This is a genomic window from Pantoea sp. T14, assembly GCF_036663535.1.
Classification (GTDB): Bacteria; Pseudomonadota; Gammaproteobacteria; order Enterobacterales; family Enterobacteriaceae; genus Pantoea; species Pantoea phytostimulans.
Genome location: NZ_JAWUEB010000026.1, coordinates 229,122 through 459,807, shown reverse-complemented (window position 1 = coordinate 459,807; position 230,686 = coordinate 229,122). Strand labels below are relative to the sequence as shown.

The 230,686-nt window shown below is 51.0% G+C and carries 187 protein-coding genes, 2 tRNA genes, 1 pseudogene, 2 riboswitches and 1 other annotated feature (2 of these 193 only partly in view); of the genes and pseudogenes, 119 read left to right on the top strand and 71 right to left on the bottom strand.

Going from position 1 to position 230,686, the window contains the following annotated elements; all coding sequences use genetic code 11:
• The 3 genes from SC127_RS17190 to SC127_RS17180 form a co-directional block, all read left to right on the top strand.
• Nucleotides 1–1,007: the 3' portion of an amino acid permease gene (locus tag SC127_RS17190; protein ID WP_215846188.1), read on the top strand. It extends 460 nt beyond the left edge of the window; only the last 1,007 of its 1,467 coding nucleotides appear in the window; its start codon lies beyond the left edge, outside the window; it ends in the stop codon at nt 1,005–1,007.
• A gap of 189 nt (nt 1,008–1,196) precedes the next feature.
• Nucleotides 1,197–2,270: a FecCD family ABC transporter permease gene (locus tag SC127_RS17185; RefSeq protein ID WP_215846189.1), complete on the top strand. Its 1,074-nt coding sequence runs from the start codon at nt 1,197–1,199 to the stop codon at nt 2,268–2,270.
• On the top strand, nt 2,267–3,055 hold the full coding sequence (locus SC127_RS17180) for an ABC transporter ATP-binding protein (protein WP_243077550.1): 789 nt from the start codon (nt 2,267–2,269) through the stop codon (nt 3,053–3,055). Before SC127_RS17185 ends, SC127_RS17180 begins: the two co-directional genes overlap by 4 nt.
• A gap of 205 nt (nt 3,056–3,260) precedes the next feature.
• Here the strand turns inward: SC127_RS17180 and fghA are convergent, their stop codons facing one another.
• The 3 genes from fghA to ptrR all read right to left on the bottom strand — a co-directional run bounded on the left by fghA (nt 3,261) and on the right by ptrR (nt 6,236).
• Entirely contained in the window at nt 3,261–4,103 is an 843-nt protein-coding gene (gene fghA, locus SC127_RS17175; protein WP_243077551.1) for an S-formylglutathione hydrolase, read from the bottom strand.
• Nucleotides 4,104–4,115: 12 nt separating this feature from the next.
• Nucleotides 4,116–5,240: an S-(hydroxymethyl)glutathione dehydrogenase/class III alcohol dehydrogenase gene (locus SC127_RS17170; RefSeq protein WP_243077552.1), complete on the bottom strand. Its 1,125-nt coding sequence runs from the start codon at nt 5,238–5,240 to the stop codon at nt 4,116–4,118.
• Nucleotides 5,241–5,324: 84 nt separating this feature from the next.
• Nucleotides 5,325–6,236 (bottom strand): putrescine utilization regulator PtrR, encoded by a 912-nt coding sequence (gene ptrR, locus SC127_RS17165; protein ID WP_215846193.1) that lies wholly within the window; start codon nt 6,234–6,236, stop codon nt 5,325–5,327.
• A 105-nt stretch (nt 6,237–6,341) separates the two neighbouring features.
• On the opposite strand from ptrR, the gene SC127_RS17160 reads away from it, so the two are divergent.
• The 7 genes from SC127_RS17160 (at nt 6,342) to mglC (ending at nt 14,588) form a co-directional block, all read left to right on the top strand.
• The gene (locus SC127_RS17160; protein WP_332627203.1) at nt 6,342–7,469 is read left to right on the top strand and encodes a YbfB/YjiJ family MFS transporter; all 1,128 of its coding nucleotides are present in this window, start codon (nt 6,342–6,344) and stop codon (nt 7,467–7,469) included.
• A gap of 125 nt (nt 7,470–7,594) precedes the next feature.
• Nucleotides 7,595–8,260: a GTP cyclohydrolase I FolE gene (gene folE, locus SC127_RS17155; protein ID WP_215846194.1), complete on the top strand. Its 666-nt coding sequence runs from the start codon at nt 7,595–7,597 to the stop codon at nt 8,258–8,260.
• Nucleotides 8,261–8,309: 49 nt separating this feature from the next.
• A complete protein-coding gene (gene yeiB / locus SC127_RS17150) occupies nt 8,310–9,470 on the top strand; it encodes a DUF418 domain-containing protein YeiB (protein WP_243077554.1) in 1,161 nt (386 codons plus the stop codon).
• A 147-nt stretch (nt 9,471–9,617) separates the two neighbouring features.
• A complete protein-coding gene (gene galS, locus SC127_RS17145; RefSeq protein ID WP_215846196.1) occupies nt 9,618–10,658 on the top strand; it encodes an HTH-type transcriptional regulator GalS in 1,041 nt (346 codons plus the stop codon).
• A 313-nt stretch (nt 10,659–10,971) separates the two neighbouring features.
• Nucleotides 10,972–11,967, top strand: a complete 996-nt coding sequence (gene mglB / locus SC127_RS17140; protein ID WP_215846198.1) for a galactose/glucose ABC transporter substrate-binding protein MglB — start codon at nt 10,972–10,974, stop codon at nt 11,965–11,967.
• A gap of 70 nt (nt 11,968–12,037) precedes the next feature.
• A complete protein-coding gene (gene mglA / locus SC127_RS17135; RefSeq protein WP_243077555.1) occupies nt 12,038–13,558 on the top strand; it encodes a galactose/methyl galactoside ABC transporter ATP-binding protein MglA in 1,521 nt (506 codons plus the stop codon).
• A 19-nt stretch (nt 13,559–13,577) separates the two neighbouring features.
• On the top strand, nt 13,578–14,588 hold the full coding sequence (gene mglC / locus SC127_RS17130; RefSeq protein ID WP_215846199.1) for a galactose/methyl galactoside ABC transporter permease MglC: 1,011 nt from the start codon (nt 13,578–13,580) through the stop codon (nt 14,586–14,588).
• 39 nt (nt 14,589–14,627) lie between these two features.
• Here the strand turns inward: mglC and sanA are convergent, their stop codons facing one another.
• From sanA to metG, 6 genes are all read right to left on the bottom strand, one after another.
• Entirely contained in the window at nt 14,628–15,353 is a 726-nt protein-coding gene (gene sanA / locus SC127_RS17125) for an outer membrane permeability protein SanA (RefSeq protein ID WP_243077556.1), read from the bottom strand.
• A 135-nt stretch (nt 15,354–15,488) separates the two neighbouring features.
• Nucleotides 15,489–17,186, bottom strand: coding sequence for an NAD-dependent malic enzyme (locus tag SC127_RS17120; protein WP_215846201.1), 1,698 nt, complete (start codon nt 17,184–17,186; stop codon nt 15,489–15,491).
• 291 nt (nt 17,187–17,477) lie between these two features.
• Nucleotides 17,478–18,368, bottom strand: a complete 891-nt coding sequence (cdd, locus tag SC127_RS17115) for a cytidine deaminase (RefSeq protein ID WP_332627202.1) — start codon at nt 18,366–18,368, stop codon at nt 17,478–17,480.
• A gap of 117 nt (nt 18,369–18,485) precedes the next feature.
• On the bottom strand, nt 18,486–19,178 hold the full coding sequence (locus SC127_RS17110) for a CidB/LrgB family autolysis modulator (protein WP_215846203.1): 693 nt from the start codon (nt 19,176–19,178) through the stop codon (nt 18,486–18,488).
• Complete coding sequence (locus SC127_RS17105; protein WP_215846204.1) at nt 19,171–19,560, bottom strand: CidA/LrgA family protein; 390 nt, start codon at nt 19,558–19,560, stop codon at nt 19,171–19,173. Before SC127_RS17105 ends, SC127_RS17110 begins: the two co-directional genes overlap by 8 nt.
• A 160-nt stretch (nt 19,561–19,720) precedes the next feature.
• Nucleotides 19,721–21,754, bottom strand: a complete 2,034-nt coding sequence (metG, locus tag SC127_RS17100; RefSeq protein WP_243077558.1) for a methionine--tRNA ligase — start codon at nt 21,752–21,754, stop codon at nt 19,721–19,723.
• Between the two features lie 163 nt (nt 21,755–21,917).
• On the opposite strand from metG, the gene apbC reads away from it, so the two are divergent.
• On the top strand, nt 21,918–23,030 hold the full coding sequence (apbC, locus tag SC127_RS17095) for an iron-sulfur cluster carrier protein ApbC (protein ID WP_332627201.1): 1,113 nt from the start codon (nt 21,918–21,920) through the stop codon (nt 23,028–23,030).
• Here apbC and SC127_RS17090 read toward each other — a convergent pair.
• Nucleotides 23,027–23,482, bottom strand: a complete 456-nt coding sequence (locus SC127_RS17090; protein WP_243077560.1) for a GNAT family N-acetyltransferase — start codon at nt 23,480–23,482, stop codon at nt 23,027–23,029. The genes apbC and SC127_RS17090 overlap by 4 nt on opposite strands.
• Nucleotides 23,483–23,821: 339 nt before the next feature.
• Here SC127_RS17090 and ahpC point away from each other — a divergent pair, with 339 nt between their 5' ends.
• Entirely contained in the window at nt 23,822–24,385 is a 564-nt protein-coding gene (gene ahpC / locus SC127_RS17085; protein ID WP_215846206.1) for an alkyl hydroperoxide reductase subunit C, read from the top strand.
• Between the two features lie 71 nt (nt 24,386–24,456).
• On the top strand, nt 24,457–26,025 hold the full coding sequence (gene ahpF / locus SC127_RS17080; RefSeq protein WP_215846208.1) for an alkyl hydroperoxide reductase subunit F: 1,569 nt from the start codon (nt 24,457–24,459) through the stop codon (nt 26,023–26,025).
• 51 nt (nt 26,026–26,076) lie between these two features.
• On the opposite strand, the gene SC127_RS17075 is transcribed toward ahpF, so the two are convergent.
• Nucleotides 26,077–27,036, bottom strand: coding sequence for an AEC family transporter (locus tag SC127_RS17075; RefSeq protein ID WP_243077562.1), 960 nt, complete (start codon nt 27,034–27,036; stop codon nt 26,077–26,079).
• Between the two features lie 119 nt (nt 27,037–27,155).
• Nucleotides 27,156–27,353, bottom strand: coding sequence for a yippee family protein (locus tag SC127_RS17070; RefSeq protein ID WP_243078474.1), 198 nt, complete (start codon nt 27,351–27,353; stop codon nt 27,156–27,158).
• 361 nt (nt 27,354–27,714) lie between these two features.
• On the opposite strand from SC127_RS17070, the gene SC127_RS17065 reads away from it, so the two are divergent.
• Entirely contained in the window at nt 27,715–28,194 is a 480-nt protein-coding gene (locus SC127_RS17065; protein WP_215846209.1) for an Hcp family type VI secretion system effector, read from the top strand.
• A 264-nt stretch (nt 28,195–28,458) separates the two neighbouring features.
• Here the strand turns inward: SC127_RS17065 and SC127_RS17060 are convergent, their stop codons facing one another.
• Nucleotides 28,459–28,986 (bottom strand): DUF2778 domain-containing protein, encoded by a 528-nt coding sequence (locus SC127_RS17060; protein ID WP_243077564.1) that lies wholly within the window; start codon nt 28,984–28,986, stop codon nt 28,459–28,461.
• Nucleotides 28,987–30,508: 1,522 nt separating this feature from the next.
• A riboswitch (TPP riboswitch) is annotated at nt 30,509–30,599 on the top strand.
• Nucleotides 30,600–30,672: 73 nt separating this feature from the next.
• On the opposite strand from SC127_RS17060, the gene SC127_RS17055 reads away from it, so the two are divergent.
• Nucleotides 30,673–31,962 carry a tyrosine-type recombinase/integrase gene (locus tag SC127_RS17055; protein WP_332627200.1) on the top strand — a complete coding sequence of 430 codons (1,290 nt, stop codon included), beginning with the start codon at nt 30,673–30,675 and terminating at the stop codon, nt 31,960–31,962.
• A gap of 277 nt (nt 31,963–32,239) precedes the next feature.
• On the opposite strand, the gene SC127_RS17050 is transcribed toward SC127_RS17055, so the two are convergent.
• The 6 genes from SC127_RS17050 to SC127_RS17025 form a co-directional block, all read right to left on the bottom strand.
• Nucleotides 32,240–33,109: a plasmid partitioning protein RepB C-terminal domain-containing protein gene (locus SC127_RS17050; RefSeq protein ID WP_332627199.1), complete on the bottom strand. Its 870-nt coding sequence runs from the start codon at nt 33,107–33,109 to the stop codon at nt 32,240–32,242.
• A gap of 2 nt (nt 33,110–33,111) precedes the next feature.
• Nucleotides 33,112–34,002, bottom strand: a complete 891-nt coding sequence (locus SC127_RS17045) for a ParB/RepB/Spo0J family partition protein (protein WP_332627198.1) — start codon at nt 34,000–34,002, stop codon at nt 33,112–33,114.
• Entirely contained in the window at nt 33,992–35,548 is a 1,557-nt protein-coding gene (locus tag SC127_RS17040; protein WP_332627197.1) for a recombinase family protein, read from the bottom strand. Before SC127_RS17040 ends, SC127_RS17045 begins: the two co-directional genes overlap by 11 nt.
• 1,452 nt (nt 35,549–37,000) lie before the next feature.
• Complete coding sequence (locus tag SC127_RS17035) at nt 37,001–37,195, bottom strand: hypothetical protein (RefSeq protein ID WP_332627196.1); 195 nt, start codon at nt 37,193–37,195, stop codon at nt 37,001–37,003.
• Nucleotides 37,196–37,598: 403 nt separating this feature from the next.
• Nucleotides 37,599–38,147 (bottom strand): superinfection immunity protein, encoded by a 549-nt coding sequence (locus SC127_RS17030; protein WP_332627195.1) that lies wholly within the window; start codon nt 38,145–38,147, stop codon nt 37,599–37,601.
• Nucleotides 38,148–38,207: 60 nt separating this feature from the next.
• Nucleotides 38,208–38,771 carry a tyrosine-type recombinase/integrase gene (locus SC127_RS17025; RefSeq protein ID WP_332627194.1) on the bottom strand — a complete coding sequence of 188 codons (564 nt, stop codon included), beginning with the start codon at nt 38,769–38,771 and terminating at the stop codon, nt 38,208–38,210.
• Between the two features lie 2,078 nt (nt 38,772–40,849).
• Between SC127_RS17025 and SC127_RS17020 the strand changes: the two genes are divergently transcribed.
• The 4 genes from SC127_RS17020 (at nt 40,850) to fbaB (ending at nt 45,765) form a co-directional block, all read left to right on the top strand.
• Nucleotides 40,850–42,343, top strand: a complete 1,494-nt coding sequence (locus tag SC127_RS17020) for a hypothetical protein (RefSeq protein ID WP_332627193.1) — start codon at nt 40,850–40,852, stop codon at nt 42,341–42,343.
• A gap of 503 nt (nt 42,344–42,846) precedes the next feature.
• A riboswitch (TPP riboswitch) is annotated at nt 42,847–42,947 on the top strand.
• Nucleotides 42,948–42,978: 31 nt separating this feature from the next.
• Nucleotides 42,979–43,770 carry a hydroxyethylthiazole kinase gene (thiM, locus tag SC127_RS17015; RefSeq protein ID WP_442955759.1) on the top strand — a complete coding sequence of 264 codons (792 nt, stop codon included), beginning with the start codon at nt 42,979–42,981 and terminating at the stop codon, nt 43,768–43,770.
• Nucleotides 43,767–44,567 (top strand): bifunctional hydroxymethylpyrimidine kinase/phosphomethylpyrimidine kinase, encoded by an 801-nt coding sequence (thiD, locus tag SC127_RS17010; protein ID WP_332627192.1) that lies wholly within the window; start codon nt 43,767–43,769, stop codon nt 44,565–44,567. Before thiM ends, thiD begins: the two co-directional genes overlap by 4 nt.
• 145 nt (nt 44,568–44,712) lie before the next feature.
• Complete coding sequence (gene fbaB / locus SC127_RS17005; RefSeq protein WP_215846217.1) at nt 44,713–45,765, top strand: class I fructose-bisphosphate aldolase; 1,053 nt, start codon at nt 44,713–44,715, stop codon at nt 45,763–45,765.
• A gap of 219 nt (nt 45,766–45,984) precedes the next feature.
• Here the strand turns inward: fbaB and SC127_RS17000 are convergent, their stop codons facing one another.
• The 13 genes from SC127_RS17000 to SC127_RS16940 form a co-directional block, all read right to left on the bottom strand.
• Nucleotides 45,985–46,671: a GntR family transcriptional regulator gene (locus SC127_RS17000; protein WP_332627191.1), complete on the bottom strand. Its 687-nt coding sequence runs from the start codon at nt 46,669–46,671 to the stop codon at nt 45,985–45,987.
• 101 nt (nt 46,672–46,772) lie between these two features.
• Nucleotides 46,773–48,233: a mannitol dehydrogenase family protein gene (locus tag SC127_RS16995; protein ID WP_332627190.1), complete on the bottom strand. Its 1,461-nt coding sequence runs from the start codon at nt 48,231–48,233 to the stop codon at nt 46,773–46,775.
• 67 nt (nt 48,234–48,300) lie between these two features.
• Nucleotides 48,301–49,584: an MFS transporter gene (locus SC127_RS16990; protein WP_215846220.1), complete on the bottom strand. Its 1,284-nt coding sequence runs from the start codon at nt 49,582–49,584 to the stop codon at nt 48,301–48,303.
• 80 nt (nt 49,585–49,664) lie between these two features.
• Nucleotides 49,665–50,675 carry a Zn-dependent oxidoreductase gene (locus SC127_RS16985; protein WP_215846222.1) on the bottom strand — a complete coding sequence of 337 codons (1,011 nt, stop codon included), beginning with the start codon at nt 50,673–50,675 and terminating at the stop codon, nt 49,665–49,667.
• Between the two features lie 10 nt (nt 50,676–50,685).
• On the bottom strand, nt 50,686–51,900 hold the full coding sequence (manD, locus tag SC127_RS16980; RefSeq protein WP_215846223.1) for a D-mannonate dehydratase ManD: 1,215 nt from the start codon (nt 51,898–51,900) through the stop codon (nt 50,686–50,688).
• A 161-nt stretch (nt 51,901–52,061) separates the two neighbouring features.
• Nucleotides 52,062–52,961: a lipid kinase YegS gene (gene yegS / locus SC127_RS16975; protein ID WP_215846225.1), complete on the bottom strand. Its 900-nt coding sequence runs from the start codon at nt 52,959–52,961 to the stop codon at nt 52,062–52,064.
• A 216-nt stretch (nt 52,962–53,177) separates the two neighbouring features.
• Nucleotides 53,178–54,560, bottom strand: a complete 1,383-nt coding sequence (gene trhP, locus SC127_RS16970; RefSeq protein WP_332627189.1) for a prephenate-dependent tRNA uridine(34) hydroxylase TrhP — start codon at nt 54,558–54,560, stop codon at nt 53,178–53,180.
• A gap of 132 nt (nt 54,561–54,692) precedes the next feature.
• Nucleotides 54,693–55,400 carry a two-component system response regulator BaeR gene (gene baeR / locus SC127_RS16965; protein ID WP_243077568.1) on the bottom strand — a complete coding sequence of 236 codons (708 nt, stop codon included), beginning with the start codon at nt 55,398–55,400 and terminating at the stop codon, nt 54,693–54,695.
• 6 nt (nt 55,401–55,406) lie between these two features.
• On the bottom strand, nt 55,407–56,795 hold the full coding sequence (gene baeS / locus SC127_RS16960; RefSeq protein WP_332627188.1) for a two-component system sensor histidine kinase BaeS: 1,389 nt from the start codon (nt 56,793–56,795) through the stop codon (nt 55,407–55,409).
• On the bottom strand, nt 56,792–58,198 hold the full coding sequence (locus SC127_RS16955; protein ID WP_215846229.1) for an MFS transporter: 1,407 nt from the start codon (nt 58,196–58,198) through the stop codon (nt 56,792–56,794). Before SC127_RS16955 ends, baeS begins: the two co-directional genes overlap by 4 nt.
• 11 nt (nt 58,199–58,209) lie before the next feature.
• A complete protein-coding gene (gene mdtC, locus SC127_RS16950; RefSeq protein ID WP_332627187.1) occupies nt 58,210–61,287 on the bottom strand; it encodes a multidrug efflux RND transporter permease subunit MdtC in 3,078 nt (1,025 codons plus the stop codon).
• A complete protein-coding gene (locus SC127_RS16945; protein WP_243077570.1) occupies nt 61,284–64,406 on the bottom strand; it encodes an MdtB/MuxB family multidrug efflux RND transporter permease subunit in 3,123 nt (1,040 codons plus the stop codon). The genes mdtC and SC127_RS16945 overlap by 4 nt, the downstream gene beginning before the upstream one ends.
• On the bottom strand, nt 64,406–65,638 hold the full coding sequence (locus SC127_RS16940) for an MdtA/MuxA family multidrug efflux RND transporter periplasmic adaptor subunit (protein WP_332627186.1): 1,233 nt from the start codon (nt 65,636–65,638) through the stop codon (nt 64,406–64,408). Before SC127_RS16940 ends, SC127_RS16945 begins: the two co-directional genes overlap by 1 nt.
• 365 nt (nt 65,639–66,003) lie before the next feature.
• On the opposite strand from SC127_RS16940, the gene SC127_RS16935 reads away from it, so the two are divergent.
• Both SC127_RS16935 and SC127_RS16930 read left to right on the top strand, forming a co-directional pair.
• Entirely contained in the window at nt 66,004–66,966 is a 963-nt protein-coding gene (locus SC127_RS16935; RefSeq protein WP_332627185.1) for an aldo/keto reductase, read from the top strand.
• Nucleotides 66,967–67,204: 238 nt separating this feature from the next.
• Nucleotides 67,205–68,548 (top strand): carbohydrate porin, encoded by a 1,344-nt coding sequence (locus tag SC127_RS16930; protein WP_215846242.1) that lies wholly within the window; start codon nt 67,205–67,207, stop codon nt 68,546–68,548.
• Between the two features lie 197 nt (nt 68,549–68,745).
• Here the strand turns inward: SC127_RS16930 and yegD are convergent, their stop codons facing one another.
• From yegD to SC127_RS16915, 3 genes are all read right to left on the bottom strand, one after another.
• Nucleotides 68,746–70,098 (bottom strand): molecular chaperone, encoded by a 1,353-nt coding sequence (gene yegD, locus SC127_RS16925; RefSeq protein WP_332627184.1) that lies wholly within the window; start codon nt 70,096–70,098, stop codon nt 68,746–68,748.
• A gap of 71 nt (nt 70,099–70,169) precedes the next feature.
• The gene (locus SC127_RS16920) at nt 70,170–73,508 is read right to left on the bottom strand and encodes a diguanylate cyclase (protein WP_332627183.1); all 3,339 of its coding nucleotides are present in this window, start codon (nt 73,506–73,508) and stop codon (nt 70,170–70,172) included.
• Nucleotides 73,509–73,673: 165 nt separating this feature from the next.
• Complete coding sequence (locus tag SC127_RS16915) at nt 73,674–74,288, bottom strand: phosphatase PAP2 family protein (RefSeq protein ID WP_215846246.1); 615 nt, start codon at nt 74,286–74,288, stop codon at nt 73,674–73,676.
• 284 nt (nt 74,289–74,572) lie between these two features.
• On the opposite strand from SC127_RS16915, the gene udk reads away from it, so the two are divergent.
• The 3 genes from udk to asmA all read left to right on the top strand — a co-directional run bounded on the left by udk (nt 74,573) and on the right by asmA (nt 77,713).
• Nucleotides 74,573–75,214, top strand: coding sequence for a uridine kinase (gene udk, locus SC127_RS16910; RefSeq protein ID WP_243077574.1), 642 nt, complete (start codon nt 74,573–74,575; stop codon nt 75,212–75,214).
• 77 nt (nt 75,215–75,291) lie between these two features.
• Complete coding sequence (dcd, locus tag SC127_RS16905) at nt 75,292–75,873, top strand: dCTP deaminase (RefSeq protein ID WP_243077575.1); 582 nt, start codon at nt 75,292–75,294, stop codon at nt 75,871–75,873.
• 16 nt (nt 75,874–75,889) lie between these two features.
• The gene (gene asmA, locus SC127_RS16900) at nt 75,890–77,713 is read left to right on the top strand and encodes an outer membrane assembly protein AsmA (protein WP_332627182.1); all 1,824 of its coding nucleotides are present in this window, start codon (nt 75,890–75,892) and stop codon (nt 77,711–77,713) included.
• A 12-nt stretch (nt 77,714–77,725) separates the two neighbouring features.
• On the opposite strand, the gene SC127_RS16895 is transcribed toward asmA, so the two are convergent.
• Entirely contained in the window at nt 77,726–79,300 is a 1,575-nt protein-coding gene (locus tag SC127_RS16895) for a TerC family protein (RefSeq protein ID WP_243077577.1), read from the bottom strand.
• 790 nt (nt 79,301–80,090) lie between these two features.
• Here SC127_RS16895 and wbaP point away from each other — a divergent pair.
• The 29 genes and pseudogenes from wbaP to SC127_RS16750 all read left to right on the top strand — a co-directional run.
• Complete coding sequence (gene wbaP / locus SC127_RS16890) at nt 80,091–81,524, top strand: undecaprenyl-phosphate galactose phosphotransferase WbaP (RefSeq protein ID WP_332627181.1); 1,434 nt, start codon at nt 80,091–80,093, stop codon at nt 81,522–81,524.
• Nucleotides 81,525–81,809: 285 nt separating this feature from the next.
• Nucleotides 81,810–82,949 (top strand): polysaccharide export protein, encoded by a 1,140-nt coding sequence (locus SC127_RS16885; RefSeq protein WP_215846252.1) that lies wholly within the window; start codon nt 81,810–81,812, stop codon nt 82,947–82,949.
• Between the two features lie 8 nt (nt 82,950–82,957).
• The gene (locus SC127_RS16880; protein ID WP_215846254.1) at nt 82,958–83,392 is read left to right on the top strand and encodes an arsenate reductase/protein-tyrosine-phosphatase family protein; all 435 of its coding nucleotides are present in this window, start codon (nt 82,958–82,960) and stop codon (nt 83,390–83,392) included.
• Nucleotides 83,393–83,404: 12 nt separating this feature from the next.
• Nucleotides 83,405–85,582 (top strand): tyrosine-protein kinase Wzc, encoded by a 2,178-nt coding sequence (gene wzc, locus SC127_RS16875; protein ID WP_332627180.1) that lies wholly within the window; start codon nt 83,405–83,407, stop codon nt 85,580–85,582.
• Nucleotides 85,583–85,935: 353 nt separating this feature from the next.
• Entirely contained in the window at nt 85,936–86,853 is a 918-nt protein-coding gene (locus SC127_RS16870; RefSeq protein WP_215846260.1) for a glycosyltransferase family 2 protein, read from the top strand.
• Between the two features lie 78 nt (nt 86,854–86,931).
• The gene (locus SC127_RS16865; protein WP_243077582.1) at nt 86,932–87,684 is read left to right on the top strand and encodes a glycosyltransferase family 2 protein; all 753 of its coding nucleotides are present in this window, start codon (nt 86,932–86,934) and stop codon (nt 87,682–87,684) included.
• Between the two features lie 49 nt (nt 87,685–87,733).
• Nucleotides 87,734–88,768, top strand: coding sequence for a glycosyltransferase family 4 protein (locus SC127_RS16860; RefSeq protein ID WP_243077583.1), 1,035 nt, complete (start codon nt 87,734–87,736; stop codon nt 88,766–88,768).
• 88 nt (nt 88,769–88,856) lie between these two features.
• Complete coding sequence (locus tag SC127_RS16855) at nt 88,857–91,073, top strand: phage tailspike protein (protein WP_332627179.1); 2,217 nt, start codon at nt 88,857–88,859, stop codon at nt 91,071–91,073.
• A 152-nt stretch (nt 91,074–91,225) separates the two neighbouring features.
• Nucleotides 91,226–92,488 (top strand): colanic acid biosynthesis pyruvyl transferase WcaK, encoded by a 1,263-nt coding sequence (gene wcaK, locus SC127_RS16850; protein WP_215846263.1) that lies wholly within the window; start codon nt 91,226–91,228, stop codon nt 92,486–92,488.
• A 4-nt stretch (nt 92,489–92,492) separates the two neighbouring features.
• Nucleotides 92,493–93,716, top strand: coding sequence for a glycosyltransferase (locus SC127_RS16845; protein ID WP_243077585.1), 1,224 nt, complete (start codon nt 92,493–92,495; stop codon nt 93,714–93,716).
• Nucleotides 93,713–95,053 (top strand): lipopolysaccharide biosynthesis protein, encoded by a 1,341-nt coding sequence (locus tag SC127_RS16840; RefSeq protein WP_243077586.1) that lies wholly within the window; start codon nt 93,713–93,715, stop codon nt 95,051–95,053. Before SC127_RS16845 ends, SC127_RS16840 begins: the two co-directional genes overlap by 4 nt.
• A 403-nt stretch (nt 95,054–95,456) precedes the next feature.
• The gene (gene galF / locus SC127_RS16835) at nt 95,457–96,353 is read left to right on the top strand and encodes a UTP--glucose-1-phosphate uridylyltransferase GalF (protein WP_215846269.1); all 897 of its coding nucleotides are present in this window, start codon (nt 95,457–95,459) and stop codon (nt 96,351–96,353) included.
• Nucleotides 96,354–96,405: 52 nt separating this feature from the next.
• Nucleotides 96,406–97,419, top strand: a complete 1,014-nt coding sequence (gene galE / locus SC127_RS16830) for a UDP-glucose 4-epimerase GalE (RefSeq protein WP_243077587.1) — start codon at nt 96,406–96,408, stop codon at nt 97,417–97,419.
• Nucleotides 97,420–97,963: 544 nt separating this feature from the next.
• A complete protein-coding gene (locus SC127_RS16825; RefSeq protein WP_332627178.1) occupies nt 97,964–99,376 on the top strand; it encodes a mannose-1-phosphate guanylyltransferase/mannose-6-phosphate isomerase in 1,413 nt (470 codons plus the stop codon).
• 17 nt (nt 99,377–99,393) lie between these two features.
• Nucleotides 99,394–100,773 (top strand): phosphomannomutase CpsG, encoded by a 1,380-nt coding sequence (cpsG, locus tag SC127_RS16820; RefSeq protein WP_332627177.1) that lies wholly within the window; start codon nt 99,394–99,396, stop codon nt 100,771–100,773.
• Nucleotides 100,770–101,567 carry an ABC transporter permease gene (locus tag SC127_RS16815; protein ID WP_279233904.1) on the top strand — a complete coding sequence of 266 codons (798 nt, stop codon included), beginning with the start codon at nt 100,770–100,772 and terminating at the stop codon, nt 101,565–101,567. Before cpsG ends, SC127_RS16815 begins: the two co-directional genes overlap by 4 nt.
• Nucleotides 101,567–102,790: an ABC transporter ATP-binding protein gene (locus tag SC127_RS16810; protein ID WP_243077590.1), complete on the top strand. Its 1,224-nt coding sequence runs from the start codon at nt 101,567–101,569 to the stop codon at nt 102,788–102,790. The genes SC127_RS16815 and SC127_RS16810 overlap by 1 nt, the downstream gene beginning before the upstream one ends.
• Nucleotides 102,787–103,707, top strand: coding sequence for an FkbM family methyltransferase (locus tag SC127_RS16805; RefSeq protein WP_332627176.1), 921 nt, complete (start codon nt 102,787–102,789; stop codon nt 103,705–103,707). Before SC127_RS16810 ends, SC127_RS16805 begins: the two co-directional genes overlap by 4 nt.
• Nucleotides 103,708–103,710: 3 nt before the next feature.
• Entirely contained in the window at nt 103,711–104,928 is a 1,218-nt protein-coding gene (locus SC127_RS16800) for a hypothetical protein (RefSeq protein WP_243077592.1), read from the top strand.
• Entirely contained in the window at nt 104,929–106,311 is a 1,383-nt protein-coding gene (locus SC127_RS16795; protein ID WP_243077593.1) for a glycosyltransferase family 4 protein, read from the top strand.
• A gap of 47 nt (nt 106,312–106,358) precedes the next feature.
• Nucleotides 106,359–107,399: a GDP-mannose 4,6-dehydratase gene (gene gmd, locus SC127_RS16790; RefSeq protein WP_243077594.1), complete on the top strand. Its 1,041-nt coding sequence runs from the start codon at nt 106,359–106,361 to the stop codon at nt 107,397–107,399.
• Between the two features lies 1 nt (nt 107,400).
• A complete protein-coding gene (locus SC127_RS16785; protein WP_332627175.1) occupies nt 107,401–108,303 on the top strand; it encodes an NAD-dependent epimerase/dehydratase family protein in 903 nt (300 codons plus the stop codon).
• Entirely contained in the window at nt 108,279–109,445 is a 1,167-nt protein-coding gene (locus SC127_RS16780) for a glycosyltransferase family 4 protein (protein ID WP_332627174.1), read from the top strand. The genes SC127_RS16785 and SC127_RS16780 overlap by 25 nt, the downstream gene beginning before the upstream one ends.
• Nucleotides 109,442–110,554, top strand: coding sequence for a glycosyltransferase family 4 protein (locus SC127_RS16775; protein WP_279233905.1), 1,113 nt, complete (start codon nt 109,442–109,444; stop codon nt 110,552–110,554). Before SC127_RS16780 ends, SC127_RS16775 begins: the two co-directional genes overlap by 4 nt.
• Before the next feature lie 136 nt (nt 110,555–110,690).
• Nucleotides 110,691–112,097, top strand: coding sequence for an NADP-dependent phosphogluconate dehydrogenase (gene gndA / locus SC127_RS16770; RefSeq protein ID WP_243077597.1), 1,407 nt, complete (start codon nt 110,691–110,693; stop codon nt 112,095–112,097).
• A 108-nt stretch (nt 112,098–112,205) separates the two neighbouring features.
• Nucleotides 112,206–113,153 (top strand): glycosyltransferase family 2 protein, encoded by a 948-nt coding sequence (locus tag SC127_RS16765; RefSeq protein ID WP_332627173.1) that lies wholly within the window; start codon nt 112,206–112,208, stop codon nt 113,151–113,153.
• A gap of 103 nt (nt 113,154–113,256) precedes the next feature.
• On the top strand, nt 113,257–114,147 hold the full coding sequence (locus SC127_RS16760) for a hypothetical protein (RefSeq protein WP_332627172.1): 891 nt from the start codon (nt 113,257–113,259) through the stop codon (nt 114,145–114,147).
• On the top strand, nt 114,144–116,438 hold the full coding sequence (locus SC127_RS16755; RefSeq protein ID WP_243077600.1) for a hypothetical protein: 2,295 nt from the start codon (nt 114,144–114,146) through the stop codon (nt 116,436–116,438). Before SC127_RS16760 ends, SC127_RS16755 begins: the two co-directional genes overlap by 4 nt.
• Before the next feature lie 119 nt (nt 116,439–116,557).
• Nucleotides 116,558–116,668 (top strand): annotated as a pseudogene (locus SC127_RS16750) (hypothetical protein); the annotation flags it as partial.
• A gap of 31 nt (nt 116,669–116,699) precedes the next feature.
• Here SC127_RS16750 and SC127_RS16745 read toward each other — a convergent pair.
• From SC127_RS16745 to hisL, 13 genes are all read right to left on the bottom strand, one after another.
• The gene (locus SC127_RS16745; protein ID WP_332627171.1) at nt 116,700–117,998 is read right to left on the bottom strand and encodes a succinylglutamate desuccinylase/aspartoacylase family protein; all 1,299 of its coding nucleotides are present in this window, start codon (nt 117,996–117,998) and stop codon (nt 116,700–116,702) included.
• Nucleotides 117,999–118,108: 110 nt separating this feature from the next.
• Nucleotides 118,109–118,906: an ABC transporter substrate-binding protein gene (locus tag SC127_RS16740; RefSeq protein ID WP_243077602.1), complete on the bottom strand. Its 798-nt coding sequence runs from the start codon at nt 118,904–118,906 to the stop codon at nt 118,109–118,111.
• Between the two features lie 65 nt (nt 118,907–118,971).
• The gene (locus tag SC127_RS16735) at nt 118,972–119,448 is read right to left on the bottom strand and encodes a YbaK/prolyl-tRNA synthetase associated domain-containing protein (protein ID WP_332627170.1); all 477 of its coding nucleotides are present in this window, start codon (nt 119,446–119,448) and stop codon (nt 118,972–118,974) included.
• On the bottom strand, nt 119,435–119,770 hold the full coding sequence (locus tag SC127_RS16730; RefSeq protein WP_332627169.1) for a helix-turn-helix domain-containing protein: 336 nt from the start codon (nt 119,768–119,770) through the stop codon (nt 119,435–119,437). Before SC127_RS16730 ends, SC127_RS16735 begins: the two co-directional genes overlap by 14 nt.
• 365 nt (nt 119,771–120,135) lie before the next feature.
• A complete protein-coding gene (hisIE, locus tag SC127_RS16725; RefSeq protein ID WP_332627168.1) occupies nt 120,136–120,747 on the bottom strand; it encodes a bifunctional phosphoribosyl-AMP cyclohydrolase/phosphoribosyl-ATP diphosphatase HisIE in 612 nt (203 codons plus the stop codon).
• Entirely contained in the window at nt 120,741–121,517 is a 777-nt protein-coding gene (hisF, locus tag SC127_RS16720) for an imidazole glycerol phosphate synthase subunit HisF (protein ID WP_215846291.1), read from the bottom strand. Before hisF ends, hisIE begins: the two co-directional genes overlap by 7 nt.
• A complete protein-coding gene (gene hisA / locus SC127_RS16715; RefSeq protein WP_332627167.1) occupies nt 121,499–122,236 on the bottom strand; it encodes a 1-(5-phosphoribosyl)-5-[(5-phosphoribosylamino)methylideneamino]imidazole-4-carboxamide isomerase in 738 nt (245 codons plus the stop codon). Before hisA ends, hisF begins: the two co-directional genes overlap by 19 nt.
• Entirely contained in the window at nt 122,236–122,826 is a 591-nt protein-coding gene (gene hisH, locus SC127_RS16710; protein WP_215846293.1) for an imidazole glycerol phosphate synthase subunit HisH, read from the bottom strand. The genes hisA and hisH overlap by 1 nt, the downstream gene beginning before the upstream one ends.
• Nucleotides 122,826–123,893, bottom strand: a complete 1,068-nt coding sequence (gene hisB, locus SC127_RS16705) for a bifunctional histidinol-phosphatase/imidazoleglycerol-phosphate dehydratase HisB (protein WP_215846295.1) — start codon at nt 123,891–123,893, stop codon at nt 122,826–122,828. Before hisB ends, hisH begins: the two co-directional genes overlap by 1 nt.
• A complete protein-coding gene (hisC, locus tag SC127_RS16700) occupies nt 123,890–124,966 on the bottom strand; it encodes a histidinol-phosphate transaminase (protein ID WP_332627166.1) in 1,077 nt (358 codons plus the stop codon). Before hisC ends, hisB begins: the two co-directional genes overlap by 4 nt.
• On the bottom strand, nt 124,963–126,267 hold the full coding sequence (gene hisD / locus SC127_RS16695) for a histidinol dehydrogenase (RefSeq protein WP_332627165.1): 1,305 nt from the start codon (nt 126,265–126,267) through the stop codon (nt 124,963–124,965). Before hisD ends, hisC begins: the two co-directional genes overlap by 4 nt.
• A gap of 3 nt (nt 126,268–126,270) precedes the next feature.
• Nucleotides 126,271–127,170: an ATP phosphoribosyltransferase gene (gene hisG, locus SC127_RS16690; protein WP_215846300.1), complete on the bottom strand. Its 900-nt coding sequence runs from the start codon at nt 127,168–127,170 to the stop codon at nt 126,271–126,273.
• 49 nt (nt 127,171–127,219) lie between these two features.
• Nucleotides 127,220–127,340 (bottom strand) — a sequence feature (His leader region).
• Nucleotides 127,316–127,363: a his operon leader peptide gene (gene hisL / locus SC127_RS16685; RefSeq protein WP_100396937.1), complete on the bottom strand. Its 48-nt coding sequence runs from the start codon at nt 127,361–127,363 to the stop codon at nt 127,316–127,318. (Overlaps the previous feature by 25 nt.)
• 193 nt (nt 127,364–127,556) lie before the next feature.
• Here hisL and SC127_RS16680 point away from each other — a divergent pair, with 193 nt between their 5' ends.
• Nucleotides 127,557–128,384 carry an SDR family oxidoreductase gene (locus SC127_RS16680; RefSeq protein ID WP_332627164.1) on the top strand — a complete coding sequence of 276 codons (828 nt, stop codon included), beginning with the start codon at nt 127,557–127,559 and terminating at the stop codon, nt 128,382–128,384.
• Nucleotides 128,385–128,547: 163 nt separating this feature from the next.
• Here SC127_RS16680 and SC127_RS16675 read toward each other — a convergent pair whose 3' ends face one another.
• From SC127_RS16675 to puuD, 3 genes are read right to left on the bottom strand one after another with little or no spacing between them, the layout of a single operon-like run.
• Entirely contained in the window at nt 128,548–129,825 is a 1,278-nt protein-coding gene (locus SC127_RS16675; RefSeq protein ID WP_215846327.1) for an NAD(P)/FAD-dependent oxidoreductase, read from the bottom strand.
• 27 nt (nt 129,826–129,852) lie between these two features.
• The gene (gene puuR / locus SC127_RS16670; RefSeq protein ID WP_243077611.1) at nt 129,853–130,410 is read right to left on the bottom strand and encodes an HTH-type transcriptional regulator PuuR; all 558 of its coding nucleotides are present in this window, start codon (nt 130,408–130,410) and stop codon (nt 129,853–129,855) included.
• Nucleotides 130,407–131,168, bottom strand: a complete 762-nt coding sequence (gene puuD, locus SC127_RS16665) for a gamma-glutamyl-gamma-aminobutyrate hydrolase (RefSeq protein ID WP_243077612.1) — start codon at nt 131,166–131,168, stop codon at nt 130,407–130,409. The genes puuR and puuD overlap by 4 nt, the downstream gene beginning before the upstream one ends.
• Nucleotides 131,169–131,371: 203 nt before the next feature.
• Between puuD and SC127_RS16660 the strand changes: the two genes are divergently transcribed.
• Nucleotides 131,372–132,787, top strand: a complete 1,416-nt coding sequence (locus SC127_RS16660) for a glutamine synthetase family protein (protein WP_252515248.1) — start codon at nt 131,372–131,374, stop codon at nt 132,785–132,787.
• A 378-nt stretch (nt 132,788–133,165) separates the two neighbouring features.
• On the top strand, nt 133,166–134,524 hold the full coding sequence (locus SC127_RS16655) for an APC family permease (protein WP_215846332.1): 1,359 nt from the start codon (nt 133,166–133,168) through the stop codon (nt 134,522–134,524).
• Nucleotides 134,525–134,787: 263 nt separating this feature from the next.
• On the opposite strand, the gene ygbI is transcribed toward SC127_RS16655, so the two are convergent.
• Entirely contained in the window at nt 134,788–135,549 is a 762-nt protein-coding gene (gene ygbI / locus SC127_RS16650) for a DNA-binding transcriptional repressor YgbI (protein ID WP_215846333.1), read from the bottom strand.
• Between the two features lie 269 nt (nt 135,550–135,818).
• On the opposite strand from ygbI, the gene ltnD reads away from it, so the two are divergent.
• From ltnD to SC127_RS16625, 5 genes are all read left to right on the top strand, one after another.
• Nucleotides 135,819–136,724 (top strand): L-threonate dehydrogenase, encoded by a 906-nt coding sequence (gene ltnD, locus SC127_RS16645; RefSeq protein WP_215846335.1) that lies wholly within the window; start codon nt 135,819–135,821, stop codon nt 136,722–136,724.
• Nucleotides 136,724–137,989, top strand: coding sequence for a 3-oxo-tetronate kinase (gene otnK, locus SC127_RS16640; RefSeq protein ID WP_279233947.1), 1,266 nt, complete (start codon nt 136,724–136,726; stop codon nt 137,987–137,989). The genes ltnD and otnK overlap by 1 nt, the downstream gene beginning before the upstream one ends.
• Nucleotides 137,982–138,626, top strand: a complete 645-nt coding sequence (gene otnC / locus SC127_RS16635) for a 3-oxo-tetronate 4-phosphate decarboxylase (protein WP_332627163.1) — start codon at nt 137,982–137,984, stop codon at nt 138,624–138,626. The genes otnK and otnC overlap by 8 nt, the downstream gene beginning before the upstream one ends.
• Nucleotides 138,626–139,411: an HPr family phosphocarrier protein gene (locus SC127_RS16630; protein ID WP_215846338.1), complete on the top strand. Its 786-nt coding sequence runs from the start codon at nt 138,626–138,628 to the stop codon at nt 139,409–139,411. The genes otnC and SC127_RS16630 overlap by 1 nt, the downstream gene beginning before the upstream one ends.
• A gap of 128 nt (nt 139,412–139,539) precedes the next feature.
• The gene (locus tag SC127_RS16625; RefSeq protein ID WP_215846340.1) at nt 139,540–140,898 is read left to right on the top strand and encodes a GntP family transporter; all 1,359 of its coding nucleotides are present in this window, start codon (nt 139,540–139,542) and stop codon (nt 140,896–140,898) included.
• 104 nt (nt 140,899–141,002) lie between these two features.
• Here SC127_RS16625 and sbcB read toward each other — a convergent pair whose 3' ends face one another.
• Nucleotides 141,003–142,421, bottom strand: a complete 1,419-nt coding sequence (gene sbcB / locus SC127_RS16620; RefSeq protein WP_332627161.1) for an exodeoxyribonuclease I — start codon at nt 142,419–142,421, stop codon at nt 141,003–141,005.
• Between the two features lie 200 nt (nt 142,422–142,621).
• Between sbcB and dacD the strand changes: the two genes are divergently transcribed.
• A complete protein-coding gene (gene dacD, locus SC127_RS16615) occupies nt 142,622–143,785 on the top strand; it encodes a serine-type D-Ala-D-Ala carboxypeptidase DacD (protein ID WP_215846425.1) in 1,164 nt (387 codons plus the stop codon).
• 85 nt (nt 143,786–143,870) lie between these two features.
• A complete protein-coding gene (locus tag SC127_RS16610) occupies nt 143,871–144,332 on the top strand; it encodes a GyrI-like domain-containing protein (protein ID WP_243077617.1) in 462 nt (153 codons plus the stop codon).
• 76 nt (nt 144,333–144,408) lie between these two features.
• On the opposite strand, the gene SC127_RS16605 is transcribed toward SC127_RS16610, so the two are convergent.
• Genes SC127_RS16605 through SC127_RS16595 form a run of 3 tightly spaced genes read right to left on the bottom strand, consistent with a single transcriptional unit; the run spans nt 144,409 to nt 148,133 of the window.
• Nucleotides 144,409–145,623 (bottom strand): cytochrome c, encoded by a 1,215-nt coding sequence (locus SC127_RS16605; RefSeq protein WP_332627160.1) that lies wholly within the window; start codon nt 145,621–145,623, stop codon nt 144,409–144,411.
• Nucleotides 145,620–147,386, bottom strand: coding sequence for a GMC family oxidoreductase (locus tag SC127_RS16600; protein WP_243078479.1), 1,767 nt, complete (start codon nt 147,384–147,386; stop codon nt 145,620–145,622). Before SC127_RS16600 ends, SC127_RS16605 begins: the two co-directional genes overlap by 4 nt.
• On the bottom strand, nt 147,387–148,133 hold the full coding sequence (locus SC127_RS16595) for a gluconate 2-dehydrogenase subunit 3 family protein (RefSeq protein ID WP_332627159.1): 747 nt from the start codon (nt 148,131–148,133) through the stop codon (nt 147,387–147,389).
• Between the two features lie 208 nt (nt 148,134–148,341).
• On the opposite strand from SC127_RS16595, the gene SC127_RS16590 reads away from it, so the two are divergent.
• A complete protein-coding gene (locus tag SC127_RS16590; protein ID WP_243077620.1) occupies nt 148,342–149,400 on the top strand; it encodes an FUSC family protein in 1,059 nt (352 codons plus the stop codon).
• Between the two features lie 160 nt (nt 149,401–149,560).
• Nucleotides 149,561–149,881, top strand: a complete 321-nt coding sequence (tmaR, locus tag SC127_RS16585) for a PTS system regulator TmaR (RefSeq protein WP_215846430.1) — start codon at nt 149,561–149,563, stop codon at nt 149,879–149,881.
• A 54-nt stretch (nt 149,882–149,935) separates the two neighbouring features.
• Here tmaR and SC127_RS16580 read toward each other — a convergent pair whose 3' ends face one another.
• Nucleotides 149,936–151,003 carry a LacI family DNA-binding transcriptional regulator gene (locus SC127_RS16580; RefSeq protein WP_332627158.1) on the bottom strand — a complete coding sequence of 356 codons (1,068 nt, stop codon included), beginning with the start codon at nt 151,001–151,003 and terminating at the stop codon, nt 149,936–149,938.
• Between the two features lie 94 nt (nt 151,004–151,097).
• Between SC127_RS16580 and SC127_RS16575 the strand changes: the two genes are divergently transcribed.
• A complete protein-coding gene (locus tag SC127_RS16575) occupies nt 151,098–151,871 on the top strand; it encodes a YdcF family protein (protein ID WP_332627157.1) in 774 nt (257 codons plus the stop codon).
• An 18-nt stretch (nt 151,872–151,889) separates the two neighbouring features.
• Here the strand turns inward: SC127_RS16575 and SC127_RS16570 are convergent, their stop codons facing one another.
• Entirely contained in the window at nt 151,890–152,816 is a 927-nt protein-coding gene (locus SC127_RS16570; RefSeq protein WP_332627156.1) for a ketopantoate reductase family protein, read from the bottom strand.
• A gap of 68 nt (nt 152,817–152,884) precedes the next feature.
• Nucleotides 152,885–153,190: an ArsR/SmtB family transcription factor gene (locus tag SC127_RS16565; protein ID WP_215846435.1), complete on the bottom strand. Its 306-nt coding sequence runs from the start codon at nt 153,188–153,190 to the stop codon at nt 152,885–152,887.
• 141 nt (nt 153,191–153,331) lie between these two features.
• On the opposite strand from SC127_RS16565, the gene fusA reads away from it, so the two are divergent.
• On the top strand, nt 153,332–155,428 hold the full coding sequence (gene fusA / locus SC127_RS16560) for an elongation factor G (RefSeq protein WP_332627155.1): 2,097 nt from the start codon (nt 153,332–153,334) through the stop codon (nt 155,426–155,428).
• 24 nt (nt 155,429–155,452) lie between these two features.
• On the opposite strand, the gene SC127_RS16555 is transcribed toward fusA, so the two are convergent.
• Complete coding sequence (locus tag SC127_RS16555) at nt 155,453–156,232, bottom strand: phosphate/phosphite/phosphonate ABC transporter substrate-binding protein (RefSeq protein ID WP_332627154.1); 780 nt, start codon at nt 156,230–156,232, stop codon at nt 155,453–155,455.
• Entirely contained in the window at nt 156,225–157,193 is a 969-nt protein-coding gene (locus SC127_RS16550) for a fatty acid desaturase (protein ID WP_332627153.1), read from the bottom strand. Before SC127_RS16550 ends, SC127_RS16555 begins: the two co-directional genes overlap by 8 nt.
• Nucleotides 157,194–157,407: 214 nt before the next feature.
• On the opposite strand from SC127_RS16550, the gene SC127_RS16545 reads away from it, so the two are divergent.
• A complete protein-coding gene (locus SC127_RS16545) occupies nt 157,408–158,430 on the top strand; it encodes an LLM class flavin-dependent oxidoreductase (protein WP_243077627.1) in 1,023 nt (340 codons plus the stop codon).
• 111 nt (nt 158,431–158,541) lie between these two features.
• Here SC127_RS16545 and SC127_RS16540 read toward each other — a convergent pair.
• Nucleotides 158,542–158,617 (bottom strand) — tRNA-Asn (locus SC127_RS16540).
• Nucleotides 158,618–158,983: 366 nt separating this feature from the next.
• Between SC127_RS16540 and SC127_RS16535 the strand changes: the two genes are divergently transcribed.
• Nucleotides 158,984–160,105: a Gfo/Idh/MocA family protein gene (locus SC127_RS16535; RefSeq protein ID WP_215846440.1), complete on the top strand. Its 1,122-nt coding sequence runs from the start codon at nt 158,984–158,986 to the stop codon at nt 160,103–160,105.
• Between the two features lie 53 nt (nt 160,106–160,158).
• Here the strand turns inward: SC127_RS16535 and SC127_RS16530 are convergent, their stop codons facing one another.
• The 4 genes from SC127_RS16530 to SC127_RS16515 all read right to left on the bottom strand — a co-directional run bounded on the left by SC127_RS16530 (nt 160,159) and on the right by SC127_RS16515 (nt 163,370).
• A complete protein-coding gene (locus SC127_RS16530) occupies nt 160,159–160,989 on the bottom strand; it encodes a glycosyltransferase family 8 protein (protein WP_332627152.1) in 831 nt (276 codons plus the stop codon).
• A gap of 17 nt (nt 160,990–161,006) precedes the next feature.
• Complete coding sequence (locus tag SC127_RS16525; RefSeq protein ID WP_332627151.1) at nt 161,007–162,389, bottom strand: D-arabinono-1,4-lactone oxidase; 1,383 nt, start codon at nt 162,387–162,389, stop codon at nt 161,007–161,009.
• Nucleotides 162,390–162,464: 75 nt separating this feature from the next.
• Nucleotides 162,465–163,103 carry a TetR family transcriptional regulator gene (locus tag SC127_RS16520; protein ID WP_243077629.1) on the bottom strand — a complete coding sequence of 213 codons (639 nt, stop codon included), beginning with the start codon at nt 163,101–163,103 and terminating at the stop codon, nt 162,465–162,467.
• Nucleotides 163,104–163,294: 191 nt separating this feature from the next.
• Nucleotides 163,295–163,370, bottom strand: a tRNA-Asn gene (locus SC127_RS16515).
• Between the two features lie 506 nt (nt 163,371–163,876).
• Between SC127_RS16515 and SC127_RS16510 the strand changes: the two genes are divergently transcribed.
• The 27 genes from SC127_RS16510 to biuH all read left to right on the top strand — a co-directional run bounded on the left by SC127_RS16510 (nt 163,877) and on the right by biuH (nt 200,921).
• Nucleotides 163,877–164,800, top strand: coding sequence for a sugar ABC transporter substrate-binding protein (locus SC127_RS16510; protein WP_215846445.1), 924 nt, complete (start codon nt 163,877–163,879; stop codon nt 164,798–164,800).
• A 32-nt stretch (nt 164,801–164,832) separates the two neighbouring features.
• A complete protein-coding gene (locus SC127_RS16505) occupies nt 164,833–166,317 on the top strand; it encodes a sugar ABC transporter ATP-binding protein (RefSeq protein ID WP_332627150.1) in 1,485 nt (494 codons plus the stop codon).
• A gap of 23 nt (nt 166,318–166,340) precedes the next feature.
• Entirely contained in the window at nt 166,341–167,366 is a 1,026-nt protein-coding gene (locus SC127_RS16500) for an ABC transporter permease (RefSeq protein ID WP_243078480.1), read from the top strand.
• A gap of 665 nt (nt 167,367–168,031) precedes the next feature.
• The gene (gene nac / locus SC127_RS16495) at nt 168,032–168,949 is read left to right on the top strand and encodes a nitrogen assimilation transcriptional regulator NAC (protein ID WP_215848252.1); all 918 of its coding nucleotides are present in this window, start codon (nt 168,032–168,034) and stop codon (nt 168,947–168,949) included.
• Between the two features lie 1,854 nt (nt 168,950–170,803).
• On the top strand, nt 170,804–171,763 hold the full coding sequence (cbl, locus tag SC127_RS16490) for an HTH-type transcriptional regulator Cbl (protein ID WP_243077631.1): 960 nt from the start codon (nt 170,804–170,806) through the stop codon (nt 171,761–171,763).
• A gap of 153 nt (nt 171,764–171,916) precedes the next feature.
• The gene (locus tag SC127_RS16485) at nt 171,917–173,374 is read left to right on the top strand and encodes an NAD-dependent succinate-semialdehyde dehydrogenase (protein ID WP_332627149.1); all 1,458 of its coding nucleotides are present in this window, start codon (nt 171,917–171,919) and stop codon (nt 173,372–173,374) included.
• Between the two features lie 942 nt (nt 173,375–174,316).
• Entirely contained in the window at nt 174,317–175,786 is a 1,470-nt protein-coding gene (locus SC127_RS16480) for an aldehyde dehydrogenase family protein (protein ID WP_332627148.1), read from the top strand.
• Nucleotides 175,787–175,817: 31 nt separating this feature from the next.
• Nucleotides 175,818–176,486, top strand: coding sequence for a haloacid dehalogenase type II (locus tag SC127_RS16475; protein WP_332627147.1), 669 nt, complete (start codon nt 175,818–175,820; stop codon nt 176,484–176,486).
• Between the two features lie 10 nt (nt 176,487–176,496).
• Complete coding sequence (locus tag SC127_RS16470) at nt 176,497–177,774, top strand: NAD(P)/FAD-dependent oxidoreductase (protein ID WP_332627146.1); 1,278 nt, start codon at nt 176,497–176,499, stop codon at nt 177,772–177,774.
• Between the two features lie 167 nt (nt 177,775–177,941).
• Entirely contained in the window at nt 177,942–179,546 is a 1,605-nt protein-coding gene (locus SC127_RS16465; RefSeq protein WP_243077636.1) for an ABC transporter substrate-binding protein, read from the top strand.
• Between the two features lie 34 nt (nt 179,547–179,580).
• A complete protein-coding gene (locus SC127_RS16460; protein WP_243077637.1) occupies nt 179,581–180,534 on the top strand; it encodes an ABC transporter permease in 954 nt (317 codons plus the stop codon).
• On the top strand, nt 180,534–181,385 hold the full coding sequence (locus SC127_RS16455) for an ABC transporter permease (RefSeq protein WP_332627145.1): 852 nt from the start codon (nt 180,534–180,536) through the stop codon (nt 181,383–181,385). The genes SC127_RS16460 and SC127_RS16455 overlap by 1 nt, the downstream gene beginning before the upstream one ends.
• Nucleotides 181,382–183,046, top strand: a complete 1,665-nt coding sequence (locus SC127_RS16450) for an ABC transporter ATP-binding protein (protein ID WP_215846456.1) — start codon at nt 181,382–181,384, stop codon at nt 183,044–183,046. The genes SC127_RS16455 and SC127_RS16450 overlap by 4 nt, the downstream gene beginning before the upstream one ends.
• Nucleotides 183,047–183,302: 256 nt before the next feature.
• Entirely contained in the window at nt 183,303–184,634 is a 1,332-nt protein-coding gene (locus SC127_RS16445; RefSeq protein ID WP_243077639.1) for an NAD(P)/FAD-dependent oxidoreductase, read from the top strand.
• Between the two features lie 10 nt (nt 184,635–184,644).
• Nucleotides 184,645–185,487 carry a GNAT family N-acetyltransferase gene (locus tag SC127_RS16440; RefSeq protein WP_332627144.1) on the top strand — a complete coding sequence of 281 codons (843 nt, stop codon included), beginning with the start codon at nt 184,645–184,647 and terminating at the stop codon, nt 185,485–185,487.
• On the top strand, nt 185,487–186,413 hold the full coding sequence (locus tag SC127_RS16435; protein ID WP_332627143.1) for a 2-hydroxyacid dehydrogenase: 927 nt from the start codon (nt 185,487–185,489) through the stop codon (nt 186,411–186,413). The genes SC127_RS16440 and SC127_RS16435 overlap by 1 nt, the downstream gene beginning before the upstream one ends.
• A gap of 19 nt (nt 186,414–186,432) precedes the next feature.
• Nucleotides 186,433–187,566, top strand: a complete 1,134-nt coding sequence (locus SC127_RS16430) for a M20 aminoacylase family protein (protein WP_332627332.1) — start codon at nt 186,433–186,435, stop codon at nt 187,564–187,566.
• 113 nt (nt 187,567–187,679) lie between these two features.
• Complete coding sequence (gabT, locus tag SC127_RS16425; protein ID WP_332627142.1) at nt 187,680–188,993, top strand: 4-aminobutyrate--2-oxoglutarate transaminase; 1,314 nt, start codon at nt 187,680–187,682, stop codon at nt 188,991–188,993.
• 139 nt (nt 188,994–189,132) lie between these two features.
• The gene (locus tag SC127_RS16420; protein WP_243077642.1) at nt 189,133–189,645 is read left to right on the top strand and encodes an Lrp/AsnC family transcriptional regulator; all 513 of its coding nucleotides are present in this window, start codon (nt 189,133–189,135) and stop codon (nt 189,643–189,645) included.
• 203 nt (nt 189,646–189,848) lie between these two features.
• On the top strand, nt 189,849–190,307 hold the full coding sequence (locus tag SC127_RS16415; protein WP_215846463.1) for a GNAT family N-acetyltransferase: 459 nt from the start codon (nt 189,849–189,851) through the stop codon (nt 190,305–190,307).
• An 18-nt stretch (nt 190,308–190,325) separates the two neighbouring features.
• On the top strand, nt 190,326–192,371 hold the full coding sequence (locus SC127_RS16410) for a hydantoinase/oxoprolinase family protein (protein WP_332627141.1): 2,046 nt from the start codon (nt 190,326–190,328) through the stop codon (nt 192,369–192,371).
• Between the two features lies 1 nt (nt 192,372).
• Nucleotides 192,373–194,334 carry a hydantoinase B/oxoprolinase family protein gene (locus tag SC127_RS16405; RefSeq protein WP_332627140.1) on the top strand — a complete coding sequence of 654 codons (1,962 nt, stop codon included), beginning with the start codon at nt 192,373–192,375 and terminating at the stop codon, nt 194,332–194,334.
• 64 nt (nt 194,335–194,398) lie between these two features.
• A complete protein-coding gene (locus tag SC127_RS16400; RefSeq protein WP_332627139.1) occupies nt 194,399–196,180 on the top strand; it encodes a thiamine pyrophosphate-requiring protein in 1,782 nt (593 codons plus the stop codon).
• Between the two features lie 119 nt (nt 196,181–196,299).
• The gene (locus tag SC127_RS16395; RefSeq protein ID WP_215846469.1) at nt 196,300–197,142 is read left to right on the top strand and encodes an oxidoreductase; all 843 of its coding nucleotides are present in this window, start codon (nt 196,300–196,302) and stop codon (nt 197,140–197,142) included.
• Nucleotides 197,143–197,486: 344 nt separating this feature from the next.
• Nucleotides 197,487–198,929 (top strand): amidase, encoded by a 1,443-nt coding sequence (locus SC127_RS16390; protein WP_332627138.1) that lies wholly within the window; start codon nt 197,487–197,489, stop codon nt 198,927–198,929.
• Nucleotides 198,929–200,239 (top strand): purine-cytosine permease family protein, encoded by a 1,311-nt coding sequence (locus tag SC127_RS16385; RefSeq protein WP_332627137.1) that lies wholly within the window; start codon nt 198,929–198,931, stop codon nt 200,237–200,239. The genes SC127_RS16390 and SC127_RS16385 overlap by 1 nt, the downstream gene beginning before the upstream one ends.
• Nucleotides 200,232–200,921, top strand: a complete 690-nt coding sequence (gene biuH / locus SC127_RS16380; protein WP_332627136.1) for a biuret amidohydrolase — start codon at nt 200,232–200,234, stop codon at nt 200,919–200,921. The genes SC127_RS16385 and biuH overlap by 8 nt, the downstream gene beginning before the upstream one ends.
• 501 nt (nt 200,922–201,422) lie before the next feature.
• On the opposite strand, the gene SC127_RS16375 is transcribed toward biuH, so the two are convergent.
• Nucleotides 201,423–203,588, bottom strand: a complete 2,166-nt coding sequence (locus SC127_RS16375; RefSeq protein WP_243078483.1) for a putative bifunctional diguanylate cyclase/phosphodiesterase — start codon at nt 203,586–203,588, stop codon at nt 201,423–201,425.
• A gap of 314 nt (nt 203,589–203,902) precedes the next feature.
• Here SC127_RS16375 and phnF point away from each other — a divergent pair, with 314 nt between their 5' ends.
• From phnF to phnE (SC127_RS16305), 14 genes are all read left to right on the top strand, one after another.
• Nucleotides 203,903–204,616, top strand: coding sequence for a phosphonate metabolism transcriptional regulator PhnF (gene phnF, locus SC127_RS16370; RefSeq protein ID WP_332627330.1), 714 nt, complete (start codon nt 203,903–203,905; stop codon nt 204,614–204,616).
• On the top strand, nt 204,616–205,065 hold the full coding sequence (gene phnG, locus SC127_RS16365; protein ID WP_332627135.1) for a phosphonate C-P lyase system protein PhnG: 450 nt from the start codon (nt 204,616–204,618) through the stop codon (nt 205,063–205,065). The genes phnF and phnG overlap by 1 nt, the downstream gene beginning before the upstream one ends.
• Nucleotides 205,062–205,637 carry a phosphonate C-P lyase system protein PhnH gene (gene phnH / locus SC127_RS16360; RefSeq protein ID WP_332627134.1) on the top strand — a complete coding sequence of 192 codons (576 nt, stop codon included), beginning with the start codon at nt 205,062–205,064 and terminating at the stop codon, nt 205,635–205,637. The genes phnG and phnH overlap by 4 nt, the downstream gene beginning before the upstream one ends.
• Nucleotides 205,637–206,713, top strand: a complete 1,077-nt coding sequence (locus tag SC127_RS16355; RefSeq protein WP_332627133.1) for a carbon-phosphorus lyase complex subunit PhnI — start codon at nt 205,637–205,639, stop codon at nt 206,711–206,713. Before phnH ends, SC127_RS16355 begins: the two co-directional genes overlap by 1 nt.
• On the top strand, nt 206,706–207,554 hold the full coding sequence (locus SC127_RS16350) for an alpha-D-ribose 1-methylphosphonate 5-phosphate C-P-lyase PhnJ (protein WP_243077651.1): 849 nt from the start codon (nt 206,706–206,708) through the stop codon (nt 207,552–207,554). Before SC127_RS16355 ends, SC127_RS16350 begins: the two co-directional genes overlap by 8 nt.
• On the top strand, nt 207,544–208,305 hold the full coding sequence (gene phnK, locus SC127_RS16345) for a phosphonate C-P lyase system protein PhnK (protein ID WP_243077652.1): 762 nt from the start codon (nt 207,544–207,546) through the stop codon (nt 208,303–208,305). Before SC127_RS16350 ends, phnK begins: the two co-directional genes overlap by 11 nt.
• Before the next feature lie 10 nt (nt 208,306–208,315).
• Nucleotides 208,316–209,020, top strand: a complete 705-nt coding sequence (gene phnL, locus SC127_RS16340) for a phosphonate C-P lyase system protein PhnL (RefSeq protein ID WP_332627132.1) — start codon at nt 208,316–208,318, stop codon at nt 209,018–209,020.
• A complete protein-coding gene (gene phnM / locus SC127_RS16335; protein WP_332627131.1) occupies nt 209,017–210,153 on the top strand; it encodes an alpha-D-ribose 1-methylphosphonate 5-triphosphate diphosphatase in 1,137 nt (378 codons plus the stop codon). The genes phnL and phnM overlap by 4 nt, the downstream gene beginning before the upstream one ends.
• A gap of 11 nt (nt 210,154–210,164) precedes the next feature.
• Nucleotides 210,165–210,716, top strand: a complete 552-nt coding sequence (gene phnN, locus SC127_RS16330; protein ID WP_332627130.1) for a ribose 1,5-bisphosphokinase — start codon at nt 210,165–210,167, stop codon at nt 210,714–210,716.
• A complete protein-coding gene (phnP, locus tag SC127_RS16325; RefSeq protein ID WP_332627129.1) occupies nt 210,713–211,483 on the top strand; it encodes a phosphonate metabolism protein PhnP in 771 nt (256 codons plus the stop codon). Before phnN ends, phnP begins: the two co-directional genes overlap by 4 nt.
• Nucleotides 211,484–211,563: 80 nt before the next feature.
• On the top strand, nt 211,564–212,394 hold the full coding sequence (gene phnC, locus SC127_RS16320) for a phosphonate ABC transporter ATP-binding protein (protein ID WP_215846481.1): 831 nt from the start codon (nt 211,564–211,566) through the stop codon (nt 212,392–212,394).
• A 26-nt stretch (nt 212,395–212,420) separates the two neighbouring features.
• A complete protein-coding gene (phnD, locus tag SC127_RS16315; RefSeq protein WP_332627128.1) occupies nt 212,421–213,350 on the top strand; it encodes a phosphonate ABC transporter substrate-binding protein in 930 nt (309 codons plus the stop codon).
• Nucleotides 213,351–213,927: 577 nt separating this feature from the next.
• Nucleotides 213,928–214,788: a phosphonate ABC transporter, permease protein PhnE gene (phnE, locus tag SC127_RS16310; protein WP_243077658.1), complete on the top strand. Its 861-nt coding sequence runs from the start codon at nt 213,928–213,930 to the stop codon at nt 214,786–214,788.
• Complete coding sequence (gene phnE / locus SC127_RS16305) at nt 214,785–215,669, top strand: phosphonate ABC transporter, permease protein PhnE (RefSeq protein WP_243077659.1); 885 nt, start codon at nt 214,785–214,787, stop codon at nt 215,667–215,669. The genes phnE (SC127_RS16310) and phnE (SC127_RS16305) overlap by 4 nt, the downstream gene beginning before the upstream one ends.
• Here the strand turns inward: phnE (SC127_RS16305) and SC127_RS16300 are convergent.
• Nucleotides 215,623–218,220 carry an ATP-binding protein gene (locus SC127_RS16300; protein WP_332627127.1) on the bottom strand — a complete coding sequence of 866 codons (2,598 nt, stop codon included), beginning with the start codon at nt 218,218–218,220 and terminating at the stop codon, nt 215,623–215,625. The two genes, phnE (SC127_RS16305) and SC127_RS16300, sit on opposite strands and share 47 nt — an antisense overlap.
• A 143-nt stretch (nt 218,221–218,363) precedes the next feature.
• On the opposite strand from SC127_RS16300, the gene SC127_RS16295 reads away from it, so the two are divergent.
• From SC127_RS16295 to SC127_RS16270, 6 genes are all read left to right on the top strand, one after another.
• Nucleotides 218,364–219,878 carry a sugar ABC transporter ATP-binding protein gene (locus SC127_RS16295; protein WP_215846488.1) on the top strand — a complete coding sequence of 505 codons (1,515 nt, stop codon included), beginning with the start codon at nt 218,364–218,366 and terminating at the stop codon, nt 219,876–219,878.
• 10 nt (nt 219,879–219,888) lie between these two features.
• Nucleotides 219,889–220,872: an ABC transporter permease subunit gene (locus SC127_RS16290; RefSeq protein WP_215846489.1), complete on the top strand. Its 984-nt coding sequence runs from the start codon at nt 219,889–219,891 to the stop codon at nt 220,870–220,872.
• A gap of 407 nt (nt 220,873–221,279) precedes the next feature.
• Nucleotides 221,280–222,218 carry an ABC transporter substrate-binding protein gene (locus tag SC127_RS16285; RefSeq protein ID WP_215846491.1) on the top strand — a complete coding sequence of 313 codons (939 nt, stop codon included), beginning with the start codon at nt 221,280–221,282 and terminating at the stop codon, nt 222,216–222,218.
• Nucleotides 222,219–222,264: 46 nt separating this feature from the next.
• Nucleotides 222,265–222,948, top strand: a complete 684-nt coding sequence (locus tag SC127_RS16280) for a D-lyxose/D-mannose isomerase (protein ID WP_215846493.1) — start codon at nt 222,265–222,267, stop codon at nt 222,946–222,948.
• A gap of 11 nt (nt 222,949–222,959) precedes the next feature.
• Complete coding sequence (locus SC127_RS16275) at nt 222,960–223,820, top strand: ketose 1,6-bisphosphate aldolase (RefSeq protein WP_215846494.1); 861 nt, start codon at nt 222,960–222,962, stop codon at nt 223,818–223,820.
• A gap of 1 nt (nt 223,821) precedes the next feature.
• Complete coding sequence (locus tag SC127_RS16270; RefSeq protein WP_215846496.1) at nt 223,822–224,874, top strand: carbohydrate kinase family protein; 1,053 nt, start codon at nt 223,822–223,824, stop codon at nt 224,872–224,874.
• Here the strand turns inward: SC127_RS16270 and SC127_RS16265 are convergent.
• On the bottom strand, nt 224,811–225,554 hold the full coding sequence (locus SC127_RS16265; protein ID WP_215846498.1) for a response regulator: 744 nt from the start codon (nt 225,552–225,554) through the stop codon (nt 224,811–224,813). The two genes, SC127_RS16270 and SC127_RS16265, sit on opposite strands and share 64 nt — an antisense overlap.
• Before the next feature lie 428 nt (nt 225,555–225,982).
• Here SC127_RS16265 and SC127_RS16260 point away from each other — a divergent pair, with 428 nt between their 5' ends.
• The gene (locus tag SC127_RS16260; RefSeq protein WP_243077662.1) at nt 225,983–227,281 is read left to right on the top strand and encodes an NCS2 family permease; all 1,299 of its coding nucleotides are present in this window, start codon (nt 225,983–225,985) and stop codon (nt 227,279–227,281) included.
• A 318-nt stretch (nt 227,282–227,599) separates the two neighbouring features.
• On the top strand, nt 227,600–228,004 hold the full coding sequence (locus SC127_RS16255) for a hypothetical protein (RefSeq protein WP_252515260.1): 405 nt from the start codon (nt 227,600–227,602) through the stop codon (nt 228,002–228,004).
• An 86-nt stretch (nt 228,005–228,090) separates the two neighbouring features.
• Here the strand turns inward: SC127_RS16255 and SC127_RS16250 are convergent, their stop codons facing one another.
• On the bottom strand, nt 228,091–229,545 hold the full coding sequence (locus tag SC127_RS16250) for an AMP nucleosidase (protein WP_215846499.1): 1,455 nt from the start codon (nt 229,543–229,545) through the stop codon (nt 228,091–228,093).
• Nucleotides 229,546–229,898: 353 nt separating this feature from the next.
• On the opposite strand from SC127_RS16250, the gene SC127_RS16245 reads away from it, so the two are divergent.
• Nucleotides 229,899–230,686, top strand: the 5' portion of a protein-coding gene (locus tag SC127_RS16245) for a branched-chain amino acid ABC transporter substrate-binding protein (protein ID WP_215846500.1). It continues 328 nt past the right edge of the window; only the first 788 of its 1,116 coding nucleotides appear in the window; it begins with the start codon at nt 229,899–229,901; its stop codon lies beyond the right edge, outside the window.

The following is a 230,686-nucleotide window of genomic DNA, read 5'->3' as shown; positions in this document are numbered from 1 at the left end:
AAGCAGAATATTGGTTCTCACTGATCAAAGTCGTTACCGTCGTCATCTTCATCGTGGTTGGCGTACTGATGATTACGGGCATTATGCGCGGTGCAGAAAACGCGGGTTGGCATAACTGGCAGGTAGGCGATGCGCCGTTTGCCGGTGGATTTGCTGCAATGATAGGCGTGGCGATGATTGTCGGCTTCTCCTTTCAGGGCACCGAGCTAATCGGGATTGCGGCGGGTGAATCAGAAGATCCGGGGAAAAACATTCCGCGTGCGGTGCGTCAGGTATTTTGGCGTATCCTGCTGTTTTATGTGTTTGCCATTCTGATTATCAGCCTGATTCTGCCGTATACCGATCCACAATTGCTGCACAACGACATCAAAGATATCAGCGTCAGTCCGTTTACCTTGGTGTTCCAGAATGCCGGTTTGCTTTCAGCGGCAGCGGTAATGAATGCGGTGATTCTGACTGCAGTGTTATCAGCAGGTAACTCGGGCATGTACGCCTCAACACGCATGCTTTACAACCTGGCGAGCGAAGGCAAAGCGCCGCGCATCTTCGCCAAACTGTCGAAAGGCGGTGTGCCGCGTAATGCATTGTGGGCCACAACCGTAGTCGCGGGCCTCTGTTTCCTGACGTCGAAGTTTGGTAATCAAGAGGTCTATCTGTGGCTGCTGAATACCTCCGGAATGACAGGTTTCATCGCCTGGTTGGGTATTGCGATCAGTCATTACCGCTTCCGTCGTGGCTATGTGGCGCAAGGGCGCGATCTCAACGCGTTGCCTTATCGTTCAGGTTTCTTCCCGTTGGGACCGATTTTCGCCTTTGTGCTCTGCCTGATTATCACGCTAGGCCAAAACTATCAGGCGTTTCTTAACGACAGCATTGACTGGTATGGCGTGGCGGCCACCTACATTGGTATTCCGCTGTTCCTGATTATCTGGTTTGGCTACAAGTTGACACGCGGCAGCCGGTTTGTGAAATACAACGAAATGGAATTTCCGACGCATAAAGACTAATTGATGATGCAAAATAAAAAGCGCGGTGTTTAGGCACCGCGTTTTTTTTTGCTTTATTTGCACCAGATTAGCCAGTCAAATTGATAATTATTATCATCTGCACTATTGTGGCTGCGTTTTCTGTCCGGCCTGGCACTATTTCGCTCCGTTCGGAATTATTCACCATTGGTAAGAACAACAGGGTTAATCATGACAACGGAATCTTCACTGATTACGCAAAGGGATTCTCACAGCACCATTAGCCGTTATCGGCAGACGCTGCGTCGCCGCATGTTGTGGATTGGCGTACTGCTTTTAGCCATTTTGGCTTCGCTGATTCTCGACTTCACGTTGGGACCCGCCGGGCTTTCATTACCTACATTGTGGAACGCACTGCTGCATCCCGCTGGCGTGGACGCCGGTACGCGCGTCATCGTCTGGGATATTCGCTTGCCCTATGCGCTGATGGCGATTGTTGTCGGCTTTTCACTCGGCCTTGCCGGTGCTGAGATGCAAACCATCCTCAATAACCCGCTGGCGAGTCCGTTCACGCTGGGCGTCTCTTCAGCGGCGGCCTTCGGCGCGGCGCTGGCGATTGTGATGGGAATTGGCATTCCCGGTATTCCCGCACAATGGTTTATCTCCGCCAATGCGTTTGTATTCGCGCTGTTTGCCGCGCTGATGCTGGATGGTGTAACACGTTGGACCCGAGTTTCCTCTTCGGGCGTGGTGCTATTCGGAATCGCCTTGGTTTTTACCTTTAACGCGCTGGTCTCAATGATGCAGTTCATCGCCAGCGAAGATACGTTACAAGGTTTAGTGTTTTGGACCATGGGCAGTTTGGCCCGCGCATCATGGGAAAAACTGGGGGTGTTAAGCCTCGCTTTCGGCCTGTTGGTGCCATTCTCCCTGTTAAGCAGCTGGAAGCTGACCGCACTGCGTCTGGGGGAGGATCGTGCAGTGAGCTTTGGTATCGACGTACGCCGTTTGCGCCTCGCGACCTTGCTGCGCATCAGTATTCTTTCCGCGCTGGCGGTGGCATTTGTTGGGCCAATTGGCTTTATTGGCCTGGTTGCGCCGCACATTGCTCGCATGATGTTTGGCGAAGATCACCGCTTTTACCTGCCCGCCAGCGCATTAACCGGCGCGCTGGTGTTATCGATGGCCTCCGTTGCGTCCAAAAACCTGATTCCCGGCGTTATCATTCCGGTTGGCATTGTGACTTCGCTGGTCGGCGTGCCGTTTTTCCTCAGTATTATTTTGCGTCATCGGGGGAATGTATGATGGCAGGTCTGACATTACGCGGCTTTAGCACCGGCTACCCTAAACGCAAAGTGATTGAGAATCTTGACGTGGCGCCTTTGCCGCGTGGTGAAATTACCGTGCTGTTAGGCCCCAACGGCTGCGGTAAATCGACGTTGCTGCGCGCGCTCGCCGGGCTGAATAAAGGCCGTGGCGAGATGTGGCTCGACGACGAAGAGTTAATGACGCAGCCGTTTGCCCGTCGCGCACAACGCGTGGTTTATCTGCCGCAGTCGCTGCCCGCAGGCGTGCACTTGCATGTGCTGGAATCGATTATTGTTGCACAGCGTGCTTCAGGCGGTTTACACAGTGCCGCCAGCGAAGCGGAAATTTTGCATCTGCTGGAGCAGTTGGGTATTGCACATCTGGCGATGCGTTATCTTGATCAACTTTCCGGCGGCCAAAAACAGTTGGTGGGGTTGGCGCAATCGCTGATTCGGCGTCCGGAATTGCTGCTGTTGGATGAGCCGCTTAGCGCATTGGATCTGAATTACCAGTTTCACGTGATGGATCTGGTCCGACGCGAAACCGCTCAGCGTAATATCGTCACCGTGGTGGTAGTGCATGACATCAATATCGCATTACGGCACGCGCAGCATGCTTTGATGCTGAAAGAGGGCAGGTTGATTGCTGAAGGTCAGCCAGACAAAGTGATTACGCCGGAAACGCTGGCGCAAGTTTATGGTGTAGAAGGGCGGATTGAGCACTGCTCACGCGGCATGCCGCAGGTAATGATTGATGGATTAGTGCGCGAAGCGTTAGTTTGAGTTAGCGAAAAGTCGTTTGTCCCCCATCCCGGCCTTCCCCCGCAACGCGGGGGAAGGAGAGGCTGCCACATGTAAACTCGGTGACAGCATGTGGCAGCGTCTTCCTCCCCCACGCGTGGGGGAGGACCGAGGTGGGGGACAGCGAGTACCTAACCCTAAGTGCGAGTACCTAACCCTAAGTGCCAGCATCCAAAAGTATGCGCACTTACACGAGCAGATGCTGCGCATGGAAGCGCAGATGATCCTCAACAAAACTGGCGATAAAGAAGTAGCTGTGATCGTAACCCGGCTGGATCCGCAGCGTCAGCGGGAAATCCATCTCCTGCGCGATCGTTTCTAAACGTTCCGGCTGCAGCTGATCGGCAAGAAACTGATCGCTGTCGCCCTGATCGATCAGGATAGGCAAGCGGTGCTGCACTTCACGCATCAGATGACAACTGTCATATTCACGCCACGCATCACGATCTTCACCTAAATAAGCCTGAAACGCCTTTTGTCCCCAAGGCACATCACTTGGATTAACAATGGGTGCGAACGCAGAAGCGGAAGCAAAGCGACCGCCAAGACGCAGCGCCAGCATCAGCGCGCCGTGTCCCCCCATCGAATGGCCCATAATTGACTGGCGTTCACTGACCTTGAAATTGTCAGCGATCAGCGCAGGCAACTCTTTGCTCAGGTAATCGAACATGCGGAAATGGCTCGACCAGGGATGTTGGGTGGCGTTGAGATAAAATCCTGCGCCCTGACCCAAATCGTATCCTTCGTCGTTTGCCACCTGATCACCGCGTGGACTGGTATCCGGCATGATCAACATCAATCCCAGTTCCGACGCTACGCGCTGCGCACCCGCTTTGGTGGTGAAGTTTTCATCATTGCAGGTCAGCCCGGCAAGGAACCAAACCGCAGGCGGTGGCGCGTCGCCTTTGGGGCTCGGCAGATAAATGCTGAACGTCATCGGGCAATTTAACACGCCCGATTGATGACGCCAGCGCTGCTGCCAGCCGCCAAAGATGCGGTGCTCTTCCAAAAGCTCCAGTGTAGATGCCATAACGCCTCCTGATTACTTTTTAAAATGCACCACAGAACGGATTGATTTACCTTCGTGCATTAAATCAAAAGCGTCGTTGATCTCTTCCAGCGGCATGGTATGCGTGATGAAATCATTCAGGGCAAATTTGCCGTCGAGGTAATCCTGCACAATGCCTGGCAGCTGGCTACGGCCTTTCACACCACCAAAGGCGGAACCGCGCCATACGCGACCGGTTACCAACTGGAAAGGACGGGTAGAAATCTCTTCACCTGCTCCCGCCACGCCGATAATCACCGATTCGCCCCAGCCTTTGTGGCAGCATTCCAGCGCTGAACGCATCACGTTGACGTTGCCGATACACTCAAACGAGAAATCCACGCCGCCATCGGTCAGTTCAACAATCACATCCTGAATGGGTTTTTCGTAATCTTTCGGATTGATCAGATCGGTGGCACCCAGTTTGCGCGCCAGATCAAACTTACTGGTATTCAGGTCAATGCCGATGATGCGACCGGCTTTCGCCATTTTCGCACCAATAATTGCCGACAAACCGATGCCGCCCAGACCGAAGATTGCAACGGTGTCGCCTTCTTTCACTTTAGCGGTGTTCATTACCGCGCCCATGCCGGTGGTTACGCCACAGCCGAGTAGGCAAACTTCTTCCAGTGGCGCTTCTTTGCTGATTTTTGCCAGCGAAATTTCTGGGATCACGGTGTATTCAGAGAAGGTAGACGTGCCCATGTAGTGAAAAATAGGCTTGCCGTCTTTGTAGAAGCGGGTGGTGCCATCTGGCATCAAACCTTTACCCTGTGTGGTGCGAATCGCCTGACATAGGTTGGTTTTGCCAGAAAGACAGAATTTACACTTGCCGCACTCGGGTGTGTAGAGCGGGATAACATGGTCGCCGACTTCGACGCTAGTGACGCCTTCGCCCACGGCTTCGACAATGCCGCCGCCTTCGTGACCGAGAATGGCCGGGAACACGCCTTCAGGATCTGTGCCCGATAAGGTGTAAGCATCGGTATGGCATACGCCAGTCGCAACGATACGTACCAGCACTTCACCTTTTTGTGGTGGCATCAAATCCACTTCTTCAATTTTCAGTGGTTCGCCAGCAGCCCAGGCAACAGCGGCACGGGTTTTAATCATGTTCATGCAAATCCCTCTTCAATCAATGTAACGCGCCAGAAATGATCGCGTACGGATGGTCGTGATGGTTTAAAAATAGTGGCGGAAGCGTTATTCCGCCGCTTTCAATGGATGCATCAGCTCATCGTTAAGCGGACGATCCTTAAATTGTTCAATGATTAAATATTTCAGCGCTTCAACGTTGGGGGTGAAGGCGTCACGTCGCCACATCAACCAAGTGGCGGTATCACGGTATGCCGGCGGCAAGCTGTGCGCTTGAACCCGGCCGCGATCGGGCATCTGTTTCAGCACCGAAGAGGGAATCATCGCGACGCCTGCGCCGCCTGCCACACAGGCCAGCATCGCATGATAAGACTGAATTTCCATCACGCTGTTGGGCGCGGTGTGGCTGTCGCGATACCAGGCTTCTAGCTTGACGCGGTAAGAGCAGCTGTTGCGAAAGGCGAACAGCGTGTCGGCTTGTGCATCGCGCGCATTGGTGATCGGCGCATGATCAAGACTGGTGATCAATGTCATCTCTTCGCGAAAAGCGATGCAGCCGTTGAGATCGTCGTGTTGAACCGGGCCATCCACCAGCGCGGCCGCCAGCGTACCTTCACGGACTCGCTCAATGATTTCACCCGACGTGCCGGTGATTAATGAGAGTGCCACGCTGGGAAAGCGCTGGTGGTAAGCCGCCAGTAAGCCGGGCAGGCGGGTTGCAGCGGTGCTTTCCATCGAGCCGAGCGAAAAATTACCGGCAGGTTCACCAGTACGCGCCATGCTCATCGCTTCATCACTCAACGCCAGAATGCGCTGCGCATAATTAAGGAAGTTGTGGCCCATGGGCGATAAGCGAATGCGCTGTTTCTCACGAATAAACAGATCTACGCCCAACTCTTCTTCCAACTGACGCAGACGCGTGGTGAGATTAGAGGGCACGCGATGCAGTTGTTCTGCCGCGCGCGCCAGCGAACCGCTTTCGGCAACGGAACAGAACATACGTAACTGAACTAAATCCATATCTTCTCTTCTCGTAAACAACTTGGTTAATATTATTCACTTTCCGTGAGTTTAAACATCGCGCATGGTATAAGCAAGTCAGAATAAAACATCAGGAGCTGGGAAATGGCGTTCCGTGTCGCGCTTAGCGCGTTTATTACTTTGTTTGTGGCGATGGGCATCGGACGTTTCGCCTTTACACCGCAGGTACCCTTGATGATTCAGGCGAATCAACTGACGCTAACCAGCGCCAGTCTGGTGGCCGCGCTGAACTACCTTGGTTATTTATGTGGATCGTTTGATGCAATGCGCGCGCATCGACGCGTTGAACTTCGCTTGCAAATGGGCATCTGGGGAGCGGTGATTTTAACGCTGCTTTCTGCCTGCGCCAGCGGTCCATGGCTGCATGGTTTACTCCGTTTCGTGATTGGCTGCGCCAGCGGTTGGGCAATGGTATTGGTCGCGGCCTGGAGCAACGAACAGTTGCATCATCATGCTCGTCCAGGCTTATCCGCCGCAGTCTTTGCCGGACCAGGATGCGGCATTTTTGTCAGCGGTTTGCTTGCGGTGTTGTTACACAGCTTTCAGGTCAGCGCGTCGCTGGCGTGGGCGGCTTACGGTGCGTTAGCCTTGGTATTAGTGGCGTTGATTGCCCGTTATTTACCGCGTCGTGGAGAGTTACATCGGCCCGATCAAATGCCTGAGCCGTTAGTTATGAATGGCAAGCTTAAACGCCTGGTCTGGAGTTATAGCCTGGCGGGATTTGGTTACATTCTGCCCGCGACGTTTTTATCGCAAATGGCCGCAGCGCGCTTTCCTGACAGCGTTTTTGCTCAGTTTGTCTGGCCAATCTATGGCGGGGCATCGGTGATTGGCATTGCTATCGCTATCTTGACGCGTGGCTGGGGTCGCAGCAATACGCGCCTGGCGCTGGCATTGTGGGCGCAGGCGTTGGGCGTGCTTGCTGCTGCTGCGCTGCCGGGATTTAGCGGTTTGCTGATTGGCGCGTTATTAGTGGGGGGCGGCTTCCTGGCCGTGGTGCAACTGTCGCTGCTTTATGCACGCGAATTAGCGCCACAGCACATGCGCTATATGGCAGGCATGCTCACTACCGGTTACGCGCTGGGGCAGTTAGTGGGGCCAATTTTGTCTTCGCTTTCGACCGCGTGGTTACATCGCCTCGAGCCAGCCTTGTGGGTGGCGGGTGTGGGATTGCTGGTGGCGGGACTGTTGGTTTGGCGACGATCAGCGTGAAAAGCTTTCATCACCAATCTTATTGATTGCTGGATTACCGCTGCGGAAAGTTTCACAATACGCGCTCAGAAATTCGGCCCGCGGGGAAACACCAGCGGGCGCATCACCTGCCGGAGAAGAGTAAGATGAGTACCTTAAGTCAGGAAGCCGCCCTGGTTCACGAAACGCTGCTGGCGCGAGGCCTGGAAACGCCATTACGTGCGCCAACGCGTGAAATGGATGACGAAACCCGCAAAAGCCTGATCGCTGGCCACATGACTGAAATCATGCAGCTGCTGAATCTGGACCTGGAAGATGACAGCCTGATGGAGACCCCGCATCGCATCGCTAAAATGTATGTGGATGAAGTTTTTTCCGGCCTCGATTACGCCAATTTTCCAAAAATCACCGTCATTGAAAACAAAATGAAGGTAGATGAGATGGTGACAGTGCGCGACATCACGTTGACCAGCACTTGCGAACACCATTTCGTGATCATCGATGGCAAAGCCACCGTGGCGTATATTCCCAAAGATAAAGTGATTGGCCTGTCAAAAATCAACCGCATCGTGCAGTTTTTTGCACAGCGCCCACAGGTGCAAGAGCGTTTAACACAACAAGTGCTCGTGGCGCTGCAAACGCTGCTGGGCACCAATAATGTGGCAGTGTCGATTGACGCAGTGCATTACTGCGTGAAAGCGCGTGGCGTAAAAGATGCCACCAGCGCAACCACCACAACCTCGCTTGGCGGCCTGTTCAAATCCAGTCAAAACACCCGTCAGGAGTTCCTGCGCGCGGTACGTCATAGCTGAGTCTGAAGGCGGATGAGTTCTTCATCCGCCCCTAATTTCTGGATGCCACATGCAACGCTACCTCGCGCTGGATTTCATTCGTGGATGTGCCATTCTTGGCATCCTGCTGCTTAATATCGTCGGCTTTGGCTTACCCGCCGCCGCCTATCTCAATCCTGCCTGGCACAACAGCCTCAGCACGCCAGATATCTGGACGTGGGCGCTGCTTGATGCTTTCGCCCAGCTCAAATTCCTGACCTTATTTGCATTGCTGTTTGGTGCAGGCCTGCAAATGCAGTTGCCGCGCGGAAGCCGCTGGCTGACGGCACGCTTATCCCTGTTGGTTTTGCTGGGTTTTATTCACGGCGTCTTCTTCTGGGAAGGCGATATCTTGCTGGATTACGGCATTATTGGTTTGGTGGTGTGGCGAATGCTACGCGACGTCCCCGCGACGCGTGCCTTGTTTCATACGGGCGTGCTGCTTTATTTGATTGGCTGCGCGGTGTTGCTGGTATTTGGTTCAATCTCCGATCCTGAACCCACGCGTTCATGGCTGCCTGGCGCCTCAGACTTACAATATGAGCAGTTTTGGAAATTGCAGGGTGGATGGGAAGCGGTACAAAATCGCCTTGATCATCTTTCATCCGGTTTAATGGCGCTGGCCTCGCAGTATGGCTGGCAGCTGGCGGGATTAATGATGATCGGTGCCGCGCTGATGCGCAGCGGCTGGTGGAAAGGGGAGTATTCTCCGCAGCATTATCGCCGTACCGCAGCGATAATGCTGGGCATTGGCTTTACCATTGCGATTCCCGGCGTGCTGGCGCAATGGCTACTGCACTGGGAATTTCGCTGGACCGCTTTTTACCTGCAAGCACCACGCGATCTCGCCAGCCCGTTTATTAGCCTGGGATATGCTGCGCTGTGCCTCGGTTTCTGGACACAGATTTCCCGTTGGCGCATCAGTTACATGATTCAATGCGTTGGCCGTATGGCATTGAGCAACTATTTGCTGCAAACGGTGATCTGCACCACGCTGTTTTATCGTTTTGAATTATTCATGCATTTTGATCGGCTCGGCTTGCTGATGCTGGTTCCGGCTATTTGGCTGGTTAATATTCTGTTTTCTGTCATTTGGTTACGCTTCTTCCCGCAAGGTCCTTGTGAGTGGATTTGGCGTTTCCTTACCCGTCTGGCTGCGGGTAAACCCTCCGCGCAACTTCCCAACAGATAATGACAGAGGTCACAAAGGTTGCAGAATTGTATGTAACCGTTTTCATTGATGTGACGCAATTCACGCTGTAGCGTCTTCGCCCCTGACAAAATAGCGCCGGTATTCTTACCGGCGTGATGCCTTTCTCTTCCTCTGTGGAACTGCTGCATGATAACGATTCGTGATGTTGCCCGTCAGGCTGGCGTGTCGGTGGCGACCGTCTCGCGCGTACTAAATAATAGCAGCGCGGTCACCTCTGAAACCCGTGATGCCGTGTTACAAGCGGTTGATGCGCTGGGTTATCGCCCTAACGCCAATGCTCAAGCCCTGGCAACACAGATCAGCGATACCATTGGTGTCGTGGTCATGGACGTCTCGGATCCTTTTTTTGGCGCGCTGGTTAAAGCGGTGGATACCGTGGCGCAGCGCGTACACAAGCATGTCTTGATCAGTAATTCCTGGCATCAGGAGGAGAGAGAGCGCAACGCCATTGAGGTGTTGATACGTCAGCGCTGCAATGCATTGGTGGTGCATGCGAAAACGCTTTCAGACCATGAACTGGCAAATTTCATGCAGCAGGTTCCCGGTATGGTGGTGATCAACCGCATTGTGCCGGGTTTTGAATCACGCTGTGTCAGTCTGGATAATGTTACCGGTGCATTAATGGCTTCCAGAACGCTTTTGCAACAAGGGCATACGCGCATTGGCTATCTCTGCTCAAGTCATCCTATTGAGGACGTAAGCCAGCGGCGTGAAGGCTGGATGCAGGCGATGAGCGAGCAAGGCATTCGCCCGCAGGAGAGCTGGATTGCCAGCGCGGAGCCTGATATGCAGGGCGGCGAAGCAGCAATGGTAGAGCTTTTAGGCCGCAATCTTAATTTGAGTGCGGTGTTTGCCTATAACGACAGCATGGCAGCAGGTGCGCTCACGGCACTCAAAGACAACGGTATTCAGGTGCCACAGCATTTTTCTGTCATTGGCTTTGATGACATTCCTATCTCGCGTTACACCGATCCTCAATTAACCACTGTACGTTATCCCATTGTTTCTATGGCTAAATTGGCGACAGAGTTGGCATTGCAAGGCGCTGCAGATTTACTGGATGAAAGTGCGACGCACATTTTCATGCCGACGTTAGTGCGTCGTCACTCAGTGGCGCAAAAGCAAAATGTGGACTCCGTCACTAATTCAGGCGATTCAGCCATGTAACCGTTTTCAATCTGTGATTGTATTCACAGTTAATTAACATGGCCCTCACTATGATGGCAGCGTCTTACCGGACTGAAACATTATGTAACGCCACCGCAACGTCGAAGGGCGTGGTTTCAGCAGCCGATTAAAAGGGTTCACAACATTTTTCAGGAAGCGTTAGCGCACAGGGAAGTCAGGTTTGGATGGCAATCCAGCGGCTTAGCATAACGTTTTAGCGTATCCCGCCTTGCCAAATTATTTTACCGATTGTTCTCCCGTCGCTCTGGCGCGGTAGAGCTAAAAAGACCCTGCATAAAAAACCGGAGATACCATGAATAAGAAGGTTTTCACGCTCACAGCACTGGTTGCCAGCATGATGTTTGGTGCAACTGCTCACGCAGCTGACACCCGTATCGGCGTTACCATTTACAAATACGATGACAACTTCATGTCAATGGTGCGCAAGGATATTGAGAAAGAAGCGAAAACGGTGGGCGGCGTGCAGCTGCTGATGAACGACTCGCAGAACGACCAATCCAAACAGAATGACCAAATCGACGTTTTGATGGCGAAAGGCGTGAAAGCGCTGGCTATCAACCTGGTTGACCCAGCAGCTGCCGCCGTAGTCGTGGATAAAGCGCGCAGCAACGACGTACCGATTGTGTTCTTCAACAAAGAACCTAACGCCAAAGTTTTGGCTGGTTACGACAAAGCTTACTACGTCGGCACCGACTCTAAAGAATCGGGCATCATCCAGGGTCAGCTGATTGAGAAGCACTGGAAAGCCACGCCAGCATGGGATCTGAACAAAGATGGTCAGATTCAGTTCGTGTTGCTGAAAGGTGAACCGGGCCATCCAGATGCCGAAGCACGTACCAAATACGTGATCGACACGCTGAACAAAGACGGCCTGAAAACCCAGCAGTTAGCGATGGATACGGCAATGTGGGATACCGCACAGGCTAAAGACAAGATGGATGCCTGGTTATCGGGTCCTAACGCCAAAAAAATCGAAGTGGTTATCGCTAACAACGATGCGATGGCAATGGGTGCTGTTGAAGCGCTGAAAGCGCACAACATGACTTCTGTACCGGTATTCGGTGTGGATGCATTGCCAGAAGCGTTAGCGCTGGTTAAATCGGGCGCGCTGGCCGGTACTGTGTTGAATGATGCAGAAAACCAGGCAAAAGCCACGCTGGATATCGCTAAAAACCTGGCTGATGGCAAGCAAGCACTTGAAGGCACTAACTTCAAGATGGTTGATAAAATCGTCCGCGTACCTTACGTACCGGTTGATAAAGAAAACCTGTCGCAATTCCAGAAATAAATTTGAATCCGGGCGCGGTGAATACCGCGCCTTTTTCACGTGACCACCGTTTTTTTAAGCCAGGTAAATTATGGCCAGTGATAATACGACCGCGCAGCGTGAATATCTGCTGGAAATGACTGATGTCAGTAAATCATTTCCGGGGGTAAAAGCTTTAGATAATGTGAATTTAAAAGTGCGGCCTCACTCCGTTCATGCATTGATGGGTGAAAACGGCGCCGGTAAATCAACATTATTAAAATGCCTGTTTGGTATTTATAAGAAAGACACGGGAAGTATCCTGTTTCAGGGTAAGGAAATAGATTATAAAAGTTCTAAAGAGGCGCTGGAAAATGGCGTTTCAATGGTGCATCAGGAATTAAACCTGGTTCTTCAACGCACCGTAATGGATAACATGTGGCTCGGACGTTATCCACGCAAAGGCTTTTTTGTCGATCAGGATAAAATGTATCGCGATACCAAAGCGATATTTGATGAGCTTGATATCGATATTGATCCGCGCGACAAAGTGGCTAATCTTTCCGTCTCGCAAATGCAGATGATTGAAATTGCCAAAGCGTTCTCTTACGACGCAAAAATTGTGATTATGGATGAGCCGACTTCCTCGTTAACCGAGAAAGAGGTGAATCACCTGTTCACCATTATTCGTAAACTGAAAGATCGCGGCTGTGGCATTGTTTATATTTCTCACAAGATGGAAGAGATATTCCAACTGTGTGATGAAATTACTATCTTGCGCGACGGTCAGTGGATCGCCTCTCAGCCACTGGAAGGGCTGGATATGGACAAGATCATCGCTATGATGGTTGGGCGTTCATTGAATCAGCGCTTCCCCGATAAAAGTAATGTACCTGGCGAGACCATTCTTGAGGTGCGTCATTTGACCTCCTTGCGTCAGCCTTCGATTCGCGATATTTCATTTGATTTGCGTAAAGGGGAGATTCTCGGTATTGCCGGTCTGGTGGGCGCTAAAAGGACCGATATTGTCGAGACACTGTTTGGTATTCGTGAAAAGTCGGGCGGCACTATTAAGCTGCACGGTAAAGCGATCAATAACCACAGCGCCAACGAAGCCATTAACCATGGTTTTGCGCTGGTAACGGAAGAGCGTCGCTCAACCGGGATTTATGCGTATTTAGATATTGGCTTTAACTCGCTTATCTCCAATATCAAAAAATATAAAAATAGTATGGGGCTGCTGGATAATAAACGCATGAAAAGCGATACCCAATGGGTTATCGATGCCATGCGTGTTAAAACGCCAGGCCACCATACGCAAATTGGTTCCCTTTCCGGGGGTAACCAACAAAAAGTTATTATTGGTCGCTGGTTATTGACCCAGCCTGAAATCCTGATGCTTGATGAACCTACACGCGGCATTGATGTTGGCGCGAAGTTCGAAATTTACCAGTTAATTGCTGAGCTGGCGAAAAAAGAGAAAGGCATCATTATTATCTCTTCCGAAATGCCCGAGCTATTAGGCATTACCGATCGTATTTTGGTAATGAGTAACGGCATGGTAGCAGGCATTGTTGAAACTAAAACGACCACGCAGAACGAAATATTGCGTTTAGCGTCATTACACCTTTAATGAAGCAAGGGCTGTTAACATGAAAGCGACTACAAAAAAGAATGCGCTAACCTGGTTGAAAGAGGGCGGCATTTACGTTGTGCTGCTGGTTTTATTGGCCATTATTATTTTCCAGGATCCGACATTTTTAAGTTTAATGAACCTGAGTAATATTCTGACCCAATCCTCGGTGCGTATTATTATCGCGCTGGGTGTAGCGGGTTTAATTGTTACGCAGGGTACCGACCTGTCAGCGGGTCGTCAGGTGGGCTTAGCGGCTGTTGTGGCAGCGACTTTGCTACAGGCGATGGACAACGCCAATAAAGTTTTTCCTAACATGGATACCGTACCGATTCCCTTGGTTATTGTGACCGTGTGTATTATCGGTGGTGTTATTGGTCTGGTGAACGGCGTGATTATTGCGTACCTGAAAGTGACGCCATTTATCACCACGTTAGGCACCATGATTATCGTTTACGGCATCAACTCGCTTTATTACGACTATGTTGGCGCATCGCCAATAGCCGGTTTTGATGCAGGCTTCTCTAAATTTGCGCAAGGATTCCTGCGCTTTGGCGACTTTAAGCTTTCGTTTATTACGTTTTATGCCGTGATTGCCATCGTGTTTGTCTGGATCCTGTGGAATAAAACCCGTTTCGGCAAAAACATCTTTGCTATCGGCGGTAATCCTGAAGCAGCAAGAGTTTCCGGCGTGAACGTGCCATTAAACCTGATCATGATCTATGCGCTGTCAGGGGTGTTCTATGCCTTCGGCGGTATGCTGGAAGCGGGACGTATCGGCTCGGCGACTAACAACCTTGGCTTTATGTACGAACTTGATGCTATCGCAGCGTGCGTGGTAGGCGGCGTCTCCTTTGCCGGCGGTGTCGGCACCGTGGCGGGCGTAGTTACCGGTGTGCTGATCTTTACCGTCATCAACTACGGTTTGACCTATATCGGCGTGAACCCATATTGGCAGTACATCATCAAGGGCGGCATTATTATCTTTGCCGTCGCGCTGGATTCACTGAAATACTCGCGCAAAAAGTAATTTCCGCAATAACGAAAAAGCGACCTTCGGGTCGCTTTTTTATTTGGCTGGCTTCTGCTTCTGCTCTTGTTCCAGCAGCTGTTCCGGCGTCACTGCAGGATAGCTTTGCGCATCTTCAGGTATTTCACGCACCGCCGGAATCGGCACCAGTGGACCTAAGAAACGCGGTTCACGCTTCATGACAAACAGATCGCTTAACGCGCCTAACCGCGCCGCAACCTCACGTGCGCGAACGCTCAGCATATTTTTAGGCGAGGGCACGGCATAACATTGCGCCTGAATCCCTAAGTGCAGCGCAATAAACAGTGCGCGTTCACAGTGAAAGCGTTGAGTAATAATAATGAAGTCATTGGTATCAAATACTTTACGAGTACGGACAATCGAATCCAGAGTACGAAAACCGGCATAATCCAGCACGATGTCAGCAGGATCGACGCCCGCTTTGATTAAGTCACGGCGCATTGTCATTGGCTCGTTGTAGCTCTGTAAAGCGTTATCCCCGCTCAGCAGCAGATAATTCACCTTGCCGCTGTTATACGCATTGAGCGCACCCTGCATGCGATAAAGGTAATACTGATTAATGACGCCGGTTCGATAATATTTGGCTGTGCCTAATACCACACCAACCTGACGATGCGGCAATGCCGAAACATTCTCATAAATGTAGGGAGCGGTTTTCCAGCTAATCCAGCGATCGAGGCCAATAGCAGTCCCCACCATGAATAAGATGATGAAAAGCAGACCAATGAAAACGCGTTTCAACATGCGCGTGGGCACTCAACGTCAGGATAATTTGATGGGTCAAGGCTACTTGAGGTACATCGGGGAAGCAAGTTTGCGCCGGTTGGCTGATGCAAAATTAGGCAGTGCCGGATCTGATTCGACCCGGCACTCAAGCCGTTAAATGGAGGTACGACGATAATGACGATACTGCGGCAGCCAAAAGTTATTCGAAATAGCCAGTGACAGCACATCTTCTGACGTAACAACAGCAACGCCCGCGAGCTGTGCGGCCTTGCCTACTTCCATCGCGATGATTTTCGACACACCCTGAATATCTTTGATTTCTGGCAGCACCGGCCCTTCGCCGTCATTCACCAGCGGTGAACAATCTGCAAGGGCGCGACTGGCGGTCATCAACATGGTGTCGGTAACGCGGCTGGCACCTGACGCAATCACACCTAAACCGATACCTGGGAAGATATAGGAGTTATTACACTGCGCAATCGGATAGGTTTTGCCGTTCCAGCTTACCGGTGAGAACGGGCTACCGGTGGCGACCAGCGCGGCCCCGTCAGTCCAGGCGATAATATCCGCAGGCGTCGCTTCAACACGTGACGTTGGGTTGGAGAGCGGCATGACGATAGGACGCGCGCAATGTTTGTGCATCTCGCGAATAATCTCTTCGGTAAACAGGCCCGGTTGACCCGAAACACCAATCAGAATGTCTGGCTGCGCATTGCGCACCACATCCAGCAGCGAAATAGCGTCGTTGGTAACGTCCCACCCTTTGAGGTTTTCACTCTTTTGCACCAGCTTGCTCTGGAAATTGAGCAGGTTAGGCAGTTTATCCGTTAACAAACCAAAGCGATCAACCATCATGACGCGGCCGCGTGCTTCGTCGTCGCTTAATCCTTCTGATTTCATCTGAGCGATAATCTGCTCGGCGATACCACAACCGGCTGAACCTGCGCCCAGGAATACCACTTTTTGCTCGCACAAACGACTGCCTGCAGCACGGCTGGCGGCAATTAATGTCCCGACGGTAACGGCGGCGGTGCCCTGAATGTCATCGTTGAAGCAGCAGACTTCATCACGATAACGCTCCAGCAGTGGCATAGCGTTCTTCTGCGCAAAATCTTCAAACTGCAACAGCACTTTCGGCCAGCGGCGCTTAACGGCCTGAATAAAGTCATTCACAAACGCATCATACTCTTCGCCGGTAATGCGCGGATGACGCCAGCCCATATAGAGCGGATCGTTCAGCAACTGCTGGTTATTGGTGCCGACATCCAGCACCACCGGCAAGGTGTAAGCGGGAGAGATACCGCCACAAGCGGTGTAGAGCGAAAGCTTACCAATTGGAATACCCATGCCGCCGATACCCTGATCGCCCAAGCCAAGAATGCGCTCGCCATCAGTGACCACGATCACTTTCACGTTCTGTTTAGTGGCGTTTTGCAGCATGTCTTCGATGTGATCGCGGTTCGGGTAAGAGATGAACACGCCACGCGCGCGACGATAAATTTCTGAGAAGTGTTCGCACGCGGCGCCGACGGTTGGGGTATAGATGATCGGCATCATCTCTTCAAGATGATTATCCAGCAGGCGGTAGAACAGGGTTTCGTTGGTGTCTTGGATATTGCGCAGATAGACGTGCTTATCGTTATTATTTTTGAAGTCCTGGAACTGACGCCAGGCGCGCTGCGCTTGCTCTTCAATACTTTCTACCGCTTCAGGCAGCAAACCTCTAAGGTTAAATTCATTACGTTCTTCGAGGGAGAAGGCGCTGCCTTTATTCAGAAGGGGAAATTCCAGTAAAATCGGGCCTGCGTAAGGGATGTAAAGCGGACGTTTACTTTCGTAGTCGAGTTCCATGCAATGATGCTCCGGTTGCGGTAGTGTCTGGCGTGACGCCGGAAAGGTAACGCCAGTTTTTTTCCCATCCTGATTCAGGCTGCTGATGCATTGGCCGCGCTTATTTATCTCAATGAATAACCAAAGCAAACTATCAAGGGCAGACGCGTTTGGCAGTACTGCAATGCAGCGCAAATCAATCTGGGTAATTGTTATAACGTGAATTCTGGCGCCAGATCCTAGTAATTTTCCCGCAGAAGTACAGCACTTGTTAATAAAAGGTCACAAAACTGCTGGCGGTATGACAAAAGGTTATGCTTTGTGCAATTCAACCTGCAACAGTTCGTTGCAGCCCAGCGCCTGAAGCGTTGCTTGTGTCGCGGCAAACTGACTCAGCGTGGCATCTTTCACTTCCGCTAAAACGGCGCTTTTTACTTGATTGCAGGCTTCACCGTGCATATTCAGCAGGATCAACGCGGCCTGTAACGGCGGCAGACTTGGATTGAACGCCGCATTTTCAGCATAACGGCCAGTAATGGTTCGCCCTGATGCGGTGATCAGCGCAACACCGCTGTGAGACTGGCTATAAGGCGCATGGCTGGCGTTAGCTGCAGCAACGGCAGCTTGTACCAAGGCATCACCTTCTGCGCGGTAGCCGTGATCCACTTCATCCATCAGTAATTCTGTGATCGCCAGATCGCGTGGGCCAAAGGCATCGGGGAGGTAATCGGCCAGCGTGCTGATTGCGCGTTGAGGCAGGCTGATACGAATCGCGGTGCCGCTGTTCAATTCGTTCATAAACTGACGGCAATGACCACATGGCGTGTAATTTACGGTGATGGTTTCCAGCCGACGCTCACCGCGCAGCCAGGCATGGGTGATAGCGCTCTGCTCAGCGTGAACGGTTTGTTGCAGTGGCGCACCGACGAACTCCATATTGGCACCGAAATACCAGTTGCCGCTGATACCGCGCGCAATAGCCCCGACATTGAAATGCGAAACTGTGGCTACCGCGCAGGCAGCCGCCAGCGGTAACAACGCAAGCGCCAGGTTATCGGTATCCAGTTGCGTTTGCTGTTGCAGATTGGCGACCTGTGTGGCTGTCAGCACAGCGTGAAAATCAGGATCATCCAAAATCGGGCGAAGCGCAGTTTGCAGCGTTGACGGCAACGCGTCGAAAGCAGCGAGGAAACGTGGGTGCATGAAAGCCTCTTAAATCATCAGGAAAAGGTGCCGGATAACGGTTATATGTGATCCCCGTCGCTCTGACAATGCAACCTGGTTTGCTTGTTTCAACTTTGCGAGATCTCTCGCAAAGTTTTAGCCAAACCAGTGCATCATCAGCGGAAAGAGAAAGGGCGCAAGCAGCGAAGTAATAATGCCGCAGATCACCAGCGCCAACGAACTGAAAGCACCTTCCTGAAAATCAACCTCGGCGCTGCGTGCAGTACCCAGCGCGTGCGAAGCATTGCCAATCGCTAGCCCCCGTGCCGCCTTGGTTTTAACCCCCAGCAGGTTAAGCAGCATGTGGCCAAACACCGCCCCTAAAACGCCGGCAATAAGCACGCAGATAGCGCTGATGGCGGGAATACCCTGCAGCGAGCCAGAAACCGCCATCGCAATCGGCGTGGTGACAGATTTAGGCATGATGGTGGCGGCAATCTCAGGTGTTGCACCCATCCATAAGGCAATTGCGGTGCCGGAAACCATGGCAGTCACGCTGCCGATAAAACAGACGCTGATAATTGATTTCCAGCGAGCACGAATCTGATGCATTTGCTCATACAGCGGTAGCGCGAGCGCAACAACAGCAGGCTGCAACAGCTGATTAAGGATCTGGCTGCCAGCAAAATAGCGGGTGTAAGGAATGTGCAGCAGCAGCAGAATCGGGATGATAATCGCCATGGCGACCAGCAGCGGATTGATCAATGAGATTTTCAATCGCTTAGCCAGGCGACGTGCAATGTAAAAGGCCGCGATGGTCAGCGGCAGCGACCACCAAATATCAATCATCGCGCGGCTCCTTTACAGGACGCGTATGCAGTTTGTGTGTGCTCAATCCCACCACCGTTAACACCAGAAAAGTGCTGACGACGCAGGAGACCACGATTGGACCAAACTGCTCGGTCAAAATATCGGTATAGCTCATTACGCCTACGCTGATCGGCACAAACAGCAGCGCCATATAACGAATGATGAGATGACACCCGGGTTTAACCCACTTTACCGGCAAAATTCGACAAGCCAGCAGGGCGAATAAGATCAGCATACCAATGATGCTACCGGGAATAGTGATAGGCAGTAACAGCGCGATGCCATTTCCCGCATATAAACAGAGATAAATGATGATGAAGGCGCGCAGGTAGCGCCAGATGACAGACAGCACGGTGGGCATGACAGGCTCCTGTTTTTACTGAGCTTCATCATACGCATTAACTGCTTAGCGTGCTAGCGGTCACATTTACGTGGGGAAACGTTGCGTTACTGACTGGAATAAAAGGAGAAAGACGGATTTGAAGAACACTCTCTCCCGCTGAGGGAGAGAGTGAAAAAGCTTACTTAACCGGCATGCCTGGCACTGCACCGCTGTCCACAGAGAGTACGAACAGATCTTTGCCGCCAGGACCCGCAGAAAGCACCATGCCTTCGGAGATGCCAAAGCGCATTTTACGCGGTGCCAGGTTGGCAACGATGATGGTCATTTTGCCGACCAATACCGAAGGATCGGGATAGGCTGCGCGAATGCCAGAGAAAATCTGACGCTTCTCGCCGCCCACATCCAACTCCAGACGCAGCAGTTTGTCAGAGCCTTCGACCAGCTCAGCTTTTTCGATAAGCGCAACACGCATATCAACTTTAGCGAAGTCATCAATGGTAATGGCATCACCAATCGGTGCATCGGCCAGCGGGCCGTTGGCCGCAGGTTTGTTCGCGACTGCAGCATCTTCTTTTGACGCTTCAATCAGACCATTTACTTTGGTCATTTCAATGCGGCTATAAAGTGCTTTAAACGGTGCCACCTGATGATCCAGCAGCGGTTGCTGAATGGCATCCCAGCTTAGCGCTGAGTTTAGGAACGCTTCGGTGCGTTCGCTCAGCGATGGCAGCACGGGCTTCAGCCAGGTCATCAATACGCGGAACATGTTGATGCCCATAGAACAGATCGCCTGCAGGTCAGCATCGCGGCCTTCCTGCTTCGCCACCACCCAAGGAGCCTGCTCGTCAACGTAACGGTTGGCGATATCGGCCAGCGCCATAATCTCACGGATAGCACGGCTGAATTCGCGGTTCGCCCAGGCTTCACCAATTTTCTCTGAGGCATCCAGGAAAGTTTGATACAGCGCCGGATCGGCCAGTTCGCTGGCGAGCTTGCCGTCGAAACGCTTGGTGATAAAGCCCGCGTTACGTGAAGCCAGATTCACCACTTTATTCACGATGTCAGCGTTCACGCGCTGAACGAAATCTTCCAGATTCAGGTCGATATCATCGATGCGGGAAGAGAGCTTCGCTGCATAGTAATAACGCAGGCTGTCGGCATCAAGGTGTTGCAACCAGGTGCTGGCCTTGATGAAGGTGCCGCGTGATTTGGACATCTTCGCACCGTTTACGGTCACATAGCCGTGAACGAACAGGTTGTTTGGCTTGCGGAAGTTGCTGCCTTCCAGCATTGCTGGCCAGAACAGGCTGTGGAAGTAAACAATGTCTTTACCGATAAAGTGATAGAGCTCAGTGGTGGAATCTTTTTTCCAGAACTCATCAAAGTCGATGTCGCCGCGCTTGTCGCACAGATTTTTGAATGAGCCCATGTAACCAATTGGCGCATCCAGCCAGACGTAGAAATATTTGCCCGGCGCATCGGGAATTTCAAAGCCGAAATAAGGCGCATCGCGGGAGATATCCCACTGTTGCAGGCCAGACTCAAACCACTCCTGCATTTTGTTAGCGACCTGCTCCTGCAGCGCGCCGGAACGTGTCCAGGCTTGCAGCATTTCGCTGAACGAAGGCAGATCAAAAAAGAAATGTTCAGAGTCACGCATTTCCGGTGTCGCACCAGAAACCACCGATTTAGGATCAATCAGCTCAGTTGGGCTGTAAGTTGCGCCACAAACTTCGCAGTTATCGCCATACTGATCGGGTGACTTACAATTCGGGCAGGTGCCTTTTACAAAGCGATCGGGCAGGAACATGCCTTTTTCAGGATCGTAGAGCTGAGAAATGACGCGGTTTTTAATGAAACCGTTCTCTTTCAGGCGGCCATAGATCAGTTCTGACAGCTGACGGTTTTCATCGCCATGCGTTGAGTGATAATTGTCATAGCTGACATTGAAACCCGCGAAATCCGCTTCATGCTCTTGTTTCATTTCAGCAATCATCTGCTCCGGCTCAATGCCAAGCTGCTGCGCTTTGAGCATAATTGGCGTGCCGTGCGCATCATCAGCGCAGATGAAATAAACCTGATTGCCACGCATTCGTTGGTAACGCACCCAAATGTCTGCCTGGATATGCTCGAGCATGTGGCCGAGATGGATTGAACCGTTCGCGTAAGGCAGTGCGCACGTTACCAGAATTTTTTTAGCGACTTGAGTCATAGTTTGCGTAGCTTTCTGTTGATTGAAAAAACGGGCTTAGATGTTAACCGAAGCCTACTCCGGCGTAAACACAAGCGGCGTACGCTTCATCATCGTGGGCTTCTGATAGTATTGACAATACACCGCTGAAATACAGCGTTAGAAAAATGAAAAAGGAGTGGGGATGACATCACAATCCCGAGAACCGCATACACCTGAAGCTCTGCGCGCCGTTGTTGTCGGCGTGCTGAACAGCTTTGAACATCCAACCCTCAAACGCAACCTTACCGCGATCAAGGCGCTGCACCATGTTGCTCAGCTGGATGGCAAACTGCATATCGAGCTGGTTATGCCCTTTGCCTGGACCAGCGCCTTTGAGGAGCTGAAAGCGCAAACCAGCTCTGAGCTGCTGCGTTTAACCGGTACGCGCGCCATTGACTGGCGGCTCAACCACGATATTGCCACCCTGAAGCGCGTGAAAGGTCAGTCGGGTGTAAAAGGGGTAAAAAATATCGTTGCCGTCAGTTCTGGCAAGGGCGGCGTCGGTAAATCCAGTACCGCTGTCAATATGGCGCTGGCTCTCGCGGCAGAAGGCGCACGCGTAGGTATTCTGGATGCGGATATTTATGGCCCTTCAGTGCCCACCATGCTTGGCACTGAAAATGAACGTCCAACCTCGCCGGATGGCACGCACATGGCACCGATTATGGCGCATGGCCTGGCCACCAACTCTATCGGTTATCTGGTCACCGATGATAACGCGATGGTGTGGCGCGGGCCGATGGCCAGTAAAGCGCTGATGCAGCTGTTGAACGAAACTTTGTGGCCCGAACTCGATTACCTGGTGCTGGATATGCCGCCAGGAACCGGTGATATTCAGCTCACGCTGGCGCAAAATGTTCCGGTAACGGGTGCGCTGGTAGTGACCACGCCGCAAGACATTGCGCTGATTGATGCACGCAAAGGCTTGGTCATGTTTGAAAAAGTGAATGTGCCGGTGCTGGGTATTGTGGAAAACATGAGCATTCACATTTGCAGCAACTGTGCCTTCCATGAACCGATTTTTGGTACCGGCGGCGCTGAAAAACTGGCAGAAGATTACGGTACGCGATTGCTGGCGCAGCTGCCGTTGCATATTAATCTGCGTGAGGATCTGGACGACGGTGAACCCACGGTTATTCGTCGCCCTGAGAGTGAGTTTACTGCGCTCTATCGCCAGTTAGCCGGGCGGGTTGCCGCTCAGCTTTACTGGCAAGGCGACGTCATTCCTGACGACATCGCCTTCCGCGCGATTTAACCCACGCCCGATCCGCTGGCGAACGCTGACGCCAGCGGATAATGCATCAAGACATATTTCCCCTGATCGCCTTCACCCTGCGCAATCATTTGCCAGCCGTGTTGCAGGTAAAATGCCTGCGCCGCCTTATTCATTTGCAAGCATTTCAGTGCGCCCGTTGAGGTAAAGCGCGCTTGCACCGCTTCCAGTAAGGCGCTGCCGACGCCACGCCCTTGATAATCGGGATCAACATACAGGCTGTGCAGAAAGTTATCGTTCTCTAGCAATCCTGCAAAACCCACACGATGTCCCTCTAACTCAGCGACCAATATCGTTTCGCCAATAATCACTGCATCGAAATCCTCAAGCTTCCAATGGCTGCCATCAATCCAGTGCCAGTTTTCACGGCGTGAAGCTAAAAAGAGGGTGCGCAGGAAAGGGCGATCGGATTCAGTAAACAATCGAATGTGCACAAGTCAGCTCCTAAAAACATCTTTTCTACAAAGCTAGCAGCTAAGTTGAGAAATGATAAACCGCGTTAATACAGCGAGATTACGTGTAAACTGCGCAGCGGTGCCATTTACTCGTCTGACTTCCCGTTGCAGATCTGCTGGCTGTTCGCACGCATCCCCTTTGAGCCAAATCCCAAGGGTTCGCGCGCTTGCCGCCTTTTTGCAACGCGGGATAGGTAGAGTAAAGATTGATAAGATCGGCGTTTGATAGCTTTCGTTTATTTGATTGATAACGACTGCATATTAGATGTTGGCCCAAAAATTCTGTAACGTGCATCACATCTTTTAACGGAGGCCATCATGTCTATTATCAATACCAAAATTAAGCCGTTTAAAAACGCAGCATTCAAAAACGGCGAATTCATCGACGTAACCGAGAAAGACGTTGAAGGTAAATGGAGTGTTTTCTTCTTCTATCCAGCTGACTTCACCTTCGTTTGCCCAACTGAACTGGGTGATGTTGCTGATCATCACGAAGAATTCCAGAAACTGGGCGTAGATATCTATTCTGTTTCTACCGACACCCACTTTACCCACAAAGCCTGGCACGGTTCTTCTGACACCATCGCAAAAATCAAGTATGCGATGATCGGCGACCCAACTGGCGCGCTGACCCGCAACTTCGAAATCATGCGTGAAGCAGAAGGTCTGGCCGATCGTGGTACCTTCATCGTTGATCCAGAAGGCATCATTCAGGCAATCGAAATCACTGCTGAAGGCATTGGCCGTGACGCATCTGACCTGATTCGCAAAGTTAAAGCGGCTCAGTATGTGGCTTCTCACCCAGGTGAAGTGTGCCCAGCTAAGTGGAAAGAAGGCGAAGCAACGCTGGCTCCATCTCTGGATCTGGTTGGCAAAATCTAATCCCGCTTTAGCCCTTCGATCTTTCTCTCATCGGGTGCTACGGCACCCGATTTTTTGACCAGGAACTCACTATGCTCGACACAAATTTGAAAACCCAACTCAAGGCCTATCTTGAGAAATTAACCAAGCCTGTTGAGTTGATTGCCACACTGGATGATGGCGCGAAATCAGCAGAGATTCGTGATCTGTTGGTCGATATCGCGGGACTTTCTGAGAAAGTCAGCTTCCGTGAAGAGAACGATCGTCAGGTTCGTAAACCCTCATTTTTAATTACTAATCCAGGCGCAAATCACGGTCCACGTTTTGCGGGTTCGCCGTTAGGCCACGAATTTACTTCACTGGTGCTGGCATTGCTGCAGACCGGTGGACATCCATCCAAAGAAGCGCAGAGCCTGTTAGATCAGGTTACTGAGCTGGATGGTGACTTCCATTTTGAAACTTACTATTCGCTGTCATGCCACAACTGCCCTGACGTCGTTCAGGCGCTGAACCTGATGGCCGTGTTGAATCCGCGCATCAGCCACACCGCGATTGACGGTGGCCTGTTCCAGAATGAGATTCAGGAACGCAACATCATGGGCGTGCCAGCGGTTTACCTGAACGGTAAAGAGTTTGGTCAGGGCCGTTTGAGCCTGGCAGAGATTGTCAGCAAAGTAGACACCAACGCGGATAAGCGTGCGGCAGAAGAGTTAAACAAACGTGAAGCCTACGAAGTGCTGATCGTCGGCAGCGGCCCAGCGGGCGCAGCGGCAGCGATTTACTCCGCACGTAAAGGCATCCGCACCGGTTTGATGGGTGAACGTTTTGGTGGTCAGGTGCTCGACACCGTTGATATCGAAAACTACATCTCTGTACCAAAAACGGAAGGTGCAAAACTGGCGGGTTCACTGCGCGCACACGTTGATGATTACAACGTTGATGTGATTGAAAGTCAGAGCGCCATCAAACTGATTCCGGCTGCGGTCGAAGGCGGTTTGCATGCGATTGAAACCGCGTCGGGTGCAGTGCTGAAATCTCGCAGCATTATCCTGGCGACCGGCGCACGCTGGCGCAATATGGGTGTGCCGGGCGAAGAAGAATATCGCACTAAAGGCGTGACTTACTGCCCACACTGCGATGGCCCACTGTTCAAAGGCAAACGCACAGCTGTGATTGGCGGCGGTAACTCTGGTGTTGAAGCGGCAATTGATCTGGCAGGTATTGTTGAGCACGTCACCCTGCTGGAGTTTGCTGGTGAAATGCGCGCCGATCAGGTGCTGCAGGATAAACTGCGCAGCTTGAAAAATGTTGATGTGATTCTGAATGCACAGACCACAGAAGTGAAAGGCGATGGCAGTAAAGTGACCGGTTTACAATATATTGACCGCACCAACCAGACCACGCATGAGCTGCCGCTGTCCGGTATCTTTGTTCAGATTGGTTTGCTGCCAAACACACCATGGCTGGAAGGCGCAGTTGAGCGTAACAAGATGGGCGAGATCATCATCGACGCAAAATGCGAAACCACTCTGAAAGGCGTGTTTGCTGCGGGTGACTGCACCACCGTACCGTACAAGCAAATCATCATCGCCAGCGGTGAAGGCGCCAAAGCCTCACTCAGCGCGTTTGATTATTTAATTCGTACGCAATCAGCTGAGTAATTAACACACTCGCTACGCAATAACCCCGGAACCTCTGTTCTGGGGTTTTTTTTAGTATCCCGCTAACGACATGAGCATCATCCACACCGGCGTGGTTATGGCTGCAAATATCGTGGAAAACAGCATGCTGGCCGCTGCCGGGCCGGTAATGACATTGAACTTCTGCGACATCAAATAGACATTCACACCCACCGCCATTGAACCCAACAACACCACTACTTTGCTCTCCAGCGGCGGTAAATCAGTTAACCACGCTATAGCCCACACCGTCATCGGTTGCAGAATCAGCTTCAGCAGACAAATGGTATAACTCTCTTTTAATCCTTCACGCACCCGGTAATGCGCCAGGCTCATGCCCAGCGTGATCAGCGAGAGCGGTGCGGCGATGGAGGCCAGCATGCGTAGCGGTTCCGCCGCAATTAACGGCAGGGGGCGCTGTAAAAAACTCCAAATCGTGCCGCTTAAAATGCCGATGATCAACGGATTTTTCAGCACGCTAATCAAGGTAAGGCCTAAACCTTTTAAGGATAAATTGCCGTGCTTAGCCCATTCCACAGAAAGGGTGAGCAGCGTCCAGAGAATCAGGCTGTTAAACACCAATACCAGCGCCACCGAAGGCAGCGCTTCGGCTCCCAACAGCGCCGTTGCTACGGGAATACCCAGCATCACGTTATTTGAGAAAATGCCGCCGAGTGCAAACACCGAACCGGCAACCCCATCTAGCTTAAATAAGCGTGTCGCGAGTGCTCGCCCAACGATAAACACCAGCAAGCAGCTACCGAAAAAAGCCAGCAACAGGCGAAAGTCCACCGGTGGGCTTTTATAAAAATCGCTCATGACGCGAAATAACATGCAGGGCAGGGCGACGTTGAACACAAAGCGGTTCATGCCCTCGCTGATACTGGCAGGCCATTTACCAAAGCGGGTCAGACAAAAACCAATAAAAATGAGTACAAACAGCGGGGCTGACAAATAGATCTGATGACTTAGCGTATCCAACAAGGTAGACATAGGCGACTGAAGGTAAGTGTCTCAATAGTTTTAAGACTAACAGGTTGTCGCTGAAGGTGTAACCTGCTGAATGGCTTAAGGTAGGTAACGCGTCGGCACGTTATCCTTGAACGGTAAAACTAACCCAACCAGCGACGTGCTTGTTCATCGCTGATATCGCGGTAATAAATCCGATGGATCATCTCCCCGCAACTTTTGCAGCTGGCAGTAATATAAGTAGAAAGATAAGTTCGGCCATTCGGCGAAACTGCACCCTGACGGGTAATATTAATCTCGTGCCAGCGGTGCCGATGGGGAATAAACGCTAAGAATCGCATCATACTTCCTGAAAGTATAAAGTTCCGTCTTTATTGTCTTCTTAACTCCTTGAAAAAATGCTCTTTTCTCTATGTTTTGCGCAGGTTCTTGATTATTTATAATTCAGCTAATACTGGGGTTTAATTAAATTATCGTTGTAAGCTATTTCTGATTAAATTATTTCCGTTCGTTTTTAAACCCGCTGCATTAAGCCTGTTTTTAAGGGGGGAAGGGTTGATCGAGATCATGCGATACGCTTCAAGATAACATTTATCTACCTTGCTTTAGTTTTCACGCTTCCTTATGCTGCAAGCCGTAACAATGACTCGGGGTGCCGCTTTCTACCAGGAAAGGGCTAACAATAAAAGGACGAAGTAACATATGCCAATTCCAGCTTACCTATGGCTTAAAGACGATGGCGGCGCATTGATCAAAGGCTCTGTTGACGTTCATGGACGTGAAAACAGCATCGAAGTGCAGGGTTTTGCACACGGTGTAACTCTTCCTGTTGACCCGACCACTGGCAAAATCACCGCCACTCGTTCACATATGCCTGTCAGTTTTGAGAAGGAATTCGATGCATCAAGCCCGTATCTTTTCAAGGCTGTGACAACGGGACAAACACTCAAATCTGCCGAAATCAAATGGTATCGCATTAGCGATGCAGGCCAAGAGGTTGAATATTTCAATATGCTCTTCGAAGGCGTGAAGATCGTTTCTGTTTTGCCGGGGATGGCAAACATCAAAGCTAGCAGCGGGCAAACTAATCACGTTGAATCGGTTGCAATGATGTATGAAAAAGTGACCTGGCGTTACACTGATGGCAATATCCAGCACTCTGATGCATGGAATGAAAGATAAAATAAACTGGGCTAAGCCCGGTTCTTATATTTCTTGAATAAAAACAGAGATATAATCATAGTTAGTATTGTTTCGATGAGAGACATTGCCACCAACATTTGACCAAATGCTCCTTCAGCATCGTGAAAGCCTAATTCAGATGTAAAATCAATAAACCACGAGGTGTTAGATTTAATTACTGGTATAAATATTTTATAGTTCAACCACATAAATAAAAAAAACATCAAGGCGAAGGATAGCGTCTTCTTCGGAATCACTGATGATTTAGCACACACCGGAAACTCCTCCGTCGATTACTTCAATTGTTCCATACGAATACAATTGTGTTCCGGGGATGTTTGTATTTCCATATGTATAAGTCATTAGCGCCTGCCTTATTTTAATGAAGTCACTACGGTGCTGTAATGTTATACATCCCTGAGAAATCCCTGCCGGACCAATTGGATGCAATCTAAAATTCCCCCTTTCTACGCCATCAATGAATGTTTTGTCATCAACGTGTGAATCTTGTCTAAATAGTCCAAACCATTCCGCGTGAATTACGGGGGTATCTGTTGGCCATGTCCAGGCCTCACGGCTCATTGTGTATAGCATGGACTTAAACCCATTAACAGGACGTTTCACGATGTGATAGCGACCAAGCGGGATCGGCCCTTTAAAAGGTATAGCGGCACATGCGGCATTGTTGCGATACTGATCATTGCCAGAAAACGCCATAAAGTGCCCTATACCTGGTAGTATGAGGGGAGAGAATTGTGCGCCTGTAAGAATAAACTTTCCGTTGATTGCCATTTGGCTTTAATCCCTTATTAGTAAACCACTCTTATTATAAGGTTTTTATTGTTGATTTAAAGAAATCATCAAAATTAACAGCGTATTAATTACAATTTCAAAAGCTTTTAGCACGATGGTAGGCTCTGCTAGGCTCTCAGTCTCGCTCCCTAAAGAGTACTTGGTTAACCTCATCACAACGCGTTTGGTGAGTATTGCCTGATAAGGGATAGGTAGGGAGGCAAGGGAAATAAATTATATTTGCTGAGATAAAATTTAGGATCGTCATTTAATACATAAATTAGCTGGGGCCAGTCTAAACATAGTTCTAAGACTACCTCTTATTTTAAGAGAGGCGAAGTGTCTGGTGATCTATGGGGCCAGTCTATTCTACCATTCTCCACACGCTAAACATCAGTTAGTGTTACTTGCACGGCTAATGCATTGAAGCTGCTCAAGATGAATACAAGCACAAGTGATCTACTCATTTTCAATTTTTCCCATTTTTTCCTTAATCCATTTAACCAATACAATTATAGCGACACTATCGCAGGTTAACGACGGAACTAAAGGACGCTATAGCAACCTTCGCCGTGGGATTGTTTTTGCAGGTTTTGATGCATACAGCAAGTTACGTTTTCATACGTCGATGAAAAGTGCATTCCAATATGTTAGTCCACTTGATGAAGGAAATATCATTACACAGAGACGTGAAATCTTACCCAACATTCACAATGCCTGGTATTGCAGTTGACGTAGTTAAAATCACAGACCCACTTTTAACACCTTTCATTGCTATTAATGAGTTTATTATGCTTCCAGTTTTTACTGGTGGAACTGGCGCGTTTAAACATATTTTCGGTGCGTCAAGTGCAGATAAAATCTTGCTCGCGAGGGAACACCTCAAGAGGTATTTAGCTACGTTTACGAAAAAGAACGTGGTGAAGCTGAAGTCGTGAGTGAAGCATCAATCTTACCTGTTAATCATGCGACAGGCTTTACACTGAAGATAACCGCAACTGTTTGATGATTAGATTTACCGTTGCAGCCCTTTTATTGCTTATCGAAGCACTGTTCTTATTTGATCTGTTTGGAGGTTCGTTTAATTTACCATTTCATATAGTTATATCTATTTATTTTAAGGAGCCAGAATAATGGCGAAGATTAATATTCAAGATGACGAAGACAATAACCTTATCATCGACAAAATCAACGACAGAATGTTGGTTAGCTTGATTAATATCAGCCGATTAGCACACATTACAAAATAACTCCGCAACTTGTAGCCTTAAGAACCTGCAAAACATTTATTGATGGTGAAGAGAAGCCTTACCGGAGTTTGGTACGGCGATTAACTCGCCAGTTAGAAAATAGAGTAAAACGCCTTAATGATTGATCCTCGCACTGCGGGGATTTTTTGTATAGGGCTTCTGCGCGTTATCAAAGCGGTCAAAGTGGGATACAAAGCGGTTTACAAGCTGGGATCAACTCACCTATGATTGCACTGAGTGATTGAGCAATTATTATCAAAATATGCTTATCTATCAATGACTAGGGGTGCCTTTTAGGCTGAGATATACCCTTTGAACCTGATCTGGATTAATGCCAGCGTAGGGAACAAATTTGTAACGCGTTTTCAATAAAAACAACGTGTTACCTAGCTCTCTTTATTCCATTTACTCAATGAGATTAAAAGAGGGCGTTTGTATGCGGTACAATCCATTACGATACACATTCCAGCGTAACCATATTTATTACATCCAATTTCGATTTGCTGATGGCAAGTCTTTCAAAAGAAGTTTGAACACAGACAGCTATCGCGAAGCCAGCACAATGATGGCATCACTAATCCCATTGGTTCCATTTGTGCAGGATAGAACTCTGGCTATAACGGATTTTACAAACCGAATTGATGCGATAAGAGCTTCATTGAACGGCAATTTGAAAGGTATTCTTTCATTCAATAGCGTAAAGCCTGAACAAGTTAAACCGGTCGATCTGAAAGTAGCTGCATCTGGCGTTACGTTAGCAAAAGCATGGCAGCTGTATAAACATGCAAAAGGGGGCAATTGGAGCCATAGCATCAGACTTGCAAATGAACGCTATATAGAAGTGCTGATGGCGGTACTTTCACCAAACAAAGATGTAAGCACAATCACTAAAGTCGATATCAAAAAGGTGATGGAAGTAGTTGAGAATCTACCTAAGCGCGTTGTGCAACCCTATCGCTCTATGACAATTAATGAGCTTATGGCTTGTGATGTTTCAGAGGAGAATCTTGTGGGTGAGGAAGCAATCTTTAAGCACCTCAAAATCTTCAAGTCACTTTTCAAAACATTTCTGACAGATGATATATCACTGATCGAAAAACCTCCTACAGACGGGATAACAGCTAATAAATCTAAAGCACGTTATGGAGCTTATACCGCTTCTGAAATGAAGAAGATTGTTAGTTGGGCACTGGAACAGCCAGAAGGCTGGCAAAGATGGGTTTGGCTTCTCTTAACGTACACGGGCTGTAGAAGATCGGAAATTGCAACGCTAACCAAAAAGCAAATTAAGTTTGATGAAGGATGCCAGCGCCGTTACCTTTTGATTGCAGAGAACGGGCAGGGTAAGAATGAGAACGCTACGCGGCGTATAGTAGTGCATCGTCATTTGCTTGAGTGGGGTTTTCTTGAGTATGTAGCCCAATGCGATGACTTACTTTTCCCAGATGTTGCCGGCAGTAATATGGCTAAGATTGGTAAAACTTTTTCAGATGCACGTGAGCAGATCGGCATTGATTACTTGGACGAGCATGGGCAGAGACGCTTAGTGCATTCCATAAGGCATACTGTAGCCAGTTCAGCTAATGCGGGATGGGTTACTAATATTTCACATTTACAGCAGATTTTAGGGCATCAGATGACAGGTATAGGCATTACTAAGCGTTACTTTCACACGTTTCCTATAGATACGGTATGTTATGTAATAGATAATCTAGATTGGTCTTAACGTAAAGAATGAGGGAAGTAAGGGGAATCAACCAATCCAATGTTTAGGGCTGCCAATACATTAATGCTTCACAGTAAGATTTATTGGCACGAAATTACAAGGTAGTCGAAAAAATCGACAAGTAGTTTAGTTAATGAAGACTGGCATTGAAATTAGTAAGCAGTGAAAAGATGAGGTTAAAGAAATTAATGATTTAATCTAATACGAAATGCTAAACTTTAGCGGATTAAAAACTGCAACTTTTTTGATCCTTTGTCGTTTTATCACATAAATCTTCTTAAATTTCTAATGAGTTTATTTTTGTAATCCTGTTTAATTCATTAAGGTAATCTACTTCGTTCTCAAGTAACCAGTGAATAACTTTAGGATTATCTAATAGACGAGTTATATAAGATTGTATTATAACAAATCTAAGCATGTTAGCACCATATTCCCCTTTTACTTTTTTAGTTTCTTCCCTAGTAATAGCCATCTCTTGTTCAAGTCTAAGTATAGTTTTTCTTATATCTTTTTTAAAAGAGCTATCTTTAGACTTGTTAACTAATAAGGCTGCAGGTGTGGATCTTAGAATATTTAAAGCAAAATTTTTACTAAAGTTGTCGAAGTTTATCATTGTTCCTACCGCTTCAATCTGTCTTATAGGCTTCATTTTACGTAAAATATCAAAAGTTGCTCTCGGAATATGCCTATCCGACAGTTTAGCAATGACACTTGGGTCAATACCATTTAAGACTTTTGTTTTATCTCTTATGGATTCTATAGAAATGCCTAATACAGCGCTTAATTTTTCAATTGAGACTTTCGATAAAGCCTTAATGATCATTCTGTGCTCTTCTATAACATTAATGTGATTTACTTGCTTATTTGGGGTGTAAGCGTCCTCAATAGTGGAAATTATACATGGAGCTTTATCTTCATGTAATTCTTTTAATGCTTCGACACGTAAATGGCCATCAAGTATTTTAGTGCATTTAGTAGTCTTGTCAAAATAGACTAAAATAGGCTCAATAATACCTATAATCTCAATGGATGTTTTGATTTGGTGGTATTTATGGCTTCGCTTAACATTTTCTATAAGAGTTTTTGAAGGATGTAACTTATCAATGTCTAAAAAGGTATAATTGTCGTTAAAACAAAGCTTAATCATATTCATTCCTCAGCTTCAATAGGGTTTAATATTAAAATCGGGACATCTGAAAGCTTCTCCTCTTGTAAAATATTTAGAAACCGTTCGTCCTTGATTATTTTAATAAATATTTCGTTTATTATTAACAAGTGATTTTTAACGAACTCAGAATGATTATAAATTGACTTGTGCTCAGCAATGCTTTTTTCATATAAGGAAACAAGCTCCTCGGAAGTCATTGTTTTTGATGCTCTATCATAGATAAACCCTCCTGTTTTCGCTCCTTTATGTCCTTCTGAGCGTTGATTAAGAATATGTTGTATTTTTATGATGTCTCGGCTTTTAATTATTTTTTTCTCATATGCTTCAGTCAGAAGGTTTTGGGTTTCTTCTGAATTACTCCGGGCAAATTCTACAGCAAGATATAAGGGTAAATTTCCTCGTTCAACCGCGGATAAAAGCTTATGTTCTCCTTTTTCAAGGAGCATGCTTATGCTGTTTACCCAGTGAGATGTATAGCCAGTAATTTCGCTAATTTCTATGTCTGATAGACCTTTAGATTTCATATCCTTAATAATTAGCAGTAATTCATTTGACCTTGGACGCCTTCTTGCAATGTTTTCGACAAGACTCATTATATAAGCATCTTCTTCACTCACTTTTTTGATAATCGCAGGAATATTTTCTTCTCCTAATCCTACTAGCGCTTCAATTCTTCCCTGCCCGCATATAAGAGCGTAATCATAATCATTATCTTTAATTATTCTTACTGTTATCGGTTTACTTAGCCCCCTTTTATTAATGCTCTCCTTTATCTCGTTATGAACAGTTTTATTACGAGATCTTGGGTTAGGTATTTTTACTTTGGATATTTCAATCATAACTATAGGGATTGTGTCGTCTTCAGGCAGCATATGTATTCCTTAAGTTTTGACGTTCGATAATCGTCAGAAATGTGTATAAATTGTCATATCTATAAAGCTCTAACGCAATGCTGTTTTTTTCAGATAAAACTAGATTAGTGAATAATATATCCAGTTTAGGAAGTATGTAATAATCAAGAGGGATAGTGTTCGTGCTATCCAATCTCATTACAATAGTGATGTCGGCATTTGATACTTTCTCAAATTTAACTTTCCATCTAAGCTTTCCGGATTGCCGCTTTTCACACTTGCATAATAATAATGATATTAGAATTTCATTATTTATATATAATAGAGGGGCTCTAATTTCTTTATCGACTATACAGTTTTTTGCTTTGATAAGCTCGATAAAGTCATTAATCAGATGTGGGTAAAGATTCCTAATGAATTCATTTTGCTGAATGTAATTATAATCTTGCTTTGGTTTGTAATTTATTAAAGTATAAGCTCTAAGTAACCCACCGAAGCGTGCTCTATAGACAGATGACGATGGGCCAAAATCGTCTTCATCAATTATAAAACCAGATAACTTACCTTTCTCCTTAAGTTTGTTTTTAAGATGTTCAAGTAATTCATTATCTGTGAGATGAGCTGACCTTAACTGTATGATAGATTGTGCGAGAAGGAATTTTTTCCGTGAAACAATAGGCTTGAATGCTTTCTCACATCTTATCCATTCCTCTTTAGGGTTTTTTTTTGATTTTGATTTTAGCTTTCCGGAAGTTTTATTATAAACATTGTTGCCAATATACTTTTCGTTAGTCAGTATTTGATGTACTTTGCTTCTTGTCCAAAGACTATAGTTCTCAGCAGGTATGTTCATATTATTAAGTTTTTCAGCGATAAGAAATTCAGGCATACATGCAATGTTAAAAAAATCATAGATTTCATTTACAATACGAATTTCTTTTTGAGGGCCGGGTATTAAAATAACCCTATCAGTTTGTATGCTTTTCCTTTGTTGAAAATATAGTATTTCTTTTGGCTGACCATTTTCATTAATTAAAAGTCTTCTCAGACCATAACCTGGCATACCTCCTTGATGATACCCTCTCATTATCAAATTAACTTGTCCTATAAATACCTTTTCAGACAAATTTTTACTATGGTAGGCTGCGCTAGCTCTTTTTATATTCAGTATCACTGAAGATTCTAAGGGGAAATCTTTTGTTGGAATTGGCTCTGCACAGAAGATTAATTCTACGCCATGCATATTGAAAAGGTAAGAGTAATAGGCTGCTTCATCCATTTCCTGAAACCGACCAAATCGGCTTACGTCATAAAACAGGATTGCTTTAATATCTATTTTGGTATTTATTACATCTGACAAAAGCTGTTTTAGCGCATGTCTACCTTCGATCGTTACACCACTTTTACCTGCATCATTATATGTATGAACAATCTCCATATTGTTTTTTTCGGCATAATTTTTAATGAACTCAGCTTGATTATGAATTGAGTACTGTTGATGATCTGTAGACATTCTAAGGTATTGAGCTACAGTAACCTTATGATTTTTTTCATGTTCAGCATCCATTTTTTTTCCCCGAGTCGATTTAAGGGAGCTAGCCTCAATTAAAGTTGATCATTTTTTAGTCAAGTTCAACTGCTTTTGTCTCAGGATGAGGTTTGAATCGCTTTTCCCGTTAGTATGTCCTGCTTTTACATACTATGCGGCTTATATCTATACTGAGAAGCGGAGCTACTACCTAGGGTATCGGAAACAACTTGAAGATAAGTAGCGCTTGTATAGTTAATACTGGCTAACAAAAGAATTGTAGATGATAATTTTCTATGCTTACATAGCAGTAGAGATGATTTGATGTATAGAGCAATGAACATCACCTATTAATTACCGAAAATGAATGTTTTAAAAAATACTTAGCTGTCTATAAAAATTACCACCAGCTCAATAGATGTTTTTTCTTTAGTGTTACTAAATCAAAATAGTAAACTAATTGCAAATACCACAGGAAAATTAAAAGGTGTAAAATTGATATAATATTAAATTTCCTGAGGAGAAGAAAATAATCTAATTTTTTAGAAATTATGAAAAAATTCTGCTGTTAAATTTATTCGGTCGCGTTTAAATCTTTGACTCGAAATTAATTATCAAATTTATGTAAGCCTAGCCTAGAAGCTTACGGTAGTATGTATTAGGAGTTACAAAACACTATATGTAATTTTTGAATTTACCAATGTAGCTCTTATGTAAATGAAATCTTAAATTATTTTTAAATTTTATATGCCCCTAAAATTCATAAAATAGGAACTTATTTAATATCTCTACATCTTATTGTATTTCAGAGTGATTTTACAGATAAGTCCCAGCTTCTCACAAAAAAATACTGTCTATGGTTTTGTTTTCTAATATAAATGTAAAATTAATATACGATGTGACTAATCTAATTTTTAAAGCCGAATTAGTTCTGCACGACAATCAATAAAATCAAAGTGTAATTTCTCTCAAGATTTTATATAACCGACATGATTATATAGGTAAAAATGTTTAATGTCACAATTGACATAATTATTTTACGGCTTTATTTAAAATTACTGTCAAGGAGTTAGTGCGGACGGAAAAGATTGATTTTCATAATACTAATGCGCTTTCATCAAATTCTGACCAGAATTAAATGATAACTATCAACCCTGGTCATTATGGGCTTTTGATTAAAATTAGGTTTAGCTACATCACAAAAGAATAATGTGGATTTTATCGAATAAGATTATATCTCCTACTATAACGAGGATGTTAGATGAGCACTAAATACAAAATCACTTTGAACATAGAGACGGTAATGAAACCCCGTTCTCAAGAAGTATTTTTAGAGAGTGATGTTAAGCCTTCGCATAGTGAAGTGCATGAAGCAGTGTTGCAGGATACAGTCCGGTTCAACAGCACAGGTGCTAGGGTAACGAGGGTGCTTGTTTTTCAGTGATTTCAGTTGTACCTGAGCCATAAAAGAAGGGGCATTCACCCCTTCGATTAACATAACTGACCAATCATATTAGTAACTGATGCTGTGATTAGTTTGATCAGCTCTTCTTCCGTAAGATCTTCTGGTTTCTGATTAGGGTGTAAAACAGTGATTGGATACTTAGCATGATGCTCAAGTTCAATGTAGCTACTCAAAAGCAAAGTCTCTTCATAAAGCTCAATTAAGCGTTGTTTGTTAGTCATTTTGTCAACCTATCATGTGTAGTTAAATACGTTATCGGCTGTATTATCTGAAATCGAGCTTAATCTTTTGAAATTGACTTTACTACTCTTTGACGTTTCTACTTTTCTTGAGCTTCGATAAATACTCTCGGATCGCCGCTTCTACATGTGTTTTCATACTGCCTTCCTGCTGTGCACACTCAGATTTGAAATCTTTGTATAGCTGGAGATCTATTATTGCTGAGATTTTGAATAATCCATGTGCCTTTAGTTCGGCAGCTGTAGCGGGCTGCTTATTCTCTATCTTCTGTGACATTTTTAATAAATCCTCTAAAGATGTTTAACAGCTAAGATAGCAAAAATAGCCAGCGTGAAGCCAGCTATTTGCATATATACATATTAAGATCTAAAGATCTTTTATGGGTTATAGATTCAGAAATGTTGCAAACCAGATACCAGCAATGGGAATCAAAGGAGGAAGCACAGCCATAGCAAACTTAGATTTACTTGAAAGCCACGGAACCATAAGCGCGGTTATTGCGGCAATCCCATAACCAACAACGATTTCAGTTGTAGTCATTATGCGTAGAACACTTGTGTAATCGCCTAAAGAGTTTCGTGAAAAGTAGGGCGTAAACATTGAAAAAACGAACAGCAAACCAAACAGGATTTTTACTAGCCTGGCGTTTATCTTCATCTCTTCTTCCTCTGACATAATGCCATCCTGTGCAGGCTTTGGAGGCGTCACAGGCTCTTGTAATTTAAATACTTGCCCGTCTTGCATAACAGTGGCTTGAGGCTGCCTAGGGCTATTCAGCGCGATGCATAATGCAATAACCCAACCAATCAACGTCCAGCCAAAGAACATAGAAATAATGATCACAATCCAGGGGTTATTCTGCCGTTTAAATGAAACGATGATCGGGATAATACTCATAACGTACATGAACAGCATAAAGCCGATAACAAGCATACTTTTATAACCTCTTTAAAGTTAAAGATCTTTTATGCCTTAGGAAAAGCCTATTCAGACTCATCCCCAAACACTGTTAAGAGCAGAGTCAATGCGCTTCTGATCCAAGCGTAAATACTTCATAGTGGTTTGAATGTTGGAATGATTCAGCACTTTCATTGCCATTCCTAAATCCTTGCCGGTAGCGTTGTAGCACTCTGACGCGCCGAATTTGCGCAGGCTGTGTGATCCCACAGTGCCAGTGATATCGCACGCTAACGCCGCTGCTTTGATATTGCGGGTTACTTCTTCACGGCTGACGCCTTTCATACCACTTGCACGGTTTGAATGAGCAGTGAACAGGAAACTATCATTCGGGTACATTGCCCGGCGCTTCTCGACAATCTGCAACACGATTTCAGGAATGTGCTCAACTTCTTTCACCTTGCCAGTTTTCTGTTCTGTCACCTTGAGCACTTCACCGCGCTTTATATCCTGCATACGTAAGCCAACAGTGTCGCCAACACGAAGTACCAGAGCCGCCATCACTGTGCACACATCGCCGTATAACTCTTTACCGTTCTCATACATCCAGCTCACTACCTGCAATGCTTCTTCCTTTTCTAATACTTTGGTTGTTGCCATCTTTCTAACTCCTTTAATTTTTCAACTGTGAGTAGACTACTTGCCGATTCTTTAACTTTAAAGATCTTTTTAATTAAAGATCTTTTATGGTTTTTGTTTTGTCGGGTGAGGGATTTCCTGCCAGATCTGAAAATGTGCTGAACACTAAAAACAACCTCCGCCAATTTTAGCAAAAATAGAAATTCAAATATCAGAAGGTATCATTTCACGATGAAACTAACGATGATTTGATGCATTTTTCACCAAGTTTGCATGGGGTTGATTAGTGAATTCGATTGATCACGATTGTACAATAACAAGATTCCAATCAACTAATTGATTTAATTGAGTTATTTGTTTCTATCTCACATTTACCTATACAATTGTGAGGTAGAGAATTGCACGTAGCAGTTACTTTTAGTGATTAATAGAATTGTAATGTTGTCATGTGATTTTATCAGTAAATTAAAACGCTGTTTTGAAATGCGCGCTTTAATACTCATTCAGCAAATAACGCTTTGCTTATTGCACACTATAGATTATTGAATTGTTAGTAATAGGCTTTAAGCCTTGCTGTGCTTAGGTTTGTTAATTATTGAATGAATTGTTGTGAGAGACACTTTGCACAGGATGGTGCTGGAAGAGGGTAATCATTAGGCTGAATTAGGGTTGAGTTTCATATGAATTACTGAGGATTAATGTAGCTTTGCATGTAACCTTTTTACCCATTGCTTGAAGGGAAGGGTATTGTAACCTTTTTACTCACTATAAGAATACTTAATAACAGTAATTAATTAAATATATGTTTTAAGAAAAGATCTTAACACTAAAGATAACAACCCTTCTGGATTGGAAATAGGTATTCATCATATATGACGACTTCCGCCGCATAACATAGTTCTACAATTTGACTCGTGCAAATAGCCTACGGCTACAGCGAAGCTGTTGCAGGCTGGCGTCTGGTAAGTAATCCTGTTCGCAATGATGCTCCAGTATTATAACCAGCCCTAACACTCAATCAACCAAAACCCAAAAGACTGTTTTGATTGTCTTCGTGCAAGGTCTGGCGAACGCCTGGTAAGCCTTCAACACATAATTACTTAATCAAGGATAAAGTGATGCAGGAGTATCTCAAGGAAGGACTGTTGTAGGATTGGTTAATAGGTATAGGGTAAGTAGAGCTGCTATTTATAGATGGGTACGTTAACGGTTTGAAGAGTTTGATTTCCGGCTGTTGCCTTGTGCAAAAATGTTATGCAAGTAAGCTACTTGCGAAGCAATAATCGGCATATTTTATAATCAATAATCAATAATCAATAATCAATAATCAATAATCAATAATCAATAATCAATAATCAATCAAACAAGAAACCCAAAAGAAAGAAAACTCTCTTCTGACTTTATTGATAGGTGCAATGGCGAATGCCGATACCATTCTTGCTACGCAATGATCCTATGCACACTAATCTATGCAATTACCGTTCACTATCGTTCACTCACTCATATCAGCTCATACTCACTATAAAAAGTTTAAAAAATTATCTAAAGTACTCTTAATAAATAATTAAACTTTTACTGATGATTATGTGCAGAGTGCGTGAGCACTCATATCGTATTCGCTGATGAAAAGCCGGAAATTAAACTCAGATCACACTCCAACCAACAAAAAGCACCAAATGTTATTTACTTTTAATTTAATTTGTGGTTGTCATTGACAAACGTTAGGATATAGTGTAGTATAAGCCTGTAGGGTAATTTTTTACTCGCATATCTAGATCAAAAATTCAAAACAGATGAAATATTTCTCTGTAGAAGATGTCCTTGAAGCTCTCTGAACAGTTAAAGCAAAACGCCATCAGATTTATTCAAACAAGGTTGCAGCCCGCAACCGTGGGTATTCTGATCATGAGAAACTGTTTGCTGAAGCTTTAAGGCAATTCGACGAATATCGTAAAAACCAAAAGGTAAAACCCAAATGAATATTAATTTTGACAGCGATTCTTTTCAGAAGCTTCTTTCAAAAGCGAAAATTGAAAGTAAGAGTATCCCTGCTGTAGTTAATGAAATTATCAAATCAGACCTTATAAATGAGGAAATCAATGAAGAACAAATTAAAATTAGAAATTGTAGTTAATCAAGATGCGCCTGAAGTTCCTGTAGTAAAGTACATTGATGCAATATGCGGATCCGGAAAGAGTTTTAACCTCAAGCAAAATATCGTTTCAGGTGATAAAGTATTCAAGCGTTTTCTACTTGTAATGCCAACTACTGATCTCTGTGAACAATTCAGAAATGACTTAAAGCAACTGGGCGTAGAATCTGTAGCAATCAGAAGCGAAAAGGAAAGTGCAACACTCCAGATAAAAAAAGCATTATCCCCCGATTACTTCGCGCGACACATTATTTGCACACATGAAGCTTTCAAACACTACTGTTATCAGGCATTCCATAACAAGGAAATGCAGCAGCTATTAAGCGGCTTTGATATCTATATTGATGAGATACCGACTGCAACGTTTGGCGCTTATGTTCGGGTGAAGGTATCTGACGCTATAGAGGAAAACTTTCCTTTCCTGGCATGGATAGAAGAAAGAAACGGCTTGTACTTTCTGAAAAAAGAACATTACGACAATCTTCTGTGTTACTGGAAAGAAAACAACGCCAACGGTAAAGATTTAAAACATCTCCTATGGGTGCTTTTGGCAGGTAAAGGCATGTTGATGGATGTAGATAAATACTTTTTTGCATTTACAGCCAACCCGATAAGCTTCGCCTCTTTGTGGGCATCAGAGTACGTTGTGATGGGTGCAGGAATCAGCCGTAGTGAGTTCTTATGGTTTGCTCAAAACGTGCTGAATGCCGATGTAATGCGTGCATCTGAAAGTCTCTACCCTGCTTCCGAACGCATGAGCTACCCAAACAGAAATGTGATTCTGTATTCATTGATGGAAAGTAATGCGAGCTTAGAGAAGCTGGGGTACTGCTTTACTAATCACTTGCCTGAATTAAGCAGGATTGTCGGTAAAGATTTTATCTATGCAACCAACAACGACAAAAATAATTCACAATTCCAATGTAATTTCTTTGGAATTGGAGAAAAAGAATTAGGTGAAAAAGGCGGCGTCCGCGTTTCAATGTGCAGCTACGGCATGAACAGCTATCAGGATTGTCATAAAGCTGTTTTCCTGGGATGCAGTAATGATAACCGAGATATAACAGGGAAGTGGGTGAAGTATTGCGAGCTTAACGGCTGGGATTGGGAAACAGTGAGCAAGCTACGTAAAGCGGCACGCAACTACGAACAGTGCTACCAGTTTGTATCGCGTTGTTCTATCCGTAACTTCGATAAACGCCAACAACAATTGTATATCGTACCGGATCTGGCTACAGCAGAGTATTTGAAAGAGCACTATTTCAAAAGTGCAAGCATTGAATGCCTGGGTTATGACAAACCTAAAGAAGAACGTAAGAAAGTAAAAGGCAACGAAACAAAGGCTCTTGTGCAGAAATACAAAGCACAAGGATATAAACAAAATCAGGTAGTAGAGAAAACAGGATTAACTAAAGGCAGGGTATCTCAAATATGGAAATAAGGAATAACATTGAAACTAATTAACACACTTTCAAAATCAAGTTGATTTGTATCTTTTGGAGCGTTCAAGATCTTAAGATACTTAAAAGCAGAGGTAGAGCGTCATAAGGCAGCAGACAATCCTGATGGTACATTTTGGATTACTTAAAAGAGCTAGGAGAAGCCTTTGGCATGTCGTCAACATGGGGCATCGGTATACATTTCCGCTCAAATGTTTGGATTTGTTAGCACAATGTAGACAGTTCGAGCATAAGCACGATCCTATGATAGCCATTACCTCATCTTTTCAATTCTGCAACAACAACGATCAATAACTCATCATTTAGCGGATTTTGTATATCCCTTTGGATAATCCCTGCTTGAGGTTATGGGTGAGGTCATTCAAGGTAGAAAGGATGTTCTACAAAGGTATTTTCCTAACCGGCGAACAAGAAGGTAAATACGGTCAGGCAGGCTTGCTTAGCAAGCGTCACTTCCCGTATGCTGGTGAAAAGTAAAGAGAGTAACAATGACTCGGGGTGCCGCTTTCTACCAGGAAAGGGCTGAGAAAAACCCGTTGACCTGAACTGGATAATGCCAGCGTAGGGAAGTCTGATGCCTGACCGCATTTGCCTTCTTGTTCGCCGGTTGGGAGTTATGATGACACATCAACCTGAACACCTTTCTGACGCGCACGTCGCGCGTATCCTGCATCAATTTCGCCAACACGCGCCGCTGGTTCATTGCATGACCAATGATGTCGTGCAAACTTTCACGGCCAATGTACTGCTGGCGCTCAACGCGTCGCCTGCCATGGTTATCGATCCTGAAGAAGCTGCGCAATTCAGCGGTTTTGCCGACGCGTTGCTGATTAATGTGGGCACCTTAACGCAGGATCGTCAACTCGCTATGCAAGCCGCCGTTACCGCCGCCAATCAAGCTGGCACGCCATGGACACTTGATCCGGTTGCGGTGGGCGCGCTCACGTTACGCAGCGCATTCTGCCAGCAATTGCTGAGTCAAAAACCCGCCGCTATTCGCGGTAATGCCTCTGAAATTTTAGCGCTAGCGCAGCAAGCTGCGGGCGGGCGAGGCGTTGATAGTTTGCATCAGGCCGATGCCGCAGTGGCAGCCGCTCAGCAGCTTGCTCGCGATTATCACACCCTTGTGATCGTCACCGGCGAAGTCGATTACGCCACTGATGGCTCACGCACCTTAACCATTTCCGGCGGTAGCCCACTGATGACACGCGTAGTCGGCACGGGCTGCGCATTATCGGCGGTGGTTGCCGCTTTCAGCAGCCTGCCGGGCGATCGCTTGCTCAACGTTGCCTGCGCATGTCGGGTGATGGCGCTGGCGGGGAAAAAAGCGGCGGCGCAAGCGCAAGGGCCGGGCACCTTTGTCGCCGCGTTCCTTGATGCGTTATGGATGCTGGAGGTGGCAGCATGAAGCGCATTAACGCCTTAACCATCGCCGGCACCGATCCCAGTGGCGGAGCCGGGATCCAAGCCGATCTCAAAGCTTTTTCTGCGTTAGGCGCTTATGGCACCAGCGTTATTACTGCGCTAGTGGCGCAAAATACCTGCGGCGTGCAATCCGTTTACCGCGTGGATCCTGACTTTGTCACGGCGCAGTTGGATTCAGTGCTGGATGATGTGCGCATCGATAGCGCGAAAATCGGCATGTTAGCGGAAACCGCGATTGTGGAGCGCGTGGCTCAGCGCCTGAAACGAGCCAGTTTACCCTTTGTCGTGCTGGATACGGTGATGGTGGCTAAGAGCGGCGATGCACTGCTTTCACCGGATGCGATTGCCAGCGTGCGTGAACTGTTATTGCCACAGGTTTCACTGATTACCCCGAATTTGCCAGAAGCCGCCGCACTGTTGAATTGTGCAATTGCGCACAACGAAGATGAAATGCTGACGCAGGGTGAAGCGCTGCTGGCGTTGGGTTGTCAGGCGGTGCTGATGAAAGGGGGACACCTGAGCGATGTGGAAAGCCCGGACTGGCTGATTACGCGCTCAGCTCAGCAACGTTTTACCGCACCTCGTGTGAATACGCGTCACACACATGGCACCGGTTGTACGCTTTCGGCGGCGCTAGCGGCGCTGCGTCCACGCCATCAAAACTGGCAGGAGACGTTAACGGAAGCCAAAGCCTGGTTGCAGCAAGCCTTGTTACACGCTGATTCACTGGAAGTGGGCAAAGGCATTGGGCCGGTGCATCACTTCCATCAATGGTGGTAAGGAGAGAGACTAAAACGGGGCTTTTTCCTGGGGATCCGTCTGAAAAATGGAGTCAGCAATTTGCGTCATAGCGTGAATAAGGTCCAGGCTGTGGGGGTCGAATCGGCGGGTGCCGGTTCACCCTCGACAGCTAACAGGAGTTGACATGACGGACATCGTACAGTTATTGGGCAAAGAAGCGGATTCCCTTCTTCAACATCGCTGCATGACCCTTCCAGCGGAAAGCCTGTATTTACCAGGCGCGGATTTCGTTGATCGGGTAATGATCGACAACAACCGTTCTCCTGCGGTACTGCGCAATATGCAAACGCTGTATAACACCGGTCGCCTGGCGGGAACCGGTTATCTCTCTATTCTGCCGGTCGATCAGGGTGTAGAGCATTCAGCTGGCGCCTCGTTTGCCGCTAATCCGCACTATTTTGATCCCAAAAACATTGTTGAACTGGCGATCGAAGCGGGCTGTAATTGCGTAGCATCAACCTACGGTGTATTGGCTTCCGTATCACGTCGTTATGCGCACCGCATTCCATTTTTAATGAAGCTTAACCACAACGAAACGCTGAGTTATCCGGCGCAATACGATCAAACGCTGTATGCCAGCGTCGATCAGGCGTTCAACATGGGCGCAGTAGCGGTTGGCGCGACTATTTACTTCGGTTCAGAGCAATCACGCCGCCAAATTGAAGAAATTTCTGCGGCTTTTGAGCGCGCACATGAATTGGGTCTGGTCACAGTATTGTGGGCTTACCTGCGCAATAACGATTTCAAAAAGGATGGCGTGGATTATCACTCCAGTGCGGATTTAACGGGTCAGGCGAACCATTTGGCGGCGACGATTGGTGCCGATATCGTTAAGCAGAAAATGGCGGAAAACAACGGCGGCTATAACGCGGTGAAATTTGGTCATACCGATGAGCGCGTTTATACCAAGCTGACTACTGAAAATCCCATCGATTTGGTGCGTTATCAGTTAGCAAACTGCTATATGGGCCGCGCCGGGTTGATCAATTCGGGTGGCGCGTCAGCGGGTGAAACAGATATTGCCGAATCAGTGCGTACCGCCGTTATTAACAAACGTGCCGGTGGCATGGGATTGATTCTGGGACGTAAGGCGTTCAAGAAATCATTGAAGGATGGCGTCGCGCTGATAAATGCAGTGCAGGATGTTTATCTGTCAAAAGAGGTGACGATTGCGTAAGGGGTGAGTCCTCTGCGCGCTGCCCCCCATCCCGCCTTCCCCCGCGAAGCGGGGGAAGGCGACGCTACCACATGCCGCTTCCTCACTAATATAAAGCAGCATCTTCCTCCCCCATTTATGGGGGAGGATTGAGGTGGGGGACAAACGACCTCGCACTTCAGAGGATTGAGGTGGGGGACAAACGACCTCGCACTTCAAAAGAATAAGGGGACAAACGACTCAAGGCCCTTCAAACCATTCACTGTTGCGTTCGGCAATGGGCGTTATTGAGAAAATCATCTCTTGTAGATGGCGGCGCATCGCTGCTTCTGCGGCATCAGCATCATGAGCTTGTAGCGCTGCGAAAATTTCCTGATGCTGCTCAATCAAACTTTCCGGGGGAGAAACTTCACTCAAGGTTAAAAAGCGCACCCGATCCATCGCCGCCTTGATATTTTCCACCGTTTCCCACGCCAGCGTGCAGTTGATGCTTTCAGCAATTAAACGGTGAAACTCATCATCCAGGCTAAGAAATGCCTGGCTGTCATGCCGCTCAGCAGCCATTTTTTGCAATTGCAAATTGTGTTCCAGCGCCATCAAAGCCGGCGACGTGATCTCCACTGCGGCACGGCGAACCACCGCAATCTCCACTGCTTCGCGGATGAAACGCCCATCGGCTACGCGTTTAGCGGAAATCTTACGCACGAAGGTGCCACGTTGTGGCAGCACCTGTACCAATCCGGCTTCTGCCAGCTTAATAAAAGCTTCACGTACCGGCTGACGTGAAACATTGAAGCGAGCAGAAACTTCTTTCTCAGAGAGCAACGAACCGGGTTGAATCACACAGGTGACGATATCTTTGCGCAGATAACGGTAAATCTGCTGGTTCACTGGCTCGCTGGTGGTAATGGTATAGGCGATCGTCATGCGGCAATGTCCATATTACGGCTGACATAAGCCAGCCCGTAGAGAAAGAATCAGTCTAATCAGCACGCTGCATCTGCGCCAGTGCTTTTGCTACCGCACAATCATGCCGCGTTCATTATTTGATGTACGGTAGCGCGGGCGCCTTGCTGCACCAGTTGCTGATAAAAATGCGTTAATCGGGCAACAAAGTCACCATTTTGTGCCAGATCTTCGCCAAAAACCGCGTTCATCCCCAACAAAGCCCGCACGCGAGCTTCACCGTCTTCGCTGTTTTTCACACACTCGGCCAGCGCATTTTTCAGAGGATCTCGTATCTCAATCGGCTGGCCTTGTTCATCTACACCGCCGACATAACGCATCCAGGCGGCAATGCCAAGCAGCAGCAGGTCGCAGCGGCTACCGTTACGCAGGTGCCAGCGCAGACTATCCAACATCCGTTGTGGCAACTTTTGGGTGCCATCGGTAGCGATCTGATAAGTACGATGTTTAATCGCGCGGTTTTCATAGCGGGCGATTAACGAGTCGGCGTAGGCTTGCAAATCTACCCCTTGAGTGCGCAAGGTTGGCGCTTGCTCATCCACCATTAATGCGCGAGCAGCGGCCCGGAAGTGGCTGTCATTCATGCAATCGCTGATGTGTTCGTAGCCCGCCAAAAAACCCAAATAGGCGAGGAATGAATGGCTACCATTCAGCATCCGCAGCTTCATCTCTTCAAAAGGCAGTACATCGTTTACCAGTTCGGCACCGGCTTTTTCCCACGCTGGGCGGCCGCTGACAAAGTTATCTTCAACCACCCACTGAAAAAACGGCTCTGCTTCTACGGCCACCGGATCCTCCGAACCCAGACGCGCGGTGAGCTGCTGGAAAGCGCTTTCAGTCATGGCAGGTACAATGCGATCAACCATCGTGGAAGGGAAAGTGATGTGGTGCTGAATGTACTCGGCTAAATCGTCATCCTGACGCTGCGCCAGTTGCACAATCACATTGCGCGAGACATGGCCATTTTCCGGCATATTGTCACAAGACATCACGCTAAACGGCGCTAACCCGGCGTCGCGACGGCGGCGAATTGCCGCCAGTATCAGGCCAGGCAAAGAGCGTGGCGCGTCTGGCTGGGCAAGGTCATGCATGATATCAGGGTGATCTGGATTGAGATCACCGCTGGCAGGTAAATGGCAATAACCCTTTTCCGTTACGGTCATCGAAACAATGGCGACGTCTGGCTGGCTCATGGCGTCAATCACCGCCTCGATTCCGTCGCCTTTGCCGTGCAGCGCAGCAGTGATCACGCCAATTACGCGGGTATTCAGCGAGTCGTCGGCCATCTCTGTAACGGTGTAGAGCAAATCCTGTTCACGCAGCGCCTGAATAAGTGCGCCGCTGTTGAGATTCACTTCGCAATAGCCCCAATCTGAACCTTGCTCAGCCAGCTTGTCGCTGCATAGCGCCTGATGGGCGCGGTGGAAGGCGCCAAAGCCAATATGCACCATACGCGTTTTAAGTTTGCTACGGTCGTAGCGCGGGCGCTGAACGTCAGCGGGAAGGCGATCGATATCTAACATAGTCTGTCCTTATGGCAAACGGGGCGCCATGCGCCCCGTAATCAGTAATGCATTAACCGCGTCCTGCTTAAACCGAAACCGGTTTGTCGATGGTTTTCGGACTGCGAATCACAAACAGCACCAGGAATGCACCCACGGCGGCGACACATCCCGCCAGGATAAAGGCGCTGTCGAACTTGCCGGTGTGCTGCACAATGAAGCCGGTCACGATGGGACCGATGATGCCCGACAAACTGCCCACCAGATGAATAAATCCACTGATGCTGCCGACGCGGCTTTTGTGCACGACATCCTGAATAATCGCCCAGTAAATCGCGCCGGTGATGTAGAGGAAGAAGATCGATATCGACATCATCATCACGGCAGGCACCACATCTTTTATCGTACCCGCCAGTGCGACACAAATGGCGGCAGCAAACAGTGAGACCACTAACACAATTTTACGTGACAACAGCAACTTGCCAGTGATGTTGAAGATTTTATCGGAGATCAAGCCGCCGAGTGCCAGGCCGACAAAGCCAACAATCCACGGGATCATCGTCGTGATGCTCATGGCCTTGATATCCAGGCCATGCGCCTGCACCAGATAGGCCGGGAACCAGCTCAGGAAGAAGAACAGAATGTAGTTGTAACAGAAGAAGGCAAATGCGGTGACCAGGATAATGGGCTGACGCAGATAATAGCCAAAGGGATGAGCAGTTTGCGAAAGATCAGCTTCATCATTCGGGTTTTCAGCCTTCATGTGATCAATCAGCGCACGCTCTTTTTCAGTCACCAGCTTGCTTTTTGCCGGGTTATCCGCCGCAAAGAACAGCCAGATGGTCATCCAAACCAACCCGATGCAGCAGACGATAACAAACGCTGGACGCCAACCGTAAGCAAGTGCCAGATAACCGATGATTGGACCGGCAACCGCGCCGCCCAGCGGTGAACCGGCGCTCAGCAAACCCATGGCGGTTGCTGCCTGTTTTTTCGGGAACCAGCCGTTAATGGCTTTGTTCGCCGAGGCGCAAATTGGGCCTTCCGCCATGCCGAACAGCACGCGCAGAATCAACAGTGACCAGAAACCGGTGGCCAATGCGGTCATGCCGCAAAAAATTGACCAAGCGCCAACAGCCACGGCGAGCACGATTTTTGGCCCAAATTTGTCGGTCGCCAGGCCACCAACAAAGTTAAACAACGCATAGCCGAAGAAGAAGCTACCGAAAATCATGCCGAACTGCTCAGCATTAATCGCCAGATCTTTTTCCACCATTGGAACAGTCAACGACAGCGCTACGCGATCGAGGTAGTTGATCATGTAGACAAGGAACAGCAGCAATACGAGGGTCCAGCGCAGATTCTTGAACATAGAAACTCCGTGATCTGTTTTCTACTTGTAATAGGCCGGCGGGTACGTACCGGCAGAGGACACCTGGTGTTCAGGCTAGGTTAACGCATTTGAAGAATCACCTTGCAGCAGGTACGTGGATCTTTTTCGAACAGCGTCATCGCACGTTCGATGTCGTGCAAAGGGAAATAGTGTGTGACCAGCTTCTCCGGCTGGATTAACCCTTTTTCCATCCATTCAATAACCTGCGGAAAGCGATGGCTGTTCAAACGCGAGGTAAACAGCGACAGCTCTTTGCTGGTTAAACTTTGCTGAGTAATGCTGCACGGCTCGCCGGAAAAACCGAGTAAACCGATGCGCGCAGCCGGTGAGGCGAGGGCGGCCGCTTCAGCCAAAATCGTAGGGTGGCAGGCAGCATCAATAATCAATGTTGGCTGTAACCCTTCTAACTGCGCTGCCAGCGGCACGTCAGCGTTGTTAAAGACGCGATCCGCACCGTTCTGCAACGCTAATTCCAGCCGCTCAGGCAGACGATCCACCACCAATACCTGATCCACGTTATAGACGCCTTTCAGCACCTGAATGGCGGTTAAACCCATCGGGCCTGCGCCGTAAATTAACGCAACATCTTGCTGCTGCGGCTTGAGAAACGCAGTGATGTTTGCCGCAATGGTGAAAGGCTCAACCAAACTGGCCAGTTTGTCGGGAATTGAGGCGGGCAGACGATACGCATTTTTCGCCGGAGCCACCGCATATTCACTGAAGCCGCCGTCGCGATGCACGCCAATGACCTGTAATTCCTTGCACACATTTGGCCGGCCTACTGAACACGGATAGCAAGCGCCACAGCTCACCACTGGGTCGACCGCCACACGTTCACCGAGGCGCACAGCATCAACGCCTTCGCCTAAAGCATCAATCACGCCAAAAAACTCATGGCCAATGACGCGGGGATATTTGGCAAACGGATTATGACCATGCCAGATATGCACGTCAGATCCACAAATACTGGCAAACTGCACCTTAACCCGCACTTCACCCGCAGCGGGTTGCGGCATTGGACGTTCGGCCAGCACCAGCTCGCCAGGTTGCTCAATAACGACACTTTTCATTGTGATCTCCTTACCAGTTCCACAGCGTGCCATCTTCGAGGCGGGCTACGGGTAAATAGGCAGGTTCATAGGGATATTTCGACGCAAGTTTTTCATTGAAGTCGATGCCTAAACCCGGTTTGTTGCCCGGATGCATGTAACCATCTTCGAACGTCCAGTTGGCGTCGAACAGTTCCATCATCTGCTCGGAGAAGCCCATATATTCCTGAACGCCGAAATTGGGTACCCACAGGTCAAAGTGCAGCGCAGCAGCCATGCAAACCGGCGAGAGATCCGAAGGGCCGTGCGAGCCGGTGCGAACCTGATACAGCGAAGCAAAATCGGCAATACGGCGCATACCGGTGATGCCGCCTGCGTGGGTAATGGTGGTGCGGATATAATCAATCAGCTGCTCTTCAATCAGCTGTTTACAATCCCAGATGCTGTTGAACACTTCGCCTACCGCAATTGGCGTGACGGTATGCTGACGGATCAGACGGAAACACGCTTGGTTTTCAGCAGGTGTCGGATCCTCCATCCAGAACAGGCGGTAATCTTCCACGCTTTTTCCGAAGCGCGCGGCTTCAATTGGCGTCAGGCGATGATGCATGTCATGCAGCAGATGCTCGTCAAAGCCAAACTTATCGCGGATCGCTTCAAACAGCTTTGGCGTAAAATCGAGGTATTTTTCGGTTGACCATAATTGCTCTTCTGGCCAGTTACCTTTGGTAGCAGGCTCATAAGCCAGACCTTTGCCTTTTGCCATGCCGTAAGTGGTTTTCATTCCGGGTACGCCGCATTGGGCGCGAATTGCTTTAAAGCCCAGCTCTTTATGTTTGGCGTAATCGTCCATCACTTCATCAATAGAATGCCCGGTGGTGTGGCAATAGACCATCACGCCGGTGCGCGATGCGCCACCAAGCAACTGATAAAGCGGCATGTTGGCGGCTTTGCCTTTGATGTCCCACAGTGCCATATCCACGGCAGAAATCGCAGACATGGTGACAGGGCCACGACGCCAGTACGCGCCTTTGTAAAAGTATTGCCAGATGTCTTCGATTTGATGCGCATCGCGGCCAATCAACTGCGGGCAAACGTGATCTTTTAGATAGGAGGCAACAGGTAATTCACGGCCATTCAGCGTCGCGTCGCCAATGCCAGTTAAGCCTTCATCGGTGGTGATCTTAAGGGTGACAAAGTTTCTGCCTGCGCAGGTTACAAACACTTCCGCGTTAACAATTTTCATCGATGTAAGCCTTTATCCAGCGTTCAATGATGAAAAAATACGCGCATTAATACTACCATACAAGTTGATGTAGCGAAGTTGTGAACAGAATCACACTGTGCTTAACAGGTAAGGGGAAGCTGCAAAGAGAAAAGGGCGGCGCACCGCCCCTTGAGCCAGCATCAGGCTAATAGCGGACACTGCGGTGGTAAGCGACAACTCAGCGCGCCGGGCAGAACATCGATATGAAACTCACGGCCCGACAGCGGCTCGCCATCAAGGTTGAAGGTCATTTCATGCGGCGAAAGGATATGCAGCGATTGCAGCTTCTTTCTGACAATGCCTGGATTGTCATCGTCGCCGGTCAATGAGTGCATCAATGTGGGCAACAGTTCCTGTGCGGTAACAATGCTGATATCGAGTTGCCCATCGTTGATCAACGCCGAAGGACATAAGCGTTGTCCGCCGCCTGCTTGACGCCCATTGCCGATGCCGATCACCAGCGCATCGCCTTGCCAGTGAAAATCTGGCCCGCTGATTTCGCAACTGTCGGCTTTCAGGGTATCCATGCGCATCAGCCCATGAATAAAGTAAGAGACGCCGCCGAGTGCAGACTTTAACTTCTCTGGCGTTTCAGTGGTAATACGCGTACCAAAGCCGCCGGTTGCCATGTTGATAAAATAACGATCCTGATTCACGCGAGCCAAATCGATCATGCTGGCTTTGCCCTGAATCGCCAGGCGCAACGCCGGTTCCATCTCGGCGGGAATGCCGACGCTGGTGGCGAAATCATTGGCGGTGCCCAGCGGCAGGATACCTAAAACAGGGCGTGCTGAAGCCTCGATAGCGGCCAGAGCAGTTGCAATTTCGTTGATGGTGCCATCACCGCCGCCTGCAACTACGGTTTCAGCTTCCAGCGTAATGGCTTCATCTAAATAGCGCTGTCCATCACCTTTCTCCCAGGTGACGCGCACAGCAATATTAAAGCCTTCATCACGCAGTGTATTGATAGCTGCGCGCAGATCTTCGTTACCTGCGCCTTTGCCATTGAGGATCAGTAGCGTTAGCGAATTTTTGTCCATTATTTTTTCCTGGAAGATCAGCTCAGAGCAAAGGTTATAGCACAGCTGAGGCTGTAAAAAGATTGGCGAATGGGAGAAAAAGAAAACCCGCGCGGGGGAGCCGGGCGGGTGAATGAGGTGGTTCCTGGTAATACTTGCTTTATTGTTACTCGTTCGAAGCAGGCGCGACTATAAAACAGGGCGAAGCGGCGGTCTGTGATCCTACTCTAACTTCGTCTAAATGTTTCCAATAGTTAACGTTTTGCCATGGGGATCACGCGTGCTTAGACCTTCGGTGAAATTTCTCAGCAGTAAACTAAATGACAAATCAACCGTTTCTGGCACCTGCATCCAGACGCGATGTCCATCACCGGGCGCAACATCGATCGCTTCGCCGCGCGCATTTTGCAGGGCATCCAGCGTACAGATCAGATTGCCTGAAGGGGTCATAATTTCCAGACTGTCATGCAGCATAAACTTATTTTTCACCGCTACTTCTGCCCAATCGCCACGGCGTTCGCCGGTAAACTCGCCAACAAATTGCTGTCGCTCGGAGATCGAATAACCTTGCTGATAATTTTGATAGCTGTCATGCGTGTGGCGCCGTAAAAAACCTTCGGTATAGCCGCGATGCGCCAGGCCTTCCAGCGTCATCAGCAGTTCAGGATCAAAGGGTTTACCGCTGGCTGCATCGTCAATGGCGCGACGATAAACCTGAGCGGTGCGCGCGCAGTAATAGAATGATTTGGTGCGGCCTTCAATTTTCAACGAATGCACGCCCATTTGACTCAACCGCTCAACGTGCGCCACAGCGCGCAAATCTTTGGAGTTCATAATGTACGTGCCGTGTTCATCTTCAAAGGCACTCATTACTTCGCCCGGCTTCATCTTCTCTTCCAGCAAGAAAACCTTGTCGGTGGGCTGACCTTTACCCAAGGTCGGTGTGATATTTTGCACCTCAACCGGCTGATAAATTTCAACAATATTACCTACCTCATCCTGCTTGCCTTCTTCCACTTTATACTCCCAGCGGCAGGCATTGGTGCAGGTTCCCTGATTGGGGTCGCGTTTATTCATGTAGCCAGAAAGCAGGCAGCGGCCGGAATAGGCCATGCACAGCGCGCCATGCACAAACACTTCCAGCTCCATTTCTGGCACCTGCTGACGGATGTCGGCGATCTCTTCCAGCGACAGCTCACGAGAAAGGATGACGCGCGTTAATCCCATTTGCTGCCAGAATTTCACCGTCGCCCAATTCACGGCGTTAGCCTGCACGGAAAGATGGATTGGCATCTGGGGAAACGCCTCTCTGACCAGCATGATCAAGCCTGGATCGGACATGATCAACGCGTCCGGCTGCATCTCTATCACTGGCGTTAAGTCACGTATAAAGGTTTTAAGCTTGGCGTTATGCGGCGCGATGTTCACCACCACATAGAATTTTTTACCCAGCGCGTGTGCTTCGTTGATACCTTGAGCGAGGATTTCGTGGGTGAATTCATTGTTGCGCACCCGCAGACTGTAGCGTGGCTGGCCAGCGTAAACCGCGTCAGCACCATATGCAAAGGCATAGCGCATGTTCTTCAGCGTTCCCGCTGGAGAAAGAAGTTCTGGTTTCAAAGGTTTTCTCACTGATGTCAGGTCAGCATGCCGCCGACTACGGTGGCACGTATAGGGCCGTGGATAACGGCCCTATAAAAGGTGCGGAATTGTAGGCTGTGAGCAGCCGTAGGTAAATTGATCCAAATCAATCTAGATCAAATGACAGAGATCGGCTTCCCAGCGGTATCCCATGCCATACACCGCACGGATAAAGGGCTGCTCGCTGTCGAGATTCTCCAGCTTGCGACGCAGGTTTTTGATGTGGCTGTCGATGGTACGATCGGTAACGACGCGATAATCGTCATAGAGATGATTTAGCAGTTGTTCGCGTGAAAACACTTTGCCCGGCTCCAGCGCCAGGGTTTTCAACAAGCGAAACTCGGCGGGGGTCAAATCCAGCGGTTGCTCGCGCCAGCTTGCCTGGAAACGGCCTTCATCAACTTTCAGTAGCGACGATTTCTGCACCTCTTCCGGCGAACGTTTTACCCGACGCAGAATAGTTTTAACCCGCGCCACCACTTCACGCGGGCTGAACGGCTTGCACACGTAATCGTCGGCACCGATTTCCAGCCCCAGCAGGCGATCAATCTCTTCGGTTCGCGCTGTCACCATGATGATTGGCAATTCAGAGAAGCGGCGGATTTCCCGACACAACGTTAAGCCATCGGTGCCGGGTAGCATCAAATCCAGCAGCAGTAAATCAGGCGGCGAGTGCTGAACGTAATCCAGCACCTCGTTGCCGTGCGCGATATGGTGCGTGCGGTAATTGGAAGCCTGAAGATAATCAATCATTAACTGGGCCAATTTTGGCTCATCTTCCACGATAAGAATTAGCGGGTCTTGTTTTTCCTGGCTCATAATCTGCTACGCATGAGGAACATAGCGCAATTGTAGCGTGATTTTCAGGCCACCTAAATCAGAGTGCTCTGCAGAAATATTGCCGCCGTGTGCTTCGGCGATATTTTTACAAATCGCCAGTCCCAAACCGGAGCCGCCGCTGGCACGATTACGTGAGCCTTCGGTACGGAAGAAGCGCTCAAAGATTTGCGTCTGATGATCGCCATCAACGCCGGGCGCGCTGTCGTCAAAGGTCAGCGTCCAGTAAGGTGCTTCATAAGCAATGCGTACCTGCACGCTGCCGCCCGAATCGGTATAACGCAGGCTGTTTTCCAGCAAATTGGTAAACAGCTGCATCAGCCGATCGGGATCGCCAAAGAACGGCGCCTGTGCTGGCAAAAACACATTCAATGTTAAGCCATGTGAACGATAGCGTTCGGCGAAGCTGCCCGCCGTGACTTCCAGCAGCTGCACTAAATCGGTGGCCTGTTTACGATAGGCGAGGGCACCTTCATCTGAAAGCGAGAGTTGATGAAGATCGTCCACCAGTTTGGTGAGCACCACCACTTCACTTTGTAGCGAGCCGATCGCTTCGGGCGTCAGCTTACGCACGCCATCCTGCATCGCTTCCAGTTCACCACGCAGAATAGCCAGCGGCGTGCGTAGCTCATGCGAGATGTCGGCCATAAAGGCGCGACGCATGCTTTCGTTCTTCTCCAGAGAGCTGGCGAGACGATTGAAGTCATGCGCCAACTGACCCAACTCGTCATGGCTGCTGACTTCAACCCGGCTGGCAAAATTGCCTGCCGCCAGATGATGAGTACCATCGACAAGGCGTTTCACGGGTGCCAGCAATCCGCGAGCGATGATCCATGTCACCAGCGCGGCCAGCAGCGCTGACAATCCCACGATATACCAGCTGGTTCGCCGCTGTTGCTGATCAAAGTTGATATCGGTACTGCGCGTCAGGCGCTCCGGTGGCGACCCGATCACCCAACCGACAATCTTGCCATTGGTCAGCGTGATATTGCGGCGCGAACCCTCTTGTGGAACCGGCGATCGCGGGCCAACCAGCACTTTATATTGCTGATCGATAACCCAAAACTGCGTGCGCCAGCCGTGTGGCGGCAGCTGGTTGTTGCTGTCGGGATTTTGCTCCAGCGAGCGCAGAATATTAAACACCAGCCGATCGTTATTGCGCACGAAATCCCAGTTACCATGCTGCTCATATTGGTCTGCCAATGCATCACTGAGCATGTTCAAACGTTGCTCATTGCCACGCTTGATGTAATCGACAAAGCCATGTTCAAAACTGAGGCGCACGCCCCAATGCATGGTGATCAAAACCAGCATGCAGGTGGCGAAAATCGCCATAAAAAGTTTGGCGCCAATCCCGAGGCGCAAGGTCGGTTTCATTCACTTCTCCGACGTCGCATATCGACGTTTTTACTGAGATCTTTGGGTACACGCCAGAACACCAGCGCGGGCAGGATAATGATCAGCGCCATACACAAGTAGGCATAGACAAACATCTGGTGGCTGGCTGCGCTGTCGCTCGCCGCATCCTGACCCAATGCGCCCAATAACAAACCGGCGATGGTGACGCCAATACTCATGGAAAGCTGCATGATCATCGACAGCAAGCTGTTGCCGCTGGAGGCGAGCTCATCGGGCAGCTCTTTCAACGTCAGAGTGTTCATGGAGGAGAAGCGAATCGCGTTGACCATGCCTTGCAGGAATAACACCAGCGGCAGTAGCCAAATCCAGCCCATTATTGCCACCAGCGGAAACAGCAACACCACCAGCGCGAGTCCAATGGTGGAGCCGACCAGCACGTTGCGGTAGCCAAACACGTTGACGATGCGCACCACGATGCGTTTCATGCCCATGTTACCAAGCACCATCGGGATCATCATCAATCCCGCATGAAACGGGCTGTAACCCATGCCGATCTGCAAGAAAATGGGTGTCATAAACGGCAACATGCCGCTGCCGATGCGGCCAGTGAAGCTGCCGAGCAAGCCAATGGAATAGACGCGATTGTCGAACAGTTTCAGGCTAAACAAGGCGCGTTCGTTGCCGCGTGCATGCATCAAATAAAAAATCAGCGAGAAGAAGCCAATCAGGATCATTGCGCCGAGCAGCAACGCTGAACCGCCGCTGCTGCGTTGACCATCAAGCGCCAGCGTCAGCGTGGCCATCCCGGCGGCCAGCAGCACAAAGCCGAGGAAATCGAAGCGTCGCGTCGGCATAGAATAGTTCGGCATCAGCATGATAGTTGCAATAGCGCCAATGATGCCGACCGGAATATTGATTAAGAAGATCCAATGCCAGCTGGCGTATTGCACCAGCACGCCGCCCAGCGCCGGGCCAAGTAGCGGGCCGATTTGTCCTGGCAGCGTGACAAACGTCATCGCCGACATATATTGTTCACGCGGGACGATTTTCATCACCGTTAAGCGCCCGACCGGCACCATCATGGCACCGCCAATGCCTTGTACCACCCGCGCCATCACCAGTTGATCGAGCGTGGCAGAAAACGCGCACAGCAGCGATCCGAGGCTGAACAGAACGATGGCGGTAAAAAAGATATTACGGACACCGAAGCGGTCGGCCAGCCAGCCGCTGACGGGCAACATCACCGCCACCGTTAACAGATAAGAGACAATAACCGAGTGCATATGCAGCGGGCTGACGCCAAGATCGTGCGCCATCGACGGAATCGCTGTATTGACGATGGTGGTGTCCAGCGTCTGCATAAAGAATCCGAAAGCGACAATCCACAGCTGCCAGCGAACTGTCGCGTTCTGCGTACTCATCAAGGCGTCTCCTAATTTTGTGTAGCGTTAACGGCGTGATGTCGTTTTTTACGGCGCAACTTATCCATCATTAAATAAACCACCGGCGTGGTGTAAAGCGTTAACAGCTGGCTCATGACCAGGCCGCCCGCAATAGTGATGCCAAGCGGTTGGCGTAGCTCCGCGCCGTCGCCGCTGGTTAACATCAACGGCAGTGCACCAAACAGCGCTGCCAGTGTGGTCATCAGAATCGGGCGAAAACGCAGCAGGCACGCCTGGAAAATCGCGTCACGCGCGCTGAGATTGCCGTTGCGTTCCGCATTCAGGGCAAAGTCCACCATCATGATGGCATTCTTTTTGACGATGCCAATGAGGAGTAAAATTCCGATCAGCGCAATCAAACTGAATGGCGTATCGAACAACTTTAGCGCCAGCAAGGCGCCCACGCCTGCCGAAGGCAAAGTCGATAAGATCGTCAGCGGATGGACATAGCTTTCGTACAGAATGCCCAGCACGATATACACCGCCGCAATCGCCGCCAACATCAACCAAACCTGGCTGCTTTGTGACTGTTGGAAGATTTGCGCGGTGCCGGCAAAACTGCCGCGCACGCTGCTGGGTACGCTGATCGCCGTCATAGTACGATCAATCGCTTCTGACGCCTGCGACAGCGAAATGCCTTCCGGCAGGTTGAATGAAATGGTGGATGCCGCCGATAACCCTTCATGGTTTACCGACAGCGGTGCGTTAGCCGGCTGCCACTTGGCGAACCACGACAGCGGAATCGCTTTGCCTTCGCTGTTAATCACGAACATCTGGTCCAGGGCGCTGATGTCTTGGGTGTAGCGCGGATCCACTTCCATCACCACTTTGTACTGGTTGAGCGGCTGATAAATAGTGGAAATCTGTCGTTGACCAAAGGCGTTATTCAACAAGCTATTGGCATCGGTAACGTTTATTCCCAAACGCGCCATGCTTTCGCGGTCATAAGTCAGCGCCATTTCGCTGCCTTTGTCTTGCTGATCGGAGTTCACGTCAGCTAACTCGGGCAGGGCAGCAAAGGCCTGGCGAATCTTCGGTTCCCAGGTTCGCAGGTCGTTGAGATCGTCTGACAGCAGCGAATATTGATAGCTGGCATTGGATTCACGCCCACCAACCCGAAGATCCTGCACCGCATTGAGATAGAGGTTTGCGCCAGGTTCTTTCGCCAGTTTGATTCTCAGCCGTGCAATTACTTCCTGCGCGCTTTCGCTGCGCTCCGACAGCGGCTTCAACGAAATAAACATTGAGCCGCTGTTGGTACGCATACCGCCAGTAAAACCGACCACGCTTTCCACCGCCGGATCGGCCCCTACGATGGTCATAAAGTCTTGCAGCTTGCTGCGCATCGCCTGAAACGAAATACTCTGGTCGGCAGAGATAAAGCCAGAAAGGCGGCCGGTATCCTGCTCGGGCATAAAGGTTTTGGGAATGCTGATAAACAGCCAAACCGTTAGCGCGATGGTGCCAAAAAAGAGCAGTAGCACCCAACGGGCATGATTGAGCACCAGATTTAGGGAACGCCCATAACCTTGCTGGATCGCCATCAAGATGCGACCAAAACCGCGCTGGCGCGGTTGGCTACGCGGCGCGTGGGGTTTGAGCAAATAGGCGCACATCATTGGCGTTAGGGTGACGGAGATGAATAACGAAATGACAATCGCCACGGAAAGCGTAATCGCGAATTCAGCAAAAAAGCGACCAATCAGGCCACCGATCATCAGCAATGGCAGGAACACGGCAACCAGCGATAAGCTCATCGATAGCACGGTAAATCCCACTTCCCGCACGCCTTTCAGCGCCGCCGCCAGCGGCTTCATGCCAGCTTCAACATGGCGCGAAATGTTTTCCAGCACCACTATCGCGTCATCCACGACAAACCCAGTAGCGATGGTCAGCGCCATCAGCGACAGGTTATTCAGACTGAAGCCGCACAGATACATCGCCGCAAAGGTGCCGATCAGCGAAACCGGCACCGCCGCCGCAGGGATCAGCGTGGCGCGACCTGAGCGCAAGAAAACAAACACCACCAAAATCACCAGCACCACTGCAATCACCAGCGATTGCTCAACTTCATGCAGCGACGCACGAATGGTTGGCGAGCGATCCTGCGCCACCTGCAAATCAATGGCGGCAGGGATCACTTCATGCAGTTCTGGCAGCTCCGCGCGGATGTGATCCACGGTATCAATAACGTTGGCTTCTGGCGTTTTTCGCACCACCAGCAGCACCGCAGGTTTACCGCGCGACATCCCGGCGTTGCGCACGTCCTGCACCGAGTCTTCGACGGTGGCGACATCCGACAATTTTACCGCTGCGCCCTTGTTGTAATGCACCACCAACGGCTGATATTCACTGGCCGTTTGCAGTTTGTCATTAGTGCGCAGCTGCCAACGTTGTTCGCGGTCGTCCAATGCACCTTGCGGGCGGCGCTGGTTGGCATTCGAGATCGCTTCACGTACTGCATCCAGCGAAACGCCCTGATTAAACAGCGCTTGTGGATTCAGCGCCACGCGTACCGCAGGGAGCGAACTGCCGCCGACGGTGACATCGCCGACGCCTTCAATTTGCGCCAGCTTTTGCGCCAGCTGCGTTGAGGCGTAATCATAGAGCTGGCCCGGATTATAGGTATCTGAGGTCAGCGTCAGGATCATGATCGGCGCATCAGAAGGGTTGGCTTTGCGATAAGTTGGACGGCTTGGCATGCCGGTTGGCAACAGGCTTTGCGCAGCATTAATGGCGGCCTGCACATCGCGCGCCGCGCCGTTGATGTCACGATCAAAATCAAACACCAAAATGATGCGCGTGCTGCCCAGTGAACTGGTGGACGTCATTTCGCTGACGCCTGCAATACGCCCCAGTGAACGCTCCAGCGGTGTTGCAACGGATGACGCCATGGTTTCCGGCGCCGCGCCTGGCAGCGAGGCGGAAACGACAATGACCGGAAAATCAACCTGTGGGAGTGAGGCAACCGGCAGTAAGCGAAAGCCGAGGATGCCCGCTAGCGCAATCGCCAGCGTCAATAAAGTGGTGGCGACAGGCCGATGGATAAACAACGCAAAGAATTTCACCCTTGCGCCTCCGAATGATGAAAACGGCGGCGCGTAGCATGAGCCAGACGATCAAACAGCAGATAGATTACCGGCGTGGTAAACAACGTCAGAATCTGGCTGAGGATCAAGCCGCCAACCATCGCAATGCCAAGCGGGTGACGCAATTCAGCACCAACGCCGGTACTGAGCATCAGCGGCAACGCGCCCAACAAGGCCGCCAGCGTGGTCATTAAAATCGGGCGGAAACGCAGTAAACAAGCCTGATATATGGCGTCATAAGGTGCCATGCCTTGTTCTCGTTCAGCGGCCAGCGCAAAGTCGATCATCATGATGGCGTTTTTCTTCACGATCCCGATCAGCAGGATGATGCCGATAATGCCGACAACATCCAGCTCGTTGCCACTCAACATCAGCGCCAGCAACGCGCCAACGCCTGCGGTTGGCAGCGTTGAAAGAATGGTAATCGGATGGATAAAGCTTTCGTACAACACGCCCAGCACGATATACATCGCGACAATAGCGGCGACGATCAGCCAAACAGTGCTGCTCAGCGCTGCTTCAAAGGCCAGCGTGCTGCCCTGAAATTGCGTCATTACGTCTGAAGGCATACCAAGCTGCGCTTCGGCTTGGGTGACGGCGTTGACGGCATCTTCCAGAGAATAACCCTCGCCAATGTTGAACGAGAAGGTGGCTGAGGGAAACTGGTCGAGATGGCTGATGCTAAGCGGCGTATGACGCTGCTCAACCGTGGCAATCGCGCTCAGCGGCACGCTGCCGCCTTCACTGCTGGCCAGACGAATCGCATCCAGACTTTGCAGCCCTGGCGTGGCGTGATTGTCCTGCTCCAGCACCACCCGATACTGATTGGCCTGCGTATAGATGGTTGAAATCAGCCGCTGACCAAAGGCGTTGTACAGCGCGTTATCCACATCGGCCATGCTGATGCCTAACCGGCTGGCGCTGGCACGGTCGACATTGACGTAGGCTTCCAGTCCTTGATCCTGCCAGTTGCTGCTGACATCTCGCAGCTGCGGCAATGTATTCAGTTCAGCTAATAGCGCGGGCACCCAAGTACTTAACGATTCCAGCGATCCCGATTGCAGCGTGAACTGATAAGGCGTGCGGCTGGCCTGTGTTTCAATGGTTAAATCTTGCACCGCTTGCAACCACAGCTGCACGCCAGGAATCTGACTCACCTGCTGCTGCAGGCGCTGCTGTACTTCGGGAATACGATCTTCGCGCTGATTGAGCGGTTTGAGGTTGATCTGCAAACGCGCGCTGTTCAAAGCTGCGTTGGTGCCGTCAACGCCGACAAAGGAGGTCAGGCTCTGCACCGCCGGATCTTTCATAATAACGGACGCCACATCGCGAGTGCGTTCCGCCATATTGGCGTAGGAGACAGATTGTGGCGCCTGCAACGTGCCCTGAATAATGCTGTTGTCCTGCTGTGGGAAGAAGCCTTTTGGAATCGCAATCCACAGCAAAACGGTTAAAGCCAGCGTGCCGAGCGCAACGGATAACGTCAGCCAGGGATGATTTAACACGCGCGTCAGCCCCCGGCCGTAAACGGCAATGATGCGATCAAACATCGCTTCGCTGGCGCGGGAAAAACGGTTCTGCTTACGCAGCGATTCGGCGCTAAGCATGCGTGCGCACATCATCGGCGTGAGCGTCAGTGACACAATCCCTGATATCAAAATCGCTATCGCCAGCGTAACCGCAAACTCCCGAAACAGACGCCCAATCACATCGCCCATAAACAGCAGCGGGATCAGCACTGCAATCAGCGATAAGGTCAGCGAGATAATGGTAAAACCAATTTCCCCCGCGCCTTTAAGCGCGGCGGTTAGCGGTTTCTCCCCTTTTTCGATGTAGCGCGAGATGTTTTCGATCACCACAATCGCATCGTCCACCACAAAACCGGTGGCGATGGTTAGCGCCATCAGCGTCAGGTTGTTGATCGAGAAGTCGAGGAAATACATCGCGGCAAAGGTACCAATCAGCGACAGCGGCACCGCCACCGCAGGAATGATAGTGGCAGGAATGTTGCGCAGAAACAGGTAGATGATCATGACGACCAGCGCCATAGCCAGCATTAACTCATGCTGCGTATCGCTGACCGAGGCGCGAATATTGGTGGTGCGATCGGTCAGTACTTTGACGCTAACCGATTTGGGCAAAGTGGCGGTCAGCGCTGGCAGCATAGCGTTAATGTTGTCGGCGGTGGCGATGATATTCGCGCCCGGCTGACGCTGCACATTCAGCACAATCGCCGGATCGCGATTTGCCCACGCGCCCAGCCAGCTGTTTTCTGCTCCTTGTTCGATGGTCGCGACATCGCCCAATCGAACCGGCGCACCATTGGTATAGCTGATAATCAACTGGCGATAATCTTCTGCTGATTTCATCTGATCGTTAGCAGAAAGCGTGATTGAGCGAGTCGGACCGTCGAGGCTGCCTTTGGCTGAGTTGACGTTGGCGTTGCTGATGGCGCTACGCACCGTTTCGCTGGTTAATCCCAGCGCCGCTAATGCCTGTGCGTTCATTTTTACGCGCACCGCCGGGCGCTGTCCGCCCGAAAGCGTGACCAGGCCAACGCCGGAAACCTGTGAAATTTTCTGCGCGATGCGCGTTTCCACCATGTCCTGAACTTGCGTCAGCGGCATACTGCTGGTGGTGACGGCAAGCGTCATAATCGGCGGATCGGCAGGATTGACCTTGCTGTAAACCGGTGGATTTGGCAGATCATTCGGCAACAGATTGGTCGCCGAGTTAATCGCGGCCTGAACTTCTTGCTCAGCCACATCAAGCGGCAGCGTAAGCTGAAACTGTAGCGTAACCACTGATGCGCCGCCGGAGCTTTGCGAGGCCATCTGCTTCAGACCGGACATCTGACCAAACTGACGTTCGAGCGGAGCGGTGATAGAAGAGGTCACCACATCAGGGCTGGCACCCGGATAAAGCGTGACTACCTGAATTGTCGGGTAATCGACTTCGGGCAGCGCCGACACCGGCAAAAAACGGTAGCCGAGCACGCCCGCCAGTAATAGGGCAATCATCAACAGCGTGGTGGCGACCGGGCGCAGAATAAACTGGCGTGACGGCCCACCGCTGGACTCAGGAGGCTGCACCTGCATTAATCACGCTCTCCTTTTGACGGCAAGGTTGCGCGGCTATTGCGCGCGGCGGTGCTTTGCGGCGCAATGACTTCTACCTTCGCACCTTCAGTCAGGCGATCTAATCCGTCGGTGACGACTTTTTCACCGGCATCTAGCCCAGCGGTGATCACCACTTTCTGGCTGTCCTGTAATCCTGCGGTCACACTTTTTTTGCTGACCTTGTTCTCACTGTTAACTACCCAGACAAAATGACCTTCGTTGCCCATTTGCAGGGCAGCGGTGGGGATCACAATCGCATCTTGTAACGTGTTGACCTTCAAGCGTGCGTTAACGAATTGGTTTGGAAACAGCAGATCGTCTTGGTTATCAAAACGCGCTTTGATTTTTATGGTGCCGGTGGTGACATCGATCTGGTTGTCCAGACTCAACAACGTACCGGTAGTGATCAGGTTTTGATTACTGCGATCCCAGGCTTCAACCAGCAAGGGCTCGCCGCTTTTTTGCGCGTTTACTATTTGGCTAATGTTGTTTTCCGCCACGCTGAAGACCACATCAATCGGATGCGTTTGCGTAATGATGACAATGCCAGTGGTATCACCGCTGGTGATATAGTTGCCGACATCGACCTGTTTCAAGCCAACGCGTCCGTCAATGGGTGAAGTAATGCGGCTGTAAGTGAGGTCAAGTTGAGCACTGGCCACGCTGCCTTCGTCGGCTTTCAGCGTGCCCAACGTTTCATTCACCAGCGAACGCTGTGTATCGAGTTCTTGCTGCGAAACCAACGACGTTTTCGCCAGCTTTTCAAAACGCGCTAAATCGCGACGGGCATTGGCGAGCGTTGCCTGATCTTTCGCCAGCTGGCCTTGCGCCTGCGTTAAGGCGACCTGATAAGGCCGCGGATCAATTTCCGCAAGCAGTTGGCCCGCTTTGATTTGCTCTCCTTCGGTGAAATGAATAGCCACTAAATCGCCATTCACTCGACTGCGTACCGTAACGGTGTTTGCTGCGGTGACTGTCCCTAATCCGCTGATAAATTGCGGCACGCTCTGCGTCGTCGCGCTTGCGGCTTGTACCGGTGCAAGCGGACGGCGAGCGTTGGCTCCGCCTTTACCACGCTGCGGCTGCGCATCAGCCTGGGTGTCGGTATTCGGTTGCGTTGGGTGTTGCCACCAGTAATAAGCGCCTGCTGCTGCGGCAATTACCACCAGCACAATCAGGCTTTTTTTAGTAAAAGGATTTCGGGTGCTCATCGTTTTAATTGCTCTCCAGCGGTGTCGTAGTCCCATCAGGCAGGTGAAAAAAAGGGCAACCTGCAAACGACATCATTGTAATCGCCTCTGCCAGGCAGAAGTTGAAGGAAATAAGGATAACTGTCAGGTCAGGGTAAGTATTCATTTTCTGACACTATTCCATCTGGAATTGGCATTAACGATTCATTTCTCTTTGCGATACCCTTCAGACTTCAAGCTGCATGAACGTTAACGGCACGCGTTGCCCCGGACACTGACTTAAGTCAGTTCGCGAGGATTCACACGTTTGCCGCCTTCCTGCAACTTGAATTAACCAGAGTACAGGCTGATTGCATACCGTCTCGATTCGCTTACAGGAGAAACTCATGAGTCACGTTGAAACCCGGCAGTTAGGTAATAGCGGCATCAATGTTCCGTTATTAACGTTTGGTGGCAATGTCTTTGGCTGGACCGTTGACCAGAACACCTCATTTTCGTTGTTGGATGCGCTGGTGGAGAAAGGATTAGGGTTTATTGATACTGCCGACGTTTATTCACGTTGGGTGCCTGGTAACAAAGGCGGTGAATCGGAAACGATTATTGGCAACTGGCTGAAGAAAAGCGGCAAGCGTGACAGCATTGTGCTGGCGACCAAAGTGGGCATGGAGCTTTCACCTGATAAAAAAGGGCTGAAACCGCAATACATTCGCCAGGCCGTGGAAGAGTCGTTACGTCGCCTGCAAACCGATTACATCGATCTTTACCAGGCGCATCGGGATGATGAAGAGACACCGTTAGCGGAGACGCTGACCGCCTTTGATTCATTGATCAAAGAAGGAAAAGTACGCGCCATTGGCGCTTCAAACTATGGTGCAGCGCGATTGCAGGAAGCATTACAGATCAGTGAACGCGAAGGGTTAGCCCGCTATGAAACGTTGCAACCCGAGTACAACCTTTACGATCGTGCAGGTTATGAAGCAGAGCTGGAAAAAGTAGTGACGGAGCACGGTTTAGGCGTCATCAACTATTACTCACTCGCCAGCGGCTTTCTGAGCGGTAAATATCGTATTGCCGCAGATGCCTCTAAAAGCGCGCGCGGACAAAGCGTGATAGAAAAATACCTTAATCCTCGTGGATTAAAAATTCTTGCGGCGCTGGATGAGATCAGCAGCGCGCATCACGTTTCGCCCACTCAGGTTGCGCTTGCCTGGCAAATTGCCCGTCCGAGCATAACAGCACCGATTGTGAGTGCAACATCGCTTAAGCAACTGGATGACTTGGTGGGTGCCACGCAACTGAAGTTAACGCAGTCAGAAATTGAACAACTGGCAGCAGCCAGCCAAAAATGAGCAACAGGGGCGGATGCGCCCCTTTTTATTCATCATCATCCCGATTCTTTTTATCAACATCGCGTGTGATAAAAAATGCGAAATGTCTGCATAGAATGACCAATAAGCGATCTCATTCACAAATGTGCTAACGCACTGCTATTTTGCTGAATCGTGCGCACTTTTTTATAATTATTGAACTTTTCTTAGCACTATCCTCCGTGAGTCCTTCCCAGTAACTCACATAAGAATAATTCTCATGAAAAGTAAAAAAGCAGTGCAACGCTTTCCGCTGCGTCGCGTCGCGACCGGCACCTTAATGTTCGCGATGTTAAGCGGATCGGCGATGGCAGCCGACGCGCTGAGTTCTGACTCAGAGTGGATGTTTGGTGATTGGGGCGGTTACCGAACGCAGCTGCAAAACGATGGCATTAAATTCGATGTTAATTACACCATGGAAAGCGCGGCAAACTTAGCGGGCGGCGCTGACACCAACACCACCATGCGCTACAGCGACCAATGGTCGTTTGGCACCAATTTCGACCTGGAAAAACTGCTTAACTGGCAGGATGCGGAATTCCAGATGACAGTCACTAATCGTGACGGACAAAACCTGTCAGAGCAGGTTGCTGACAAGCGCACCGGTATGTTGTCCTCCGTGCAGGAGGTCTATGGACGTGGCCAAACCTGGCGTCTGACGCAATTCTGGCTGCGCAAAGGCTTGTTCGATAATGTGGTGGATATCAAAGCGGGTCGCGTCACTGTGGGCGAAGATTTCGATAACTTTGATGGCAATCTGTTCCAGAACCTGGCGCTCGGCAGCGGTCAGGCAGGGAACTGGCGTGGCGATCGCTGGTTCAACTGGCCGGTTTCGCAATGGGGCGGCCGCATCAAGCTGAATATTACGCCAGAGGTCTTCTTCCAGGTCGGTTTCTATAACCAGAACGCAGCGAACTACGATCGCGGTGATGGTTTCCGCCTTGATACCAGCAATTCTGAAGGCAATATGGTGCCGGCAGAATTAGGCTGGACGCCAACCTTTGGCCCGCAAAAATTGCCAGGTAACTATCGTCTTGGCGGTTATTACTCATCAGCCAACGGTGATGTGTATGGCAGCTGGCGCAACGGCGCGTATCAGGATAAAGACCACGCCTATGGCGGCTATCTGTTGTTGCAACAACAGTTGACGGCGCAGGATGGCGACGTTAATCGCGGTATAGGTGTACGCGTTCAGGCGGTAATGAACGACCACAAAACATCAAAAACCGACAACTATCAATCTATCGCGTTTACCTGGAAGGGGCCGTTTGATGCGCGTCCTAAGGATGAGATTGGTATCGGTGCCGCACGCATTCATGTGAACAGCGATTACACCCGCTCGCTGCGTCAGCAGAATGGCGCTAACGGCGAAACCGATTTTGATAGCCCAACCTATCTGCCGGTTCAGGAGGGTTCTGAATACAACTATGAAGTCTATTACAACGCGAAAGTCACTAACTGGATGTCGCTGCGTCCTAACCTGCAATATGTCACCGCGCCGGGTGCAGTGAGCGAAGTGAAGGATGCGTTTATTGGTGGGATTAGCGCGAATATCGCGTTCTGATTGGATAGCATAAAGGCGAGCAGTGCTGTCACGCATAAAGAGAGCAACAGAGCGCTTCAGTTAAGTTAGCGGGGCGGTTCCACAGGGAGGTGAGCTCGCTTCGCAAGCAGATGCGCTAACTTTGGCTTCTCTCTCAAGCCAAAGTAAAAAAAAGCGGCCCTTGAATGGGCCGCTTCGCTATGTAGAGTATGCAAATGCTAAGCAAACATCACTTCAGCCCATCTCGCTAATCCTGCTGTAACCGAGGCGAAATCATCGCCGCCAGCGATTGGCGTATCCGGTAAAGCTTGCTGCAACGCGGCGCGCAGCAGAGGAGAACGGGCGCTACCGCCGGTGAGATAGATAACATCGGGTTTAATGCTGCTGGTAGCAAGCGCCAGATGAACCTGCTCAAGGATTTTCTCTAGCGGCTGGTTGATTGCCTCGCGCAGCATCTCTACGCTGATTGCCGCCTGCAAAGAAGGTGCAATAAAGTCGAGCGCTGCGTCAGTTTCGATGCGATCTGACAGCGCAATTTTGCTCTCTTCTGCGGCACGCACCAGACGATAACTGAGTTTCTGTTGCCACACTTTCAGCAGGCGTGCGACAACATCGCCATTTTCGGCATCACGGACGAGATCGCGCAGCAACTTACCGCAGGCTGCCGAGTAAAACTCACTCTGAGCGGGAACGTCATTGATCGCAACTGCATTCCACCAAGGCAAAGCGGGCAGGGCGGTGCCTTTTTGAGTATTACCGCCGAGCCCGAGCAACGGCATCAGGGTTTTAAACGCGAGAGTAATATCGAGATCGTTACCGCCAACGCGGCAACCGCTGTGACCAAGCAAGCTTTCACGGCGATCGGATTGATTACGCCATTGTGGCCCCATCAGCAGCATTGAGCAGTCTGTCGTACCACCACCGATATCAACGACCAGCACGCGTGTCTCTTTTTCCAGCGTTGCTTCAAAATCAAGTCCTGCCGCTACCGGTTCGAACTGAAATTCCACATCACGGAAACCGGCGCGCTTCGCTGCACGCAGCAAGATACCTTCTGCCTGTTGGTTCGCGTCTTCACTGCCCAAGCCCTGAAAGTTAATTGGACGGCCAATGACGGCTTGATCGATCGACTGATCGAGTTGGCTCTCACCTTGCTGGCGAATATGCAGCATCATGGCGCAAACCAGATCTTCAAACAGCGCGATCTGCTGTGGCTTCAGGCCGCTGGCACCCAGAAATGATTTAGGCGATTTAACGAACCACACATCTTCAGGATCAACCATATAGTGTTGCAGCGCGGTAAGACCAAACTGCACGCTGCCGGGCAGGACATCGATGTCCTCTTCGCGGTTATAACGCAGCGCACGCTGCAATAACGCGGTGGTTTCACTGTCAGGGGTAGCGACTTGATGATGGCGATACAACCATTCGCTAATGGATTCGCGCGTTGGTGCACAGATCATTGAAGGCAGCAGGCGCTGACCATTTTCCAGCGTCAACAGACGCGGCGCGCCGTTTTCGCTTACCGCAATAGAACAGTTAGCCGTGCCGTAATCAAATCCTATGAACATTTTCGCCCCCATGCCGGAAAAAAGGGGGCGACTTTAGCGCAGCTTTAAGAAGCTGGCAAGACACTGTCTGATCAATCGTCCTGGGATAAAACCACGCTGGCCGCCAGGCTGCTCAATGGCTGACGCTCGGCGATGGCGCTGCCCCAGACGCCATGAACATCCAGGCTGGCCAAGGTATTTAATACCGCAGGCACGGTAACTGGACCGGCCAAAAGCGCAATATTTCGTTGTTCGGCCTGGCTTTGAATAATCGACACCAGCATTTCGTCCATCAAATTGGTATGCACGTTAGCCACCAGTTCAGGCGCCAGCAGCAAACAATCGATCATGTCGCCAGTGAGTTGATTGAAGGCGTCAAGGTTACGTCCAAAATGCTCAAGCATGATGCAACAGCCGCTTTGCTGTAACTGGAGTAGGGAAGCCTGAAGGCGATCGCTGCCGTTTATTACGTTTGCCGCGTTAAGCGCGAAACCGCTACGGCTGGATGACAAACCCGCTTCGTTAAAACGTTTGCAGAGACGTTGTACGAACTCAACATCATGCAGCGCGTTGGTATTCAGCGGCAAAATCACGGAGATGTTGTTGTCATTCAGTGCGTTAATATCGTGGCGGAAAAAGGCTTCAACAATATTGTTATCGAGCAGACGCTGCAGCGCTTCATCCGGCAAATTATTGCGTAACAGCGATTCGTCGATAAGCGTGCCGTCAGCAGTGAACAGCTGAACGTCCAGTAGCCAGAATGAGGTGAGTTTAGGCGTTTGCGGCGGGGCAATTGCCCAGGCAGAGAGCTCAACCTGCAAGTCGTTGAGCGTTGTGGCATCGAGTCGCTGATTGCTGCCCGCTAACGGCAACTGATGTTGTTCATAGACAACATAGCGCCCACGGCCGCTGCGCTTGGCGTTGTAACAGGCAATATCCGCTTGCGATAACACTTCGCTGCTGTGGCAGTTTTCAGCGGAAATTTGTGTTAACCCGGCGCTGGCACCGACCTGATAAACTCGCCCAAGCCACTGAAAGCGGTAATCATTCACCGCGCTGACGATACGCTGCACCACTTCGCGTGCCTGATCGACCTGGCATTCTGGCATTAACAGAGCAAACTCATCGCCGCCAAGGCGTGCAAGGAAATCACTGCTGCGCAGACGATGCTGCATTAACTCTGAAAGCTCACGCAACAGGGCATCGCCGGCGGCGTGTCCGGCGGTGTCATTGACCGCTTTGAACTTATCGAGATCGATAAAGACCAGAACATGCTGGTGCTGATGCTCAGCCGCATCCATCAGTAAGAGTTTGAGCTGGTGCTCGAAACTGGCGCGATTGGGCAAACGCGTCAAGGTGTCGTGTAAGGCGCTGTAACTCAGACGCTTCATGACTTTGCGCGATTCACTGACATCCTGAATAACCATCACGGCGCCCATTTCTGCGCCTGCCTCAGATTTAAGCGGCGTGATGCTGTAATGGATATCCATTTTTTCACCTGCTGGCGTATGCAATACCAAATCTTCCACTAAATCGGGTGTGGTTTTTTCAGTTGGCAAATGGCACAGCAGCAGATTTTCAATTTGTGGACCGTGGCGTCCCTGCGTGATGTGCAACAGTTCACTCAGCGGTTTGCCTGCGGCATCCTCTTGCGACCAACCGCTAATCTGCTCAGCAATCGGGTTCATAAAGGTAACGCGCATCTCTTCATCGGTGCTGATGACCGCTTCGCCGATGGAATCCAGCGTGATCGCCATACGCTCCTTTTCCTGGAACAGCGCTTCGTTAAGATTGCGCAGCGAAGTGATGTCCTGACAAATGCCCAGCATACGTTCAATGCGGCCTTCCTGGCTCAGGATGCGATTGGCTTGCGTACGCAGCCAGCGTTCGCCGTCAGGCAAAGTGATGCGATATTCCATTTGGAATGCACTGCGTTTCTCAATGGCCTGTTGAATAGTTAGCGCAGCATGTTCACGATCGGCCGGGTTCATCAAGTGCAGCCATAAATCGTAGCTCGGCGATTCGTGAGGTGCGAGGCCAAACAGCGCATACATCCGCTTGTCCCACAACATTTCACCGGTCAGTAAGTTCCATTCCCAAACGCCGATGCCGCCGGCTTCATTGGCCAACGTGATACGTTCCATCAGGCGACGATTAACTTGTTCACTCTGCTTGAGCTCAGAAATATCAATGATCTGTGCAATGAAGTAGAGCGGCTGATAGGCGGCATCACGCACCAGCGAAACCGTCAGGCGCGCCCACACAATTTCATTGTCCTTGCGGAAATAGCGTTTTTCCAGGGTGTAGGAATAGATCTCACCTTTTAACAGTTTGTCGACCTGGATGAGATCGTTACTGAGATCGTCGGGATGCGTCATTTGCTGGAACGTCAGGCGCTTTAGTTCATCTTCAGGAAAGCCCAACGTCTGGCACAGCGAATGGTTCACCTGCAACCAGACACCCTGCGGTGAGACCAACGCCATGCCGATAGCGGAATATTCCATGGCATGACGGAAACGGGTTTCGCTTTCACTGATATGGTTCTTTTCACGACGAAACGCATCCATCACCAGCGACATGACATGGCCAGGAATCAACACCAGCAAGAACGGCAGCCAGCTGCTGATTTGATCGAACTGGCTGCTACCGCGGCCCACTGTAACGAGGTCAAATGCCAGCAGCATTGAGATAAAACAGGCGTTGAGGAAAAACAGCACGAAGGCTTCAAGTTTCGATAAACGTACCGCACACCAGAACAGGATCACCACAATAAAGGTGAACGGCCACGGCAGAAAACGCAGTGCCAGATAGCTGGCGGTAAGCGTCACCAGCAAGGTGATCAGCAATTCAACTGAGTGGTGTTCTTGAAAGTTACGTCGCTTTAGGGGCCAGGGAAATAGCAGTAATACTGGCCCAAGTGCCAACATGCCAATAACTTCAGAAATGACCCAAGTATAAAAGAAGGGAACCGAGGCCTTACCACTGACCTGCAACATCCACATGGCTAATACGCCGCCAATGAGCGGTGTAACAATGCCAACGGAAAAAATAAACCGTGCCCAGTCAATCAAGGTGTTAAGCGGTGCCCGGCGATCAAGCAGCAGACGCAGTAATATCCCACCCAGCACTGCTTGCACTGAGTTGAGTAAAGCAAATTTCAAATTGGAAAACGCGGGGCCAATAATCAAGGCGTTAGCGAAAGCTGTGCCAATGACACAACACAGCAATAATAAAGGAACCTGACGCGATGGACAGCGAAAAACCACCACCGTCATTAATGCGGTAGAGAACCACAGCGGGGAGATTTTGCCGCTCACCATGATCAGCTCAAGGCAAAATAGCGTGAGAAAAAAAGCGGTGATGCCCAGCATCAATCCGTTTAAGACGCTGTTTGGTGTTTTGTTTTGCGAGGACAAAATATCAATGGTCATGCATAAACCCAGCTGCGTGCACCGCTTCGCAGTGGCGAAATATGCACCTGTTATTCTCTTTCGGGCATGCTAGCACATTCAGCAAAGAATACTGTCGCGAAATCACTTTTGTGCGTTATTCGGCGGATTGACTGGCCTTTTATCAAAAAAAGGCCATCACATTGATTATTGGCGGAAAAGATCGGCGCGGGAAAACGGTTTTTCTAAGCCTGCCAGATTCGCAGAAAAGCGTTCAAGGAACTGCTGCGTTGTGGCGACGCGACCCTGTCCCAGCAGCAACAGGGGGACTAATAACACAACGCTGACCTGCGGCCAGCTAAAGCCTTTCAAGGCAGTGCGGCGCTGAGAAATCAGGAAAGCCGTGCTTAAGGTAAAGCCCAGCAGTAAACCAGTAACGACTTCGCTTTTTGAGTGTGCATGGATAACCAGCCGCGAGAATCCCACCATCAGCGGAATCAGGTAGCCCACGCCGAGAGCAAACCCACGCCATAAACTCGACCAGCGGCCAGAAATCAGCCACAACATCACGGGCCATAAGGTGGCGGACATGGCGCTATGACCACTGAAACCGGTGAAATTATAATGAGCACTGCCAATACCAAAGCCGAGAAACAGAATTTTTGACAGGCTAACAAACAAGCCAGCCAAACCAAACGCCACGATCCAATAGAGCACCGTGCGGCGATTGTCACTTTTCCAGGGCAGAATCAGTGCGATGATCACCGCCGTCGGGATCAGCAACATACTGTCGCCAAAATAGGTCAAGGTCTTCCAGAGCATACGACTCCTTGTGAATTAGTCAGGCACGATGATTTCCGCAATCATTCGGCGAAAAAAGCGTTTCGCCAACGCCGCTAAATTCAAATCGAGAGGGTAGCTAGTTTATCGATGAAATGATTAGCTTCCAAAGGGGAAATTCTGAAAAGCTTCTGGCGCCATTTCTCTGGCATCAAAACGCCGAAATCCCTATACTTAGCGCGAACTCACCCTCTCCATTTAGGCCCGCTGGCTGGGCGCGCATTCCGTGTACAGTCATTGGCTCCAGTTATCAGGTCTTTAAAAGTATGACTGACAAGTCTCATCAGTGCGTGATTGTTGGCATTGCCGGTGCTTCCGCATCCGGTAAAAGTTTAATTGCCAGCACGCTCTATCGTGAAATCCGTGATCAGGTTGGTGACGAGCACATCGGGGTCATTCCTGAAGATGCTTATTACAAAGATCAAAGTCACCTCACCATGGAAGAGAGGGTTAAAACAAATTATGACCATCCGAGTGCGATGGACCATGATTTGTTGCTGCAGCATTTGCGTGCAGTTAAAGCCGGAGAAGATATTCATCTGCCGGTTTACAGCTACGTTGAGCACACGCGTACCCAGGAATCTATTCATCTCAAACCCAAAAAAGTCATTATCCTGGAAGGTATTTTGCTGCTGACCGATTCGCGTCTGCGTCAGGAACTTAACTTCTCAATTTTTGTCGACACACCTCTCGATATCTGTTTGATGCGCCGCATGAAACGTGACGTCAATGAACGAGGTCGATCGATGGATTCAGTAATGAGCCAATACCAGAAAACGGTGCGCCCAATGTTTTTGCAATTCATTGAGCCGTCCAAACAGTATGCCGACATTATCGTGCCGCGCGGCGGGAAAAACCGTATTGCGATTGATATCCTTAAAGCCAAAATCAATCAGTTTTTCGAATAACCCACGTCCAACTGGACGTGACGCGAACGGTGCGCTGTAGTAACCGTTCGCTACACTTACGTCATGGAGTTACGTCAATGAGATTATGCGACCGCGACATCGAAGCCTGGCTTGATAACGGTAAGCTGGCGATTACGCCGCGCCCACCGGTCGAGCGTATTAATGGCGCCACGGTCGACGTGCGTTTGGGCAACCAGTTCCGTACTTTTAGCGGTCACACGGCGGCATTTATTGACCTGAGTGGGCCAAAGCAGGAAGTTAGCGCGGCGCTGGATCGCGTCATGAGCGACGAAATTGTGCTGCCGGAAGGGGAAGCCTTTTTCTTGCATCCCGGCGAACTGGCGCTGGCGGTCACGCTGGAATCAGTCACTATTCCAGACGATTTAGTCGGTTGGCTGGATGGCCGCTCCTCGCTGGCGCGTCTCGGATTAATGGTGCACGTGACCGCACACCGTATCGATCCTGGCTGGCAAGGTCGCATCGTGCTTGAGTTTTATAACTCCGGTAAATTGCCGCTGGCGCTACGTCCCGGCATGCTGATTGGCGCACTGAGTTTCGAGCCGCTCTCCGGCCCCGCTGCGCGACCTTATAACCGCCGCGAAGATGCTAAATACCGTGGCCAGCAGGGTGCTGACGCCAGCCGTATCGACAAAGATTGATTTCACTGAGGATGTCATGAGAAGAGTGATAACCACGCTGGCCATCTTGTTAGTGGTGGTCGTAGCGGGAATGACCGCATTAGTATTACTGGTGAATCCCAACGACTTCCGTGCCTATATGGTGCAACAGGTTGAGCAACGCAGTGGTTATCACCTTGAACTGCAAGGCGATTTGCGTTGGCACGTCTGGCCGAAGATGAGCATTCTGGCCGGCCGCATGAGTTTAACCGCGCCTGGCGCGGCGCAGCCGGTGGTTTCAGCAGAAAACATGCGGCTCGACGTGGAGCTCTGGCCTCTGCTGTCGCATCAACTGAGCGTGAGTCAGGTGATGCTCAAAAACGCCGTGGTACGCGTAACGCCCGATAGCGCTGCAAAAGCGCCGCAAAACGCGCCGCAAGGGCCGCGGAATGCGCAGACTTCCACTTCATCTAACGGTTGGTCATTTAATATCGGTCAATTGCAAATCGCCGATAGCCTGCTCATTTGGCAGCAAGCGGGCGGCGACGAATTTAACTTCCGTAATTTTAATCTCAACCTTGATCAAGACGACAATAAACAGGCCACGATTGCGTTGAATACCAGCGTGACGCGTAATCAGCGCAGCGCAACGGTGAACCTAAAAGGTGAGCTGGATGCGTCGCAATATCCACATCGCCTGAACGGAAAAGTTGATCAGCTCGATTACGCGCTTGCCGGTGCCAATATCCCGCCACAGGGAATAAAGGGTTCGCTGAGCTTTGAAGGCAGCTGGAATGGTGATAACCAACAATTTTCAGTCGCTAATTTACAGCTGACAGCTAATGACAGCGCACTCACCGGCAATGCCGAAGGAAGCCTGGCGCTGTCACAGCGTTTAGCGCTTAATCTTCAGGCTACCTCTCTGAATTTAGATAATTTGATGGCGAATGCCCCCGTGAATGAGGCTGAAGGTGCTCAGCACGCCACGGTTGCACGCGCGCCTGTGATTGCCGAGCCGCGAGAAAGAAACAATGCCGATTCACCGCTTAACACCCTAGATCTGGCACTGAAGCTTCAGGCTAAGAGTGCGGTTTGGCGTGGTCTGGCGCTCAGTGATTTACAGCTTGATGCCAGTAATCAGCAAGGTCTGATGACGGTGAGTACCTTGAAAGGGGCGCTTGGTTCGGGCAGTTTCTCTCTGCCGGGAACCGTTGATATTCGTCAGCCTGAAACGCGTGTCAGTCTGCAGCCAGAGTTACAGCAGGTTGCCATTCAGCCACTGCTTAAAGCGCTGGAATTACCCGAATCGCTGCAAGGGACGGTGAGCTTGTCCGGACAACTTTCGGGTGAAGATCTGACCGTTGAGGCCGCGAAAAGAAACTGGCAGGGCAGGGCGGCAATCAGCGCCAACGATCTCACCCTGGCACAAATCAATCTGCAACAAATGGTACGCCGCGCTGTGGCACGTATCAGTAATCGTGTAAGCAGTGAAGACAAGGATGGGCAGGGCATTAAACAGATTGCGGGTCAGGTTATACTTAATCGCGGTGAATTAGACTTTAGTGAGCTAACGGGCAGCGGCCCGCATCTTGCGCTGCAAGGCAAAGGGCAGGTGAATCTTCAGCAGCAACTGCTGGATATTACGCTCGGCTTGAAACTCAGCGGCTGGACGGGTGATGATAAACTGGTCACTGCGCTCTCAGAGCAGACTATTCCACTGCGCATGTTTGGTCACTGGGACAATGTGCAATATTCATTGCCTGTTGATGATGTCATTCGAAATCGGCTACAAAATGAAGCGAAGTCGCGGTTGAATGAGTGGATTGATCAGCAGCAAGATAATGACGACAAGCGGAATATTAAAAGTTTATTGCGCCCTTAATGGGCGCGCTTATTACACTTCGTAATCCGCCTCTGTTTTCTGTTCAACGATCTCAACCTTTTGTACGCGATGGTTTTCCACCTGCAAGGTACGCAACAGGTAATTGCCCACCTGTAGCTCTTCACCCTCTTGGGGAATATGTTGCAGGCTATCCATTAATAAACCCGCCAGCGTGTGGTAGCTGCGCTTATCATCCAGCGGCAATTTTACATACATCGCGAGATCTTCCAGTGGCATGTGTCCGTTAGCAATCCAGATGCCTTCGCCATTTTGCTGAATGTCATAACGCGCATCAATTTCCCCCGCTTCATTGGGTAAATTACCCGCGATGGTTTCCATCACATCACTCAATGTCACCACGCCTTCAACAGAACCAAATTCATCCACAACAAAAGCGAAGTGCGTATGCGCCTGGCGAAATTGTTCAAGCGCCAGCAGCAATGTTAAGCGCTCTGGGAAGATTAACGGCTGGCGTATCAGGGCGCGTAAATCTAAAGAATTCTGATGCAGCGATTGATGAAGCAGGTCAATAACATGTACAACGCCCAGCGGCTCGTTGGCGTTATCCGTGATTAACAGGCGAGTATGTTGGTTACGGTCGAGTCGCGCCATAATCTCAGCCGGGTCGTCATTCAGATCGATATGTTCCACATCATGACGTGAGGTCATGATGCTGTTTACATGTCGCTGACCTAAGCCCATCACGCGCGCAATCATGACGCGTTCCTGACGGTTAAACAGCACATGAGATTCGCTGTCAGCGATCAACGATGACGTTTTAGCATCCAGATCGGCGCGTTCAGATTCACCCCGTAATAAATGCAGTACGGCTTCAGCGGTACGCTGCCTTAAAGGACGACCGGCAGACAAAACGCGACGACGGTTAAATTGCGCTAATTGATTGAGGGCTTCAATCAATACTGAGAAACCTATAGCGGCGTACAGATAACCTTTGGGGATCGCAAAGCCGAAACCTTCAGCAACCAGACTGAACCCAATCATCAGTAAGAAGCTCAGACAGAGAATGACAATTGTTGGATGGCTGTTGACGAAGCGGGTGAGAGGCTTGCTGGCAAGAAGCATTAGCAGAATTGCAATAGTGACTGCGGTCATCATGACAGGCAAATCGTTAACCATGCCGACGGCGGTTATTACAGCATCCAGCGAGAAGATGGCATCCAGAACCACAATTTGAGCCACAACTGGCCAGAATTTAGCACCGCCTTTTTGTTGACCATCATCGTTATCGCTGCCTTCAAGGCGCTCATTCAGCTCTGTTGTGGCCTTAAATAACAGAAAAACGCCACCAAACAGCAACATAAGGTCACGTGCGCTAAAAGCGTGGTTCCAGAGGGTGACCAGCGGCTGAGTCAGCGTAACCAGCCAAGAGAGCGAGGCGAGCAAGAGTAACCGACACACCAGCGCAAGTAACAAACCAATCACGCGAGCGCGATCACGGAGCTTTCCTGGCAGCTTCTCAACCAGAATCGCAATAAAAACTAAGTTATCAATCCCCAGCACTAACTCAAGAACGATAAGCGTGACTAATCCTGCCCAAAGCGAAGGATCGGTTATTCCCTCCAACATGCCTTATTCACCTGAATGTATAAAAATGAGTTTTATCTGATGATAGTGGAGCTTAAAGCAAGCTACAAATAGCGCCTGGCTTAGCATGCTGTTAAGTGACCTGAGATTGTTCTTGTCTTGTAACGTATCGAGCTAATCACGTTGTATTAAATTGGCAAACAATACAAGGACGCGTAGACGAGTAAATAAAATTCATGAGGATCTTATTTCTCTGTAATTCTTATACGATTTGGTGGGGGTAGGGATATGGAAAAAATCTGAAAATTAGAGAAAAGATTGCACGCCGTGACTGATATCAATACTAATGGCTGGTAGTCTTTTTCCTAAAATAGTGCAGGGAAGGCGGGGCCTACTTGTAAACAAGCCAGTAATAACTAGTATAGCAACGGGTTAGTAAATGTCTGCGCTAATGAGACAATTCGCGCAGTGATTCGGCGTTTAATGTCATGAATTGTGATCTCGTCCTCTAAAAGTGGCGATTTGCATCTCATTTTAGTGGATAACCGGCAAGGAAATATGACGAACAGCGGTATTGGCAGCGACAGCCAAGGGCGGTAGCGTGCCTGAATTGCTTTTCTCGTTTATTAAACAGACGATTACCGCGCAGGAAAAAGTCGGACTAATCTGTTGGTATTTATAACAATTTTCTTGTTTTTATTGGTAAGAGCATTGGCGTAAACGCCGCAGGAGCTCCCCTAAGAAACGATTCAACCTGAACATTCATCACTGCTCATTTAATACACAAGGTTGGAGCGTTACGGGTTTAAGGAAATAAAATAAAGAGTTAAATATGCGCGATACAGAATTTACGTTTAAAAGTCTTATCACCAAATTATTGTTAGCTTTTTCAGATTTAATTTGTTTCAACGCAGCTTTATTTATTGCGATGGCGCTTATTAATATGATGTCTGATTCACCTTTGGCAGATATTTCTGAAAAAGAACTCAATTTAAAAATAGCCACACACATTTGCTTATCAATTATTAGCGTGGGTTGGTTCTGGGTAAGGTTGCGTCATTATACTTACCGCAAACCTTTCTGGTTCGAATTAAAAGAAATTTTTCGTACCATTCTTATATTTTCTGTTATTGATTTGTCGATCACGGCATTGTCTCAATGGCAAACTTCGCGCTTCCTTTGGATATTAACCTGGATATTAGCGCTGATTTTAATTCCAAGCTGTCGCGCACTTTCAAAGCGCCTGTTAAATAAATATGGCTTGTGGAAAAAGCAAACCATCATCATCGGCAGCAACAAAAATGCCCATGAAGCCTGGCAAGCGCTGCAAAGCGAAGAAGTGATGGGCTTTGATGTCATCGCCTTCTATGACGTCGACGGTAGCGGCCCTCATGGCAGCATGTCTGGCGTGCCGGTGCTGCGTGACGAGCAAGAGCTGTGGAATCTGACGAATAGCGAAACGCAGTTTATCGTGGCGGTTGAGTTCGAACAGAGCCAGTACCGCGATATGTGGCTGAAATCGCTGGCAATGCATAATTGCCGTTCAGTCTCTGTTATTCCAACGCTGCGTGGCGTGCCGCTTTACGGTACGGATATGGCTTATATCTTCAGCCATGAAGTGATGATTCTTCGTGTGCAGAATAACCTTGCAAAACGGACATCGCGTTTCCTGAAACGGGCTTTCGATATCGTCGGTGCGCTCTCAATCATCTTGATGCTGCTGCCTGCACTACTGGTACTTGGCTTCCTGGTGGGCCGTGACGGTGGTCCGCCAATTTATGGTCATGAACGTGTAGGTTTGGGTGGACGTAAATTCAAATGTCTTAAATTCCGTTCGATGGTGATTAATTCGAAAGAAGTTTTAGAAGAAGTCCTGCGCACCGATCCCATCGCACGTGCGGAATGGGACAAAGACTTCAAATTGAAGAACGATCCACGTATCACCAAGGTCGGTCACTTTATTCGCAAAACCAGCCTCGATGAATTGCCGCAGCTCTGGAACGTAGTGCGTGGCGATATGAGCCTGGTAGGACCGCGCCCAGTAATTGAAGATGAACTCTGTCGTTATGCCGGTGATGTTGATTATTACCTGATGGCAAAGCCAGGCATGACGGGATTGTGGCAGGTCAGCGGCCGTAATGACGTTGATTATGAAACACGTGTGTACTTCGACTCGTGGTATGTTAAAAACTGGTCTCTGTGGAATGATATCGCCATTCTTTTTAAAACAGTGGGTGTCGTACTGAAGCGGGATGGCGCGTATTGATCAGAGGGCGAGAAGGAGAGCGTAACACGGGCGCTCTCTTATTTAATGCCGTTGTTAGGTGTGTCGTTAGCTGCCCTATTCAAGGACGCGTTAAGTCGTCATTTATAACGGGTAATGATGGGTTCGCCTTATTTCGCCTTGTTGACCGGCGGCTACAAAAAAGACAGGAGCAAGGATAATGAACGACAAGTTCAGTGCTTAATTAGGTAGTTTTTACTTTTTGTTGGACGCTTACACAGCGGCGTATTCGCCTCTATCAATCAATAACTGATAGCGAAGATCTAAATGATTACAATCAAAATGAAATTGATACCTTTACTGGTATCCGCCACTTTTCTCTCAGGGTGTACGATCCAACCAGGTCAGCACCTTTCCACATCGGGAAAAGATGTCATTGAGCAACAGGATAGCAACTTTGACATCGATAAATACGTCAACGTTTTTCCATTAACACCGCGTCTGGTCGAGCAGATGCGTCCTAAGCCGCTGGTTGCCCAAGCCAACCCAGCGTTGCAGAATGAAATTCAGAGCTATGAGTATCGTATCGGTGTCGGCGATGTTCTGACTGTCACCGTGTGGGATCACCCTGAGTTAACCACGCCAGCAGGTCAATACCGCAGCGCCAGCGATACCGGCAACTGGGTACATTCCGATGGTACGATTTTCTACCCATACATAGGTCGAGTTCGCGTAGCGGGCCGCACTGTGGGTGATGTACGTAATGAAGTTGCACGCCGACTTGCACAGTACATCGAAAGCCCGCAGGTTGATGTCAGCATCGCCTCGTTCAAATCACAGAAAACCTACGTAACCGGTTCGGTAACGACATCAGGTCAGCAGCCGATTACCAACGTGCCATTGACCATCCTTGATGCTGTCAATGCCGCTGGCGGTCTGACTGCAGATGCAGACTGGCGTAACGTTGTGCTTACGCACAACGGTAGCGAGCAACGTGTTTCCCTGCAGGCGTTGATGCAAAACGGTGATCTGAGCCAGAACCATCTGCTCTATCCAGGCGACATTCTGTACGTACCTCGTAACGATGATCTCAAAGTCTTCGTCATGGGCGAAGTCAGACAGCAAACTACCCTCAAAATGGATCGCAGCGGCATGACGCTGGCAGAAGCATTGGGTAACGCACAGGGCGTAGATCAGACCACGTCTGATGCAACCGGCGTGTTTGTTATCCGTCCGATCCGCGGCACCAATCGCACTAAGATCGCCAACATCTATCAGTTGAATACCCGAGATGCGGCATCGATGGTGATGGGTACCGAATTCCAACTGGAACCTTATGACATCGTTTATGTCACCTCCACGCCGCTCACGCGTTGGAACCGCGTAATTTCGCAATTGCTGCCAACCATCGCGGGCATCAACGATGCGAGCGAGGCCGCACTGCGTTTCCGCAACTGGTCTAACTAGGTTCAACCATGATTACGTCCGTGTTAGTCGTGTGCGTTGGCAATATATGTCGCTCTCCCACCGGGGAGCGCTTGCTCAAACGTGCGCTTCCTCAGACTCGGGTAGCCTCTGCAGGGCTAGGTGCCCTAAAAGGTTATCCGGCAGATCCGACCGCCAGCGATGTGGCCGCCATTCATGGGCTGTCGCTTGAAGGTCATGAGGCTCAGCAGTTAACGGCAGAGATGTGCCGTGACTATGACCTGATTCTGGTGATGGAGAAGCGTCATGTGGAGCAGGTCAATCGCATCGACCCGGCCGCACGTGGCAAAACCATGTTGCTTGGGCACTGGCTCAATCAACGAGAAATTGCGGATCCGTACAGAAAAAGCCGTGAGGCCTTTGAAGAGGTTTACGGGTTACTGGAAAACGCTACCCAGAAATGGGTCAACGTATTAAGCCGATAGTTGGGATTATCCATGAATATAAAAAACAAGGTTATGACCGCGCCGAGAGAGGATTCGAATGGATGGGATCTGGCGCATCTTGTGGGACAGCTTATTGATCACCGCTGGATCATTGTTGCGGTTACCGCCTTCTTTATGCTGGTGGCAACGCTCTACACACTGTTCGCTACACCGATTTATAGCGCTGACGCTTTAGTTCAGGTTGAGCAGAAAAATGCCAGCTCGGTACTGAACGATCTGGACAGCCTCATGCCGGCTACGCCAGCATCCGATACTGAGATTCAAATCCTTGAGTCTCGTATGGTTATCGGTAAAACCGTGGCTGATTTGGGATTAGATACTGTTGTTGAGCAGAACTACTTCCCGGTTATTGGTAAAGGTTTGTCGCGTCTGATGGGCAATAAACCATTTGATTTGGCTATCTCGCGTCTGGAAATTCCACGCACCATCGATAAACGTACCGTAGAACTGGAAGTGACTGGACCAGACTCTTATACCGTTTCTAAAGATGGTGATGAGCTGTTCAAAGGTAAAGTTGGCCAGCTGGAAACGCATGGCGATGTCACCATGCTGGTGAGCGGCATTAATGCTGATGAAGGCACGAGCTTTAATGTCACAAAGCTGAACGAATTGCAGGCAATTAATTCAGTGCTTGGCAATCTAACTGTTGCGGACAAAGGTAAAGATACAGGTGTGCTGGGACTTCAGTATGTGGGTGAGAATCCAGAGCTGATCAGCAAGGTATTAAACCAGATTGTTAACAACTACCTGTTACAGAACGTTGAACGTAAGTCTGAACAAGCAGAGAAGAGCCTTGAGTTCCTGCGTAAACAGTTACCGGAAGTCCGCTCTAAACTGGACGTTGCTGAAGACAAGCTGAACACCTTCCGTCGTCAGAACGACTCGGTTGACCTGTCACTGGAAGCGAAATCGGCTTTAGATTCATCTGTTAGCGTGCAGAGTCAATTGAATGAACTGACGTTCCGCGAAGCGGAAGTTTCTCAGTTGTTCACTAAAGATCACCCAACCTACCGCGCATTGCTGGAAAAACGCAAAACGTTGGAAGGTGAGCAGGCGCAGCTGAACAAGAAAATTTCAGGCATGCCGCAGACGCAGCAAGAGATCTTACGTCTGACGCGTGATGTGCAGTCAGGTCAGGAAATCTACATGCAGTTGCTGAATCGCCAACAAGAGTTAGGCATCAGCAAAGCCAGCACCGTGGGTGATGTTCGTATCATCGATGGCGCCGAAACGGCTAACTCGCCTGTTGCACCGAAGAAAGCCTTGATTATCGCTGCAAGCTTGATCTTTGGTCTGTTTGTTTCGGTTGGCCTGGTGCTGCTGAAAGCCTTGCTGCATCACGGTATTGAAAACCCGGACCAGCTGGAAGAGTTGGGCATGAACGTCTATGCCAGCGTCCCCCTTTCCGAATGGCAGCGTAAGAAAGATACCGAAGCGCTGGCGCGCCGTGGCAATAAGGTGAAAACCGATCCGCACGACACGCTGCTGGCATTAGGGAATCCAACTGACCTCTCTATTGAAGCGATTCGTAGCCTGCGTACCAGCCTGCATTTCGCCATGATGGAAGCCAAGAACAACATCCTGATGATTACCGGTGCGAGCCCGGGTATTGGTAAAACCTTTATCTGTGCCAACCTGGCAACGCTGGTTGCAAAAGCGGGCCAGCGCGTCCTGTTCATCGATGGTGACATGCGCCGCGGCTATACCCATGAGCTGCTGGGTGCAGAGAACAAGTCTGGCTTATCCAATATTCTTTCTGGCAAAACTGAATTCAATCCAGCAATGATTCAGAAAGGCATTTACGGCTTTGACTTCATGCCACGCGGTCAGGTGCCACCTAATCCATCTGAGCTGCTGATGCACCGTCGCATGGGTGAGCTGCTGGATTGGGCGAGCAAGAACTACGATTTGGTTCTGATCGATACACCACCGATTCTGGCCGTCACCGATGCCTCAATCATCGGTAAGTTGGCAGGAACTTCACTCATGGTGGCGCGTTTTGAAACCAATACCACCAAAGAAGTGGATGTCAGCTTCAAGCGCTTCGCACAAAACGGCATTGAAATTAAAGGCGTGATCCTTAACGCCGTGGTCCGTAAAGCGGCCAATGCTTATGGTTACGGTTATGACTATTACGATTATGAGTATGGCAAACCAACCAAAAGTTAATCATTGAGTGAATAAAGGGGCGGTTTGACCGCCCCTTTTTATGTCGTTATTTTCACTCACACTAGACAAAAGCTGACCTGCGCAAAATCCCGGTAATGTTGTATTAAGATCTTTTTAAGGGTTGTAAAAGCATTAATACATTGAGTCTTCAATGGCCATTTTATAACTTTTGCCTGACAAATTTCCTGTCGCCGCGTTGTATTTCCTTCTAGTTAAAAAACAGTTTATCGATTGCAGCTGTAGGAAAAGTGGCGATCAAAGCGTCGCCAACAAATTAGGACATCACCGGTTATCCTTGGTCATCCATACGTTATATCTTTGAATTTGGAAATGTTTTTAATGAGGTGCTGGTAATGAAGGATATTCGCTTCTCCATCGTAATTCCCGCTTATAATGCGTCAGAATCGATTGTGACGACGCTGGATTGCGTCAAGGCGCAAAGCTATCGCAATTTCGAAGTGATCATTGTGGATGACAAATCCATTGATGCTGCCGCGCTGGCAGAGGTGGTTCGCAGCGAGCGTTATCAGGATTTGGACATTAATCTGGTGCTCTCTGAGGTCAAGCTCAACGGTGCCGGTGCACGTAACAAAGGCATCGAGTTAGCTACCGGCGATTACGTCAGCTTTCTGGATGCCGATGATGAATGGCATGCAGATAAACTGCTTCATGTCAGCGAGAAAATTGCTCAGCTGGACGCGCAGGGCAAGCAGAACTTCATCATCTTTAGTCAGGTAAATATTTATCAGGATGGCTCTTTTCTGAAAGTGATGCCGATGCAGCCGCCGGGCAAAGATGAAACGGTTGCTGAGTATCTGTTCGGCTGTTACGGCTTTATTCAGACCAGCACTATCGTGTTGAAGCGTGAAGATGCGGCCAAAATCCAGTTTGATACGCGCTATATTCGCCATCAGGATTATGACTTCTGTATTCGCGCCGATCGCATGGGCTACGACTTCGTTATGATCGCTGCGCCTTTAGCTAATTATCATCTGGTGACCAAATTTGGTTCCAAGCACAAAGGCGAGTCAGTGAAGTATTCGATTTTCTGGCTGGATACGATGAAACCGCACCTTACCTCGCGTGACATTCACACCTATAAAGCCTTTAAACTGCCGCTGCGCTACAAAATGGACGGCAATTCGCTGATGGCGAGCCTGAGCTTTGCGCGCTATTTCTTCCTCACCAATAAAGACAACCGCGCTTACTTTATGAATCGCCTGAAAGACAAGGTGAGAGCGCGCTTTGGCGGAGAAAAAGCGCTTTCCTGACGCAGTTTTGCTCATCATTGCTCCTGAACGCAGGAGCAACCCTTTGGATACACTTTTTTCTTTTATTCAGGTATGAAGATGAATAATCAAGTTGGAACCGTCGGCATTGTTATGCCTATGTACAATGCACGTCAGACGGTATTACGCGCCGTGCAATCGGTTATCAATCAGAGTCACACAGACTGGCACCTTTACCTGATAAACGATAAATCTACCGATGACTCGCTGGCGTTCGTGCGCGAAAATTGTCAGGATGCACGCATCACCATTTTGGATAACGCCGTTAATATGGGCGCCGCCGAGACCCGCAATGTCGGGCTGCGTGCGGCTAAAGAGGAGATCATCGCTTTCCTCGACAGCGATGACGAATGGCATGCTGACAAGCTGGCGCAGCAAGTCGCAGCGATTGCCGCCGGGGATGATTTTGTGATCACCGAGTATCACTACAAAACCCAAAAAGCTGACCACGACATCACCTATTCAAAACCCTACCTCCAACAAGAAAATTTCGTGAAGAAGCAGTACCGCGTCTGTTTTTCATCGGTCTGTTTCCGCCGTCCGCCGCAGGGTATTTTTTTCCAGCGCAAAGGCCACGAAGATTTCCTGTTTCTCTACGAATTGTTCAGTCGCTACAAGCAAGCACGCGTTATTCAGACAATTCTTGTCAATTATTACGAATTAGGTGATTCACTTTCGCGCAATAAGAACAAAGCGGCGAAGTGGCACCTTGAATTATTAAGAATTATCTATAAAAACAATCCGTTAAAAATCTATTACTATTACGGCTGGTATATGGTGAATGGTGTGCTGTTTACCTTGAAGCATCGTTAAGCCGATCGGCAGGATTGTCTTTTACTCATTTTGAGGTGGATTGCGTTACATGAAAAAAATTGTCCTGGTGATCAAAGATGCCTACTCGTATGCGGGCACCGAGAACATCTGTAACTTCATGTCAGAGTGTCTTGGCGAAACGCACGATGTCACCGTTTACTCGTTGGAAGGCAGCGGAAAAACCTTCTATCCCTTTGAGCATGTGAAAGAGATCGTTAGCTTTGAGGGACACAGTAATCCGATTAAAAGCGCCGTCAGCCGTATCCATGAGGAAGATTTTGATACCGTTTTCCTGATCAGCATGGGTCGCCTGAGTGTGATGTTCGCTTTCTGGAACCTGATGTCGATGAAGAAAAAACGCGGCAAAGCCTACGCGTGTGAACACATTGCAATTAATTCCTTCAGTAAACCCATCAAATTCCTCAAGTATCTGCTGCTGCGCTACTACGATCGCGTAATTGTGCTGACCGATAAAGATCATCAGGTTTTTAATCGTTGGCACATTCCTAGCAAACAAATCCCTAATCCTGTGGTGTTTAAAGCCTTTCAGCGCCAGACGCGTAACCGTCAGGCATTAGCTGTGGGCCGTTTAGATCATCAAAAGGGATTTGATCTGTTGCTGGATATCTGGCGCGACTTCGCCAAAACCCATCCTGACTGGACGCTGGTGATTGCCGGTGATGGTGAACTGCGTCAGCAGTTGCACGATCAGGCCGCGGTATTGGGTATCACAGACAGTGTTAATTTTGTCGGCAAAGTCAGCAATATCAATGATTACTACCGCGACAGCGATATGGCGCTGATGACGTCACGCTATGAAGGCTTACCGCTGGTGTTACTCGAAGCGAAAGCATGGTCGCTGCCGGTGGTGGCCTATGACTGCCCAACTGGGCCACAAGAGATCATCAATCACGGTGAAGATGGATTTCTGGTTCCCATGAACGACAAAGCGGACTTTCTGGCACGCATGAACCAGCTGGCCAGTGATGATGCGCTGTTCTATGCCATGAGTGAAAAAACAAAAGAAACCGCGCTGAAATTCGACGGTAATCAAATCAAGCAAAGCTGGCTGGCGTTGGTTTAACTCGGGTAAATCCTACCCAATTGCAAAATGCCTCAAGGGACTAAGCCTTGGCCGATAACACGGCCTCATTAACCACGGGATATGTTGCATGAAAAGAAGAGAAGTGTTGCAAAGCGCAGCCTCAGCCATTGTTGGTGCCCTCTCTGTGAGCACCTTTTCCAGCTACGCAGCAAAAAGTAATGGTATTGCGCTTAAGCCGGTTGATGCCACCGCTGTACCCAAAAGCGACGTACCGATCTTAACGCCAGAAAATGTCTATGCCATGCCACCTCAGTTCTGGCAAGGTTTTGAGGGTAAATTATGGATTGGCAAAGCGGGCAGCGATGCCAGTAAACCAGGTAACCAAATTCCTGTTTTTTTGCGTGATGCCAACGGTAAAGTCTCTGAGATCAGCCAGCCCATTTCGCTGAACAAAGGCAATTTTGCGCAATTCATTCATGACAATGCCGCGTTGATCGCCGATCCGTCGCATTCCATGGCCGTTGAGGACAGCAACGGTCAAACGCTGTTTAACATTGCTGATGTGAACCGTCCAGGGCAGGCGGATTTTAGCCAACGGCTGGCACAGCCCACGGGTTATCAGCTGATTGGCGAAATCCCTTCGGTGGAAGAGCTGCGTAAAACGCGTCCGCTGTTTGAAGGGGCAAAAATCAAGCTGAAAAGCTGGCACGCGGGCCTTGAAGTTGGCGGCGGTGAGTTCGTCGGCAGTTTCCAGGATGCGAAAGATGATGACGGCGTTAATTTTGCAGGGCAGGGTTTTCACTGGCGTCGCGTTATTGAAGATTACAACCGCCTGACGCTGTTTGATTTTGGCGCGATTGCAGATGGCAAAACAGATACCGCGCCTGCGATTAAAGCGATGTATCAATGGTCGCTAGCCGCTGATCTGCAGATTTGCGTGCAGTTCCCGGCAGGTACCTTCTTTGTTACGGCCTGTGATTTTGGCCCAGATAATATGCGCTTCTTCCGTATTTCGGGCGCGATGGTGAACTTCGGTTATTTTCCTGCGACCACTTTGGTGTCCGACGGTAAATCCGATTTTATCTTCAAAGTTAATGCTCGCTGGGTGGAAATCTCCAACCTGATTTTCAACGGCAACACGGATACCCATCCCAACCAGCAAGGCTTGTTTAGCAACAGCTGTCCGGGAGGACAATTCTTCCGCGGCTCATGTTTACGCTTCACGCATGTGGGTGGCACGGCATTGAGCCTGCTGGATACGCTGGATTGCAAAATCGACCAATGGTACGCGTCACGCTGTACCGGTGATGTCATCAAAGCCGGTTGGTCTGGCCAGAAAAAAGGCAACTGGGATCACAGTACGGCGATTGAGCTGTCGAATTTCAACGCCCAAAACTGTCGTGGCGGCAAGGTATTGAATCTGCCGCGCTGCGCTCAGTCCATCATTCATAATGGCTGGATCGAGCACTGCGACTATCCCGGAGACATCTCTAACGGGCAATGGATCGTTGATGCACTCAGCCTGGAAGATTGTAAAAACCCGCTGATAGCGCACAACTCGCGCTTGAACATGCGTCAAACCAGCCTGCAATCAGGTAGTTGGATTGATAACTCTTCGCAGGGCGATCGCTGGCTCAGTGTTTGGGAAATGGGTTCGACGCGGGTTGAATCTTACGGTGTCGCCATTGATGGCAGCCTAAATTACAACTACATCACATCGCGCTGGCGGTTGGAAAATAATTCGAACCAACAAACCTGGTTTGAGCTGGGCAGTCTTTATTCCCCTGATGTCGGTGATTCATGGGAAATCGAAATTTTTGGCCAGTCGCAATTCAATAACGGTACTGACTCGCAGCCGTTAATGAATGTCGTGAATGACAAAACAACCGGTGGCCGTGCGGTGATCCATGTTCAACGCAAAAAGGGCAAGTCGGAAGCCAGCTGGTCTGCCGAAGGAAGCTGCCCGGTGGTTGAGGTGCGCTACGTTGCGCAGCACGACACCGATGTGCGTGTTTTCGTCAAGCTGGCAGGCTGGACGCCTGCCGCAGTGGTATTGGTGAAAAGCACTGGCAAAACGCGCTTTGATACCGGCCGCTGCGCCCGCGTTAACGCCAAAATGGTGCCCGCCAATCCGCCGGGCGGCGAGGAAAGCAAAAAAGCGCCTCAGCGTTTCAGCCTGCACAACGGGAAAGCGGGCATTGGCGCGAACGAAGAGGGCGATCTGCTTATTGCCTCGCGTCCGCTTTCTGACGATCAGGTTGATACCAGTAAGCCTGCAGGATTTGTCTCGGTAGTCATTAATGGCAAGCAGGTCGCGATGCCTTATTTTGCCATCAAGTCATAGCATTTAAACGGGCCGCCAAAATGGAGGCGGCCTGCAGTTTCAGGAGCGGGTTTTTGGGTTTATTTGCCTTATTGCAGTGCTTTAACAGAGTTCACTTTGCCAGTTTGGAAGATGGCGGCTTGCAGAATTAGAAAAATTTATTTGGAGTTTTTATGAAAATTTTATTGGTGGGTAACCATACCTGTGGGAATCGTGGGGATGGCGCGATTCTTCGTGGACTGATTGATTCGATGCAGTCCGCGCGTAGTGATCTTGATATCGATGTCATTAGCCGTTATCCAACCAGCTCTGGTTATTTGCTTCAACAGCACATTCAGCAAGACTCGCTGTTTTTGCACAACAGCAAGTCAGGTAAAGGATTGGTCGGTTCAGTAAAGCGTAAAGTCGCGAACCGTCTGATGCCTGACATCATGATGGCGCACTTGGGCAAAGGCGGCTTGTATAAATCCTTTTCTGTACCAGCGCACCTCAAAGCCTTTACTGAAAGCCTGAAACAGTACGATGCAATTATTCAGGTTGGCGGTTCATTCTTCGTCGATCTGTATGGCGTTACCCAGTTTGACCATGCGCTGTGTGCCTTGATGGCGAAGAAGCCGATTTACATGATTGGTCACTCAGTCGGCCCGTTCCAGAATCCTCGCGTTAACGCCCTGGCGAACTTTGTGTTTGACCGCGTAAACAGCCTGGTATTGCGTGAATCTGTCAGTCTTGATCTGATGAAGCGCGATGGTGTGACCAGCTCTAAAGTCGCTGCCGGCGTTGATACCGCGTTTTTGGTTAAAGCGCGTGAAGTTGAAAATCCAAGTCATAACTTGCGTCACTGGCAATCTATTATCAGCGCGCGCAAAACGATCGCCATTACCGTGCGTGAACTGGCGCCGTTTGACAAGCGTCTGGGTGTGACCCAGAAAGAGTATGAAGAGGCTTTTGGGCGCGTCATTAACGCGATGATTGCCGAAGGCTATCAGGTTGTGGCTTTCTCAACCTGTACCGGCATCGACAGCTACGCGAAAGATGACCGCATGGTGGCGTTAACGTTACGCGACCACGTTGCACAGCCTGAGCATTACCATGTCATCATGGACGAATTCAATGACCTTGAATTGGGAATCCTTTTAAGCCACTGTCATTTGACGATCGGCACTCGCCTGCATTCCGCCATTATTTCTATGAACTTCGGCACGCCAGCCGTTGCGATCAACTACGAGCACAAGTCGATGGGTGTGATGAATCAGCTTGGTTTGCCGCAGATGGCAACGGATGTCAAAAGCCTGATGGATGGTTCGCTGATCGACAAGGTTAAGACCGTTCTTGCTGATTACGACAACATCAAGCACAAGGTCGACACGGCCGTTGCGAATGAAAGGGAAATTGGCAATCGGATCACTGAAGAGATTCTCAAAGTATTAGGGTAATCAGATGAAGCTGACTTTTTTCACCATGCGTTTCCCGGTTGCCTCCGAAACCTTTGTTTTGAATCAGGTAACCCATTTTATTGATGCCGGTTACGATGTGGAGATTATTTCGGTATTTCCCGGTGATTTGGTGAATCGGCACGCTGCCTTTGATGAGTATGGGCTGGCGGCTAAGACACATTATCTGTTGCCGGAAGAGAAAGTCTCGCTGGTGGATAAGCTGATCCAGCGCCTCAAGCTGGTCTTGCCGAAGATAACCAAATCTTCGCTGCTTCGTTCGCTCAATGTGCGCCGCTATGGCGCACAATCCAGCAAACTGTTGTTGCCATCAATTGTGGCAAATGCGTCCCAGATTTTCACTGCTGATGTGTTTCTGGTGCATTTTGGCTATGCAGGTGCGCTCGCCAATAAGTTACGCGAGTTGGGCGTGCTGAAGGGCAAACAGGCCACCGTGTTTCACGGTGCTGACATTTCACGTCGACACATTCTGGAGGAGCACAAACACGATTACATCAATCTGTTTGAGCAGAGCGAACTGATGTTGCCGATCAGCCATTTATGGGAGAACAAGCTGATTGAGATGGGTTGCCCGCCAGAAAAAATTCATGTTACCCGCATGGGAATTGAGCCTGAGAAATTTAATTTTCAGCCGCGTCAGGGATTTCATAAACCTTTGCGGATTGTCTCGGTTGCACGTCTCACTGAGAAGAAAGGACTGGATGTCGCGGTGAAAGCGAGCGCAATTTTGAAACAGCGCGGTGGCCAGTTCCAGTACACCATTATTGGTAATGGCGATCAGGATGAGATGATGCGCGGCTTTATTGCCGAAGAGGGCATGGAAGATTGTGTGACGATGCCAGGCTTCAAGCCGCAGAACGAGATCCGCAAAGCATTAAGCGAGGCTGATATCTTCCTGCTGCCGTCTAAAACGGCTGCCGATGGTGACATGGAAGGCATTCCCGTGGCACTGATGGAAGCCATGGCGGTCGGTTTGCCGGTGGTTTCTACCTTTCATAGCGGCATCCCTGAACTGATTGAAAACAATGTTTCCGGCTGGTTAGTTGAAGAAGATGACCCGGAAGCGCTGGCGGACACCTTGCTGAAACTCTCACAGGGAGAAGTGGATGTCGTGCCGGTAGTGGCAGCGGCTCGACACAAAGTTGAGACCGAATTTAATCAGCATATCGCTTATGGCGAGCTGGCACAGATTCTGGAGCGATTGGTGTGAGTGGATTTAAGTCACAGGCGATTTGGTTGTTTGGCAGCACCTGTTTTTCGGCGGTGCTGCAGGTTGCACAACTTAGCCTTCTCGCCCGTAAGCTGGAAACCCATGAACTGGGGCTTTTAGCCATTATTAACGCCATTCTGGCCGTAGCGGGTGTACTTCAGGATATGGGCATGAGCAGCTATCTCGTGCACCGTCAGAACATTACTCGCCGCGAGCAGAGCACCATTTACTGGGTGAACGTCTCACTCAGTTTATGTACTGGCTTGATCATGCTAGCGATTGCCTTTCCGGTTGCCTGGTTCTATCACCTGCCAGAGCTGGTTGGTCTGATCATGTTGACCAGCCTGAACTTTCTGGTGTTGGGGCATTTGTCGCAATACCAGGCGCACTACATCAAAACCAAGCGGATGGTCTCGCTGGCAAAAATTGAGATGGGCACCAAGCTGTTCGCCTTTCTGTGCGTAGTGGCGATGCTGCAATACACCTCGCTTACGGTGGCCGCGGCCATACTCGGTCTATTCATTAACGCCTTTACCCGCATCATTTGCATGATTGTGCTGGGCGAGAAATCATGGCGTCCCACGTGGGAGTTTGATAAAGCGACCTTTATTGGCGCGGTGCGTTACGGTAGCTATCAGCTGGGATCGCAGACGATCAATCAGTTACGTACCCAAGCCGATGCGCTCGTGGTGGGTAAAGTGATGGGCGCGGAGATGCTGGGGGTTTACTCACTGGCGAAAGAGCTGGTATTACAACCGCTGAAGCTGGTTACACCGGTGATTAACCGTTTAGCGCTACCGCGTTTTGCAGAGAAACAGCAGGATCCTGAACAGCTTAAGAAACTGTTCCTGAAGGGAACGCTGGCGATTATGTTGTTCAGCAGCGCCATGTATTTTGTTATCGGCGTCTTCTCTCCGGTTATCGTGCGTGTGCTGTATGGCACATCCCATGAGCAGGTTTATCATCTGATCCCACTGATGTTGTTGTTCGGCATGCTGCGTCCAATGGGTGGTTTGACCGGGGCGATTTCGCAAGCGAACGGTCGCACTAACGTGGAGTTCTACTGGAACATTGTCGCGAGCCTGGTGGTATTAGGGGTATTAGCCACGACCTTCCTTTGGCCAAATGTCCTCTACGTTGCATTAACGCTCTCTATCTCTCAGGTATTGATTTCCGCGCTGGCACATCCTTTCTTTATCAAGCCGGTGATTGGTATTCGCTTTATGCCTTATGCGCGTCAGTGGATGTCAGTTTCAGTGGTGTTCGTTGGGCTAATGATGCTGATTAATCACTTCAATTTGTTTGTAATGCCGGAGTGGTTTGAGCGCTGGTTGTAATGCCCTGTTCCCACGAAGAGTCCGTGTGTAGAAACGCAGCTTAACAAGGGGACGAACGGAGCAATACCTGGCAAGATCGGCTAAGCTCCGGCGATGTAAGTTCAGGGTATATAACGTCAAATTATACGGGTGACACGGTGTCGCCCGTTTCTTTTTTTGGCTGGCCTCAGGGCGTTTTCTTATTTCATGACGGATCGGATTTGTGTCCAACCGGATCGAATTTCATTTGGCGATTACTGATTGTCTTTCCTCATATTCTGCACGTTCTGTCCCTAGGTAAAAAGCCGAATTTCCATGATTTGACAGTCAGTTAGTGTAGGATTTTCAGATAAAGATTATACTTGCAGCTCTGGCCGATCCTGCATAATCGATCCACATCTTCACTTCATTAAACGGAATAAACATGACCAAGCTTAAAGCAGTAATCCCGGTTGCGGGTCTCGGTATGCATATGCTCCCTGCGACTAAAGCCATTCCGAAAGAAATGCTGCCTGTTGTCGACAAACCGATGATTCAATACATCGTGGATGAATGTGTTGCAGCGGGCATCAAAGAGATTGTGCTGGTCACCCATGCTTCCAAAAATGCGGTGGAAAACCACTTTGATACGACTTACGAGCTGGAAGCATTGCTTGAAGCGCGCGTTAAGCGTCAATTGCTGAGCGAAGTGCAATCAATCTGTCCTCCGGGCGTTACCATCATGAACGTGCGTCAGGCACAACCATTAGGTCTTGGTCACTCCATTTTGTGTGCCCGCCCAATGATTGGTGATAATCCGTTCGTCGTGGTACTGCCAGACGTGCTGCTGGATGATTCCACCGCTGACCACCTGCGTTATAACCTTGCAGCGATGGTTGCACGCTTCGAAGAAACCGGTCACAGCCAGGTGCTGGCGAAACACATGCCAAACTCTGATCTCTCTGAATACTCGGTGATTACCACTGAAGAACCTATCGACAACCCAGGCGATGTTAGCAGCATCACCAACTTTGTTGAGAAGCCAGAAAACCCGGCTGAACTGAATTCCGATCTGGCTGCGGTAGGTCGCTATGTTCTTTCTGCTGATATCTGGGCAGAACTGGAGCGTACCGAACCAGGCGCGTGGGGTCGTATTCAGCTGACCGATGCTATCGCCAGCCTGAGCAAGCAGAAAACGGTAGACGTTTCGCTGTTAACGGGTAAAAGCTTCGACTGTGGTCGTAAGCTGGGTTACATGCAGGCATTCGTTTCATACGGCCTGCGTAACAACGCACAAGGTCGCGATTTCCGCGAAGCTATTCAAAAGATCCTGGCGAAGTAACCTTCAACATTCACGTGCCGCGTGTTTACGCGGCAGACTGAAAGGAGTTCACATGGCTATTTTAGTAACGGGCGGCGCAGGCTATATCGGCTCCCATACGGTGCTGGCATTGTTGCAGCGTGGCGACGACGTTGTTGTGCTGGATAACCTGTGCAATGCCTCGCGCGAAGCCATCAGTCGCGTAGAGAAGTTATCTGGCAAGAAAGCCACCTTTGTTGAAGGCGACATTCGCGATCGCGCCTGCTTGCGCGATCTGTTCGCATCTAATGATATCTCTGCCGTGATTCACTTCGCCGCGTTGAAAGCGGTAGGTGAATCAACGCGTATGCCGCTTGAATACTATGAGAACAACGTAGCGGGCACTGTGGTGTTGCTGGAAGAGATGCGCAGCGCAGGTGTCTGGAACTTTATTTTCAGCTCTTCTGCCACCGTCTATGGCGCAGATGCGCCGGTTCCGTACGTAGAAACCACGCCGATTGGCGGAACGACAAGCCCGTATGGCACCTCGAAGCTGATGACTGAATTTATCCTGCGTGACTTCGCTAAAGCCGATTCAAACTTCAAAGCGATTGCGCTGCGTTATTTCAACCCAGTTGGCGCACATGAATCAGGCGAAATTGGTGAAGACCCAACAGGTATTCCAAACAATTTGCTGCCTTACATTGCGCAGGTTGCGATTGGACGTTTAGAAAAGCTGGGCGTGTTCGGCGGTGATTACGATACGCCAGATGGCACCTGCCTGCGTGATTACATTCACGTGGTTGACCTGGCAGAAGGGCACTTAAAAGCGCTGGATCACTTAAGCAAGGTGGAAGGGTATAAAGCCTATAACCTTGGCGGCGGCAAAGGTTTCTCAGTGCTGGAGATGATCAATTCATTTGAGAAAGCTTCTGGTAAGAAGATTCCATTTGAGATCAAACCGCGCCGCGACGGTGACCTGCCGGCGTTCTGGGCTGATGCGTCGCTGGCCAATGATGAGCTGGACTGGCGTGTGACGCGCGGCATCGATGAGATGATGCGTGATACCTGGAACTGGCAGAGCAAGAATCCTAATGGTTTTAAATAACCGTTAAGCTTTACCCAACCAGCCCGGCTAAATGCCGGGCTTTTTAATGTCTAAAATGCGTAAATCATTCGATAAATCAGTATTAATTTAAAGATTATTCGTGAATTTCCAGGGTAGATGAAAGCATCAAATACAGATTTATCCTGGGCAGCTTTCAGTTAAAAAGCGCTCGAATAACCGCATTGTGCTGTCGATCAAGGCTAAAAAGGCAATGTTCTACTATGCTGTTTTTTCGATAATTATTGCCCATTGTTGGCTCATTATATTTGTTAAATGTGCCTAATGCTTTCATCGCTAACAAATAAACAATAGGCATGTTATTTCTGCCGCACAAAATGTACTATTTGCGGTGGTCTTAATACTCGAATGGGGTTGTGTAAATTATAACCAACACATGAAGGTATTAATCATCAATAGATCTGTTTTTTACACAGCGTATTGGTTGCTGCAAGCCAAGGGCGGTAGCGTGGCTTTTTATTCATTTGAATAAAAATTGACCCGCTTTAAATGCAATAGCACGTTTAAATCTGTTAGAGGATGTGGAATGTTACTTCCCGTAATCATGGCCGGAGGAACCGGCAGCCGCTTATGGCCCCTTTCCCGAGAATTGTATCCAAAGCAGTTTATTTGCCTTCACGGTGAACACTCCATGCTACAGGAAACGGTCATTCGCCTTTCGGGTATTGAGGCGCGCGCGCCCATGGTGATTTGTAACGAAGAGCATCGTTTTCTTGTTGCTGAGCAATTACGACAAATTAATAAGCTCTCGCACAATATAATTCTGGAGCCGGTTGGCCGTAACACTGCACCTGCCATCGCGCTTGCGGCATTGAACGCCGTTGAGCAGGGTGATGATCCGGTTCTGTTAGTGTTGGCTGCAGACCATGTGATTGAAGATCGCGCTGCATTTCATCATGCAATCAAAACGGCTACTGCCTATGCCAAGCAAGGTAAACTCGTCACATTCGGCATTGTGCCAACTGGTCCAGAGACCGGTTATGGTTACATTCAACGTGGAGAAGCGTTGCCGGGTGAAGAAGACGCACCTTATGCAGTACAGCGCTTTGTCGAAAAACCGAATTTAAAAACCGCTGAACAGTATCTTGAGTCAGGGGAGTATTATTGGAACAGTGGTATGTTTATGTTCCGCGCTAAGCGTTATCTGCAAGAGCTTGAAAAATACCGTCCTGATATTCTTGAAGCCTGCCGCCTTGCTATGGCTAACGTGAAGGAAGGCAATGACTTCATCAGCATTGATAAAGATGACTTTATCTCTTGCCCCGATGAGTCTGTCGACTATGCCGTTATGGAACAGACCGATTCCGCTGTGGTGGTTCCACTTGCAGCAGGTTGGAGCGATGTAGGTTCCTGGTCAGCATTATGGGAGGTTAACGATAAAGACGCTCATGGTAATTCCTTAAAGGGCGACACTTTTCTGCACAACACTAAAAATTGCTACATCAACAGCGAAGACCAGTTGGTTGCAGCGATTGGTGTGGAAGACCTGGTCATCGTAAACACCAAAGATGCCGTATTAGTGGCACGTAAGGACCAGGTACAAGACGTAAAACGCGTGGTGGAATTCCTTAAAGGGGAATGTCGTAGTGAGTATCGCCGCCATCGTGAAACCTATTGGCCTTGGGGACGCTGTGACTTGGTGGTGAATACCGGCCGTTTCAACGTTAACCGCATCACCGTAAAACCGGGTGAAGCTTTCGATTTGCAGATGCACTATCACCGTACAGAACACTGGGTAATTCTATCTGGCACCGCGAAAGTGACTATTCAAGACAAGTCACTGTTAATGACAGAAAACCAGTCTACTTTTATTCCAATTGGCCATCCGCATACGCTAGAAAACCCAGGCAAAATCCCTTTAGAGCTTCTGGAAATACAGTCGGGATCTTACTTGGGCGATGACGACCTTATTCTTATAAAAGAACAGTTTGCAAGTTAGTAAGGACAGAAGAGATCATGGCAGCACTGACCTGTTTTAAAGCTTATGACATACGTGGTGAGCTTGGTACTGAACTAAACGAAGATATTGCTTATCGTATTGGACGCGCATACGGCGAGTTCATCAAACCTAAAACCATCGTGGTTGGTGGTGATGTGCGCCTTACCAGCGAGCCATTGAAGCTTGCATTAGCAAACGGTTTAAGGGACGCGGGTACCGATGTTTTAGATATCGGTATGAGCGGCACTGAAGAGATTTACTTCGCCACGTTCCACTTAGGTATTGATGGCGGCATTGAAGTCACTGCCAGCCACAACCCAATGAACTATAACGGCATGAAGTTAGTACGTGAAGGTGCTCGACCAATTAGCGGCGATACCGGCCTACGCGATGTGCAGCGCCTGGCAGAAGCAAATGACTTTGCTCCAGTTGAAGCAAGCAAACGCGGCACCTACAAACAGATTTCTGTATTGGATGCCTACGTTGACCATTTGATGAGCTACATCAATCTCGCTAACTTTACCCAACCGATAAAGTTAGTAATTAACTCCGGCAACGGTGCTGCCGGGCATGTTATCGATGAGATTGAAAAACGCTTTCAGCAAGCGAATGCACCCGTTTCCTTTATTAAAGTACATCACGCAGCTGACGGTAACTTCCCGAACGGAATTCCTAATCCATTGTTACCTGAATGCCGTAAAGATACGGCTGATGCGGTGCGTGAACATAAAGCCGATTTGGGTATAGCCTTTGATGGCGATTTTGATCGCTGCTTCCTGTTTGATGAGAATGCTGAATTTATCGAAGGCTATTATATCGTTGGTTTGTTAGCTGAAGCATTCTTGAAAAAAGAGCCCGGCGCTAAAATTATCCATGATCCGCGTTTAACCTGGAACACGATCGATGTGGTCACTAAGGCGGGTGGCATTCCGGTAATGTCTAAAACTGGACATGCGTTTATTAAAGAGCGTATGCGTGAAGAAGATGCGGTTTATGGCGGAGAGATGAGCGCACATCACTATTTCCGTGATTTCGCTTATTGTGATAGCGGAATGATTCCATGGCTGCTTGTCGCAGAATTATTAGCGGTGAAGAATTTATCACTTTCGCAAATGGTATCTGAGAGGATGAAAGCATTCCCTTGTAGTGGCGAAATTAATTATAAAGTGGTAAATGCGCTAAATATAATAACAACTATAAAGCAAAGTTATAAAAGTTATGCGGAAAAATTTGATGAAACTGACGGGGTCAGTTTTGAATTTAATAATTGGCGGATGAACTTGAGGACTTCAAACACTGAGCCTCTGCTTAGGCTAAATATTGAGAGCAAATCAAATTCCGATTTAATTTTTCAAAAAGTCAAAGAAATTGAATTGCTTATGAAGGGCAGCGTATGATAATGGCAATTGGAAGGGCGCTGTGGAACTATCGAGGCTTTGTTCTTGGTAATGTTAAAAGAGAATTTCAATCAAAGTATCAAAATTCATTACTCGGGGCAGCTTGGAATATTTTAAATCCATTGTCCATGATAGTAGTGTATACGGTAATTTTTTCACAAGTTATGCATTCAAAAATCCCAGGGGTAGGGAATGTTTTTGGTTACAGTATTTACCTATGTTCTGGAATACTTACTTGGGGATTGTTCGCTGAAATCGTAGGTCGGGGCCAAAATGTTTTTTTAGAATATGCAAATCTACTTAAAAAAGTGAACTTCCCCAGGTTGTGTCTACCTGTAACTATAATTTTAAATGCATTACTAAATTTCTCAATAGTATTTGGTATTTTCACAGTCTTTCTGGTGGTTACAGGGAACTTTCCGGGAGTTGTGTTCTTATCATTGATTCCTATATTAATTGTTATGGTTGTGTTTGCTATGGGTTTAGGTATAACCCTCGGTGTTTTGAATGTTTTTTTTAGAGATGTTGGACAGTTCTTTGGTATAGCTTTACAGTTTTGGTTTTGGCTTACACCTATTATTTATCCCGCTGAAATATTACCAGCCCGAATACATGAATATCTTAAATTAAATCCTATGTATGGTGTTATATCATCAAGCCAAGATATTTTAGTTAAAGGGCAGTGGCCAAACTATGAAAGTTTACTGCCTGCATTATTAATAGGTTTGGTGCTCTGCATTATCGGACTTAAACTTTTCCGTAATCACTCTGGTGAAATGGTGGATGAATTATAATGGGTAAAATTTCCGTTAGTGGCGTTGGGAAAGCTTACAAACAATACCCAAGTAGGTGGAGTCGATTAGCTGAATGGTTCCTTCCAGGTAAAAAGGAACGGCATAAATTAAAGTGGGTTCTAGAAAATGTTTCGTTTGAAGTTAGTCCGGGACAGGCTTTAGGTATCATTGGGATTAATGGTGCCGGTAAAAGTACACTACTGAAAATGATAACTGGTACTACCCAGCCAACGGAAGGAACTATCTTGCTAGAAGGCCGAGTAGCAGCGATGCTTGAGCTAGGAATGGGTTTTCATCCAGACTTTACTGGAAGACAGAATGTTATTATGTCAGGCCAATTACTAGGCTATGGTATCGATGAAATTTATAATTTAATGCCTTCAATCGAAGCTTTTGCTGAAATTGGTAGTTACATTGATGAGCCAGTACGCGTTTATTCAAGTGGAATGCAAATGCGCTTAGCTTTTTCTGTGGCAACCGCTGTAAGGCCAGATATTTTGATTGTTGATGAAGCCTTGTCAGTTGGAGATGCCTATTTCCAGCATAAAAGCTTCAATCGTATAAGAGAATTCAATCGTGAAGGTACCACACTTCTTATTGTGTCTCATGACAAGCAGTCAATTCAAAGTGTTTGTAATAAAGCAATCTTGCTGAACCAAGGTAAAGTTGAAATGGAGGGCGAGCCTGAAGCGGTAATGGATTACTATAATGCCTTACTTGCAGACAAACAGAATCAAAAAATAGAGCAAGTAGAGTTAAGTGACGGCAGCATTCAAACGATATCTGGTAGCGGAGAAGCTTCAGTAAAAGACATCCGTATTCTAAATAAAAAAGGCGAAACTATCGAGTTTGTCGATGTTGGCGAGCTCGTTACTCTTAAAATAGTAGTTAAAGTTAATGAAGATATTCCAAGATTAGTACTTGGCTATGGGATTAAAGATCGGCTTGGGCAGGTAGTTTTTGGTACGAATACTGATTTAAAAAAACTTCCAATTTATGAAGTTAAAAAAGGAACAGAGCATATATTTGAAATAAAGTTTAACGCTAATTTAGGGCCTGGTAGTTATTCTATACAAACCGCGCTTGTTAGTACGGATACGCATTTGGTTAATAATTACGAATGGCGAGATCTGGCGTTAGTCTTTAATATTATAAATATAAATAAAGAACATTTTGCAGGCTGTGCCTGGATAGATCCTGAAATTGAGATTAAATCGGTATGACAAAAATAAGCTATGCGCAAAACTTCGAAGATATTATACTTTGGCGAGCGCTTAAAAATATTAAAAATGGATTCTATGTTGATGTCGGTGCTAATGATCCGGTATTAGACTCTGTAACAAATCTATTTTATTTACAAGGTTGGACAGGGATCAACGTTGAGCCATTAAAAAAACACATTTTTGCTTTAACTAATGAACGACAGAGAGATATTAACCTTCATTGCGCTGTTTCAGATATCAACGCAGATTTAGAAATATGGGAATGTGATGTTAGAGGTTGGGCTACTTTAGATAAAAAGGTAGCAGAGATTCATGAAAATAATGGTTTTCAAGGAAAGTGGACCAAAACACCAGTAAAGAGACTTGATTCCCTGTTATTAGAACATCTCCCCGAACTTCAAAAAGATATTCATTTCTTAAAAGTGGATGTTGAGGGGTTTGAAGAGAATGTGATAAAAAGTAATAATTGGGAAAAATTTAGGCCTTGGATTGTAATCATCGAATCTACAATTCCTAACTCTCAATTAGAAAGTTTTTCTTCATGGGAACAAATTCTTTTTTCTAATCAATATAAATTTATTTATTTTGATGGGTTGAATCGATTTTATCTTAGTGAAGAGCATTATGATGAATTGGCTCATGCTTTTTCATTGCCGCCTAATATTTTTGACGACTTCATTAAATATCAAGATGAAACTAATCGTAAAGAAATTAGCGCGCTCAAAGTAAAAAATGAAAATTTAGAGAGTGAAATTTTTGATAATGAAAAAATGATTTCAGAGTTAACGAAAGATAATGATGAGTTAAAAAATAATCTTATTTCTTTAAACAAAGAATTATGCTCAGTATATGAAAGCCGGTCATGGAAGCTAATGGCGCCATTTAGAAGATTTGCTAGTTTTTTTAAACGAGATTGAAATATGAAAAGTATAGTTTTTCTAAGCACTTATCCTTTTGCTAAGCCTCGCCATGGTGGCCAAATAAGGCTTTCTCAACTCGTTAATAAGTTTAGCAATAATGGATGGACTGCGCGATCAATTGCTATATATGAGCAAGAAAGTTTCATTGGAGATGATTTAGGACCGTATGATATTCCTTTTCCAATAGATTCAGAATTTAGGAAATTCGAAGGCCGTAATATCCCATTAATAAATGATTTGCTTACCGCTGAATTTGCGGTTTCTGACAGAGATACTTTCAGCAAAGTAGTTTCGCATTTGCCTGATCATATTGATGTGATCCATGTGGAGCAATGTTGGCTTTGGGATTTAGCAAAAAAAATAAAGGCTTTAGATAAATTCAAAAAAGCAATATTAATCTTCGGTTCGCAAAATATCGAATATTTACTTAAGAAAGACATTTTAGAGCAATATAATATCCCTGATCATCATGAAGTGATTGATAAAATACAGAGTCTAGAGATAAAGGCAACAGTCGAAGCAGATATTATCGCTGCTGTAACAGAAAATGATGCCAAAATAATGGCTAGTTGGGGAGGGGGTAAGGTAATATTAGCTGCTAATGGAATTAAACCGTGGGATCTTAGTTACAATAATACAAATAAAAATAAATGGATTGAGAAACTACCTAAGTCGCCTTGGATGCTGTACATCGCGAGTGCTCATCCGCCAAACTTTACTAGTTTTATAAAAATTATTGGTGAAAGCTTGGCCTGCATTCCTCCGGATAGTAAGTTAGTAATTGCTGGGAGCGTTTGTGAACATATATACAGAGAGGTTTCTGATTCTAAATGGACAAGTATTAATATGAGTCGGTTAGAATTATTATATGTTTTGGATGATAATGACTTAGGAATTGTTAAAAATCTCGCGCATGCTTACTTTTTACCTATTGAGCATGGCGGTGGTTCAAATCTTAAAACTGCTGAAGCATTATATTCAGGCAAATACGTAATAGGTACAGCCTCTGCATTTCGGGGATTTGAAGATTATATTAATTCAACAAGAGTAAAAATCGTTAATTCCCCACAAGATTTTCATATATCTTCTAGAAATATTCTTTCTTCACCAACTCCGGTATTAAACGACGAAGAAAAGGAGATAATGCAAAAATTAACTTGGGATAGGACTCTGGAAGGTCTGTTCTCTGACGTTGAAAAATTCATGGAGCAACAGTAAATGCATAATGTTTGGGTAGACGTAACAACAATACTTGGGTGGCATAGAGCTGCTGTAGGTATAGTAAGGACTGAAGTTGAATGTGCACATTATGCTTTACATCAAATTACCGGACAGCAAGTAAAATTCTGCGGATATAGTGTACAAAGTGGTTACTACGAAGTTTCACGATCCCAGGTGGAGGAAACAATAGCCCGAATTAACGGAAGCATAAAGACGCCTGCTGAAAAAAAAGTTGATACACAACTTAGTGAAAGATTTGAGACTCGCTTAAAAAAACATATCCTAAAATTCATAGGTAAGATTCCTCATCGATATCAGCGTAAAGTTTTTAGCTATCTGTTGCCACGTAAGCCTGCCGTTGTAAGTTGTATTACTTCATTGAGATATGCAAAATTGGCTTTAACGCAATGGTTTAAACCTGTTAGGTTAATGCCTCAAATACAATTCACTGAAGGTGAGACTGCAATCGGATTAAAATACCCTTTCCATGAAGGGGATACGTATATTTCATTAGGGCTGGATTGGGATCAAAAAGATTTTGGTTATTTATACAAAATTAAAAAAGAAGCAAACCTCATTGTGAAATTATTTTGCTATGATGTGATCCCTGTAAAATTGCCCCATTTATGTGTAGGTGATGTAGCAGGAAAATTTGCACATTATTTTTCAAACGTGGCATGGTGCGCCGACGAAATTTTCTGCATATCGAAGTGCTCTAGAAATGATTTGGCTGAACTTTTAAAGGAATTGGGTACGCCTATACCCAAATTAACTATTGTTAAGCTAGGTTGTGAGTTGCCGGTAAACAAAAATGAAGATGATGTTTCTCTAGAACTAAGAAATTTAATGAGTAAACCTTACTTACTTTTTGTTTCAACCATCGAAAGACGCAAGAACCATGAGGTGCTTTATAAAGCTTACACTCGGCTAATTGATCAAAAGGTTCCTAATCTTCCATTACTCATTTTTGTTGGCATGCAAGGTTGGGGAATGAATGATTTTATCACGGATTTGAATTTGGACCCTAGAGTGAAAGGGAAGATTATACAGCTAAATAACATTACTGATCCTGAATTAAGCCAGCTTTATAAAAATGCTTTGTTTACTGTATATCCATCTCTTTATGAAGGCTGGGGACTACCGGTAGCGGAAAGCTTAGCTTTCGGGAAATATTGCCTAGCTTCATCAGCAGCATCTGTGCCTGAAGTTGCAGGAGAACTTTTAGACTATATAGATCCGTGGGATGTCCCCGAGTGGGCAGAAAAAATCAAACATTTTATTGAACATCCTGATGAAATAAAACGACGTGAATTAAGAATTCAAAATGAATTCGCACCCACCAAATGGTCTGAGACCGCAGCTTCAATTTTAAATTCGTGATATTATAAACTTTATCTTTAATCTGAAAATTATATTTGGAATTTAGTATGACTAACAAAATTGCAGTTTTAACAGGCATTACAGGTCAAGATGGTGCATATTTAGCCGAATTATTACTCGATAAAGGTTATAAGGTTTTTGGAACTTATCGTCGTACGAGTTCAGTAAATTTTTGGCGTATAGAAGAGTTGGGAATTAAATCAAATCCTAATCTTCATTTAGTTGAATATGATCTTACTGATTTGTCATCCAGTATTCGCCTGTTACAAGAAAGCCAAGCAACAGAAGTTTATAACCTTGCAGCGCAAAGCTTTGTTGGCGTTTCATTCGATCAGCCTCTGACAACTGCCGAAATTACCGGTATTGGTCCTGTTAATCTGTTAGAAGCTATTCGCATTGTAAATCCAAAAATTCGCTTTTATCAGGCATCAACCTCAGAAATGTTTGGTAAAGTTCAGGCGATTCCACAAAAAGAAGACACGCCATTCTACCCACGTAGCCCATACGGCGTTGCTAAGCTGTATGCACATTGGATGACCATCAATTATCGCGAAAGCTATAACATTTTCGCTTCAAGCGGCATCCTGTTTAACCACGAATCTCCTTTGCGTGGGCAGGAATTCGTTACGCGTAAAATTACTGATTCCGTTGCTAAGATAAAACTCGGCAAGTTAGATGTACTTGAGCTGGGTAACATGGACGCTAAGCGTGACTGGGGCTTTGCTAAAGAATATGTAGAAGGGATGTGGTTGATGCTGCAGGCAGAAGAACCCGATACCTTCGTACTTGCAACTAATCGTACTGAAACTGTACGTGATTTTGTTTCAATGGCATTCAAAGCGGTTGGCATCGAATTGCGCTTTGAAGGCAAAGATGATCAAGAAGTTGCGATTGACGTTGCATCTAACAAAGTGGTCGTTAAGGTTAACCCTAAATTCTATCGTCCTGCAGAAGTAGAATTGCTGATCGGTGATCCTCAGAGAGCTAAAGACATTTTAGGCTGGGAACCAAAAACGACTTTGGAAGAACTGTGTGCAATGATGGTTGAAGAAGATCTTCGCCGTAACAAACAAGGATTCTCGTTTTAATATGAATAATGGCAAAAAAGCATTGATCACCGGGATCAAGGGCTTTACTGGCCGTTATATGGCAGCGGAGTTATCCGCTGCCGGATATGAAGTGTATGGCCTTGGTTCTACTCCCGCAAATGACCTCAAAAATTATTACGTAGCAGACCTGACTAAAATATCTGAAGTAAAGGCAGCTATTGATCTGATCTCACCGGACGTAGTGATCCATTTGGCAGCTATCGCTTTTGTCGGCCATGATGACGTAAATGCATTTTATAACGTCAATATTTGTGGGACACGTAATCTCTTACAAGTTTTGTCTGAGCTTGAAAAGCTGCCAGAAGCCGTCTTATTAGCAAGTAGCGCGAATGTTTATGGCAATACTACGCCAGGAAAACTCAGTGAAGAAAGTAATGTTAATCCGGCTAATGATTATGCAGTAAGTAAAGTTGCTATGGAACACATGGCAAAGTTATTTAATAACAAGCTTCCCATTATCATTACAAGACCATTCAATTATACAGGTGTAGGTCAAGCTGATAATTTTTTGATTCCAAAAATAGTAAAACATTTTAGAGAAGAAAAAGACGTTATTGAATTAGGTAATATTGATGTTTGGCGTGATTTTTCTGATGTAAGATACCTTGCACGTTGTTATATGGCTCTTCTGTCTTCAAAAGCAGCGGGGCATATCGTTAATGTAGCATCTGGCGAAATGTTCTCATTACGTGAGGTTATTACTCTTTGTGAGGAATTAACCGGAAGAACTATTCAAATCAAAGTTAATCCGCAATTCGTTCGAGCCAATGAAATAAAAGAGTTATGTGGTGATGTTAGCCTTTTGATGGAGTTAACAAATAGTAAGCTATCTAAAATCCCTCTAAGAGAAACATTAAAATGGATGTTAGAAGCCAAAAGTTAAGTGTGGTCTTCTCAACCGACTGTATTAAATATCCTTTAACGGGGATTGGGCGCTACGCGTTTGAGCTTGCTAATGAATTGCAACGCCGAACAGAAAAAGTTGATTTAACTTTCATACACGGTACTCGGATTCGTGATACTCTTGCAGTTGCAAGCGAATCTGCGCAATCTGTTCAATCGCTTAAACGAAAATTACAAAAAAGCAAAATAGTAAGTGAAGTATATCGACTCACATTTCCAGTAGCAAAATCGATTGCTTTAAAAAAATATAAAGATCACATATTTCATAGCCCTAATTATTATCTTCCACCTAGAGTTAATCATGCTGTGGCGACGTTTCATGACCTTTCAGTATTTCATTGGCCGCAATTCCATCCAGCAGGACGCGTGCATTTGATGCAGAAAGAACTTAGGAACACGATTAAACGTGCAAGCATGTTGATCACCGACTCTAATTTTACCAAAAAAGAATTAATGGAATTTTTTGGGGTTGAATCAAAAAATATTACTGTAGCCCCTTTAGCCTGTAATGCTAATTTTCATCCTCGTCTGAAAGTCGATGTTGAATCAGTATTGGCTGATTACAAGATAAAATGGCGCCAGTTTTTTTTATATACTGGCACCATTGAGCCACGTAAAAACATCCTTACTTTACTTCGTGCTTATGACAGGTTATCTCTCCAAGAAAAAAGAGCTTATCCGCTCGTAATTAGCGGTTATAAAGGTTGGGAAAATGAAGCATTGTTCAAGCTGTTTAACAAAGGTGAATCTGAAGGCTGGCTTAAATATTTAGGATTCGTGCCGGGAAAAGATCTTCCTGTTCTATTTAGCTCAGCAACTGCTTTTGTTTTTCCCTCAATTTATGAAGGGTTTGGCCTGCCCGTGCTCGAAGCCATGGCTTCTGGGACGCCAGTGATTTGCTCGAATGCGACCTCTTTACCAGAGGTAGTTGGCAATGCTGCATTAATGCATGACCCTGAAGATATTGAAACCTTAACTAATTATATAAAAAAAATGATTGATGATTCAGAAATTAAAAGTGAGATGATTAAGGCTGGATTAGCACAATCACGGAATTTTTCGTGGTCACATTGCACGGATAAAACAATTGAAGCTTATGAGCAGGTTGCTAGATTTATATGATAAAGGTTCTGCATTGTTATAAAACGTATTATCCAGATACCTTTGGAGGAATTGAGCAAGTAATCTATCAACTTGCTGAAGGCGGAATCAAAGAAGGTATCAAATCGACAGTATTTACTCATAGCCCAAACTTTACAGAAAAAGAATCGATTTTTGATCACCATACAATCCATCGTGTAAAAACAGTATGTGAATTAGCCTCTACGCCTTTTTCATTCTCGGCAATTAGTGAATTTAAAAAGTTGGCGATGAATGCTGACGTAATTCATTATCATTACCCTTATCCTTTTATGGATTTAATGCATTTTGCAGCTCGCATTAATAAACCTTGCGTAGTAAGTTATCATTCAGACATTGTAAAACAAAAAACGTTGGCTAAAATTTACTCTCCTTTGATGAATAAATTTCTCAGCAGTGTTGATGCAATTGTTGCCGCCTCGCCAAACTACGTTAAAACGAGTCCTGTATTATCGAATTATTTAGATAAAGTTTCTGTCATTCCGTATGGATTAGATGAAGAATTTTATTTAAACCCTGCCAAAGAGTGTATAAATAAGTGGGGCGCTAATTTTCCTGATGGTTTCTTTCTTTTTATCGGCACCTTTCGATACTATAAAGGTTTACATATACTTATAGACGCTGCAAAAAATAGTTCTTATCCCATTGTTGTTGTTGGCGCTGGCCCTATAGAACAAGAATTAAAAAAACAGGCTAAAGAATTAAACGTAAATAACATACATTTTTTGGGCGCATTAGGTAACGATGATAAAGCAGCGCTTCTCGCTCTTTCTACCTGTATTGTTTTCCCATCGCATTTACGTTCAGAAGCATTTGGTATTTCATTGCTTGAAGGAGCTCTTTATTCTAAGCCTTTAATTTCAAGCGAAATTGGTACAGGTACGACCTATATAAATATTGATGGCGAAACGGGTTTAGTTGTCCCGCCAGGCGATGCGGCTGCATTACGTAACGCTATGGATATAATCTGGAATGATAAGGTTTATGCAACGAAGCTGGGTAAGGGCGCAAAAGCACGTTTTGAGCAACTTTTTACTGCTGAGAAAATGGTTAAAAGCTATACCGATCTTTATAATTCCCTGATTAAATAGGGCTTATTTACAGATATTTTCCTTTTAGCTATCGCACCAATGTCTACCGCATTCTCGTTAACCTGAGTTAACATGTTTGCCAGTTTTGTTCACAAACCTTGGCGTTTGTGGAGTGTCCCTCAGACAGGAGTATATGATGTCCAAGCAACAGATCGGCGTTGTAGGTATGGCAGTAATGGGCCGCAACTTGGCTCTTAACATTGAGAGCCGCGGTTACACTGTTTCTATCTTCAACCGCTCACGCGAAAAGACTGATGAAGTCATCGCTGAGAATGAAGGCAAAAAACTCTCACCTTACTACTCCATTGAGGAGTTCGTTGACTCATTAGAAAAACCACGCCGTATCTTGCTGATGGTGCAGGCGGGAGAAGCTACTGACAAAACTATCGCTTCACTGACTCCGCATTTGGATAAAGGCGACATCCTTATCGATGGCGGTAACACCTTCTATAAAGACACCATCCGTCGTAATAAAGAGCTTTCTGAGCAAGGCTTCAACTTCATTGGAACCGGCGTTTCCGGTGGTGAAGAGGGTGCCCTGAAAGGTCCATCCATCATGCCTGGCGGTCAGAAAGAAGCTTATGAACTGGTTGCACCCATCCTCGAGAAGATTGCTGCCCGTGCTGAAGGCGAAGCCTGCGTAACCTATATCGGTCCAGATGGCGCTGGTCACTATGTGAAGATGGTGCACAACGGTATTGAATATGGTGACATGCAGCTGATTGCTGAAGCTTATTCACTGCTGAAAGGCGCACTGAATCTTAGCAACGAAGAACTGGCTAAAACCTTTAGTGAGTGGAACGACGGCGAGCTAAGCAGCTACCTGATCGACATCACCAAAGATATCTTCACTAAGAAAGATGAAGACGGAAAATATCTGGTTGATGTAATTCTGGATGAAGCCGCGAACAAAGGCACTGGTAAATGGACTAGCCAAAGCTCACTGGATCTTGGCGAGCCACTGTCGCTGATCACTGAATCGGTGTTCGCACGTTACTTGTCTTCACTGAAAACTCAGCGCGTTGCAGCGTCTAAAGTTTTAAGCGGCCCAGAAGCAAAAGCCTTCACCGGTGACAAAGCTGAATTCACCGAGAAAGTGCGTCGTGCTCTGTATTTGGGTAAAATCGTTTCTTACGCTCAAGGCTTCTCACAGCTGAAAGCAGCATCAGATCAATATAGCTGGGATCTGCATTACGGTGACATTGCTAAGATCTTCCGCGCGGGTTGTATCATTCGCGCCCAGTTCCTGCAGAAGATCACCGATGCCTATGCAGACGACGCGAGCATTGCAAATCTGCTGTTAGCACCTTACTTCAAGAACATTGCTGATGAATACCAGCAGGCGCTGCGTGATGTGGTTGCTTATGCTGTTCAAAATGGTATTCCAACGCCGACCTTCTCAGCTGCGATTGCATACTACGACAGCTATCGCTCAGCAGTTCTGCCCGCTAACCTGATTCAGGCCCAGCGAGATTATTTCGGTGCGCATACTTATAAGCGTACGGATAAAGAAGGTGTATTCCACACAGAATGGTTGGAATGATCCCTTAAAGTAATAGAAAAACCCAGCTAAGCTGGGTTTTTTTTGTCTAATGCTTTATAAACAACACAAATTTTGTTTATATGTATTTTTTATGATTTAGGAACTAGTGTGAAATTAATAATTCAAATGCCTTGCTTTAATGAAGCTGAAACTTTGGAAATAGCCTTAACTGCTTTACCTCGTGAAGTTGAGGGTTTTGATAGCGTTGAATGGTTAATTATCGATGATGGTAGTACTGATGCTACCGTTGAAGTGGCAAAAAGATGCGGTGTTGATCATGTTGTTCAACACATGGGCAATAAAGGTCTCGCTGTTGCCTTCATGACAGGTATTGAAAATTGTTTGAAGCAAGGGGCAGATGTGATTATAAATACTGATGCAGATAATCAGTATGACGCATCAAATATTCCAGATCTGGTAAAACCCATCTTAAAGAAAAAATCGGAGATGGTTATTGGTGCACGACCAATTTCAACTATTGAACATTTTTCTCCGGCTAAAAAATTCTTGCAAAAATTAGGTAGCTGGGTTGTGAGAGGTGCAAGTAAAACAAACATACCTGATGCGCCGAGTGGCTTTCGCGCAATCAGTAAAAGTGCTGCACAGAAACTTATGGTATTTAGTGAATATACATATACCTTGGAAACAATTATTCAAGCTGGTCAAAAAGACATTTCAATTTGTTCTGTTCCTGTTAATGTTAATGATGACCTTAGACCATCAAGGCTAGTAAAAAGTATCCCGTCCTATATCCAGCGCAGCATATTTACTATTATTCGTATTTTTGTGATTTATAGACCTTTCAGATTTTTTCTTACGATCGGCTCTTCACTTATGTTAATCGGTTTTCTAATAAGCGTTAGATATATGTATTTCTATCTCTTTGAATCGGGTAATGGTCATGTTCAGTCATTAATCCTCTCAGCAATCTTAATTATGATGGGATTTCAAACAATCTTGGTATCATTCCTCGCCGATCTATTGTCGGCAAACCGTAAGTTACTTGAAGATGTCAGGGTGAAAATTAATCAAATTATTCATAAACGTGAAGATTAACGCTTTTTTTGTTTTAAATAAAAGTGCGGAGTCATTTTGTTTAATGATTCCACGCTAATATGATAGATTTTAAAAAATTAATTTTAAGAGTTAGGTTTATTAAATGAATAGCGCTAACCTGAAAAAAACAATGAATATTGTAGGCAGTTTCTTAGCGGTTTTTAGTTTATTCTTTGTTTTTTTTCGCTTAAAAAATTATTTAACTCCTGAAGTTTATGGTTATTTTAATCCTTTGGTTATCGTTTTGCTCTTGATCATTTCAATAGCTTATGGAGGTTCGAGTATAATACTTGGTTGTGTATGGAAAAACATATTGGAGAAATGTGGGGAAAAGAGAAGTTATCTGTGGGCAATCAAGGTTTACGGTACCTCACAAATTGCTAAATATATACCAGGTAATATATTCCATTATGCAGGCCGACAAGCTTTAGGAATGGCAGATTCCGCATCTGCTAAAAAACTGGCTAAATCCACTCTCTGGGAATTAGTATTGCTTGTTTTTTCGGGAGCACTTTTTAGCATTCTAATTATTCCTTTGTTAATTAAAATCAACTCTTCATATATACTTTTGTTTTTGTTTTTTTTTATTGCTGTTTTATTTTTGGTTAATTATTTTTTTCAAATATTTTTAGGGTGTAATTTCGCAAAAGCATTCCGGTTGCAAATATTTTTCCTTATTATTTCGGGGGCAACTTTTTCTGCTGTATTATTTATGATTACTCAAGGGAATGTTCTCGTAAATAATATTGACACTAGATGGTTGGTGATAATAATACCAGCAGCTTATGTTTGTGCGTGGCTTATAGGTTTAATAACACCGGGTGCACCAGCAGGTGTAGGAGTTAGAGAGGTTGTTCTGATTTACCTTCTGGGTGGTTTTTTTAATGAAAATGATTTGCTGATCTCTGTTGTTATTTCAAGGATTGTAACAGTAGTTGGCGATTTTATTTTTTATGGGATCGCGTGCGCGATGAAAAAAAGTGAATTTAAATGAGTGAATTTCCACGGCGTATGTTTTTTTTAAGAATTTTTTTTCTGTTATTATGTTTGGGGTTTGTAGTATTTATTAATAATACTATACCTTATTTCACTTTGCCTACAATGGGGCAAGCATTATGGGCAATGGGGTATGCTAAGTCTTTAGCTAACGGAGGAATTTTCAATGTTTATGCCAGTGATATTGGCATACCAGAGCCAGCTGCGATTGCCTTTGGATTATCCGCAGTTTTACCCATAAGTTATTTTATAAAATTAGGCGTATTACCTGAAGCTGCTTACAGCTTAGTTTTTTCAGTTTGGTTATTTTGCGCTTTTTATGGTGCATATAGGCTAACAAGACATTTCGGTATTAATTATTATATTTCCTGTTTGTTTTCAGTATTGTGGTTAATAACACCGGTAATAACAAAGCATTCTGGATATTCAATGCTTTCTTTAGGTGTTGCGTTATTGCCTTTTTATTGCTGGCGTGCACTTGCTTTCAGTCTGGCAAACGAAAGACTTCAATTTTCTTTTGTTAGTTGTGCTGTGCTATACGTCTTTACAGCGATGATTTCAATCTTTATGGATGGGTATACATTCATGATGTTCGCTGTGGCTGGCACGTCTATAATATTATTCGGCTGCATCCGTTCTGATAATAAATACAAATATATAATATACAAATTGCCAGTTCATTTACTGGCTTTTGCCATTTCCTATGAACTTTATTCTCTTTTTATTGGGAAAACTGCTTATCAGGCTGAGCCTATTGAATTTTTTCGAGGCTGGGGGCTTGATGTTATTTTTTTAGCAATACCAACTGAAGGGATATTTTGGCTGGCAGATAGTTTGCATTTGTCATCTCATCGTTTATCGAATGAATATTTTGGAGATGCATCTGTATGGGAAACAAGTTACTCATTACCATTTATCGTTTTGGGAATTTTGGGCTGGTTTAAGTACCGCAAAGAAATTTCTTGGTTAAACTGTTTCATTTTAATTGGATTGTTTTCATTTTATATGGCTTTAGGGCCATCTTTAAAAATAAATTCGCTCAAGCCAGATAATTATTCTCAAATTAATACGCTTGCCAATACAATGTTAATGCCGTCAAATTATGCTGTAATGCCAACAGGTAATGCACTAATTTCTGAGAATTTACCCGGCTTTAACGTTATGAGAGCTTCATATCGCTGGGTTGCGCTTGGTCTGTTTATGTTTTGGTTATTAACTGCAAAGTACATTTCTGGAAAAAATAAATTTCTACAGTATTTGGCTGCATTATTTTTGATTGCTTTATATTTGCCGCATCTTCAAAATAGTTGGAATTATGGAAGGGCTTATTTTTTCTCTGTTGGAAATATCAATGATACCTTGGTTGAAAAGCTGAGACATGATGTTCCCCCTCAGTCAAAAGTAGCATTTATTCCTTGGAATAATGATTTTTTTGCCAATTACTTGGCTCCTTTTTCAGGATTTAAAACTTTCAATATTGGCGGTGATAAAAATCTCAGTGAGGCTAAAGAACACTGGCCCATGATTATGGGAAGTTTACAAGGTGCATTAACTGTAGAACAAACGCCTTATGTTATCCAATTGCTGCTTGATAAAAATGTTGATTATATAGTTATTCCCTATGTAAACATGCTGTGGTCAGCTCATTATTGGAAGTGTCCCCATGAGACATTATTGCCTCTGAAAACTGCTATGCGTACAAGTTTGGTTAATGATTTGCATTTCCTTTGCCCAGATAAAATAAAAAGCGAATATACAAATATCTTACAGCAATTAAAAATGACACCTTTTATAACTGTAATGGATAATGACCTTTATGCCCTAATTGGTATAGATGAAAAAAAATTCAAAAAATTTATTAATTCAGCCTCATATGATTACCCCTTAATCGTTGACCAAAATAATTATGAACTTACTGAAATTTTCAAGGAAGGTTGGTATTACTTGGAGGAACACCATGCTTGGTCACATAAAAATGCTGAGCTTCAATTAAACGTCCCTTCGTCTTCGGTAAATTATTATTATTTCAAATATAATGTGCTTTTAAATGATAAGGATTCTCCTGTGGTTGTATATTTTAAAACTTATATTAAAGGACAGCCTGTTACGGTCAAGAAAGTTATTGATGACAATAATAGCGTAATTACCCCTATCCCTATCGATCATGGTAATTTGAAACAAAATATTATTATAGAGGTTAAAAATGCGAAGTCTCCCGCTGAGTTGGGTATAGGTTCTGACTCGCGTATTTTAGGAATCTCGCTTCAAAATATTTCTATCGGGCAATAAAATATAAGGCCTAGATGCTGCTATAATTTACAGCCTGCCATTTTTATATATTAGATTATGTAAATTTCGCACGATTAAATGGCTGATCTTTTATGATTAAATGACTATGGCAGCTATTATCAGCAGTTCTGCCCGCTAACCTGATTCAGGCCCAGCGTGATTATTTCGGTGCGCATACTTATAAGCGTACGGATAAAGAAGGTGTATTCCATACGGAATGGCTTGATTAATTTAAAAAGGCTTCCTTCGGGAAGCCTTTTTTTACCCCACCAACAACTCACCACTTCTAACCTCATTCTCGCCCGCCAACCTCACTACTAGCATCCCCGCCGTAGCAAAGCGTACCCAATGTCGTGCATACAAAATTCCGCCAAACTCAGCCACAAGCGGCGTTACTTGATCAGTCACCGGATCGATAATCTCCGCGACGACTTCACCCGATCGGATATGCGCGCCTAATGGTTTACGATGCAGGATTAATCCCGATACGGGTGAATGGATATACTCGCAACCCGACAACGGCGTAGGCGGATTTTTCAGGGCAGGGGAAGCGGTAGCAGTACCTTCGCTATAGCGCTCTTTGATCACGCTCGACTCATCGGCCGCTTCAATCATATTCGGTGCGCTTAAACCAACACCATTTTCAGCGTTAACACTCACATCTTCGCCGCCAGAGCTCACCGACACTAATTCGTCGCCACCAATGACAGGCGCGGCGACTTCAACGGAAACCGTAGGTTCACTACCGCCAATATAGCCACCTTCTTGCAAAGCAGAAATAATCGCATCCGCATCTTTCTCAGCCTGCTCCGGACAGACATCACGCACACCACGCAACTCCAGCGTCACCGGTAACAAGCCACGCGGCATCGGGTATTCTTTGCCGAAAATGTCTGCCAGTGTTAACCAAGGCTCGCAACAAGCTTCATCAAAGGGTTCACCACCCGAAATCTGTGCCAGCAACTGGACTTCGCTGCCCAGCCAACGCGCCAGCGGCTCAATATCTGGCCAGGCATGTGGCGTGGTGTATAAATGCGGCACGGCTTCCCAGTCACAATGCAGATCAATCATTAAATCGGCCTGGCTTGCCATACGCATCAAGGTAAAGCGCTGCGCATCCAGTTCGGTTTTAGGAATGGTGTCGCGGTAGTGAAGGTCGATGGCGTTACGAATCAGTCGTTTATTATCATACTCACTTTGCGTAAACGAACCTGAAAGCTTCTCCGCTAGCGCCTCACCTAAAGACGGAAACTTGCGATTAAAGTCCTGACCAGAAAGTGTATGGAATCGGCCCAAATGTGTGCCATGCCAATGCTGGCTTAACGCCAAAGGGTTCGCGACGGGTACCAGCGTAAAGGCTGCTTTTAACTGGCCAGCACATTCCAGAGCTTGTAAACGCTTCTTTAAAAACCACGCAACCGCCATGCCGGGCAGTTCATCGCCGTGTAAAGCCGCCTGAATATAGACCTGTCGTTTATTGTCTTCGCCGAAGTGGAAACTAATAATTTCGCGTTGAGTGCCTAACGATGCGCTTAGCAGAGGATGATGTTGTTGATGCATATCGGTCCTGTAATCGGCTGCGGGCGAGAAATTTAACGCCCTATAAATGAGCATAAAAAGAAAAGTATAGTGCTGAATAACAACAGGCGGCACAAATGCCGCCTGTGATATCACTGCTGAATTGAGATATCAGTCGCGAAATAGGATTTCTGAATCTTATCGAAGGTGCCGTTTTTCTTGATTTCCGCGAAGGCGTTATCAAGCGCGGTTTTCAGCTCGGCATCGCCTTTACGTAAGCCGATTGCTGTACCGGGACCAATAATCGGATCTTGCACAATTGGGCCAGCCAGCTCGAAATCTTTACCTTGTGGATGCTTCAGAAAGCCAATAGCGGCCTGAGCGGCATCGGTGAAGACCGCATCCAATCGACCTGAAATCAAATCGCTTTCCACCTGCGCCTGATCGCCATACGGAACCACGGTCACGCCGTGCGGCTGCCATTTTGCCAGCGCATAACGCTCCTGCACGGTACCTTGCTCAACGCCAACCGTTTTGCCTTTCAGCGCTTCAGCCGTGGGCAAAATACCCGAGCCTTTGCGGGCAATCAGCTGGGTGTGGGTGTCATACAGCGGCACGGTAAAGTCAATTTGCTTCATTCGTTCTTCGGTGATGCCCATGTCTGAAAGGATGGCATCAAATTTACGCGCCTTAAGCGCAGGGATCATGCCGTCGAACTGGCTTTCTACCCAGACGCATTTAGCCTGCATTTGCTCACACAAAGCATTACCCAAGTCGATATCAAAACCAACCAGTTTGCCCTGTGGCGTTTTTGATTCAAAAGGAGGATAGGTGGGATCGACAGCGAAGCGTACCTGTTCAATTTTTGCCTGCGCGCCGAATGCACAGCCTGCCATCATCGCCATAACCAGCGTCTGACGCAGACGTGTTTTAGTGAAAAAATTTGCCATTATAAGGTCTTCTTTATTCGTGATGTTGAACAATGAAGATTACCTTTCACCTCTGGTGATGGCAATTACTGGATTATTTTCACTACGTTAGCATTACTGAATGTACGGTAATCCTCTGTATTCATTATTACCGAGTAGTCCAGCAAACCGGCGTTGAAGGCAATCTCGCTATAACGTTCAAACAGCAACGGATCAACAACCAGTTTTAATGCCGGATGAAAACTAAACGGCGGAATCGCGCCAAACACGCAGCCCGTCAGCGAATCCACTTCGGCTGGGCTGGCCAGCGATGCACGGCGTCCGCCAACAGCATCCGCCACTTTTGCTAAATCCGCTTGTTGATCGGCGGGTAACACCGCCAGCACATGCTGTTTAATGCCGTTGCCTTTCACATGACACACCAGCGCTTTGGCGCCTTGTCCCACTTCAGTACCGCGAACAGCAGCCACCGCTTCGCATTTGCCGGTGGCTTCATGGTTCATCAGCCGGTAACGCGCTTGATGCTGATTAAGCAGGGCGATCAGTTTTTCATATGTGGTCATTGGACTCTCCATGATCAGCAAGCTGGATTAATAATGTTTTCAGCATATGCGGTTGGCGAGGTAATACACCTAACTTAAGCCCTAAAGGTTTAAATACTCGATTTAAGGTGCTTAGCGTGGTGTTCTCTTTATCCTGCTCAATATCAGATAACGTTCGACGGTTGATGCCCACCAGTGCGGCATAGCGCTCTTGCGAGAATCCCAACACCTTTTTACGTAGTTGCATTAATAACTCGCCTTGCGACAGCTTATCCTCAATAAGCTGCTGAAGCAGTTCAAGCAACATGGCTTCACGCTGAAAAGGCGATATCGTTATCTTCATAGTCGCCATCCTTCGATGCGTTGGTCTAAATAATCAAAACCAATAGCCGGCAAATTCAAAATTGAGCACCCATTTGCTGCGCATATTTCAGGCTGCAGCTTGCATAATTGTTACGATCTATAGGGTCAATGGCATAGTTGAATTAGAAGGCGAGGGCGGCGGCGCTTTCACGGCCTTTGCGTGGCTCTTTGACGTCCAGAAACGCAATATCGTGCCATTGATTATCGACAAACAATTGTAGGGTTAACATGCCGCCCCTCTGTTGAGCAGTATATTGCTCAATATTAGCGTTTTGAGGTTTTTTTGAGGAAAATACTGCTCAAAATTATCATATGACCACAATTTTGAGCAGCATATTGCACAATTTACTTATGACGAGATCGCAGGTTTGCGATGACGGTGCTGAAGTCCAGATCCTGATCCTGCAATAACACCAGCAGGTGATAGATCAAATCCGACGCTTCGTTGGTCAGCTCATGGCGATCGTTGACGGTGGCCGCCAGCGCGGTTTCAACGCCTTCTTCACCCACTTTTTGCGCGATGCGTTTGGTGCCGCTGGCGTAGAGTTTTGCGGTGTAGGAGCTTTCTGGATCACCATTTTTACGTGAAGCCAGCAGCTGCTCCAGCTGATACAAGAAAGTCCAGTCTGGCGCAGCGGGTGAAAAGCAGCTTGACGTGCCGAGATGGCAGGTTGGGCCAATGGGATTCGCCAATATCAGCAGCGTATCGTTATCGCAGTCAGGTGTAATACTCACGGTTTTCAGGAAGTTGCCTGAGGTTTCGCCTTTGGTCCACAAGCGATTTTTGGTGCGCGAGAAAAAGGTGACGTTGCCTTCTTGCAGCGTTTTTGCCAGCGCTTCTTTATTCATATAACCGTGCATCAGCACTTCGCCTGATACGCTGTGCTGTACGATTACCGGCATCATGCCTTGCGTTTTGTCCCAATCAAGTTGGGCCAGTTGTTGAACAGTTAACACGCGCGAATCTCCACACCGTTGTCGATCAGAAAGCTTTTCAGCTCACCAATATTGATAATCTGTTTGTGAAACACCGACGCGGCCAGTGCGCCATCGACGTTGGCCTGTTCAAAGGCCTCAAGGAAATGCTGCATAGTGCCCGCGCCGCCAGAAGCGATCATTGGTACTTTACAAACTTCACGCACTTTTTTCAGCTGCACCAGATCATAGCCGTTACGCACGCCATCCTGGTTCATCATGTTTAACACGATTTCGCCCGCGCCGAGTTTCTGCACTTCCTGCACCCAATCCAGCGTTTCCCATGTGGTAACACGGGTGCGGGATTCGTCGCCGGTATATTGATTGACGTGATATTTACCGGTGCTTTCATCAAACCAGGTATCAATGCCCACCACAATACACTGCACACCAAAGCGGTCAGCAAGGCGGGTGATTAAGGAAGGATCGGCCAGCGCGGGCGAGTTAATGGAAATCTTGTCAGCGCCGAATTCCAGAATGCGCGCCGCATCTTCGGCAGATTTGATACCGCCCGCCACGCAGAACGGAATATCGATCACTTCAGCAACGCGTGATACCCAACTTTTATCCACCACACGGCCATCGGATGATGCTGTAATATCGTAAAACACCAGTTCGTCTGCGCCTTCTTCAGCGTAACGCTGCGCCAGCGGCACGATATCACCAATGATTTCGTGATTACGGAACTGAACGCCTTTGACGACCTGACCGTCACGTACATCGAGACAAGGAATTATCCGTTTTGCCAGCATGAGATTGCCTCCGAAACTGTGAATTTGCCTTCCAACAATGCGCGTCCAACGATCACGCCCTGCACACCGCTGCTGCGGAGCGCGGCGATGTCGCTCAGTTCGCCGATGCCGCCAGATGATTGAAATGCAATCTCTGGATAGCGCGCAGTCACTTCCTGATAAAGCGCCACGTTGGAGCCAGTTAGCGTGCCGTCACGCGAAATATCGGTACACAATACATGCTTCAGGCCAACGGGCTGGAATTGCTCAATGACGTCTTCCAGCGTCACGCCGGCGGCTTCTTGCCATCCGCTGATCGCCACTTCTTTGCGATTATTCGCGTCAATGCGCACGTCTAATGCCAACACAATGGCCTCAGCGCCAAACTCTTTAAACCACTGTTTCACTTCTGCTGGCTCTTTCACCGCCGTGGAACCGACTACCACACGGCTTGCACCCGCATCCAGCAGGGCTTTGACATCTTCGCGGGTGCGAATACCACCACCGACCTGCACGATGGCATCAACGCCATTCAACAAGGTTTTCAGCAGGGGAATCTGGCGTTTTGCCGGATCTTTTGCACCGGTTAAATCCACTAAATGCAGCACCGCTGCGCCCTGGCTGGCGTATTCCTGCAAACGCGGGAGCGGATCGCTGCCGTAATCACGCTGCTGACCATAATCACCCTGATGCAGGCGAACCACTTTGCCGTCAATTAAATCTAACGCGGGGATAATCATCACATCTCCAGGAAGTTTTTCAGCAACTGCGCGCCCGCTTTGCCAGAGCGTTCTGGGTGGAACTGCACGCCGAAGAAGTTATCTTTTTGCAGCGCCGCCGTGAACGGTAAACCGTAATGGCATTGCGCGATGGTGCTGGCGTTAACCGGCATGGCATAGCTATGGACAAAGTAGAAGTAGCTGCCTTCGTCAATGCCACGGAACAGATGATTACCCGCTTGCGCGGTGATCTGGTTCCAGCCCATGTGCGGCAGCGGCAAACCTTGCGTATCCATCAGCGAAACCGGTTCGTCAACAATGCCCAGCGTTGGAACCCCGCCGTTCTCATCACTGCCGCGCCCCAGCAACTGCATGCCGAGACAAATGCCCAGCACCGGTTGAGTACAGGCTTTGATTAACTCGATAAGGTCACGCTCTTCAAGCTGACCCATTGCCGCTTTGGCGGTGCCAACGCCCGGTAAAAACAGCTTGTCGGCACGCAGTACCACGTCAGAATCGCGGCTAACAATCGGCGTATAACCCAGGCGTTCAACCGCCCATTTCACCGAAGAAAGGTTGGCGCAGCCGGTATCAAGGATCACCACATTCATCACAGCACTCCTTTGGAACTCGGAAGGGTGTTGCCATCCACGCGAATCGCCTGGCGCAGCGTGCGGCCAAAGGCTTTAAACAGACTTTCAACGCGATGATGATCGTTTTTACCTTTGGTTTTCAGGTGCAGCGTGCTCATCATGCTGTAAGAAAGCGAGCTGAAGAAGTGCTCAACCATTTCGGTGCTGAGATCGCCAACGCGTTGATAATTGAATTCAGCTTTGAACTCAATGTGTGGGCGGCCAGAGATGTCTAATGCACAGCGCGCCAGGCATTCATCCATCGGCAAAACAAAGCCGAAACGGCCAATGCCACGCTTGTCGCCCAACGCTTTTAACAGCGCTTCGCCCAGCGCCAGGCCGGTATCTTCAACAGTGTGGTGATCATCAATGTAGAGGTCGCCTTTCACTTCGATATTCATGCGGAAGCCACCATGCACCGCAATCTGATCCAACATGTGGTCGAAGAAACCGACGCCAGTGTTGATCTTGCTGCTGCCTTCGCGGTCTAACCAGACTTCTACTTTGACTTGGGTTTCTTTGGTGTTGCGGTTCACCAACGCGTAGCGGTCACGCTTAGTCAAACGCTGCTCAATGGCGCGCCAGTCTTCACCTTCGGCGCCATAGCGGATTGCCTCAATACCCATGTTCTCCGCGAGCTGAACATCAGTCAGGCGATCGCCAATCACATAGCTGTTGGCTACATCAATGGCGCCTTCAGCCAGCCACGCATCAACCATTTTGGTTTTTGGCTTGCGGCAATCGCAGTTGTCATCCGGCATGTGCGGGCAGATCAGCACATCATCAAATTGAATGCCTTGCGATGTCAGGATTTGCATCATCAGATTGTGCGGGCCATCGAAATCCGCCTGCGGGAAACTCGACGTGCCTAAACCATCCTGATTGGTGATCATCACCAGACGATAACCGGCGGTTTGCAGCGCCAGCAAAGTAGGGATCACGTTGGGTTCAAATGCCAACTTGTCCATGCGATCCACCTGAAAATCGGCAGGCGGTTCAGAAATAATGGTGCCGTCGCGGTCAATAAAAAGGGTCTTCTGGCTCATGCTTGCTCCACAGATAAGGCTTGCAGCGCGGCGATCACTCGCTCGCACTCTTCACGCGTGCCGATGGAAATGCGCAGGCATCCCGACAGGCCCGGATTTTTGTTTTGGTCACGCAAGATAATGCCCTGATCCCACAGCGTTTTGAATACCGTTGGCGAATCAGTGAAGCGCGCCAGCACGTAGTTGGTGTCACTGGCAAAAGTTTGCTCGACGCAGGCGCACTGAGCGAGCTGCGTTAGCAGCCAGCTGCGGTTGTCGTTTAACTGGGCAACGTGTTCGCGCATCAATGTAATGCCTTGCTCGCTCAATGCCTGAGCCGCTACATCTGCCACCGGCGTGGCCAGTGGATAGGGCGCAATCACTTTCAACAGCAGATCGATAACCGGCTTGTTTGCCAGCGTAAAGCCGCAGCGTAAACCCGCTAGCGCAAAGGCTTTCGACAGAGTGCGCAGCACAACTAAATGTGGATAATCTTTCAGCCAACTGGTCAGCGTCGCTTCCGGGCAGAACTCAATATAGGCTTCATCTGCTACCAATAGCGCTTTACCGGCGGTCATATCCAGCAGCTGGCGAATATCATCCGGGTTGATCAGGTTGCCGGTAGGATTGTTCGGACTACAAAGATAGACAATCTTCACGCCTTCCAACTTGTCGGCAATCGCGGGTAAATTCAGTTGCCAGTTATCAAGCGCCGGAACGGTGCGATACTCAATGCCGATGGTTTCGGCGCTGACGCTGTACATGCCATAGGTGGGGGGACAAAACAGAATTGCGTCTTTGCCGGGTTCGCAAAAGGCGCGCATCAGCAGTTCAATGCCTTCATCTGCACCACGGCTTGCCAACACGTTTTCAGGCTGCAATCCGGCATAGGCTGCGTAGCGTTCAATCACTAATTTTGGCTGGCATTCTGGATAACGATTCAGCGTCTGCTGCGAAAGCTCAAACGGCACCGGCAGCGGAAACTCGTTGGCGTTGAGCCACACATCGCCCTGACCACCCAAGCGACGCGCCGACTGATAGGGCGTCAAAGTACGCACGTTTTCGCGCGCCAAATCTTCAATATTCAGGCTCATGCTTGCTCCTTCAGTGCGGCAACGCGCAGGGTAACGGCATTTTTATGGGCATCTAACTGTTCAGCAGCGGCCAGTGTTTCGATGGTAGCGGCAAGGTTCATGAAACCTTGTGGCGTCAGCTCTTGTACCGTCATACGTTTCTGAAAATCCGCCAGTCCCAGGCTGGAACAGGTTGCGGTATAACCATAGGTTGGCAAAACGTGATTGGTGCCTGAAGCGTAATCACCTGCAGATTCTGGCGACCAGTCACCGAGGAAAACCGAACCTGCACTGGTAATGGAATCCACAAGTTCACGCGGCTGGCGCGTTTGAATGATCAAATGCTCAGGGCCATAGGCATTGGAGATTTCTACACATTGCGAGATATCACGCGCCACAATCAAACGGCTGCTTTCCAATGCCTGGCGAGCAGTCGCCGCACGCGGCAGTTGCGCCAGTTGTTGTTCTACTGCCTCGGCGACACCTTCAGCCAGGGCTAAAGAAGGCGTCAACAAGATGACCTGTGAATCGGGTCCATGTTCCGCTTGTGACAACAGATCAGAGGCGACAAACGCTGGCGTTGCGCCTTCATCAGCAATCACCAGCACTTCCGATGGGCCGGCAGGCATATCAATTGCCGCGCCATCTAAACGCTGGCTCACTTGACGTTTGGCTTCGGTAACGTAAGCGTTGCCGGGACCAAAAATTTTGTCGACACGCGGCACGGTTTCAGTGCCAAAGGCGAGGGCAGCGATGGCTTGTGAACCGCCAACCTGGAACACCTCTTCTACACCACACAGCTTCGCAGCATAGAGGATCTCATCAGCAATTGGCGGTGGAGAGCAAAGCACCACACGACCACAACCCGCAATACGCGCTGGCGTTGCTAACATCAGCACGGTGGAGAACAACGGCGCGGAACCACCGGGAATATACAAACCAACCGATTTTACCGGACGCGTAATTTGCTGGCAGCGCACGCCGGGCTGCGTTTCAATATCGACTGGCGCGAGGATCTGCGCATTGTGAAAGGTTTCAATATTGTTCACCGCAACAGCCATCGCCTGTTTCAGCGTGTCGCTTAATCTGGCGCTGGCCTCTTCAATTTGCTGCGGCGTGACGCGCAAGTTTTCAACCTGCGCCTTATCGAAGCGCGCGCTAAAAGTGCGCAACGCTTCATCACCGTTGGTTTTAACCTGATCAAGCACGTCGCGAACGGTTTGAGTGATGCTTTCTGAGGCGGCGATTGCCGGACGCATCAGCAGCGCCTGCTGCTGTTCCTCGCTACATTGCTGCCAGTTGATTGGGGTTGCAAAGGCCATGGCTTACTCCATCATCTTCTCAATCGGCAGCACTAAAATTGAGCTGGCACCCAACGCCTTCAATTTTTCCATGGTTTCCCAGAACAGGGTTTCGCTGCTGACCATGTGCATCGCCACGCGAGATTGATCGCCGGCTAAGGGCAGAACGGTGGGACGCTCGGCACCAGGCAGCAGCTTGATCACTTCTTCCAGACGATCGCTGGGTGCGTGCATCATGATGTATTTCGACTCACGCGCTTTAATGACGCCCTGAATACGCGTCATCAGCTTGTCGATCAGTTCCTGTTTCGCACCTGGCATCTCGCCGTCACGCTGAATCAGGACGGCTTTCGAACGATAGATCACTTCGACTTCCCGCAGGCCGTTGGCTTCTAACGTGGCACCGGTTGAAACCAAATCACAAATGGCGTCCGCCAGGCCAGCGCGAGGCGCAACTTCAACGGAACCATTCAACATGCAGGTCTTAAAACTCACATTTTTTTGATCGAGGTATTTTTTTAGCAGGTGAGGATAAGAGGTGGCGATACGCGAGTTGTGCAAGCATTGCGGGCCGGTATATTCATCATCTACCGACATCGCCAGTGACAGGCGACAACCGCCAAAATCCAGGCGACGCAGTGTAAAGTAGCGTGGATCTTCGCCTTGTGCGCGGCGGGTCAGCAGTTCTTCTTCCAGCACGTTTTCGCCAATAATACCGAGGTCGACCACGCCATCCATCACCAGGCCAGGAATATCGTCATCGCGCACGCGCAGAATGTCGATAGGCATGTTCTCCGCAAACGCAATCAGGCGCTGCTGCTGAAGGTTGATTTTAATGCCACAGCGCGCCAGCAGTTCGCGTGAATCATCACTCAAACGGCCAGATTTCTGCATAGCTATGCGTAAACGGGTGTTATCTAACATGGTTCCTGTCCTCTTAATCCTGTCCTGAATGTTTCGGTTGCGTCAGCCCATAAAAAAACCCCCGGAAGACGATCTTCCGGGGGTTCTCTTGCGTTCACACCACTGGAAGATCTTAACAGTCTCCCAGCACACATCGCCTGAAAGACTAGTCAGGATGATGGTGATGATGGTGGTTAAACTGAACGCGTGTCATATAAATTCCGTTGATGAATGAGTATTCATTTATGTGCTAATTAACCTAACCAGGATGAACTCGATTGGCAACCCTTTTTTAACGTTACCTACAGATTCATTTCAGAAAGCACCGAAACTCTTTTGAGCTGGTTTGCAATACGCCTCAGCACTAGTATGAATAACATCTTGATGCGCAAAGCCAGGAGTCAAATATGAAGAAGGTCGCAATAATAGGTTTGGGATGGCTAGGCATGCCGCTGGCGATGGCGTTAACGGCACGCGGCTGGCAAGTGACTGGCAGCAAAACCACACCGGATGGCATCGACGCGGCACGGCGCTGCGGCATTGAAGCTTTTCAACTTGAGCTCACGCCAGAAATGATCTGTGAGGCTGAAGATCTTGAGCCGCTGTTAAACGTGGATGCGCTGGTGGTGACTTTGCCCGCCAGCCGAACGGCCGAAGGTGGCGAGAAATATCTGCAGGCGGTACAAAACGTGGTGGACAGCGCGCTGGTGTATAACGTCCCACGCATTATCTTCACCAGCTCTACATCAGTTTATGGCAATGCTTCCGGCGTGATGCGCGAAAACAGCCCACTTCAGCCAGAAACGGTGGCAGGAAAAACGCTGGTGGAATTGGAAAACTGGCTGCATAACTTGCCGGGCACCAGCGTAGATATCTTACGGTTGTCAGGGCTAGTTGGACCTAAACGCCATCCTGGCCGCTTCCTGGCCGGTAAAAAAGATGTCCCAAATGGTTCACAAGGCGTAAATTTGGTTCATCTGGACGATGTAGTAGAGGCCATTATGCTGCTGTTGCAAACCCCAAAAGGTGGCCGAGTGTTTAACCTTTCCGCGCCAAAACATCCTACCCGCGCAGAATTTTACCCCAGCGTTTCAAAGCAGCTAGGACTTGAGCCACCCCAGTTCTTGCCGACTGAAGGCCAAGACAGCGGCAAACTCATCGATGGCACGCGCATCTGTAACGAGCTGGGTTTTGAATATATTTATGATGATCCGGTTAAAATGCCTTTGGAGTAAAAGACGTTTCATGCTGCTCCGCCTCATAAACACAAAAGTTCTTAATAGCGTCTTATTTATAACGGACAGGAGAACATAACGGGTAGATGAGCCCGAGGAACCTTCCCCCTTGTAGGGGAAGGTTGGATGGAAGAAAGCGAGCACAATTCTGCAATATAAACCCTTACACCCCTAATCGATCCCGTATCGCATACCACACCGCGCCCATCGCGGTTAACGGTACTTTGAATCGTCGTCCGCCGGGGAAGGGTAGGTGAGGTAAATTGGCAAAGGCATCAAAGCGCTCTGCATCGCCGCGCAGGACTTCGCTGATTAACTTGCCAGAGAGATGCGTGCAGGTGACGCCGTGTCCACTGTCGCCCTGCATAAAATAGACGTTATTCTCCAGGCGGCCAAACTGCGGCATGCGCGACAAGGTCAACAGGAAATTCCCGCTCCAGCCAAACGCCAGTTTCACATTCTGCAACTGAGGAAAGGTACGAAGAAGTTTTGGGCGAATAAGTGCTTCAATATCTCGAGGATCGCGCGCACCGTAAACCACGCCGCCGCCGTATAACAGGCGGTTATCGGCGGTAAGGCGGAAGTAATCCAGCAGGTAGTTACAATCTTCCACGCAGTAATTGTTGGGCAGCAGCGACAGCGCCTGATCGCGACTCAACGGCTCGGTTGCGACAATTTGTGAGCCGCACGGCATGCTTTTGCTGCTAAGGCGTGGTTCGACTTTGGTCGGCAGGTAAGCGTTACCGGCAAAAATCACAAATTTTGCTGTGACTTCTCCCTGCGCTGTTTTCACTCGATTCGGCGAGCCATAAACCACGTTCAACGCGGCAGATTGCTCATAGATGCGGCCGCCGTGGCGGCGAATCGCTTCTGCTTCGCCCAGCGCCAAATTGAGCGGATGTAAATGCCCGCCACGCTTATCCAGCAGGCCACCAATATAGCGCTCGGTCGCGACTTCCCGGCGAATGCCGCGTTCATCTAAAAGTTCAAGATCGTGATTACCATATTGCGCCCACAACTTTTTCTGATTGCGCAGGTGGCCCATTTGACGCGCATTCAATGCCGCAAAAATGCCGCCGGGGCGATAATCACAGGCGATCGCATAACGATCAATGCGATCACGGATGATCTCGGCACCTTCAAACATCATGCTGCCGAGCATGCGCGCGCTCTCTTTCCCGTAACGCTGTTCAATCACATCGACGTCACGGCTGTAAGAGTTCACCACCTGGCCGCCGTTGCGACCGCTGGCGCCATATCCGACGCGGGCCGCCTCCAGCACTACCACGTCATAACCCGCTTCGGTCAGGTAGAGGGCAGCGGATAAACCGGTAAAACCGCCGCCGATAATGCAAACGTCACACTGAATACTCTCTTGCAATAACGGCCACGGTTCATGAGGATTGGCTGTTGCAGCGTAATAACTCTCCACGTAATTCATCACAACCTCCTCAAAACGCAATTTTTATTAAAAATTGGCGGGCGTATGGGCACTGATAATGCGACATATGTGATCGGTGGTATTGGTAAAGCTGTGCGGCAAACCGGTGTCGATAACGTAACTTTCACCCGCATATAAATGAAAACTTTGCCCGTTCACCACTAAGGTGATTTCACCTTCCAGCAGCGTGCCGGTCTCTTCGCCGGGATGCCGCAATTTCTCACCCGTGCTGGCACCGGGCTGATAGGTTTCCAGCAGCATGCCCAGTGTGCGGCGGCTCTGCCCGTTATGAATGAGCTTGAGCGACACGCCCTGGCTACCTATCTCCAGTAAATCGTCCGGGCGAACGATGATTTTTGGCGTTAAATCCGCTTTGGCTTCAGAGAAGAACTCCGACAGCGATAAGCCATATACTTTTAATAATTTCTGTAAGGTGCTTACCGCCGGGCTGACTTTATCCTGCTCTATGGTGCTAATTGCGCTGTGTGTTAAACCTGCAAGTTCAGCGACGCGGCGCTGAGACAATCCCAACTCTTGCCGGATTTGCGATAAACGCCTTCCGGGGGCCAGAGTGGCATCATTCATGTTCTCTTTTCCTTGTGGTAACGGATTGCGGCCTGAATAAATCCATCGAACAACTGACGTGACGTTGCCGAGCTTTCCGCTTGCCATTCAGGGTGCCACTGCACCGCCAGGGCAAAGGGATGATGCTGCAGGCTGACTGCTTCAATCAGCCCGTCGGGCGCGCGCGCTTCGATGCGTAATTGTGGACCCAGCTCGCGGATCCCTTGTTGATGCAGTGAGTTTACTGTCAGCGTGGTGCTGTCGAGCAGGTTGCTGAGCAAGCCATCTGGCTCAACCGTGACGGCATGCGCTGACGCATATTGCTGATCAAGCGGCTGAGAATCATCTTCATGATGACGCTGAAACTGGCGATGCTGGCTGATCTGGCGATACAGCGCGCCACCATTGGCAACCACTAGTTCTTGCATACCGCGACAAATGCCGAACAGCGGCATCTTTTTACCCATGGCATGCGTAATCAAACTAAAAGCCAGCCGATCGCGTCCAGGATCGCTATGCAACTCTTTGCCTTCTTCACCATATTGCCAGGGTTCGATATTGCTGGGGCTACCGGTGAGCAATACGCCATCCAAAATCGTCATAGCGTTTTCTAATAGATGAGGGGCGTGCATTAAATGATGGGGCAGGGCAAGCGGGACACCGCCCGAGACCAACACGGCATCAAGATATTTGTTATGCACCGTTTGCGTGGGATGACCGCCTTTATCGATCTGGCACATCGTTACGCCAATCAAGGGTTTGTCAAAAATAATGCCCATTTTTCCCCTCACTTGCTGTTCGAAATATCAACCGAAAAAGCGCAATTGGTGCTTAAGTGTGCAATATTTTGTCAATCTAGCAATCTGTTGCGGGTTCTTCAAACAGATTTGTTACATTTGCACACTTTTTGTGTTGGCGCTATGTTAGAAGGGTGGCTGTTATTTTGAGCATTGCGCAAACCATTTACGGGGCGGGTGAGATCATGACAAACCTGGTAGAAGTAGAAGACTTTACGCGTCATAGCGAAGAGAGACGAACCAGCGCGTTCCAGCTTGAGGTGAAAGCCTGGCTGGAGCGCCATCCTGAAACGCAGTATGTCGACATCTTATTAAACGATTTAAATGGAGTCTTTCGCGGTAAACGCATTCCGGTTTCCGCGCTGCTTAAACTTGAAAAAGGCTGTTACTTTCCGGCATCGGTGTTTGCCATGGATATTCTCGGCAACACAGTAGAAGAGGCCGGTCTCGGACAATCCCTCGGTGAACCTGATAATCTGTGCCTTCCTGTTCTCAATACGTTAGTTCCTTCCGCTTCCGATCCTGAACACATTGCGCAACTGCTGTTAACCATGCGCAACCAAGATGGCACTCCCTTTGACGTTGAACCCCGAAATGTCCTCAATCAACTGTGGCAGCAGCTACGCAATCGAGGCTTGTTTCCGGTGGTAGCGGTAGAGTTGGAGTTCTATCTGGTGGACAAAAAGCGTGATGCGGAAGGCTTTATTCAGCCGCCTTGTTCGCCAGGCAGCGATGAACGTAACATGCAGAGCCAGGTTTACTCAGTGGATAATCTCGACCACTTTGCCGATGTCCTGCGTGACATTGATGAGATAGCCAAACTGCAGGGCATTCCTGCCGATGGCGCGCTGGCAGAAGCGTCACCAGGCCAGTTCGAAATCAACCTTCATCACACTCGCGATGTGCTGCAAGCCTGCGATCACGCTATACAGCTAAAACGCCTGATACGTCAGGTGGCCGAAAACCACGGTATGACCGCAACCTTTATGGCTAAACCTTATGAAGAGTATGCGGGCAGCGGTATGCACGTACATATCAGCATGCTGGACGCCGCCAATCACAACGCTTTTGCCTGTGATGACGGCAGCGATTCGCCGCTGCTCAAACGCGCGCTGGCGGGAATGATTGATCTCATGCCCGCATCAATGGCGCTGCTGGCACCTAACGTTAACGCTTTTCGGCGGTTTGTACCGGAAGCCTATGTGCCGTTGCAGGCATCGTGGGGCCATAACAATCGTACTGTGGCGCTGCGCATTCCCTGTGGCGATGTCGAGAATCATCGCATCGAATACCGGGTTGCTGGCGCGGATGCCAATCCCTATTTAGTGGTTTCGGCGATTTTAGCCGGCATGCTGCATGGATTGGATACGCAACTGCCGCTACCGCATCCGGTGACTGGCAACGGTCATGAAGCAGAAGGTTTGGCGATTCCTATACGTCAAAGCGATGCTTTATATGAGTTCGAGCAGAGCTATCCGCTGCAAAAATTATTAGGCGAGCGCTTTGCCAAAGTTTGGTACAGCTGCAAGAATTATGAGCTGATGCAGTTCGAGCGGTTGATCACTGCCACCGAAATTGACTGGATGCTTAAAAATGCCTGAGTAATATTTTGCATTTGGTGCCGCAACATCTTGTGCTGAGCCAATTGTTTGAGGCAGAATATGCGCGCTGCAAAAATGACATATAACCGACGCTTACCGCGCCGGTTATTTTTTTTGCACATTGTTTTTACTGACAGGTTTTCGCTGACTTAACCGAGGCCGGGCACGCACCCGGATAGATAAACACTGAAAACACGCTTAAGCGTGAGATTGAGGATTCAAAGATGGGGATGTTTTCCACACTGCCAGCCTATGCTGGTACGCGTTTTCGTGATGACTACGGCGCCACGCGTTCTACACACCTTACTCCCTGTCGCATCTTGCGCAGTTGCCCCGTGACTCAACCTGGCCAGGTTGTCGCACAGGAGGCAATGAAGCATGTCGCTTAATACCTCTGCAGCACCTCAGCGTGCGCATCTGAAAAAATCGCTGACCTTACTTCCGGTCGTCATGATGGGCTTAGCCTACATGCAGCCTATGACCCTTTTTGATACGTTTGGTATCGTCTCTGGGTTGACCGATGGTCACGTTGCCACCGCTTATGCGTTTGCACTGATTGCGATTCTGTTTACCGCCGTGAGCTACGGTAAGCTGGTACGCCGCTTCCCCTCTGCGGGCTCCGCTTATACCTACGCGCAAAAGGCTATCAGTCCGCACGTCGGGTTTATGGTGGGCTGGTCATCTTTGCTGGACTATTTGTTCATGCCGATGATCAACATCCTGTTGGCAAAAAACTATTTTGAAACACTGGTGCCCGGCATTCCTTCGTGGATTTTTGTCGTGATGCTGGTGGGCTTCATGACGCTCTCGAATCTCAAAGGCATCAAAACCGTTGCCAACTTCAACAGCATTATTGTGGTGCTGCAGGTTGTGGTTATGGTCGGTATCACTGTGATGGTGATTTACGGCGTAGCAAACGGCGAAGGCGCGGGCACCTTGACCAGCAGCAAACCTTTCTGGTCAGAAAATGCCCATGTCGTGCCCATGATTACCGGCGCGACGATACTCTGCTTCTCCTTCCTTGGCTTTGATGGAATCAGTTCCCTGTCGGAAGAGACCAAAGATGCAGAACGCACCATTCCACGCGCGATCTTCCTGACGGCGTTGATTGGTGGTGTAATCTTTATCATTGCCTCGTACTTTTTGCAGCTTTACTTCCCGGACATTACCCGCTTCCAGGACCCGGATTCGTCACAGCCAGAAATCATGCTGTTCGTTGCCGGTAAAGCGTTGCAGGTCGGCATCCTGATCTTCTCGGTGGTCACGGTGCTGGCTTCAGGTATGGCGGCACATGCAGGCGTTTCACGTCTGATGTATGTCATGGGTCGTGATGGTGTGTTCCCAGAGCGCTTCTTTGGTTACATCCATCCGAAATGGCGTACACCGTCTCTGAACGTACTGCTGGTGGGTGCGGTTGCCTTGATGGCGATTAATTTCGACCTGGTCACGGCAACAGCGCTGATTAACTTCGGCGCGTTAGTGGCGTTTACCTTTGTGAACCTATCGGTGATTGCGCAGTTCTGGATCCGTGAGAAGCGTAACCGCACGCTGAAAGATCACTTCCAGTTCCTGGTACTGCCGCTGCTCGGTGCAATGACGGTCGGTGCACTGTGGATCAACCTGGAAGAGAGTTCGATGGTTCTGGGCCTGATTTGGGCAACTATCGGTATTCTGTATCTGGCGTTTGTGACTCGCAGCTTCCGTAATCCGGTGCCGCAGTTCAGCGAAGAGATTTAAGTAAACCGCTCTATTCTTTTAAGTGCGAGGTCGTTTGTCCCCCACCTCGGTCCTCCCCCATACATGGGGGAGGAAGACCTGCACTATGCGAGTATTGAAGCTGCATGTGGCAGCGTCTCCTTCCCCCGCTTCGCGGGGGAAGGCTGGGATGGGGGACAGCGCGCAGATGACGTCGTTTGTCCCCCACCTCGGTCCTCCCCCATACATGGGGGAGGAAGATGCTGCAAAATGCCCACTCTGTACCTGCATGTTGCAGCGTCTCCTTACCCCGCAATCATCAGTTCCCATTCTCCTTTATTGAGCGATTCCCGCGCCGCACCACTTAGCTGTTTATCCGTAATAATGGTGTCGAACTGCGCCAGCGGCAGAGCTAAAAACGTTGCGATTTTGTTGTACTTCGAGCTGTCGCTCAGTAACACGCGCTTGCTGCTCACTTCACTGACCGTCTGCTTCACCGTCACTTTGTCTTCATCTGGCGTGAACAACCCGCGCGGTCCCCAGGATGACGAGGAAATAAACGCGATATCGATCGCCAGATGACGCAAACTGCGCGCGGCCGCTTCCCCCACGCAAGAACGATTTTCCCGGCAAACTGTGCCGCCTGTGTGAATTACCCGACAGCTACTGGCCTCCATCAGCAAATTCGCCACCATGAAATCATTGGTTACCACCAGCAAGTCATCACGATCCACCACCTCACGTGCCAGCGCCAACGTGGTGGTGCCAGCATCCAGATAGATACAGCTGTTACGCGGAATATGTTGCGCGGCTAATCGACCAATCGCATTTTTTTCATCGTTAAACAGGGCCGTTTTCGTTAGATGCGAAGGTTCCGCCGCCAGCCGATCGGCTGATCGCACACCGCCCGACACCGACAGCACTGCACCTTGCTCTTCCAACTTTTGCACATCACGACGAATTGTCATATGTGAAACACCGAGTCGATCGGTCAGTTCGGCAATACTCACTACGCCACGCTCGCCAACCAGCGCCAAAATTTGTTGATGTCGTTCGACGGGAATCACATCGGCTCCTTGAAAGTTATCATTTTTTCACATTGTAAGGGTTTTACTCTTTAACGCGAATAGAAATTTCTTAGCCTGACAGGGACGATAATGGCTACATATCCGCTTACAGCAAGGCTTGAGCGAGAATGTTCTGCTTTGTGAATATTTGTTGTTTTCGCGGTATGAAGTTATTTTTTGTGAGTTGGCGCGCATTTTTTCGCCCGACAACCTGTCAGGATTAACATCAACAAACAAATAATCACTTAATTTAACAGCGGAGGCCTACGGTGCCAGTCTCAAATATCTGTGTTATCGGTTTAGGTTCAATGGGAATGGGTGCAGCGCAATCGTGTATCCGTGCAGGTTTAAACACATGGGGCGTGGATCTCAATCCCGCTGCACTGGAAACACTGCGTCAGGCTGGCGCACGTGACGCACAAACCTCCGCTGACAGCTTTGTTGATCAGCTCGACGCGGTGTTGCTGCTGGTGGTCAATGCCAAACAAGTCAACGCTATTCTTTTTGGTGAAAACGGTCTGGCAGCAAAGCTGAAGCCCGGCACGCTGGTAATGATCTCTTCTACTATCTCGGCACAAGACGCGCAGCAGTTTGAGCAAAAACTGGCGGAACACCAGTTACTGATGCTGGACGCGCCGGTATCCGGTGGCGCAGCCAAAGCTGCCACCGGCGACATGACGGTAATGGCATCGGGCAGCGAAGCGGTGTTTGCACAACTGCAGCCCGTGCTGGATGCAGTCGCGGCGAAAGTCTATCGCGTGGGCAATGAAATCGGCCTTGGCTCTACCGTTAAAATTATTCACCAGCTGCTGGCTGGCGTGCACATTGCGGTGGGCGCGGAAGCGATGGCGCTGGCAGCGCGCGCAGGCATTCCACTCGATACCATGTATGACGTGGTAACCAACGCTGCCGGAAACTCCTGGATGTTTGAGAACCGTATGCGTCACGTCGTGGATGGCGATTACAGCCCCAAATCGGCTGTCGATATCTTTGTAAAAGATCTCAACCTGGTCGCTGATACCGCCAAATCATTGCATTTTCCGCTGCCTTTAGCCTCAACCGCACTGAATATGTTTACCGAAGCCAGCAACGCAGGCTATGGCCGTGAAGATGACAGCGCGGTGATCAAGATTTTCAGCGGCATTACGCTGCCACAGGCGCAGGAGAAAGCATGATGCGTTTGGGTGTGATAGCTGACGACTTCACCGGTGCGACCGATATCGCCAGCTTTCTGGTGCAAAACGGTCTTCCTACTATTCAGTTTAACGGCGTGCCGGATAACAGTGATGTGCTGGACGCGCAGGCAATTGTGATTAGCCTGAAGTCACGTTCTTGCCCGGTTGAGCAGGCCATTGATCAGTCGCTGGCTGCTTTGAAATGGCTGCAACAGCAAGGTTGCGAACGTTTCTACTTTAAATATTGCTCCACGTTCGACAGCACAGCACAGGGCAATATCGGCCCGGTGACCGATGCTCTGTTAGCAGCGTTGGATGAAACGCAAACGGTGATCTGCCCGGCGCTGCCGATTAATGGCCGCACGGTTTATCAAGGGCATCTGTTCGTGGGTGAGCAGCTGTTGTCCGAATCGGGTATGCGTCACCATCCGGTCACACCGATGACCGACAGCAATTTGCTGCGATTAATGGAGCGTCAGGCAAAAGGCAAAGCGGGGCTGATTGCCGCACCCATCCTCGACCAAGGCGCAGCGGCGGTGCGAAGCAAGCTTGATGAACTGCGTCAGCAAGGCATTAACTATGTGGTGATCGATACCTTAAATGAGCAGCATCTGCTGACCCAAGGTGAAGCGCTGCGCGATATGCGTTTGGTTACCGGAGGTTCAGGTTTAGCGATCGGCCTGGCGCGTCAATGGGCGCAAGCAGGCAGCGATCGCCGCGAGGCGGAAGAGGCGGGGCGTCCGCAAGGCAGCCGTGCCGTGGTGATTTCCGGTTCCTGTTCGCAGATGACCAACTGGCAGGTCGCGACTTATCGCCAACAAGCGCCAGCCCAGGAAGTGTTAGTTGAACGCTGTCTTGACGATGCAGAAAGCTACGCGCAACAGCTGTGTGACTGGGTTGAAGCAAACAGCCATCAGCCGTTAGCGCCGCTGTTATTCGCCACCGCAGATGCGCAACAGCTGCAAGCTATTCAGCAGCAATACGGAGCACAACGCAGCAGTGAAGCGGTGGAATCACTGTTTGCCGCGGTAACGCGAGAATTAAAAGCACGTGGCTGGCAGCGCTTTATTGTTGCGGGTGGTGAAACATCTGGCGTGGTAGCGCAAAGCCTGGGCGTGACCGCTTTTCACATCGGCCCAACTATTTCGCCTGGCGTGCCATGGGTACGCGACATCCAGCAGCCGCTTTCACTGGCGCTGAAGTCCGGTAATTTTGGTGATGAGCAGTTCTTCCGCCGCGCACAAACGGAGTTTTCCCATGTCTGAGCAATTTTCTTCGAGCGAACAGCAAGCCCGTCTTGAGATGGTGAAGTTGGGTGCCTCCTTTTTTCAGCGCGGTTACGCGACAGGATCTGCCGGTAATCTGTCGCTGTTGCTGGAGGATGGCAATCTGCTCGCTACACCGACCGGTTCTTGCTTAGGTGAACTGGATGGTGATCGCTTATCAAAAGTGACGCTGGAAGGCGAATGGATTTCGGGCGACAAGCCTTCAAAAGAGATCGCATTTCACCGCGCGCTCTATCTGAATAATCCCGACTGCAAAGCGGTGGTGCATCTGCACAGCCATTACCTGACGGCGCTCTCCTGTCTGCAAGGATTGGATAGCGAAAACTGTATTCAACCGTTCACGCCTTATGTGGTGATGCGGGTTGGCGATGTGCCGGTAGTGCCCTATTACAAGCCGGGCGATCAGCGTCTGGCGGACGATTTGGCGCAACTGGCGGGAAAATATCGCGCCTTCCTGCTGGCAAATCACGGGCCGGTGGTGGTCGGTAAATCGCTGCGTGAAGCAGCAGACAACACCGAAGAACTGGAAGAGACCGCACGGCTGATGTTCACGCTGGGTGACCGTGCCATACGTTATCTGACAGATAGCGAAGTGGCGGAATTAAGGAGCCGATAATGCCAAAGTTTGCTGCTAATTTATCTACTCAATTTAACGAAGTCCCGTTTTTAGCGCGCTTTGCTGCTGCCGCCGAAGCCGGATTTGAGGCGGTGGAATTTCTGTTTCCCTACGATTATCCCGCTGCGCAGTTGAAACAGCTGTTGGATGAGAACCAGCTCAAACTGGTACTGTTTAACACCGCTGCCGGTAACGTAGCGGCGAGTGAATGGGGTGTTTCTGGCATTCCTGGCCGCGAAGTTGAGGCCAAAGCGGACATCGACCGTGCGCTGGAATACGCGCTGGCGCTGGCGTGCCCACAGGTGCACATCATGTCTGCGACCGTGCCAGAAGGCGCAGATCGTCAGGCATATGTTGATACCTTTATCAGCAATATGCGTTACGCCTCCGAACAGTTTGCACCGCACAACATCACCTTGCTGATTGAAGCGCTGAACCCGAAAACCAAACCGAATTATCTCTATTCCAGCCAGTATCAAACGCTGGAAATGGTTAAGTTGATTGATCGGCCTAATGTCTTCACCCAGCTCGACCTGTTCCATGCTCAGCTGGTGGACGGCAATCTCAGCCACTTAATTCGCCACCACGCAGGCCGTTATCGCCACGTGCAGATCGCCTCGGCGCCCGATCGTCACGAACCGGATGAAGGTGAAATCAATTATCCCTATCTGTATGCATTGCTGGATGAGGTCGGTTACGACGGCTGGATCGGCTGCGAATATATTCCGCGCGGCAATACGCAAGAAGGCTTGGGTTGGTTTAAAGACTGGCGTACCCGCCGCTAAATCCTTTTAAAAAGACCACATCGGTTAATTTGCAATCGATGTGCGTCGCTTTGTACCTAAAATCCACCAGTTAGAAATCTTCAAAATATTTAAATTGCTGAAAAATATAAATAATTAGAGGTCTGCCGATGTCCACTACCTTCTTGTTATCCATCGCGCTAGTCAGCGTGATATTGCTGTTACTTCTGGTGATTAAAGCCAAAGTTCACCCTTTTATTGCTTTATTGATCGCAAGCTTATTTGTGGCGATCACTACGGGCATCCCTGCTGAAAACATCATGAAAGTGATACTCGGCGGCATGGGGAGTTTGCTGGGAAGCATTGCGGTAATCATCGTTTTAGGGGCGATTCTGGGGGCGATTATCGAAGCTTCAGGCGGCGCTGATGCGCTGGCAAACCGTTTCGCCAGGCTATGTGGGCCGCAACGTATGGTGGCAGCATTAACCATTGTCGCCTTCATTCTGGGCTTACCCGTATTTTTCGATGTCGGTTTTATCATTGTCGTGCCACTGATTTATGGTTTTACCAAAGTGATGCGCGTTTCACCGCTGAAGTTTGGTTTACCAATGGCGGGAATGATGTTGATGGTTCACGTTACGGTGCCAACACATCCAGGCCCGGCGGCGGCGGCGGGATTACTGAATGCTGATTTGGGCTGGTTGATGATGTTGGGTATCGCGATTTCAGTGCCAGTGGGCGTCGTCGGTTATTTCGCGGCAAAAGCGTTAAACCGCAAAAAATATCATCTTTCAGTACAGGTCCTTGAACAGCTGCAACTGACGGAATCGGCCGATCACGCTTCATCGACACGTGATAAAAACGTGCCGGGCGCCATGTTGATCGCCAGTTTAATTGTTCTGCCGATTTTGTTGATCATGTTGGGAACATTACTGCCTCCACACCTGACACCAGGCAGTTTGCCGTTAAAAGTCCTGACCCTAATAGGGTCGCCAGGTATAGCGTTGCTGATTACGTTGTTGCTGGCATCCTGGCTGCTCGGCTTGCGTCGTGGCTGGACCACAGAAAAGCTAGAAACACTGTCGAATAAGGCGATTTCAACTGCAGCAGGGGTCATTTTGGTGTCAGGCGCGGGGGGTGCGTTTGGTAAAGTGCTGGTGGAATCTGGGGTAGGTAAAGCGCTGGCCGGTTCACTGCAAACCATACATCTTCCCTTGATCCCTGCTGCCTTTATTTTGTCGTTGGCACTGCGTGCTTCACAGGGATCAGCTACAGTAGCAATCGTAACCACGTGTGGATTATTAAGCACCGCCGTGACGGGGTTAGGCGATATGCAGCTGGTGCTGGTGGCGCTGTCAGCCTGCTTCGGCGCATTAGGTTTATCTCACGTCAACGACTCTGGATTCTGGGTGGTAACGCGTTATTTAGGTTTGTCGGTAGCGGACGGTTTGAGGACCTGGACAGTGCTAACCACGTTGATGGGATTATGTGGTTTTGCCCTGACCTGGTTAGTGTGGGCATTTATCTAGATTTGTCGCTGCATATCGAAGCGTCTCCTTCCCCCGCTTTGCGGGGGAAGGTTGGGAAGGGGACAGCGCGCCTCGCACTCAACTCAACATCAGTCGCACGGACTTTAAGAAACCAGTTCTTGCGCATATAAATAGAGCGCTTTCAGTTGCCCCATTTTTTCCTGATCCGCCTCATGCAAACTCGCCAGCGACTCCAGCTCCAGTAAAAACGCCTGCACTTTCTCAGGATTCAACACTTCACGACGATGCTGTAACCAGCGCTGTTGCTCGGCATCATCCAGCGTGCCGGGAAAGTTGCGGGCACGATAGCGGAACAGTAATTTCAATACGCGCGCGCTTTCAAAGGTCAGATCCATTGCCGGCAAGTTCTGCGGTGTAGTCTGGCGAATAATATTCATACCCGCTCGATCCGCGTCGCTAAAGAAACCGTCATAGAGCTGTGCGTCGACATCCTCTGAGGGCGTAAACGGCTCCGCTTCGGCAAACAAAGTGACTGCTTTCTCTCGCACATCAGGTTGCTGGCGCAGCAGCGCAAGGTTAGCCAGACAGCGATCGCGATCAATCCCCAAACGGTCTGCATCTTCAGGACGCAAGGTATTCGCCGGGGCCAGCACCGGGCATTTATTAATATGCACCAGCTTGATGGGCACCGAGGCTAATTCACCCAAGTCGCTTTTACGCATATACAAACGCTCGCGTAGCGTGTCGGCATCCAACTCCAGCAGCGGCGTCATGTCACCCGCCAGATCAACCACGATCAGGGCATTACGATTATCGGGATGCCAGGCGAGCGGCACAATCCAGCTGGTATTGCCGCGTGCAGCCCCGAACATGCCGGAAACGTGCACCAGTGGTTTCATTTGCGGGATGTCAATTAATGTCATGAGTTTGTTTTTGTTGCGATGCGTAAACAAAAATTCAAACAGTTTGGGCTGCTTCTCTTTTACCAGCTTCGCCATCGCCAGCGTGGCGTAGACGTCAGACATCGCATCGTGGGCATTTTCATGCGCGACGTCGTTGGCCTTCGTCAGGTGTTCCAGGCGGAAACTGGGAAAGCCATCTTCATTTTCTGGCCAGTTGATGCCGTCAGGGCGCAGCGCATAGCAGGCGCGCATGACATCAAGCAGATCCCAGCGCGAATTGCCGTTTTGCCAACTCCAGCCGTAGGGATCAAAGAAATTGCGGTAAAAAATATTGCGCGTCACTTCGTCGTCAAAGCGCACGTTGTTATAGCCCACCACACAGGTTTGCGGCTCGGTAAACAGCGTATGAATACGTTCGGCAAACTCAACTTCGCTTACACCGCGCGCCATGGCGATTTGCGGTGTGATACCGGTGATCATGACCGCTTCCGGCTGAGGCAGATAATCATCCGGCGGGCGGCAATAGAATACCTGCGGTTCGCCAATCGGGTTGAATTCACTGTCGGTGCGCAAGCCAGCGAACTGGGCCGGGCGATCCAGCGAAGGACTGGTGCCAAAGGTCTCATAATCGTGAAACAGAAAAGTTAAATCCGAGGGCACATCGTTGTCCTGTATAGAGGAAAAACCAGTGCTCAGGATAGTCTCCTGCGTCCGTCAGCACAACTGCGTCGCTGTGCGATGCGAGGCAAGTCGCTGCGATCATACTTTTTTTCAATTTAATTAAACCTTCTCAATGCTTTTGCCGTAAAACGTGCGGCTGTTCTGTTTCGTAACCCATTTATGCAATTAAGGATGAAGTGTTGAAAAGGCGTCTGTTGATCACTGTAACTGCTACTGTTTTTTGGGCATCGCTGGCACACGCCGACGACATGCCGTTTCCTCTGACGCCGCCTGCCGTTGATGCGGCTTCATGGGTCTTAATGGATGCCACCACGGGACAGGTATTGACCGCCGGAAATCCTGACGAGCGCCGCAATCCTGCCAGCCTGACCAAACTCATGACCGGCTACGTCGTCGATCGCGCTATCGATCAAAAGAAAATTACGCGTGATGACATCGTAACCGTCGGTAAAGACGCATGGGCGGCGGGCAATCCGGTCTTCAAAGGTTCATCACTGATGTTCCTTAAGCCTGGCGACAAGGTAAGCGTGCGGGATTTAAGTCGCGGCGTCATCATCGATTCCGGGAACGACGCCTGCGTGGCGCTGGCCGATTACGTGGCGGGCAGCGAAGAGAGCTTCGTCAAGATGATGAATCACTATGTCGACAAGCTCGGATTACAGAATACCCATTTTGAAACGGTGCACGGTTTGGATGCGCCAGGTCAGTTCTCTAGCGCGCTGGATATGGCAAAGCTTTCACGGGCCATTATCGATGGTGAACCCGATTTTTATGCCATGTACAGCGAGAAAACGCTCTCCTTTAACGGCATTACGCAAAATAATCGTAACGGCCTGTTGTGGGATAACAACCTGCATGTTGATGGTCTGAAAACCGGTCACACTGAAACGGCGGGTTTTAATATTATCGCTTCCAACGTGGTGGGAAAACATCGGTTGATCGCGGTCGTCATGGGCGGCAAAAGCCCAAAAGGGCGCGAAGAGCAGGCGCGTAAACTGCTGGTTTGGGGCCAAAATACGTTTGATACCGTACAACTGTTCCATGCGGGTAAGAAAATTGGCAGTGAAAACGTCTGGTATGGCAATCCGCATCAGGTTGATGTCGGCACTGCGAATGACGTTTACCTCTCATTACCGCGCAGCGAAATTAAGAATGTGAAAGCAAAATACGTTCTCAATCGCAATGAGCTAGATGCGCCGCTCAAAGCCAATGAAGTGGTCGGCGAGATTCAGGTGATGGATAAAGATAAACAACTGGCGAGTTATCCGCTGGTTACGCTAAAAGCAGTAGATGAAGCTGGCATCATTACGCGCATCAAAGATTATCTGAAACAGAAGCTCTGAACCGCGTTTGTGGCATAACGCAAGGTGCGCCGCAGGCTGCTGTGGCAGAGTGGGCGCATCTAAAGCCACAAACAGAGGAGAGGAGATGGACGTTAAAATTGTAGAACGTACCGCAACGCCTTGGGTCGGTTTTCACCTGGTTGGGCCTTTTGAAGAGACCGCGCCAGAAGGATTTACACGCTTAACGGCATGGGCCGGGCAGCAAGGGATCAGCGGCGAATGGATGGGAATTTACCACGGTAATCCCAATAAAGTTGCGGCATCGCAGTTGGAAATCGATACCGTGATTGGTGTAGAGGCTGATTTCGATTTGCCAGCCGCTGAAAATGGACCGCACAAAGGCGTGCTGGCGGGGGGCAAATATGCGGTGGCGCGCGTGATTGTGGAAGACGGCGACTTTGCTAAACACTGGCTGACACTGTTTGAGCAATGGTTGCCGACCAGCGGCTGGCAGGTAGATGATCGTCCTTGTTTTGATCACTATCTTAACGATGGTTCGCAAAGCGGCGTCTGGGACGTTGATCTCTACATTCCGGTTAAAAAATAATTTAGTGAAGATAATATAAGAAGGGCAGCCAAACGGCTGCCCTTCTTATATTGTGCTTTCAGGTTATTACTTGCGGTTATTGCAAACCCTCCTTCATCTTTTTAACGTCTCCGGCATCGACCGGCGACGCAGCATTACCCCAGCTGTTGCGAATGTAAGTCAGCACCGCTGCTATATTCTCATCGCTTAAGGTTCCGGCAAACGCGGGCATTGCAGGTGCAGTTGGACGGACATCTGTCTCTACGCCACGGCTTCCTGCGAGCACCACGCGCATCAGTGAGGTAGCATCCGCTTGATTAAGCAGTGGATTATCTGCCAGTTGCGGGAAGATATTTTTCTCACCACGCCCGCCAGGGCTGTGACAGGCTGAACATTTGGCTTCGTAAATAGTGGCACCCATTTTCATGCGTGCATCACTTGCCGCCAGCGGCTCAGGTTTCTCCTCATCGCTTTTCTCACCTTCTTTCAGGTAAACCGCAACCGCATTGAGATCGTCTTCATGCCAGTGTTGCGTGGAGTGGCGCACCGCATCGGCCATCGGCCCGGAAGCAATATCAAAACGATTCACGCCGGTACGCAAATAACTGACAATATCCTGCTGTGTCCACTTACCTAAACCGCGGTGATCGCTAGCGGTAAGATTGGGCGCATACCAGCCTTCAACCACTTCGCCGCCGAGCAGATCACTTTTGTCTCCGCCTAACAGATTTTTCGACGTATGACAGGTGCCGCAATGGCCCAGCCCTTCCACCAGATACGCGCCGCGATTCCATTCCGCTGACTTGTTCGGATCGGGCTTGAATTCACCTTGGGTAAAGTTGATCCAGTTCCAGAACAGCAAACTGGTGCGGATGTTGAACGGAAAGGGCAATTGATTGGTTTCAACCGGATGATCGATCGGTTGCAGCGTTTGCATCCATGCCCACAAATCTTGCAAATCCTTTTCCGACATTTTGGTGTAGGCAGTAAACGGCATTGCGCCATACAAGCGTTTACCGTTGTGGCCTACACCTTCATTCATGGCGCGACGAAAATCATCGTAGCTCCAGTTACCAATGCCGGTTTCGCGGTCTGGTGTGATGTTAGCGCCCACCAGTACACCAAACGGCGTTTGTAACTTTACGCCACCGGCAAAAGGCTGTTGTTCATTGCTGGTGTGGCACGCCGTACAATCGCCTAATGTGGCGATGTAATTGCCACGGGCGATTTGATCATACTCCGGCTGCGCCTGGGTATTAAAGCTCAGCGCCATCAGCAAGGCAGCGGCGGAGAGAAGCGGTGATGTTTTCATGCGCTGATCATCTCCCCCGGACGTTTTAAATAGTGCTGACGAATATCGTGGGCCGCTTTGAAAGCCAGCGCGCCGACGGTGCCAGTGGGGTTGTAACCGGGATTCTGCGGAAAAGCCGAGGCGCCCACCACAAACAGATTCGGGACATCCCACACTTGCAGATGTTTGTTCACCGAGCTGGTGCGCGGATCGGCACCCATGATGAATCCACCGACCACGTGGGAAGATTGATACGGCACGCTGCTCCAGTGTCCGGTCATCGGCTTGACGATCATTTCACGCGGGTTCATCGACTTAGCAATCTCCGCTACCTTGTTGGTGCAGTACTGCGCCATCTTCAGGTCGTTTTGCGCAAAGTCGAAGGTGATGCGCAGCAGCGGGCGACCATGCGGATCTTTGTAGTTGGGATCCAGCGACAAATAGTTGGTGCGCGTGGTGTAGCTGCTGGCTTCACAGCCAATCGACATGGTGCTGAGGTAGTTATCTTTCAGCGTCTGCTTCCACTTCGATCCCCACTTCGGCGTGTTGGGCGGTAAAGGCCGATTACCAATCGGCGCGGCACCAATCGGCGTGACGCGAATACTGCCGCCGCCAAAGAAGCCAAGCCCGCTGTGATCGAAGTTATCGTTATTGAACTCGTCGATGCCCATGCCAACCGCACCCGCACCGATAAAGGGGTTGAAGTTCTTGTTATCAAAAAACAGCGTTACGCCATTGGCAGTTTGGTAAGCGTAGTTGCGCCCGGTAGTGCCTTTATTAGTGACCGGATCGTAGGCTTCGCCAATGCCAGAAAGCAGCATCAGTCGCACATTTTCAAAGGTAAAGGCCGCGACAATGACAATGTCAGCAGGCTGCTCCCATTTATCGCCAGAAGAGTCGATATAGGTCACGCCGGTGGCTTTTTTACCGCTGGAATCGGTCAGCACTTCCAACACTTCGCAGCTGGTGTAGGCGGTGAAATTCGGTTTACGCATCAGCGCTGGCAATATCGTGGTAATGGCGCTGGCTTTTGAATAGTTAGCGCAGCCGTAGTTGGTACAAAAGCCGCAGAAGGTGCACGGGCCCATCGTGACGCCATAGGGATTGGTATAAGCTTCGGAAACCAGCGAAGAGGGCACCGGAAAAGGCTTATAGCCAAGATTTTTGGCGGCGTCTGCAAACAGCGTTGGGCCATAAGGCTGGCGCAGCGGAGGCGTAGGGTATTCACCCGACCTCGGCCCTTCAAACGGATTCCCGCCTTCGCGCACGTCGCCATTGATATTGCCTGCGCGTCCTGAGGTGCCCGCCACACGCTCGAACTGCATATAATGCGGCTCCATCTCTTCCCAGGTTGTCCCCCAGTCTTGCAGCACCAGCTCATCAGGCATCGCGGCAGCGCCGTATCGATCGGTCAGGTAGGATTTAAGATGGAACTCGTGGGGCTGAAAGCGGAAGGTAATCCCAGCCCAGTGGTTACCCGCGCCGCCCGTGCCGTTGCCGGGGTGAAACGATCCCCAGGTGCGCATCGGTAACGCCGTTTGTGACGGATTATTGCGCATGGTGCAGGTATTTTGTTTGGTGCGCAGCATTAACTCTTCGCGCATCACATAGCGCAACTCATCCGTGACGGTGCCGATGTTAAAATCGCGTGCAGTATCGCGCCACGGCCCGCGTTCAATACCGATCACGTCCAGTCCTTCATCCGCCAGTTCATTGGCAATGATCGAACCCGCCCAGCCGAGTCCAATCACCACGACGTCTGTTTTAGGCAATTTTTTCATGATTTATCCTTTCGCTTTCCATTGCGCAATGCTGATCGGTTCAAGGTGCAAGTCTTCGTTATGTCGCTCGATATAGTCGCGATAGTCATAACGCGCGCCTGGGAATCCCAGCATTTTCCACGACACCATCTCTTTGTTGCCGCCATAAATCGGGTCGGCAAAAAAGCCTTCCATGGTGTTATTCAACACTTCCAGGAACAGCGATTGGGCATCGAACCCATCAAAATGCACTTTACCTGCTTCCATATCGTGCAGCAGCGCGTCTTGCTGTTCTGGCGTTAGGTCAGCGAAGTTTTTCTGCGAGGTGGTTTGCACATAGCGGTTGAGTGCGGCTAAACCTTGACGATAACGCTGCTGCGGCACCAAAGCGGATTGGTCGCCCTGTTCGCTGGTGCCTTTCTGGAAAGGGCCTTCCATGTAGAGGCGCTCGAACGTGCCGTAAGACCCCTTGAGCTGGCGATCAATAAACACAGCACAACCCGCTTCTTTACCGCCAATGCTCAGTTCATCGTTGGGGATCAAGCGGTCTACCAGCGCTTCTACCGTGCGGGCTTCTTCATCGGTAAAAAACAGCCATCCTTGTTGATCAAAGGTTTCGGGCGGGTTGTCACTAAACGGCGTCCAGCCGGGCGATCCTTTCAACGACACGGCATCGGCGGCCTGGCTCACGCTGGCGGCAACGCCTAGCGCAGACCACGTCAACACTTGCCGTCGCGTGACTCCCGGCAGGGTTTTGGCTCTTTTTTTCATGATGCTTCCTTAATCAATGTTAAATAAAAAATGAAACTCAAATAAACAGTTACTCGTATGTTTTATGGTTGGTTTGTGTTTGTAATCTGTTTGTTGATTATTGTAAGTAAACGTCAAAACTGTTTTGAAATGTAGAAGTGTCGCTAAGCCTTAGCAAATCTAAGGGTTAGAATAAGGCACGAAATGATCCAACAGCTGGAAAGCCGTTTTGCGCCCTGATAAGCCCATATCGAAACTCGAATTTTGGTTCTACCGCCATTACCGCAGCGTGCATGGCGTGCGCATCGCTATCGCTTTTTTACTGACCTTTCTGTTTGTGCGCATGACCGGTATTCCTGAAGGAACCTGGCCGCTGATCACTTTAGTGGTGGTGATGGGACCTATCTCGACGTGGGGCAACGTTTTTCCGCGCGCCATACAACGCATCTGCGGCACCTTTGCCGGGTCAATATCGGGTTTGATTGCGCTAAAGCTGGAGCTGGTTTCACTGCCGGTGATGCTGGTCTGGTGCGGCGTTGTGATGTTTGTCTGCGGCTATCTCACGCTGGGTAAACACCCTTACATGGCGTTGCTAATTGGTATTACGCTTAGCGTGGTGGTGGGGGCTCCAGCGGGTGACTTCACTGTGGCGCTGTGGCGCGGGGGCGATGTGATTCTCGGGTCGCTGCTGGCGCTGCTGTTCAGCGCTATCTGGGCACAGCGCGCCTACATGCACTGGCGCATTCAGCTGTCAGATTCGCTGGAGAAGATCGCCACTATTTATCACGCCGGTTTCTCGCCTAATCTGGTTGAGAAACCACGTCTGAATAAGCCGCTTGGAAAATTACTCACCACTATTATCAAGATGCGTGCCTTGCTGGAGCCTTCCAGTAAAGAGACGCGGATACCCAAATCGGTGTTTGAAGCGATTCAAACCATCAACCGTAATATGGTGTACACCGTTGAAATGCAGATCAACGCGTGGTGGGCATCGCGTGAAAGCCATCTCATCTTACTGAACGCACCGACGTTACGCCGCACCCAGCAGATGACGGAAAACGCGCTGCGCGCGCTGTCGCGCCTGGCGGTATGCGGTGAAACCGAAGAGGTGATCGCCACCAGTCATGAGCTGGCAGAGATTACGCGTGAATTGAAGCAGTTAATTGCCGATGCAGGCAGTGAAAGAATTGAGGAGACGCCAATTTACGGCTACGTCTGGATCAGTCTGGAGCTGGCGAAACAGCTGGAAAGGATGAATGATTTACTGCGTTTGGCGCTGCGCAAATAATCACCTCAGACAATGACTTAATGTGAAACCCGCTTTCTTTGCGCTAAGATAAGAGCCAGTCTGAATTTAGCTGTGAAAATTGCTTACAAGGCTGGCTAGCCGCTAAGCTGATCGTTTTGACTCTCTCCCTGCGACAGCAGGCTCAAAGAAAGGTGCCATCATGGAAAATGCCAAGCAATCATTTCAGGACGTACTGGAGTTCGTACGTATGTTCCGCCGCAAGAACAAACTGCAGCGTGAAATTCACGACAACGAAAAGAAAATTCGTGACAACCAGAAGCGTGTGCTGCTGTTGGACAACCTGAGTGAATACATTAAACCCGGCATGAGCATTGAGGCGATTCAGGAAATCATCGCCAGCATGCGCGTTGACTATGAAGATCGCGTTGACGAATACATCATTAAAAACGCCGATCTGTCGAAAGAACGTCGTGATTTGTCGAAAAAGATTAAAAGCATGGGCGAACCGAAAGCGCAGTAAATTTAGCCGATGTAACACCTACAGACTTGAAAAGTGCCCAAGCGGGCACTTTTTTTATGCCTTGTGCTCAGCCAGACGTCGCGCAATCTGCTGCAACTGCTGCGCCATTTCCGGTAAATCCTGCTTGCCGTTACCTGGCGCAGCCGTGGATTCCCGCAATACCAACGCGGTTTTCAGTTCTGCCATCGGCAGTGCTTCTCCGCGCAACTGCGCTAACAATCGATCCACGCTGACTTCACCCAGCCGCTGTAAATCCTGACGTACCGTGCTCAGCGGTGGCTGATACCACGCGCTTTCCACTGTATCGTCGTAGCCCATGACGGATATTTCACCAGGCACAGCGACGCCATGCTGATGCAGCGCGCGCATCGCACCCAGCGCCATTTGATCGTTTGCCACCAGCAAGGCTTGCGGTAAATCGTGGGGAAGTTGAGCCAGCAACGCCCGATAACCCGATTGCGCGCTCCAGTCACCGCGCAGTATGCAGTGTGGCGTTAGCTGATGCGTCGCCAGCGAGGCGATCCACGCTGCTTCACGCTGGCGTGCCGACACCGACTGTTCCGGCCCGTTCAGCAAACCTATTTTCTGGTGTCCCAGTGATACTAAATATTCAACTGCCGCTTGCGCACCTGCAGCATTGGGATACTGACACTGCGCCACTGCCGCCTGCGGCTCAACATCTAAAAACAGCGTCGGCTTTGCGCCGCACAACGTTTGAATCTGCTCTGCCTGTGGCGCGCTAAGCGGCAGGTTGATCAGCAAGCCATCAACGCGCTGCGCCAGCAGTTCATTTATCGTGGCTTCCGCCTGATTGCCGCTGTCCATGGCAATCACCAAATGATACCCGGCGGCTGCGGCACGCTGCTGGATCGCAGACGCAATCTGTGCCGGTGCCATTAACGCTAAGTCGCTGGTGGCAAGCCCCAGCGTGCGGGTGGCTTTTCCCGCCAGCTGTTGCGCCACGCGGTTCGGCACATAATTAAGCTGCTGCATCGCCGCTTCGACTTTTTCACGCGTGCGCGGTGAAACTTGTTCAGAGCGATTAAGCACGCGAGAAACGGTTTGATAGGAGACGCCAGCCAGTTGGGCCACGTCATCAAGGGTCACGGAGCGGGAAGTCATTGAACTCTCCTGAAGATAGAGCGGCGAGTGTAGCAAATTTTCCAGCCAGCATGCCGGGAGAGCGGTACACTGCGCGCTGCACAGGAGAAAAAATATGCAACTCAGCGACAACGAAATTCAGGATATCAACGTGATTGCCGCCTGGCTGGCGCTTGATGACATGCCGCATCAGGGTGAAATCAGCGCTGATCTGGCTATTCTTGCCGGCCATTCGGTGTTACCCAATATCGAAGGTGCGGTGGCGCTGGCGAAAAAATTTGATCTGCCTCTCTTGATCAGCGGAGGAAAAGGGCATGCCACGCCGGTATTAGCCGAAGCGATGGCAACGCATCCGTTTTACCGTCAAATTGATACCCAGGACATGGGCGAAGCGCAGATGCTGGCAGCCATTGCCCGCACCTTCGCGGCACTAACGGATCAACAGTTGCTGTTAGAAGGTGCCTCGCGCAACTGCGGCGAGAACGCGGCATTCAGCCAGCGTTTGCTGGATGAAAAAAATATTCAGCCGCAGCATGTGGTGTTGATTCAGGATCCGCTGTTGCAGCGTCGTACGGATGCGACATTCCGCTGGCAATGGCGCGATCGTGCAGATGCGCCGCAGTTCATCAACTGGCCGGTATTTACGCCACAGCTGATTCTTGACGCGGGCATGGCGCGCATTATTGGCGCACCACCGCAGGGATTGTGGTCGCTGGAGCGTTTTCTTTCGCTGCTGATGGGCGAAGTGCAGCGTTTACGCAATGACGAACAAGGTTATGGGCCGCGAGGCAAAGGCTTTTTCGGCGAGGTTGAAATGCCAGATGCGGTGGATGCCGCGTGGCAAAGGCTGATGCATCTGCCTAATATTCAGGGACGCATCAGCCGTTAAAGGCTAACAATTTACCGGTTAATGTGCGTGATGCTTAGTCTGTAAATAGACCTGCAAATTGACGTTTACCGCATTCAGCAACGGTGCATTAATGCCGTTGCGTTTGGCGCGTAACAGCAGGTCGCCAATGATTTGATCCGCTTCGATGTCAAAACCTTGCGTCAAATCGCGGTACATTGAAGAGGTCATTGGCGTGGCAGGATTACTCAATACTTCAAAAATCTTCGCTGTGATAGCCGGACGCGGTTGATAACCTTCCGCGCTGATCACCGCAAGAATCTCACTAAAAATGCTCTGCAGCAGCGCTTCGCCGCCCTGAGATTGCAAAACCTGTTGCGTGTTGCCGCGTGCCAGCGCGCACACCGCACCAAGCGTACTCAACAGCAGCCATTTTTCCCACAGCTCGCTGATGATATTGTCGGTGAAGAAGGTCTCCACCACGCTCTCTCGCAGGGCGTCATCAATTCGCTGCAACCGCGCATCATTATTTCCATCCAGTGCGCCGTAGTAAATTTGGTGAAGCGGGGTCATCTGTACCACTTCGCCATTTTTGCCTAGCGTCGCGTTGATTTTGCACAAACCGCCAATCACCTTGTCTGCGCCAAAGTGCTCGCACAGCGTATCAATGTGGCGCATTCCGTTGAGAATCGGCATGATCAACGTGTCAGGCCCAACGGCTGGCGCGATATCCTCCAACGCCTGCTCAAGAGCAAAACTCTTCACCGTGATCACGATTAGATCGTAATATCCGTCCAGAGAGCTGGCCTGCACCAGTTGCGGTTGCAGTGTTTCAGTGCCTTGCGGCGTCTGTAAAATCAGCCCGGTCTCCCGCAGCTGAGTCAAGCGGCGCTCACGCACCAGAAACGTCACGTCTTGTCCCGCTTGCGCCAGACGTGCGCCAAAATACCCGCCGGTTGCGCCGGCCCCAACAATCAGAATGCGCATGCTATTTTCCCTTGCCTGAAAACCTTTACCTTAAAACCTGACGCGTAGGGTTGCCAGCCATCAAATGCTTAATTATGTGCGATGGCAGTCAACAAGGTTTGGAGCAAGCCGGGAAAGCGCTGGTCAAGATCGTCCTGTCGTAACGAAATCAGATTTTCCCGGCCCATCGGTCGTTGCCAGATCACGCCGCTGTCGCGCAGCACGCGCCAATGATGCGTCATGGTCGATTTTGCTACCTCGCCGCGCAACGCGCCACAAGGCTGTTCACCTTGTCGTGCCAGCGTCTGCACAATCTCCAGTCGCAGCGGATTTCCTAATGCAAACAAAACATTCTCGAGGCGGATTTGCTCCGCTTCCGGGTGATTCGCAATCATAAATTCCTGTGTAGTGATCTAAATTTGATGAATTATAGCTCAAACTGTTCGTATATATACGTACCATTGGTCTAAGCTTGCTGACGCAGGTGAGCAAATGGTGCTCATCGCATTAATGGTCAAAATGACTAAGGACGCATCATGCCCCGACCCCTTCCACTCGCACGTTACCGCAACATCGGCATCTCCGCGCACATCGATGCCGGTAAAACCACCACCACCGAGCGCATTTTGTTTTATACCGGAATGAGCCATAAGCTGGGGGAAGTGCACGATGGCGCTGCAACAACCGACTGGATGGCGCAGGAGCAAGAGCGCGGCATCACCATAACATCCGCAGCGGTGAGTTGCTTCTGGCCTGGCATGAACGGCAGCTTTGAGCCGCACCGCATCAACATTATCGACACGCCCGGACACGTTGATTTCACCATCGAAGTTGAACGGTCGATGCGCGTTTTGGATGGCGCGGTAATGGTTTACGACGCGGTAGGCGGCGTACAGCCGCAATCAGAAACCGTTTGGCGTCAGGCCAATAAATACCGCGTACCGCGTTTGGCCTTCGTTAACAAAATGGATCGCCAGGGCGCAGACTTTTTCCGCGTTGTGCAGATGATGCAGGATCGCCTTAAGGCGCATCCAGTGCCAATTGTGATTCCGATTGGCAGCGAAGAGCATTTTGTCGGCGTGGTTGACCTGAATAAAATGCAGGCGATTTACTGGGATGATGCCACGCAAGGCATGACGTTTAGCTACGGTGACGTCCCGGAATCGTTGCGCGAACAGGCGCAAGTCTGGCGCGAAAAAATGGTCTCGGCTGCGGCGGAAGCCAACGAAACGCTGACCGAAATCTGGCTGGAAAAGGGCGATCTCAGTGAAACGGAGGTCATTGAAGGGCTTCGTCAGCGCACGTTGCTTGGCGAGATTCAGCCGATGCTGTGCGGCAGCGCGTTCAAAAACAAAGGTGTTCAGCGCATGCTGGATGCGGTAATTGAGCTGATGCCGTCGCCCGCCGATATTCCGTCGGTACAAGGTGTGGATGAACATGGCAAGATCGTTGAGCGTCACACTGACGATGACGAACCGTTCTCAGCGCTGGCGTTTAAATTAATGAGCGATCCTTTTGTGGGGCAGCTGACTTTTGTGCGCGTCTATTCAGGCGTGCTGCGCAAAGGCGACAGCGTGTATAACGCGGTAAAAGGCAAGAAGGAGCGCATCGGTCGCATTGTCCAGATGCATGCGAATGCCCGACACGAAATCGATGAGATTCGTGCCGGTGACATTGCGGCGTGTGTGGGATTGAAAGAGGCGACCACGGGCGAAACGCTGTGCGATCCCAACGCGATTATTACGCTTGAGCAGATGGAATTCCCGGAACCGGTGATTTCGCTGTCGATCGAGCCAAAAACCAAGGTCGATCAGGAGAAAATGGGCCTCGCGCTGCAACGTCTGGCGGCAGAAGATCCTTCGTTCCACCTGCATACTGATGAAGAGTCGGGCCAGGCGATTATCTCTGGCATGGGCGAACTGCATCTGGAAATCATTGTTGACCGTCTGAAACGCGAATTTGGTGTTGAAGCCAATATTGGCCGTCCGCAGGTCACTTACCGTGAAACCTTGCGCAAAGCGGTACACGACATTGAAGGCAAATTTGTGCGTCAGTCTGGCGGTAAAGGGCAATATGGACACGTGGTGCTGAGCCTGGAACCACAACCAGCGGGCAACGGCTTTGCTTTTGTCGATGCCACCAAAGGCGGCGTGGTGCCACGTGAATACATTCCTTCCGTTGAGAAGGGGATTCGCGAAGCGCTGAACAGCGGTGTGCTGGCGGGTTATCCGATTGTGGATATCAAAGCGACATTAACGTTTGGTTCTTACCACGATGTCGATTCGTCTGAGATGGCGTTCCGCATGGCCGCGATTTTGGGCTTCCGCGCCGGGGCAAAACTGGCCGATCCGGTGATCCTTGAACCGATCATGAAGGTTGAGGTGGAAACGCCGGAAGAGTACGCGGGCGGCATTATGGGTGATCTCTCCTCTCGTCGTGGGGCAGTACAGGGCATGGATGAGCATTTTGGCGGGCGCATTATTCGCGCTGAAGTGCCGCTGTCTGAGATGTTTGGCTACTCGACCAATGTGCGTTCGCTGACGCAAGGCCGGGCAACTTACAGCATGGAATTCCATCACTACGCGCAGGCACCACGACAGGTAGCCGACGCGATCATCGCCTCACGTAAATAAGCATAATGCGGCAGGGAAGCCGCGTTATAGCTGTGCAACGCCAAGCCTGGCGGCGGCCTGTTCCCATTCCTGCACGGGGTGATAAAAATGCCGATCGACCTCACTGAAGTGACTTATCAAATTAGCCGCACACACCGCCCGATATCTCTCATCTTTGACTAACGCTGCCAACGCACTGCGCAACTCTGCCAGCGTGGCGTCTGAGGTGGCAGCTGAGGTGATCAACGGCAGCGCGGGCGACAAGGGCGTTTCACCGATAATCGCCAACCCATGTTGCTCTTCGGGTGCATAACGTTGCAGCAAAGCCCAGGTTACGCAATCGATGGCAGCAAGATCGGCTGCTCCCTTACGCAGCGCCGCCAGCGACAGGCGATGACCGCCGCTGAAAATAACCTGCTTAAAGGCGACAGGCTGCTGCGCCACGACATAGCGCAATGCGTTATAGCCGGAGTGAGAATCTGCGCTGTTACAGACTGCGCGGCGTCCGTGAAAATCTGCCAGCGTTTTGGTTTTGTCTGGAGCACGCGCCACTAAAAAGCTGCGATAGCATGCGCCTTCACACCCCGCTGCCGTAGAGTGGAATACGCCCACTAACTTGACGTCAGGCAGGCTGCTGACCAGCGGATAACCACAGGTTTGGCTCAATAACAACCGCGCATCCTGCCAATGTGCCAGCAGATTGTCCGGCCAGATAATCTGCGTTTCAAGGCCGCGCTGTGCCAGCAAATCGGCAATCGCCTGCGTCAACTGCCGGGTTGCGGCGTGGTCAATGTCGTACATCGGCAATGAAAGCTGTTCAGTCATGCTTTTTCTCGCTACGTCGTCCTGGATGAGCATTCACAGCCACCGGTTTCGCCCAAAACTGGCGCAACCACACTGCGTATCCGCCCACGCGAAAACCCTGATTGCGCTGGTGATAGCTTTCACGGTAAAGCAGATACAGGTGGCGCAGGCCATACCAGGGCACGCCTGGCAGATCGTGATGCACTGAATGATAGTTCAGGTTGAGAAACAGAATTCGCCAGACCAGCGCCGCTTCGTTGTTCACCGAGCGCGCCAGCGGTTCTTCCGCCGCTTGATGCTCAAGAAAAGATCGCACTTTGGTCAGTGCCAGCGCCGGATAACTCACCGCCGCCATGAACCACAGCGGCGAAAATCCTTGTTGCGCCATCCAGCTAAACAGCGCTACCAGCATCGCCCAATGCAGCATCCACATCACTAGCGCGGGCAGGTTGAAAGTGTATAGCGCCAGCCACACCGCCTTAAACGTGCCGAGCACATCTAACAGCGGGGCGATGAGCAGGCGACCAAAAAAGGTATTGCGCAGATGAATAACCTGTTGCTGCCAGCGCGGCAGTTGTGCCCAGCGCGTCGGCGAAAAGTAATAGGTTTCAGGATCGTCATCCGGCTCGGTCAACGTGCGGTTACGGTGATGCGCCAGATGCGAATCGCGGTACAAACCAAACGGATACCAGACCGCCAGCGGCAGCATGCCAAACAGCTGATTAACGCGTGGCCAGCGAGTCGGATGGCCATGAATCAACTCATGCTGTAGCGACATATACCAAGCGGTGAACCAAATCAGCAGCAAGGTTGCAGGCAGTAAACCCAGCGTTTGCCAGTGGATCAGCGTGGCGAACCAGCCGCCATACACGGTGATAATCAGCAGCCAGGTTGGCAGTTCACTGCGCCATAGCCAGCTGCGGGCGAGTTGGTGAAGCAGCTGGCGCTGCTGAGCATTGATGTAGCCGGGAGATGTTTTCAACCTGTTCTGCCTGAGAAACGTTGCATGATTCACAGACGATGTAAGAAAGGCGGGAGAAAGACAAAGACCTTAATTTTCTTAGCTATGTCGAATTTCTCGAATGTGGGGTTGAAAGAAATTGACTATCAGTGGCGGCCCGGCTGGCGTAACCTTTCTGCATCAAGAATTGTCTTATGACGCGAGGGCGAAAATGGCCCACCTGGAGAAGTCACACATGAAAAAAATTGGTTTTTTATCCTTTGGTCACTGGACGCCGTCTTCACAGTCGGCGACGCGCTCAGCGCAAGACGTGTTGCTACAATCGATCGATTTAGCCGTAGCGGCAGAAGAATTGGGTGCTGATGGCGCTTATTTCCGTGTGCACCATTTTGCTCGCCAGCTCAGCTCGCCTTTCCCGCTGTTAGCGGCTGTTGGTGCACGCACCAGCAAAATTGAAATCGGAACTGGCGTCATTGATATGCGCTATGAAAATCCACTCTATATGGTGGAGGACGCCAGTGCCGCTGACCTGATTTCCAACGGCCGCCTGCAACTGGGCCTGAGTCGTGGTTCGCCAGAGCAGGTGATTGATGGCTGGCGCTACTTTGGTTTCGAACCGAAAGCGGGCGAAACGGATGCCGATATGGGACGTCGTCACACCGAAGAGTTTTTGGAAGTACTGCGTGGCGAAGGGTTCGCTAAACCGAACCCACAACCGATGTTTGCGAATCCGCCGGGCTTGCTGCGTCTTGAACCGCTGTCGGAAGGATTGCGCGATCGTATCTGGTGGGGTTCAGGCTCCAACGCCACCGCAGAATGGGCGGCGAAAATGGGCATGAACCTGCAAAGCTCGACGCTGAAAGATGATGAAACCGGTGAACCGTTCCATATTCAGCAGGCAAAACAGATTCGCGCCTATCGTGCAGCCTGGAAAGCTGCAGGGCATCAGCATGAGCCACGTGTTTCCGTTAGCCGCAGCATTTTTGCTTTGGTGAATGACATGGACCGCGCCTATTTTGGTCGCAGCGGACAGGAACAGGATTCCGTGGGTTTCCTTGACGAGAAAACGCGCGCCATCTTTGGTCGCAGCTACGCGGCAGAGCCGGAAGCGCTGATCAAGCAGCTGGCACAAGATGAAGCGATTGCCGAAGCCGATACGCTGCTGCTTACCGTGCCGAACCAGCTTGGCGTGGCGTATAACGCACACGTGATTGAAGCTATTTTGAAATACGTTGCGCCGGAACTCGGCTGGCGTTAACACCTGTTGCCGCGGCCTGGCCGCGGCTGACGCACCGTCAATCAAAAGTGCGTCATGAAAAACAGGCAATAAAAAGCCCGGTCTTTTTGCAAAGACCGGGCTTTTCGAATTTGGCTCCTCTGACTGGACTCGAACCAGTGACATACGGATTAACAGTCCGCCGTTCTACCGACTGAACTACAGAGGAATCGCTTGAACGGGGCGCATGTTAACGGCACCCCATGTTCTTGTCAAAGCTCTTTTTCACAAAATTGTCTGACTGCTGAAATATACGCCAATCACGCCTTTTGCCAGTAAAAATCGGCCTGCTCTGCATCGTCTAAAAAATGCCTGCCTGTGAAATGAAATTTCTGGAACGCTTCCATTTTAGCCGCATTTTATGAGGTGATTGTGAGGTGTTAAGAAGAGACTTAATACTTGTCAGCATGCAGTTTAAGTGGTTCTCACCGATAGTTTTTTATCATCATCACATTTATTTCATTTCTACTTTGAAAAGCGTCTAAATGAAATTTACATTCCGCTTTAATCTCATATTGAACCGGCGGAGTAAAAAATGAATAAAGTCAGAATCGGCATGATTGGCAGTGGCTATATTGGACGTTGTCACGCTATTGCCTATGCGCAAGCACCCACGGTTTTTGCCCTTAAAGGCGAAATTGTGCGTGAAATGCTGGCAGAGGTGAACGCAGATTTAGCCGCAAAACAGGCTGCCACCTTTGGCTTTAGCCGCTCCACTGGCGACTGGCGCGAGCTGGTACGCGATCCCAACATTGATGTTGTCGATATCTGCGCACCAAACTTCCTGCATAAAGAGATGGCGCTGGAAGCGATTCGTCACGGCAAACATGTCTACTCAGAAAAGCCGCTCTCCCTGACGGTTGCGGATGCTGAAGAGATGGTGGCGGCGGCCAACGCGGCGGGCGTGAAAACGCTGGTAGGCTTCAACTACATGAAAAACCCCACCAGCCAGCTGGCGAAAGAGATTATTGCGCGCGGCGAAATCGGTGAAGTGGTGCATTTTTACGGTACGCACAACGAAGATTATCTGGCTAAACCAGAAACCCCACTCGACTGGCATTGCCAAAAAGCGCTGGCAGGATTAGGCGCGCTGGGCGATCTGGCGGCGCACATCGTCAACATGGCGCACTATTTGGTGGGCGATATTGCTGAAGTGAGCGGCGATATGATGACGGTGATTAAATCGCGCCCTAATCCTAAAGATCTCAGCCAGCACGTGGCGGTTGAAAATGAAGATCAGGCCAGTGCACTGCTGCGATTTAACAATGGTGCGCACGGCGTAATTGAAACCTCACGCATCGCCTGCGGCAGCAAAATGGGGCTGACTTATGTGGTCACCGGTACCAAGGGAACGCTGCGTTATACCCAGGAACGCATGGCCGAAATTGAGCTTTATCTTCACGATGATCCCGCGGGACGTCAGGGATTTAAGACGATTTTAACCGGCCCGGCGCATCCCGATTATGCCAATTTTTGTATTTCGGCGGGCCACGGCATCGGTTTTAACGATCAGAAGACAGTAGAGATCCGCGACTTAATCAATGGCATCGCGGCAGGCGACAAAATGTGGCCTGATTTCGCTGAAGGCTTACAGGTGCAGAAAGTATTGGAAGCGATTGCGGTCTCTGCTATGGAACGTAAATGGATGCCGGTGTGAGGTTTAGGTAGAGAGTAAATAGCCTGCCTCCACAAGGGAAGGCAGGCTGCACATTAACGTTCGGCGCTTTTTTCCCACCAGAGTTTATCCAGCGCGTAATACCGGTCACGCTCGATTTCCGGCTGATGCAAATCGCGGTTCCACGGCTTAGCCAGAATGTAGTGCAGATTCTTCACTTCATCGCCTTGCCACATTTGGCTGTGCTGAAACGGCAGTGTTTTCAGTGCGTTGTAGATGTAAGGCAGCACCAGCCAACGTCCTTCAAACACCTCATTCAACAAATCTTGCTCAGAGAAGGCGTAAGCACTCAAATCATCGATAGCGGCGATGCGCTGCTCCAGCGCTTCAAACACCGCGTTATCAGGCTTAAGTACCAGAAAACCGCCGTTGAGATAATTGTCGAGCTCGGCGGGTGCCGGCTCACCGCGATCCTGCCAGGTATAATGGCACGCTTCCGGCTGCCAGCTGGCGGGGTAAGAGGCAATTTTATTGGGATTACAGCGGCAAGCGTGACACGCCGCCAGCTGATTATCACCGAGATCCAGCGTAAACAGCTCATCCATGTTTTTCAGTACCAGCATGTCGGCGTCTAAAAACACCACGCGCTCACACTCGGTGAGCTGCCAGGCACGCAGTTTGGTCCAGACTTCACCAAACTGGGCGGATGCGTAGTGCTGATTCAGGTCATCACGCGGATAGAGCGGGTCAACATGGTGAATAACGCAGCCTTGGGCCTGCAAATCTTCGCGATCGGCTAAGGGGATCGCATCGGTGGTCATCACCACCAGCGGCCAGCGTGTTTCGCTCTGTTTCAGCGAGCGGTGCAGCGCTTTCACGCCGACTAAATAATCGGGTTGAGTCAACAACGTTACCCAAGCAAACATGATTTTCCCCGTTTAATTCAATCAAAAAGTGTATTGATGTAGTCGTTACTGAAGCGAAGCTGTGGATCGAGCTGACGGCGCAAGGCACGGAACTCATCCCATTTAGGGTAGATTTCTCGCCACGTGTAGCGCTGGTCATCGTAATATTTACCCCAATGCGGACGGCCGCCTTCTTCGACCAGCAGTTTTTCTATTTCTGTCAAAAAATGCAGCCCATCCTGCGAAAGTGAACCATCATCGGCGTAATAAACCACAAAGCCAAAATAGCAGGTAGGGCGCTGGTAAGAAGGGCTTAGCCAGGCGGATGACGCGCCGGTACAGCGCAAAATAATGGGATAATGCATGTGCGGACGATTTTCTGCATACCAGCTTTTGATCTTGCTGATGATCGCGGGCGTGTTTTCCAGCGGGACGCCAATTTCCACATTGATTTGCGGCACCGCAATGCCACGGCAAAATAACTGATAGATGTCGCCCGTCACATCGGTAAAGTCACGGAAACGGGTCACGGTGCGGAACTGCTTACCGCCTTTACCGTGAATCTGCGTATCGCGATGCATGTGTGCCAGGGTTTGGTCGATGGTGTCATTCAGGCTGTCGTCACCGGTATTCGCGTGCTCCACAACCTGACGATGGTTCTGCTCATAGCGCTGACGTTCAGCGTCACTGGCTTCGTGAGCATTCCAGACATGCATCAAGTTGTCATCGACAAACCACCAGGCTTTGCTCAGCGGATATTCGTCGTTCCAACGCGGTAAATCTTGTTCAAGGTTATCGGCGCTAACGGCAAATTTATGGCAGGTAAAAATGCGGAACGGCTCAGTGCGCAACGTCACGGCGGTGATAATGCCCAGTGCGCCCAGCGTGACCTGTGCGGCGGCAAAATCATCATCGCCACGGTCAAATTCACGCAGCGAGCCATCGGCGAGCACCATGCGAATGCGCAGCGCTTCATCCGCCAATGAACTTTGCTGTAATCCCTGGCCGTGCGTGCCGGTAGCCATCGCACCCGCCAGCGTCTGCACTGCAATGACGCCAGGTGACGATCCCAGCATCCGATCCATTTCCGTCAGTGTGCGATAAACCTGTTGCAGCGGCGTAGCCGCGCCAAAAGTAACACTGTTTTCATCGCTGGCGATCAGGCCGGAAAGGGCACTGAGATCCAGCAGTAAATCGTTCTCGCCCACATGTAGCATTCGGCCAGGCGAAAGTTTGCTGCCAACCACGCGTACCTGGCATTGTGACTGGCGAAGTAATTGCTGAAGTTCCGCTTCGTTTGCCGGACGTTTTACCTGCTGACGGCTGCCAACCTGAGCGTTTTGTGCCCAGTTCCACAGTGCGTCATCTTGTGGTTCAACATGAGTTTGGCGAAGCGGATAAAGGCGGGCGTCTCTGCTCACAACTGCATTCCTGTTTTAAGGTATTTGCGGGTTCGTCTATCAAGCGTAGACCATTACCCACGCGGGCTGGCTTTGCTAATCGTGCTTGCGGATGTATCGCAACGTTGCGGTCACCGCGAGGTGACGATTTCGTTGGATGCTCTCCTCTTCGTTGTTGTCCGGGCTGAACAACGCATTAAAGGTATAGCGATTTGATACGTGGTGGACGCAAATACTGCTGATCAGGCGATGCACATCAATGGTTTGCACCTCTTTAATGAACAGGCCTTGCTGCTGACCGCGCGTCAGGATGTCATCCAGCAGATCCAGCGCACTGCGATTAAGTTCTTTAATGCGTGCGGATTGGCTGATGTAGCGGCCACGCAGCAGGTTTTCGGTACAGACTAAACGCATAAAATCGGGGTGCGAAACATGGTAATCAAAGCTGGCTTCGACCAGTTTAGTCATCGCGATTTCGGGTGACATGACGGCCAAATTCAGGCCCGTTTCATGCTGGCGAATTGCCTGATAAACCTGCTCAAGCACCTCAATATAAAGCTGCTCTTTAGTGCCAAAGTGATACACCACCATGCGTTTGGTGGTTTGCGCGTTCTCAGCGATCTGCTCCATGCGCGCACCCTGCATACCGAACTCAGCAAAGGTTTTTAATGCACCTGCGACAATGCGTTTTTTTAGCCCTTCCGGGTCATTTTTTCGTTTTGTAATATCCGACATGGGGCTCAGTAACAGGAGTAATGAAAGGGATACTTTAACACAGCCGCGGCTTGATGCTTTTGGCAGCAGAGGCGACTGCGGTAATTCTGCCGGGAACCCGATGCCCGTTTGCTCGCGTCGAAACCGCGAAAACTCCGTGTGATGGAAAGCAAAAAGCCCGCTCAGGTTTCCCTGAGCGGGCTTTTCAAATTTGGCTCCTCTGACTGGACTCGAACCAGTGACATACGGATTAACAGTCCGCCGTTCTACCGACTGAACTACAGAGGAATCGTTTGAACGGGGCGAATATTAACGACGCTGCTGCGGGTTGTCAAAGCCCTCTTTGTCTTATTGCGTTCAAGTGCTCGTAAAAGCAGCGGATTGCCGCATTTTTATGGCATTCGCCTGCTTTTCAATCTGCCAACGAGATCTCACTTTAAGCGCATTTCTCTGTAGATGTTAGAGGCGTGTCAAAGTTTTGTTATTTGACGATGTTAAAACAATCATTTCAGTGCTTTTATGATAAAAATTTCAAAACGCCAATATATGGAACAAACGAACTGCTTACGGTCACGGAGGAAATTAAGTGAAAAAAGTGAAACGCGATTTTGAAATTAAATGGTTTTAGATCAAGTGATTGTGAAAAGGAGTTGTCGGTCACAAAAAAGCGTTAAACCGAAAGTCTTACCTCATCAAACTGATAAAAAACGCCAGCAGTGTTGAATGAATGTAAAAGATATTTTTCATTCGCGGTGTCAACTCACTGAGCAAGTTAACAATAAAGAAGGGTTCCTATGAACATTAAAAAAACGATCGTTGCTTCACTGTTAGCCTGCATGTTGCCCGCCGCCGCAATGGCAAAAGATATTCAAGTTGGCGTCTCTATGGCGCTGTTCGATGACAACTTTCTGACCATTGTGCGCACCTCGATTCAGAAAGAGATGCAGAAAGATGGCGTAAAAGGTCAGATCGAAGATGCCAAAGGCGATGTGGCGCAGCAACTCCAGCAGGTGCAGAACTTTATCGGTCAAGGCGTCGACGCCATCATCGTGAACCCGGTGGATACCAATGCGGTAAAACCGATTCTGGATCAGGCCAAAAAAGCAGGCGTGGCGCTGGTGTTTGTTAACCGTCGTCCTCAGGCTGATCTCACAGACAAGATGGCCTATGTTGGTTCCGATTCTGAGCTGGCCGGGCGTTTGCAGATGGAAGCATTGGCTAAATCCATGAACGGGAAAGGCAATATTGCCATTTTATTGGGCGATTTAGCCAATGAGTCAACCCGTGAACGTACCAAAGGGGTTGAAGCGGTAGTGGCGAAATATCCCGGCATCAAAATCATCCAAAAACAGACGGCGAAGTTTACCCGCAATGATGCGGTTGACGTTGTCAGCAACTGGATGACAGCAGGTGATGACATTCAGGCCATCGCCGCCAATAACGATGAAATGGCGATCGGTGCGCTACAGGCGCTGGGCAAAAACGACAATCACATTTTAGTGGCGGGCGTAGATGGTACGCCAGATGCGTTGCAGATGATCAAGAACGGCAAAATGGTCGCCAGCGTATTCCAGGATGCCAAAGGTCAGGGTGAAGGCGCGGTGCAAACGGCGATAAAACTGGTTAATGGCGAGAAAGTGCAGAAAGTGGTCGATATCCCGTTCCAGCTGATCACCAAAGAGAACTACACCAAATACACCAGCATGAACCAGAAATAGTCGTTCCCGACTTAGCCGTACGGAGGTGATGTATGACCGCTTTTGCGCTTGAAGCCGAAGGTATCAGCAAATTTTTCCCGGGAGTTAAAGCACTCGACAACGTCTCGCTGCGCGTGCGTTCGGGAACGGTGCATGCCTTGATGGGCGAAAATGGCGCGGGCAAATCCACTTTAATGAAGTGCCTTATCGGGATGTACCGTCCCGATATGGGCACCATCCGCATTAAAGGGGAGCCGGTGCAGTTTCAGGACACGATGGACGCGTTGCGTTCCGGCATTTCGATGATTCACCAAGAGTTGAATCTGGTGCCGTACATGACAGTCGCTGAGAACATCTGGCTGGGACGTGAGCCGATGAGGCTTGGCTTCGTCGATCACGGCAAGCTTAACCAGATAACTCAAGAGCTGTTAAACAGACTGAATATTCGGTTGAAAGCCGATCGGATGGTGGGCGATCTCAGTATTGCGTCGCAGCAAATGGTCGAAATTGCCAAAGCGGTGTCATGGAATTCAGACGTCGTGATCATGGACGAACCCACTTCCGCGCTGACGGAAACCGAAGTTGCCCATCTGTTTACCATTATTCGCGACCTGCGTGAGCAGGGCAAAGCCATCATCTATATCAGCCATAAGATGGATGAGATTTTCGCGATTACTGACGAAGTCAGTATTTTCCGTGATGGCAGCTGGATTGGCAGCAACCAAACCTCGGCGTTTACACGTCAGTCGCTGATCACCCAAATGGTGGGGCGTGAACTGACCCAGCTCTTCCCGAAATTCAACAATGCCATCGGCGAAGATGTGCTGACGGTGCGTAATCTCACCTGCAAAGATCGCTTCACCGACATCAATTTTACGCTGCGTAAAGGGGAAATCCTCGGTGTTGCGGGACTGGTTGGCGCAGGGCGCAGCGAGGTGATGGAAAGTCTGTTTGGTATGGAGAGTTTTGACAGCGGCGAAGTGCTGATTGATGGCGTGCCGGTGAATATCGATTCACCCTCTACAGCGATTGAGAAAGGCATGGCGTTTCTGACAGAGGATCGTAAAAAGTCCGGGCTGTTTCTGGTGTTGTCGGTGATGGAGAACATGAGCATCGTCAACATGCCGGAATACAGCGGCAAAAGCGGCTTTGTCAGTCACGTGAAGATGGCGCAGGACTGCATGGAGCAGATTCGTCGTCTTAACATCAAAACGCCAACCATGGATCAGATCATCAATAACCTCAGCGGCGGTAATCAGCAGAAAGTGTTGATTGCGCGCTGGCTGCTGGCTCAACCCAAGATTTTGATTCTGGACGAACCGACGCGCGGTATTGACGTCGGGGCGAAAGCTGAAATCTATCGCTTGATCAGTGAACTGGCGAATCGTGGCGTGGCAATCATCATGGTGTCGTCTGAACTGCCGGAAATCCTCGGCATGAGCGACCGCGTGATGGTTATGCACGGCGGACGTATAACCGGCATCCTCGATAAAGAAGACGCCGACCAGGAAACCATTCTGTCGTTGGCATCTGAGTGAGGCGTGAGAAAACTATGAGCAATATGAAAGTGACTGCCAATCCGGCATCCCAGCAGCAACCCTCTTTTTTCACCAATCTGCGGCACAAGCTGCCCAGAGATACCGGCATCTTTATTGTCATGGTCGGTATTGCATTAATTTTTGAAATGGCCGGTTGGTACGTACGCGACCAATCGTTCCTGATGAACACTAACCGTTTGATTTTGATTCTGCTGCAGGTTGCGATCATCGGCATTATCGCGGTTGGCGTGACACAAGTCATTATTACCACCGGCATCGACTTGTCCTCCGGCTCGGTCATTGCCCTGACAGCCGTGGTGGCAGCGAGTCTTGCGCAAACGTCTGATAGTCTTTCACCGATGTTCCCGTCGCTGGTGAATATGCCTGCGGCAATACCGATTGGTGCCGGGATTGGGGTCGGATTACTGTGCGGCCTGGTCAACGGCGTATTGATTACCCGCACCGGCATTCCACCGTTCATTGCCACGCTGGGCATGATGGTTTCCGCGCGCGGCCTGGCGCAGTATTACACGCAGGGTAATCCGATCAGTTTCCTCTCCGACAGCTTTACTTCAATCGGTCAGGGCGCAATGCCGGTGATTATCTTTTTGGTGGTGGCTTTCCTGTTCCATATCGCACTGAAACATACACGCTACGGAAAATATGTTTATGCCATCGGCGGTAACATGACCTCGGCGAAAGTCTCCGGTATTAACGTGAACAAATATTTGATCATCGTTTATACCATCGCGGGCGCACTTTCTGGCCTGGCAGGCGTGGTGCTGGCGGCTCGCGTCAGCAGCGGACAGTCAAGCATGGGCATGGCCTACGAACTGGATGCGATTGCGGCAGCGGTCATCGGTGGCAGCAGCTTAATGGGCGGCGTCGGCCGCATTACCGGTACGCTGATTGGCGCGGTGATCCTCGGGTTGATAAAAAGCGGATTCACCTTCATTGGCGTGGATGCTTATATTCAGGACATCATCAAAGGCATCATCATCGTCGCGGCTGTCTCCATAGATATGCATCGTAACCGTAAAAAACGCTGATACGCTGCCACATGCAGGTACAGAGCGGGCATATTGCAGCATCTTCCTCCCCCATTTATGGGGGAGGATTGAGGTGGGGGACAAACGACCTCGCACTTCATAGGATTGAGGCGGGGGACAAACGACTTCCTCTGCGCGCTGTCCCCCATCCCGGCCTTCCCCCGCAGCGCGGGGGAAGGAGACGCTGCCACATGTGGGTAAATAGCTGACATATTGCAGCATCTTCCTCCCCCATTTATGGGGGAGGATTGAGGAGGGGGACAAACGACGCCTAACCTCATGATCATAAGATTAACCACTGATAACGTTTACATCATATTAACTTCTGGATATCTGTTAAGGCAGTCTCTAGGCGTCTTTGATGCGCCCTCCTGGATCGAACTGCACTAAAAGTGTACGACCAGCCATCACTTTTTTGCACATCTGACTCGCAACTTCTGCACCATATCAGTGCGCGCCCCTAAGTTATTTGATGCTATCACTCATGCTTTGTGCTTATTAACCCGTAAGAGGTAATTAGAAACGCTTATTTTCCGGGCCGTTAGGATAACTCTGGCTTTTCTAAGGCACCTTATGTTGCAACCTGGCCTGCATATTGCAATTTCCTTCACTACAAAGTGGCTGGCTCGACCAGCTAACTATTCGGGGAAGGTGACGGAGGCATGATGAATTTAAGACGACTGAAGTACTTTGTTAAAATCGTCGATATCGGCAGTCTGACTCAGGCAGCAGAAGTGCTGCATATTGCACAGCCTGCGCTCAGCCAGCAGGTCGCTACGCTGGAGAATGAACTGGATCAACAATTGCTGATCCGTACTAAGCGCGGCGTAACGCCAACCGAAGCCGGTAAAATTCTCTATGCTCACGCACGCACTATTCTGCGTCAGTGTGAGCAGGCACAAACAGCCGTGATCAACGCCGGACAGGCGTTGAATGGCCAAGTCTCGATTGGTCTTGCACCCGGCACAGCGGCCTCTACGCTGACCATGCCATTGCTGCAAACGGTCCGCGAACAATTTCCAGATGTGCTGGTGTATCTGCACGAAAACAGCGGCAGTTCACTCAATGAAAAAGTGATGAACGGTCAGCTCGATATGGCAGTGTTGTACGATCGCGCGCCGACGGCCGGTATTAACAGCATCCCATTAATGAAAGAAGAGCTTTATCTGGTGGGTGCGACTGATTGTCCTGGCAGCACCGTGGATCTGGCGGATGTCGCGCAGATGAGCCTGTTTTTGCCACGTGATTACAGTGCAGTGCGCAAACGCGTTGACGAAGCGTTCTCACTGCGTCGTCTGAGCGCGCGCATTATTGGTGAGATTGAATCTATTTCCACACTGACTGCCGCCGTGGCCAGTGGCATGGGCGTTACCGTGTTGCCCGAATCCGCCGCGCGTTCGCTAGTGGGTTCAACCAATGCCTGGATGGCGCGCATCAACAGCCCATCGCTGAATCTGCCGCTGTCGCTAAACGTCTCCGCACGTTTGCCGCTGTCACCTTCAGCGCAAGCAGTAAAAAATATTCTATTGTCGTTATTGAATAAGCCGCTGACAGAAGAGCGCGAGCTGATGCTAGTGAGCTGATTTGTCGGTTTGCGGACCGACCAGCCGCTGGTGGTGAATGCCCAGTGTGGGTATGTCACGCTTGCAGCGGGCTAAGGTCAGTGCACGGAGTGCGGATTTTGCTTGCAGCGGATTTGCACTGAGAAGATTCCGCCCGCCAGGCGCTGGGCAGTTTCATCTGCTCCGGGCAGGCGGACGTGTTAAGGGGCTTACGCCAGCCCCTTAACAATCCCGGCGTCCGGCAGACTCCGCGCCACGCTTCGCGCGGTTCCCTCGTCACTCACCCGGCCTGACGGACCGGCTGGACTCGCCGTCCTGGCTCGACCCAGCCTCTTCGCGGCATCCCTGCCGCTCGCCCTGGCCTCCGCTCTTTCCTCAGCGCACCGTATGCCTCCGGCACCCACCGCCTGCCACTTTCTTTTCTTTCTTATATACATCCTCGTCTGAAACTTTGATGCCTCAAAGCTCAAAGCTCAAAGCTCAAAGCTCAGTTCATAAATTTAAAGCCCACAGACAGGGCTGTAGAAATTCAGTAACCGAAGACGCGAGAAGGCGGAATGGGTTTGTGAGATTCACAGCAGTGCTAAACATAAAAGAAACGGTGCCGCTGTTGCCGCGGGGTTTGCCAGAGGCCATTTCACTCGCCGAGAGAATGAGGGATTTCAGGACGAGCGGCAGGGATGCCGCGAAGAGGACGGGGTGAGCCAGGATGGCGAATCCGTCCGGTCCGTCAGAAATCGTGAAAAAACGAGGGAACCGCGAAGCGGCGAGGGGGCTGGCCGGAAGCGCGGGTCAAGGGTTGCCGCTCAGCAACCCTTGTCGGTCGCCCGCAGGGTGGAAATGAAACTGCCCGGTTGGCGGGCGAACGAAAAAGCCACCGCGCCCGGTTCGGCGCTTTGAACCCAGGCACCGGTTCGCGCCCCGAACTTCGTGAAGATGCCTCACTTCGTGAAGGTTCCGCCCGCCAGGCGCTGGGCAGTTTCATCTGCTCCGGGCAGGCGGACGTGTTAAGGGGCTTACGCCAGCCCCTTAACAATCCCGGCGTCCGGCAGACTCTGCGCCACGCTTCGCGCGGTTCCCTCGTCACTCACCCGGCCTGACGGACCGGCTGGACTCGCCGTCCTGGCTCGACCCAGCCTCTTCGCGGCATCCCTGCCGCTCGCCCTGGCCTCCGTTCTTTCCTCAGCGCGCCGTATGCCTCCGGCACCCCACCGCCTGCCACTTTCTTTTCTTTCTTATATACATCCTCGTCTGAAACTTTGATGCCTCAAAGCTCAAAACTCAAATCTCAAATCTCAAAACTCAGTTCATAAAGTTAAAGCCCACAGACAGGTCTGTAGAAACTCAGTAACCGAAGACGCGAGAAGGCGGAATGGGTTTATGAGATTCACAGCAGTGCTAAACATAAAAGAAACGGTGCCGCTGTTGCCGCGGGGTTTGCCAGAGGCCATTTCACTCGCCGAGAGAGTGAGGGATTTCAGGACGAGCGGCAGGGATGCCGCGAAGAGGACGGGGTGAGCCAGGATGGCGAATCCGTCCGGTCCGTCAGAAATCGTGAAAAAACGAGGGAACCGCGAAGCGGCGAGGGGGCTGGCCGGAAGCGCGGGTCAAGGGTTGCCGCTCAGCAACCCTTGTCGGTCGCCCGCAGGGTAAAATGAAACTGCCCGGTTGGCGGGCGAACGAAAAAGCCACCGCGCCAGGTTCGGCGCTTTGAACTCAAGCACCGGTTCGCGCCCCGAACCCAGGCACCGGTTCGTACCCCGAACCCCTCCACTTATTCCCTAAAGTCATATAAGAATCTTTTTTATTATTTGTTGTTATCAATAATAGTTCTTACCATCTGAAGAACAGGTTTCGTAAAGGGAGGTAAATATCGTGAATTTCCAGCAACTTAAAATCATTCGTGAAGCGGCCCGCTGTGAGTTTAACTTAACGGAAGTTGCGAATACGCTGTTTACTTCCCAGTCGGGAGTGAGTCGCCATATACGCGATCTGGAAGATGAGCTCGGTGTAGAGATTTTCATCCGTCGCGGTAAGCGTCTGTTGGGGATGACTGAGCCGGGCAAAGCGCTGCTCACCATTGCCGAACGCATTCTTGATGAGGCGGGCAAAGTGCGCCGTCTCGCCGATGTCTTTACCAACGAAACCAGCGGTATTCTCACCATCGCCACTACCCATACTCAGGCGCGTTACAGCCTGCCGCGTGTGATCAAGGCGTTCCGTCAGCTCTATCCCAACGTGCGCCTGGAGTTAAACCAAGGTTCGCCGCAGGAGATCGTCACCATGTTGTTGGCAGGCGAAGCGGATATCGGTATCGCCAGTGAACAGCTGGTGAATAATTCTAGCCTGGCCGCCTTTCCATGGTTCAGCTGGCATCACGCCTTGTTGGTGCCGAAAGATCACGAGCTGGTGCAGCAGCAGCCGGTTTCACTCAGCAAACTCAGCCAGTATCCACTGATCACCTATCGTCAGGGCATAACAGGCCGTTCGCGAGTTGACCGCGCATTCCAGGGCGCGGGCTTACGGCCTGATATCGTGCTGAGTGCGCAGGACTCCGACGTAGTAAAAACCTATGTAAAACTCGGTCTTGGCGTCGGTATTCTCGCTGATCAAGCCTGTGAGCTGGATGAGGGTGAAGATCTGGTACGTCTGGATGCAACGCATCTGTTTGAAGCCAGCACCGTGTGGCTCGGTCTGAAGCGCGGCCAGCTCCAGCGCAATTACGTTTGGCAGTTCCTGGAGTTATGTAATGCCAATCTGTCGCTGGAAGAGATCAAGCGTCAAGCGCTCTCTTACACCAGCGATGAAGAACCGGTACTCGATTTCCAAATTTAAGCAAAAGCGCCCGGCAAGGCTGGGCGCGTTCCACGGCATAAAATTTTTTTTCCGCAGTGAAAACTCCCTGAACTTCCTTTCTCATCCCGTAGAAAAACATCCTGCGCTGACGCGACGCGATAAAGTGAAATAAAACCATCACGAGGGGATGTTATGTCGCGGATACAACTTAAAGATGGCGATCTGCTGCGCCAGCAGGCGCTGTTTGGCGGACGCTGGCAAGACGCACATCAGGGCGAAACGCTGCCGGTCATTGATCCAGCCACCGGTGAAACCATTGCCACCATACCGGCGTTAGGCCGGGAAGAAACCGAACAAGCTATTGCCCATGCCGATGCAGTACGCATCAGCTGGGGAAAAACGCCCAATGCTGCTCGCGCAGCGCTGCTGGAAAAATGGCATCAGCTGATTATTGATAACGCTGATGACCTGGCAATCATCATGACCGCTGAGCAGGGCAAACCGCTGGCGGAAGCCAAAGGCGAAGTACTGTATGGTGCCAGCTTCGTGAAATGGTTTGCCGAAGAGGCGCGCCGCATTTATGGCGATACGATTCCTTCTCCCAGCGACGATCGCCGCATTCTGGTATTGAAACAGCCGGTTGGGGTGGCAGCCGCCATCACGCCGTGGAATTTCCCTATCGCCATGATCACCCGCAAAGTCGCTCCGGCTCTGGCGGCGGGCTGCCCAATCATTGTGAAACCTTCAGAGCTGACACCGCTTTCTGCGCTGGCCCTGGCGGTTCTGGCAGAGCGCGCAGGCTTTCCCTCCGGCGTGTTGCAAGTTGTCACCGGTTTGCCCACCGAGATTGGTGCGGCGTTAACCGAAAGTCGCACTGTACGCAAAATCTCCTTCACCGGCTCCACCCGCGTTGGTCAGTTATTGATGCAGCAAAGCGCCGACAGCATCAAACGCCTTAGCCTGGAATTAGGCGGTAATGCGCCATTGATTGTGTTTGATGACGCCGATATCGACATCGCCGTAGCCGGCGTCATGGTGAGTAAATTCCGCAATGCGGGGCAAACCTGCGTCTGTGCTAATCGCATCCTGGTGCAACGTGGCATCTATGAACGTTTTTCAGCGCGTCTGTTGGAAGCGGTAGCAACCTTAAAAGTGGGCGACGGTTTCACGCCAGGCAGCACCATCGGGCCGCTGATCAATGAGCGTGCGGTAGAAAAAGTTAACAGCCATATCGATGATGCCCTCAGTCAGGGCGCGACGTTGCTCACAGGCGGAATCAGCAAGGGCAACGGAACCTATGTTCAGCCGACGGTGTTAGGTGACGTCACGAACAAAATGCGTATAGCTCATGAAGAAACCTTCGGCCCAGTGGCACCGCTGTTTATTTTTGATGACGAAGAACAGGCGATTGCAATGGCGAACGATACGCCATATGGCCTTGGCGCCTATTTCTTCACGGAAAATATTCGTCGCGCCTGGCGTGTCGCCGAGTCACTGGAATTTGGTATGGTCGGATTCAATACCGGTGCTATTTCATTAGAGGTTGCGCCCTTTGGCGGGGTGAAATTATCAGGAATAGGCCGCGAAGGTTCACGCTACGGAATAGATGAGTATCTAGAACAGAAGACCTTCCATATCGGTAGCCTCTGATATCCCCGTCCTATCCCCGTCTGCAGGTGCGTTGGCTGCACGCGTTCGCCCCCCGTCATACTTCAGGCTGCAGGTGTGTTGGCTGCACGCGTTCGCCCCGGTCACATACTTATGTATGCTCCCGGGGACTTACGCGCTTGCCGCCTTCCTGCAACCTGAATTATTTAGGGGATACACAGCGTTAATTTTCTAATTAAAACTGCCGGTGCGTTGTTTGCATGCCTATCTTCGACCTCAGTTATGTAGAGTATGTAGCGTTATTCTTATACTTAAAGCTGCCGGTGCAATGGTTGCCTGCCTGTCTTCGAACTGAATTATTTAGGGGTTACACAGCGGTAATTTCCTAATTAAAACTGCCGGTGCGTTGGCTGCATGCCTATCTTCGACCTCAGTTATGTAGAGTATGTAGCGTTATTCTTATACTTAAAACTGCCGGTGCATGGGTTGCATGCCTGTCTTCGAACTGAATTATTTAGGGGATACACAGCGGTAATTTCCCAATTAAAACTGCCGGTGCGTTGGTTGCAAACCTTTCTTCGACCCGAACTATTTAGGGAATACGTGAAGGCATTCACATAATTTAAAAATTAGTATTAGCAAGTAACTAATTAAAAAGCGCCTGCAATTAATAATATGGGCGTTTTTATGTTGTGCGTTGCATCCAGTTTTACGCGTCCTCTCCCTTTTAGTGCAAGTTTCGTGCATGGCGCACCAAAGGGATGCAAATATTTTGTGAAGTAAATCATCTGTTTAAATGTTCGGCAATTCCGCAAATTTTGCTGCTGTAATACGGCAGAAAATTTTTTTGCGCTGTTTTAAACGCATTTTTATTTTTTTCGTGGCTGGCATACTTTCTGCATTAGCTTATTAACACTGAATATAAGTCGCGATGAAAAGCTAATTAATCAGCGAGTGATGGGTGTAACAAATAAGGATTCTTCCATGTTAAGTTTCGACCCTGAAAAAGTCTCTCTTCCTGTTGGTCATTATATTGATGGCCAACATACTCAGACACAAGGCGCGCCGTTTGCGGTCAAGCGGCCTTCCGATGGCAAAGTCTTTGCCACGATCAATGAAGCCCAGCCGGATGATGTTGATCGCGCAGTGAATAGTGCGCACCAGGCACTGAAAACCAGCGGCTGGTCGAGCTGTTCACCGCGTGAACGTGGTCGCGTATTACGTCGCTGGGCCGATCTCATCGAGCAAGACAGCTTATTAGCGCAACTTGAATCGCTGGGTTCAACCCGTCCAATCAGCGATGTGGTGCAGCACGAAATTCCGTTTACCGCAGAAGCCATTCGTTTCTACGCCGAATGTGCAGACAAATACAGCGGTGATCTGTTTCCTACCCGTGAAAGCAGCCTCGGCATGCTGATCCCTGAACCTTATGGCGTGATTGGTGCCATTACGCCATGGAATTTCCCATTGTCGATGGCGTCATGGAAATGCGGCCCGGCGCTGGCAGCAGGAAATGCTGTGGTGCTGAAGCCTTCAGAACTGACGCCGTTTTCAACTGTGCGCATGGCTGAGCTGGCAGTGCAAGCAGGATTACCCGCTGGCGTGCTGAACATTGTGCAGGGCAGCGGTGCGGTGACTGGCAGTGCCTTGGTAAAACATCCGCTGGTGCGCAAAGTTTCGTTCACCGGTTCAACGTTAACCGGCGCCCGCATCATGAGTGATGCCGCGCAGTTTGGCATGAAGCCGGTCACGCTGGAGTTGGGCGGTAAAAGCCCGCAGCTGGTGTTTGATGATGCGGGCGATATTGATCAACTGGCGCAACGTATTCTTCGGGGCTTCACCGCTAACGGCGGACAAGCCTGCGTCGCGGGCACCCGCTTGATTGTACAGCGAGGCATTGCCGATCCGCTGGTTGAACGTTTAGCCGCGCTGTGCCGCGAAGTTCAGCCTGGCGTAACCTGGAACGATCAAAGCCGCTATGCGCCACTGATCGACGAACGCCAGGGCAACAAAGTCTGTTCGGTTATCGAGGCAGCAAAAGCGCAGGGCGCAGAAGTGTTGGTGGGCGGTGAACGTTTTGCTAACACCGACGGCGGCTGGTTTTGGCAGCCCACCTTGCTTAGCGGCGTGGCGCAGGATAATCCCGCCGTGCAGCAGGAAATTTTTGGCCCGGTGTTGACGGTGCAAACCTTTGACGACGAAGAGCAAGGTTTAGCACTGGCGGCGCATGAGATTTATGGTCTGTGCGCCGGGGTTCACACCATGAGTTTACCGCGCGCCCTGCGTGCCATGCGCGCCATTGAAGCGGGCACCGTGTGGATCAATCGCTACGGCCGCTCCGGCGACTTCATTATTCCAACCGGCGGGTTTATCGGTTCAGGCATCGGCAAAGATTTAGGCCGTCAGGCGTTTCAGGCCTGCCAACGCCAGAAAAGCGTACTCATCGATTTTTAAACTAAACATCTGACAATGACGAGGTTGTTTCATGGCACTGTTTAAACCTAAATACATCACTTTTGACTGTTACGGCACGCTGATCTTCTTTGATATGGCCGGTGCCGCAGAACGCTGTTTCTCTGAGCGCGTAGCGCCAGAAGCGATGAGCGCATTTACCACCGATTTCGCCCGCTATCGCATGGATGAAGTGTTAGGCGCGTGGAAGCCTTATTACGACGTAGTGAGCAACGCTCTGCAGCGCACCTGCAAAAAATGGGGCGTGCGCTGGGATAAAGCTGACAGCGACTTCATCTATACCGATTGCGCCACCTGGGGCCCGCATCCAGACGTGCCCGCCGGGTTGGCTAAAGTGGCAAAAGAGTTCCCGCTGGTGCTGCTGACCAACTCCATGAATGACCTGATCCCGCATCATGTTCCGCGTCTCGGTGCGCCAATTCACATGACCATCACCGCGGAAGAAGTGGGCGCTTACAAGCCGCAGATGAAAGGCTTCGAATACATGCTGGAGAAGCTCGATTGCCGCCCAGACGAAATTTTGCATGTCTCTTCCAGCCTGCGATATGACCTGATGACCGCGCACGATCTCGGCATTACCAACAAAGTCTGGGTGAACCGAGGGCACGATCCCGCCAATCCGGCTTATGGCTACACCGAAATCAAAGATATTGGCGGCCTGCCTGGCGTCGTCGGACTCTAAGGACCACGTAATGAAACTCGAATCGTTCTGGCAAGCCACCGCCCCCGCTTTTACCGGCGCGGCCAAAGAATCACTGCCTTCACAGGCTGATGTCGTGGTAATCGGCGGCGGGTTTACCGGCATCTCGGCGGCGCTCAATCTGGCCCGCAGCGGCGTCAGCGTGGTGGTGCTGGAAAGCGGCGAGGTAATGAGCCAAGCCTCGGGGCGTAACGGTGGGCACTGTAACACGGGCGTAGCGCAGAATTTCGCTTCGCTGGTGGCGAGCCAGGGCGTAGAACAGGCCAGCCGCTTCTATCGTGCTTACGACGAAGCGGTGAGCTATGTCGAGCAGCTCACGCATGAAGAACAGATCGATTGCGATTTTCGCTTGTGCGGCAAAATCAAACTGGCGAGTAAAGCGTCCCATTTCGCCGGTCTACGCGAAGCCTGGGAATTGATGCGCCGCACCGTTGATCCAGAGATTGAACTGCTCGGCAAAGAGGAGATTCATCGCGAAGTGGGCAGCAACGATTTCCACGGCGGATTGTTGCAAAAGCGCGGCGGACAGATGCACATGGGCAAGTTTGGTGTGGGGCTGGCGAATGCGGCTGCACGCCACGGCGCAAAAATTTATCCGCATCATGCAGTGACCGGGCTGGAGCGCCTCGACGGCTATCGCCATCGCGTGCAAACCGCTCAGGGTGAAATCGTTGCCGACAAAGTGTTGATGGCAACCGGCTGCTCAACGGAAGGGCCATTTCCCTGGTTCCAGCGCCGCATCGTGCCGGTGGGCAGTTTTATCGTGGTAACGGAAGTGTTAGGCGACGAACTGCTGCGTCAGGTCTTGCCGCAGGATCGCACGTATGTCACCTCAATGAACCTCGGTAACTATTTCCGCACCACCGCCGACCGTCGCTTGGTGTTTGGTGGCCGGGCACGCTTTGCTGTCAGTAACCCTACCTCCGATTCACGCAGTGGAGAGATCCTGCGTAATGCGTTCTCCACGCTGTTTCCGCCGTTGAGCAAGGCGCGCGTGGCGTATTGCTGGGGCGGCATGGTGGACATGACCGCCGATCGCCTGCCACGCGCCGGTGAACAAGATGGCCTGTTTTATTCACTCGGTTACAGCGGTCACGGCACGCAAATGTCAGTGTGGATGGGGCGCGTAATGGCCGACTTGCTGGCTGAAAAAACCAATCAGAATCCCTGGCAACGCGAGACGTGGCCTGCCTTGCCTGGTTATCACGGCAAGCCATGGTTTTTACCGCTCGCCGGGCTGTATTACAAGGCCAAGGACCGGCTCTCCTGATTTCCCGTCCTGTTTCAGGCTGCAGGGGCGTTGGCTGCATGTGCTCATCCGAATCACTTACTCCAGTAAGCGTATTGGGATATGCCTGATTGCCGGCTTCCTGTAACCAGGAACCGTGAGGGAATCGATTATTGAACGCTTATTGAATGCTTATTGAGGGTCTACAGATGGGTAAATTTGATAAAGATTCTGGCGCAGTAAATCCGGCACTGACGCGGATGATCACGGAAGGATCACTGTCCCGCCGCAGTTTAATGAAGTTGTTGTCGGCAGGCGCCGCAATGAGCAGTGGTCTGATGGGTTTTCCACAAGTGGGCTTTGCTGCTGAGAACCCTGTGAAGGGCGGCAAGTTGCGCGCGGCGATGTCAAACGCCTCCGCCACCGACACGCTGGACCCAGCAAAAAGCAACAACAGCGGCGACTACACGCGTCAATATATGTTCTATAACGGCCTGACTGAGCTGGATAAAAACCTTGCCGCCAAACCGGCGCTGGCAGAATCGATTGAATCAACGGATGGCATTACCTGGCAGATCAAACTGCGCAAAGGCGTCACCTTCCACGACGGCAAGCCGCTCACCGCCAAAGATGTTATTTATTCGTTGAGCCGCCACAAAGATCCCGCCGTCGCATCAAATGCTTTTAAGCTGGCCGATCAGTTCAAAACCTTCACGGCAGTCAATGATAATGAAGTGCAACTGGTGTTAAGCAGCGCCAACTTCGACGTGCCCTACATGCTGGCTACGCCGCCGTTCCTGATCGTTCAGGATGGCACCAAAGATTTTACCAAAGGCATCGGTACTGGCCCGTATGTCTGTAAAGAGTTCTCGCCGGGCACCCGTTCGGTGGGAACGCGCAACCCCAATTATTTCAAACCCGGCTTGCCGCATCTGGATGAAGTTGAACTGCTGGGCGTGACCGATCAGGCCGCACGCGTCAACGGCATGATGTCGGGCGATTTGCACATCGTTTCAACGTTAAGTGCCGCCGATTGTAAACGCATCAAAGCCACCAGCGATTTTGGCGTGCTGGAGAGTAAATCTGGCATGTACACCAACCTGATTGTGCGCACGGATGTGAAGCCAGGCAGCAACGAAGATTTCGTGTTGGCGATGAAGTATCTGCAACCCCGCGAAATGCTGGTGAAAACCGTGCTGCAAGGTTATGGCGATGTCAGTAACGATACGCCGGTTCCGCCTTGGCATCCGCTCTACAACGCCGATCTCAAACCGCGTCCACTTGACCCAGAAAAAGCCAAATTCCATATCCAGAAAGCGGGCATGACCGGCGCGACGGTTGAGATTATCACCACGCCAAATATCGAAGGCTCGAACGAAGGCGGTCAGCTGATTCAGCAGGTATCGCGTAACACCGGCATCAATTTCAAAGTGCGCCGCGTGCCTTACGACGGTTACTGGTCAACCCATTGGACCAAAGATCCGGTGGGCTACGGCTCCATCAACCCACGGCCCACGCTGGATATGCTGTTTTCGCAGTTCTACATGTCGAGTGCGCCCAACAATGAATCGGGCTGGAAGAATGATCAGTTCGATCAGCTGGTGGTGACTGCACGCGGCGAGCGCGATCAGGCCAAACGCAAACAGATGTATGGCGATATGCAGAAGCTGATTTATGACCACTGCGGCACCATCATCCCAACGTTTATCAGCTCCACTGATGGTTACAGCAAGAAAGTGAAGGGTGTAGAAGCCTGGCCGTCGGGCATGATGATGGGCTATCGCTTCCACGAATTCGCCTGGCTCTCCGCTTAACCTGTTAACCGCTACCGTGAAAAGGAGTACGCCGATGAACCGATACATGATGTTCCTGATTGCCCGGCGTGTTGGCGCGGGCATCCTGACCTTACTGATCGTCTCGGCGGTGGTGTTTTTTATCACCAGTATGCTGCCGGGTGATGCGGCGCAGATGATCCTTGGGCAAAACGCTACCTCGGAAACGGTGGCGGCGTTGCGTCAGCAGTTGGGCTTGGATCAGCCGCTGCTGATGCGTTATTTCAGCTGGCTGGGTGGCATGATGCAGGGCGATTTTGGCACCTCATTTGCCAGCCATCTGCCGGTTTCACAATTAGTGGCGCAGCGCATTCCCGCCACCTTTGAACTGGCGGGGATCACCACGCTGATCTGCGTGCCGCTGGCGTTGATTATCGGCATTGTGGCGGCAATGAATCGGGGTTCAAGGCTGGACCGTGCTCTGGTGATTGGCACCATGGCAACGGTTGCGGTGCCCGAGTTTTTAGTCGCGACCGTGGCGGTGCTGATCTTTGCGGTGAAACTGCATTGGGTCTCTGCGATGTCGTTTGGCAGCCCGGATATGGATTTAATCAGTTATCTGAAATCCTACGCGCTGCCGGTGCTCACACTGTGCTGCGTGCTGGTGGCGCAGATGGCCCGCATGACGCGAGCCGCCATTATCAACCAGCTCGACAGCCCCTATCTGGAAATGGCGCTGTTGAAAGGCGTCTCGCCGCTGCGTGCAGTGCTGCGTCATGCGCTGCCCAATGCAGTTGGCCCAATTGCCAACGCCATATCGCTGAGTCTCTCCTACCTGTTTGGTGGCGTCATTATCATCGAGACCATTTTTAGCTATCCCGGTCTCGCCAGCCAACTGGTGGATGCGGTCAGCAACCGCGATCTGCCGGTGGTGCAACTCTGCGTGATGTTGTTCGCCGCCTCGTATCTGGTGCTGCTGCTGGCGGCAGACATTCTCACCATCGCCTTTAATCCGAAATGGAGAAGCTAATGAATACGCTGCTGCTTCCCTGGCGTTTCTTTCAGTCGTTGTCGATTTCAGGCCGACTGGGTTTGTTGATGTCCCTGTTTTGGTTGCTGATGGCGGTATTCGGTAATCAACTGGCACCGCACAACATTGATGATATCGGTGGCGGCCCGTTAATGGGCGGTGTAACCGTTGATAACGTGTTGGGCACCGATTATTTGGGCCGTGACATGTTGAGCCGCATTTTGTATGGCGCAAAATTCTCCATCGGCCTGGCGCTGAGCGCCGCATTGCTGGCGAGCGTGATCGGCACGTTGCTGGCGCTGCTGGCCGCGATGGCGGGACGCTGGCTGGAAGAGGTGCTGGGTCGCGTCAACGATGCCCTGCTGGTGCTGCCGGGCAAAGTACTGTCGCTGATGATCGTCGCCGTGTTTGGTTCCTCGCTGCCGATGCTGATCCTTACAGCAGTATTCACGTACTGGCCGGGTGCATTCCGCATCGCGTTTGCCATGGCCAGCAGCTTGCGCAGCATGGATTACGTACGTGCTTCACGGCTGCGTGGCGAAAGCCGCTGGTATGTCGCGATCCACGACATTCTGCCCAATATGCTGCATCCGATGTTGACCGACTTTGGTTTGCGCTTTGTCTACATCGTATTGCTGCTGAGTGGTTTGAGCTTCCTCGGCCTTGGTGTGCAACCACCGTACGCCGACTGGGGCACCCTGGTACGCGAAAATATTCAGGGCCTGTTTGATGGTTCTCCTGCGGTGTTAATGCCTGCGTTAGCGATTGCCAGCCTGACCATTGGTGCCAATCTGTTCATCGACAGCTTACAAGCGATGCGTCCCATGACATTAGCGAAGGAGGGAGCATGAACGTGATGCCACATACGGCAATGCCGGTGATTTCAGTCGATAAACTGCGCGTGACGGCGCAGACCGACAGGGGTGAAGAGATCGATCTGGTTTCAGATATTCGCTTCACGGTGCAAAAGGGCGAAGTGCTGGCGCTGATTGGCGAGTCTGGCTCGGGTAAAACCACCATCGCAATGGCGTTAATGGGCTACGCTCGCAGCGGTTGCCGTATCGCCGAGGGCAACATTCACGTGGCCGGGACCGATGTGAACAGCCTGACGCCCGCGCAGCTGCGCGCGTTTCGCGGCAACAAAGTCTCTTACATTGCGCAAAGTGCGGCGGCCTCGTTCAATCCCGGCATGAAGATTCTTGATCAGGTGATTGAGCCCGTAGTAATTCACGGCACCATGACGCGCAAAGACGCGAAAGCCAAAGCGATTGGGCTGTTTCGCGAGCTGGCGTTGCCGAACCCTGAAACCATCGGCGATCGTTTTCCGCATCAGGTTTCTGGCGGACAGCTGCAACGTTTAATGACGGCAATGGCGCTGATTGGCGATCCTGACGTGGTGATCCTTGATGAACCCACCACCGCATTAGACGTCACTACCCAAGTTGAAGTTCTGAAAGCGTTTCGCCGCGTAGTAGCACAGCGTGGCGTGACGGCAATTTATGTCAGCCACGATTTGGCGGTGGTCGCGCAAATGGCGGATCGCATTCTGGTGCTGCTGCGTGGACAAATTGCCGAATATGGCAGCACCGCACAGCTGATTGGCGCACCGCAGGCGGAATACACCCGCCTGTTGATGGATGCTGCTCAGCAGAAAGAGCGCCCAAGCAACTGGTGTCCGGTAGAAGCCGATATCCAGCCACTGATGGAAGTGCGCGATCTGTCGGCGGGTTACGGCCCGCGGGGTAGCGATGGTTATCCGAAAACCCGCATTCTTGAAGAGATCAATCTCAAGCTATGGAAAGGCCAGGCGATTGGCATCATCGGCGAATCGGGCTCCGGGAAAACTACGCTGGCCCACGCGATTGCCGGGCTAAACGCGCCGAGTCACGGCCACATTCTGTTTAACGGGCACTATATTTCGGGCGATATGCATAAGCGTCCCGATAACGAGCTGCGCCGCATTCAGTATGTGTTCCAGATGGCGGATACCGCGTTGAACCCGTCGCACAGTGTTGAACGTATTCTTTCGCGCCCGCTGACGCTGTTTCATGGCTTGAGCGGTGCGGCGCGCCAACAGCGTTTATATCAGCTGCTGGATCTGGTGAAGCTGCCACGTAGTGTGTTGTGGCGTCGCCCTTGGGCGCTGTCGGGCGGTCAAAAGCAACGCGTTAACCTGGCGCGTGCGCTGGCTGCAGAACCCGATTTGATTCTGTGTGATGAAGTGACCTCAGCGCTGGATACCGTGGTCGCTGCCGCCGTGCTGGATTTGATCAGCGAGCTGCGCCGTGAGCTGGGCTTGTCGGTACTGTTTATCAGCCACGATATGCACGCAGTACGCGCGGTGTGTGATGAGATTGTGGTGATGAAAAGTGGCCGCATCGTGACGCAGCTGTCGCGTAATGATTATGACAAGCCAACCAGCGAGCTCTATTTCGAGCGCCTGAAACGCGCCGTGCCGGAGTTAAGGCAAGGTTGGTTGGATGAGCACGAAGAGATTTTGAAGGCGGAATAACGGAAGGGTGCTTTCACTGGCGGGTGCGCGCTGCCTTTAGAGGGTGCTGGCTTTCCCCCACCTCGGTCCTCCCCCATTAATGGGGGAGGAAGACGCTGCTTTATGCCCGTTCAACACCCGCATATGGCAGCGTCGCCTTCCCCCGCTCGCGGGGGAAGGCCGGGATGGGGGGCAGCCAGCACAAACTAAAGCAGCCAGCACAATTTATTCAGGGTGACTACACCCATCCAATAAGCAAAAAAGAGGTAGCAACGCTATGCCTGCACCGATTCGATATGTACAGGACAGTGCAAATTTCCCAGACGCCGCAGATGTGGTCGTCATCGGCGCCGGTATTGCCGGTTCAGCTGCCACGTGGGAACTGGCGAAACAGGGTTTGAAAGTGGTGTTAATCGAAAAAGGTTTGGTTGGGGCGGAGCAATCCAGCCGTAACTGGGGCTGGTGTCGCCAACAAAACCGCGACGAACGCGAATTACCGCTGATCATCCATTCGCTTCAGCGCTGGGGCGAGCTTAACCAGGAAACGGGTGAAGAGCTGGGTTTCCGCCGCAGCGGGCTGGTTTACGCCACGCGCATCGAAACAGACATCGCCGCATGGGAAAAGTGGGGCCAGATGGCCAAAAACTACGGCGTGCGCAGTGACATGCTCAGCGCTGAACAGGCCAAAGCGATGACGCCCGGCAGCACCACTGCCTGGCTTGGCGGCGTTTCGTCACCCACCGACGGACACGCCGAACCGCGGCTGGCCGCGCCGGGATTGGTCATCGGTGCGCAGCGTCTCGGCGCAATGGTGTTTCAGCAATGCGCGGTGCGCGGGCTGGACATCTCTGCCGGGCGTGTCAGCGGCGTCTGGACCGAACGCGGCTTGATCAAAACCAATCGGGTCATCTGCGCAGCGGGTGCCTGGACTTCCATGTTCTGCCGTCGTCACGGCATCGACCTGCCGCTGGGCAATGTGATCGGCACCGCGTTCCGCACCCAACCGATTGAGCAAGCCATCGGCATGCCGCTTTACACGCCAGGTTTCGCCTGTCGTCCACAGCTGGATGGCAGCTACACGGTTTCGGTATCGGGACGCGGGCGTTTAGAGCCGGGTGCACAAGGGCTGCGCTATGCGCGTCAGTTCTATCCCACCTTCAAAAGTCGCCGCAAGAATCTCAAACTTAACCTCGGCTTTAAGCCGTTCTTTGACGGCCCGGAAGCGATGGGCCGCTGGGAATTTGATGCGCAATCACCGTTTGAGCGGATGCGCATTCTTGATCCTGCCGCCGACGCGAACATTGTGCAGGAAGGGTTGGACGCAATGCGCAAAGAGTATCCGGCGCTGGCCAACCTCAAGCTGGCGCAGTCGTGGGGCGGCATGATCGACAGCACGCCAGACGCGATTCCGGTGATTTCAACCGTGGCAAAACTGCCGGGACTGGTGTTATCGGCAGGCTACAGCGCCCACGGATTTGGCATTGGGCCGGGCGCGGGTCGTCTTGCCGCCGATCTTGCCACCGAGTCCACGCCGATTGTTGATCCCACACCCTATCGTTACAGCCGTCTGGTTGATGGCAGCGGCTTAGAAACCCCGGGCATGATGTAAGGAGACAGCAATGAATATGACCGTACGCAATATGACAGCGGGCGATGTCGACACCTGTTTTACCCTGACGCAAGCGTTGAAATGGCCGCATCGCCGCGAAGACTGGCAGCTGGCGCAGCAGTTGGGTGAAGGCGTGGTGATTGAAGAACACGGCAAACTGATCGGCAGCGCGATTCTCTGGCGCTGGGGCGACAAAGCCGCCACCATCGGATTAGTGATTGTAGATAACCAGCAGCAAGGACGCGGTTTAGGCAAGCAGCTGATGCTGGCGCTGCTGGAAAAAGTGCCGGGCTATAACGTCAGGCTGCACGCCACCGAAATGGGTAAAGGGCTGTATGAGAAGCTCGGGTTTGTCACCTGCGGCAGCATCCGTCAGCATCAAACGCGGGCGCTGGCTGCGGTACCAAACGTTGTCATTCCTACCGGATTGCAGCTGCGTAGCGCGGTCGAAGCCGATCATGCCACGCTGGTAGCGTTAGATCAGCAGGCGCACGGCATGCTGCGCCCTGCGTTATACCAGCACCTGATTGCTGATAATCAGACCATCGTGCTGGAAAATGCCCAACAGCAGATTCAGGGCTTCGCCAGCCTGCGCCGTTTCGGTCATGGCTGGGCGATTGGCCCAGTGATCGCGAAAGAATTACCGGTTGCTCAGGCGTTAATTACTGCGCTGATGCAGGGCCTGGGCGGTGAATTCATTCGCATTGATACCGATGGCGCGCTGCCGCTGGCGGAGTGGCTGACTACGCTCGGACTGGAACAGGTGGATGCGCCCACCATCATGGTGCGGGGAACGCCCTGGACGCCACAAGGCATGCAGGCGTTTGGGTTAATGACCCAGGCGATGGCCTGATGCATATCGTTTATAAATCGGAACCTGAACGCGGTCTGCTTTGGCAGGCCTGGCTAGCGCAGCACGCGCCAGATATTCAGCTGCATCTGTGGCCCGACATCGGCGAGGCGGATCAGGTTGAAATCCTGGTGGCGTGGCAGCCGCCGGCTAATATTCTTGCCACCTTTCCCAAGCTGAAAGTGCTGTTTTCGGTGGGTGCGGGCGCGGATCAGTTTGATCTCTCTGCACTGCCGCCCGATCTTCCGGTTGTGCGGATGATTGAGCCGGGCCTGACGCAAGGCATGGTTGAATACATCGCCTTTTCGGTGATTGGCCTGCATCGCGACATGCCGCGCTATTTCCAGCAGCAGCGCAATCAGCAATGGCGGGCGCATAACGCCATTCCTGCGTCACAACGCCGAGTTGGCATCATGGGATTAGGCGAACTCGGCCAGGCTGCCTTGAAACAGCTGGTTTCCATGGGATTTGATTGTGCCGGCTGGAGCCGCACACCACGCGAAATTGAGGGGGTGCGCTGCTGGCATGGCGACGATCAGCTGGCGGATTTCCTTGCCCACAGCGACATCCTGGTTTGCCTGTTGCCGCTGACCTCCACCACCCGAGGCTTGCTCAATGCTGAGCTGTTCCGCCAGTTACCTTACGGCGCGGGATTGGTGCAGGCCGGACGCGGGCCCCAGCTTAATGAAAACGATCTGCTGGCGGCGCTGGCAAGCGGTCAACTGCGCGCCGCAGTGATAGACGTTACCGATCCCGAGCCGCTGCCTGCGGAACATCCTTTCTGGTCACATCCTGCGATTTGGTTAACGCCACATATCGCCAGCCAAACGCAAACCGACAGCGCCATTGCGGCACTGTTGCAAAATTTGCGCCGTTATCAGCGTGGTGAACCGATGATCGGTTTAATTGATCGCTCGCGAGGCTACTGAAATGAATCTTGAGATCGCTATTGAACCCTTAGTTGCGCTGCGCCGCGATCTGCACGCGCATCCTGAGCTGGGCTATCAGGAGCAACGCACCAGCGATATCGTGGCGAACTTCCTTCAGGCATTGGGCATTGAGGTCTATCGCGGACTCGGCAAAACCGGCGTGGTGGGCGTGCTGAGAAAAGGGCAAAGCAGCCGCATGATTGGCCTGCGCGCCGACATGGACGCTTTGCCGATGCAGGATAACGGCGATGCGCCGTGGAAAAGCACCCATGCTGGTGTTTGTCACGCCTGCGGTCACGATGGTCATACGGTGATGTTATTAGGGGCCGCCGAGCAGCTGGCGCGGCACAGTGATTTTGACGGCAGCGTCTGCTTTATCTTCCAGCCTGCCGAAGAAGGGCAGGCGGGAGCCAAAGCGATGATTGACGATGGCCTGTTCACGCGCTTTCCATGCGAAGCGGTGTATGCGATTCACAACTGGCCAGAACTGCCGCTGGGTGAAATCCACACCCGGCCCGGCGCCATCATGGCGGCGGCAGATCGTTTCGACATCACGGTAAAAGGGGGCGGCGGTCATGCTGCACAGCCGCATCTCACCCGCGACACCTTGCTGGCGACCAGCGAACTGGTGGTGCAATTGAATACCCTGGTGGCGCGTGCGCTGGATCCTTGCGAACCGGCACTGTTGACGGTGACGCGGATGCAGGGCGGATTCTCGCACAACATGATCCCGGCGGAAGCCAGCATCACGGGCACCGTTCGCACCTTTAGCCCGGCGGCGCAGGATGTTATCGAAACGCGGCTGCGCCAGATGGCAGAACACGTCACGGCAGCGCATGGGCTCAATGTCGAGGTCAACTATCTGCGTTATTACCCGGCCACGGTCAACAGCGAAACTGAAGCGAATTTTGCCTTGAACGCCGTGAAACAGGCGGGTTTTACTGCCGAAACCGCTCGACAACCCGCGCTGACCTCAGAAGATTTCGCGTTTATGTTGCAGGCCAAACCCGGCGCTTATCTCTGGCTGGGCAGCGCGCCGAGTAAGCCGCTGCACCATTCTGCTTACGACTTTAATGACGCATTGATCCCTTACGGCATCAATGCGTTTGTCGCGCTGGTTCGTCAGGCGCTGAGTGAGAAATTTCCCTGCTGATTGACGCAGGATTTTGACAGGAAATGCCGCTGCTCAGGTTATTACAGCAGCGTGCGAATCCAACCGCTTGCGATACTTGAGCCAATCGAACGTTACGTGGATAGGGGTTGAAAATGCAGAATGTTATGGAACAGCAAACATATTCGGATAACGCTGTGTTACTGGATGCGCGTGAGCAGAATGTGCCGCGTGGCGTCGTCACCGCGCATCCGCTGGTCATTGAACGCGCCAAAGGCAGTGAAGTCTGGGACGTTGAAGGCAATCGCTATCTGGATTTCGTCGGTGGCATTGGTGTGCTTAACGTCGGTCATAATCATCCGGCGGTAGTGAATGCGGTGACGCGTCAGCTTGGTTTGGTGTCGCACGCCTGTTTTCAGGTGGTAGCGTATCCGGGTTACATCGAACTGGCGCAGCGCCTGAATAAACTGGTAGGCGGCGATGAAGCCTATAAAAGCGTGTTCTTCACCAGCGGCGCAGAAGCGGTAGAAAATGCGGTAAAAATTGCCCGCGCTCACACCCAACGTCCAGGCATTATCGCCTTTGACGGCGCGTTTCACGGTCGTACGCTGCTCGGTGTCACACTCACCGGCATGAGCGCGCCCTATAAACAAAATTTCGGCCCATTCCCTGGCGAAATCTATCGCTTACCCTTCCCAAACCCGCTGCATGGCGTGTCGGAAGTCGATTGCCTGAAAGCGCTGGATCAGCTGTTTGCGGCGCAGATTCTGCCCGAACGCGTAGCGGCGATCATCATTGAGCCGGTGCAGGGCGACGGCGGTTTCCTGCCAGCCGGCCCCGCTTTCATGCAGGCACTGCGTCGTATTACTGAGCAACACGGCATTCTGTTGATTTGCGATGAAGTGCAAACCGGCTTTGGTCGTACCGGCAAGATGTTTGCCTTCGAGCATTTGGGTATCAAGCCGGATCTGGTCACCGTGGCAAAAAGCCTCGGCGGCGGCTTACCCATCTCTGGCGTCGTGGGTAAAGCAGCGATCATGGATGCACCAACGCCGGGCGGTTTAGGCGGTACTTACGGCGGTAACGCGCTCGCTTGTGCAGCGGCGCTGGCGGTGCTGGATCTGCTGGAAAATGACAACCTGCTTGAGCGTTCAAATCAGCTTGGCGTACAGCTGAATGCGCGCCTGCGCCAGCTGGCAGAGAAGTATGCCTGTATCGCGGATGCGCGTGGGGTTGGCTTTATGCAGGCGGTGGAAATTCTGGATTATGAAACCGGTCGTCCTGACGCGGCATTGACGCAGAAGATTCTGGATTGCTCCTGCCAGGAAGGATTGCTGCTGATTAAATGCGGCCTGCATCGCAACGTTGTGCGTTTCCTTGCTCCGCTGGTCACAACTGATTCACAGTTGGAAGAGGCGTTACATATTTTCGATATCGCCTTGGCACGTGCGACTGGACGCTTGGGCTAACATTTGCTTCCTCATTGATATTATTGAAATAATTTGAAAACTTCCCGATGGTAAGACCACTGCGTGAGGCTGGCGCATTGACCTTAAAGCGTGGTATATCTTCGGGAGGTTAAACCTAAATGGTTAACAATGAGGTGCTATGAACGGCTTAATGAAATTAGACCGCATCGACATCAACATCCTGGTGCAACTGCAAAAAGATGGCCGTATCAGCAATGTTAATCTCGCCGATGCCGTAGGCCTCTCGCCCAGCCCTTGCCTGCAACGGGTTAAACGGCTGGAACAGGCGGGATTCATCACGGGCTACGAAGCCCACATCAATCTGACCAAAATCACCGATTCCGTGACGGTTTTTACCGAAGTTACGCTGTCGGGCCATCGCCGCGAAGATTTCATGAAATTTGAAAGCGCGATGCGTGATGTGGATGAGCTGATGGAGTGCCATTTAATTACCGGCGGCTACGACTATTTGCTGCGCTTTATTACCCGCAGCATTGAACATTACCAGGAAGTGATTGAAAAGATGCTGGATGCGCAAATCGGTATCGATAAGTACTTCAGCTATATCGTGATTAAATCTCCGATCATGAAAAGCAGCGTGCCGTTGCGGTCGCTGATCGCCAAACACAATCCAATAGAGTTTGGTGCATAAGCATTTCTCTTGCCCAGCCCTTTCCCTCTGAGCGAAAGGCTGGGTAAGGAGAAAATTGCACCGTTTCCCAATAAAACTTCACGCAGCATAAAATTTCTTTCCTGCCCAAAATTCCCTTTATCTTAATGGTTAACGCGGCCGCTTCAGCCTGGCTGTGCAGACCAACGCTTTTAAACTGATCCCAACCGATACAAGGAGTTGTCATGACCCTCTTACACATTGCTGATCAACAGTGGCAGCGCGATGACTTCACCCTTTCTACCGAACGGCAGCGGCTCGATCTCGACTGGATTCACATGCAGTTATCCGAACGCTCGTACTGGGCAAAAGGTCAGCCGCGCGAGAAAACCATGCGGGCCATTGCGGGCTCGCTGCCGTTTGGCCTTTATCACCACGCTTCACACCAGACTACGCAAATCGGCTTTGGTCGGTTAATCACCGATTACACCCGTTTCGGCTGGCTGTGCGATGTGATGATTGATGAGAACTGGCGCGGACACGGGCTGGGAAGCTGGCTCGCGACCTGCGTGCGTGAGCACAAAGAATTGCAAACGGTGCATCGCTGGATGCTTTCAACCAACGATGCCCATCAGGTTTATCAGCGACTCGGTTGGCGAGTGGTGCAAGAGCCACACAAGCTAATGGAATTTCCTCTCTCCTGACTCTGGAGTTAACTCAACATGCGTTACCGCGTTGGCGTGGATATTGGCGGATCGTTTACCGATTTTGCCGTGTTGGATCAGCACACTAACCAGATTCATACCCTGAAAGTGCTGTCGCGCCCGGATCAGCCGGGCAGTGAAATTCTCACCGGTCTGGCGCAGTTTCAGCAGCGCGACAACATTCAACCCAGCGAAATCAGCTACTTTACCCATGGCACCACCGTCGGCATTAACGCTGTTATTCAGCGTAAAGGTGTGCGGCTTGCGCTGTTCGCTACTGATGGATTTTGCGATGTGCTGGAGCTGGCGCGCCTGAAAATCCCCCATATTCACGATCTGTTTTCACGCCGTCCGGCGCCGCTGATTTCCCGCGATCGGGTTTTCGCCATCCGCGAACGCACCGATCGTGACGGCAATGTGCTTCAGCAGGTTGATCGTCAAAGCGTGCTCGACGCGATTGAAGAAGCGCGCGCCGCAAGTTGTCAGGGCATTGTGGTCTCGCTGCTTCACAGCTACCGCAATCGCCATAATGAAGCTGCGGTAAAGGCGATCATTACTGAGGTCGCACCCGAGTTACTCACGTCCTGTTCCGCTGATATCTGGCCGATTATTCGCGAGTACGAACGCACTATTACTGCAACCATCAACGCCTACGTACAGCCGATGGTGATCAATTATCTCGAATCGTTTGAAAACGCGTTGCGCACCATGGGCGTGACGCCACCGCCGCGCATCACCAAATCCAACGGTGGCGTAATGGGTGTGGAGCAGGCGAAACGTGAATGCGTGCAAATGGTGTTATCTGGCACCGCGTCGGGCGTGATTGGGGCCAGCTATCTCGCCAGCGCCTGCGGGTTCGATAATATTCTCAGCCTGGATATCGGGGGCACCAGCGCAGATGTGGCGGTGATCATTAAGGGTGAAGTCGCGCAGGGCAACGGCGAAATCATTGGTGATTTCCCGATCTACATTCCTTCTGTAGCAGTAACCTCGGTAGGGCAAGGCGGCGGCTCGCTGGCGTGGATTGACGGGCAAGGCGTGCTGCAAATGGGACCGGACAGCGCCGGTTCGCTGCCGGGACCGGTCTGTTTTCAGCGCGGCGGCACACAGCCCACCGCCACCGATGCCTTTGCCGCCTGCGGCATGATCGGCCATGGCGATCTTGGCTATAACGCAGTAAAAGTCGATATTTCTGCGGCTCGCACCGCGTGGCAACCGCTGGCCGAAGCGCTGAATATCTCCATTGAAGAGACCGCCGAAACGGGCATTCAGCTTGCCGTTTCCAGCATGTACAGCGACACCAGCGGCTTGCTGTCGCGCTTTGGCCTCGATCCGCGTGAGTTCTGGTTCCTGGCGTTCGGTGGTGCAGGCCCAATGATGGGCTGTTTCCTGGCGCGAGAACTCAACATGAAAGGGGTGATCGTGCCGCCGACGCCTGGCGTGCTTTCCGCGCTCGGCGGTTTAGTGGCGGATATTCGCAACGATTTTATTCGCACGCTCTACAGCGATCTCAATCGTCAACTGGCCGACAAACTGGCGACCGAAGCGGAGACGCTCAGCCAACGTGCACGCCATTGGCTAACGCAGGAGCACGGCGCTGAAATGCCTTATAGCCTGCAGTTCAGCGCCGACATGCGTTATCGCGGTCAGTCGTTTGAAATCGACGTGCCGCTTGAGCAGGCATGGCTGGCACAGGCAGACGTCAACGCGCTTCATGCGGCTTTTGATCGGCAGCATCAGCAGATGTTTGGTCATTGTGATGCCGATGCGCCGGTTCAACTGATCAACCTGCGTTTGGTGATCAGCTCGCCAACGCCTAAACCGGCGTTAAATCGTTTACCCCTCGCCAGTGAACCGGTCAACGCGATGAAGCAGGTTCAGGCGTGGATTGATGGTGCGTTTCATCAGGTTGATGTGGTGTTACGCAATACGCTGCTTGCGGGTCATCAATTTAACGGCCCGGTGATTGTCGCTCAGGATGATTGCACCACCTGCGTGCCGCCGGGGATGACGGTGAAGGTGGATGAATTTGGCAACCTGCTGATCACGGCGCTGGAGGCATAACATGGCTATTGATGGACGTAACTTACAGATTCTCGCGAACTACTGCGCTGCCGCCGCCGATGCGATGGCATTTACTCTGATGCGCACCGCGCACTCTACCTTCGTGAAAGAGACCGAAGATTTCTCCTGCCAAATTGTTAGCCGCGAGGGATTAGCTTTCGCTTCACCGCGCAGCTTTGGCGCGCCCTGGTACAGCGGTATTGATTACGCGCCGGTACTGGCGCTGATTGACGATTATGCCGAAGGGGACATCTGCATCACCAATGATTCCTACGCAGGCAATGTGGCGACGCATTCGCCCGATATACACATCTGGAAGCCAGTGTTTCACCACGGTGAAATCGTCTGCTTTGTGGTTGGTCACATTCATAACACCGACGTGGGCGGTGCGGTGCCCGCTTCACTGTCGCGCTCGTTGACCGACATCGTGCAGGAAGGCATTCGTATTCCGCCGCTGAAAATCATGCGCAACGGCGTTTTAAACGAAGACGTGGCGCGCATCATGCGCCTTAACGTGCGGGTACCCGATCAAAACTGGGGTGATTTTAAAGCGCAACTCGCCTCGGTGAACGTCGGCGAGCGCAAAATCCACGACATTATTGCCCGTTTTGGTATCGATGATTTTTTACAGGGCATTGAAGGCATTCTCGATTACGCCGAACGCCAGGCGCGCACCATTATTGCCACCATCCCGGATGGTGAATATTTCTATGCTGATTACGCCGATGAAGATGGCGAGGGCGGTTATCCGTGTCGCGTGGCGATCACCTTGCGCGTGCACGGCGAGACGCTGGAGCTGGATTACACCGGCAGCGATCCGCAACTCACTTCGTCGCTGAATATGCCCACCGGCGGGCGCGAGCGTCATCCGCTGGCGCTGGTCGGCGTGACGTATGTGCTTTCAACGCTGGATCGCAACCTGCTATTGAACGCCGGAACGCTGCGTCCAACACGCGCAATTTTACCGCCTGGCACGATAATGAATTGCGAAGCGCCAGCGGCAGTTGGTATGCGCTCACTAACCTGTGCGCTGTCGCAAATCGCCACTGTCGGCGTATTTTCTCTGGCAATGCCGGATCGCTTACCCGCCAATTCGCCCGGCGGTAACTCCATTATGAACATTCGCACCAGTGATGCGCAAAACCGCAGCGTGGTGGCCTCGTTGGGACCCGTTGGCGGCGGTGCTGGCGGCACGCCGCGCCACGATGGTCCAGAAGGTTCCGGCGGCTTATCCGCCTTCCTGAAAAATACGCCGATCGAAATCAACGAAGCCGAAGTACCCATCCGTTTTATCCGTTATGGATTGGCGCAGAACAGCGCGGGCGCGGGAAAATACCGTGGCGGGCTGGCAACCGAAATGGCGTTTGAACTCTTCTCGCCAGACACAACCATCACCGCCCGTAATCGCAATCGCTCAGTATTTGCGTCAGCAGGTGCGGTGGGCGGCCAGGCGGGTGCACTATCCCATTTTCGCACGCTGCGTGACGGCAAGGTGATTGAGCATGGCAACACCGATGTGATCAAATGCCAGCCAGGCGATGTGGTTGAGGTGCGTGGTCCCGGCGCGGGCGGTTACGGCTTGGCTGCACAGCGCGATCCGCAGGCGGTGTTAACGGATGTACGCTGCGGGTTTCTCAGCCTGGACGCGGCACGCAGCCAATATGGTGTGGTGATAAGGAATGATGAAATCGATGTGGCCGCGACGGCAGATTTACGGGCGAACCTGCCGCAAAGCGTTACGCAGCATTTCGATCACGGTGCGGCCCGCAGCGCCTTTGAAACGCTCTGGACGCCTGCGCGTTATCAATTGCTGACCGCTTTTTTGGCGGATGCGCCCATCAGCTGGCGTCACTTCCTGAAAACGCAGGTATTCCAGGCGGTGGAGGAAGTAGGCGAAACGGCGGATATGACGCAAATATTCAGCGCGTTACGCCAACGCTATCCGGCCATGTCGAGTAAATAACTGAGGCTGCGCATTGTCGTCTACGCTTTAAGTCTGCAACAGACACTAAAGGGAGAACGCGACGATGAGCAGCAAAACCAGTGATTTTTTTGTCAAGCGCCTGAAAGAGTGGGGCGTGACGCGTATTTACGGTTATCCGGGCGACGGCATTAATGGTGTACTGGGCGCGATCCAACGTGCCAATAAAAACGGCGATGGCATCGAATTTATTCAGGTGCGTCATGAGGAGATGGCCGCATTTATGGCCGCCGGACACGCGAAATTTACCGGAGAATTGGGCGTCTGTTTGTCCACTGGCGGCCCAGGCGCAACCCATCTTCTCACCGGCCTGTACGATGCCAAAATGGACCACGCGCCGGTGTTAGCCATTGCCGGGCAAGCGGAAGTGACTGCTCGTGGGGCCAGTTATCAGCAAGAAATGAACCTCGATCGCGTTTTCTCTGACGTCGCTAATTTCGTGCAAGAAGCGGCGTCGCCCGCACAGGTGCGCCATTTGATTGACCGCGGCGTGCGCATCGCTATTGCGCAAAACGGCGTTGCGGTGCTGATCATTCCCAAAGATATTCAGGATGAAGAGTGGCAAGCACCGCAGCATCTGCACGGCTTCACCCATTCCGGGCCCGGTTATCAGCGGCCTAAAGTCGTGCCTTATGAAGCCGATTTACAGCGCGCCGCTGAGGTATTAAACGCGGGAAAAAAAGTGGCGATTTTAATCGGCGCGGGTGCAAGAAACGCGGCGGTGGAAGTGGTGCAGGCGGCGAATGTGCTGGGTGCAGGTGTTGCGAAGGCGCTGCTCGGCAAAGATGTGCTGCCGGATGACGCGCCGTTTGTCACCGGCTCGATTGGCCTGTTGGGAACGGAGCCTTCGTGGAAGCTAATGCAGGATTGCGACACGCTGCTGATGATAGGCAGCGGCTTCCCGTGGACGGAATTTTTGCCCAAAGAGGGTCAGGCGCGTTCGGTTCAAATCGATATCGATCCCGCTATGTTAGGTCTGCGTTATCCGAATGAAGTTAACCTTCACGGTGATGCCGCCGAAACGCTGCGTGCGCTGTTGCCGCTGCTGGAACATAAAGACGATCGCAGCTGGCAGGAAGAGATTGCGGTGCAGGTGCAAACCTGGTGGAAGCAGATGGAAGAGCGAGCGCATGCCCCGGCGAATCCGGTTAATCCGCAGCGCGTGGTATGGGAGATGTCGCCGCAGCTGCCGGAAAACGCCATTGTAACCTCCGATTCCGGTTCCTGCGCTAACTGGTTTGCTCGTGACTATCGTGTCAAACAAGGTCAGCGCGCCAGCTTGTCGGGTGGCCTCGCCTGCATGGGTGCTGCGGTGCCGTATGCGATTGCCGCTAAGTTTGCTCACCCGGAAAAACCGGTGGTGGCGCTGGTGGGTGATGGCGCCATGCAGATGAACAACATGGCTGAGCTGATCACCATCCAGAAATACTGGCAACAATGGGCCGATCCCCGTTTGATTGTTTGCGTATTCAACAACCAGGATCTGAATCAGGTGACCTGGGAGCAACGCGTGATGGAAGGCAATCCGCGCTTTGACGCCACGCAGCAGTTACCGGATGTGAAATATGCTGAGTTCGCGGAAACACTCGGCCTGCGTGGGATCTTTGTCGATAATCCCGATGCGTTGGCCAGCGCCTGGCAGCAAGCGCTGAGTTCAGATCGTCCGGTGGTTTTAGAAGTGAAAACCGACCCTGAAGTCGCGCCGCTGCCGCCGCATATTACCTTCAAACAGGCCAAAGCCTTTATGGCGTCAATGGCGAAGGGCGATCGCGGTGCCGCACAGATCATCAGCGATACGGCCAGCCAACTGTTTCATAAAAAGTCATAACAGCATGGAAGGTTAAATAGGCGCTAAAGCGTGCCGCTACTTTTAATTGTCTCTTCCCCCGGATGCGTCCGCATCCGGGTTCAAAATAAATCGTTAGAAAAAACAGGGGAGTTCCCATCATGGCTGCAAACAAAAGCCCGGTATGGTTTATTTCAGGATGCTCGACCGGTTTTGGTCGCGAGCTGGCACAACAAACCATTGCGCGTGGATTCAACGTGGTGGTGACGGCTCGCGATCCCGCTAAAGTTGCGGATCTGGTCGAGGGGCACGACAATGCATTAGCGCTGGCGCTGGACGTCACGCAACAAGCCAGCATCGACAAAGCCGTCAGCGCGGCGCTGGAAAAATTTGGCACCGTAGATGTGCTGGTCAACAACGCCGGTTATGGTTATCAAAGTTCGGTTGAAGAGGGCGAAGAGCAAGCGATTCGCGACCAGTTCGATGCCAACGTGTTTGGCCTGTTTGCCCTGACGCGTGCGGTGTTACCCGCTATGCGTAAAGCGCGCAGCGGCCATGTAATCAACATCACTTCGGTGGCTGGATTCATCGGTTTTGCCAGCTCAGGCTATTACTCAGCCAGCAAACACGCGGTGGAAGGCTGGTCCGATTCACTGGCTCAGGAAGCGGGCCCGTTGGGTATCAACGTCACCTGCATTGAGCCTGGCCCATTCCGTACCGATTGGGCGGGACGCTCGCTGCATCAAACGCCGAGTAAATTGCCCGACTATGCTGAAACGGCGGCGGCGCGCATGAAGTCCACGTCAGAATACAGCGGCACCCAAAAAGGCGACCCGGCCCGCGCGGCGAAAGCGATGATCGCAATTACCGAACACGATAATCCGCCGCGCCACTTGGTATTGGGCGCGTGGGGATATGAAGCGGTAACGGAAAAACTGAAAGAGCGGCTGGCTCAGATCGAGGCCTGGAAACAGACTTCGGTGGAGACAGATTTTCCTGAGTAGTTTTCAAAGAATGAAAGGCTATCCAGACGCTTTGCTAAAATCCCTGGCTAAGCAGAATGTGACTCTGGCTGCTCATCAAAATGCGCACCTGTGAATAAACCTCGCTAATTCAGCGAGGTTTTTTTATTGCCATCAACGCTCCCCCAAATAGCGCATCGCTGCGCCATTAGCGTGCCCATCAGTCAATCCAACCTCGAATCGCGCAATCGAAAGTTATTATAAGAATTCGATCTTGTATCCAAGAGCGTATCCCGCCTGAGATCCACGTGTGCTACCCAGCCCTGCTCGCTTTATGGCACGCTTAATGCAACTCACCTTGCGTAATCATTTTGGCGAGGTGAACCATGTTCGACCCTTTATTAGATGAAGATGCGACCACACTGGCGAAGCTGATCCGCGATGGCGAAGTCTCTGCACGAGAAATCACTCAGGCGACGCTGGAACGCATGGAACAGCGTGAGCCGCACATTCACGCGTTTTGCACGCCGACACCCGATATTGCGCTGGCGCAGGCGAAATCTGTGGATGCTAAACGCGCCCGTGGCGACACATTGGGCGCTTTGGCAGGCGTGCCTTTTGCCGTCAAAGATCTGATCTGCACCGCAGGCGTTAAAACCACGTCAGGCTCGGTGGCTTATAAAGATTTTATTCCTGAAGATGACGACATTACCGTTGAGCGTTTGCTGGCTGCCGATGCCGTGATGCTGGGCAAAACCACAGCCCCTGAATTTGGTTACAGCGGGGTGGGTCATAATCCGCTGTTTCCGTCACCGCGTAATCCGTGGGATCTCAACATGACGCCCGGCGGTTCCAGCGCCGGTTCCGGTGCAGCACTGGCTGCGCGAATGTGCCCGCTGGCATTGGGCAGCGACGGCGGCGGTTCGGTACGCATCCCTGCTGCGCATTGTGGTGTCTATGGATTTAAAGCCTCAATGGGCCGCGTCCCGCTGTGGCCGGGCTGCCGTGATGAACGCTATCCCGGCGTCTCTAGTTGGGAGTCGCTGGAGCACATTGGCCCGATGACACGCACGGTGCGCGATGCGGCTTTAATGATGTCGCTAATGGCCGGGCCAGACATGCGCGATCGCCACTCCATTCCCTGTAGCGATGTTGACTGGTTAGCGGCACCGGAAATGCCGCTGAGGAAATTGCGTATCGCCTTTAGCGCTGACTTTGGCTATGTCGCGGTCGATCCTGAGGTGCGGAAAGTCGTCAGCGCCGCCGCAGAGCGCTTTGCCCGCGAGCTAGGCTGTGAGTTGGAACTCGCCGATCCCGGCTTCAGCGATCCAGGTGCCGCGTTTGGTGCGCTGGTGGCGCTGGAGAGTGACTTAACTGGCATGCGCAAGATGATGAGTGAACTGGGTGAAAACATGTCGCCGCATCTGGTCGCGATGCTGCAACGCGAATGGCGTGCCGAAACCTTTACCGATGCCATCGCTACCCGTAAATCGGTGAGCAACAGCTTATGGCGTTTTATGCAGCGCTACGATCTGCTGATTACCCCAACCTTAGCCACGCCACCGTTCCCGCTCAACATGCAAGGCCCGGAAATCATTGATGGCCGCATGGTGCGCAGCGATCACTGGTTGTCTTTCTGCTTTCCGTTCAATTTTACCGGCCAGCCAGCTGCATCAGTGCCCGCCGGATTGACTGCCAGCGGCCTGCCGATCGGCCTGCAAATTGTGGGACGCCATCTTGATGACGCCTTAGTGCTGGCGGCCAGCGCCGCGTTTGAACGTATCCAACCGTGGAATCATCATCAACCCGCTTTCACAGGAATCGCCTAATGAAAAATCAATCATCCCCTGCGTTAGAGCAGGAATTTGAACATGAGCCGGTGCCCGTGACGCACCGTCATTCTACGGGGTCCGTCTCTGCGGTGTGGTTTGGCTTCCCGATGATCCTCACCAACGCATTGTTTGGTGGCATGATCACCTGGCATCTCGGTTTTTGGCCGGCGCTGATTGCCATTCTGCTGGGGAATTTGGTGCTGTTTGCCTATGTCGGCGCGCTGAGTTGGCTGGCGGGCAATACCGGAATGAACTTCGCGTTGCAGGCTAAGCGCACCTTTGGCAGCAAAGGCTACATTTTGGTTTCTGGCTTTCTCTCCACGGTGGTGATCGGCTGGTACGCCTTCCAGACTGGCCTGACTGGCACGGTAATTAATCAAACCTTTGGCTGGAACGCGCTGGCGGTTACGGCATTCGCAATGGTGCTTTATACCGGCGTCACCTTCCTTGGTGTGCGGGCGCTCTCGGTATTAGGCATGATTGCCGCGCCGCTGTTTGTGGTGCTAGGCGTAGTGGCGCTCTATTTTATTGGCAAAGATCACGACTTTAGCACCATCACCGCTTTTCAGGGCAGCGCCAGCGTGGCGGGCGCAATGAGCATGGGCACCGCAGTCACCATGGTGGTGGCGGGCTTTGCTGATTCCGGCACCATGACCGCCGATTTTACTCGCTGGTCCAAAAATGGACGCTCTGCGGTAGTTGCAGCATTTTCAGCGTTTCCGGTGGCAAATGTCATCTCTTACCTGTTTGGCGTGGTGATTGTCGCGGTAGGCGCAGCGGTCGATCCGCTGAATAACGGTGGCAACTTTCTGCCGATGTTAATGGGCCACAGCGCAATCCTTTCCACCATCGCCTGCTTGTTCGTGTTTATCAATCTTGGTTCGGTCTGCACCCATTGTCTTTATAACGGTGCGGTGGGTTTCAGCCATCTGTTCAGCAGCAAAATGCGCTTATGGACGCTGATTCTGGGCGCAATCGGCGGCGTGTTGGCGCTGGCGGGCGTCTGGTCTTACTTCCTTGAATGGCTGAGCTTGCTGGGCATTGTGGTGCCGCCGTTTGGTGCGGTAATGATTGTTGATTTGATTTTTATGTCCAAATTCAGCGAACAGCGTAAAGCGCAGCGTTTCAGGGGTAGCGCCTTCGCCGCTTGGGCAATCGGCAGCTTGTGTGCGGTGATTGCACACGTTGAGTTTCCTCAGTTTGGCGAAGCGGTGATTGGCCTGGTAACGGCCGCGCTGAGTTACAGCCTGATTATTAAGCTGCGGGGCAAAGCGCCGCAACCGATGATGGAGAAAGAGAATGCCTGAGTTCAGTGTTAATTCCACGCCTTACGCCTGGCCGTTTGATGGCGGCTTTAGCCCAGCCAATACCGCGCTGGTGATTATTGATATGCAGACCGATTTCTGTGGAGTAGGCGGTTATGTCGATAGCATGGGTTATGACATTGCGTTAACGCGCGCGCCAATCGAACCGATTAAAGCGGTGCTGGCGCGGATGCGTGCGCTTAACTTTCCTATCATTCATACGCGAGAAGGGCATCGACCCGATCTCAGCGATTTGCCAGCGAATAAGCACTGGCGTTCAAAGCGCATGAATGCCGAGATTGGTGGTACAGGGCCGTGCGGGCGGATATTAACGCGCGGTGAACCGGGTTGGGAGATCATTCCTGAACTGGCGCCGCTACCGGGCGAGGTAATTATTGATAAGCCCGGCAAAGGATCGTTTTACGCCACCGATCTGGAACTGGTGCTGCGCAGTCGTGGAATCCGTAATTTGATTCTTACTGGCATCACAACCGATGTCTGCGTCCACACCACGCTGCGTGAAGCCAACGATCGCGGTTTTGAGTGTCTGGTGTTAGCCGATTGTTGTGCAGCGACTGAAGTGAAGCACCACGAAGCGGCATTAAGCATGATTCATATGCAAGGCGGGATTTTTGGTGCGGTGGCCAGTTCAGCCGCGTTGCTGGATGGGTTGCATTCCGCATAATGCGCTCCCATCCCACCAGCGTTTGCTTATCTGCCCCTTCCTCCGCATACGGGGAAAGGTTGGGATGGATTGCATTCCGCATAATGCGCTGCCATCCCACCAGCGTCTGCTTATCTGCCCCTTCCTCCGCATACGGGGAAAGGTTGGGATGGGTTGCATTCCGCATAATGCGCTGCCATCTCACCAGCGTCTGCTTATCTGCCCCTTCCTCCGCGTGCGGGGGAAGGTTGGGATGGATTGCATTCAGCGTAATGCGCTCCCATCCCACCAGCGTCTGCTTATCTGCCCCTTCCTCCACGTGCGGGGGAAGGTTGGGATGGATTGCATTCAGCGTAATGCGCTCCCATCTCACCAGCGTCTGCTTATCTGCCCCTTCCTCCGCGTGCGGGGGAAGGTTGGGATGGGGGACAGCGCGCAGAGGATAAAGGCAGCGCGCAGAGGATAAAGGCAGCGCAGACAACCGTAGCCAGCCATCAGCTCGCTGAAATAAAAGCATAAACATCAACCCGGACGTATCATGCTCACAATTTCCTCTACCGGCACCGCCTTACTGAACAGGTAGCCCTGAAGTTGATTACATCCGGCATCGGCCAGTGCAGACATTTGCCCCTGCGTCTCAACGCCTTCAGCCGTCACCGTTAATCCCATGGCATGCCCCAGTTTCACCACCGACTCGATAATCGCCACAGAATTCTCCGCCACGCCCAGCGATTGCGTAAACGAGCGGTCAATTTTGATTTTATCGACCGGAAACGTGCTGAGGTAATTCAGGCTGGAGTAGCCGGTGCCAAAATCGTCCAGGGCAATACGGAAACCGGCTTCACGCAAAGCCACGATAATCGCCCGCGCCTCGTGCTCATCCTCAATCAACACACCCTCAGTGATTTCCAGCTCAATAAAATGAGGATCGCCACCCGCTTGCTGCACAACATCCATGACCCGCTGCACAAAACCGGTGGTACGGAACTGAACCGGTGACACGTTTACCGCCACAATTAAACCGTTAAACTGCTGCTGGGTTTTACACGCCTCGCGTAATACCCATTCGCCGAGCGGAATAATCAATCCCGTCTCTTCAGCAATCGCAATAAATTCGCCGGGCGAGATCTCGCCCCGTTCAGCATGTTTCCAGCGAAGTAATGCTTCGATGGTCACTACCTGCTGACCGCTAATGTCCATTAGCGGTTGATACCATACTTCCAGCCCTTGGTAGCTTTGCAGGGCGGCACGTAAATCTGCCGCGATGGTTTGCCGGGTTTGAACCGACTCATCCATGGCACGCTCAAACTGACGATACTTGCCGCGTCCGCTGCTTTTGGCTTCATACAACGCGATATCTGCTTTGCGCATGAGCTCTAGCCGATCTAAACCATCTTTGGGTGCCAGCGTCAGTCCAATACTGGCACCGCTCCAGACTTCGCTGCCAAACAGGGTAAACGGTTGGCTTAATTCATCAACGATGCGCTGCGCCAGCGCCTGAACTTGCCCGATGTTATCGACATCCGGCATCACCACAATGAACTCGTCGCCGCCGATGCGCCCCACGGTATCGCTGGCGCGGACTAAGGCATTCAGACGATGCGCCACCGCGATGATCAGTTCATCTCCGGCGTGATGACCATGGGTATCGTTGATGGTTTTAAAGCGATCAAGATCAATCAACAGCAGCGCAACGCGCTGCTCCTGCCGCGCTGCAAGCGCCAATGCCTGGGTCAGACGATCTTCCACCAGTGCACGATTCGGTAGGCCAGTTAATACGTCATGAAACGCCAAATGCTGTGCCTGCGCCTCGCTGGCTCCCAGCTTCAGCATCGACTGCGACAGGTTAAGCGATGAGGTCCACAATCTGCGCACCATGTAAATACAGAGCAGAGTAATAACCAACACTGCAATGCCGGTGGTGGGGCCAACCGTCCGCAGCATTTGCGCGCCGGGGCGGGCAGGGATCCAATTGATATAACCGACCGCTTCACCGGCTTGTGAAACGATTAAATAGCGCGCCAGTGTGCCGGGTTTCGGCGTACCGTCAGAGAAATGCAGGCCCGCTAACTGATTACGTTCCGCCAGTCCTGCCAGGTAACCATCATCTAAAAATTTCAGGCTGATCAGGCGAAAGTTCGCGCCAGGCTGATTGTCACGCTTGATATCTCCGACGGCTAAAGCGGCGGCCCGCCCGCCAATCTGTGCATAATCAACCCCATCCTGATGCTGAGAATTGTGGATCAGTGGGCTTTGCAACACATCTTGCACTAAACGATCTTCGCTCTCGGTCGTCACTGCCTGTCCGTCACGCCAGATGCGAGAAACACGGTTTTGCGCATCCAGCACCATCACCACCTGATGATCAAACATTTCATAGAGCCAGCTGCCGACGTTTTCATCCAGCCAGCGCGGGTCGGTCTGCGCCTGCGCCAGGTGTTGTTCAAACGGCGACCAGCGCGACAGGCTGCGCAACTGCCGCAAATGCTCATTCAGGCTCTGCGAAAAAGAGGCTTCTATCATGCGCTGTTGCTGCTGTTTCGCTTCACTATTAGTTAAGGAAGTGCCAAGAAACAGCGCCATGCCTGCGCCAATGAAGGTGAGAAGCAGAATGGCAATCAGCGGCAGTAACACCTGTCGAACGAAAGTGCGGCGAAAATCACCAGAAAGTTTGATGCTGTTAATCATTTTAAGAGTTCGCATAACAGAGAGGGTTCAGGTTAAAAGCTAGCAGAATCCCGCTAACCTGCACGTTAACGCACTCAGCAGCTTGTTGTTGAATTGCCACCAAAATTTGCGTAACGCCTCGCAAACTTAACAGTTAAGTGATTTTTATCAGAAGCGGGGCCGTTGACCTGTGATCGTGCTGTCTTAAAGCAAATTCATCGTGGCGTCATTCATCAGTCACCGTTCTGTCATCTAAAAACTTCATGGTAATGCCATCACGCAGCACCCTTTTCAGCTGCCTTTATTTCTCATTAACGCGTGAGGATTTGATCGTGATGGAGTTATCCAGACATCCGACCACTGTGTATCAGGCTGTTGCCGCCCAACTGGAACAGGCGCTGCATCAACGTTACCGCTGTGGTGATTATCTGCCTTCTGAGCAGCAACTGGCCGATCACTACGCAGTGAATCGCCATACGCTGCGCCGTGCGGTGGATGAACTCGTGCACAAAGGGTTGCTGCAGCGTCGTCACGGCGTGGGCATTTTAGTGCTAATGCGACCCTATAACTATCCGCTGCATGCCCAGGCGCGCTTCAGTCAAAACCTGTTGGAGCAGGGTAGCCATCCCACCAGCGAGCGGCTGTTAGCGGTAATGCGTCCCGCCAGCAACGAGGTCGCCAGCGCATTGGCCGTTGCCGAAGGCGATAACGTCATCCATTTGCGGACGCTGCGCCGGGTTAATGGCGTGCCGGTCTGCGTGATCAATCATTTCCTGCCCGATCTCAGTTGGTGGACGCTACTTCAGCGTTTCAACAGCGGATCGCTGCACGATTATCTCTCTCAACACACCGGTAAACATCTGGTCCGCACGCAGACGCGAATCAGCACCCGCCGCGCGCAGGCCAAAGAGTGCAAACAGCTGGAGATTGCACTGCAGTCGCCTCTGCTGTGCGTGCGCACCCTGAATAAAACCACCGACGGCGCCATGGCGGAATACTCCGTCAGCGTAACGCGCGGCGACATGATTGAACTCACTCTGGAGCATTAATGAAACAGCAAACCGCCCGCCAACACTGGCTTTCGGTGCTGGCACACAGCAGCGCAGCCAACCTCAAGGCGCACTGGCAGGCACTCAATCTTCATCCTGCTTTCACCCTGATCCGTCCGGCAGAAATTGGCCTGACGCGCCTGCAAGCGCGAATGGGTGCCAGCGGCAACCGCTTCGTGATGGGCGATGCTACTGTCACGCGCGCCGTAGTGCAGTTGGAAGATGGCACCTTGGGTTACAGCTATCTGCTGGGACGAGATAAAGCCCAGGCTGAGCGCTGCGCGCTGATCGATGCGTTGATGCAGCAGCCGGAATTTCACGCGCTGTTACAGGAAAAAGTGATTACGCCGCTGGCGGCCTTACGTGATGAGCAGCGACAGCTGCGCGCACGCGAAATAGCCAGTAGCAAAGTGGACTTCTTTACGCTGGTACGCGGAGATAATGAATGACTTTACTGGCAAGTTTTAACCATCCGGTGGCTGATGCGCAGCGCGCCTTTCGCCGCATCCTCAAAGCGATGAGCGAGCCAGGCGTGATGGTGTCGCTGCCGCTGCAACAGGGTTGGGGTGCGTTATCGCCCGCTGCCACTGCGGTGTTACTGACATTGGTGGATCAGGAAAGTCCGCTGTGGATCGATGCGAAAATGGATAATGAACAGCTACGCAGCAACCTGCGTTTTCATACCGGCGTGCCGATTAGCGACAGCTATGGTGCGTCGTTTGCCTTAAGCCACGCCACTTCGCAACCCAATCCCGCCGATTTTGCAGCAGGCGATAACCTGTCGCCGGAGAAAAGCACCACGCTGATCATTGAAGTGCCTTCACTGAATGGCGGACTGACGCTGCGCTTGTCGGGGCCGGGCCTGCGTGAAACACGCGCCATTGCGCCACAGTTGCCGGAGAGCGTGTTGGAATATCTGCGTACCCGACCGCATCCGTTTCCACAGGGTGTTGATCTGATCTTCACCTGTGGCGAAGCGATGATGGCGCTGCCGCGCTCTACCGACGTGGAGGTCTGCTGATGTATGTTGCGGTGAAAGGGGGCGAAAAGGCGATTGCCAATGCCCATCAGTTACAGGCTGATTTGCGTCGCGGTAGCCGAGACGTCGCCGAGCTAGGCTGTGATCAGGTCGCCCAACAGTTGGGTTTAGCGGTGGATCGGGTGATGACCGAAGGCGGTATTTACGATCCTGAGCTGGCAGCGCTGGCGATCAAACAAGCCAGCGGCGACTTAGTCGAGGCGATTTTCCTGCTGCGCGCTTATCGCACCACCTTGCCACGTCTGGCGGAAAGCACGCCGCTGGCAACCCGGGAAATGCGCATCGAGCGGCGGATATCGGCGGTCTATAAAGATTTGCCAGGCGGCCAGGTATTAGGGCCCACCTATGACTACAGCCATCGTCTGCTCGACTTCACGTTGTTGGCAAACGGTGAAACACCCGCCGCACCGCGAGACGATCAGGCGCTGCCGCAGCGTTGTCCGCACATGTTCAGCATGATGAGTGAAGAAGGGTTAGCGGCCAGTGAAAAGGATGATGGCAGCGAACCTACCGATATTACTCGCGAGCCGATCGGTTTTCCCGCTTCGCGTGCCGCCCGTTTGCAACAACTGGTGCGCGGTGACGAAGGTTTTCTGCTGGCGTTGGGCTACTCCACGCAGCGCGGTTACGGCCGCACCCATCCCTTCGCCGGCGAAATTCGCACCGGCTATCTCAGCGTCAGCATCTGCCCGGAAGAGCTCGGTTTTGAGCTGGAGATCGGCGAATTGCTGTTGACCGAATGCGAAATGGTCAACGGATTCACCCATAACGGCGAACAGGCACCGCAGTTTACCCGAGGGTACGGTCTGGTATTTGGTCGCGCCGAACGCAAAGCGATGGCGATGGCATTGGTGGATCGCGCGTTGCAAACCCGCGAACACGGCGAGCGTATCACCAGCCCGGCGCAAGACGAAGAGTTCGTGCTGTCGCACGCCGACAACGTTGAAGCGGCGGGCTTCGTTTCCCACTTAAAACTGCCGCACTACGTCGATTTCCAGGCGGAGCTGGAACTGCTGAAGCAGCTGCGTCAGGATCATCAGGAGCGTAACCATGGCTGAGTTAAGCGGCTACAACAACGGCTATCTGGATGAGCAAACCAAGCGCACCCTTCGCCGCGCCATTCTAAAAGCGGTGGCGATCCCCGGTTATCAGGTGCCGTTTGCCGGACGTGAAATGCCAATGCCTTATGGCTGGGGCACGGGGGGTATTCAGGTCACCGCCAGCATCATTGGCGATCAGGATGTGTTGAAGGTGATTGACCAAGGCGCAGATGACACCACTAATGCGGTGTCGATACGCCGCTTTTTCCAACGCGTCAGCGGTGCGGCAGTGACAGAGCGCACGGTGGATGCAACGCTGATTCAGACGCGCCACCGCATCCCGGAAACGCCGCTGGAGGAGGATCAGATCCTGATCTTTCAGGTGCCGATCCCGGAGCCGCTGCGCTTTATCGAACCGCGTGAGACTGAAACCCGCACTCTGCACGCTTTGGAAGAGTACGGCATCATGCAGGTGAAACTCTATGAAGATATCGCGCGTTACGGCCATATCGCCACCACGTATGCCTATCCGGTGAAAGTGAATAATCGCTACGTTATGGATCCTTCGCCCATTCCTAAATTCGACAACCCGAAAATGAACATGATGCCGGCGCTGCAACTGTTTGGTGCCGGACGCGAAAAACGCATCTATGCGTTGCCGCCCTACACCAAAGTAGAAAGCCTGGATTTTGACGATCATCCCTTTAGCGTGCAGCAGTGGGAAGCGCCTTGCGCGCTGTGCGGCTCGCGTCACAGCTACCTTGATGAAGTGGTCATGGATGATCAGGGCACACGCATGTTTGTGTGCTCGGACACCGATTTTTGCCATCAGCAGCAGGAACAACATCATGCACAGTGAACAGCCGCTGCTTGCGGTAAATAATCTCACCCACCTTTACGCGCCGGGCAAAGGTTTTGAAGCGGTGAGTTTTGATCTCTATCCCGGCGAAGTGCTGGGCATTGTCGGGGAATCGGGTTCGGGCAAAACCACGTTGTTGCGCAGCCTATCAGCACGCTTAACGCCGCAGCAGGGCACGATTTTATACGGTGAACATGACCTGTATCAAATGAGCGAAAGCGACCGCCGCCGCTTGCTGCGTACCGAATGGGGCGTGGTGCATCAGCATCCGCTGGACGGGTTACGTGCGCAAGTCACCGCAGGCGGCAATATCGGTGAACGATTAATGGCGGTGGGGCATCGTCATTATGGTGAGATCCGCGCTGAAGCCAGCCACTGGTTGCAGGAAGTCGAGATTGCAGCGAACCGCATTGATGATTTACCCACTACCTTCTCCGGCGGTATGCAGCAGCGTTTGCAGATTGCCCGCAACCTGGTGACGCAGCCGAAACTGGTGTTTATGGATGAGCCTACCGGTGGGCTGGATGTGTCGGTGCAGGCGCGCTTGCTGGATATGCTGCGCACGCTGGTGCGTGAACTCAATCTTGCGGTGATCATTGTCACCCACGATCTCGGCGTGGCGCGGTTGCTGGCGCATCGCCTGCTGGTGATGAAACAAGGCCGGGTGGTAGAAAGCGGCTTGACCGATCGGGTGTTGGACGATCCACATCATCCTTATACCCAACTGCTGGTCTCCTCGGTGCTTAATTAAGGTGATGAACATGACCACACAACTTCGCGTCGAGCAGCTGTGCAAAACGTTTGTGCTGCATAACCAAAACAGCGTGGCGCTGCCGGTGTTACAGGACGCCAGCCTTGAAGTGAATCAGGGGGAATGCGTGGTGCTGCATGGCCATTCGGGCAGCGGAAAATCCACGCTGTTGCGCGCGCTATATGGCAATTATCAGGCCAACAGCGGTCATATCTGGCTGCAACACAGGGGCGAATGGATGGATATGGCGCAGGCCCCGGCGCGCCAGATTATTGCGATTCGCCGCGATACGATCGGCTGGGTAAGCCAGTTTTTGCGGGTGATCCCGCGTGTGCCAACGCTGGAAATTGTCATGCAGCCACTGCTAGAACGGGGCGTTGAGCGCGCCTTTTGCGAGCAGCGCGCCAAAGAACTGCTGACGCGCCTCAACGTGCCAGAACGTCTGTGGGCGCTGCCACCCTCAACCTTTTCTGGCGGCGAACAGCAGCGCGTCAATATTGCCCGCGGCTTTATTGCTGATTATCCGGTGCTGCTGCTGGATGAACCCACCGCGTCACTCGACAGCGCTAACAGCGCGGCGGTGGTGAGTTTGATTGAACAGGCACGCACACGCGGTGCGGCGATTGTCGGTATCTTTCACGATCAGGCGGTGCGCGAGCGGGTGGCGGATCGCCTGCACGTTATGCAGCCGGTTAGCTCGGGGGCGGAAGCATGATCATCAATAACGTCAAACTGGTACTGGAAAAAGAGGTGATCGCCGGATCGCTGGAGATGCGTGATGGCTTTATCGCCAGCTTTAGCGAAACCCGCAGCCAACAGCCGGGCGCGCTGGATGGCGAAGGCGCGTTTCTGCTGCCCGGTTTAGTTGAGCTGCATACTGACAACCTCGATAAATTTTTTACCCCGCGCCCGAAAGTTGACTGGCCAGCGCATTCCGCGATGAGCAGCCACGACGCGCTGATGATCGCCAGCGGCATCACCACAGTACTGGACGCGATTGGCGTCGGCGACGTCCGTGATGGTGGCCATCGGCTGGATAATCTCAGCAAAATGATTGATGCCATCCGCGACAGCAACCGTAAAGGGGTAAATCGTGCGGAGCACTTGCTGCATCTGCGCTGTGAATTACCGCATGCCAGCACGCTGCCGCTGTTTGAAGCCTTGATGAGCACGCCGGAGCTGGCGCTGGTATCGCTGATGGATCATTCGCCCGGCCAGCGGCAATACGTTTCGCTGGAAAAGTATCGGCAATATTTCCAAGGGAAATATCATCTCAACGATCGGCAGATGGATGAATTTGAGCGCGAGCAGTTAACGCTGGCGGAAGCCTGGTCACAGCCTAACCGTCTGGCGATTGCTGCACGGTGCCGTGAGCAACAGATTACGCTCGCCAGCCATGATGATGCCACCGTGGCGCATGTTGAAGAGTCGTTTGCCGTTGGCAGCGCCATCGCTGAATTTCCGACTCAGCTGGAAGCGGCGCGCGCTTCACGCCATCGCGGTATGCAGGTGCTGATGGGTGCGCCGAACATTGTGCGCGGCGGCTCGCACTCCGGCAACGTCGCCGCCTGGGAGCTGGCTTCACAGGGTATGCTGGATATTCTCTCGTCAGATTACTATCCCGCCAGCCTGCTGGACGCCGCGTTTCTTCTGGCGGCTGACGATCGCAATGGCCTGAACTTGCCGCAGGCGATTGCGCTGGTGACGTGTAATCCCGCCCGGGCGATCGGACTGGATGATCGTGGCGTGATTGCTGAAGGCCGCCGCGCCGATTTAGTGCTGGCGCACACCGAACATGGTCATCCGCATATCCGCCACGTCTGGGCCAAAGGGCGGCAGGTTTATTGATGGCCGCGCCAATGTCATCACCGCAGAAGGCAAGGCTGATTTGGCTAATTGGGCCGTCGGGATCGGGCAAGGATAGCCTGCTGAATGCTTTGCGAGAAGCGCCGCCAGCAGGGTTGATGATTGCCCATCGCTACATCACTCGCGCCGCCGATGCTGGCGGTGAAAACCACGTTGCCCTCACCGAACAGGAGTTTACCCGCCGCGCCGCGCTGGGCTTTTTCGCGATTCGCTGGCAGGCGCATGGCTTTCATTACGGCATCGGCAGCGAGATTGATCTTTGGCTGGCGCGCGGTCAAAACGTACTGGTGAACGGCTCGCGGCTGCATTTGGCGCAGGTCATGCAACGTTACGGTGAACAACTGATGCCGCTCTGTCTTGAAGTCTCGCCGCCCGTGCTGGCAGCGCGCTTACGCCAGCGCGGCAGGGAGAGTGAAGCGGAAATTGTGCGGCGACTGGATCGCGCCACACAGCCGCAGCCGGATGGATGCTTACTGCTCAATAACGATGGCGCGCTGAGCCAGACGGTGCAGCAGCTGCGTCAATTACTCGAGGCATACCGATGAAACTGACCTTTCTCGGCACTGGCGGTGTGACTGCCGCACCGTTGTTTGGCTGCGACTGCCAGGCCTGTCACCGCGCCAGGCGCGATGAAAAACGCAAACGCGCACCCTGCAGTGCGCTGATTGAAGCGGGCAGCGAACGTATTTTGCTGGATGGCGGTTTACCGCTGTTGCATGAACGTTTCCAGCCCGGAGAACTGACGCGCATTCTGCTGACGCACTATCACATGGATCATGTGCAGGGTTTATTTGCGCTGCGCTGGGGTGTCGGCACGCCGATTCCGGTGTGGGGCCCGCCCGATGAGAAGGGCAGCGATGACCTGTTTAAACACCCCGGCCTGCTGGATTTCCGCCCCTCACTTACGCCGTTCGTGCCGCATCAGTTTGGCAATCTATCCGTCACGCCACTGCCGTTGCAGCATTCACGGCTCACACACGGCTATCTGTTTGACTGGCACGGCATGCGGCTGGCGTGGCTGTGCGATACCTGCGGCCTGCCGCCGGAAACGCGTGATTACCTCATTGGGCAACCGCTGGACCAGCTGGTGCTGGACTGCAACGATCCGCCGCGCAGTGACGCGCGCAATCACAACGATGTCCAACTTGCGCTGGCGATTATTGATCAGCTTCAGCCACGTCAAGCGTGGCTCACGCACCTCAGTCATGAAATGGATAACTGGTTAGCCAACCATTCGTTACCTGAACATGTTCAACCGGCACGCGACGGTTTGACACTCTGTTTGGGTGCCGAGCAGCCTGTCACAGTTTGATCACTTAACTGTCATTCAGCATTCATCCCGTATCGCCTTAATAAGCGCAGACCTTACAGACCGCAATTACGGAGAAGATCATGGCACAGGCGCTTCTGAAAACGGTGGTGGACAACGATCTGCCACTGGCCAGCCAGACCGGGCAAAAAGTGTTATCGGTGCAGGGGTTATGCAAAGCCTACGGTGAAAACCGGGTGCTGGATAACGTCAGTTTCGATCTCCATGCGGGCGAACTGGTCGCCGTGGTGGGGCGTTCAGGCGCAGGAAAATCGACGCTGCTGCACATGTTGAACGGCACCATTGAGGCCACTGACGGCGCGATTGTCAGCCTGCGCCACGGCCAGGCCGATCGCGATGTGGTGACGCTCAACAGCCGCCAGATGCGCGAATGGCGCAGCGAATGCGGCATGATTTTTCAGGATTTCTGTCTGGTGCCACGTCTCGACGTGCTAACCAACGTGCTGCTGGGCCGCCTGAGCCAGACCTCCACCCTGAAATCGTTCTTTAAAGTCTTTTCTGACGCTGACCGCGCACACGCCATCGAACTTTTACAGTGGATGAACATGCTGCCGCAGGCGCTGCAACGCGCCGAGAATTTGTCGGGCGGTCAGATGCAGCGCGTGGCGATTTGTCGAGCGTTGATGCAGAACCCAAAAATCCTGCTGGCCGATGAGCCGGTGGCTTCTCTGGATCCGAAAAACACCAAGCGCATCATGGATGTGTTGCGTCAGGTCAGCGAGCAGGGCATCAGCGTGATGGTCAACCTGCACTCCATCGAACTGGTGAAAAGTTATTGCACCCGTGTGATTGGCATTCAGCGCGGCGTGGTGCTGTTCGACGGACATCCTTCCCAACTCACCGACGGCCTGCTGCACCAACTGTACGGTGATGAAATTAATCAGCTCCACTAACTTCCATGGCAAGAGAAAAACTTCGAATGAAACTGACTTCATTAGCTTTAGTCACTGGCGCTTTGATGACCTTTGGCGTTAACGCAGCGGATGCACCGAAACAGCTGAATCTGGGCATTTTAGGCGGTCAAAACGCCACCCAGCAGATTGGCGATAATCAGTGTGTAAAAAGCTTTTTTGATAAAGAGCTGAACGTGGATACGCAGATGCGTAACGCGTCAGACTATTCGGGCGTGATTCAGGGGCTGCTGGGCGGCAAGATTGATATGGTACTGAGCATGTCGCCCGCGTCGTTTGCCTCAGTTTATCTGCAAGATCCAAAAGCGGTAGATATCGTGGGCATTGTGGTGGATGACAAAGATCAGTCCCGCGGTTATCACTCGGTGGTGGTGGTGAAAGCCGACAGCCCGTACAAAAAGTTGGAAGATTTGAAAGGCAAAGCTTTTGGGATGGCGGATCCCGATTCGACGTCGGGCTTCCTGATGCCGAACCAGGCATTTAAGAAAGAGTTTGGCGGCAGCGTCGATGACAAATACAACAATTTCTTCTCCAGCGTCACCTTTTCGGGTGGCCACGAGCAGGACATTCTCGGCGTGTTAAACGATCAGTTTGCCGGTGCAGTGACCTGGACGTCGCTGGTGGGCGATCGCAGCACCGGTTATACCTCGGGCGCCTTTACCCGAATGATGCGTATGGATCAGCCCGATTTAATGAACAAAATCCGCATTATCTGGCAGTCGCCGCTGATTCCTAACGGCCCGGTGCTGGTCAGCAATAAGCTGCCGGCAGAGTTCAAAGCCAAAGTAGTGGCGGCGATCAAAAAGCTGGATAAAGAAGATCACGCCTGTTTCGTGAAAGCGGTGGGCGGAGAGCAGCATATTGGTGAAGCAACGCTAGCGGATTATCAGAATGTGATTGATATGAAGCGTGACCTGATGAAGGGCAGCCGCGGGTAATTTAGCGCCTTAGCGCGCTGAATCGGTGCGCGCTGTCCCCCATCCCGGCCTTCCCCCGCGAAGCGGAGGAAGGAGACGCTGCCACATGCGGGTACAGAGCGGGCATTTTGCAGCATCTTCCTCCCCCATATATGGGGGAGGACCGAGGTGGGGGACAAACGACCCCGCACTTATAGGGAGCGAGGTGGGGGACAAACGATGTTATCTGCGCGCTGTCCCCCATCCCGACCTTCCCCCGCGAAGCGGAGGAAGGAGACGCTGCCACATGCAGCTTCAATACTCGCATGTAGCAGCATCTTCCTCCCCCATGTATGGGGGAGGACTGAGGTGGGGGACAAACGACCCCGCACTTATGGGAAGCGAGGTGGGGGACAAACGACGTTATCTGCGCGCTGTCCCCCATCCCGGCCTTCCCCCGCGAAGCGGAGGAAGGAGACGCTGCCATATGCAGCTTCAATACTCGCATGTGGCAGCATCTTCCTCCCCCATGCATGGGGGAGGACCGAGGTGGGGGACAAACGACCTCGCACTTATGGGGGACCGCACGCACAGACTTCAACTTATGCGAGAAAAGCTTTTGACTGACTTCGAACGTTATTACCAACGCATCCGCAGCCAACAGAAACGCGACTCGCTGCTCTGGTCTTTGTTGTTAGTGGCGCTCTATCTGGCTGCGGGCAACGTGGCGGAATTTAATCTGATCAACGTCTGGCAATCGCTGCCTAACTTTTTTGATTACATCCGCGAAATCGTTCCGGTGCTACATCTGCCGCTGCTGTTCGCCGATGGAAAAACGGAAGGCTCGCTGGCGTATTGGGGTTATCGCCTGCATATCCAGCTGCCGCTGATTTGGGAAACGCTGCAACTGGCGCTGGCTTCCACAATAATTGCCGTCTGCGTTGCCACGGTGCTGGCCTTTTTTGCCGCCGACAACACGCAAATGCCCGTAAGCGTACGGTTTGCTATCCGTTCTGGGGTAGCCTTTTTGCGCACCATGCCAGAACTGGCGTGGGCGGTGATGTTTGTCATGGCCTTTGGCATCGGCGCTATTCCGGGCTTTATGGCGCTGGCGCTGCACGCCATCGGCAGCCTGACCAAGCTGTTTTACGAAGCGATAGAATCCGCTTCCGATAAACCGGTGCGCGGCCTCGCAGCCTGTGGTGCCAGCAAGTTGCAACGCATACGCTTCGCCTTCTGGCCGCAGGTTAAACCGGTATTCCTCTCCTACAGCTTTATGCGTTTAGAGGTCAACTTCCGCTCCTCAACCATTCTCGGTTTAGTTGGCGCAGGCGGCATCGGACAAGAGCTGATGACCAATATCAAACTTGACCGTTTCGATCAGGTCAGCATCACATTACTGCTGATTATCGCCGTGGTTTCGCTGCTGGATACCGTTTCTGGTCGCCTGCGTCGCCGCGTAGTAGAGGGTAAATCATGATTGCGCTTGCACCCGATGTCGCGAAACTCAAGCAGCAACACAGCGCGTTGTTTGCCCTGCAAAACCGTTATCTGCGCCGCATTGGCCTGATTGCCCTCGCGGTGCTGCTTTATTACCTGTTCTTTTTTTCTGTCTTCGGCATTGAGTGGAGCCGGTTGGAAAACGGCGTTCAACAGTTAGGCCGCTATTTTTTGCGCATGTTTGTCTGGCAGGATTTCGCCAACTGGCCGTTTGGTTATTATCTGTCCCAGATAGGGATCACGCTGGCGATTGTGTTTGCTGGCACGATTACCGCCTCGATCATCGCCTTGCCGCTGTCGTTTCTGGCGGCACGCAACGTGATGCACACGCGCATCAGCTGGCCGATTGCGCTGCTGGTTCGTCGCATGTTTGACCTGCTGCGCGGCGTAGATATGGCGATATGGGGGCTGATATTTGTGCGAGCGGTAGGCATGGGGCCGCTGGCGGGCGTGTTGGCGATTGTGATGCAAGATGTGGGGCTGCTCGGCAAACTTTACTCCGAAGGGCATGAAGCGGTAGAGCGCTCGCCAAGTCGTGGCTTGGGCGCATTGGGCGCAAACAGTTTGCAAAAACATCGCTTCGGCATCTTTACCCAATCCTTTCCCAGTTTCCTGGCGCTGAGCCTCTATCAGATAGAATCCAATACCCGATCGGCGGCGGTATTGGGTTTTGTTGGCGCGGGCGGCGTGGGGCTGGTTTACGCTGAAAACATGCGCTTGTGGAATTGGGACGTAGTGATGTTTATCACCCTGGTTTTGGTGGTGATTGTGATGGTGATGGATGCGATCTCCAGCCGCCTACGCAAACGCTACATCATTGGGAAAACGGTGCCGCTGTGGCAGCCTGCTGCGCGCGACTAAGCCGCTCGCTGCGCTGCCATGCGCGCTGTAACGCCTGCACTAATTGCGCCTCCTGCCAGGGTTTCGCCAACCGTTCGCACAGCGGTAGCGTCACGGGCTGGTGGCGCAGATCCTGACCGCTGATTAACAGCGTCGCCAGCTGCGGCCAGTTCTGCTGCGCCTGGCGAATCACCTCCGCCCCGTTGATTTCACCCGGTAGCATCAAATCACTGATCAGCAGATCGATATCCGGCGTCTGGCGCAGCAGATTCAACGCGCTTTCGCCATCGCCGCACTCCAGCGTCAAATAGCCCAGCTGATGCAGATGTTCGCATAAGGTTTGCCGCACCGCCGGTTCATCATCTACGACTAACACCAGCCGATCGCCCGCCGCGTCGGGTTGCGGTGGCGCGACAACGGCGGCGGTGGCGGCGGTTTCAGGTGCGCGTGGCAACAGCAGGCGAACAGTCGTGCCTTGCCCCGGCGCAGTTTCCAGTTCAATTTGCCCGCCCGATTGACGAACAAAACCGTACACCATCGACAAACCCAATCCGCTGCCACTGCCGGTGGCTTTGGTGGTGAAGAACGGCTCAAACACCTGTTCGCGCACCTCCGATGACATACCGCTGCCGTGATCAATCACCTCAATTGTCACCCTGTCGCGCTTCTCACCCTGTTCCAGACGCCGCTGATTCCAGATACGCAGGCGAATCTCACCGCTTTGCTGCGCCATAGCATCGCGCGCGTTGACCACCAAATTCATCAACGCATTCTCTAACTGACTGGCGTCGATCCACGCGGGCCAGCCAGGACGCTGGGCATCAATCACCAGCTGTTGTCCGGGCAACAGCGAATGCTGCAACAGGCCTTGCAGGTTATCCACCAGCGTTACCACCGACACCGCATTGGGATGCAGCGCCTGTTTGCGAGAAAAAGCCAACAGGCGCTGGGTCAGCAGCGCAGCCCGATCGGCGGCCTGACGTGCACGATCAATGCGGCTGGCAAGGGGCCCCGGCGGCAGTTGGCCTTGGGTTAACGCCAGGCTGCCGATGATCACCGCCAGCAGATTATTAAAATCATGGGCAATGCCACCGGTCAGCTGACCGACCGCTTTCATTTTTTGACTGTGCACCAGCGCTTCTTCCAACGCTTTACGCGCGCTGCGCTCCAGCACCGTATTCACCATGCCTCGCCGTGGTACCGGGCTGAAACGCAACTCCAGCGTGCGGCCGTCAGCCAGCCGGATCTCCTGCGGCTCACCCAATCCGTGCAGATGAATATCCAGCCGCTGTAACAGCAGTTGGTAATGCAGCCCGCGATGCAGATCACGCGGCGCAATGCCCAACAGCTCGGCGTATTGCGCATTCCACACCACTAATCGCCCACTGTTATCAAACAGCGCAAAGCCATCGCGCATCGCCAAAAAGGTCGACTCAAGCTGATTACTTTTCTCTTTTAACAGGCGTGAAGTGTGGGCCAGCGACGCGGTGTTACGCGCAAATACGTTAAAGGCGCGGGCCAAATCGCCCAGCTCATCGCGACGTTGCAGCCCGGGCACGCTGACATTCTGTTCGCCTTGCGCTAATCGCGTCATCGCCCCGGCAATCGCCGTCAGGCTGGAACCTAAATTGCGATAAATGTAATAACCGGCGTAGCAGGTAATCGCCAGCGCCAGCAGCACAAACAACGCGATAAACCCGATGATTGAATCAAGCTCCTGATGGGTGGCCAAAGTGCGCGTTTCGCTCTGCTGCGCCACTTGCTGCACATAGGCGGTGATGTCTTCATTGAGCATCGCCACCAGCGCTTTGATGCGATAGGTCGCGTAGGCAATGGCTAAATCACTCTGCTCCAGATCTGTCGCCAGCGGCACCAGTTGCTGCTGGGCCGTTAATAAGCGTTGCACGTGATCTGCCAGCACGCCGCGAGCAGGCGCGCTGCGCCACGCCATCATCACTTCACCTAATTGATCGATGGCGGCGACCGGTGAAGGCGTGCGAATCGCCACGGTAAGCAGCTGCTCAGTCTGTTGACGCAGCGCGGCATTCGGGGCAAGCGCCGCATTTTTTAAGGCGAGCTGATTAATATGACTGAGCAGCAGTTGGGATTGCCACAGGCCGCTGAGCATCAGGTTACGTTGCAGATGGCGCTGATGCCCGGTGCGCAATAGCTGAGTAATGGTTTGCTCAAGCATTAGGCTGCGCGCACGGATACGCGCCACCCGCTCTGGCTGGCGTGACGCCATCGGGGCATTCGCCAGTAAGGAGAGCGACTGTTGCAGCGCCTGCTGATTTTGCTGCAGGCGCAACGATTCACTTTGGTATTCCAGCGCGCCCACCACCTGTGACAACCGTACCGCCGCAGTGGCGACATTGGCGGTATCACGCGCCAGCGCCAGGCTGCCGTTCATGTCCGCCAGCGTTTGCGCCTGCGCCTGCTCCTGAATCGCCCCGGCGTGGCGAAACCCGAGAATCGCGACCGCGCTCACCATGAGCGTGACGCAGACCACCAGCAAGTTGAACAGCAGCAGACGGCCTCGGGCCCCGGCCTGCCACGGATAATCGCGCTGCATACATCGTCTCCCTTACCGCGCTAATGGGGCGAGTATAAGAGCGGGGCCGCGGGCAAATATGACAAATATGAATGGGTGCTGACATTTTCCATTTATCTGGCGTTGCTTTACTGCTGGCATTCATAGTCAGCAGGAGCGGGCAGATGACAGCCACACCAATACTGGAAATGCGGAAAATCACCCGCCGCTTCGGCAATTTCTACGCCTTGAAAGGTGTCGATCTCACGGTTTATCCTGGTGAAGTTCACGCGCTGATGGGGGAGAACGGAGCCGGAAAAAGCACCTTGATGAAAATCCTGGCAGGAGCCTATAGCGCCAGCAGCGGGGAAATTTTAATTGACGGCAAAGCCTACACGCTTAAAGGGCCCAAAGAGGCGTTAGCGGCAGGCATCACCCTGATTTATCAGGAAATCAATCTGGCACCGAATCTCACGGTGGCGGAAAACATCTTTCTTGGCAGTGAAATCACCCGAGGCGGCATGGTGAAGCGGCGCCAAATGGCCGATGAGGCGCAGCAGGTGATTGATCGACTGGGCGCGCAGTTCAGCGCCAACGACCTGGTTAACCGCCTCAGTATTGCTGAACAACAGCAGGTGGAAATCGCCCGTGCGCTGCATCGCAACAGTCGCATTTTGGTAATGGATGAGCCTACCGCTGCACTCTCTAACCGCGAGACCGAGCAGCTGTTTGCGCTGATCAAGCGCCTGCGCGGTGAAGGCATGGCGATCATCTATATCAGTCATCGCATGGCGGAAGTCTATGAGCTGTCGGATCGCGTCAGCGTGCTGCGCGATGGCGAATATGTTGGCAGCCTGACGCGGGAGAATCTCAACGCCAGTGAGCTGGTGCGCATGATGGTCGGCAGGCCGCTCAGCGATCTGTTCAATAAAGACCGCAACATTGCGATGGGTGATATTCGCCTGGCAGTGAATCATCTTGGCGATGGAGGCAAAGTGCATCCCAGCAGCCTGGCCGTGCGCGCGGGCGAAATCGTGGGATTAGCCGGGCTGGTCGGTGCCGGACGCAGTGAGCTGGCGCAGCTGATCTTTGGCGTGCATAAGCCGAAAGAGGGCGAAATCTGGGTAGATGGTCAAAAAGTCACGATTCATTCGCCCCGTGATGCGATTGCGCGCGGCATCGGTTTTCTTACCGAGAACCGCAAGGAACAAGGTCTGTTTCTGGAGATGGCGGCGATGGAGAACATTGTGATGGCCACGCTAGAACGCGATGCCAATTATGGCCTGCTTGATCGTCGCAAAGGGCAAAAAATCGCTAACGATGCCATTGCCAACCTCAACATTCGTGTGCCGCATGCGCAAGTGCGGGCCGGCGGTTTGTCTGGCGGTAATCAGCAGAAGCTGTTGATTTCGCGCTGGGTCTCAATTGGCCCACGTATCTTGATTCTCGACGAACCGACGCGCGGCGTTGACGTCGGAGCCAAAAGTGAAATTTATCGCATGATGCAGGAGATGGCGCGCCAGGGCGTGGCGATATTAATGATCTCCAGCGAGCTGCCGGAGGTGGTGGGTATGAGCGACCGCGTTTACGTGATGCGCGAAGGCAGCATCGCTGGTGAGCTGGAAGGCGACAACATCAGTCAGGAAAACATTATGACGCTGGCAACCGGTGCGCACAGCGCATCCCCGCTTGAAGTGTGAGGAGAAAACCATGACAGCACCAACCGCACGCGCCAAAGCGCCGACACTGAAACGCGCCCTGATGGGCGATTTGCTGCAAACCATCGGTATCTTGCCGATCTTGATCCTGATCGTCGCGATTTTTGGTTTTGTGGCACCCAACTTTTTTACTGAAGCAAACCTGCTGAACATTACGCGTCAGGCCTCCATCAATATCGTGCTGGCGGCGGGAATGACCTTTGTGATTCTGACCGGCGGGATTGATCTGTCAGTGGGATCGATGCTCGGCACCACTGCGGTGGTGGCGCTGGTGGCGTCGTTGGATCCGATGCTGGCCTCGCTGACGATTCCCATGGCGCTCGGCGCCGGGCTGATAATGGGGCTGTTCAACGGCATTTTAGTGGCATGGGCCGGACTGCCTCCGTTTATTGTCACGCTCGGTACTTATACCGCATTGCGTGGTGCCGCCTATTTGCTGGCGGATGGCACCACGGTCATCAACTCCGATATTAATTTTGAATGGATAGGCAACGGTTATCTCGGCCCGGTGCCGTGGCTGATTGTGATCGCTTTTGCGGTGATTGCGCTGTGTTGGTTTATTTTGCGCCGCACCACGCTGGGCGTTCACATCTACGCGGTTGGTGGCAACATGCAAGCCGCGCGGTTAACCGGGATTAAAGTCGGCGTGGTATTGGCGTTTGTTTATGGCATGAGCGGCTTGCTATCAGGTTTGGGCGGACTGATGAGCGCGTCACGGCTGTATAGCGCCAACGGCAACTTAGGCGTGGGCTATGAGCTGGATGCGATTGCAGCGGTGATCCTCGGCGGCACCAGTTTTGTCGGCGGTATTGGCACCATCACCGGCACGCTGATTGGCGCGCTGATTATCGCGACGCTGAACAACGGCATGACGCTGATGGGGGTTTCCTATTTCTGGCAGTTGGTGATCAAGGGCGCGGTGATCATTATCGCGGTGTTGATCGATAAATATCGTACACGTCATCACGTAAGTTGAACGATGGGTGAGGAGCGCGCTGTCCCTGGTGAGGTGCGCGCTGTCCCCCATCCCAGCCTTCCCCCGCGAAGCGGGGGAAGGAGACGCTGCCACATGCAGCTTCAATACTGGCATATGGCAGCATCTTCCTCCCCCATGTATGGGGGAGGACCGAGGTGGGGGACAAACGACCTCGCACTTATAAGGACCGAGGTGGGGGACAAACGACTCCCGATAAAAAGATAAAATTTTTACCCTACGCCATTCAGCGGTTGGCAATCATAAATACCCAAAATATTTCAGGTTGCAGCAAGGCGGCAAACGAATCTATCCCGATGAGCTGACGGATGTCAGTGATTCACTTGGATAAGTGAAGCCAAGGCATCTGTAGCATGGAATATGACGGGCAAAACAGCAGGAGAAGCACAATGCGTTTTAATCCGATCGTAACCGGGCTGCTGGCGGCGACGCTGTTCAGTGCTGGCGTGGCTCAGGCGAAAGAACTGAAATCTATCGGCGTAACGGTGGGCGATCTCGCTAACCCGTTCTTCGTGCAGATCACCAAAGGCGCGGAGATGAAAGCGCGTGAACTGGCGGGTGACAAAGTCAACGTCACGCTGGTCTCCAGCGGCTACGATCTGGGGCAGCAGGTTGGCCAGATCGATAACTTTATCGCCGCGAAAGTGGACATGATTATCCTCAACGCCGCCGATTCCAAAGGCATTGCACCGGCGGTAAAACGTGCGCGTGATGCTGGCATTGTGGTGGTTGCCGTCGACGTTGCCGCTGATGGCGCCAATGCCACTATTACGTCTGATAACACCCAAGCCGGAGAAATGGCCTGTAAATATATTTCCCAGCGCCTGAAAGAGACCGGCAGCGTGGTGATCATCAACGGCCCACCGGTCTCTGCAGTGCAAAACCGCGTGGAAGGCTGCATGACCGAATTTAAACGTCATCCCAACATCAAGCTGCTTTCCTATAACCAAAACGCCAAAGGCAGCCGTGAAGGCGGCTTGGAAGTGATGACCGGTTTGCTCTCAGCTAATCCAAAAATTGATGCAGTTTTTGCCATTAACGATCCCACCGCGATCGGTGCCGATCTGGCGGCGAAACAGGCTCAGCGCAGCGAATTCTTTATTGTTGGTGTCGATGGATCACCGGATGGCGAAGAGGCGCTGAAGCGTAAAAATTCCCTGTTTGTCGCAACGCCCGCGCAGGATCCACAAGTGATGGCGGCGAAAGCGGTGGAAATTGGCTACGACATTCTGCAAGGCAAACCGGCGCCGGATAAACCGGTGTTGATTCCGGTCAGCATGATAGATCGCAACAACATCGGCGGCTACAAAGGCTGGACGGTGAAATAACCCGCATGCGGCATGTCATGATGCCGCCTGTTTCGGAGGTTCGACCATGCAACGTTCCGAAGTCAACACCATCTTGCAACTGACGCGTGAGTTCTTTATGCGTCAGGACGTTCATTTGCCGCCATGGGCAGATTACGGCCTCAGCCAGTGGCGTGCGCTTGATCGCGCTTCAGCATCAGAATTGCTGGCGCTGCATCTCGGCTGGGATGTGACCAGCTTTGGCGAAGATGATTTCCAGCAAACCGGCCTGACGCTGTTCACCCTGCGCAACGGATCGCCGGGCGGCAAACCCTGGCACAAACCCTACGCCGAAAAGATCATGCACGTGCGTGAAGCTCAGGTGACGCCGATGCATTATCACCCGCAAAAGATGGAAGACATTATCAATCGTGGTGGCGGCAATCTTATTGTCACGCTGCACAACCGCGACGGTGATGGCCTGGCGAACACACCCGTCAACGTCACGCTGGATGGCCTCAGCCAAACGCATGCCGCCGGTTCACAGCTGCGTTTATCGCCAGGCGAAAGCGTTACGCTGGTGCCGGGCATCTGGCACAGCTTCTGGGGCGAAGAGGGATTAGGTGATGTGCTGGTAGGCGAAGTTTCCATGCCCAATGACGACGACCACGACAACGTGTTTCTTACGCCGCTGGCACGCTTCAATCCGATTGATGAGGATGAACAACCGCGCTGGCTGCTCTGTAACGAATATGACCGCTGGCTAACCTGAAGGAGTAAAGCATGGCATTGATCTCTTTAGCGCAGGGCCTGGCCCACGCGCAGCAACACGGTTATGCGTTGGGTGCATTTAATGTTATCGACACCCATTTTCTGCGTGCGCTGTTCAAGGCAGCTGAGCAGCAGCGTTCGCCGTTTATCATCAATATCGCGGAGGTGCATTTCAAATACATCACCCTTGATCATCTGGTGGAAGCGGTGCGTTTTGAAGCGGCGAAACATGCTATTCCGGTGGTGCTGAATCTCGATCACGGCCTGCATTTTGAGGCGGTGATGCAGGCGATTCGCCTGGGCTTTACCTCGGTAATGTTTGATGGTTCAACGCTGAGCTATGAAGAGAACCTGCGTCAGACGCGAGAAGTGGTAAAGATTGCGCATGCGGTAGGCGTGTCGGTGGAAGCGGAGTTGGGTGCAGTAGGCGGCGATGAAGGCGGCGCACTGTTTGGCGAAGCGGACAGCGCAAAATTTACCGACCCGAACCTCGCGGCCGAATTTGTGCGAGAAACCGGTATCGACACTTTAGCGGTGGCGATTGGCAATGCGCATGGCAAATACAAAGGCGAGCCGAAACTCGACTTTGAGCGGCTGGCAGCGATACGTCAGCAGGCGGGCGTGCCGCTGGTGTTACACGGTGGATCAGGGATCAGCGACGCCGATTTCCGTCGCGCTATTGAACTGGGCATTCATAAAATCAACTTTTATACCGGCATGTCGCAGGCGGCGCTGGGCGCGATCGATCAGTGCATGTCCTCGCGTAACACGCGCTACGACGAGTTTGCTGAAATGCTAATGGCAGTGGAAACGGCGATCAGCGAGATTGTCATGCAACAGATGCAGATTTTCGGCAGCAGCGGGAAGGCGTGAGATGGCGGGGCGCAGCGGCATCCTGGCCGCCGGTATCATGCTGGTGGACTACGTTCACCGCATCAATCTCTGGCCTCAACAAGGCTGGCTGGCCGAAGTCAGCCACAGTGAAAAAGCGGCAGGCGGTGCGCCGCTTAATGTTCTGGTGACACTGTCACGTATGCAATGCCAATTGCCGCTGGCGGCGATTGGCTTGCTGGGCGAAGATGCCGACGGCGATTACCTGATGCAGGTGATGGATGAGGCGCAGATTGATCGGCGTGCGGTACAGCGTTCGCAAACGCTAGCGACGTCTACCAGCCAGGTAATGACCGCGCCCGATGGTCAGCGCACCTTTTTCTACGCGCCAGGCGCCAATCGCCAGCTGGATATTCCTCATTTTGACGCGCTAAACGATCGCTATCGCATATTTCATTTGGGGTATTTGCTGCTGCTGGAAAGCCTCGACCACGCTGATGAAACGTTTGGTACACGCAGTGCACGATTACTGGCAATGATGCAGCAGCGTGGTTATTACACCTCTTTAGATTTGGTCTCTCGCGCTGGCGATAATCGTCCGCTGATTCTGCCGTCGCTGCGCTGGCTGGATTATCTGATCATTAATGAACTGGAAGCGGAGGCGCTAACGGGTATTACGTTGCGAGGCAGTGAAGGCATCCAGCCGCCTGACGCATTCGCCGCTGCCGCCCAGTGGCTGATGGAGCAAGGCGTGCGGCAACGGGTGATTATTCATGCGCCTGAAGGGGCGTGGGGACGCGAGGTCAACGGCGCGGGCGTTTGGCAATCTTCATGGCAGCTTAGCGCGGAAGAGATTGTGGGAAGCGTGGGCGCAGGCGATGCCTTTTGCGCAGGCGTGTTGTACGCCACGCATCAAGGCTTTGATATGTTGACGACGCTGCGACTGGCGCACACCTGCGCCTGTTTTAATCTGCACGCCGCCAATGCCATTGACGGCATTCGTCCACTTGATGAGATGCAGCGCTGGATGGATCAGGCGATCTGCGTGGAGAGCCGCGCCGTTTCTGGTTTCACCACATCCGCAGAAAAAACGTAACCCAGGCCGCGAATAGTACGAATTAAATTAGGTTGGTGTGGATTAGTTTCGATTTTTCGGCGCAAACGCATGATCAGCACATCAATGGTGCGATCGAACACATCAAGGCTTTCGCTGTGGGTTAACTCCAACAGCTGATCGCGTGTCAGCACTTTGCGGGCATGTTTCACCAGCGCCCGCAGCAGCGTGTATTCGCCCTGCGTAAGCGGTACCGATTCTCGCTGAGGATTAAGTAACTGACAGCGCGCTTCATCTAACTGCCAACCATTAAAGCGCCAGCCATCATAATCTGAATCCTGACAAACCAGGCGAGTACCGCGCCGCAGCGCCGCTTTGGCACGCGCCACGACCACGCGCGGATTGAACGGCTTGGCAATGTAGTCGTCGGCACCCATCTCCAGACCAATTACCATTTCCGCTTCCGATCCCATGCCGGTCAACATGATGACCAGGACATCGGGACGCTGTCGCTGGAGCTGTTGTAGCACCAACAAGCCGTTGGTATCGGGCAGCATCATATCCAGCATCACCAGTGAGATCTCAGGGTGTTGCGCCAGCATGGTCAGCGCCTCTTTGCCCTGATGGCAGCTATAAACATTGAACACATGTTCACTCAGCACGTCCTGCAACACTTCGCAGACGGCACGATCATCATCCACCACCAATATCGCTGGCTTCATTGCGCGGCCTCAATGTTACGAAAGGGGTAAGTCAGGAGTGTACACAGCCGTAAAAACAGCGCTGATTCAGCAAGCTGAAACGTGACCGATATCGCCTGCCAAAGCGCTGAATCGTGCGTCAGCTCAGAAATTTCTTGTGGAAAAAGCGGCGTGCAGGAAAACGATTGCGCAGCATTGGTGCGTTGCACCATAATCGCGCCTTGTTTTGGTTCAGAATAATCTTAAGAGTTGTTGCGCAACGCTTTTTTACGCTGCGCAACTTATGGCATAGCAATTGCTATGTCCTGATGTGATGTCCTGAAGCAAGGACAAAAGTTCGAGACGGAAGAGCGTGCAACCGTCACTGCCTTTTACATAAAACAACGCGCATGCAAACCACATTGGCAAGGGAGCACCCATGAAAATGGCGTCTCCGCTAACGAGAGATGATGATGTTAGATAAATTATTCAAGCTCAAAGCTCACAACACTACGGTCCGCACTGAGATCATCGCCGGGATAACGACTTTCCTCGCGATGGCTTACATCTTGTTTGTTAACCCCAGTATTCTCAGCGCAACCGGCATGGATAAAGGTTCGGTGTTCGTGGCGACCTGCCTCGCGGCGGCGATCGGTTCGCTGCTGATGGGCCTGATTGCCAATTACCCGATTGCGCTGGCACCGGGCATGGGACTGAACGCTTTCTTTACCTACACCGTGGTGTTGCACATGGGTTACACCTGGCAAATCGCGTTGGGCGCTGTGTTCTTGTCGGCGGTGATTTTCTTCGCATTATCACTGTTCAAAATCCGCGAATGGATCATCGCCAGTATTCCGCTGCCACTGCGTGCGGGCATCGCGGCTGGGATTGGCTTGTTTCTGGCGATCATTGCGCTGGAAGGCGCCGGTATTGTGGTGGATAACCCCGCCACGCTGGTGGGCATTGGCGATCTAACCAAACCGGGGCCGCTGCTGGCAGTGTTGGGCTTTATCATCATCGTAGTGTTGGAAGCCCGCCGCGTGACCGGTGCGGTGCTAATTGGCATTTTGGTGGTGACATTTATCTCAATGGGCATCGGTTTGTCGCCGTTTGCCGGGGTGTTTTCTGCGCCGCCATCCATCGCACCCACCTTTTTGCAGCTGGACATTGCCGGTGCGTTTAACGTCGGCCTGATCAGCGTGATCTTCGCTTTCCTGTTCGTTGACGTGTTTGATAACACCGGCACGCTGCTGGGCGTGACTAAACGTGCAGGCTTAGCCGATGAGAAGGGCAACGTACCGAAAATGGGCCGTGCGCTGATTGCAGACAGCGCAGCTGCGCTGTTTGGTTCGCTGCTGGGCACGTCAACCACCACCAGTTATGTAGAATCAGCGGCGGGCGTCAGCGCCGGGGGCCGTACCGGCTTAACCGCGATTGTGGTGGCGATTCTGTTTTTACTCAGCCTGTTCTTCTCACCGCTGGCCTCCAGCGTACCGGTATTTGCCACCGCGCCTGCGCTGCTGTTTGTGGCGGTATTGATGGCTTCGGGCCTGGCTGAGATTGACTGGAAAGACATCACCACCGCTGCACCGGTAACGGTAACGGCGTTAACCATGCCGTTAACCTACTCGATTGCTAACGGTATCGCTTTTGGTTTTATTACCTGGACCGTGGTGAAACTGCTGAGTGGCCGTACCAAAGAGGTCAATGTCGCACTGATCGTTCTGTCGATCCTGTTTGTGATTAAACTGGGGTGGCTGAGCGCCTGATAACCCCTCTCCGCCGCTGTTTATTTCGCAGCGGCGGGTTCGCCCCTTCACTGCCATTTCGCCTTCTCTTACTGGCTGATTGATCATTTTTGCGCAGCCGCTTCCAGAGCATAATAAATCCCCTGTTTCTTCTGCGATTAAGCGATAGTTTTGTCGTGTCTCAGGTTTTTGACCGAATCCTAAATTGCTGCGGTTTTACCGAAACGTGGAATGATTAAACTGCGGCAATCTGTTTCACTCACTGTGCGACAGATTCCGGCGTGAACGAATACGACGCGGGAGACACATTCAGACGTGTCGGCGTTGCAGGGGAAAATAATGGATTATTTTTATGGAAGGTTTGAGCAGTGGGAACCGTTTACGTTTAATGGCGCTCGCTGCCGTGGAGGCAATAACATGGAAAAACTGGAAAAACGCATTGAGCGAGTCGAGCAGGATTTGCATCAGGTCAAAATTGATATAGCGGTGTTGACCGAGCGTTCGCAAACATTTGCGACAAAGGCTGATCTTGAAGTGATTCGAAGTGAGCATGGTGCATTCAAAAAAGAAGTGATTCAAAGATTCGACGCTATAGACAAGAAGTTCGACACCATAGATAAGAAGTTCGACGCCATAGACAAGAAATTCGATGCCCTTAATAACCGAATTATCTGGACAATGATGGTTCCTTTAACGCTGTTTGTGGTGGGGTGGTTCATTAAAACCGCGGTGCTTCACGTTTAGTTCTCGGCTGTCGATATGGCTAATCATCAATGCGGGACCTGCCCGCATTGATTGCTCTCGTGACGAGGCTGAAAGCGAACAAAACCTTATCTGAACGGCGGTTCGTTAAAGGTTCGCAGTTTCCGTGAATGCAATTTATCCCCTTCGGCGCGCAGCAGTTCTACCGCTTGAATACCGATCTGTAAATGCTCCGAGATTGCGCCTTCGTAAAAACGGTTTGCCTGACCCGGCAGTTTGATTTCTCCGTGCAGCGGTTTGTCAGAAACGCACAGCAACGTTCCGTAAGGCACGCGAAAGCGATAACCCTGCGCGGCGATGGTGGCGCTTTCCATATCCACTGCCACCGCACGGCTCAGGTTGAAGCGCAATGCAGAAGCGGAGTAGCGCAGTTCCCAGTTGCGGTCATCGGTGGTAACCACGGTTCCGGTACGCAGGCGCTCTTTCACTTCTTCACCTGGCATGCCGCTGACCGATTTGGTGGCATCATAAAGCGCGCGCTGCACTTCGGCGATGCTTGGGATCGGGATATCTGGCGGCAATACGCTGTCGAGCACGTGATCGTCACGCAGGTAAGCGTGAGCCAGTACATAATCGCCAATGCGCTGACTTTCACGCAGTCCGCCACAGTGGCCAATCATCAACCAGGCGTGTGGGCGGATAACAGCTAGGTGATCGCAAATGGTTTTGGCATTCGACGGGCCAACGCCAATGTTGATCAAGGTGATGCCGCGACGATGAGGGGAAGTGAGATGCCAGGCAGGCATTTGGTGTTTCTTCCATGCTAAATCAGAAAGCATGGCGTCGCTGTCCGCGGTATCGGCGGTGAGCACCACATCACCGGCACAGACCAGGCTGTCGTAAGCTGTGTTGGGATCGCGCACCTGCTCAATAGCCCAGCGCACAAACTCATCAACATAGCGCGTGTAATTGGTGAACAGCACAAACGGCTGGAAATGTTCTACTGACGTGCCGGTGTAATGGCGCAGGCGCGCCAGCGAAAAGTCAGTGCGCAGTGCGTCAAAGTGGGACAGCGGGAAGCGCGCATCGACGTTGAACAAGCCATCAGCCGTTTCATCGCCAATCTGTGACAGTTCAGTGGTGGGGAAATGGCGCGCAATACCGGCGCTCATCGAGCGATCCAGTGACAAATCTGAACCATCAATTACGTAAGGATAAGGGATCTCTTGCGCTGATGGGCCGACTTCAATATCCACTTCATACTCTTTTTCCAGCATCGCTAACTGCTCGGCGATGTAATGGCGCAGCAGGGCTGGACGCGTAATTGAGGTGCTGTAACGGCCGGTGTGCGTAAAGCGTCCCCACGCGCGGGTGCGGTTTTGTTGCGGACCATCGCCGTGCCAGCTGATGCGCAGCTCAGGGTAAACAAACAGACCTTGTGCGCGTGCCGCATAGTCAGGCAGCGTGCCATCTTCGGTGAAGGCTTTGATGGCAGTACGCAGGGCGTTTACCGATTCATCATATAAACGCTCAAGCTCATCAAGCGCCTGTTGGCTGGTCAAATTTTTCCGTTGTGTAGGCATAGCTTCTCCTTGGGTGTTTACAGCGAATTATCCTCAGCTTAGCGGGTTTGACGCTGGCTTTGGTTAATAATCTGTGATCAACCGCATTTTGCACCAACGTGGTGCTGGTGAGTTAGCCAAAGCACTCTATCGTTAGTGATCAAGTGGAAGCGAAAGGCGCTCAACGCCCCCAAATTCACCCTTCAACGTAAGATTTCGTCACAAATGGTGACTTTTGGCGAGATTATTGCTTACGAATTAACCGTGGCCACTCCCGGCCACAGAATGTTCTCAAAGTGCTCCCCAGTCAGTGTATTCAGAAGTTGATTTCTCCCTATTTGGCATTCGCGCCTAACCGTGTTGAGGATGACAGCATGTCTGTGAAATTGATCAAGTTACCGATGAAACTCGTACTTGCAGGGTGTTTAACCACCGCGTTTTATGCACAGGCCGATATCAAGATTGGCGTGGCCGGCCCGTTTTCTGGCCCTAATGCCACCTATGGTGCGCAGTACTGGAAAGGCGCCACGCAAGCAGCCGAAGACATCAACGCCGCAGGCGGCGTGAACGGCGAGAAGATTGTGCTGGTGCAGGGCGATGATGCCTGCGAACCCAAGCAGGCTGTTTCTGTGGCTAACCGCTTGGTCGATCAGGATAAAGTGATGGCGGTGGTCGGCCACTTCTGCTCCTCATCAACCATGCCAGCGTCAGAAGTGTATGACGAAGCGGGTGTACTCACGATTACGCCAGGTTCAACCAACCCCAAAATCACCGAGCGCGGCATGAAATCGATGTTTCGCATGTGTGGACGTGATGACCAACAAGGCGCGATTGCCGCCAATTACATGATCGATACGCTTAAAGCCAAGAAAGTTGCGGTGATCCACGACAAAGATACTTACGGACAAGGCTTAGCCGATGCGACCAAAGCCGCATTGGAAAAACGCGGTGTGAAAGAGGTGCTGTATGAAGGCTTGTCGCGGGGCGAAAAAGACTTTAACGCGCTGGTGACTAAAATTGCCCAGGTCAATCCTGATGTGGTCTATTTCGGGGGATGTCATCCAGAAGCCGGGCCGCTGGTGCGTCAGATGCGTGAGCAGGGCGTGAAAGCGAACTTCTTCTCAGGCGACTGTATCGTAACCGAAGAGATGGTCACCGCCGC

Excerpts from the sequence above, each read along its gene's own strand:
- SC127_RS16855 (WP_332627179.1), top strand. The coding sequence starts at position 88,857 with ATGAAAAGAAGAGAAGTGTTGCAAAGCGCAGCCTCAGCCATTGTTGGT.
- SC127_RS16915 (WP_215846246.1), bottom strand. The coding sequence starts at position 74,288 with ATGCTCTGGAAGACCTTGACCTATTTTGGCGACAGTATGTTGCTGATC.
- cpsG (WP_332627177.1), top strand. The coding sequence starts at position 99,394 with ATGGCAGCACTGACCTGTTTTAAAGCTTATGACATACGTGGTGAGCTT.
- SC127_RS16355 (WP_332627133.1), top strand. The coding sequence starts at position 205,637 with ATGTATGTTGCGGTGAAAGGGGGCGAAAAGGCGATTGCCAATGCCCAT.
- wbaP (WP_332627181.1), top strand. The coding sequence starts at position 80,091 with ATGCGCGATACAGAATTTACGTTTAAAAGTCTTATCACCAAATTATTG.
- SC127_RS16805 (WP_332627176.1), top strand. The coding sequence starts at position 102,787 with ATGACAAAAATAAGCTATGCGCAAAACTTCGAAGATATTATACTTTGG.
- SC127_RS16955 (WP_215846229.1), bottom strand. The coding sequence starts at position 58,198 with ATGAGTACGCAGAACGCGACAGTTCGCTGGCAGCTGTGGATTGTCGCT.
- metG (WP_243077558.1), bottom strand. The coding sequence starts at position 21,754 with ATGACTCAAGTCGCTAAAAAAATTCTGGTAACGTGCGCACTGCCTTAC.
- SC127_RS16940 (WP_332627186.1), bottom strand. The coding sequence starts at position 65,638 with ATGAGCACCCGAAATCCTTTTACTAAAAAAAGCCTGATTGTGCTGGTG.
- otnC (WP_332627163.1), top strand. The coding sequence starts at position 137,982 with ATGTCTGAGCAATTTTCTTCGAGCGAACAGCAAGCCCGTCTTGAGATG.
- mglA (WP_243077555.1), top strand. The coding sequence starts at position 12,038 with ATGGCCAGTGATAATACGACCGCGCAGCGTGAATATCTGCTGGAAATG.
- SC127_RS16775 (WP_279233905.1), top strand. The coding sequence starts at position 109,442 with ATGATAAAGGTTCTGCATTGTTATAAAACGTATTATCCAGATACCTTT.
- hisF (WP_215846291.1), bottom strand. The coding sequence starts at position 121,517 with ATGCTGGCAAAACGGATAATTCCTTGTCTCGATGTACGTGACGGTCAG.
- SC127_RS16290 (WP_215846489.1), top strand. The coding sequence starts at position 219,889 with ATGACAGCACCAACCGCACGCGCCAAAGCGCCGACACTGAAACGCGCC.
- SC127_RS16605 (WP_332627160.1), bottom strand. The coding sequence starts at position 145,623 with ATGAAAACATCACCGCTTCTCTCCGCCGCTGCCTTGCTGATGGCGCTG.
- SC127_RS16655 (WP_215846332.1), top strand. The coding sequence starts at position 133,166 with ATGTCGCTTAATACCTCTGCAGCACCTCAGCGTGCGCATCTGAAAAAA.
- sanA (WP_243077556.1), bottom strand. The coding sequence starts at position 15,353 with ATGTTGAAACGCGTTTTCATTGGTCTGCTTTTCATCATCTTATTCATG.
- manD (WP_215846223.1), bottom strand. The coding sequence starts at position 51,900 with ATGAAAATTGTTAACGCGGAAGTGTTTGTAACCTGCGCAGGCAGAAAC.
- SC127_RS16505 (WP_332627150.1), top strand. The coding sequence starts at position 164,833 with ATGACCGCTTTTGCGCTTGAAGCCGAAGGTATCAGCAAATTTTTCCCG.
- galE (WP_243077587.1), top strand. The coding sequence starts at position 96,406 with ATGGCTATTTTAGTAACGGGCGGCGCAGGCTATATCGGCTCCCATACG.
- SC127_RS16295 (WP_215846488.1), top strand. The coding sequence starts at position 218,364 with ATGACAGCCACACCAATACTGGAAATGCGGAAAATCACCCGCCGCTTC.
- asmA (WP_332627182.1), top strand. The coding sequence starts at position 75,890 with ATGAGAAGAGTGATAACCACGCTGGCCATCTTGTTAGTGGTGGTCGTA.
- SC127_RS16595 (WP_332627159.1), bottom strand. The coding sequence starts at position 148,133 with ATGAAAAAAAGAGCCAAAACCCTGCCGGGAGTCACGCGACGGCAAGTG.
- SC127_RS17060 (WP_243077564.1), bottom strand. The coding sequence starts at position 28,986 with ATGGCAATCAACGGAAAGTTTATTCTTACAGGCGCACAATTCTCTCCC.
- SC127_RS16350 (WP_243077651.1), top strand. The coding sequence starts at position 206,706 with ATGGCTGAGTTAAGCGGCTACAACAACGGCTATCTGGATGAGCAAACC.
- SC127_RS16755 (WP_243077600.1), top strand. The coding sequence starts at position 114,144 with ATGAGTGAATTTCCACGGCGTATGTTTTTTTTAAGAATTTTTTTTCTG.
- SC127_RS16390 (WP_332627138.1), top strand. The coding sequence starts at position 197,487 with ATGTTCGACCCTTTATTAGATGAAGATGCGACCACACTGGCGAAGCTG.
- SC127_RS17050 (WP_332627199.1), bottom strand. The coding sequence starts at position 33,109 with ATGATTAAGCTTTGTTTTAACGACAATTATACCTTTTTAGACATTGAT.
- ahpF (WP_215846208.1), top strand. The coding sequence starts at position 24,457 with ATGCTCGACACAAATTTGAAAACCCAACTCAAGGCCTATCTTGAGAAA.
- SC127_RS16610 (WP_243077617.1), top strand. The coding sequence starts at position 143,871 with ATGGACGTTAAAATTGTAGAACGTACCGCAACGCCTTGGGTCGGTTTT.
- SC127_RS17000 (WP_332627191.1), bottom strand. The coding sequence starts at position 46,671 with ATGACGATCGCCTATACCATTACCACCAGCGAGCCAGTGAACCAGCAG.
- SC127_RS16815 (WP_279233904.1), top strand. The coding sequence starts at position 100,770 with ATGATAATGGCAATTGGAAGGGCGCTGTGGAACTATCGAGGCTTTGTT.
- SC127_RS16575 (WP_332627157.1), top strand. The coding sequence starts at position 151,098 with ATGCAACTCAGCGACAACGAAATTCAGGATATCAACGTGATTGCCGCC.
- hisG (WP_215846300.1), bottom strand. The coding sequence starts at position 127,170 with ATGTTAGATAACACCCGTTTACGCATAGCTATGCAGAAATCTGGCCGT.
- SC127_RS16845 (WP_243077585.1), top strand. The coding sequence starts at position 92,493 with ATGAAGCTGACTTTTTTCACCATGCGTTTCCCGGTTGCCTCCGAAACC.
- phnH (WP_332627134.1), top strand. The coding sequence starts at position 205,062 with ATGACTTTACTGGCAAGTTTTAACCATCCGGTGGCTGATGCGCAGCGC.
- tmaR (WP_215846430.1), top strand. The coding sequence starts at position 149,561 with ATGGAAAATGCCAAGCAATCATTTCAGGACGTACTGGAGTTCGTACGT.
- galS (WP_215846196.1), top strand. The coding sequence starts at position 9,618 with ATGATAACGATTCGTGATGTTGCCCGTCAGGCTGGCGTGTCGGTGGCG.
- puuD (WP_243077612.1), bottom strand. The coding sequence starts at position 131,168 with ATGGGCATTATTTTTGACAAACCCTTGATTGGCGTAACGATGTGCCAG.
- hisA (WP_332627167.1), bottom strand. The coding sequence starts at position 122,236 with ATGATTATCCCCGCGTTAGATTTAATTGACGGCAAAGTGGTTCGCCTG.
- SC127_RS16470 (WP_332627146.1), top strand. The coding sequence starts at position 176,497 with ATGAAACTCGAATCGTTCTGGCAAGCCACCGCCCCCGCTTTTACCGGC.
- SC127_RS17170 (WP_243077552.1), bottom strand. The coding sequence starts at position 5,240 with ATGAACATGATTAAAACCCGTGCCGCTGTTGCCTGGGCTGCTGGCGAA.
- SC127_RS16680 (WP_332627164.1), top strand. The coding sequence starts at position 127,557 with ATGAAGAAGGTCGCAATAATAGGTTTGGGATGGCTAGGCATGCCGCTG.
- SC127_RS16415 (WP_215846463.1), top strand. The coding sequence starts at position 189,849 with ATGACCCTCTTACACATTGCTGATCAACAGTGGCAGCGCGATGACTTC.
- baeS (WP_332627188.1), bottom strand. The coding sequence starts at position 56,795 with ATGAAACCGACCTTGCGCCTCGGGATTGGCGCCAAACTTTTTATGGCG.
- udk (WP_243077574.1), top strand. The coding sequence starts at position 74,573 with ATGACTGACAAGTCTCATCAGTGCGTGATTGTTGGCATTGCCGGTGCT.
- SC127_RS16935 (WP_332627185.1), top strand. The coding sequence starts at position 66,004 with ATGAGTCACGTTGAAACCCGGCAGTTAGGTAATAGCGGCATCAATGTT.
- SC127_RS16485 (WP_332627149.1), top strand. The coding sequence starts at position 171,917 with ATGTCGCGGATACAACTTAAAGATGGCGATCTGCTGCGCCAGCAGGCG.
- phnG (WP_332627135.1), top strand. The coding sequence starts at position 204,616 with ATGAAACAGCAAACCGCCCGCCAACACTGGCTTTCGGTGCTGGCACAC.
- apbC (WP_332627201.1), top strand. The coding sequence starts at position 21,918 with ATGACATCACAATCCCGAGAACCGCATACACCTGAAGCTCTGCGCGCC.
- phnN (WP_332627130.1), top strand. The coding sequence starts at position 210,165 with ATGTCATCACCGCAGAAGGCAAGGCTGATTTGGCTAATTGGGCCGTCG.
- SC127_RS16385 (WP_332627137.1), top strand. The coding sequence starts at position 198,929 with ATGAAAAATCAATCATCCCCTGCGTTAGAGCAGGAATTTGAACATGAG.
- SC127_RS17020 (WP_332627193.1), top strand. The coding sequence starts at position 40,850 with ATGAAGAACAAATTAAAATTAGAAATTGTAGTTAATCAAGATGCGCCT.
- gmd (WP_243077594.1), top strand. The coding sequence starts at position 106,359 with ATGACTAACAAAATTGCAGTTTTAACAGGCATTACAGGTCAAGATGGT.
- SC127_RS17185 (WP_215846189.1), top strand. The coding sequence starts at position 1,197 with ATGACAACGGAATCTTCACTGATTACGCAAAGGGATTCTCACAGCACC.
- SC127_RS16660 (WP_252515248.1), top strand. The coding sequence starts at position 131,372 with ATGACAAACCTGGTAGAAGTAGAAGACTTTACGCGTCATAGCGAAGAG.
- SC127_RS16255 (WP_252515260.1), top strand. The coding sequence starts at position 227,600 with ATGGATTATTTTTATGGAAGGTTTGAGCAGTGGGAACCGTTTACGTTT.
- cdd (WP_332627202.1), bottom strand. The coding sequence starts at position 18,368 with ATGCACCCACGTTTCCTCGCTGCTTTCGACGCGTTGCCGTCAACGCTG.
- SC127_RS16465 (WP_243077636.1), top strand. The coding sequence starts at position 177,942 with ATGGGTAAATTTGATAAAGATTCTGGCGCAGTAAATCCGGCACTGACG.
- SC127_RS16475 (WP_332627147.1), top strand. The coding sequence starts at position 175,818 with ATGGCACTGTTTAAACCTAAATACATCACTTTTGACTGTTACGGCACG.
- SC127_RS16280 (WP_215846493.1), top strand. The coding sequence starts at position 222,265 with ATGCAACGTTCCGAAGTCAACACCATCTTGCAACTGACGCGTGAGTTC.
- SC127_RS16885 (WP_215846252.1), top strand. The coding sequence starts at position 81,810 with ATGATTACAATCAAAATGAAATTGATACCTTTACTGGTATCCGCCACT.
- yegD (WP_332627184.1), bottom strand. The coding sequence starts at position 70,098 with ATGTTCATAGGATTTGATTACGGCACGGCTAACTGTTCTATTGCGGTA.
- SC127_RS16375 (WP_243078483.1), bottom strand. The coding sequence starts at position 203,588 with ATGATTAACAGCATCAAACTTTCTGGTGATTTTCGCCGCACTTTCGTT.
- SC127_RS16745 (WP_332627171.1), bottom strand. The coding sequence starts at position 117,998 with ATGCATCAACAACATCATCCTCTGCTAAGCGCATCGTTAGGCACTCAA.
- otnK (WP_279233947.1), top strand. The coding sequence starts at position 136,724 with ATGCGTTTGGGTGTGATAGCTGACGACTTCACCGGTGCGACCGATATC.
- biuH (WP_332627136.1), top strand. The coding sequence starts at position 200,232 with ATGCCTGAGTTCAGTGTTAATTCCACGCCTTACGCCTGGCCGTTTGAT.
- SC127_RS16895 (WP_243077577.1), bottom strand. The coding sequence starts at position 79,300 with ATGTTGGAGGGAATAACCGATCCTTCGCTTTGGGCAGGATTAGTCACG.
- SC127_RS16795 (WP_243077593.1), top strand. The coding sequence starts at position 104,929 with ATGCATAATGTTTGGGTAGACGTAACAACAATACTTGGGTGGCATAGA.
- SC127_RS16285 (WP_215846491.1), top strand. The coding sequence starts at position 221,280 with ATGCGTTTTAATCCGATCGTAACCGGGCTGCTGGCGGCGACGCTGTTC.
- SC127_RS16510 (WP_215846445.1), top strand. The coding sequence starts at position 163,877 with ATGAACATTAAAAAAACGATCGTTGCTTCACTGTTAGCCTGCATGTTG.
- SC127_RS16300 (WP_332627127.1), bottom strand. The coding sequence starts at position 218,220 with ATGCAGCGCGATTATCCGTGGCAGGCCGGGGCCCGAGGCCGTCTGCTG.
- SC127_RS17075 (WP_243077562.1), bottom strand. The coding sequence starts at position 27,036 with ATGTCTACCTTGTTGGATACGCTAAGTCATCAGATCTATTTGTCAGCC.
- hisH (WP_215846293.1), bottom strand. The coding sequence starts at position 122,826 with ATGAATGTGGTGATCCTTGATACCGGCTGCGCCAACCTTTCTTCGGTG.
- SC127_RS16275 (WP_215846494.1), top strand. The coding sequence starts at position 222,960 with ATGGCATTGATCTCTTTAGCGCAGGGCCTGGCCCACGCGCAGCAACAC.
- SC127_RS16945 (WP_243077570.1), bottom strand. The coding sequence starts at position 64,406 with ATGCAGGTGCAGCCTCCTGAGTCCAGCGGTGGGCCGTCACGCCAGTTT.
- SC127_RS16990 (WP_215846220.1), bottom strand. The coding sequence starts at position 49,584 with ATGTTCAAGAATCTGCGCTGGACCCTCGTATTGCTGCTGTTCCTTGTC.
- SC127_RS17160 (WP_332627203.1), top strand. The coding sequence starts at position 6,342 with ATGGCGTTCCGTGTCGCGCTTAGCGCGTTTATTACTTTGTTTGTGGCG.
- SC127_RS16810 (WP_243077590.1), top strand. The coding sequence starts at position 101,567 with ATGGGTAAAATTTCCGTTAGTGGCGTTGGGAAAGCTTACAAACAATAC.
- SC127_RS16530 (WP_332627152.1), bottom strand. The coding sequence starts at position 160,989 with ATGTTTGCTTGGGTAACGTTGTTGACTCAACCCGATTATTTAGTCGGC.
- SC127_RS17065 (WP_215846209.1), top strand. The coding sequence starts at position 27,715 with ATGCCAATTCCAGCTTACCTATGGCTTAAAGACGATGGCGGCGCATTG.
- SC127_RS16395 (WP_215846469.1), top strand. The coding sequence starts at position 196,300 with ATGGCTGCAAACAAAAGCCCGGTATGGTTTATTTCAGGATGCTCGACC.
- SC127_RS17110 (WP_215846203.1), bottom strand. The coding sequence starts at position 19,178 with ATGATTGATATTTGGTGGTCGCTGCCGCTGACCATCGCGGCCTTTTAC.
- SC127_RS16450 (WP_215846456.1), top strand. The coding sequence starts at position 181,382 with ATGAACGTGATGCCACATACGGCAATGCCGGTGATTTCAGTCGATAAA.
- SC127_RS16455 (WP_332627145.1), top strand. The coding sequence starts at position 180,534 with ATGAATACGCTGCTGCTTCCCTGGCGTTTCTTTCAGTCGTTGTCGATT.
- SC127_RS16260 (WP_243077662.1), top strand. The coding sequence starts at position 225,983 with ATGATGTTAGATAAATTATTCAAGCTCAAAGCTCACAACACTACGGTC.
- nac (WP_215848252.1), top strand. The coding sequence starts at position 168,032 with ATGAATTTAAGACGACTGAAGTACTTTGTTAAAATCGTCGATATCGGC.
- SC127_RS16760 (WP_332627172.1), top strand. The coding sequence starts at position 113,257 with ATGAATAGCGCTAACCTGAAAAAAACAATGAATATTGTAGGCAGTTTC.
- fghA (WP_243077551.1), bottom strand. The coding sequence starts at position 4,103 with ATGGCATCTACACTGGAGCTTTTGGAAGAGCACCGCATCTTTGGCGGC.
- phnF (WP_332627330.1), top strand. The coding sequence starts at position 203,903 with ATGGAGTTATCCAGACATCCGACCACTGTGTATCAGGCTGTTGCCGCC.
- SC127_RS16440 (WP_332627144.1), top strand. The coding sequence starts at position 184,645 with ATGAATATGACCGTACGCAATATGACAGCGGGCGATGTCGACACCTGT.
- SC127_RS16995 (WP_332627190.1), bottom strand. The coding sequence starts at position 48,233 with ATGTTAGATATCGATCGCCTTCCCGCTGACGTTCAGCGCCCGCGCTAC.
- mglB (WP_215846198.1), top strand. The coding sequence starts at position 10,972 with ATGAATAAGAAGGTTTTCACGCTCACAGCACTGGTTGCCAGCATGATG.
- SC127_RS16480 (WP_332627148.1), top strand. The coding sequence starts at position 174,317 with ATGTTAAGTTTCGACCCTGAAAAAGTCTCTCTTCCTGTTGGTCATTAT.
- SC127_RS16675 (WP_215846327.1), bottom strand. The coding sequence starts at position 129,825 with ATGAATTACGTGGAGAGTTATTACGCTGCAACAGCCAATCCTCATGAA.
- SC127_RS16580 (WP_332627158.1), bottom strand. The coding sequence starts at position 151,003 with ATGACTTCCCGCTCCGTGACCCTTGATGACGTGGCCCAACTGGCTGGC.
- hisD (WP_332627165.1), bottom strand. The coding sequence starts at position 126,267 with ATGGCCTTTGCAACCCCAATCAACTGGCAGCAATGTAGCGAGGAACAG.
- thiM (WP_442955759.1), top strand. The coding sequence starts at position 42,979 with ATGATGACACATCAACCTGAACACCTTTCTGACGCGCACGTCGCGCGT.
- baeR (WP_243077568.1), bottom strand. The coding sequence starts at position 55,400 with ATGAGCCAGGAAAAACAAGACCCGCTAATTCTTATCGTGGAAGATGAG.
- SC127_RS16435 (WP_332627143.1), top strand. The coding sequence starts at position 185,487 with ATGCATATCGTTTATAAATCGGAACCTGAACGCGGTCTGCTTTGGCAG.
- SC127_RS16870 (WP_215846260.1), top strand. The coding sequence starts at position 85,936 with ATGAAGGATATTCGCTTCTCCATCGTAATTCCCGCTTATAATGCGTCA.
- SC127_RS16625 (WP_215846340.1), top strand. The coding sequence starts at position 139,540 with ATGTCCACTACCTTCTTGTTATCCATCGCGCTAGTCAGCGTGATATTG.
- SC127_RS16265 (WP_215846498.1), bottom strand. The coding sequence starts at position 225,554 with ATGAAGCCAGCGATATTGGTGGTGGATGATGATCGTGCCGTCTGCGAA.
- SC127_RS16800 (WP_243077592.1), top strand. The coding sequence starts at position 103,711 with ATGAAAAGTATAGTTTTTCTAAGCACTTATCCTTTTGCTAAGCCTCGC.
- SC127_RS17055 (WP_332627200.1), top strand. The coding sequence starts at position 30,673 with ATGCGGTACAATCCATTACGATACACATTCCAGCGTAACCATATTTAT.
- SC127_RS16270 (WP_215846496.1), top strand. The coding sequence starts at position 223,822 with ATGGCGGGGCGCAGCGGCATCCTGGCCGCCGGTATCATGCTGGTGGAC.
- phnD (WP_332627128.1), top strand. The coding sequence starts at position 212,421 with ATGAAACTGACTTCATTAGCTTTAGTCACTGGCGCTTTGATGACCTTT.
- SC127_RS16930 (WP_215846242.1), top strand. The coding sequence starts at position 67,205 with ATGAAAAGTAAAAAAGCAGTGCAACGCTTTCCGCTGCGTCGCGTCGCG.
- SC127_RS16420 (WP_243077642.1), top strand. The coding sequence starts at position 189,133 with ATGAACGGCTTAATGAAATTAGACCGCATCGACATCAACATCCTGGTG.
- SC127_RS16570 (WP_332627156.1), bottom strand. The coding sequence starts at position 152,816 with ATGCGCATTCTGATTGTTGGGGCCGGCGCAACCGGCGGGTATTTTGGC.
- yegS (WP_215846225.1), bottom strand. The coding sequence starts at position 52,961 with ATGGACAAAAATTCGCTAACGCTACTGATCCTCAATGGCAAAGGCGCA.
- SC127_RS16520 (WP_243077629.1), bottom strand. The coding sequence starts at position 163,103 with ATGTCGGATATTACAAAACGAAAAAATGACCCGGAAGGGCTAAAAAAA.
- phnP (WP_332627129.1), top strand. The coding sequence starts at position 210,713 with ATGAAACTGACCTTTCTCGGCACTGGCGGTGTGACTGCCGCACCGTTG.
- fbaB (WP_215846217.1), top strand. The coding sequence starts at position 44,713 with ATGACGGACATCGTACAGTTATTGGGCAAAGAAGCGGATTCCCTTCTT.
- SC127_RS16780 (WP_332627174.1), top strand. The coding sequence starts at position 108,279 with ATGGATGTTAGAAGCCAAAAGTTAAGTGTGGTCTTCTCAACCGACTGT.
- SC127_RS16785 (WP_332627175.1), top strand. The coding sequence starts at position 107,401 with ATGAATAATGGCAAAAAAGCATTGATCACCGGGATCAAGGGCTTTACT.
- phnE (WP_243077659.1), top strand. The coding sequence starts at position 214,785 with ATGATTGCGCTTGCACCCGATGTCGCGAAACTCAAGCAGCAACACAGC.
- SC127_RS17045 (WP_332627198.1), bottom strand. The coding sequence starts at position 34,002 with ATGCTGCCTGAAGACGACACAATCCCTATAGTTATGATTGAAATATCC.
- SC127_RS16400 (WP_332627139.1), top strand. The coding sequence starts at position 194,399 with ATGAGCAGCAAAACCAGTGATTTTTTTGTCAAGCGCCTGAAAGAGTGG.
- SC127_RS17030 (WP_332627195.1), bottom strand. The coding sequence starts at position 38,147 with ATGCTTGTTATCGGCTTTATGCTGTTCATGTACGTTATGAGTATTATC.
- SC127_RS16865 (WP_243077582.1), top strand. The coding sequence starts at position 86,932 with ATGAATAATCAAGTTGGAACCGTCGGCATTGTTATGCCTATGTACAAT.
- dcd (WP_243077575.1), top strand. The coding sequence starts at position 75,292 with ATGAGATTATGCGACCGCGACATCGAAGCCTGGCTTGATAACGGTAAG.
- ahpC (WP_215846206.1), top strand. The coding sequence starts at position 23,822 with ATGTCTATTATCAATACCAAAATTAAGCCGTTTAAAAACGCAGCATTC.
- wcaK (WP_215846263.1), top strand. The coding sequence starts at position 91,226 with ATGAAAATTTTATTGGTGGGTAACCATACCTGTGGGAATCGTGGGGAT.
- SC127_RS16555 (WP_332627154.1), bottom strand. The coding sequence starts at position 156,232 with ATGACTGAACAGCTTTCATTGCCGATGTACGACATTGACCACGCCGCA.
- SC127_RS17040 (WP_332627197.1), bottom strand. The coding sequence starts at position 35,548 with ATGGATGCTGAACATGAAAAAAATCATAAGGTTACTGTAGCTCAATAC.
- gabT (WP_332627142.1), top strand. The coding sequence starts at position 187,680 with ATGCAGAATGTTATGGAACAGCAAACATATTCGGATAACGCTGTGTTA.
- phnK (WP_243077652.1), top strand. The coding sequence starts at position 207,544 with ATGCACAGTGAACAGCCGCTGCTTGCGGTAAATAATCTCACCCACCTT.
- SC127_RS16985 (WP_215846222.1), bottom strand. The coding sequence starts at position 50,675 with ATGAAAAGTGTCGTTATTGAGCAACCTGGCGAGCTGGTGCTGGCCGAA.
- SC127_RS17180 (WP_243077550.1), top strand. The coding sequence starts at position 2,267 with ATGATGGCAGGTCTGACATTACGCGGCTTTAGCACCGGCTACCCTAAA.
- SC127_RS16735 (WP_332627170.1), bottom strand. The coding sequence starts at position 119,448 with ATGACCACATATGAAAAACTGATCGCCCTGCTTAATCAGCATCAAGCG.
- phnC (WP_215846481.1), top strand. The coding sequence starts at position 211,564 with ATGGCACAGGCGCTTCTGAAAACGGTGGTGGACAACGATCTGCCACTG.
- SC127_RS16405 (WP_332627140.1), top strand. The coding sequence starts at position 192,373 with ATGGCTATTGATGGACGTAACTTACAGATTCTCGCGAACTACTGCGCT.
- galF (WP_215846269.1), top strand. The coding sequence starts at position 95,457 with ATGACCAAGCTTAAAGCAGTAATCCCGGTTGCGGGTCTCGGTATGCAT.
- SC127_RS16880 (WP_215846254.1), top strand. The coding sequence starts at position 82,958 with ATGATTACGTCCGTGTTAGTCGTGTGCGTTGGCAATATATGTCGCTCT.
- ptrR (WP_215846193.1), bottom strand. The coding sequence starts at position 6,236 with ATGGATTTAGTTCAGTTACGTATGTTCTGTTCCGTTGCCGAAAGCGGT.
- phnL (WP_332627132.1), top strand. The coding sequence starts at position 208,316 with ATGACCACACAACTTCGCGTCGAGCAGCTGTGCAAAACGTTTGTGCTG.
- SC127_RS16500 (WP_243078480.1), top strand. The coding sequence starts at position 166,341 with ATGAAAGTGACTGCCAATCCGGCATCCCAGCAGCAACCCTCTTTTTTC.
- wzc (WP_332627180.1), top strand. The coding sequence starts at position 83,405 with ATGAATATAAAAAACAAGGTTATGACCGCGCCGAGAGAGGATTCGAAT.
- SC127_RS16535 (WP_215846440.1), top strand. The coding sequence starts at position 158,984 with ATGAATAAAGTCAGAATCGGCATGATTGGCAGTGGCTATATTGGACGT.
- SC127_RS17105 (WP_215846204.1), bottom strand. The coding sequence starts at position 19,560 with ATGCCCACCGTGCTGTCTGTCATCTGGCGCTACCTGCGCGCCTTCATC.
- SC127_RS16740 (WP_243077602.1), bottom strand. The coding sequence starts at position 118,906 with ATGGCAAATTTTTTCACTAAAACACGTCTGCGTCAGACGCTGGTTATG.
- fusA (WP_332627155.1), top strand. The coding sequence starts at position 153,332 with ATGCCCCGACCCCTTCCACTCGCACGTTACCGCAACATCGGCATCTCC.
- SC127_RS16445 (WP_243077639.1), top strand. The coding sequence starts at position 183,303 with ATGCCTGCACCGATTCGATATGTACAGGACAGTGCAAATTTCCCAGAC.
- SC127_RS17035 (WP_332627196.1), bottom strand. The coding sequence starts at position 37,195 with ATGACTAACAAACAACGCTTAATTGAGCTTTATGAAGAGACTTTGCTT.
- phnM (WP_332627131.1), top strand. The coding sequence starts at position 209,017 with ATGATCATCAATAACGTCAAACTGGTACTGGAAAAAGAGGTGATCGCC.
- SC127_RS17025 (WP_332627194.1), bottom strand. The coding sequence starts at position 38,771 with ATGGCAACAACCAAAGTATTAGAAAAGGAAGAAGCATTGCAGGTAGTG.
- SC127_RS16410 (WP_332627141.1), top strand. The coding sequence starts at position 190,326 with ATGCGTTACCGCGTTGGCGTGGATATTGGCGGATCGTTTACCGATTTT.
- SC127_RS16460 (WP_243077637.1), top strand. The coding sequence starts at position 179,581 with ATGAACCGATACATGATGTTCCTGATTGCCCGGCGTGTTGGCGCGGGC.
- gndA (WP_243077597.1), top strand. The coding sequence starts at position 110,691 with ATGTCCAAGCAACAGATCGGCGTTGTAGGTATGGCAGTAATGGGCCGC.
- puuR (WP_243077611.1), bottom strand. The coding sequence starts at position 130,410 with ATGAATGATGCCACTCTGGCCCCCGGAAGGCGTTTATCGCAAATCCGG.
- mglC (WP_215846199.1), top strand. The coding sequence starts at position 13,578 with ATGAAAGCGACTACAAAAAAGAATGCGCTAACCTGGTTGAAAGAGGGC.
- SC127_RS16730 (WP_332627169.1), bottom strand. The coding sequence starts at position 119,770 with ATGAAGATAACGATATCGCCTTTTCAGCGTGAAGCCATGTTGCTTGAA.
- SC127_RS16250 (WP_215846499.1), bottom strand. The coding sequence starts at position 229,545 with ATGCCTACACAACGGAAAAATTTGACCAGCCAACAGGCGCTTGATGAG.
- SC127_RS16545 (WP_243077627.1), top strand. The coding sequence starts at position 157,408 with ATGAAAAAAATTGGTTTTTTATCCTTTGGTCACTGGACGCCGTCTTCA.
- SC127_RS17070 (WP_243078474.1), bottom strand. The coding sequence starts at position 27,353 with ATGCGATTCTTAGCGTTTATTCCCCATCGGCACCGCTGGCACGAGATT.
- hisC (WP_332627166.1), bottom strand. The coding sequence starts at position 124,966 with ATGAGCCTGAATATTGAAGATTTGGCGCGCGAAAACGTGCGTACTTTG.
- yeiB (WP_243077554.1), top strand. The coding sequence starts at position 8,310 with ATGCAACGCTACCTCGCGCTGGATTTCATTCGTGGATGTGCCATTCTT.
- SC127_RS16565 (WP_215846435.1), bottom strand. The coding sequence starts at position 153,190 with ATGATTGCGAATCACCCGGAAGCGGAGCAAATCCGCCTCGAGAATGTT.
- thiD (WP_332627192.1), top strand. The coding sequence starts at position 43,767 with ATGAAGCGCATTAACGCCTTAACCATCGCCGGCACCGATCCCAGTGGC.
- hisB (WP_215846295.1), bottom strand. The coding sequence starts at position 123,893 with ATGAGCCAGAAGACCCTTTTTATTGACCGCGACGGCACCATTATTTCT.
- folE (WP_215846194.1), top strand. The coding sequence starts at position 7,595 with ATGAGTACCTTAAGTCAGGAAGCCGCCCTGGTTCACGAAACGCTGCTG.
- SC127_RS16860 (WP_243077583.1), top strand. The coding sequence starts at position 87,734 with ATGAAAAAAATTGTCCTGGTGATCAAAGATGCCTACTCGTATGCGGGC.
- SC127_RS16825 (WP_332627178.1), top strand. The coding sequence starts at position 97,964 with ATGTTACTTCCCGTAATCATGGCCGGAGGAACCGGCAGCCGCTTATGG.
- SC127_RS17120 (WP_215846201.1), bottom strand. The coding sequence starts at position 17,186 with ATGGAACTCGACTACGAAAGTAAACGTCCGCTTTACATCCCTTACGCA.
- SC127_RS16630 (WP_215846338.1), top strand. The coding sequence starts at position 138,626 with ATGCCAAAGTTTGCTGCTAATTTATCTACTCAATTTAACGAAGTCCCG.
- SC127_RS16920 (WP_332627183.1), bottom strand. The coding sequence starts at position 73,508 with ATGACCATTGATATTTTGTCCTCGCAAAACAAAACACCAAACAGCGTC.